Annotated in this window: 216 protein-coding genes, 1 tRNA gene and 9 pseudogenes (1 of these 226 running past the window's edge); 133 read left to right on the top strand and 93 right to left on the bottom strand. The window is 61.1% G+C overall.

Annotated elements, in window-relative coordinates; genetic code table 11:
* Positions 1-101 precede the first annotated feature (101 nt).
* Positions 102-299 (bottom strand): annotated as a pseudogene (locus tag ACSSVY_RS09835) (DDE-type integrase/transposase/recombinase); the annotation flags it as partial.
* 299 nt (positions 300-598) lie between these two features.
* Positions 599-2,146 (bottom strand): lipopolysaccharide biosynthesis protein, encoded by a 1,548-nt coding sequence (locus ACSSVY_RS09830; protein ID WP_454269367.1) that lies wholly within the window; start codon positions 2,144-2,146, stop codon positions 599-601.
* A 263-nt stretch (positions 2,147-2,409) separates the two neighbouring features.
* Here ACSSVY_RS09830 and ACSSVY_RS09825 point away from each other — a divergent pair, with 263 nt between their 5' ends.
* From ACSSVY_RS09825 to ACSSVY_RS09815, 3 genes are all read left to right on the top strand, one after another.
* On the top strand, positions 2,410-3,618 hold the full coding sequence (locus ACSSVY_RS09825; protein ID WP_454269366.1) for a glycosyltransferase family 4 protein: 1,209 nt from the start codon (positions 2,410-2,412) through the stop codon (positions 3,616-3,618).
* Positions 3,615-4,535 carry a sulfotransferase gene (locus ACSSVY_RS09820; RefSeq protein ID WP_454269365.1) on the top strand — a complete coding sequence of 307 codons (921 nt, stop codon included), beginning with the start codon at positions 3,615-3,617 and terminating at the stop codon, positions 4,533-4,535. Before ACSSVY_RS09825 ends, ACSSVY_RS09820 begins: the two co-directional genes overlap by 4 nt.
* Positions 4,536-4,761: 226 nt before the next feature.
* The gene (locus ACSSVY_RS09815) at positions 4,762-5,814 is read left to right on the top strand and encodes a DUF6473 family protein (protein ID WP_454269364.1); all 1,053 of its coding nucleotides are present in this window, start codon (positions 4,762-4,764) and stop codon (positions 5,812-5,814) included.
* A gap of 66 nt (positions 5,815-5,880) precedes the next feature.
* Here the strand turns inward: ACSSVY_RS09815 and ACSSVY_RS09810 are convergent.
* From ACSSVY_RS09810 to ACSSVY_RS09800, 3 genes and pseudogenes are all read right to left on the bottom strand, one after another.
* Positions 5,881-6,591, bottom strand: a pseudogene (locus tag ACSSVY_RS09810) (IS6 family transposase).
* A gap of 723 nt (positions 6,592-7,314) precedes the next feature.
* Positions 7,315-7,905, bottom strand: coding sequence for a hypothetical protein (locus ACSSVY_RS09805; RefSeq protein WP_454269363.1), 591 nt, complete (start codon positions 7,903-7,905; stop codon positions 7,315-7,317).
* 52 nt (positions 7,906-7,957) lie between these two features.
* A pseudogene (locus tag ACSSVY_RS09800) lies at positions 7,958-8,159 on the bottom strand (integrase core domain-containing protein); the annotation flags it as partial.
* Positions 8,160-8,868: 709 nt separating this feature from the next.
* Here ACSSVY_RS09800 and ACSSVY_RS09795 point away from each other — a divergent pair.
* Positions 8,869-9,009, top strand: coding sequence for a hypothetical protein (locus tag ACSSVY_RS09795; RefSeq protein WP_454269378.1), 141 nt, complete (start codon positions 8,869-8,871; stop codon positions 9,007-9,009).
* On the opposite strand, the gene ACSSVY_RS09790 is transcribed toward ACSSVY_RS09795, so the two are convergent.
* From ACSSVY_RS09790 to ACSSVY_RS09745, 10 genes and pseudogenes are all read right to left on the bottom strand, one after another.
* Complete coding sequence (locus tag ACSSVY_RS09790; RefSeq protein ID WP_454269362.1) at positions 9,006-9,590, bottom strand: VPLPA-CTERM sorting domain-containing protein; 585 nt, start codon at positions 9,588-9,590, stop codon at positions 9,006-9,008. The two genes, ACSSVY_RS09795 and ACSSVY_RS09790, sit on opposite strands and share 4 nt — an antisense overlap.
* 363 nt (positions 9,591-9,953) lie before the next feature.
* Entirely contained in the window at positions 9,954-10,175 is a 222-nt protein-coding gene (locus tag ACSSVY_RS09785; protein WP_454269361.1) for a hypothetical protein, read from the bottom strand.
* Positions 10,176-10,833: 658 nt separating this feature from the next.
* Positions 10,834-11,037: pseudogene (locus tag ACSSVY_RS09780) on the bottom strand (energy transducer TonB family protein); the annotation flags it as partial.
* 196 nt (positions 11,038-11,233) lie between these two features.
* Positions 11,234-11,368, bottom strand: a pseudogene (locus ACSSVY_RS09775) (transposase); the annotation flags it as partial.
* A gap of 55 nt (positions 11,369-11,423) precedes the next feature.
* Positions 11,424-11,576 carry a hypothetical protein gene (locus ACSSVY_RS09770; protein ID WP_454269360.1) on the bottom strand — a complete coding sequence of 51 codons (153 nt, stop codon included), beginning with the start codon at positions 11,574-11,576 and terminating at the stop codon, positions 11,424-11,426.
* 63 nt (positions 11,577-11,639) lie between these two features.
* The gene (locus tag ACSSVY_RS09765) at positions 11,640-13,022 is read right to left on the bottom strand and encodes an aldehyde dehydrogenase family protein (RefSeq protein WP_454269359.1); all 1,383 of its coding nucleotides are present in this window, start codon (positions 13,020-13,022) and stop codon (positions 11,640-11,642) included.
* A gap of 52 nt (positions 13,023-13,074) precedes the next feature.
* Entirely contained in the window at positions 13,075-14,730 is a 1,656-nt protein-coding gene (locus ACSSVY_RS09760; RefSeq protein WP_454269358.1) for an acetolactate synthase large subunit, read from the bottom strand.
* A gap of 204 nt (positions 14,731-14,934) precedes the next feature.
* Positions 14,935-15,267 (bottom strand): antibiotic biosynthesis monooxygenase family protein, encoded by a 333-nt coding sequence (locus ACSSVY_RS09755; protein WP_454269357.1) that lies wholly within the window; start codon positions 15,265-15,267, stop codon positions 14,935-14,937.
* 24 nt (positions 15,268-15,291) lie between these two features.
* On the bottom strand, positions 15,292-16,278 hold the full coding sequence (locus ACSSVY_RS09750) for a zinc-dependent alcohol dehydrogenase family protein (protein WP_454269356.1): 987 nt from the start codon (positions 16,276-16,278) through the stop codon (positions 15,292-15,294).
* A gap of 45 nt (positions 16,279-16,323) precedes the next feature.
* Positions 16,324-16,629, bottom strand: a complete 306-nt coding sequence (locus ACSSVY_RS09745) for a hypothetical protein (RefSeq protein WP_454269355.1) — start codon at positions 16,627-16,629, stop codon at positions 16,324-16,326.
* A gap of 223 nt (positions 16,630-16,852) precedes the next feature.
* On the opposite strand from ACSSVY_RS09745, the gene ACSSVY_RS09740 reads away from it, so the two are divergent.
* From ACSSVY_RS09740 to ACSSVY_RS09730, 3 genes are all read left to right on the top strand, one after another.
* Positions 16,853-17,005, top strand: a complete 153-nt coding sequence (locus ACSSVY_RS09740) for a hypothetical protein (RefSeq protein WP_454269354.1) — start codon at positions 16,853-16,855, stop codon at positions 17,003-17,005.
* Positions 17,006-17,900: 895 nt separating this feature from the next.
* Positions 17,901-18,200 carry a helix-turn-helix domain-containing protein gene (locus ACSSVY_RS09735; RefSeq protein ID WP_454269353.1) on the top strand — a complete coding sequence of 100 codons (300 nt, stop codon included), beginning with the start codon at positions 17,901-17,903 and terminating at the stop codon, positions 18,198-18,200.
* 2 nt (positions 18,201-18,202) lie between these two features.
* Positions 18,203-19,108 (top strand): helix-turn-helix domain-containing protein, encoded by a 906-nt coding sequence (locus tag ACSSVY_RS09730; protein WP_454269377.1) that lies wholly within the window; start codon positions 18,203-18,205, stop codon positions 19,106-19,108.
* A 378-nt stretch (positions 19,109-19,486) separates the two neighbouring features.
* Here the strand turns inward: ACSSVY_RS09730 and ACSSVY_RS09725 are convergent, their stop codons facing one another.
* From ACSSVY_RS09725 to ACSSVY_RS09685, 9 genes are all read right to left on the bottom strand, one after another.
* Positions 19,487-20,140 carry a hydrolase gene (locus tag ACSSVY_RS09725; RefSeq protein WP_454269352.1) on the bottom strand — a complete coding sequence of 218 codons (654 nt, stop codon included), beginning with the start codon at positions 20,138-20,140 and terminating at the stop codon, positions 19,487-19,489.
* An 859-nt stretch (positions 20,141-20,999) separates the two neighbouring features.
* Positions 21,000-21,968, bottom strand: a complete 969-nt coding sequence (locus ACSSVY_RS09720) for an LLM class oxidoreductase (protein ID WP_454269351.1) — start codon at positions 21,966-21,968, stop codon at positions 21,000-21,002.
* 786 nt (positions 21,969-22,754) lie between these two features.
* A complete protein-coding gene (locus ACSSVY_RS09715) occupies positions 22,755-23,378 on the bottom strand; it encodes a TetR/AcrR family transcriptional regulator (protein WP_454269350.1) in 624 nt (207 codons plus the stop codon).
* Between the two features lie 504 nt (positions 23,379-23,882).
* Positions 23,883-25,241, bottom strand: a complete 1,359-nt coding sequence (locus tag ACSSVY_RS09710) for an MATE family efflux transporter (protein WP_454269349.1) — start codon at positions 25,239-25,241, stop codon at positions 23,883-23,885.
* A gap of 159 nt (positions 25,242-25,400) precedes the next feature.
* A complete protein-coding gene (locus tag ACSSVY_RS09705) occupies positions 25,401-26,324 on the bottom strand; it encodes a helix-turn-helix domain-containing protein (RefSeq protein WP_454269348.1) in 924 nt (307 codons plus the stop codon).
* 107 nt (positions 26,325-26,431) lie between these two features.
* A complete protein-coding gene (locus ACSSVY_RS09700; protein ID WP_454269347.1) occupies positions 26,432-27,484 on the bottom strand; it encodes an efflux RND transporter periplasmic adaptor subunit in 1,053 nt (350 codons plus the stop codon).
* 89 nt (positions 27,485-27,573) lie between these two features.
* Positions 27,574-28,032 (bottom strand): response regulator transcription factor, encoded by a 459-nt coding sequence (locus ACSSVY_RS09695; protein ID WP_454269346.1) that lies wholly within the window; start codon positions 28,030-28,032, stop codon positions 27,574-27,576.
* Between the two features lie 74 nt (positions 28,033-28,106).
* Positions 28,107-28,733, bottom strand: a complete 627-nt coding sequence (locus ACSSVY_RS09690) for a response regulator transcription factor (protein ID WP_454269345.1) — start codon at positions 28,731-28,733, stop codon at positions 28,107-28,109.
* Complete coding sequence (locus ACSSVY_RS09685) at positions 28,696-30,342, bottom strand: ATP-binding protein (protein WP_454269344.1); 1,647 nt, start codon at positions 30,340-30,342, stop codon at positions 28,696-28,698. The genes ACSSVY_RS09690 and ACSSVY_RS09685 overlap by 38 nt, the downstream gene beginning before the upstream one ends.
* Positions 30,343-30,942: 600 nt before the next feature.
* Between ACSSVY_RS09685 and ACSSVY_RS09680 the strand changes: the two genes are divergently transcribed.
* Positions 30,943-31,395 carry a (2Fe-2S)-binding protein gene (locus ACSSVY_RS09680; RefSeq protein WP_454269343.1) on the top strand — a complete coding sequence of 151 codons (453 nt, stop codon included), beginning with the start codon at positions 30,943-30,945 and terminating at the stop codon, positions 31,393-31,395.
* Positions 31,396-31,398: 3 nt separating this feature from the next.
* On the top strand, positions 31,399-33,699 hold the full coding sequence (locus ACSSVY_RS09675) for a molybdopterin cofactor-binding domain-containing protein (RefSeq protein ID WP_454269342.1): 2,301 nt from the start codon (positions 31,399-31,401) through the stop codon (positions 33,697-33,699).
* A gap of 135 nt (positions 33,700-33,834) precedes the next feature.
* Here the strand turns inward: ACSSVY_RS09675 and ACSSVY_RS09670 are convergent, their stop codons facing one another.
* Positions 33,835-34,029, bottom strand: coding sequence for a hypothetical protein (locus ACSSVY_RS09670; protein WP_454269341.1), 195 nt, complete (start codon positions 34,027-34,029; stop codon positions 33,835-33,837).
* A gap of 125 nt (positions 34,030-34,154) precedes the next feature.
* Between ACSSVY_RS09670 and ACSSVY_RS09665 the strand changes: the two genes are divergently transcribed.
* Positions 34,155-34,316, top strand: a complete 162-nt coding sequence (locus ACSSVY_RS09665) for a transposase (protein ID WP_454269340.1) — start codon at positions 34,155-34,157, stop codon at positions 34,314-34,316.
* A gap of 202 nt (positions 34,317-34,518) precedes the next feature.
* Here ACSSVY_RS09665 and ACSSVY_RS09660 read toward each other — a convergent pair whose 3' ends face one another.
* On the bottom strand, positions 34,519-37,068 hold the full coding sequence (locus ACSSVY_RS09660; protein WP_454269339.1) for a calcium-binding protein: 2,550 nt from the start codon (positions 37,066-37,068) through the stop codon (positions 34,519-34,521).
* A gap of 379 nt (positions 37,069-37,447) precedes the next feature.
* Here ACSSVY_RS09660 and ACSSVY_RS09655 point away from each other — a divergent pair, with 379 nt between their 5' ends.
* Positions 37,448-38,002 (top strand): sigma-70 family RNA polymerase sigma factor, encoded by a 555-nt coding sequence (locus ACSSVY_RS09655; RefSeq protein WP_454269376.1) that lies wholly within the window; start codon positions 37,448-37,450, stop codon positions 38,000-38,002.
* Complete coding sequence (locus ACSSVY_RS09650) at positions 37,999-38,694, top strand: anti-sigma factor (RefSeq protein WP_454269338.1); 696 nt, start codon at positions 37,999-38,001, stop codon at positions 38,692-38,694. The genes ACSSVY_RS09655 and ACSSVY_RS09650 overlap by 4 nt, the downstream gene beginning before the upstream one ends.
* Positions 38,695-38,773: 79 nt before the next feature.
* Here the strand turns inward: ACSSVY_RS09650 and ACSSVY_RS09645 are convergent, their stop codons facing one another.
* Entirely contained in the window at positions 38,774-38,929 is a 156-nt protein-coding gene (locus ACSSVY_RS09645; RefSeq protein ID WP_454269337.1) for a hypothetical protein, read from the bottom strand.
* Between the two features lie 594 nt (positions 38,930-39,523).
* On the opposite strand from ACSSVY_RS09645, the gene ACSSVY_RS09640 reads away from it, so the two are divergent.
* From ACSSVY_RS09640 to ACSSVY_RS09630, 3 genes are all read left to right on the top strand, one after another.
* A complete protein-coding gene (locus ACSSVY_RS09640) occupies positions 39,524-41,293 on the top strand; it encodes a PHA/PHB synthase family protein (protein ID WP_454269336.1) in 1,770 nt (589 codons plus the stop codon).
* Between the two features lie 161 nt (positions 41,294-41,454).
* The gene (tkt, locus tag ACSSVY_RS09635; RefSeq protein ID WP_454269335.1) at positions 41,455-43,410 is read left to right on the top strand and encodes a transketolase; all 1,956 of its coding nucleotides are present in this window, start codon (positions 41,455-41,457) and stop codon (positions 43,408-43,410) included.
* Between the two features lie 147 nt (positions 43,411-43,557).
* The gene (locus tag ACSSVY_RS09630; RefSeq protein ID WP_454269334.1) at positions 43,558-44,847 is read left to right on the top strand and encodes an NAD(P)H-dependent oxidoreductase; all 1,290 of its coding nucleotides are present in this window, start codon (positions 43,558-43,560) and stop codon (positions 44,845-44,847) included.
* 7 nt (positions 44,848-44,854) lie between these two features.
* Here the strand turns inward: ACSSVY_RS09630 and ACSSVY_RS09625 are convergent, their stop codons facing one another.
* Both ACSSVY_RS09625 and ACSSVY_RS09620 read right to left on the bottom strand, forming a co-directional pair.
* Positions 44,855-45,385: a redoxin family protein gene (locus ACSSVY_RS09625; protein WP_454269333.1), complete on the bottom strand. Its 531-nt coding sequence runs from the start codon at positions 45,383-45,385 to the stop codon at positions 44,855-44,857.
* A gap of 187 nt (positions 45,386-45,572) precedes the next feature.
* On the bottom strand, positions 45,573-46,595 hold the full coding sequence (locus ACSSVY_RS09620) for a LacI family DNA-binding transcriptional regulator (protein WP_454269332.1): 1,023 nt from the start codon (positions 46,593-46,595) through the stop codon (positions 45,573-45,575).
* A gap of 111 nt (positions 46,596-46,706) precedes the next feature.
* Between ACSSVY_RS09620 and ACSSVY_RS09615 the strand changes: the two genes are divergently transcribed.
* From ACSSVY_RS09615 to ACSSVY_RS09585, 7 genes and pseudogenes are all read left to right on the top strand, one after another.
* On the top strand, positions 46,707-48,218 hold the full coding sequence (locus tag ACSSVY_RS09615) for a tripartite tricarboxylate transporter permease (RefSeq protein WP_454269331.1): 1,512 nt from the start codon (positions 46,707-46,709) through the stop codon (positions 48,216-48,218).
* Entirely contained in the window at positions 48,215-48,670 is a 456-nt protein-coding gene (locus ACSSVY_RS09610) for a tripartite tricarboxylate transporter TctB family protein (RefSeq protein WP_296629376.1), read from the top strand. The genes ACSSVY_RS09615 and ACSSVY_RS09610 overlap by 4 nt, the downstream gene beginning before the upstream one ends.
* Before the next feature lie 48 nt (positions 48,671-48,718).
* A complete protein-coding gene (locus ACSSVY_RS09605; protein WP_454269330.1) occupies positions 48,719-49,678 on the top strand; it encodes a tripartite tricarboxylate transporter substrate binding protein in 960 nt (319 codons plus the stop codon).
* A gap of 67 nt (positions 49,679-49,745) precedes the next feature.
* On the top strand, positions 49,746-51,155 hold the full coding sequence (gene sauS, locus ACSSVY_RS09600; protein WP_454269329.1) for an acylating sulfoacetaldehyde dehydrogenase: 1,410 nt from the start codon (positions 49,746-49,748) through the stop codon (positions 51,153-51,155).
* A complete protein-coding gene (locus ACSSVY_RS09595) occupies positions 51,152-52,669 on the top strand; it encodes an AMP-binding protein (RefSeq protein ID WP_454269328.1) in 1,518 nt (505 codons plus the stop codon). Before sauS ends, ACSSVY_RS09595 begins: the two co-directional genes overlap by 4 nt.
* A 143-nt stretch (positions 52,670-52,812) precedes the next feature.
* Entirely contained in the window at positions 52,813-53,772 is a 960-nt protein-coding gene (locus ACSSVY_RS09590) for a DUF808 domain-containing protein (protein WP_454269327.1), read from the top strand.
* A 480-nt stretch (positions 53,773-54,252) separates the two neighbouring features.
* Positions 54,253-54,438: pseudogene (locus tag ACSSVY_RS09585) on the top strand (MFS transporter); the annotation flags it as partial.
* Positions 54,439-54,478: 40 nt separating this feature from the next.
* Here ACSSVY_RS09585 and ACSSVY_RS09580 read toward each other — a convergent pair.
* The gene (locus tag ACSSVY_RS09580) at positions 54,479-54,904 is read right to left on the bottom strand and encodes a DUF1489 family protein (RefSeq protein WP_454269326.1); all 426 of its coding nucleotides are present in this window, start codon (positions 54,902-54,904) and stop codon (positions 54,479-54,481) included.
* 91 nt (positions 54,905-54,995) lie between these two features.
* Between ACSSVY_RS09580 and ACSSVY_RS09575 the strand changes: the two genes are divergently transcribed.
* From ACSSVY_RS09575 to ACSSVY_RS09555, 5 genes are all read left to right on the top strand, one after another.
* Entirely contained in the window at positions 54,996-57,275 is a 2,280-nt protein-coding gene (locus ACSSVY_RS09575) for an adenosylcobalamin-dependent ribonucleoside-diphosphate reductase (RefSeq protein WP_454269325.1), read from the top strand.
* Between the two features lie 139 nt (positions 57,276-57,414).
* Complete coding sequence (locus ACSSVY_RS09570; protein ID WP_454269324.1) at positions 57,415-57,873, top strand: NUDIX hydrolase; 459 nt, start codon at positions 57,415-57,417, stop codon at positions 57,871-57,873.
* Positions 57,874-58,065: 192 nt separating this feature from the next.
* The gene (locus ACSSVY_RS09565; protein WP_454269375.1) at positions 58,066-59,448 is read left to right on the top strand and encodes an inorganic phosphate transporter; all 1,383 of its coding nucleotides are present in this window, start codon (positions 58,066-58,068) and stop codon (positions 59,446-59,448) included.
* 228 nt (positions 59,449-59,676) lie between these two features.
* Positions 59,677-60,306 (top strand): outer membrane protein, encoded by a 630-nt coding sequence (locus ACSSVY_RS09560; RefSeq protein ID WP_454269323.1) that lies wholly within the window; start codon positions 59,677-59,679, stop codon positions 60,304-60,306.
* 313 nt (positions 60,307-60,619) lie between these two features.
* On the top strand, positions 60,620-61,213 hold the full coding sequence (locus tag ACSSVY_RS09555; protein WP_454269322.1) for an outer membrane protein: 594 nt from the start codon (positions 60,620-60,622) through the stop codon (positions 61,211-61,213).
* A 103-nt stretch (positions 61,214-61,316) separates the two neighbouring features.
* On the opposite strand, the gene hisG is transcribed toward ACSSVY_RS09555, so the two are convergent.
* Genes hisG through hisS form a run of 3 tightly spaced genes read right to left on the bottom strand, consistent with a single transcriptional unit; the run spans position 61,317 to position 64,566 of the window.
* On the bottom strand, positions 61,317-62,012 hold the full coding sequence (gene hisG, locus ACSSVY_RS09550) for an ATP phosphoribosyltransferase (protein WP_045681787.1): 696 nt from the start codon (positions 62,010-62,012) through the stop codon (positions 61,317-61,319).
* Positions 62,009-63,094, bottom strand: coding sequence for an ATP phosphoribosyltransferase regulatory subunit (locus ACSSVY_RS09545; RefSeq protein ID WP_454269321.1), 1,086 nt, complete (start codon positions 63,092-63,094; stop codon positions 62,009-62,011). Before ACSSVY_RS09545 ends, hisG begins: the two co-directional genes overlap by 4 nt.
* The gene (gene hisS / locus ACSSVY_RS09540; protein WP_454269320.1) at positions 63,094-64,566 is read right to left on the bottom strand and encodes a histidine--tRNA ligase; all 1,473 of its coding nucleotides are present in this window, start codon (positions 64,564-64,566) and stop codon (positions 63,094-63,096) included. Before hisS ends, ACSSVY_RS09545 begins: the two co-directional genes overlap by 1 nt.
* A gap of 109 nt (positions 64,567-64,675) precedes the next feature.
* On the opposite strand from hisS, the gene ACSSVY_RS09535 reads away from it, so the two are divergent.
* Positions 64,676-64,870 carry a SlyX family protein gene (locus ACSSVY_RS09535; protein ID WP_454269319.1) on the top strand — a complete coding sequence of 65 codons (195 nt, stop codon included), beginning with the start codon at positions 64,676-64,678 and terminating at the stop codon, positions 64,868-64,870.
* On the opposite strand, the gene dnaE is transcribed toward ACSSVY_RS09535, so the two are convergent.
* Positions 64,867-68,367, bottom strand: coding sequence for a DNA polymerase III subunit alpha (gene dnaE, locus ACSSVY_RS09530; protein ID WP_454269318.1), 3,501 nt, complete (start codon positions 68,365-68,367; stop codon positions 64,867-64,869). The genes ACSSVY_RS09535 and dnaE overlap by 4 nt on opposite strands.
* A 161-nt stretch (positions 68,368-68,528) precedes the next feature.
* Here dnaE and xdhA point away from each other — a divergent pair, with 161 nt between their 5' ends.
* The 7 genes from xdhA (at position 68,529) to ACSSVY_RS09495 (ending at position 77,921) form a co-directional block, all read left to right on the top strand.
* Positions 68,529-69,935 (top strand): xanthine dehydrogenase small subunit, encoded by a 1,407-nt coding sequence (gene xdhA, locus ACSSVY_RS09525; RefSeq protein ID WP_454269317.1) that lies wholly within the window; start codon positions 68,529-68,531, stop codon positions 69,933-69,935.
* Positions 69,932-72,283, top strand: a complete 2,352-nt coding sequence (gene xdhB, locus ACSSVY_RS09520; protein ID WP_454269316.1) for a xanthine dehydrogenase molybdopterin binding subunit — start codon at positions 69,932-69,934, stop codon at positions 72,281-72,283. Before xdhA ends, xdhB begins: the two co-directional genes overlap by 4 nt.
* Positions 72,276-73,202: a xanthine dehydrogenase accessory protein XdhC gene (gene xdhC / locus ACSSVY_RS09515; RefSeq protein WP_454269315.1), complete on the top strand. Its 927-nt coding sequence runs from the start codon at positions 72,276-72,278 to the stop codon at positions 73,200-73,202. Before xdhB ends, xdhC begins: the two co-directional genes overlap by 8 nt.
* Entirely contained in the window at positions 73,199-74,716 is a 1,518-nt protein-coding gene (locus tag ACSSVY_RS09510; RefSeq protein ID WP_454269314.1) for an ABC transporter ATP-binding protein, read from the top strand. Before xdhC ends, ACSSVY_RS09510 begins: the two co-directional genes overlap by 4 nt.
* Before the next feature lie 93 nt (positions 74,717-74,809).
* Complete coding sequence (locus ACSSVY_RS09505) at positions 74,810-75,892, top strand: ABC transporter permease (protein ID WP_454269313.1); 1,083 nt, start codon at positions 74,810-74,812, stop codon at positions 75,890-75,892.
* Positions 75,892-76,812 (top strand): ABC transporter permease, encoded by a 921-nt coding sequence (locus ACSSVY_RS09500; RefSeq protein WP_454269374.1) that lies wholly within the window; start codon positions 75,892-75,894, stop codon positions 76,810-76,812. Before ACSSVY_RS09505 ends, ACSSVY_RS09500 begins: the two co-directional genes overlap by 1 nt.
* 35 nt (positions 76,813-76,847) lie before the next feature.
* Entirely contained in the window at positions 76,848-77,921 is a 1,074-nt protein-coding gene (locus ACSSVY_RS09495) for a BMP family ABC transporter substrate-binding protein (protein ID WP_454269312.1), read from the top strand.
* Between the two features lie 67 nt (positions 77,922-77,988).
* Here the strand turns inward: ACSSVY_RS09495 and ACSSVY_RS09490 are convergent, their stop codons facing one another.
* Genes ACSSVY_RS09490 through ACSSVY_RS09480 form a run of 3 tightly spaced genes read right to left on the bottom strand, consistent with a single transcriptional unit; the run spans position 77,989 to position 80,044 of the window.
* Complete coding sequence (locus tag ACSSVY_RS09490; RefSeq protein ID WP_454269311.1) at positions 77,989-78,609, bottom strand: class I SAM-dependent methyltransferase; 621 nt, start codon at positions 78,607-78,609, stop codon at positions 77,989-77,991.
* A 20-nt stretch (positions 78,610-78,629) separates the two neighbouring features.
* Entirely contained in the window at positions 78,630-79,385 is a 756-nt protein-coding gene (locus ACSSVY_RS09485) for a CDP-alcohol phosphatidyltransferase family protein (protein ID WP_454269310.1), read from the bottom strand.
* Positions 79,382-80,044 (bottom strand): phosphatidylserine decarboxylase, encoded by a 663-nt coding sequence (locus tag ACSSVY_RS09480; RefSeq protein WP_454269309.1) that lies wholly within the window; start codon positions 80,042-80,044, stop codon positions 79,382-79,384. Before ACSSVY_RS09480 ends, ACSSVY_RS09485 begins: the two co-directional genes overlap by 4 nt.
* Positions 80,045-80,157: 113 nt before the next feature.
* Here ACSSVY_RS09480 and ACSSVY_RS09475 point away from each other — a divergent pair, with 113 nt between their 5' ends.
* From ACSSVY_RS09475 to ACSSVY_RS09460, 4 genes are all read left to right on the top strand, one after another.
* The gene (locus ACSSVY_RS09475; protein WP_454269308.1) at positions 80,158-81,093 is read left to right on the top strand and encodes an aldo/keto reductase; all 936 of its coding nucleotides are present in this window, start codon (positions 80,158-80,160) and stop codon (positions 81,091-81,093) included.
* Between the two features lie 4 nt (positions 81,094-81,097).
* Entirely contained in the window at positions 81,098-81,754 is a 657-nt protein-coding gene (locus tag ACSSVY_RS09470; protein ID WP_454269307.1) for a DUF938 domain-containing protein, read from the top strand.
* A gap of 71 nt (positions 81,755-81,825) precedes the next feature.
* The gene (locus tag ACSSVY_RS09465) at positions 81,826-82,167 is read left to right on the top strand and encodes a carboxymuconolactone decarboxylase family protein (protein ID WP_454269306.1); all 342 of its coding nucleotides are present in this window, start codon (positions 81,826-81,828) and stop codon (positions 82,165-82,167) included.
* A gap of 76 nt (positions 82,168-82,243) precedes the next feature.
* On the top strand, positions 82,244-82,984 hold the full coding sequence (locus tag ACSSVY_RS09460; protein WP_454269305.1) for a glycoside hydrolase family 25 protein: 741 nt from the start codon (positions 82,244-82,246) through the stop codon (positions 82,982-82,984).
* A gap of 30 nt (positions 82,985-83,014) precedes the next feature.
* Here the strand turns inward: ACSSVY_RS09460 and ACSSVY_RS09455 are convergent, their stop codons facing one another.
* Positions 83,015-85,522: a GcvT family protein gene (locus ACSSVY_RS09455; RefSeq protein ID WP_454269304.1), complete on the bottom strand. Its 2,508-nt coding sequence runs from the start codon at positions 85,520-85,522 to the stop codon at positions 83,015-83,017.
* A gap of 194 nt (positions 85,523-85,716) precedes the next feature.
* Between ACSSVY_RS09455 and panB the strand changes: the two genes are divergently transcribed.
* On the top strand, positions 85,717-86,544 hold the full coding sequence (panB, locus tag ACSSVY_RS09450; protein ID WP_454269303.1) for a 3-methyl-2-oxobutanoate hydroxymethyltransferase: 828 nt from the start codon (positions 85,717-85,719) through the stop codon (positions 86,542-86,544).
* On the top strand, positions 86,541-87,389 hold the full coding sequence (panC, locus tag ACSSVY_RS09445; RefSeq protein ID WP_454269302.1) for a pantoate--beta-alanine ligase: 849 nt from the start codon (positions 86,541-86,543) through the stop codon (positions 87,387-87,389). Before panB ends, panC begins: the two co-directional genes overlap by 4 nt.
* A gap of 80 nt (positions 87,390-87,469) precedes the next feature.
* Here panC and ACSSVY_RS09440 read toward each other — a convergent pair whose 3' ends face one another.
* The 5 genes from ACSSVY_RS09440 to ACSSVY_RS09420 all read right to left on the bottom strand — a co-directional run bounded on the left by ACSSVY_RS09440 (position 87,470) and on the right by ACSSVY_RS09420 (position 92,077).
* The gene (locus ACSSVY_RS09440; protein ID WP_454269301.1) at positions 87,470-88,750 is read right to left on the bottom strand and encodes an acetylornithine deacetylase/succinyl-diaminopimelate desuccinylase family protein; all 1,281 of its coding nucleotides are present in this window, start codon (positions 88,748-88,750) and stop codon (positions 87,470-87,472) included.
* Complete coding sequence (locus tag ACSSVY_RS09435) at positions 88,747-89,712, bottom strand: NAD(P)H-dependent flavin oxidoreductase (RefSeq protein WP_454269300.1); 966 nt, start codon at positions 89,710-89,712, stop codon at positions 88,747-88,749. Before ACSSVY_RS09435 ends, ACSSVY_RS09440 begins: the two co-directional genes overlap by 4 nt.
* 27 nt (positions 89,713-89,739) lie before the next feature.
* On the bottom strand, positions 89,740-90,396 hold the full coding sequence (gph, locus tag ACSSVY_RS09430; protein ID WP_454269299.1) for a phosphoglycolate phosphatase: 657 nt from the start codon (positions 90,394-90,396) through the stop codon (positions 89,740-89,742).
* On the bottom strand, positions 90,393-91,094 hold the full coding sequence (gene rpe / locus ACSSVY_RS09425) for a ribulose-phosphate 3-epimerase (protein ID WP_454269298.1): 702 nt from the start codon (positions 91,092-91,094) through the stop codon (positions 90,393-90,395). Before rpe ends, gph begins: the two co-directional genes overlap by 4 nt.
* Positions 91,095-91,192: 98 nt before the next feature.
* Positions 91,193-92,077 carry a zinc-ribbon domain-containing protein gene (locus ACSSVY_RS09420; protein ID WP_454269297.1) on the bottom strand — a complete coding sequence of 295 codons (885 nt, stop codon included), beginning with the start codon at positions 92,075-92,077 and terminating at the stop codon, positions 91,193-91,195.
* 162 nt (positions 92,078-92,239) lie between these two features.
* On the opposite strand from ACSSVY_RS09420, the gene ACSSVY_RS09415 reads away from it, so the two are divergent.
* The 3 genes from ACSSVY_RS09415 to ACSSVY_RS09405 are packed head-to-tail and all read left to right on the top strand — an operon-like array spanning position 92,240 to position 94,571.
* Positions 92,240-92,917: a cell division ATP-binding protein FtsE gene (locus tag ACSSVY_RS09415; protein ID WP_040651058.1), complete on the top strand. Its 678-nt coding sequence runs from the start codon at positions 92,240-92,242 to the stop codon at positions 92,915-92,917.
* Positions 92,914-93,819 (top strand): cell division protein FtsX, encoded by a 906-nt coding sequence (locus tag ACSSVY_RS09410; protein WP_454269296.1) that lies wholly within the window; start codon positions 92,914-92,916, stop codon positions 93,817-93,819. Before ACSSVY_RS09415 ends, ACSSVY_RS09410 begins: the two co-directional genes overlap by 4 nt.
* On the top strand, positions 93,816-94,571 hold the full coding sequence (locus tag ACSSVY_RS09405; protein ID WP_454269295.1) for a lysophospholipid acyltransferase family protein: 756 nt from the start codon (positions 93,816-93,818) through the stop codon (positions 94,569-94,571). The genes ACSSVY_RS09410 and ACSSVY_RS09405 overlap by 4 nt, the downstream gene beginning before the upstream one ends.
* A 22-nt stretch (positions 94,572-94,593) precedes the next feature.
* Here ACSSVY_RS09405 and ACSSVY_RS09400 read toward each other — a convergent pair whose 3' ends face one another.
* The 9 genes from ACSSVY_RS09400 to mdh all read right to left on the bottom strand — a co-directional run bounded on the left by ACSSVY_RS09400 (position 94,594) and on the right by mdh (position 105,904).
* Entirely contained in the window at positions 94,594-95,409 is an 816-nt protein-coding gene (locus ACSSVY_RS09400; RefSeq protein WP_454269294.1) for a glycosyltransferase family 2 protein, read from the bottom strand.
* Entirely contained in the window at positions 95,406-95,933 is a 528-nt protein-coding gene (locus ACSSVY_RS09395; protein ID WP_454269293.1) for a hypothetical protein, read from the bottom strand. The genes ACSSVY_RS09400 and ACSSVY_RS09395 overlap by 4 nt, the downstream gene beginning before the upstream one ends.
* 55 nt (positions 95,934-95,988) lie before the next feature.
* Complete coding sequence (lpdA, locus tag ACSSVY_RS09390; RefSeq protein WP_454269292.1) at positions 95,989-97,377, bottom strand: dihydrolipoyl dehydrogenase; 1,389 nt, start codon at positions 97,375-97,377, stop codon at positions 95,989-95,991.
* A gap of 141 nt (positions 97,378-97,518) precedes the next feature.
* Positions 97,519-97,914 (bottom strand): MAPEG family protein, encoded by a 396-nt coding sequence (locus ACSSVY_RS09385; protein ID WP_454269291.1) that lies wholly within the window; start codon positions 97,912-97,914, stop codon positions 97,519-97,521.
* Positions 97,915-97,990: 76 nt separating this feature from the next.
* Positions 97,991-99,517, bottom strand: a complete 1,527-nt coding sequence (gene odhB / locus ACSSVY_RS09380) for a 2-oxoglutarate dehydrogenase complex dihydrolipoyllysine-residue succinyltransferase (RefSeq protein ID WP_454269290.1) — start codon at positions 99,515-99,517, stop codon at positions 97,991-97,993.
* A 3-nt stretch (positions 99,518-99,520) separates the two neighbouring features.
* The gene (locus ACSSVY_RS09375; protein ID WP_454269289.1) at positions 99,521-102,481 is read right to left on the bottom strand and encodes a 2-oxoglutarate dehydrogenase E1 component; all 2,961 of its coding nucleotides are present in this window, start codon (positions 102,479-102,481) and stop codon (positions 99,521-99,523) included.
* Between the two features lie 98 nt (positions 102,482-102,579).
* Positions 102,580-103,461 carry a succinate--CoA ligase subunit alpha gene (sucD, locus tag ACSSVY_RS09370; protein WP_151979575.1) on the bottom strand — a complete coding sequence of 294 codons (882 nt, stop codon included), beginning with the start codon at positions 103,459-103,461 and terminating at the stop codon, positions 102,580-102,582.
* Between the two features lie 62 nt (positions 103,462-103,523).
* Entirely contained in the window at positions 103,524-104,717 is a 1,194-nt protein-coding gene (gene sucC / locus ACSSVY_RS09365) for an ADP-forming succinate--CoA ligase subunit beta (RefSeq protein WP_454269288.1), read from the bottom strand.
* A gap of 224 nt (positions 104,718-104,941) precedes the next feature.
* Positions 104,942-105,904, bottom strand: coding sequence for a malate dehydrogenase (gene mdh, locus ACSSVY_RS09360; RefSeq protein ID WP_009816309.1), 963 nt, complete (start codon positions 105,902-105,904; stop codon positions 104,942-104,944).
* Between the two features lie 158 nt (positions 105,905-106,062).
* On the opposite strand from mdh, the gene ACSSVY_RS09355 reads away from it, so the two are divergent.
* On the top strand, positions 106,063-106,809 hold the full coding sequence (locus ACSSVY_RS09355) for a sulfite exporter TauE/SafE family protein (RefSeq protein WP_454269287.1): 747 nt from the start codon (positions 106,063-106,065) through the stop codon (positions 106,807-106,809).
* Here ACSSVY_RS09355 and ACSSVY_RS09350 read toward each other — a convergent pair.
* The gene (locus ACSSVY_RS09350; RefSeq protein WP_454269286.1) at positions 106,806-107,111 is read right to left on the bottom strand and encodes a hypothetical protein; all 306 of its coding nucleotides are present in this window, start codon (positions 107,109-107,111) and stop codon (positions 106,806-106,808) included. The two genes, ACSSVY_RS09355 and ACSSVY_RS09350, sit on opposite strands and share 4 nt — an antisense overlap.
* 210 nt (positions 107,112-107,321) lie before the next feature.
* On the opposite strand from ACSSVY_RS09350, the gene ACSSVY_RS09345 reads away from it, so the two are divergent.
* Genes ACSSVY_RS09345 through ACSSVY_RS09330 form a run of 4 tightly spaced genes read left to right on the top strand, consistent with a single transcriptional unit; the run spans position 107,322 to position 109,974 of the window.
* Positions 107,322-108,182, top strand: a complete 861-nt coding sequence (locus tag ACSSVY_RS09345) for an HpcH/HpaI aldolase/citrate lyase family protein (RefSeq protein WP_009816312.1) — start codon at positions 107,322-107,324, stop codon at positions 108,180-108,182.
* A 5-nt stretch (positions 108,183-108,187) separates the two neighbouring features.
* Positions 108,188-108,733 carry an NnrU family protein gene (locus tag ACSSVY_RS09340; RefSeq protein ID WP_454269285.1) on the top strand — a complete coding sequence of 182 codons (546 nt, stop codon included), beginning with the start codon at positions 108,188-108,190 and terminating at the stop codon, positions 108,731-108,733.
* Positions 108,734-108,736: 3 nt separating this feature from the next.
* Positions 108,737-108,940, top strand: a complete 204-nt coding sequence (locus ACSSVY_RS09335) for a DUF1737 domain-containing protein (protein ID WP_454269284.1) — start codon at positions 108,737-108,739, stop codon at positions 108,938-108,940.
* Positions 108,941-108,942: 2 nt separating this feature from the next.
* Entirely contained in the window at positions 108,943-109,974 is a 1,032-nt protein-coding gene (locus ACSSVY_RS09330) for a MaoC family dehydratase (RefSeq protein WP_454269283.1), read from the top strand.
* 7 nt (positions 109,975-109,981) lie between these two features.
* Here ACSSVY_RS09330 and ACSSVY_RS09325 read toward each other — a convergent pair whose 3' ends face one another.
* Positions 109,982-110,443: an NUDIX hydrolase gene (locus tag ACSSVY_RS09325; RefSeq protein ID WP_454269282.1), complete on the bottom strand. Its 462-nt coding sequence runs from the start codon at positions 110,441-110,443 to the stop codon at positions 109,982-109,984.
* 69 nt (positions 110,444-110,512) lie between these two features.
* Positions 110,513-112,987, bottom strand: coding sequence for an ATP-dependent helicase HrpB (hrpB, locus tag ACSSVY_RS09320; protein ID WP_454269281.1), 2,475 nt, complete (start codon positions 112,985-112,987; stop codon positions 110,513-110,515).
* A gap of 96 nt (positions 112,988-113,083) precedes the next feature.
* On the opposite strand from hrpB, the gene meaB reads away from it, so the two are divergent.
* Positions 113,084-114,058, top strand: coding sequence for a methylmalonyl Co-A mutase-associated GTPase MeaB (gene meaB / locus ACSSVY_RS09315; RefSeq protein WP_454269280.1), 975 nt, complete (start codon positions 113,084-113,086; stop codon positions 114,056-114,058).
* Between the two features lie 4 nt (positions 114,059-114,062).
* Here the strand turns inward: meaB and ACSSVY_RS09310 are convergent, their stop codons facing one another.
* The gene (locus ACSSVY_RS09310; RefSeq protein ID WP_454269373.1) at positions 114,063-114,302 is read right to left on the bottom strand and encodes a hypothetical protein; all 240 of its coding nucleotides are present in this window, start codon (positions 114,300-114,302) and stop codon (positions 114,063-114,065) included.
* A gap of 123 nt (positions 114,303-114,425) precedes the next feature.
* On the opposite strand from ACSSVY_RS09310, the gene ACSSVY_RS09305 reads away from it, so the two are divergent.
* The 3 genes from ACSSVY_RS09305 (at position 114,426) to ACSSVY_RS09295 (ending at position 115,819) form a co-directional block, all read left to right on the top strand.
* Positions 114,426-115,136: a M48 family metallopeptidase gene (locus tag ACSSVY_RS09305; protein WP_454269279.1), complete on the top strand. Its 711-nt coding sequence runs from the start codon at positions 114,426-114,428 to the stop codon at positions 115,134-115,136.
* Positions 115,136-115,492, top strand: coding sequence for a YigZ family protein (locus ACSSVY_RS09300; protein ID WP_009816321.1), 357 nt, complete (start codon positions 115,136-115,138; stop codon positions 115,490-115,492). Before ACSSVY_RS09305 ends, ACSSVY_RS09300 begins: the two co-directional genes overlap by 1 nt.
* A gap of 63 nt (positions 115,493-115,555) precedes the next feature.
* Positions 115,556-115,819 (top strand): DUF6455 family protein, encoded by a 264-nt coding sequence (locus tag ACSSVY_RS09295; RefSeq protein ID WP_009816322.1) that lies wholly within the window; start codon positions 115,556-115,558, stop codon positions 115,817-115,819.
* A gap of 66 nt (positions 115,820-115,885) precedes the next feature.
* On the opposite strand, the gene trhA is transcribed toward ACSSVY_RS09295, so the two are convergent.
* Complete coding sequence (gene trhA / locus ACSSVY_RS09290; protein WP_454269278.1) at positions 115,886-116,536, bottom strand: PAQR family membrane homeostasis protein TrhA; 651 nt, start codon at positions 116,534-116,536, stop codon at positions 115,886-115,888.
* Between the two features lie 186 nt (positions 116,537-116,722).
* On the opposite strand from trhA, the gene ACSSVY_RS09285 reads away from it, so the two are divergent.
* Complete coding sequence (locus tag ACSSVY_RS09285; RefSeq protein ID WP_454269277.1) at positions 116,723-117,103, top strand: hypothetical protein; 381 nt, start codon at positions 116,723-116,725, stop codon at positions 117,101-117,103.
* Positions 117,104-117,271: 168 nt separating this feature from the next.
* On the opposite strand, the gene ACSSVY_RS09280 is transcribed toward ACSSVY_RS09285, so the two are convergent.
* The 5 genes from ACSSVY_RS09280 to ACSSVY_RS09260 all read right to left on the bottom strand — a co-directional run bounded on the left by ACSSVY_RS09280 (position 117,272) and on the right by ACSSVY_RS09260 (position 120,745).
* Complete coding sequence (locus ACSSVY_RS09280; RefSeq protein ID WP_454269276.1) at positions 117,272-118,228, bottom strand: 2-hydroxyacid dehydrogenase; 957 nt, start codon at positions 118,226-118,228, stop codon at positions 117,272-117,274.
* Entirely contained in the window at positions 118,225-118,563 is a 339-nt protein-coding gene (locus ACSSVY_RS09275) for a tRNA-binding protein (RefSeq protein WP_454269275.1), read from the bottom strand. Before ACSSVY_RS09275 ends, ACSSVY_RS09280 begins: the two co-directional genes overlap by 4 nt.
* A complete protein-coding gene (gene proC, locus ACSSVY_RS09270; protein ID WP_454269274.1) occupies positions 118,556-119,371 on the bottom strand; it encodes a pyrroline-5-carboxylate reductase in 816 nt (271 codons plus the stop codon). The genes ACSSVY_RS09275 and proC overlap by 8 nt, the downstream gene beginning before the upstream one ends.
* 42 nt (positions 119,372-119,413) lie before the next feature.
* Complete coding sequence (locus tag ACSSVY_RS09265; RefSeq protein WP_454269273.1) at positions 119,414-119,914, bottom strand: YbjN domain-containing protein; 501 nt, start codon at positions 119,912-119,914, stop codon at positions 119,414-119,416.
* Between the two features lie 594 nt (positions 119,915-120,508).
* Entirely contained in the window at positions 120,509-120,745 is a 237-nt protein-coding gene (locus ACSSVY_RS09260) for an accessory factor UbiK family protein (protein ID WP_009816329.1), read from the bottom strand.
* Between the two features lie 95 nt (positions 120,746-120,840).
* On the opposite strand from ACSSVY_RS09260, the gene lgt reads away from it, so the two are divergent.
* From lgt to ACSSVY_RS09240, 4 genes are all read left to right on the top strand, one after another.
* Positions 120,841-121,731: a prolipoprotein diacylglyceryl transferase gene (gene lgt, locus ACSSVY_RS09255; protein WP_454269272.1), complete on the top strand. Its 891-nt coding sequence runs from the start codon at positions 120,841-120,843 to the stop codon at positions 121,729-121,731.
* The gene (locus tag ACSSVY_RS09250) at positions 121,728-122,789 is read left to right on the top strand and encodes a class I SAM-dependent methyltransferase (protein ID WP_454269271.1); all 1,062 of its coding nucleotides are present in this window, start codon (positions 121,728-121,730) and stop codon (positions 122,787-122,789) included. The genes lgt and ACSSVY_RS09250 overlap by 4 nt, the downstream gene beginning before the upstream one ends.
* Complete coding sequence (gene pgeF, locus ACSSVY_RS09245; protein ID WP_454269270.1) at positions 122,786-123,541, top strand: peptidoglycan editing factor PgeF; 756 nt, start codon at positions 122,786-122,788, stop codon at positions 123,539-123,541. Before ACSSVY_RS09250 ends, pgeF begins: the two co-directional genes overlap by 4 nt.
* Positions 123,542-123,785: 244 nt before the next feature.
* Entirely contained in the window at positions 123,786-123,917 is a 132-nt protein-coding gene (locus tag ACSSVY_RS09240; RefSeq protein ID WP_454269269.1) for a hypothetical protein, read from the top strand.
* A 4-nt stretch (positions 123,918-123,921) separates the two neighbouring features.
* On the opposite strand, the gene ACSSVY_RS09235 is transcribed toward ACSSVY_RS09240, so the two are convergent.
* Entirely contained in the window at positions 123,922-124,335 is a 414-nt protein-coding gene (locus tag ACSSVY_RS09235) for a VOC family protein (RefSeq protein WP_454269268.1), read from the bottom strand.
* Positions 124,332-125,360 (bottom strand): NAD(P)/FAD-dependent oxidoreductase, encoded by a 1,029-nt coding sequence (locus tag ACSSVY_RS09230; protein WP_454269267.1) that lies wholly within the window; start codon positions 125,358-125,360, stop codon positions 124,332-124,334. The genes ACSSVY_RS09235 and ACSSVY_RS09230 overlap by 4 nt, the downstream gene beginning before the upstream one ends.
* A gap of 64 nt (positions 125,361-125,424) precedes the next feature.
* Here ACSSVY_RS09230 and mnmD point away from each other — a divergent pair, with 64 nt between their 5' ends.
* On the top strand, positions 125,425-126,102 hold the full coding sequence (gene mnmD, locus ACSSVY_RS09225; RefSeq protein ID WP_454269266.1) for a tRNA (5-methylaminomethyl-2-thiouridine)(34)-methyltransferase MnmD: 678 nt from the start codon (positions 125,425-125,427) through the stop codon (positions 126,100-126,102).
* 24 nt (positions 126,103-126,126) lie between these two features.
* Positions 126,127-126,993, top strand: a complete 867-nt coding sequence (locus ACSSVY_RS09220; RefSeq protein WP_454269265.1) for a DMT family transporter — start codon at positions 126,127-126,129, stop codon at positions 126,991-126,993.
* 9 nt (positions 126,994-127,002) lie between these two features.
* Here the strand turns inward: ACSSVY_RS09220 and pqqE are convergent, their stop codons facing one another.
* From pqqE to pqqA, 5 genes are read right to left on the bottom strand one after another with little or no spacing between them, the layout of a single operon-like run.
* Positions 127,003-128,094 (bottom strand): pyrroloquinoline quinone biosynthesis protein PqqE, encoded by a 1,092-nt coding sequence (gene pqqE / locus ACSSVY_RS09215; protein ID WP_454269264.1) that lies wholly within the window; start codon positions 128,092-128,094, stop codon positions 127,003-127,005.
* A gap of 2 nt (positions 128,095-128,096) precedes the next feature.
* Positions 128,097-128,369: a pyrroloquinoline quinone biosynthesis peptide chaperone PqqD gene (gene pqqD / locus ACSSVY_RS09210; protein WP_454269263.1), complete on the bottom strand. Its 273-nt coding sequence runs from the start codon at positions 128,367-128,369 to the stop codon at positions 128,097-128,099.
* Complete coding sequence (pqqC, locus tag ACSSVY_RS09205) at positions 128,366-129,115, bottom strand: pyrroloquinoline-quinone synthase PqqC (protein WP_454269262.1); 750 nt, start codon at positions 129,113-129,115, stop codon at positions 128,366-128,368. Before pqqC ends, pqqD begins: the two co-directional genes overlap by 4 nt.
* Positions 129,112-130,005 carry a pyrroloquinoline quinone biosynthesis protein PqqB gene (gene pqqB, locus ACSSVY_RS09200; protein ID WP_454269261.1) on the bottom strand — a complete coding sequence of 298 codons (894 nt, stop codon included), beginning with the start codon at positions 130,003-130,005 and terminating at the stop codon, positions 129,112-129,114. Before pqqB ends, pqqC begins: the two co-directional genes overlap by 4 nt.
* A gap of 30 nt (positions 130,006-130,035) precedes the next feature.
* Entirely contained in the window at positions 130,036-130,131 is a 96-nt protein-coding gene (gene pqqA / locus ACSSVY_RS09195) for a pyrroloquinoline quinone precursor peptide PqqA (protein WP_037246620.1), read from the bottom strand.
* 329 nt (positions 130,132-130,460) lie between these two features.
* On the opposite strand from pqqA, the gene ACSSVY_RS09190 reads away from it, so the two are divergent.
* Both ACSSVY_RS09190 and ACSSVY_RS09185 read left to right on the top strand, forming a co-directional pair.
* Positions 130,461-131,189 carry a hypothetical protein gene (locus ACSSVY_RS09190; protein WP_454269260.1) on the top strand — a complete coding sequence of 243 codons (729 nt, stop codon included), beginning with the start codon at positions 130,461-130,463 and terminating at the stop codon, positions 131,187-131,189.
* Positions 131,186-131,533, top strand: coding sequence for a hypothetical protein (locus ACSSVY_RS09185; RefSeq protein WP_454269259.1), 348 nt, complete (start codon positions 131,186-131,188; stop codon positions 131,531-131,533). Before ACSSVY_RS09190 ends, ACSSVY_RS09185 begins: the two co-directional genes overlap by 4 nt.
* A 6-nt stretch (positions 131,534-131,539) precedes the next feature.
* Here ACSSVY_RS09185 and ACSSVY_RS09180 read toward each other — a convergent pair whose 3' ends face one another.
* Entirely contained in the window at positions 131,540-132,373 is an 834-nt protein-coding gene (locus tag ACSSVY_RS09180; RefSeq protein WP_454269258.1) for a quinoprotein dehydrogenase-associated SoxYZ-like carrier, read from the bottom strand.
* Between the two features lie 78 nt (positions 132,374-132,451).
* Here ACSSVY_RS09180 and ACSSVY_RS09175 point away from each other — a divergent pair, with 78 nt between their 5' ends.
* The 3 genes from ACSSVY_RS09175 (at position 132,452) to preA (ending at position 136,382) form a co-directional block, all read left to right on the top strand.
* Entirely contained in the window at positions 132,452-133,483 is a 1,032-nt protein-coding gene (locus ACSSVY_RS09175; protein WP_454269257.1) for a quinoprotein relay system zinc metallohydrolase 2, read from the top strand.
* Positions 133,484-133,658: 175 nt separating this feature from the next.
* Positions 133,659-134,981, top strand: a complete 1,323-nt coding sequence (locus ACSSVY_RS09170) for an NAD(P)-dependent oxidoreductase (RefSeq protein WP_454269256.1) — start codon at positions 133,659-133,661, stop codon at positions 134,979-134,981.
* Between the two features lie 96 nt (positions 134,982-135,077).
* Positions 135,078-136,382 carry an NAD-dependent dihydropyrimidine dehydrogenase subunit PreA gene (preA, locus tag ACSSVY_RS09165; RefSeq protein ID WP_454269255.1) on the top strand — a complete coding sequence of 435 codons (1,305 nt, stop codon included), beginning with the start codon at positions 135,078-135,080 and terminating at the stop codon, positions 136,380-136,382.
* A gap of 9 nt (positions 136,383-136,391) precedes the next feature.
* On the opposite strand, the gene ACSSVY_RS09160 is transcribed toward preA, so the two are convergent.
* Positions 136,392-137,114 (bottom strand): glycosyltransferase family 25 protein, encoded by a 723-nt coding sequence (locus ACSSVY_RS09160; RefSeq protein WP_454269254.1) that lies wholly within the window; start codon positions 137,112-137,114, stop codon positions 136,392-136,394.
* A gap of 4 nt (positions 137,115-137,118) precedes the next feature.
* The gene (locus ACSSVY_RS09155; protein ID WP_454269253.1) at positions 137,119-138,561 is read right to left on the bottom strand and encodes an aldehyde dehydrogenase family protein; all 1,443 of its coding nucleotides are present in this window, start codon (positions 138,559-138,561) and stop codon (positions 137,119-137,121) included.
* Between the two features lie 133 nt (positions 138,562-138,694).
* Between ACSSVY_RS09155 and ACSSVY_RS09150 the strand changes: the two genes are divergently transcribed.
* Positions 138,695-139,348 carry a peroxiredoxin gene (locus ACSSVY_RS09150; RefSeq protein ID WP_454269252.1) on the top strand — a complete coding sequence of 218 codons (654 nt, stop codon included), beginning with the start codon at positions 138,695-138,697 and terminating at the stop codon, positions 139,346-139,348.
* Between the two features lie 213 nt (positions 139,349-139,561).
* On the opposite strand, the gene ACSSVY_RS09145 is transcribed toward ACSSVY_RS09150, so the two are convergent.
* Entirely contained in the window at positions 139,562-140,245 is a 684-nt protein-coding gene (locus ACSSVY_RS09145; RefSeq protein ID WP_454269251.1) for a methyltransferase domain-containing protein, read from the bottom strand.
* 61 nt (positions 140,246-140,306) lie between these two features.
* Here ACSSVY_RS09145 and ACSSVY_RS09140 point away from each other — a divergent pair, with 61 nt between their 5' ends.
* Positions 140,307-141,341, top strand: coding sequence for a succinylglutamate desuccinylase/aspartoacylase family protein (locus ACSSVY_RS09140; RefSeq protein ID WP_454269372.1), 1,035 nt, complete (start codon positions 140,307-140,309; stop codon positions 141,339-141,341).
* 75 nt (positions 141,342-141,416) lie between these two features.
* Here the strand turns inward: ACSSVY_RS09140 and ACSSVY_RS09135 are convergent, their stop codons facing one another.
* Positions 141,417-142,232: an LOG family protein gene (locus ACSSVY_RS09135; protein WP_454269250.1), complete on the bottom strand. Its 816-nt coding sequence runs from the start codon at positions 142,230-142,232 to the stop codon at positions 141,417-141,419.
* 80 nt (positions 142,233-142,312) lie between these two features.
* On the opposite strand from ACSSVY_RS09135, the gene ACSSVY_RS09130 reads away from it, so the two are divergent.
* On the top strand, positions 142,313-143,227 hold the full coding sequence (locus ACSSVY_RS09130; protein ID WP_454269249.1) for a threonine/serine dehydratase: 915 nt from the start codon (positions 142,313-142,315) through the stop codon (positions 143,225-143,227).
* 131 nt (positions 143,228-143,358) lie between these two features.
* Here the strand turns inward: ACSSVY_RS09130 and ACSSVY_RS09125 are convergent, their stop codons facing one another.
* Both ACSSVY_RS09125 and ACSSVY_RS09120 read right to left on the bottom strand, forming a co-directional pair.
* Positions 143,359-144,576: a M24 family metallopeptidase gene (locus ACSSVY_RS09125; protein ID WP_454269248.1), complete on the bottom strand. Its 1,218-nt coding sequence runs from the start codon at positions 144,574-144,576 to the stop codon at positions 143,359-143,361.
* A 102-nt stretch (positions 144,577-144,678) separates the two neighbouring features.
* Positions 144,679-145,569 carry a LysR substrate-binding domain-containing protein gene (locus ACSSVY_RS09120; protein ID WP_454269247.1) on the bottom strand — a complete coding sequence of 297 codons (891 nt, stop codon included), beginning with the start codon at positions 145,567-145,569 and terminating at the stop codon, positions 144,679-144,681.
* Positions 145,570-145,663: 94 nt separating this feature from the next.
* On the opposite strand from ACSSVY_RS09120, the gene ACSSVY_RS09115 reads away from it, so the two are divergent.
* The 8 genes from ACSSVY_RS09115 to ACSSVY_RS09080 all read left to right on the top strand — a co-directional run bounded on the left by ACSSVY_RS09115 (position 145,664) and on the right by ACSSVY_RS09080 (position 153,468).
* Positions 145,664-146,464 (top strand): creatininase, encoded by an 801-nt coding sequence (locus ACSSVY_RS09115; RefSeq protein ID WP_454269246.1) that lies wholly within the window; start codon positions 145,664-145,666, stop codon positions 146,462-146,464.
* A gap of 46 nt (positions 146,465-146,510) precedes the next feature.
* Positions 146,511-147,623 carry a polyamine ABC transporter substrate-binding protein gene (locus ACSSVY_RS09110; protein ID WP_454269245.1) on the top strand — a complete coding sequence of 371 codons (1,113 nt, stop codon included), beginning with the start codon at positions 146,511-146,513 and terminating at the stop codon, positions 147,621-147,623.
* 74 nt (positions 147,624-147,697) lie between these two features.
* Positions 147,698-148,540 carry an ABC transporter permease gene (locus ACSSVY_RS09105; protein WP_454269243.1) on the top strand — a complete coding sequence of 281 codons (843 nt, stop codon included), beginning with the start codon at positions 147,698-147,700 and terminating at the stop codon, positions 148,538-148,540.
* Positions 148,537-149,337: an ABC transporter permease gene (locus ACSSVY_RS09100; RefSeq protein ID WP_454269241.1), complete on the top strand. Its 801-nt coding sequence runs from the start codon at positions 148,537-148,539 to the stop codon at positions 149,335-149,337. Before ACSSVY_RS09105 ends, ACSSVY_RS09100 begins: the two co-directional genes overlap by 4 nt.
* Positions 149,334-150,440: an ABC transporter ATP-binding protein gene (locus ACSSVY_RS09095; RefSeq protein ID WP_454269239.1), complete on the top strand. Its 1,107-nt coding sequence runs from the start codon at positions 149,334-149,336 to the stop codon at positions 150,438-150,440. Before ACSSVY_RS09100 ends, ACSSVY_RS09095 begins: the two co-directional genes overlap by 4 nt.
* Complete coding sequence (locus tag ACSSVY_RS09090; protein WP_454269237.1) at positions 150,421-151,449, top strand: GlxA family transcriptional regulator; 1,029 nt, start codon at positions 150,421-150,423, stop codon at positions 151,447-151,449. Before ACSSVY_RS09095 ends, ACSSVY_RS09090 begins: the two co-directional genes overlap by 20 nt.
* Positions 151,450-151,519: 70 nt before the next feature.
* Positions 151,520-152,755, top strand: coding sequence for an acyl-CoA dehydrogenase family protein (locus ACSSVY_RS09085; protein ID WP_454269235.1), 1,236 nt, complete (start codon positions 151,520-151,522; stop codon positions 152,753-152,755).
* A gap of 128 nt (positions 152,756-152,883) precedes the next feature.
* Positions 152,884-153,468, top strand: coding sequence for a carboxymuconolactone decarboxylase family protein (locus tag ACSSVY_RS09080; RefSeq protein ID WP_454269233.1), 585 nt, complete (start codon positions 152,884-152,886; stop codon positions 153,466-153,468).
* Positions 153,469-153,488: 20 nt separating this feature from the next.
* On the opposite strand, the gene ACSSVY_RS09075 is transcribed toward ACSSVY_RS09080, so the two are convergent.
* On the bottom strand, positions 153,489-153,839 hold the full coding sequence (locus tag ACSSVY_RS09075; protein WP_454269231.1) for an ArsR/SmtB family transcription factor: 351 nt from the start codon (positions 153,837-153,839) through the stop codon (positions 153,489-153,491).
* Between the two features lie 263 nt (positions 153,840-154,102).
* Here ACSSVY_RS09075 and ACSSVY_RS09070 point away from each other — a divergent pair, with 263 nt between their 5' ends.
* The 5 genes from ACSSVY_RS09070 to ACSSVY_RS09050 all read left to right on the top strand — a co-directional run bounded on the left by ACSSVY_RS09070 (position 154,103) and on the right by ACSSVY_RS09050 (position 157,531).
* The gene (locus ACSSVY_RS09070; RefSeq protein WP_454269229.1) at positions 154,103-154,735 is read left to right on the top strand and encodes an ATP-dependent Clp protease proteolytic subunit; all 633 of its coding nucleotides are present in this window, start codon (positions 154,103-154,105) and stop codon (positions 154,733-154,735) included.
* A gap of 146 nt (positions 154,736-154,881) precedes the next feature.
* On the top strand, positions 154,882-156,150 hold the full coding sequence (gene clpX / locus ACSSVY_RS09065; protein ID WP_454269227.1) for an ATP-dependent Clp protease ATP-binding subunit ClpX: 1,269 nt from the start codon (positions 154,882-154,884) through the stop codon (positions 156,148-156,150).
* Between the two features lie 169 nt (positions 156,151-156,319).
* Positions 156,320-156,703 (top strand): NADH:ubiquinone oxidoreductase subunit NDUFA12, encoded by a 384-nt coding sequence (locus ACSSVY_RS09060; protein ID WP_009816370.1) that lies wholly within the window; start codon positions 156,320-156,322, stop codon positions 156,701-156,703.
* A 10-nt stretch (positions 156,704-156,713) separates the two neighbouring features.
* Complete coding sequence (gene mlaD / locus ACSSVY_RS09055; RefSeq protein ID WP_454269225.1) at positions 156,714-157,175, top strand: outer membrane lipid asymmetry maintenance protein MlaD; 462 nt, start codon at positions 156,714-156,716, stop codon at positions 157,173-157,175.
* Complete coding sequence (locus ACSSVY_RS09050; protein WP_454269223.1) at positions 157,172-157,531, top strand: DUF2155 domain-containing protein; 360 nt, start codon at positions 157,172-157,174, stop codon at positions 157,529-157,531. Before mlaD ends, ACSSVY_RS09050 begins: the two co-directional genes overlap by 4 nt.
* Here the strand turns inward: ACSSVY_RS09050 and aat are convergent.
* The gene (aat, locus tag ACSSVY_RS09045) at positions 157,498-158,139 is read right to left on the bottom strand and encodes a leucyl/phenylalanyl-tRNA--protein transferase (RefSeq protein ID WP_454269221.1); all 642 of its coding nucleotides are present in this window, start codon (positions 158,137-158,139) and stop codon (positions 157,498-157,500) included. The two genes, ACSSVY_RS09050 and aat, sit on opposite strands and share 34 nt — an antisense overlap.
* 103 nt (positions 158,140-158,242) lie before the next feature.
* Between aat and ACSSVY_RS09040 the strand changes: the two genes are divergently transcribed.
* Entirely contained in the window at positions 158,243-158,920 is a 678-nt protein-coding gene (locus tag ACSSVY_RS09040; protein ID WP_454269219.1) for a class I SAM-dependent methyltransferase, read from the top strand.
* Between the two features lie 27 nt (positions 158,921-158,947).
* Here the strand turns inward: ACSSVY_RS09040 and ACSSVY_RS09035 are convergent, their stop codons facing one another.
* Positions 158,948-159,361 carry a PaaI family thioesterase gene (locus tag ACSSVY_RS09035; RefSeq protein WP_009816375.1) on the bottom strand — a complete coding sequence of 138 codons (414 nt, stop codon included), beginning with the start codon at positions 159,359-159,361 and terminating at the stop codon, positions 158,948-158,950.
* 111 nt (positions 159,362-159,472) lie between these two features.
* Between ACSSVY_RS09035 and ACSSVY_RS09030 the strand changes: the two genes are divergently transcribed.
* A complete protein-coding gene (locus tag ACSSVY_RS09030; RefSeq protein WP_454269217.1) occupies positions 159,473-160,312 on the top strand; it encodes a LytTR family DNA-binding domain-containing protein in 840 nt (279 codons plus the stop codon).
* Here ACSSVY_RS09030 and pdeM read toward each other — a convergent pair.
* From pdeM to ACSSVY_RS09015, 3 genes are read right to left on the bottom strand one after another with little or no spacing between them, the layout of a single operon-like run.
* Positions 160,300-160,986, bottom strand: a complete 687-nt coding sequence (gene pdeM, locus ACSSVY_RS09025) for a ligase-associated DNA damage response endonuclease PdeM (RefSeq protein WP_454269215.1) — start codon at positions 160,984-160,986, stop codon at positions 160,300-160,302. The genes ACSSVY_RS09030 and pdeM overlap by 13 nt on opposite strands.
* Positions 160,987-161,038: 52 nt before the next feature.
* A complete protein-coding gene (locus ACSSVY_RS09020; protein ID WP_454269213.1) occupies positions 161,039-163,465 on the bottom strand; it encodes a ligase-associated DNA damage response DEXH box helicase in 2,427 nt (808 codons plus the stop codon).
* 51 nt (positions 163,466-163,516) lie between these two features.
* Complete coding sequence (locus ACSSVY_RS09015; RefSeq protein WP_454269211.1) at positions 163,517-164,218, bottom strand: response regulator; 702 nt, start codon at positions 164,216-164,218, stop codon at positions 163,517-163,519.
* A gap of 147 nt (positions 164,219-164,365) precedes the next feature.
* Here ACSSVY_RS09015 and mce point away from each other — a divergent pair, with 147 nt between their 5' ends.
* Positions 164,366-164,770, top strand: coding sequence for a methylmalonyl-CoA epimerase (gene mce / locus ACSSVY_RS09010; RefSeq protein WP_454269209.1), 405 nt, complete (start codon positions 164,366-164,368; stop codon positions 164,768-164,770).
* A complete protein-coding gene (locus ACSSVY_RS09005) occupies positions 164,770-165,051 on the top strand; it encodes a DUF1467 family protein (protein WP_454269207.1) in 282 nt (93 codons plus the stop codon). The genes mce and ACSSVY_RS09005 overlap by 1 nt, the downstream gene beginning before the upstream one ends.
* On the opposite strand, the gene ACSSVY_RS09000 is transcribed toward ACSSVY_RS09005, so the two are convergent.
* Both ACSSVY_RS09000 and ACSSVY_RS08995 read right to left on the bottom strand, forming a co-directional pair.
* Positions 165,020-165,724 (bottom strand): EI24 domain-containing protein, encoded by a 705-nt coding sequence (locus ACSSVY_RS09000; protein WP_454269205.1) that lies wholly within the window; start codon positions 165,722-165,724, stop codon positions 165,020-165,022. The two genes, ACSSVY_RS09005 and ACSSVY_RS09000, sit on opposite strands and share 32 nt — an antisense overlap.
* Positions 165,721-166,299 carry a nitroreductase family protein gene (locus ACSSVY_RS08995; RefSeq protein WP_454269203.1) on the bottom strand — a complete coding sequence of 193 codons (579 nt, stop codon included), beginning with the start codon at positions 166,297-166,299 and terminating at the stop codon, positions 165,721-165,723. Before ACSSVY_RS08995 ends, ACSSVY_RS09000 begins: the two co-directional genes overlap by 4 nt.
* Positions 166,300-166,412: 113 nt before the next feature.
* Here ACSSVY_RS08995 and ACSSVY_RS08990 point away from each other — a divergent pair, with 113 nt between their 5' ends.
* Complete coding sequence (locus tag ACSSVY_RS08990) at positions 166,413-166,667, top strand: DUF167 domain-containing protein (protein WP_454269371.1); 255 nt, start codon at positions 166,413-166,415, stop codon at positions 166,665-166,667.
* Here ACSSVY_RS08990 and ACSSVY_RS08985 read toward each other — a convergent pair.
* On the bottom strand, positions 166,655-167,440 hold the full coding sequence (locus tag ACSSVY_RS08985) for a DeoR/GlpR family DNA-binding transcription regulator (RefSeq protein ID WP_009816385.1): 786 nt from the start codon (positions 167,438-167,440) through the stop codon (positions 166,655-166,657). The two genes, ACSSVY_RS08990 and ACSSVY_RS08985, sit on opposite strands and share 13 nt — an antisense overlap.
* A gap of 238 nt (positions 167,441-167,678) precedes the next feature.
* Here ACSSVY_RS08985 and glpD point away from each other — a divergent pair, with 238 nt between their 5' ends.
* From glpD to ACSSVY_RS08935, 10 genes are all read left to right on the top strand, one after another.
* Positions 167,679-169,340 (top strand): glycerol-3-phosphate dehydrogenase, encoded by a 1,662-nt coding sequence (gene glpD / locus ACSSVY_RS08980; protein ID WP_454269201.1) that lies wholly within the window; start codon positions 167,679-167,681, stop codon positions 169,338-169,340.
* Between the two features lie 16 nt (positions 169,341-169,356).
* Entirely contained in the window at positions 169,357-170,445 is a 1,089-nt protein-coding gene (locus tag ACSSVY_RS08975; RefSeq protein WP_454269199.1) for an ABC transporter ATP-binding protein, read from the top strand.
* Positions 170,446-170,455: 10 nt separating this feature from the next.
* Entirely contained in the window at positions 170,456-171,550 is a 1,095-nt protein-coding gene (locus tag ACSSVY_RS08970; protein WP_454269197.1) for an ABC transporter ATP-binding protein, read from the top strand.
* Positions 171,550-172,422 carry a carbohydrate ABC transporter permease gene (locus tag ACSSVY_RS08965; protein ID WP_454269195.1) on the top strand — a complete coding sequence of 291 codons (873 nt, stop codon included), beginning with the start codon at positions 171,550-171,552 and terminating at the stop codon, positions 172,420-172,422. Before ACSSVY_RS08970 ends, ACSSVY_RS08965 begins: the two co-directional genes overlap by 1 nt.
* Positions 172,422-173,264, top strand: a complete 843-nt coding sequence (locus tag ACSSVY_RS08960; RefSeq protein WP_454269193.1) for a carbohydrate ABC transporter permease — start codon at positions 172,422-172,424, stop codon at positions 173,262-173,264. The genes ACSSVY_RS08965 and ACSSVY_RS08960 overlap by 1 nt, the downstream gene beginning before the upstream one ends.
* Positions 173,264-173,527: a hypothetical protein gene (locus ACSSVY_RS08955; RefSeq protein ID WP_454269191.1), complete on the top strand. Its 264-nt coding sequence runs from the start codon at positions 173,264-173,266 to the stop codon at positions 173,525-173,527. Before ACSSVY_RS08960 ends, ACSSVY_RS08955 begins: the two co-directional genes overlap by 1 nt.
* 1 nt (position 173,528) lies before the next feature.
* On the top strand, positions 173,529-173,801 hold the full coding sequence (locus ACSSVY_RS08950; RefSeq protein WP_454269189.1) for a DUF2160 domain-containing protein: 273 nt from the start codon (positions 173,529-173,531) through the stop codon (positions 173,799-173,801).
* A gap of 43 nt (positions 173,802-173,844) precedes the next feature.
* On the top strand, positions 173,845-175,563 hold the full coding sequence (locus ACSSVY_RS08945; protein WP_454269187.1) for an ABC transporter substrate-binding protein: 1,719 nt from the start codon (positions 173,845-173,847) through the stop codon (positions 175,561-175,563).
* A gap of 95 nt (positions 175,564-175,658) precedes the next feature.
* A complete protein-coding gene (glpK, locus tag ACSSVY_RS08940) occupies positions 175,659-177,146 on the top strand; it encodes a glycerol kinase GlpK (RefSeq protein WP_454269185.1) in 1,488 nt (495 codons plus the stop codon).
* A gap of 139 nt (positions 177,147-177,285) precedes the next feature.
* Positions 177,286-178,515 (top strand): glycosyltransferase, encoded by a 1,230-nt coding sequence (locus ACSSVY_RS08935; protein WP_454269183.1) that lies wholly within the window; start codon positions 177,286-177,288, stop codon positions 178,513-178,515.
* Between the two features lie 73 nt (positions 178,516-178,588).
* Here ACSSVY_RS08935 and ACSSVY_RS08930 read toward each other — a convergent pair whose 3' ends face one another.
* The gene (locus ACSSVY_RS08930; protein ID WP_454269182.1) at positions 178,589-179,635 is read right to left on the bottom strand and encodes a DMT family transporter; all 1,047 of its coding nucleotides are present in this window, start codon (positions 179,633-179,635) and stop codon (positions 178,589-178,591) included.
* Positions 179,636-179,890: 255 nt separating this feature from the next.
* On the opposite strand from ACSSVY_RS08930, the gene ACSSVY_RS08925 reads away from it, so the two are divergent.
* The 5 genes from ACSSVY_RS08925 to ACSSVY_RS08905 all read left to right on the top strand — a co-directional run bounded on the left by ACSSVY_RS08925 (position 179,891) and on the right by ACSSVY_RS08905 (position 187,092).
* The gene (locus ACSSVY_RS08925; protein WP_454269180.1) at positions 179,891-180,790 is read left to right on the top strand and encodes a hypothetical protein; all 900 of its coding nucleotides are present in this window, start codon (positions 179,891-179,893) and stop codon (positions 180,788-180,790) included.
* Positions 180,791-180,975: 185 nt separating this feature from the next.
* A complete protein-coding gene (locus ACSSVY_RS08920; RefSeq protein WP_454269178.1) occupies positions 180,976-181,755 on the top strand; it encodes a hypothetical protein in 780 nt (259 codons plus the stop codon).
* Positions 181,756-182,385: 630 nt separating this feature from the next.
* Positions 182,386-184,281 carry a multicopper oxidase family protein gene (locus ACSSVY_RS08915; protein ID WP_454269176.1) on the top strand — a complete coding sequence of 632 codons (1,896 nt, stop codon included), beginning with the start codon at positions 182,386-182,388 and terminating at the stop codon, positions 184,279-184,281.
* Between the two features lie 44 nt (positions 184,282-184,325).
* Entirely contained in the window at positions 184,326-185,114 is a 789-nt protein-coding gene (locus ACSSVY_RS08910; RefSeq protein WP_454269174.1) for an SCO family protein, read from the top strand.
* A gap of 52 nt (positions 185,115-185,166) precedes the next feature.
* Positions 185,167-187,092, top strand: a complete 1,926-nt coding sequence (locus tag ACSSVY_RS08905) for a hypothetical protein (protein WP_454269172.1) — start codon at positions 185,167-185,169, stop codon at positions 187,090-187,092.
* Positions 187,093-187,155: 63 nt separating this feature from the next.
* On the opposite strand, the gene ACSSVY_RS08900 is transcribed toward ACSSVY_RS08905, so the two are convergent.
* Positions 187,156-187,677: a hypothetical protein gene (locus ACSSVY_RS08900; RefSeq protein ID WP_454269170.1), complete on the bottom strand. Its 522-nt coding sequence runs from the start codon at positions 187,675-187,677 to the stop codon at positions 187,156-187,158.
* Here ACSSVY_RS08900 and ACSSVY_RS08895 point away from each other — a divergent pair.
* Genes ACSSVY_RS08895 through ACSSVY_RS08885 form a run of 3 tightly spaced genes read left to right on the top strand, consistent with a single transcriptional unit; the run spans position 187,649 to position 190,956 of the window.
* Positions 187,649-188,290 (top strand): type II secretion system protein GspD, encoded by a 642-nt coding sequence (locus tag ACSSVY_RS08895; RefSeq protein ID WP_454269168.1) that lies wholly within the window; start codon positions 187,649-187,651, stop codon positions 188,288-188,290. The two genes, ACSSVY_RS08900 and ACSSVY_RS08895, sit on opposite strands and share 29 nt — an antisense overlap.
* Positions 188,291-188,293: 3 nt before the next feature.
* Positions 188,294-189,748: a GspE/PulE family protein gene (locus tag ACSSVY_RS08890; protein WP_454269166.1), complete on the top strand. Its 1,455-nt coding sequence runs from the start codon at positions 188,294-188,296 to the stop codon at positions 189,746-189,748.
* Positions 189,745-190,956, top strand: a complete 1,212-nt coding sequence (locus tag ACSSVY_RS08885; protein ID WP_454269164.1) for a type II secretion system F family protein — start codon at positions 189,745-189,747, stop codon at positions 190,954-190,956. The genes ACSSVY_RS08890 and ACSSVY_RS08885 overlap by 4 nt, the downstream gene beginning before the upstream one ends.
* 356 nt (positions 190,957-191,312) lie before the next feature.
* On the opposite strand, the gene ACSSVY_RS08880 is transcribed toward ACSSVY_RS08885, so the two are convergent.
* Positions 191,313-192,710, bottom strand: coding sequence for a helix-turn-helix domain-containing protein (locus ACSSVY_RS08880; protein ID WP_454269162.1), 1,398 nt, complete (start codon positions 192,708-192,710; stop codon positions 191,313-191,315).
* 154 nt (positions 192,711-192,864) lie between these two features.
* Here ACSSVY_RS08880 and ACSSVY_RS08875 point away from each other — a divergent pair, with 154 nt between their 5' ends.
* The gene (locus tag ACSSVY_RS08875) at positions 192,865-194,100 is read left to right on the top strand and encodes a urate hydroxylase PuuD (protein ID WP_454269161.1); all 1,236 of its coding nucleotides are present in this window, start codon (positions 192,865-192,867) and stop codon (positions 194,098-194,100) included.
* Here the strand turns inward: ACSSVY_RS08875 and ACSSVY_RS08870 are convergent.
* On the bottom strand, positions 194,063-194,365 hold the full coding sequence (locus ACSSVY_RS08870) for a type II toxin-antitoxin system Phd/YefM family antitoxin (RefSeq protein WP_454269159.1): 303 nt from the start codon (positions 194,363-194,365) through the stop codon (positions 194,063-194,065). The genes ACSSVY_RS08875 and ACSSVY_RS08870 overlap by 38 nt on opposite strands.
* A 149-nt stretch (positions 194,366-194,514) precedes the next feature.
* On the opposite strand from ACSSVY_RS08870, the gene ACSSVY_RS08865 reads away from it, so the two are divergent.
* From ACSSVY_RS08865 to ACSSVY_RS08835, 7 genes are all read left to right on the top strand, one after another.
* Positions 194,515-195,399, top strand: coding sequence for a carbon-nitrogen hydrolase family protein (locus tag ACSSVY_RS08865; protein WP_454269157.1), 885 nt, complete (start codon positions 194,515-194,517; stop codon positions 195,397-195,399).
* A gap of 83 nt (positions 195,400-195,482) precedes the next feature.
* Positions 195,483-195,701: a translation initiation factor IF-1 gene (gene infA / locus ACSSVY_RS08860; protein ID WP_005978431.1), complete on the top strand. Its 219-nt coding sequence runs from the start codon at positions 195,483-195,485 to the stop codon at positions 195,699-195,701.
* 2 nt (positions 195,702-195,703) lie between these two features.
* On the top strand, positions 195,704-195,895 hold the full coding sequence (locus ACSSVY_RS08855; RefSeq protein ID WP_454269151.1) for a translation initiation factor IF-1: 192 nt from the start codon (positions 195,704-195,706) through the stop codon (positions 195,893-195,895).
* Entirely contained in the window at positions 195,892-196,470 is a 579-nt protein-coding gene (locus ACSSVY_RS08850) for a Maf family protein (protein ID WP_454269150.1), read from the top strand. The genes ACSSVY_RS08855 and ACSSVY_RS08850 overlap by 4 nt, the downstream gene beginning before the upstream one ends.
* Positions 196,467-197,492, top strand: coding sequence for a ribonuclease E/G (locus ACSSVY_RS08845; protein WP_454269148.1), 1,026 nt, complete (start codon positions 196,467-196,469; stop codon positions 197,490-197,492). The genes ACSSVY_RS08850 and ACSSVY_RS08845 overlap by 4 nt, the downstream gene beginning before the upstream one ends.
* Complete coding sequence (locus tag ACSSVY_RS08840) at positions 197,489-197,671, top strand: DNA gyrase inhibitor YacG (protein WP_454269146.1); 183 nt, start codon at positions 197,489-197,491, stop codon at positions 197,669-197,671. The genes ACSSVY_RS08845 and ACSSVY_RS08840 overlap by 4 nt, the downstream gene beginning before the upstream one ends.
* Before the next feature lie 77 nt (positions 197,672-197,748).
* A tRNA-Phe gene (locus tag ACSSVY_RS08835) sits at positions 197,749-197,823 on the top strand.
* A gap of 153 nt (positions 197,824-197,976) precedes the next feature.
* On the opposite strand, the pseudogene ACSSVY_RS08830 reads toward ACSSVY_RS08835, so the two are convergent.
* A pseudogene (locus ACSSVY_RS08830) lies at positions 197,977-198,312 on the bottom strand (DUF3883 domain-containing protein); the annotation flags it as partial.
* Between the two features lie 465 nt (positions 198,313-198,777).
* Positions 198,778-199,595: pseudogene (locus tag ACSSVY_RS08825) on the bottom strand (IS3 family transposase); the annotation flags it as partial.
* A gap of 220 nt (positions 199,596-199,815) precedes the next feature.
* Between ACSSVY_RS08825 and ACSSVY_RS08820 the strand changes: the two are divergent.
* The 18 genes from ACSSVY_RS08820 to ureG all read left to right on the top strand — a co-directional run bounded on the left by ACSSVY_RS08820 (position 199,816) and on the right by ureG (position 216,435).
* Positions 199,816-200,790, top strand: a complete 975-nt coding sequence (locus tag ACSSVY_RS08820; protein WP_454269144.1) for a quinone oxidoreductase family protein — start codon at positions 199,816-199,818, stop codon at positions 200,788-200,790.
* A 237-nt stretch (positions 200,791-201,027) separates the two neighbouring features.
* Positions 201,028-202,089 (top strand): extracellular solute-binding protein, encoded by a 1,062-nt coding sequence (locus tag ACSSVY_RS08815; protein WP_454269142.1) that lies wholly within the window; start codon positions 201,028-201,030, stop codon positions 202,087-202,089.
* A 55-nt stretch (positions 202,090-202,144) separates the two neighbouring features.
* Positions 202,145-203,245, top strand: a complete 1,101-nt coding sequence (locus tag ACSSVY_RS08810; RefSeq protein ID WP_454269140.1) for an ABC transporter ATP-binding protein — start codon at positions 202,145-202,147, stop codon at positions 203,243-203,245.
* Positions 203,245-204,102 carry an ABC transporter permease gene (locus tag ACSSVY_RS08805; RefSeq protein WP_454269138.1) on the top strand — a complete coding sequence of 286 codons (858 nt, stop codon included), beginning with the start codon at positions 203,245-203,247 and terminating at the stop codon, positions 204,100-204,102. The genes ACSSVY_RS08810 and ACSSVY_RS08805 overlap by 1 nt, the downstream gene beginning before the upstream one ends.
* A 1-nt stretch (position 204,103) precedes the next feature.
* Positions 204,104-204,964, top strand: a complete 861-nt coding sequence (locus tag ACSSVY_RS08800) for an ABC transporter permease (RefSeq protein WP_454269136.1) — start codon at positions 204,104-204,106, stop codon at positions 204,962-204,964.
* Positions 204,965-205,285: 321 nt separating this feature from the next.
* Positions 205,286-206,566: an urea ABC transporter substrate-binding protein gene (gene urtA, locus ACSSVY_RS08795; protein WP_454269134.1), complete on the top strand. Its 1,281-nt coding sequence runs from the start codon at positions 205,286-205,288 to the stop codon at positions 206,564-206,566.
* A gap of 66 nt (positions 206,567-206,632) precedes the next feature.
* Positions 206,633-208,606: an urea ABC transporter permease subunit UrtB gene (gene urtB / locus ACSSVY_RS08790; protein ID WP_454269132.1), complete on the top strand. Its 1,974-nt coding sequence runs from the start codon at positions 206,633-206,635 to the stop codon at positions 208,604-208,606.
* Between the two features lie 3 nt (positions 208,607-208,609).
* A complete protein-coding gene (gene urtC, locus ACSSVY_RS08785; RefSeq protein ID WP_454269130.1) occupies positions 208,610-209,794 on the top strand; it encodes an urea ABC transporter permease subunit UrtC in 1,185 nt (394 codons plus the stop codon).
* A complete protein-coding gene (gene urtD / locus ACSSVY_RS08780) occupies positions 209,791-210,531 on the top strand; it encodes an urea ABC transporter ATP-binding protein UrtD (protein WP_296635430.1) in 741 nt (246 codons plus the stop codon). The genes urtC and urtD overlap by 4 nt, the downstream gene beginning before the upstream one ends.
* A gap of 3 nt (positions 210,532-210,534) precedes the next feature.
* Positions 210,535-211,230, top strand: coding sequence for an urea ABC transporter ATP-binding subunit UrtE (gene urtE, locus ACSSVY_RS08775; protein ID WP_454269128.1), 696 nt, complete (start codon positions 210,535-210,537; stop codon positions 211,228-211,230).
* A 129-nt stretch (positions 211,231-211,359) separates the two neighbouring features.
* On the top strand, positions 211,360-212,172 hold the full coding sequence (locus ACSSVY_RS08770) for an urease accessory protein UreD (protein WP_454269127.1): 813 nt from the start codon (positions 211,360-211,362) through the stop codon (positions 212,170-212,172).
* Positions 212,173-212,184: 12 nt separating this feature from the next.
* Positions 212,185-212,487 (top strand): urease subunit gamma, encoded by a 303-nt coding sequence (locus ACSSVY_RS08765; RefSeq protein WP_454269126.1) that lies wholly within the window; start codon positions 212,185-212,187, stop codon positions 212,485-212,487.
* A 12-nt stretch (positions 212,488-212,499) separates the two neighbouring features.
* A complete protein-coding gene (locus tag ACSSVY_RS08760) occupies positions 212,500-212,658 on the top strand; it encodes a hypothetical protein (protein WP_454269124.1) in 159 nt (52 codons plus the stop codon).
* On the top strand, positions 212,655-212,960 hold the full coding sequence (locus tag ACSSVY_RS08755; protein ID WP_454269122.1) for an urease subunit beta: 306 nt from the start codon (positions 212,655-212,657) through the stop codon (positions 212,958-212,960). The genes ACSSVY_RS08760 and ACSSVY_RS08755 overlap by 4 nt, the downstream gene beginning before the upstream one ends.
* On the top strand, positions 212,961-214,670 hold the full coding sequence (ureC, locus tag ACSSVY_RS08750; protein ID WP_454269121.1) for an urease subunit alpha: 1,710 nt from the start codon (positions 212,961-212,963) through the stop codon (positions 214,668-214,670). It begins immediately after the preceding gene.
* Positions 214,671-214,679: 9 nt separating this feature from the next.
* Positions 214,680-215,147, top strand: a complete 468-nt coding sequence (locus ACSSVY_RS08745; protein WP_454269120.1) for an urease accessory protein UreE — start codon at positions 214,680-214,682, stop codon at positions 215,145-215,147.
* Positions 215,148-215,149: 2 nt separating this feature from the next.
* Positions 215,150-215,779: an urease accessory protein UreF gene (locus ACSSVY_RS08740; protein WP_454269370.1), complete on the top strand. Its 630-nt coding sequence runs from the start codon at positions 215,150-215,152 to the stop codon at positions 215,777-215,779.
* The gene (gene ureG, locus ACSSVY_RS08735; protein WP_454269119.1) at positions 215,776-216,435 is read left to right on the top strand and encodes an urease accessory protein UreG; all 660 of its coding nucleotides are present in this window, start codon (positions 215,776-215,778) and stop codon (positions 216,433-216,435) included. Before ACSSVY_RS08740 ends, ureG begins: the two co-directional genes overlap by 4 nt.
* On the opposite strand, the gene ACSSVY_RS08730 is transcribed toward ureG, so the two are convergent.
* A complete protein-coding gene (locus ACSSVY_RS08730) occupies positions 216,432-217,100 on the bottom strand; it encodes a TetR/AcrR family transcriptional regulator (RefSeq protein ID WP_454269118.1) in 669 nt (222 codons plus the stop codon). The two genes, ureG and ACSSVY_RS08730, sit on opposite strands and share 4 nt — an antisense overlap.
* A 143-nt stretch (positions 217,101-217,243) precedes the next feature.
* Here ACSSVY_RS08730 and ACSSVY_RS08725 point away from each other — a divergent pair, with 143 nt between their 5' ends.
* Complete coding sequence (locus ACSSVY_RS08725) at positions 217,244-218,371, top strand: efflux RND transporter periplasmic adaptor subunit (protein WP_454269116.1); 1,128 nt, start codon at positions 217,244-217,246, stop codon at positions 218,369-218,371.
* Between the two features lie 20 nt (positions 218,372-218,391).
* Positions 218,392-221,496 carry an efflux RND transporter permease subunit gene (locus ACSSVY_RS08720; protein ID WP_454269114.1) on the top strand — a complete coding sequence of 1,035 codons (3,105 nt, stop codon included), beginning with the start codon at positions 218,392-218,394 and terminating at the stop codon, positions 221,494-221,496.
* A 47-nt stretch (positions 221,497-221,543) separates the two neighbouring features.
* Here the strand turns inward: ACSSVY_RS08720 and ACSSVY_RS08715 are convergent, their stop codons facing one another.
* Positions 221,544-223,157, bottom strand: a complete 1,614-nt coding sequence (locus tag ACSSVY_RS08715; RefSeq protein WP_454269113.1) for a GMC family oxidoreductase — start codon at positions 223,155-223,157, stop codon at positions 221,544-221,546.
* Positions 223,158-223,272: 115 nt separating this feature from the next.
* Here ACSSVY_RS08715 and ACSSVY_RS08710 point away from each other — a divergent pair.
* Positions 223,273-223,806: pseudogene (locus tag ACSSVY_RS08710) on the top strand (TRAP transporter substrate-binding protein) (it continues 701 nt past the right edge of the window).

Here is a 223,806-nt window from a genome sequence, read left to right as displayed (position 1 = left end):
CGATATGCCGGTCTCGCGCCTGCACGAGTTGCTGCCGTGGGAATGGAACGCAGCAGCGCACCAGGTCAAGGCTGCCTAACCACGGTCCTCGGCGGATGCTTACGGATGGTCTTGGGATAGCCCGGTCTGCGGCACACCCGGTCCAGTGTCGCAACCACGTCCTCACCGCGATAGCTGAACCGGGCAACAAGCACCGGCACGTATCGCGAGAACTTGTCCGCGACCGTCAGAACCCGAAGCTTATTGCCCGTTGCCAGCTGGTCATGAACAAAATCCATCGCCCAGACCTCGTTCGTACCCGAGCTATGAACCTGCAATATAGTGTTTCGATCAACAACCGATATGATCCAGCCCCCGTTTCACCCGACCGCTAAGCGGTTTCGGTTTTGGCCTTGATAAGCTCGCGGGGCGAGCACCACTTCTGCAAAGCTTCGGGATCGTTTTGCAGTTGATATTGGATAGGCCTTATCGGTCGGAGTTGTCTCTAGGTTTCGGCTGCAACGGACGCTTGTTGAGCGCAGCGGATATGATTGCGTGGCGCGGCGAAGATTGCGTCTGTGGAGACTACACCCAAACCGATAAGGCCATCCAGCACCACTCAACTTCCCTGCCCTCTCCTGCGCAGTCGCGACTTGAGTTGACCCAGCAACACTTTGTCCTGGGCATCGAGACAACAAACAAGAAGAGTCGTCACATAGCCCGCAGATGCCAGACAGAAACCGACTCCTAGCATTGCCCAACTGTCCAGCGCCATAGAATGTGTCCAGCCCAAACAGATCAATGCCGCAATAAGCCCGGGTAGACATCCGGGACAAAGGGTTAGGCGGATGAAATCTATCCAACTTCCCTGAATGAAGCGCAGGCTTCCGGGCCAGATGATCAAGAGATGTCCCAGACCGGAGCCAATACCGAACGCATACCCCGCACCCAGTGCGCCCATATCCAGCCAGACTATGAATATCCACAACATGGCCAAGGTCGCAAGAACAACGATAATGTTCAGAATGTTGAAGGCGCGAATCTCTCCGGAGGCATAGGCGACTTGAAAGAACATGGCGCTGGCCCAGATTAGTGGATAGGCACCCAAAACCCATATCAGTACCGTAGCTGCATCCAGGTAATCAGGCCCTACATAAAGAGTAACTAGCGGGCGACCAAAGATGATTAGGCTGGGTGGTAGAAAAAGCGCGGCCCAGAGATAGTATCGTCCACCCCTATAAAACAGCCCACGCAACGCCTCCTTGCCACCTGACACGAAGACTGAGGTCAGTTCGGGGAGGGCCGGGCGCGCGCCGACCGAGATCAGTTTGCGGATCTGAAGATCCGGAAGGTTTCCCAGATGAAAGGACACCACGTCGACTGGATTGGAATAGTGGTTTAGAAATAGCGCTGGGGTCGCGCGGTGCACGATGTTGCCGATACCCTGCACCGTCGTCCAGAGACTGAAGGACAACAGAGTGGCTACCGCCCGGCGCGAGATCAGGCGGTGATTGAACCTTGCGGCCGGCAGCAGGCGGATGGTGAAATAGATCCGTATCGCTAGATCCAGAAGACTGCTGAGAACCGTGGCCACCACCAGCCAGATAACCTGCGGTCCGATGCCGAACAGAAACACAAGCAACAGTGCGATGCGCACAAGCAGCGTCCCAAAGTTAACCAGATTAAGTGTGACGAACCGCATCTTAGCGAACAAGCCAAAGCTGAACGGAGAAGCCGCCATTTCAAGGCAGAGAGACAGGACCAGCAGGGACAACATGATCTGGGCGTCGTGCCTGTGCGCTGCATCCACATTGATCAATTGATCGATATGCTGTACTGCCCACGCCCCCCCAGTTGCCACCATGAGCGCTACCAACGCCAGCAGCGGTAACATTGATGACACAATTCGCGCGACCTCTGTGTCGTCACCGCCTGCATCTGCCGCCACCAAAAAACGCGCGACTCCGCCGGCAAAGGCGTCCCGGAATAGTGCTCCAAAGATCATCAGAGAGGTTAGCACAGGTACAAGGCTGTATTCTTCGGCCCCGACCCGGCGCAACAAAAACTGGTTCACCCAGATCAGAATGATCAGATTTAGGATAGCGCCCAGCAACGAGGCACCAACATTGGTGACAAACCTGCCTACAGCGCCCTGTTTCATAACCATTCAAAATCTCACATGCGCCGAAGCGCGTAAAAATTCTAGTACTATCTTCTCTTTAACCAACCCGTGTAAAGTTGTCGATGTAACGTCCCAGGGCTCTGCCGAAGATGAAATTGGCGATAGCAGGTGCGTCAAGAGTATAACAGTCTGTTCTGGATTTTGTCGTCTGCGCATTGCATGTTTAGGAGGAACGGTCCCGACCCGGCCTGCCCGGGCGTAGTGAAAAATGGGTCGGCCACTTGAGTCCACCGAGAGCGGGTAGAGTTATGCGTAGTCTTGTTATCAGCCGATGGGGGCCGGGGCGTTTGGATAGTGGAGCTGCGCTGCGTAACGCTCAGAACATGGCGGCACTGGCAGGACTTGGTACGGTAAACGTCATAACGGTTGATCCGTCCGGCAACATACCCGATGCCGAGCGGTTTCCAGGTGTTACTGAAACTGGTCAATATGTGCCCGCCTCACCTTGGCGTGTCCCCGGCCGCTGGCTACTGCCCGGACCGCACCATACGATCCGCCGCTATACGGATGCAGCCCTGATGCAGTATCTGCGATCCCTGACTCCCGACAGTTATGATTTTGCGCTGATCGAGGAAATTTCGCTCTCGGCCTATGTGGTCCCACTACGTGCTGCCGGGATCCCGACTATATTCGACGCTCATAACGTCGAAGCCCGGCTCTGGGCCGATATAGGCAACGAGGATGGAGTGCGAAAATTCGGACTGGCCGCGCTTCGCCAGCGAATGTTCAACAGCAAATTACGGCAGGCCGAGGCACGAGCCGTGAAAACCGCAGATTTTGTCTGGGCTTGTAGCGATGTCGATGCAAGGTTGATGGAGCGACTTTATCAACCAAAAAATGGGGTGGCGGTAGTGCCCAATGCCATCAATGTCGATGCTTATGCCGATGCACGCCGTATCCGGAACGATGCAGATCCCACCAACCCGCCGCTACTGGTGTATATTGGTAGTTACTCCTATAAACCCAATGAAATTGCCGCTCTTAGGCTGATACAGGGCATTCTACCCGCTCTCCAGCAGGTCGGTATGGACCTAAACTTGGCAATTGTCGGACGCGACCCTACACTGGCGATGCAGAAAGCGGCGGCGAAAGACCGGTCTGTGCTTGTCACCGGCGGGGTTGCCAGCATTCTGCCATACCTCGCGCAACAAAGCATCGCGGTCATGCCCATCACGATCGGTGGCGGCACCCGGCTCAAGGTTCTTGAAGCCTTCGCCGCTGGTTGCCCGGTTATTAGCACTGCCAAGGGTGCCGAAGGGATTGATGTGCAGCATGGAGAGAACATCTTAATCGCTGAAACAGATACGGAGTTTGTCTCGGAAATCCTGCGGCTTGTTCACGATCCAGCAGCCCGCGCAACCCTTGGGATGTGCGGCTTTGAAACCGTTTCGAGGGGTTATTCCTGGGCGGCCGCAGCCAGGGCAGTCCGAGCCTCTCTGGGTGAGGCTACGGCATGACTCTGCCCAGTTTTTTGGTGATAGGAGCCGCCAAAAGCGGTACCACCTCGCTAGTCTCCTATCTTGCCCAGCATCCCGACGTTTTTGTGCCCACTTCGAAAGAACCAAACTATTTTGCATTGTCCGGACAGCAGGATAACCCGATCGGCCCAGCCCCGCCGCATATCCTGCGGCAGATGCTCTATAATTGGTCCCGCAGTAACCTGTCTGAATATACTGCCATGTTTGACGGGGCGGACGATGCGTACGCCGTGGGCGAGGGCTCGGTCCGCTATCTCTATTTTCCCGATTCTCCTACCCGTGTCCGAGATATGCTACCCAACATCCGAATCGTAGCCATCCTGCGCGAACCGGTCTCGCGGCTCTATTCGCATTACAATATGAACCGTCAGAACCAACTTGAGCCGTTGGAGCTACGCGCGGCGCTGGCCGCCGAAGATGACCGCGTGGCTGCCGGGTGGGGCTGGGACTGGCACTATCGGCGGCTCAGCCTGTACGGTGCACAGTTGAAACGCTGGTTTGACCTGTTCCCGCGAGAGCAGATCCAGGTTCATTTCTATGATGATTTCATAGCCCATCCCATGGCCGTCATCTCGGATATCTTCCGCCATATCAAGGTTAACCCTGATTTCATCCCGGACATGAACCGCCGAGGTATGGTCAGCACGTTGCCGCGCAATCTCTGGCTGGACCGTCAGATCAACTGGCCAAGCCGCATGCGCTACAGGCTGCTTTCTCCACCATTACGGCGCTTCACCGTCCCGCTCCTGCATCGACTTAACCGCTGGAATAGCATGCCGACATCGCCGCTTGATCCGGACTTGCGTGCCGAGCTCACCCCCGTTTTCTCCGAAGACCTCGCGTTTTTATCCGAGCTTTTGCAACGTGATGTGCCGTGGCAGAGTATGCCAAACTAGACACGTAAACAAAGAGTATTGCTTCATGAGGTCTCGCCCAGAAATAGATGGTCTGAGCGACTGCGCAGTGGTTGCTGTATATGCTGTCCTGTACCATGAAGGTTTTTGCCTGTTTGCCGGTCGCTTCATCGGAGTTGCCATATTGTTTCAGTCAGAGGTGGCCCATTTTTCTGATGCGGCCAACTTTCATGTTAGACCATGACCGTCGTCAGCATTATTTGCAGGCATGGGATTTTCCTTTACTGATTTCATCGGGCAATACGTTCTTGGAGTGTCTGCAATTTCTTTGAAAGGAATTTATTGGACAATGAATTTGGACAAACAGGCAAAGCAGGGTATTCACCTCTCAGGTTATCAGACCCGCGACTATGATGTTGTTGACTATCATATGACGGAGCTTCCCGGAACTGGGCTGCAGTTCCGGGGGCCTGTTCCGGAAGCGGCCCTAAGTGGAGGCAACTTTTTTGCCTGCATCGGCGCTGCCCAAACCTTTGGATGTTTCTGCGAAGAGCCCTACCCAGACCTGATAGGGCGCGAAGTCGGTTTACCCGCTCTCAATCTAGGTTACGGCGGCGCAGGACCGGAGTTTTTCCTCAAGCAGGATAGCTTGCTGCCCTATCTGAACCGCGCGCGTTTCGTGATCTTGCAAGTCATGTCCGCACGCAGTCAGAGTAACCAGCTATATGACTGTGACGGGTTGGAATATGTTCGCCTGCATCAGGACGGACGCCGTATGGGGGCAGCCGCTGCCTTCATGGAACTGCTACGCGGGCCGGAGGCTATCTACAACCTTCCGTTGCCATTCCGCGTGCGCCGCAAGCTGGCTAATCTTAAGGTCCGGCCACGCGCCCGTGCCATCGTGTCGGATCTGCGTGAAGCTTGGATCCGATCCAACCTTGAACTGATCGAACGGATTGAGGTCCCCGTTATCCTGCTCTGGTACTCGAAACGTGCGCCAGCCTATCAGGAAGGTTACGCGACCCATTCTCAGTTGTTCGGAGAATTTCCACACATGGTCACGCCACAGATGCTGGCACCACTGAAGAGTAAAGTTGCAGCCTATGTTGAGGTTATCACGTCAGTCGGTAGTCCCCAGCCCCTGTTCAGCCGCTTCACCGGCAAACCGACAACGGTCAACCCAGCCAATGACCGATCTGATCTTGCCGTCAAGCCGTGGTCGGAAAACCTGTACTACCCCTCACCCGAAATGCACCATGATGTGGTACGCAGTCTTTTGAACAATCCGGAAGCCATAGCGGTAATGCGGAACAAACCGTAGACCTGTATTTCTGGGACTGTTGCATAAACTCGATGATGTTTGGCTGGAGTTGTTTACGACTTTGGGTCACGCTGCGATTTCGAACAACCGATCGATAAACTCCAGCTCGCCCATGTCACCTGCTTTCTTGTTTTGGATGTGGCCGCAGTTGATGGTTCGGATTGTCTTGATGCCTGTCAAGGTTGCTTTAGCTGTTTACAACAATCGAAAGCTCCGATGATTTCCGAGCGGCTGTTTCAAAGCGGCGTGGTCGCTCTTGATCAGGTTATCGCGCCACTTTTGGTCGATATGCCTGATGCTGTCAAAATGTGGATCGTATCGGTGATTGATCTCGCCGATGACGCGCCATTAGCTTTATGCCTTGTCGGTGCAGATGGACACTGGGCGATCTAGTCGCACACGCTCAATTGTCTTGCGCAAAAAAGGCGCCTGCCGCCTTTGTGTCCCGCCGCGCGGTCAACCGAAAATTAACCGTTTGGCCGTTCGCATCTACCGCGCGCCACAAGTAGCGCCATCTCCCACCAACCTGAATGCAGGTTGAGTCCACATGCCAATCGATGCTTGCGCGGCGCAGTTGCTTTTCCGTGCGCTTGGCCAGTTCAGGGCTGAATTTCTGTACCCAGCGATAGACGGTGGATCTATCGACAGTGATCCCAAGCTCAGCTAGAAGGTCAGCGAGATCTTGGTAGGACAACGGATAGCGCAAATACCAATGCACGGCGCAAAGGATGACATCACGCGGAAAACGGTGATGTTGAATGGCAATTTTCGCGGCATGTTGAACCTAAAAGACAAAAAATCTGGCAGCAAAGCGCCGTTAATGCAGGGTCTCGTTTGACGGCTTGCGCCACGCCGGCAACTTCATCGCAGCATGGCATGCTGATTTTAACCACCATCGCCCCACACAAGCCTCGCTGGCATGACGCCTGCGAAGTAGGCTAACCGGTAAAATGAAGACCAGAACCTGAACCGAGCTAACCTAAATTAGCGGGCGCTAAAGGTCGCAGGTCAGAAGCGCTATGGGACAGTTACGTCACGAAGGCTCCATGACGACGCACGCAGTCAGAACTGCACGACAACGATCACAAGACCGGGCGGACAATTCCCTGTTCAACAGTCTTTAGCAATGATGAGGAAGCAATTGTTGGCGCCATTCTTTTGACAATATCCTAGATAAAGATAATAGCGGACCTAAAGTGGGCGACTAGGATGTACGACAAAAACTCAATATTACCAGAGTTGAATTGTGCTTTGGCGACAAGTGTGCCTGACCATCTTATGGGTACGCGCGCGGCACTTTTTTATATGTTAATCAAACGATCCGATGACAACATCGCGTTGGTAAATACAGTAGTGCCGATTAGCACACCGGCTTATCCCAAGCCGACCGAAAAGAGATTTGATTGGCGTAATGTGTTGCCCGAGGATAATTTCGTGTTTCGTTCAGCCTAACGCATGCATTGCTTCACTTGCCAAAATTCCGCGGCAGTAGCTCCGCGATTAACGCCAAGGCCACTTGGAAAGCTTAGCTGTATCTACCCACGGTTCCTGCCAGCGCGAAAGTTCAGGATTTGCTAAGTCTTTCGCAGGGCAGTGCTCTATCGCAAGAGCGGCTTTTGTGTTTGTCAGACAGTCGCATTGCTCGCAGATTTTAGCATCTTTTCCAACCACCACTTTTGCCCCGCGATAGATCAATGTGTCGGGGGCCTCTGTCTGGAATTCACAGCGGCTGCAGGCCGCAAGACGGCGCTCAATGACCCAGGGTTCGGCATGTTTCAAACCTTCGGCCCCCCACTTGAGAGTTGCCGCCGCCGCCTTAGCCATGATCTGGAGGCTGGAGGCTGATGGCGTCTTTCTTTCTATCCCGGCTAGTGGCGCAATATTTACCGTTTCTGGTGCGACCAGCAGTTGCCAGAGGATAGCAGGCATTTTCCGCGCTGTTAGCAATGCTCGCGCGTAAAGAGGGTTGTCTAGCGCGCGTTGAGTGGCATCTAACGGTGCGGGTTTCTGAAGGCCGAGGACTTGCCCAAGGCGGTCCGCAGCAATCTCCAGCGATGGGGCTTGGGAAACGTCTTTGGGGAGTTTTATCATAATAGAACCTATTCTTGTTGGACTCTGATCCAGCCCCTGTTTCATCGGGCATCTAAGCGGTTTCGGTTTTGGTCTTGATGAACTCGCGGGGCGAGCGCCATTTAAGGCCGCTGTGTGGGTGGCTTCCGTTATAATCCTCGATTCAGGCTCGTATCAATCTCAGAACGGTTTCGGCACCGGGCAGCGGATTGACGTGGACGTCGTCGCATGAGCGTTTCCACGAATGCATCCGACATGCCGTTGGATTTTGGGCTGGTCATGTGCTTGTCGACCAGCGTCTGTGATTGCTGAAAGCCTGGGCCGGGGATGAGACGCACCGGGCAAAGCTCCATGTTCCCGAGGCGATCTGCGGCGCCACCACGCCCAGGATGGCGCGGGGGATGATTGCCGGCCTTCTCGATGAGGGCATTCGTGCCGTTTTGTCCTGGCTGACGCCGCGCATGTATCGGACCGCTGGATGCCGGCGCGCAGGAGCCGCCACTATCCGGGGGTATTGCCTACTGCTCCGCCTTCGCGCCAGCAGAGACCTCGCTTGATGAACTCGCGGAAGCTGTCGGTTTGCGTTTGACGATCAATAAATGCTTCCTGCGGGCAAAGGACAAGTCCGGCCTCGATCATTGCGGGGCACGCACCGGGCATGGCCGGCACCGGCATACGGGGCTGGTGATGATCGTGGCTGCTTTCCTTTCCGGCTTAAACGCAGCTCAACGCTAAAGCGCCTTCCGGAAACCGAACAAAACGAGTCGGGTGCTCCACGAAAATGCCGCCTGACTTTGTCCGAGGCGCGCTTTTCGTGACGTCCGTATGGCTCACGACAGCTGAAGCCCTGCGACTGGTCGCACGCCTCGTCCTTGCCCGTGCGACGCCAACCGAATGCGTTATCACCTGATGAACTGGCCCCCATTTCGATCGGGCACCTTGGCCTGACCGAGAAGGCTTAAGGATAGCCTTAAGCACGCGCTCATGTCTGAGATTGAAATCATCACCGATGGCGGACTCCGCCGGAACTGGTCTGCGGCGCAAAAGTTGATTGAACACTTCAAAACAGAAACAGCCCCCGAAGGGGCTGTTGCGACTACACTCACGGCTTTGCCGTTGTTTTAGGTGGATTTACGACGGCGCCGTGTGATGAAACCAAGGCCTCCGAGCGCGGTGATCAAAAGGATGCCACCAGCCGGAAGTGGTACCGCAGCTAGCTCTTTTCCAAAGAACGTGACGTGAGAGATATCATCTACGTCATCCCCCTGCGGAGAGAACCAGCCCGAAACCGTTTGCTGTTGACCGCCAACGGTAGGAGCTATGTCAAATTCCCAAAGATTATACTTGTTTCCACCTTTTACAGAGAACGCGAACACGGCTGCCAAGGACCCATTCGGATTGTAAGTCCACTTCAGGTTCCCACCATCCACCTCGAAGGTGAATGCGCCAGCCCCCAGAATAGATCCTGCTGACACAATAGGGGTTGTCGCGAACGGGCTATCAACCTTTGCAATCTGTTGAAGCGTCCCGTAATTATTTGTTGTGTAGCTTGAGGCCACACCTGCACTAGCCGCTCCGGGTCCGTCGAAATAGTAGTCATCCTCGCTTACGTAAATGCAGTTTGGAGACGTTCCAAAATCCCCGCTACAGTCATTCACGCCCGGTGGGCTCGGGCCATCACTTTGAAATTTCACAGTCGCTGCCATAGCTTCACTGGCAACTAGAAGCGAAGCCACAGCGACCAAGGTTGTTATTATTCTTGATCCAGACATTCACATTACCTCGCTAAAAATGAGAGGCAATATTGCCTCTGAACTGCATTGATCCGATATGTCACTCAAAGACCCTACAAGACTATGCAATATCGTCACATTTTCGCCCCAATTTCCTCTTGAGTCAAAGCAATCCAGCGCCACGCAATCCTGAGGTGAAGTCCAGGCGGAACTTTCACACAGAACACACGCCTGCGCTGAATCTGTTGCGTTAGGGGAAACAATTGTTCCCGATTCAGGAGTGAAAGCTGGAACGAAGCCGTGTAGATGATTCGCCCTTACAGGCAGGGAGGCTTGTCACCCGCGCTGCGGTGGAGCCAGCGCATGGGAGGAGGTGGGTTTAGTCTGGTCGTCAGACCCTGCACGCAGGGCCACGACCGCAGCCCCGACCAGCATGCTCAGCGCACCCACGGCGGAGTACATCAGGAGCGCCATCCAGACCGAATGCCCAAGGATCAAAGTTGTCAGACCAAACATGGCCCCGGCAATGCTTCCGGCAAGGATCAGTCCGACGATCATGCGATGCCCTTCCTGAGTTTACAACCTATAGTTGATCTTATTTTCTCAAGTTGCTTCTGTAAAGCTAATACCGCTTTAAGACCAAAGTTAAGCACGATTGAGGCAAATGTGTGTTACCAAACCGTTACTATTTCGCTGATCCTGCGCAATTTTCATCACTTAGAGTCCAATTCGCAACACAGATTATCATCCAACCCAACATAATCACCAAGAGGTGGATCTGAATCTGCGCCACTCCTCTCAAGTCTGTTCGCGTACCCAGCCCAGAAAGGTCTTGTCCGGGCAGCGCAGGCGCGGGCATCCCGTAGCCACCCACCAGACGCGCCAGTCGGCCTCAAGCGCGTAGCATCCATGCCGGGGGCCAGACGGCGGGCCTCCTCAATTGCCAACTGGCTCAATTGCGGTCCTTCACCCGAGGCCAGAACCGCTCGACGCGGGCGAACATGGATCATGTCTCCGAACTCTTCCGCCAGTTCGTATTCGGGTAAGTGTTTGTTTGCGATCATGTTGCGGATCATGTGCCCGAACCCCCGCAACCGCGAGGCGCACTCTGGGGCTCGTGCCGTAGTATTGAACCGCGGGTCAGCGGGAGTGGAAAGAACGTGGGCGACACCCCGATCTGGGCCGAATTCGCGGAGCGCTTCTTGCCTCGGCTCCTTCACCTTGAAAAGGCGACCGGCAGATTGAAGATATGTCTGTCTCCCGGCAGTGATACGGGTTTTGACGGCAGGCGTTTAGTTTGCACCGCCTGCACTGCCGCCGAGTTCAGTTCGCGATCTCCCGCGGATTTCCTCACCCGCGCCGCCAGAAGTTGCCTTGCGCCCGACACTGTCAGAGTCAGATGCACCGTCCCGCTTGAGCGGGTGCCTTGGGCCTAGGCGGCCCATAGGCCGCTAGGCTGAAGACGCTCATCGGCGACGACCGGCCAGCCATGAGGCAGATAACTCGCGGGAGATATTCCTACACTGTTCGCGACAAGAACAAATAGTGAATATGTTCTTGGTGGCCGATTGCAGCCTGTGGCATTCTGAAAAGAAAAATGCCAACAATCGTATGTCCCCGCCATACTTCGCGCGCCATTCATAGCAGGACGCCGTGCTCATGCCGTGCTCGCGGCAAAGCTCAGTCACCGGCACGCCGCCTTCGGCCGGGCACAGGATCGCAAAAATCTGGGGTTCGCTAAATCTCGGCATCTTTATCAGAGTCTCCTCAGTCGTCTTGCTGAGAAAATTCTACGTGCGCATTCCCTTAGTCTTCGGGACGATTATCCTCGACCAGCAAGTCGCGGCCGTGCAACAGGGGGCGAGTAAACTCCACGTCGATCAGTGCCTGCGAATAGTCCACGGGCAGGTCGCGGGTGAGCGCGACGGACTTCTTGGTGACGACGGTCGTGTGGGTCATATTGCACCTAACTCGGTTTAGGACAGCCCGCCTCGGGCATCGGTGCCGTTGGGCTATACGCCATCAGCTATTGCGCATCAGAACCATCTTTTCCTGAGTCATGTCGCGCATGGTGTAAGGGATTCCACCGGTTCCGTAGCCAGAGCCCCTGCGGCCAGCGAAGGGCATCCAGTCGGTCCGGAAGGCCGTCGAATCGTTGATCATGACCGCCGAGGCATCAAGACGGTTGGCCGCGCGCATGGCGACGTCGATATCCTGAGCAAAGATGCTGGCCTGAAAGGCCGTCGGCAGGGCGTTGGCAAGGCGAATGGCGTCACCGAGATCGTCGTAGCGATAGACCGCGACAACGGGGCCGAAAACCTCTAGTGTGGACACCTTCGCGTTGGCGGCTGGATCCAGTAGCACCGTCGGCTTCAGGGTGGTCGCGGACATGCGTTCGCCTCCGGTCGCGAGGACCGCGCCGCCCGAAACCGCCTCCGCGATCCATTCCGCGACCCGGTCGGCCTCGCGCGGCAGGATCAGCGGCCCTACCTCGGTATCGTTCAGTGTTGGATCGGCGGTGCGCAATTTGTCAACGCGCGCGACCAAGCGTTGTGTGAACTCGTCGGCAATGTCGCTGTCAACGTAGATGCGCTGTGTCGACACGCAGACCTGACCAGCATGGTAGTAGCTGCCCTTGACGATTGGTTCGATGACCTTTCCGAGATCGGCACTGCGGTCGATAATTGCCGGTGCGGCACCGCCATGCTCCAGCGCCGAGCGTGTCCCCGGCGCGAGCTTGCCATGCAGCGACCAGCCGACCCTTGCGGAGCCTATGAAACTCAGGAAGGCGACCCGGCTGTCGGTTGCTAGCTTTTCAGCAAGCGCATTATCCTCGGTGATGAAGGTCTGGCACCAAGGTTCGGGCAGGCCGGCCTCGTGGACCAACGCCACGAAGTCGAGACAGGATAGCGGTGTCGCGCTCGCCGGTTTCACGATCACGGGGCAGCCGGTCGCGATGGCCGGCGCGACTTGGTGGACGATCAGGTTCAGCGGGTGATTGAAGGCGGAAATCGCCGCGACGATGCCTGTGGGTTCCTTTGTGGTGAAGGCCCAGCGGTTCTCCGCCGCCGCCGATAGGCCCATCGGAATCTCCCGGCCGGCGAGGTTGCGCAACTCGTCGGCGGCGTTGTGAACGCCATCAATGGCGCGATTGGTCTCTACGATGGCGTCGGGCAGGGGTTTGCCGCCCTCGCGGGCGATCTGCATGGCGAGATGGTCGCGCCTGCCGTCCATCAGCACCGCCAGTTTGCGCAGAACGGCGATCCGCTGGTGAGGCTTGAGCCAGCCATCGCGATCCCTGAAAACGCGGTCGGCGACTTGCAGCTTGCGCTCCAACATGGCGGCATCGTCGGTTTCGATCTCGGCAATCTGCGCACGGTCGAAGGCCTGCACGACAGTCAACATTCACAATCTCCTCGTGGATCCGGGGTCTGCGTTCTGTAACGCTGGAACCGTGTCATGAACATTCCACATCCGGCGTTCGGTTGCGCAACTCGTCGACCAAAACGCGGGTATTCTCCGAATAATCGATTGGGACATCGACCAGATGGACTCCGCCGCCGGCAAAGGCGGCTTCCAGCGTCGGCCCGAGTTCCTCAACCGCCCCAACACGGGATCCTTTCGCGCCGTAGGCCTCGGCGTAGCGCACGAAGTCCGGGTTGCCGAATGTCATGCCGAAGTCGGGAAAGCCGTCCACCGACTGCTTCCAGCGGATCATCCCGTAGGCGCTGTCGTTCAGGATGACAATGACGAGGTTCAGCCCGAGCCGCACCGCCGTTTCCATCTCTTGCGAGTTCATCATGAACCCGCCGTCGCCGCAGACAGCCATCACGCGGCGATCGGGATAAAGCATGGCCGCCATGATCGCCGAGGGAAGGCCCGCCCCCATCGTGGCGAGCGCATTGTCGAGCAGCAGCGTGTTGGCCACATGGGTGCGGTAATTGCGGGCGAACCAGATCTTGTACATGCCGTTGTCGAGGCAGACGATGCCGTCCTCCGGCATGACCTGGCGGACATCGTGGACAATACGTTGAGGGGTTACAGGAAAGCGATCTTCTTCGGCGTGATCGTTGAGCCGGGCCAGAATCCTCTGGCGCAACTGGGGTATCCCGTCGTCGGGTGACAATCTGCCCGCAAGCCGCTCTCCAAGGCCTCTAACGGACGCGCCAATGTCACCGATCACCTCGATATCCGGATGGTAGACCTGTTCTACCGTCGCGGACTCATAGCCGACATGGACGACTCTCGGTCCGCCCTCATTTTTCATAAGGAACGGTGGCTTTTCGATCGTGTCATGGCCGATGGCGACGATGAGATCGGCGCGTTCTATGGCTTCGTGAACATAGTCACCCTCCGAGAGCGCAGCGGTTCCAACATAGAGGTTGGAGCCGCCGTTGACGGCACCTTTGCCCATCTGCGTGTTGAAGAATGGCAGCCGGGTGCGCACCATGAAGTCGGAGAGCGGCTTGATCAGCGCGGGCCGGTTGCCTGCCGCGCCTATCATGACCAAGGGTTTGCGGGCGGCAAGGATCAGCTCGGCCGCGTTGTCGAGTGCGGCGGCACTGGCGACCGGACGTTCCTGCGAATGGCGCGGAATGACGGTGGCGTTCTTGGCGTCCGCTGCCGCGACGTCCTCCGGCAGTTCGAGATGCACTGGCCCCGGTCTTTCCTCCACTGCGACGCGAAACGCGTCACGCACCGCTGCAGGAATGGCAGTCGGGCTCAGAATTTGACGCGTCATCTTGGTCAGCGGCTTCATCGAGGCGACGATGTCAACGATCTGGAACCGGGCCTGCTTGGCGCTCATCACCGGCTTCTGTCCAGTGATGAGTATCATCGGCATCGCGCCCAGGTGAGCATAGGCCGCGCCGGTTGAAAGGTTCAGAGCGCCGGGGCCGAGTGTGGCGAGGCAGACGCCGGGCCTGCCCGTAAGCCGCCCATGCGTCGCCGCCATGAAGGCCGCCGCCTGCTCATGACGCGTCAGAATCAGCTCGATGCGGGAGGTACGCAACGACTCGACGATGTCGAGGTTTTCCTCGCCGGGCACACCGAAGACGCGGTCAACCCCCTCGTTCTCAAGCGCAGCGACAAACAAGTCCGACCCTTTGGGCATGATTTCAGTCCATTCATTGATCGTTTCGACAGCGGACAGGTCAGATATTCACGATCTGTGAAATTGCCAGACCTCGACCGCGCCGTATGACGTGAAGACCCGACCGATCCGTACAAGCCCTCCACGGTGTCCGAATATTATAGCAAATGGTTGCGAAGGCTGTGAGGCGCAAGTTGCGGCAATGGTGCCAATCTTGCCTTGAATCTAGGTTTCACTTTGAAAGATCGGCAGCGATACAGGGCGTTGTGGCGACTTGGCTTCGACATGCATGACGCTGATCTCACCGTCATAGAGGCCATCGAGAATGCCGACAAACTGCTCATGCGACGTGCTCGGCTCAAAGTGTTCGACATGATCTGCGTAGCTGCGCCAGACGACGATCAAGGTCGCAATGCCCGGCGCCTCGACGCCAAGGCCGACGGTGTGACCGCGATAACCTTGCGCTGCGCGCAACAGCACTGCTGCTTTCTCCATCGCATTGAAGAATGCTCCAGTCTTTCCGTGCGCCAGTTGGAAGTTAGCGATCTCTATTACCATGACAGGTTTCCTTCGGTCGAGTGCTCAAGGTTGACTGGACGCATTCTCGTCGACAACGGCGATCCCGATCTTGCCGCGCACGCCGTTGCGCGGGCGCTCCAGCAGAGCGTGGGCATCGGGGATGCCGGCGAGTGGATAGACGGCTCCGACATGTGGCTTTAACAGTCCACGGCCAACGAGGGTCGCAAGTTCGTCTAGCTTCCCCCGGTTCTGACGCGTGAAGACGAAATGATAACTGGCGTTGCGGCCCCAGGCCTCGATCAGATTCTGCGGATCGGGAATGTCAACAATCGAGACGATCCGGCCGAGTTGCGCGAGTATGTGCGGACTGCGTTCGAGCGTGTCGCCGCCGATCGTGTCAAGGACAACGTCCACGCCCAAGCCGCTGGTCTCTCGGTTCACAACGGCCACGTAGTCTTCGGTGCGATAGTCGATCACCACATCGGCGCCGAGGCTGCGCAAAAAGTCTGCGTCGTAGCCCGAGGCCGTAGCCAGGACAAACGCGCCCGTTGCTTTGGCGGCCTGCACCGCAACATGTCCCACTCCGCCAGCCGCGCCGTGGACCAGGATGGATTCGCCGAGGCGCAAGCCTGCCCGCGTGAACAGCGCTTCCCAGACAGTGCCGCCCACGAGGCTGAGGCTGGCTGCCTCCAAATGCGTAAGACCAGCCGGCTTGTGACCGACAATTTCCTCGCTCGCGACGTGGTACTCGGCATAGCTGCCGGGACCGTCGAAAATCTGCGGTGTGTACCAGACGGCATCGCCGGGTTTGAATGCCGATACGCCGGAGCCGACGGCTTCGACAACGCCGGAGACATCGTGACCGGTAATCGCAGGCAATGGCACCAGATCGGGGTAGTCCCCGCGACGCACCTGGTAATCGAGCGGGTTGATCGAGGTTGCATGGACCCGGACCAACACCTCTCCAGCGCCGGCCTCGGGGGTCTCAAATTCAGATAGCGCAAAAGCGTCGGGGCCGCCGAATCGAGTGAGGCTGATAGCTCGCATCATTCTTCTCCATTGTCAGATGAATTGAGATCGCGCATTTGCGATCTTCTAGTTTTCTTCTCGTTTAAGGTGTCCGCTTTGGCGTTTGTTCTTTGGTCGTTTTTCAGGACCTTCAAAGCGTGCCGAACATTCACTTCGTTTCGCCATACGTCCGTCCAATCGCTCCTCGGCGCGAACCATGGAAAGCGGGTGGCGCGGGCTGCTCGCTGCGCCGATCACAACCACACCAAGACCCAGGCTTCGCGGAACACCGAGCAGTATGCAGTCGGGTCGGCCAAGCTCGATCAAGCCAATCAAACTGTGAACCGCCTCTGTGTCCTGAGGCGGACAGACCAGTCCGTTGCGAAAGGGCATGATTTATTCCTTGAGATTGCACTGACTCCGAACTCTGCTAACTAAGCCTAGCAAATGCTTCAATTATTCGCGGTGCGGAACTTGCTTCATATGAACCGCTCTTGCTATCCATTCCGCGACGGATTGGCTGGACCGATTGGGGAAGAATGAGATCCGCACAGCGCTTTCCGCTGTCAAATCGCTGCTGCTGCAGACTGGCGAGACCTACTAGAAACTGGCGGAGATGCCCGGATCACTTAAATCCTATCCCAGAAGACTGGCACCCCGCAGCGGGCTGGTGGGACGGCGGCCAAGTGGGGATCGCCGCGATATGAGCATGATCCAACCGCCCGGCGATCGCCATGGCCTGACGCTCGAGGTCGGTCACGCGGCCTAGTGTGAACTCCAATTCCGCGACCCGCACGCGCCAGATTAGGGTGCAGCTTCCGCATCTGACGGCTGGTCACCAACGTGGGAACTCGCATCGGGAGGCTGGATCACTGCGAGGCCATGCTCGACCCGGAACTGGGCCAAATGCGCGCAACCGTCCCTCGAAGAGAAGTAGTTGGACGGACCATGACCCTGCAAAACCAGCACGACGGGGACGTTCCTGCTTTCCACGGGCGTTGGAATTGGCGATGTGACGTGCGAGATTGAAAATGGTATTCATGGGCATGTGTCCTTGAAACAGTGCAAAATCACCGCCTCGCCGGAGGCGGCGATTTTGGGTCATTCGATGGGCCGCCCGGGTCACACCCTAAGGCAGGGTCATCTCCGTCAAAATGCAACTCGGCAAGATAACTCCTGACGAAAGCGTCGTAGGCGTCTCGGATCTGCAGCCCCATCTGGGTGATGACGTTTTGAGCAATGGGATGTCGTGGGCGCAGAAGCGGGCAAAACCAGTCATCCGCACGCCGAACAGCGCCGACTCCAGCGCGAAGCTTTCAGCGAAGGGGTTGAGCGCGAGGAGCCCGAATCGCAGAGTTCCATTCTTCATCGTCGCCAGCCGGACCGTGACTCCGGTGGAGACGGGATGGGAACGGGTCCCGACCGTACTGGGCCAGGCTCCGCGAGCACTCCAACTCGCTCCCGACGAACCCGTGGCATACCTTGCTGCGACGGAGCCGTTCTTGCGGTTTGATGCGCGCGCCATCGCTGGTCTACGCCCACGGGTGCCGAAACTCTTGCGTTCAGAGCAGAAACGCCGAAGACTAGAGCTCTGCGGGGGTGCAACCCGTGCTCCGGCCAGAGGCGGCGTTGCGCTCAGGGCAACGCGGTGCCGCGTCGGTCTTATGCGGGCGCGCCTCTTACCCTACAATTTCGCCCGCCTGTTCAAGCAGAACCTCGGCGTGCCGCCATGGGTCCACCTGACCCGGCTGAGAAAGAAGAAGGGCTGCGAACTCTTGGAACACGCGAACCGTCCGATCACGCAGATAGTCGTCGAAGTCGTGTATTCGTCGAACCAGGTTCTCGCCCGGGCTTTCCTCAAGCCCATGCGCTTGAGCCCGTCTGACGATCGTCGGGCAAGGTGCGATTCGGTTCGCCTATCGGTCTCTCCTCGCGCGCGAGCGGTGCTGGAGGGACGGCATTGACCATGCATGCCTATTCTTCATTTGCCCAGTGGCACAGCAAGGGCCGACATGCGTCCTACGTACGCACGATGAAATCGCAGGGCGGGATTCTCAACCTTCTCGAAATCCAGAGACCAGCCGGGGATATGTCCCGCCCGGCCCTATCGGACATAGTGCTGGTCGAGGACATGCTTGGCCGCAGTCGTGTCAGGGCGGACCTGGGAGGAGGCCGCTTCGATGTCATGACCAGGAAAGGCGGCCTCGTCCTCGCGGCGCCGAACTTCGCGACCAATGTGATCAATGACGGGAGCCATCGGCTTCGCACTTTGGCGTTCCCCTTGGCGCAGTGGGAGGGCGTGCTTGACGAGGCTGCAGACGGCCGGTTCTCGTTCGATACCTCCTGCATCTACGGTCGAGTGTTCGACTCGCCGACGATCCGGTCGGCGCTGCGGAACCTTTGGGCTCTCTGCGAGGATGAGGGGGTGCCGTCGCTGCTGCTGGCGAGAGCGGCAGGCTGCGAAATCCTAGCCGAGCTCTGCCGGTTGGGCGGGGCGCCGTTTGCTCCGGCCAGAGGCGGCCTCGCGCCTTGGGCGGAGCGACGCTGTATTGAGTTCATGCAGGCGCGGTTTGCCGAGGACATAAGCCTCGACGAACTGGCGGCCGAGGTGCGGCTCTCGCCCTTCCATTTCGCCCGCATGTTCAAGCAGAGCATCGGCGTGCCGCCAAGGGTCTACCTGACGCGACTGCGCGTGGAGAAAGCCTGCGAACTCCTTGAAAGGACGGAACTTCCGGTCACTGAGATCGCGCTCGAAGTGGGATACTCTTCGAACCAGGTCCTCGCCCGGGTCTTTCTCAAGCACATGCGCATGCGCCCGTCCGACTATCGCCGAGCTGTTAGCGATCCGGTGCGCTCCTTCGCTGCGCCGTGATTATGAGTGGCGCAGACTGTCGCCGGGCACGCGAAACGCGGTCGGGCCATACGTGTCGTCAGGTTCCGGTGAGCGCTTCGTCTGGATCGAACATCGAACGACCCGCCGCCCCGGAGGCGGCGGGGATCTCGTCTTGCAGGACGTCCCAGTGTTCGACCAGCTTGCCGCCTTCGATCCGGAAGATGTCGACAACGACCTGAGGCGCGTCGGCCCATCCGCTAATCAGGCCGTGTGGGCGACAAGAGCTTGAGGCTCAAGTTGTGGGCCGGATAGGACACTCCCATTTCCAATCCGGTCGGAAAAATTCGAAAGCCACGTCTTGGTGCTCTTTTGAAGTGAAGAAAGCCGGGCCCCGTCGATTGGCGGCGCCCGCTTCAATCAGGCTGCGACGCCCGGCACCGGCGTGTTGAGCAACTGCTGCTCCCAGAGATAGGCGATGGCGCTGCCGCCGATGTGGTACTTGAGGGCGTCGTTGAGGGCGGTGGCCGTCTCTGCCCGAGCCCAGTCACGTTGCCATTCCGACGCCAGCGCCAGCCACGTCATCATGTTGATGCCACCCGCGATCATGCGCTGAATTGCGACCTCATGGGCCTCGAGTGACGTGCCGCCCGATGCGTCAGTGATCACAGTCACGTCCCAGCCTTCGCCAGCAGCCTGAATCGCAGGCATGGCCACGCAGATCTCGGTCCACAAACCGGCGATGATCAGCTGCTTGCGACCGCTCGCCTTGACGGCGTCCACGACCTTCGGATCCTCCCAGGTGTTGATGGTCGTCCGGTCGATCACCTCCTGGCCGGGGAACACCTCGGTGACATGAGGAAAGATGTCACCACCCCGGGCGGCGATGACGCTGGTCAGGATCGTGGGCACGCCGAACACCTTGGCACACTTGGCCAGCGCGGTCGTGTTATTCACCACCATGTGCGGATCATGGCTGTTCAGATTTGCGAGCTGGTAGGGCTGATGGTCGATCAGAACGAGGACCGAGTCTTCGGGACGAAGAAGCGAGTCGAGGCCGTTGCGGAAGGTCATGATGTCATCCTTTGCATTTGAGAAAGAGCTGAGCTCTCGGGGCCGAACCTAGCGAAGATGCCTGAGCAACGCGGCGCGAGAACTGCCGTGAGAGTGCCGATCTTGCTGTGATGCTGCTTTTGCCAAGCGCGGGCTTCCCTGGCTGAACGCAGACCGCGAAAGGCTTGCGTAGCGAACCTTCGCAGGTGTTCGGGGTGCAAGACGATGCCGAGACCTGCCAGTTGTCGAGGACCGGTCTGGTCCGGCAGAACGGGCCGCTGCCTGATCTGGCTGGAAATCCGCATGACCTCGCACGCGCCGCGTATTGTCGGTCCGGTGCGGCCTGCCGTGATGACGTGACAGCATTCGTGGTGGCCAGACGCGTTCACGCAAACTAGCTCAACTGGATCATCCCCAGTCTCGCGGTTCGGTTTCTTTAGCGCAGATCGGAGAGGCAGCAAGATCGGCACCTTCGCGGCAGCACCAGTAGCGAAGGGACTGAGAAAGCTCGCTAGAGATTAGTCTCCTTGACCTTCCGCCAGACACGACCTCATGCGCCATCTTTCACTCGATGTCATTTCACTGGTCATCGGTCTCTCGAGCTGCGTGGCAGCGAACCCGAATGACCGCACGCACCCGGCCATCCCCCTTTCACGCCGTCTGGTCATCTTCTACGAAGGAGATCAGAGGATTGTTTGACCCGCGAATCGGCCTAGGGCATTGACCTCGGGAGGAACAATGACTCAGGCAAGAGAAGCGCCACACACTTGACAAACACCCGCAGTCAAGGCGCCGATCCTCAACCATTTCAATCGTTCGTCCCGCAGGAACGCAACTGCGAAGCCGTTCCAAGGCGTTTGGTTTCTGTGGCACCGTGTGGTTACCAAGGCTCGCCCGGTGTAAGAGGTGACAGCCTTGCGAGCACGTCACGAACATCCATGCGACTGAACTTCAGGTTGAGCGCTACGTGGTGGACGCCGATGCCATGGAGGTTGGTCAGCAAGCTCTCGAGATGTCGAAGGCCCATGCGGTATCCCAGATGGATCGGTTCAGGCGGTGCATCTGGTCGCTCGGCAAGGTCGAGATAAAGAGACTGGGTCACGGGCTTGATTGGTGCAGCAGGTGCGGTCAGGCCGTGCCATTCGGCGACGACCCGCTCCTGTTGCGCGGGTGGCCTCGGATAGGTGATCCAGCCGTCCGTGTGATCTGCCAGCCAATCCAGGGGTTGGCCGCTGTTGCCAGTTCCGAGCAGGGGGAGACGGCCGTGAAACGGCTTCGGAACGAGATCGCCGCCGTGCATGCGACCGTACTGCTTGCTCTCGTAGGTCGGAAAGGGTGTGTTGAGCAGCTCTTGCAGGTAGAGCAAGGCGTCACGAAACAGGTCCGCTCGCTCGCTTCGATTCCGGCCATAAGCCGGATACTCGATGGGTCGGTCGCCCGAAGCGATGCCCAGAACAAGTCGCCCCTTGGAAAGATGATCGAGGGAAGCCGCCTGCTTTGCGACATCAATTGGATGATGTAATGGCAGGATGACCGATCCCGTCGCCAGGGCGATCTCACTCGTATGGGCCGCCACGGTCGCCAGCCAGACAAAGGGGTCGTAGATCTGCCCGAGGTCACCAAAGCTGGGATCGTTGAGGGGGACATCGCGTGCCCAAAGTGTCGAGAATCCGAGACGTTCGGCCTCCTCCGCTAACTCGATCTGACCCTCCATGCTCGGCCTTGCTCCGTCGAAGGCCTCGATGGGAAAGAAAAGACCGAGCGTCGTGCGGTCATTGCGAAAAGTACGGTCGAAGCCGGGTCCGAACTGGGCCGCCGACGCATGCCGCTCCAATTGAGTGATCGTCATGACGCTTGGTTCCATCGACCGTTCCCCATGATGGGAACCTTGCCATAGTTTTGCCGAGGGCAAGAGCGCTCTTCTCCGGCCGCAAACTCTTTTACGTTTCCGCCGATCCCATCGACCACGCCGCAAAAGCCGTGACCCGCTACCGCAGGCGGCGGTCGATTGTTGACTTGGTCACCGCGACAGATCTGGTGGTCAAGGGGTTTGACGCGCGCGTCTCGCGGGCCGGCCGGTGGCACGGTTAAGTCTCTGATCTTGAACAAGTCGGCACCGTTCAACTGCGATGGATCCGCCGCCGGTATCGTTCTGGTCATCTGCTGTCCTTCCGAGATATTTATGTATTCACGTACTTGAGAGTGGTTTCGACCGTGTCCAGATCGACCAAAGAGCCAGCGACACTGTCTCGGCAAACCGGCGAAGCCAGCCTCGTCTCGTTTTTGGTCGGTCCACCAAATGTGGCTTCTGCAACTAAATGGCGCGCCGGAGTGTGAAATTACCGAGCGGGCAGGGCAGCGGGCAATGAGGCTTTCGTTCGCCTCGCGCCAGATGTCATCCGGACAGCCCGGTTCTATTGCTGGAGACCAATTCATTGCGCCTCATCCACGTCCAAATCAGCCGACCTCCCAAGGCGGGCCAATCGAGGACCCGTTCGGGAAGGGGTATCAAAGCATCCACCAAGCGATTGCAGAATAGTTTGCCACCGTATCGAATCCATCTTACCGAAACGCCGATGCAATGCGGTGCGCGCGCTGCGGCTCAGTTGCCGATATTGCGCTTTCTCCTGCCTTCTCAGCTAAGCTGACGCGGTTCGCTTTGCTGGTTTGCAACAATCCCTGACGCAAGGCACTCAAATGCCGCGACGGCCTTTTGCAACGTGGCTTCGGGCGTCTCGCTGGATGCAACCCAAAGCGCCGCGTTGAGCGCCATGCCGTTCAAGAGGCGGGCCAACCCCTCGATGTCCACAGGCTTGATCGCACCCTGGGCCGCAAGCTCGTTCAGGGTGGCGACTGTCGCCTTCAGGCATCTGTTCTGGCTGGGCCATTGCGATGGGTCACCCAGCACCGAAGGGCCATCCAGAAGCACGATCCGCTGAACTTCGGGCCTGAGTGCCATTTCGATATAGGCGTGGCCTTCGGCAAGCAGCCCGTTCCAGCCGCCGCCCGCCCGCTCCCCGGCCGCCTGCGCATGCGAGGCCATCGCTCTATCGATCTCGTCCACCACCGCAGCGAACAAGCCCCGCTTGTCTCCAAAGTTGTGGTAGAGCGCACCTCGCGTCAAACCGGCCTCAGCGGTAAAATCATCCATGGACGCGCCGGAAAAGCCCTTTTCCGCAAAGGCCTTACGCCCCGAAGCGATCAGCTTTTCGCGGGTTTCCGCCATCATCTCGGCGCGTGTTCTGGCTGCCATCGTCATTCTCTGAGTAATTCGGGGGGAAGCCCCTGATTTTCAATATCTCGCTGAGCGCACTCTTAATGTACGCAACGTATATGAAATGACAAGGACGTGCCGGATGCAGCAGCCCCGGTCCAATTCGCCCATACGGTAGCCTTAGTGTACACTGATCGCTTTATACGATGCGGCAGAGAAACTCTTTGACCGTTACGGATAGGCTGCAACCGGACTGGGCCGGTTTTTCCAAAGCCGCCGACTGGAGAGCCCCCATCGAATGATCCGGATTAACTGTTACTGCATTGTCGGCCTTTGGTCCATTGGGATGAGGCTTTCTGGCGCGGGCGGCTTTATCCACCCCATCAGTTTTGAGTGATATGCAACACTCTTTGATCATTGCAATGATCTGTGTAAATGAAAGTCTTCGGTACATAGCCCAGCCTTTGCTTGGACGGCTTCCTAACGTTTCCGGGGACTGATTCCAGTGGGCTTGGTGAACCTCCAAGCTTTGCCGACGCTCGGTCGCGTCTAGGCCGTGCGACTGTAGACCTCGTGCATACGGCGTTGCAACTGGAAGCGGCAGGTCAGTTGTTTCAGCGGATGCTTTTGGTCGGTAATCATCCAGAGACTAAGCCAGACCGCGATGACGGCGAAGATAATTCCGCCCAACGCCTGACCGATCAAGACACCTGGCGCGCCAAACAGCGCCCCACCGAGCAGGATAAACGGTATTGTGCCGAGAGTCTGGCGGCCCCAGTTGATCCAAGTAGAAAAACTGGGGCGCCCGAGATTGTTATAGGAGGCGTTTGCAACGAATATTACCGCATTAAAGAAACTGGCTAATGCGATTGGACCACAGAACAGCAGGATCAGCTCCCGTGCCATGCCCACAGCTCCAAAGATGTCTGCTATCTGGTGACGAAAGACAAATAGCAAGGTCGATGCGAGGAGCACATAGAGGCCGGCAAAAATTATGCCGCAATAGAACGTCTGGCGGACACGGTTGGACAGACCTGCCCCGTAATTCTGCCCCATAATCGGACCGATTGCGCCCGAGAGCGCCAGCATGACCGAGAACACGACCGGGATCATCCGGGAGATAATTGCCATCCCGGCCACGGCATCGGTTCCATATTTTGCCATTTCGCGTGTCACGACCGCAGCCCCAACGGGCGTGGCGATGGTTGCCAAGACAGCAGGCACCGCAATGTGCATGCCTTCGCGAACATCGTGAAGGAAGCACTGCGCTCTTGGAATCGCGAAAGCATTGTAGATACGCCAAGCGGGCCAGAGCGCGACGAGCATCGTAGCTAATCGCGCGGCCACCGTCGCCCATGCCGCGCCTTCCAATCCCATAGCGAGTGAGAAGATGAAAATCGGATCGAGCACTCCATTCACCACTGCACCGACAAGCGATGGGTACATCGCACGCCTTGCGTCGCCATATGCCCTAAGCGTGGCGACCGCCGTCATTCCGACGCCAGAGAGGAACGTGCTCGGCAGGATGATCCATAGGTAATCTTTCGCCCGTTGCGCGACATCCCCGGTGGCACCGATTAGCCCGAGAATGAAATCAAGGTTCGGCAGCATGATTAGAGGAATGACAATGCCGAACGCGACGGCAAACATGGCTGATGAGAAGGCATGTTCCCGCGCGGGGAGGCCATTGCCGCTGCCCAGAGAATTGGCGACGAGAGCGCCGCCAGCGATAGAGAGCCCGATATTTATCGCGCTGGCAAAGAACATCACCGCGCTGGCATAGCCAGCGGCAGCGGCAAGCGCCTCTTCTCCCAACATCGAAATGAAAAGCACGTCGATCAGGTCCACCGCAAAAATTGCCATCAAGCCGAGGCTCGATGTCAACGACATGACCGAGACATGGCGCATCAAGCTTCCTTGTGTGAAACGGGCTTCAGTTAGGTGCACAATATGCTACTCCGGCATTTCATGAGGCGAGGCATGCAGCGTTACGTCGTCAGTATAGGTGAATTGGATTATGGTGTGCCTGATCAGTCTGTGAGATTTGGTTTGTCTGGACCGCACCCATTACCGACGGCCCGAACTTAGCCCGAAGGAGCGCACCGGAGCGCGAACGGACCGTCGATACTCGGACGGGCTCATATGCCGCTTTTTGAGAAATACCCGAGCTAGCACTTGGTTGGACGAATATCCGACCTCGAGAGCGATATCCGTGACGGAAAGATCTGTCTGTTCGAGGAGTTCGCAGGTTTTTTCCATTCTCAGTTGCGTCAGATAGACCCGTGGCGGAACGCCGAGGCTCTGCTTGAACATTCGGGCGAAATGAAAGGGTGAGAGGTGCACCTCGGCGGCCAACTCATCCAGGCTGATGTCTTCCGAGAGCCGCATATGCATAAGCTCGATACAACGCCGCTTCGCCCAAGGTGCGAGACCGCCCTTTGTCGGCGCAATTGATGCTCCGCCGAGTCGGCACAGCTCAGCGAGGATCTCGCAGCCCGCAGCGCGCGCCAGCAGACGCGACGGAGGGCCTTCTTCTTCACAAATTGACCAAAGGTTCCGTAGTGCAGACTGGATGGCCGGTGTGGTGTACGCTTTGCTGTATATCTCTAGGCCGCCGAACGAGAACTTGCCATCAGCAACTTCATCGAGCACGCTTTGCCATTGCGCCAAGGGGAATGCAAAGCTGCGAATGTGATGACTGGTATCGACCCTGGAATAATTGGCGAAGTTCGGTGCAGCGAGAACAAAGCCGCCCCTTTTGGTCGTCACATCGAAATGCCCACCTCCGAGGTTGGCACTGATGTGGCTGCCGCCGAACAAATCCTGATGCAGGACGAGATCGGGGACAGCCGGGTCATACATTTTCTTGGCCGGATGCGTTGCCTCAAGCATATTGAGAATTCCGCCAGACGATTTCATCACATGCACATCGGGCGCGCGAGGGCCTTGCTTGTACCATTGGGCAAAAGATGAATAGGCGGGCATCGTCATGTTGGATTTCTCATCGCTAAGTTTTCAGCAGTGGATTGTGAGGGCTTGACTGAATCTTTTTCTGTGGGTTTCCTCGAAAGTTCCCGTCCTGCTTCGTGAGGCCCGGCTCATTCTTCCGTCTCTGTGGAGCCTACGGTCGAAAGGACCGTGACCGACATGCCCGGTCTCAGCAGTGCGTCGGGGTTCGGGAAGCGTGCCCAGACGGTGACGGTGTCGGTCTCCGCATCAACTTCGGCACTCTCCGCATGTGGAATCGCCTCTCCGGGATAGACCCTGCCTCCGGGCAGCTGCAGGCGCACTCTGACGTGTTGCAACAGGTGTGCAGCCGTCGTAGCGCTTGTTGCCTCCAGTGCCGCAAGCCGCTCGGAATATGGTGTGCGGTAGGCAACAATCGCCGGATCGAACGCTACGATCCTGCCAAGCGGTGGTCCGGCTTCAGCCTCCAGGAACGCTCCAACTGCAACTGCAGGCGGAGAAATAAGGCCAGAGATCGGAGCGCTGATGATCGCGCGCTCAAGGTCGAGGGCGGCCCTTCGCTGCTCAGCCATTGCAAGAGCAACAGCTGCCTTCGCCATTGCCTTTTCAGTGCGCGCAGGACCGAGCGAAGCATCTGCGGTGATTCCGCGGACGTGCAGCGCCTCCTGGCGGGCCGTCCGGCGAGTGGCGCCCTCGAGCAAGGCCCTTGCCTCGGCGAGCCGTGCCGCGGCGATCTCGAGCGCAATCTCTGCATCGGTCGGGTCAAGACGGATCAGCGGTTGACCCGCAGCGACCAAATCGCCACCTTCGAATAGGATCTCGGTAACAACGCCATTTAAACGGCTTGACAGCACGGCGTGTTCCGACGCCTCCACCCTCCCCATGAAGATCATTGGGTCGGCGGCCGCAGAACCTGTACTCAAGATGGCAAAGATTATTGCGCGAGAATATCTCATAACAGCGTTGCCGCTTGCATGGCTTAATGCGAACTGATTGGTGCGCGGGCATTCGTTAGCTGCTGCTGCAGTCGGCGTTCGGGTCTCCATCCAAGTAGCCGCGATCACTCGGGGCAGCACTCTGAGCAAGTGGAGGAGCGCATAGCCATAGCTCGCTTCAAGAGGCGAGCCTGAGAGCAGCGACTTGTAGCGACTGAACGGCGGGCTGGGGATGGGGGCGGTCGGCATGGAAGTCTCCATCAGCTATTTGCAACACGGCAAGTTGGGCTTGTGATGTTCAGTCTTGGGGGCCCTTGGGTCAGGCAGACAAATCTTGATCAATCGAGCATCCAGGGCCCATCGCCGATAGAAGCATGAATGCAGACGAGAAGGTCTTCGGGGTTCAGTGGCTTTGTGAGGTAGCATTGGATCCCCAACTTCAGGGCACGCGCCTGCGCCGTCTCGTTGGCGCAGGAGGTTATGAGAATTGTTGGAATCGGAGTGCCTGATGCCACCAGATTTTCGTACAACTCGAGCCCGGTCATCCTTGGCATCTGGATGTCTGCAATCAGGCAGGCTGTTCGCGAGAGGTGTGCGGCCTTCAGGAAATCGGCAGCACTTCCGAACACGGCCGTAACAAATCCAAGCGACCTGACTAGGCCAGAGACCGCCTCACGAGCCGGTTCATCATCGTCGACAATGGAGATCATGAACTTTTTCGACATCGTCGTGGTTTCCGTTAGCTCAGACAGCAAAGTGTTGAGGCCCTGAGATCTTGTCGGCACCTTGTCACTCAAGGCCGCAATTACTCGCTCCACGAAAGGGTGGACGAAATAGTTGGTCGGAACAATTGTGCGGAAGTGTGGGCCGTCTACGACTTTTTGGTATCGCGCGCTAACCTGTCTGCGAAACGCACCAGGTCGGGCAGCGATTTCGCCTCCATCTTGCGCATGACTTGCGCACGATGAACCTTGATGGTGACCTCACTGAGAGCGAGGTCCGAGGCGATTTGCTTGTTCAACCGACCCGCGGCGACAAGCGCCATGACTTCGCGTTCGCGTGGCGTAAGAGACTCAAAACGTTGCGAAAGCTCGGCCTGCATCGCCGCCTCCGACCTGCGCTCGCGATCCAACTCGATCCCTCGATGGACCGCGTCGAGCAGATCCTGATCGCGGAACGGCTTGTTGAGAAACTCTATCGCTCCCGCTTTCATGGCGGCCACGGACATGGGAACATCGCCATGACCCGTAATGAAGACGATGGGTAGGTCGACATCCGAATTGGCCAGTTCGCGCTGAAACTCGAGTCCACTCCGCCCGGGCAACCGGATGTCGAGGATCAGGCAGCCGGGCGCATCGCGCCGTTCGTCGAGCATGAAGTCCTGTGCCGACGCGAACGAACGCACAGAATGGCCTACAGAGCGCAGCAGGCTTTCAATGGATTCGCGCATTGAAGGGTCGTCATCTACGATGAAAACGAGGGACTGGTCCGTACTCATGGTCTCGCTTTCCATGAATTGTGGTGGGCGCTTTGGTGCTCGGTATCGTAAACTGAAAGACGGTGCCATACGGTTTGTTGTCCATCATCCACAGCCGCCCGCCATGGGCCTCGATGACCGATCGGCAGAACATGAGGCCCATGCCCATACCATCTGGTTTCGTGGAGTAGAACGGCTCAAAGATCCGCTCCTTGGAGTTCGGATCCATTCCGATCCCTGAATCTTCCACCGAAACCAGGATTCCGTCGGTACCATCAAGCGCGGACCTGATGCGCAGAACACGTTCCCGATCGGTGACGGTCCTCATGGCATCCATTGCGTTCGCAACCAGATTGGAGATGACTTGCTCAAGCTGGATGGGACATCCGGTGACCGGAGGCAATGTCTTGTCGAACTCGGTGTAAATGGAGACACGCACAAGTTTCAACTCGCCGAGGCTGCGCTTCAGGACGCCATCGATGAGCCGGTTGGCGTCCACGACGACCCTCTCCGGGGTGCCATTCTTGAACATCGCCCTGATGCCTTTGATCACTTCGGCGCCGCGATGACCATCATTGACGATGCGTTCCAGTGCGGCGCGTGCCTCTGGAAGATTGGGATCGGACCTTCCGAGCCAACGCAACCCGGCATCGGCGTTGGTCACCATGCTGGCTAATGGCTGGTTTATCTCGTGCGCGATGGATGCCGACAAGGCCGCCATGGCCGTGAGCCGAGCCTCACGCGCGCGCCGCTCGGCCGAAATCGAGTGCGCGAGCCGGGTGTAAAGTGTCATTGTCTCCGAAAGGAAAGCCAAAAGCACAATGCTCGCAGAGATCAGGCCGTAAACTCGCCCGGCCCACCAGCCGACACTGAGGCGACCGGAACTTAGATAGGCGATTAGAATAATCTCGATGAGAAAAGTGCAAAGTACGACCATCAACCACAGATCGAGCACCGACCGCTGTTTGATCCACAATGTGACGAGACCAGCCACGCACAGACCCGCTGCCGTGGCTGGAACGTAGTCCCAAAGGGCGGAGACGTTCCGCGTGTCTCGCATGAGATTTGGCAGGGCGTCATTGTTCGTGAGGATGAGCCAGGTCACGCCGCAGGCAATCACGACCACCCCACTGACGCTTGCAAAGATGATGTTCTTTTCCCAACCCTTCGGGCTCCGCGCGTTCGGGCCGGCCTCTTTCATCAGCGCGTAGGCGAGTACGAAGAGCGGAAAACCGAGACGACGCAGCGTGGCAATCGCGGCAGTGGTTTGAAGCCCAACATCGGGCAAGTTCAGCAACGCTGGAACGCCGGGAAACGAAACTGCCCAAGGCAGGACCATCACGCCGGAGAAGAGATAGCAGATCGACAAGGCAAGCACGGCAAGTGAACGCTGAACCGAAACAAGCGTGAGCAGCAAGGCGGCGGTAATCAAATCGATAATGAATACTGCGGTTGCGTAGACCAGAAGCAACGCCTCTGTGTTCTCAAGTGGAACCTGAGCGAACGGCGCCGTTATGAGCATCGCAGCAAAGAGTACGACCAGAACGACGACGGCAAGTCGCCATTGACCCCGGCTAGCTGGAGACGTGGTAAGCATTAAAAGAGGAACTTCACCCAAGTTATTTTTCAATCTCACACGCTTGCCTTGATGGATTAACTGCAACCACTATACGCGAAGGTTCCAAACGGCTGGAAAGAAACTTTTCACCAGTGCACCGCATGGAGAGCGATTGTGTCGCGATATACCGACGTCTTGGGTATCGGTAGAGCTCCGGTATTTGAGGTCGGTTACGTCAACCATCCGCCGCGCCGAGGCCATTCTGACCACCAAGAACAACCATATCGACGAGGTCAAAGCCGGGAGTTAAATTGAGGTCGCATTTGTCACCAGAACAGTCGTTCGCACGTAGTGCAGCATCTTGGAAGAGCGAAAGAAGGTCGTACGGAAGGCCTGAACAATGCAGGCACAGCCGAGCAAATCCAGAAACCTGGACCTGAACCCCAGCCTCGTACGACTGGTGCTCATGCGAGCGCCCTCTTCTCCAAACCTCAACACAACCTTGCCTGGGCCCGGTACGTCAGCACCGCTGCGCAGTCCAAATCCCGATGACGCAGGTTATGTGGTATTCTTAGGGTTGTAGGTGATTCACAGGTATTTTTTGCGTGGGGTAGAAGCTGGAGAACGCGCCGCAGGGCGCAGCTTAAGAAAGCATTTCTGTTGGGAGGAAACATGACAAAGTTCATCTTGAACGGCACCGAAACGGAGTTTGATGAAGCCTCGGACATGCCGCTTCTCTGGGTCATACGCGATCTGGCTGGCCTAAACGGCACGAAGTATGGTTGCGGCGTCGGTCTTTGCGGCGCTTGCACCGTGCATGTCGACGGCAAGGCCGAACGCGCATGCCAGCTGAACCTCGGCGAGGTCGATGGTGCAAACGTCACGACGATCGAAGGTCTCGACCCCGAAGGCAACCACCGGGTGCAGGTTGCTTGGCGGGATCTCAACGTGCCGCAATGCGGGTTCTGCCAGACTGGCCAGATCATGCAGGCTGCATCCCTGCTTGACGAGAATCCTAAGCCGTCGGACGACGAAATTCTGGCCGCGATGTCAAACAATGTCTGTCGGTGCGGCTGTTATCAGCGGATCGTCGATGCCGTCCGTCTTGCAAGCACGGGGAGCTGAGCCATGCTGAAGTATCTCGAACCGAATTCCGGTATCGCCACCGAAACCGTCCGTATTGCCAATGTCTCCCGCCGGGGATTTCTGGGCACCACCGGTGCTTTTGCGCTGGCGGCTTATGCAGTGCCAGCGCGGGCCTTTGACAAATACCCGACCGGTGGTACGGATATGCCGCACGGAGTTGTCGACGACCCGCTCGTCTTCGTCTCGATTGATCCCGACGGAACTGTCACGCTGGTCGCTCACCGCTCTGAAATGGGCACGGGCAGTCGCACGTCGATCCCGATGGTCATGGCTGACGAAATGGAGGCCGACTGGTCCCGCGTGAGGATCGTCCAGGCGCCTGGGGACGAACCCAGGTATGGCAATCAGGACACCGACGGATCACGCTCGATGCGCCACCATATTCAGATGGCACGCAAGATTGGCGGGTCCGTGCGTACAATGCTGGCCCATGCCGCTGCTACGCAATGGGGTGTCGATCCCGCGGACGTGACGGTGGAGATGCACGAGGTCAAGGGGCCGACGGGTCAAACGGCGGACTTCGGTGACCTCGCGGAGGCGGCCATGGCTTTGCCGGTGCCAACGCACGAAGAGATCACTTACAAGACTGAGGACCAGTTCCGGTATATCGGAAAGGGCGAGGTGCAGATCACCGACCTGCGCGATATCACGACCGGCGAAGCCATCTATGGTGCCGACGTTGTGCTCGATGGCATGAAGACCGCTGTCATCGCACGCCCGCCAGTGGTTGGCGGTAAAGCAGCGTCTTTCGACGCGACCGAAGCGCTCGCCGTGTCCGGGGTCGAGAGCGTGCACGAAATCCCCTATGGCGGGCTTGCCCGGAAGTTTGCGCCGTTGGGCGGTATTGCCGTCGTGGCGAAGAACACCTGGGCAGCATTGCAGGGTCGCGCGGCCCTGAAAATTGAGTGGGACGCCGGAGAGCACGGCAGCTATAACTCTGAAACCTACATGGCGGAGTTGATTGCCACGTCCGAAGAGCCGGGCAGTTCCGCGCGGGATCAGGGCGACGTGGACGCAGCCTTCGCCGACGCAGCGCGCACCTTCACCCGAACCTACACCCAGGCGCACATCGCCCACATTCCAATGGAACCGCCGGCTGCGATCGCAAGCTACACCCCGGAAGGTCTGGAAATCTGGGCGCCGGTGCAGAGCCCTTATACCACACGGACCGATACGGCCGAGGCGCTGGGCCTCGACCCGGAGCAGGTCAAGGTGCATGTCACGCTTCTAGGGGGCGGCTTTGGGCGTAAGTCCAAGGCTGATTTCGTGACCGAGGCCGCGCTTCTGTCGCGCGAGGTAGGCGCCCCCGTTCGAGTGCAGTGGACGCGCGAGGACGACGTACGCCACTCGTTCTACCACACCACCTCCGCCGAGCGGATCGAAGTGTCGCTGGACGATGTAGGCAACGTCACGGGCTGGCTGCATCGGTCGGTGGCGCCGTCGATCTTGTCGACTTTCGCCCCCGACGAGGGCAAGGTTCTGCCGCTCGAACAGGGAATGGGCATGAGCGACGTTCCGTTCGACATTCCCAACATTCGCTGCGAAAGCGGCAAGGCGCTCGCCCATACGCGGATCGGCTGGTTCCGGGCGGTATCGAATCTCCCGCACGCTTGGGCCATCGGGTCCTTCGTTGGGGAACTTGCCGATGAGCTTAGCAAGGACCAGCGACAGATGTGGCTCGACCTCATTGGCGCGCCACGTCTACTGGATCCGGCGGCCTCTGGGTGGCCGGACAGCTTCTGGAACTACGGCGAGCCGATGGCGGAGTTTCCCATCGACACGGGGCGGCTGGCCCATGTGCTGAACCTTGCCGCCGATGGCATCGGCTTCGGAAAGGATCTGCCGGCGGGCGAAGGGATTGGCCTCGCGGTGCACCGCAGTTTCGTCTCTTATGTTGCCTGCGCGGCGCATGTGAAGATCGCGGACGGCCGGATCACGGTGCCGGAGATGCACATGGCGATTGACTGTGGCTTCTGCGCCAATCCAGAGCGGGTGGAAAGCCAGATTCAGGGCGCTGCCGTGATGGGCATGACGGTTGCCCTGCATTCGGGCATCACCTTCGAGGACGGCGCGGTGGTTCAGTCGAACTTCTATGATTACGACGTGGTACGGTCCGACAACTATCCGACGGTGAAGACCCACATCGTTCCGCATCCGTTCTCGGTGCACGCGAGCGGTGTAGGCGAGCCAGGCTTGCCACCGGTGGCCCCGGCCATAGCCAATGCGCTCTTCATCGCCACCGGAGAGCGTCGCAGGTCGCTGCCCATGGGCAACGAAGCTTAGTGTCGGGGTGGGGCGGCGTAAAAACCGGCCCAAACCAGTCATTAGCCAGTGTCTGACGGCGGTCGACCAGTCGGAATGCCGGCGGCGTGAAATAGAACGACATGATCGCCGAAAACGCGACGCCGCCCGCCACCGTCATTGCGGCGGGCGGCAAAAGGCTCCTCTGGCAAGAATCAAAGGCAGGAAGCCCCCCACGCGCGTGATCGTCGTCGACACAACGTGCCGCGACGACGCCACTACCACGCCGGGCATGGCATTTTGATCAACGGTCGCGGCTTCAGGGTCCTCCTGCAACGCGGTCATGCTGATGAGCGCGGCGTTGTTCGACACGCCGATGGATCCGATCAGCCCTATGAGTGCATTGATACCGAAGTGTGAGCTATCCCCCGAAATTCAGACACTGACATCAGCTTCAGTTTGCAGTCTGCTGATCTTCAACACGAAGGAGATCAGAGATGTCGAAACGCAAGCAGCACGCACCCGAGGTCAAGGCGAAGGTCGCAGTGGAGTCCTTGAAGGGCGAAGAGACCGCTGCTGAGTTGGCGAGCCGGTTCGGGGTTCATCCGACACTAATCCATCAGTGGAAACGCGCGCTTCGTCGAAAACATCTTCATTGAGCGGTGTTATCTTGCAATTCTGGCACTGAACAAAGACTTCGATGGGCGATCAAACAGCCAATGGATCTCCCGTGCCCAAAGATGCGATGCCCAAACTTTCCACGACGTCGCCTGCGAGCTCTTCACAGCACCTGTTATCTCGATCTCACATATTGGGACGGGGGGCCATCACGGATTGCGAAGGCCCCCGGTCAAAGGTTTTCTAGCTAAAGAGGAAATCGCTCCCATCCAGCGTTGTGGCATCTACATCAAGAAGAACGATCGTGTGATCCTCGTAGCTGATCTCCGTGGAGGTGGACCCGTCAAAGGATGTCGATGAAATGCTCAGACCATCAAAGCCCTCCGTGACGCCGCGCAGATCGAGCAGATCACCTTGACTGTCGAAATCTGAGATCACATCGATCTCTCCGGAATTGAAGCTGTTGAAGACAAAGACATCTAGCCCCTCGCCCCCGTGCATTTCGTCGTCGCCATCACCACCGTTCAAGGTGTCGTCGCCATCACCACCGTTCAACGTGTCGCGACCATTTCCACCCGCGACAAAGTCGTTGCCGTCTTCGCCGTTCACAAGATCGTCGCCAAGGCCACCGCCCATTTGATCGTTGCCCGTGCCGCCGCTCATCACGTCCATCCCGGCGCCGCCGCCCATCAGGTCGTCACCCTCGCCGCCACTCACCGCGTCTGCGCCTTCGCTACCACCGAGCCTGTCGTTCCCGGCTCCACCTATCAGAACGTCGTCGCCAGCGCCACCGTTGGCGATATCGTCTCCATCGCCCCCGTCTACAGTGTCGTCGCCAGGACCAGCACCGATCACATCGTTGCCAGCACCGCCTGACAACATGTCATTGCCGAGGCCACCGCCGATCATGTCATCGCCGTCGCCGCCCATGGCTACATCGTCACCATCGCCGGACGACAGGATATCATCGCCGTCATTGCCTGCGAGAACGTCATTGCCGTCGCCGCCAACAATACTGTCCACACCGCCGCCGCCGCCAATGTCATCGTCACCAGCCTCTCCGGCAAGAAAGTCGTTGCCGCCTGCGCCGCGCAGAATGTCGTCGCCATCACCGCCAAAGGCCATGTCGCCCATCAGACCAGTTGAGATGTTGCTCAACCCATCATCGCCATCAGACCAGCTTCCAGTGTGAATCTCGTCATTGCCTGCACCGCCAAAAATCGTATCCGATCCGTCGGCACCTGCATCGAATAGGCCACCCGTGGCCGTCGAGACACGGCTGTCGTCATCGCCGGTAATGATGTCATCTCCAGCGCCGCCTTCGATCAGATCATCGCCGGCCCCGCCCGCATAACCGTTGTCATATTCCGACAGCGGCAAAGCGCCCGAAGCCCCAAAGCTGGCAGCGTTGAAGGCGTCATCATCATCGCCCGCACCAGCCTGGAGCGTGTCATTCCCTGTGCCGCCGTCGATCACGTCCGCACCGGCATTGCCAAAGAGCACATCATCGCCTGCGCCGCCCGTCATGCTGTCCGCGCCGCTATCGCCGCCAATATTATCGTTGCCTGCATCGCCATTCAGGATGTCATCACCCCCCGCGCCGCGCAGGATGTCGTCGCCGTCCCCGCCATGCGCCTCATCAGACGCCATGCCAGTCTGAGTGTTGCCAAATCCATCATCGCTATCGGCCCAGGACCCGGTATGAATCTCGTCGTTTCCGGCACCACCAAAGATTGTGTCCGACCCGTCAGCATCAGGATTGAACGTCTCTCCGGTTACGGTTGAGACCCTGCTCTCATCGTCACCAGTGATGATATCATCACCTGCGCCGCCGACTATCACGTCATCCCCGGCACCACCGGCATAGCCGTTGTCATATTCAGCGCGCGACAATGCCCCTGAGGCACCCGCGTCAGAAGCGTTGACGATATTGGTATCGCTTCCCGCCATGATCACGTCGTCACCAAGTCCACCGTCAATATCGTCACTGCCGTCATTGCCGGTCAGAGTGTCCATACCGCCAAGACCGATAATGACGTCATCACCCGCGCCGCCATCAATACTGTCGTCGCCTTCAGTGCCAGTGGCCGTTTCACCAGTGTCGGCCAGCACGAAAGCTGCGCCGCCCATGGCGCGTTGATCGTCCAGCAAGGACAAAGCCTCAGCAAGGCTGATCTGTTCAATCTCGCCTGCAGCGGCGGGTAGAATAGGTACGAACCCGTCTTGAGTGCCATCAACTTCACCCGTAGTTCCAGCGCCAGTACCAGCTGGCACAGAAACGCCGTGCAGAACTATTTCACGCAAGGTCAACGGCAGAATATCGGCGCCGACGTAGTCGTTCATTGTAACGGGACTAAAGAAGTTGGACGCATCATTTATGTCGAAGGCCCGAATATATGTGAACGAGCCATCCGCATTGGTCGTTGGCGTGTCGCCTTCTCCGCTCAATGTCAAAAGCACGTCACCGTATTGCCCCACACCTTCCAGCACTTCCACCAACCCGTCCCGGTCTGCGTCACTGTTGATGTCGGGCGTCTGCGAGTTCACAGGATTGCCGCCAGCATCAAAAAGACCATGGATGTGCTGCGGCACCGGCTGGTTCGGCTCCATCCCCTCAACAGTAATCGACACATTCAGATACTGTTCGCCAGTCGCTTCCGGTGCGCCGATTGCGAGGATCATCGACCCACTGACGCCTGAGCCATTGAGCGCAATGAAATCAACCGTATAGGTCGACTCAGCGCTCCTCAGAAAGGTTTCAAAAGATGCATAGTTATTCGCTAGATGTGCCATGATTTCTCCTCGCATTTGCAAACGTCACCTGACAGTCACGGAAGAAGGCGAGGCAAAGTTTCAAAATCGGGTGCAAGAACTTTGAAAGACCTTCAGATGCACGAGTCCTATTTCGCAAATCAATTTGGACTCATGCCGGGATGCACCGCCCCATAGGTAATCGCGCGCGGTCAGGGTTAAATTTGTCTTGAACAGGAGGGAGGAGTCCTTTTTGCTTGCATTGAAGCGTCCAATGCGAGCCAATTCGCGAGCGCCGCGACTCGACAGGACCGTAGATGTCCGGACGTGCGACATTTTATTTGACTGGGTAAGAACGATCAAAACCAATCCCGAGACCAGACCCCTCAGGTCAGCGACAGGCGATGATGATCCCCACTCGATCTCCGGAGGGGCGCGCTCTGCCGAAGATCTCGAGTATCTCATTTCTCGCTGTGCGCTCGGGGATCGTGCTGCCTTTGCTGCACTTTATGATGCCACAAGCGCGAAACTATATGCGGTCTGCGCTCGTGTTTTGGATCAGGATCATGCCGCCGAGGACGCCATGCAGGACGCCTACGTCAAGATATGGGCCCATGCAGGGCGCTACCGCGTCACCGGCCATTCGCCGATGACCTGGCTCATCACGATTGCGCGCAACACGGCGATTGACCGGCTCCGGGCGCGGCGGCTGCATCGCGACATTGAGGACTATCACGAGGGTCTTGCCGCGCCGGGGGGCAATCCGGAACACATCGCTCTGGCGCGCTCTGAGGCGGGGCGCATCCAGCGTTGTCTCGAAGAACTGGAGCAGGACCGGCGCGCAGCCATCACGGGGGCCTATCTCGACGGGCTCAGCTATGCTGAGTTGGCCGCGCGCGCGGGCATACCCCTCAACACGATGCGGACCTGGCTCAGACGAGGGCTCACAGCCTTGCGGGAGTGCATGACCCGATGACCGACATCTTTGATGAAGATGACATGCTGGCGGCGGAATATGCGATGGGGTTGCTGTCGGGCGAGGCGCACGTCGCCGCGCGCTCCCGCGTGGTAACGGACTCCGCCTTTGCGGCGCGCGTCGTGGGGTGGGAGGTTCAACTTTCGCAGATGGCCGATCTCGACCCCGTTGCACCGCCTTCCGGGGCACGAGATGCGCTCTTACAGCGCCTGTTTCCGGAAACAGCTCCCGTGCCGCTCTGGAAACGTCTTGGACTCTGGCAGGCCCTTACAGGTGGCGCGCTGGCCGTCGCCGTCGCGCTTGCGGTTGTCGATCTGGGTCCAGTGGTGCCGTCGTCGCTTGGCCCGCTCTACACGGCCGAGATCACGTCAGACGGGGGAGATTTTCGTGTCATAGCGCTGGTTGACAAGACCACGAATGAGATCCTGCTGACCCGCACCGCCGGGGCGGCGCCAGCCGGACGCATCTTGCAGGTCTGGGCGCATGGGCCGGGCGAGCCCGCGCAATCTGTGGGGATTTGGCCTGATGGAGAGAGCGTGGTGCTGCCGCTTCCGACCGAGATTGCGGCGGTGCGGGGCACCCTGACCCTTGGCATTTCCGAAGAGCCGCCGGGAGGGTCGCCGACAGGCCGACCATCGGGACGGGTCTTTGGCACCGTCGACGTTCCGGGCGTCACGGACCCGAGGACGTGAACCATCGGTCTTTGGCGGTTTGCCTCGACTTGTGTCTTAGTCACAGGTGGCGCTGTTTACCCTGTGGCGTTGAATCGCCTCAGAACCTTTCGCTAAACTTCTGCATGGCGATGAAGAATTCCGCCATGAGACACTGATCGGCGACCTGAGAGATTGGCACCGCCTCGCCCTTGGTCTTTGCGCCGGTGTGATCTTTGCCGGTCCAGGTCTTTGCCAAGTTCAAGTCGCGGAACATGACAGATTGGAAATACCTGGGTTGTTTGGAAACCTGCCTCATTCCGCTTGTGCTGTGTGGTCTCAAAGCCGACTGGCGACTGCAGCGCATGAGTCTTGACCTAGCGAGTTGAACAGCCGAGCCGGTCTCCTTTTGAGAGATTTGTGCAGTCGTTCAATTTAAAAATGTCGAACGATTGGGCTTGGGACAACATCTTCCACCGGAATTCACGAATTCGAATGCATATTTGATCCATGTCAGGTGCTTTTCCCAGGATCTGGAGAATACTTTGAGCGAAGAGTGTTCTTCGCCCGGACCGCTGGGCGGCGCGCGCTCGCGTGCCATCGGTGCCTTGCGCGCCGTGCGGGCAGCTTCGCGCTGGATTGTAACTCGCGAGGATATGACGATCACGCTCGCCCAAATTTTTGCACTACTCAGATCCAAGGAGAGCATCGCAGCATGGTTCGAAAACCCACTCGCAGCCAGATCCAGTTGCCCAACAAGGAGGGTTCAAAGCCCCATTCTGTTGTGGTTCCTCTGGTTCAAACACCTGCCCAAAAGCCGTCTCCCGACAAGCGCGAACCTCATCCCCACGCCGCGCTCGACCGAAGTGCCATGGCCAGTCTCGCCCGGTTTACCGGCGGGCTCTCGCCCCACGCGATGATTGATGCCTGGAGCGACTGGGCGATGCATCTGGGCCGCGCGTCGGGGCGGCAATTGGAGCTGATGGAGCGGGCGCAGGCGAATGCGTTGAGGCTTGCGCATTACACATCCGCACAGATACTCGGCCAGCCTTCTGAAAAACCGTTCAGGCCGGGGCCCAATGACACCCGCTGGTCGCACATGGGGTGGGACAGGGCGCCCTTTTCCCTCTGGCAGCAGGGGTTTCTGGCGACGCAGGACTGGTGGCATGCCGCGACATCGGAACTGCGCGGATTGCGCCGTCTGAACGCGGATCGGACCGGGTTCATGATGCGGCAGCTTCTCGATACCGTATCGCCGTCAAATTTCCCACACGGCAATCCGGAGATTCTGGAAAAGACTCAGGCGACAGGTGGGCGCAACCTGCTCGATGGGGTCGCGCATTACGCCGACGACTCCCGTCACATTCTGGCACAGGAACATCGGCCCGTGCCGACAGAGTTTGCACTGGGCAAGGTTCTGGCATGCACACCGGGCGTGGTGGTCTATCGCAATGACTTGATTGAGTTGCTCCAGTATTCCCCCACCACGTGGGAGGTGCAGGCCGAGCCGGTGCTGATCGTGCCAGCATGGATCATGAAATACTACATTCTCGATCTTTCGCCCGAGAACTCCTTTATTCGCTGGCTGGTAGGGCAGGGTTACACGGTGTTCTGCATCTCATGGCGCAATCCGGGGGCAGAGCATGCGGACCTGTCGCTGGAGGACTATCGCAAACAAGGGATCATGCAGGCGTTAGACGTCATCAACGACATCGTGCCGGATCAAAAAATTCATGCCAATGGCTATTGTCTTGGCGGCACGCTGCTGGCCATCGCGGCAGCGGCGATGGCGCGCGACGGCGATGACAGACTGGCGTCGGTCACATTGATGGCGGCCCAAGTGGATTTCGCCGAAGCTGGCGAATTGCTGCTCTTTCTCGACGAAAGTCAGGTCGCCTTTCTCGAGGATCTGATGTGGTCGCAGGGCTATCTGGACCGGCCGCAGATGTCCGGGACCTTCGCTGCGATCCGGTCCGAGGATCTGATTTGGTCGCGCGCAGTCAGGCGCTATTTCCTCGGCGAGCCGGACCTGCCCACAGATATCACTGTCTGGGTCAACGACACGACCCGGATGCCGGCGCGGATGCATTCTGAATATCTGCGCGGGATATTCCTGGAGAACCGCATCACGGCGGGGCGGTTCGCGGTCGAAGGCCGGGTGATTGCGCTCAAAGATATCTCGGCGCCGCTCTTTGTCATTGGCACCGAAACCGACCACATCGCGCCATGGCAATCCGTCTACAAGACAGCACTGTTTACCGACTGCGATCTGCATTTCCTGCTCACCAAGGGCGGCCATAACAGCGGCATTCTGTCAGAGCCGGGGCACAAAGGGCGGCACTATCGGATCGGCCACCGGCCCGCCGGGGCGCTCTACCGAGATCCCGACACATGGCTGGCGGCACATGATCAGCAGTTGGGATCTTGGTGGCCGGAATGGACAAGCTGGCTGGACAGCCAAGCCAACGGTGCGGTGCCCGCGCGCCGGCCCGGCATACATCCGGACTATCCCGGTCTGGAAACGGCACCGGGGACATATATCCATCAGCCCTGCACTTCACCCATACGCAGCGCCTTGCGGCGGATGTTCCAGGCCCGCATCTCCAATGAAATATTGGAGAGTGCGCCAACTCGGTTCTGAATAGTCATTCGGTCCTCCCGGTCTGCTGACCTCGCCAAACGCTAACACCGATGCAGGTCGATAGATTGTGCGAAATATGCAAAGCCTCGTTAGGAAAACTAAACAACTATTGTCCCCAAGATCGGCTAGGACAGGATGGATTCTGACAATGGGCCGACCGCATGACCGATATTCACTCGATGGCCAACGCCATCCGCTTTACCGCCCTTGATGCCATTCTGAACGCCGGTGAGGGGCATCAGGGCGTGCCGCTGGGCATGGCAGAGATTGCGGCCACGCTCTATGCGCGTCACCTCAAGGTCGATCCCAAAGACCCGCTTTGGCCAGACCGCGACCGCGTGATCCTGTCCAATGGTCATGGCTCGATGCTGCTTTATGCGCTGCTGCACCTTGCGGGCTATGCGCATGTCACCACTGATGCGCTCAAATCCTTTCGCCGTTTGGGGTCGGTGTGCGCCGGGCATCCCGAGATCGAGCAGGCAGCGGGGATCGAGATCACCACCGGCCTCTTGGGGCAGGGTATTGCCTGCGCCGTTGGCATGGCCGTGGCAGAGGCGCGTCTGGCAGGGCGATTTGGCAGCGAGCTGGTGGATCACCGCACCTGGGCCTTTGTCGGGGATGGCTGTTTGCAAGAGGGGGTGGGACAAGAGGCGATTTCGCTGGCGGGGCATTTGCGCTTGGGCAAGTTGACCTTTCTCTGGGATGACAATCACATCACCGATGATGGCGATACGGCTCTGTCGATTTCCGAGGATGTGCCCGCGCGGTTTCGTGCCGCGAACTGGCATGTGACCGAGGTGGACGGGCATGACATCGAGGCGATTTCAGCGGCAATGGCTGCGGCGATGGCTGATCCGCGCCCGTCGCTGATTGCCTGCCGGACCACCATCGCGCGCGGTATTCCGCGGCTAGAGGGGCAGCGCGGCGGGCATAGCGCGCCGCTGACGCCAGAGGATGCGATTGCGGCGCGCGCGGTCATGCACTGGCCCCATGCGCCCTTTGATATCCCCGACTCCATCCGCGCCGATTGGGCCACGGCCATGAGGCGCGGGGCTGTGGCGCGTGCCGACTGGACCAGCCGCCTTGCGCAGCATTCAGATGTTGTTGAGTTTCAACGCTGGGTGGCGGGGGCCTTGCCGTCGGATTGGGATCAGACCCAAACCCGGATCGCGCAGGATCAGGCCGCCAACACCGCAGCGCGCCCGACGATCACCACCTCGGGCGAGGTCTGCGAGGCGCTGAGTGGGCCCCTGCCCGAGTTGACGGTGCTTTGCGCAGATCTGGAGGCGCCGACCAATCACAAACGCGGACGCGCGGCCTTTAGCGCCAGTGACCCGACCGGCAGCTATGTGCATTGCGGCGTGCGCGAACATCTCATGGGGTCGATGTGCGACGGCATCGCCGCCCACGGCGGTTTGCGCCCGGTCAATGTGACCTATCTGGCCTTTGCCGATTACGAACGCCCCGCGATGCGCATGGCCGCGCTTATGGGCTTGCCCGCGCTCTTCGTCTTCAGCCATGACAGCATCGGCGTGGGCAGCAACGGCCCGACGCATCAGCCGGTCGAGGTGCTGGCCAGCTTCCGTGCCATGCCGAATATGCGGGTCTTTCGCCCCGCCGATGCGGTGGAAACCGCCGAGGCCTGGGATATCGCGATGCGCGCCACCGATGGTCCAAGCCTCTTCGCGCTCTCGAAACAACCCGCCCGACAGGTGCGCAGCCATAGAGATGAAAACCTGACCGCACGCGGTGCCTATGTTCTGATTGAGCCGCAAGGCCCCCGTGATCTCACCCTTCTGGCAACGGGCACCGAGGTCGGGCTTGCGGTCGAGGCCTGCGCGGCACTCCGCGCGCGCGGCATCAACGCGGCCGTGGTGTCTATGCCGTGCTGGGAATTGTTCAATGCGCAGGACAAGGCGTATCGCGATGCCGTGCTGGGGGTCGCGCCTCGCATCGGGATTGAGGCGGCCATGGCCTTTGGTTGGGAGCGATGGCTGCGACCAGATGATCGGTTCATCGGCATGTCAGGGTTTGGTGCGTCCGACAAATCCGAAGCGCTCTATCAGCATTTCGGGATCACGGTAGAACGTATCTTGCTGGAAGCGGCGACGATCTGACACCTCCCCAACGCTCTGCCTTTGCCTCGGCTCCAAGGGGCGACGTCCGTCTGGAATCAGCTTGTCGAGGGTCAGACAGATATGATCAACTGACGCCCTGACTACGGACTTGCGCCGGATGAGTTGCGCTTGGAAATGGAGACTGAAATGAACCTTGCAAGACTGGCGTCAGAGGCAGCTGATCGCGGACGGCCAGTCCGGGCCGGGCTGATTGGGGCGGGCAAATTCGGCTCGATGTTTCTCAGCCAGGTGCCGACCATCGCGGGGCTCGAGGTGACGGCGATTGCGGATCTCGATCCCGCCCGCGCCCGGACTGCCTGCGCTGCCGTCGGTTGGGACGACAGCCGCATTGCCAGCACGGCCTATGTCGAGGATGGTGCAGCCCTTGGGCTGCGGGATGATGTCGATGTGGTGATCGAGGCCACCGGCAACCCGCGCGCCGGGATTATCCATGCGCGCGCCGCCATTGCAGGCGGCAAGCATGTGGTGATGGTGAATGTCGAGGCGGATGTGCTGGCTGGTCCCCTCCTCGCTGCCGAGGCGCGGGCGGCGGGCGTAGTCTATTCCATGGCCTACGGCGATCAACCGGCGCTCGTGTCGGAGATGGTCGATTGGGCGCGCGCCACCGGATTTCACGTCACGGCGGCGGGCAAGGGCACCAAATACCTGCCTGCCTATCATGCCGTCACGCCCGATGACGTCTGGTCGCATTATGGCCTGACCGCGCAAGAGGCGGCCGCAGCGGGGATGAATCCGCAAATGTTCAACTCTTTTCTCGATGGCACCAAGAGCGCCATCGAGATGGTGGCGATTGCCAATGCCTGCGGTCTTGATGTGCCCGACAATGGCCTCAGCTTCCCCCCATGTGGCGTGGATGATCTGGCGCATGTGCTGCGCCCGCGCGCGGTGGGCGGGCAACTGGACCGACGCGGCATGGTTGAAACCGTGTCCTCGCTCGAACGCGACGGGCGGCCTGTATTCCGTGATCTGCGCTGGGGCGTCTATGTGGTGCTCGAGGCCCCCAATGACTATGCCGCAGCCTGTTTCAAACAATACGGCCTGCCAACGGATTCCACCGGGCGCTTTGCGTCGATGTACAAGCCCTTTCATCTGATCGGGCTGGAACTGTCGATTTCCGTCCTGAGTGCCGCGCTGCGCCACGAGCCCACCGGCCAAGCGCGCGAGATGCGCGGCACCGTAGCCTCGGTCGCCAAGCGCCCGCTTACGGCGGGCGAGGTGCTCGATGGCGAGGGCGGCTATACCGTCTGGGGCAAGGCGCTGCCGCTCAGCCGGGCGGGGGCGGCGCTGCCCATTGGTCTGGCCCATGGGGTGCGCTTGACGCGCGACATCGCCGCAGGGGCGGTGTTGATGCTCGACGATGTCGATCTGTCGGGCAACGATGCCGCAACGCTCTACCGCGCCGCCATAGCGGGGTGATTGCGGCTCAGCTCTGGCTGAGATACGCGAGCATCGTATCAGCCCCCGAGACCTTGACCGGCACGCCGTCTGGATTGTCGCGAAAACCGGGCTCGGCAAAGAGGTTTTGGATCACGCCGTCTTCGACGAGCATGGAGTATCGCCAACTGCGCAGGCCCATACCGTTGCTGCTCCGGGCGACCAGCATTCCCATCTTGCGGGTGAATTCGCCATTCCCATCAGGCAGCATGAAAACATTGTTGATGTCGCGCGACGTGGCCCACTGATGCATGACAAAAGCGTCGTTCACAGACAGGCAGATCACACGGTCAATGCCCGCCCTGCGAAAGGCTTCGTAGTGCTGCTCGTAACCGGGCAGATGACTGTCCGAACAGGCGGGCGTGAAGGCTCCGGGCAGAGCGAACAACACGATGCGCTGACCCGGAAAAATATCGGCGCTGGTCAGCACCTTCCATTCGAATGGGTTTGGCCCCTCAAGCGCGTCGTTGCGAATGCGCGTGTGAAAAGTGGCGTCCGGGATGGTGGTCTGGAGTCTCATAATGGTCTTCATGTCCTTGGAGGCGACAGGGTGCCGTTTAAACTCGGGTTGGCCCAACGCGCCTGTGTTCGGCATCAGCTTGTGTTGCGTGTCATGCGGTGCAGGTCACGTCTTCAATAATCTCTGGCGTCCTCTTCGAACAGAGTCAAAAACGATGCCGCCCCGGCGCGGTGCAGCGCATCCTTGGTCATAGGGCGCGGGCCGTGCCGCGCAGAATGCACTCCAGCGGACAGTTGATCCGGAAATGGTCCGCCTTGACCCCGGTGATCAGGTCGGTGAACCGTGCGCCTGCAATCTCGCCGATGCTGCGGGCGGGGATGCGGATCGTGGTCAGACCCGGCTCCATCTCATTCGACCCTTTGAAATCGCCGATACCGATCACTGAAAGATCCTGAGGAACACGCAGCCCGCAGCTTTGCGCGCCATAGATCACCCCTTGGGCAATCACATCATTGCCACACAAGAGCGCGGTCGGGCGGTGCTTGCGTTGCAAGAGCTCCTGCGCCACCTGCTTGGCCTGGGCAATGCTATAGGGCGCCTCCCATTGCCAGTCGTCGACCAGCGGCACACCTTCGGCCAGCAACCGCGCGCGCGCGCCCGAGAGGCGGGCACTGGCCCGGTCATTGCCGTCGGGACGCGGAAACACCAGCCCGATGTCGCGATGCCCAAGGCCAAGCAGATGGTCGGCGGCGATGCGCCCCGCCTCGTGATTGTCCGCCCCGACACATGGCAGCACAGAATCGGGCGCGTAATTCCACAGCGCCATCGCCGGTGTTCCCTGCTGCTGCAATAGCCGCAGACTGGCGTCCGCGTGTTCCAGCCCAACCAGCGCAATACCGTCCACCCGATGCTCCATCAGCTTGCGCATCATCGCATATTCGCGGTCGAGGTCATAGGAATGCGACGCGATGAGGAGGGTAAAACCGGCCCGGTCAATGGAATCGGAAAAGGACTGGATCACTTCTGCAAAGATCGCATGGTCGATGGTCGGCACGATCAAACCGATGGTGGCGTTGCGCCTCCCATGCATCGACTGGGCCGCGCGATTGCGAATGTACCCGAGTTTTTCAACCGCACGGGTGATACGTTTGCGGGTGGCGGGGCTCACCAGACCGGGATGATTGAAACTGCGCGACACGGTCGAAGCTGAGACGCGCGCGGCCTTCGCCACGGCAACGATATCCACTTTTTCGTTAACCTTATCAGACATATAATGCGCCATTTCAGAGATTTTATGAAAACATTTGCATTACTATTTTCATCACTTACCGTAAAAGATCAACCGACGTTCTGAATCGGGGACCGCAACGGGAGGGGCGCGTTGGACTTCATCTACTACTTCGGCGAGGTGTTCACGCCGATGGCCTTCATGCTGCTTGTGGGCGGCACGATCGGCGGGCTGATCCTTGGGGCAACCCCCGGCCTCTCGCCAACAATGGCGGTGGCCCTGCTCATTCCGTTCACCTTTCGGCTTGAACCGGCGCATGGCCTGATCCTTTTGGGGGCGGCCTATACCTCGACGGTCGCCGGCGGTGCCGTTAGCGCGATCCTGCTCAAGATCCCCGGCGCGCCCGCCAATATCGCGACCACGCTGGATGGCCATGCAATGGCGATGCAGGGGCGTGGCGCTGAGGCGTTGCAACTGTCGTTCCTATCCTCGGCTGCGGGGGGTGTTTTTGGCGTTCTTCTGTTGATCTTCCTCACGCCGATGCTCGCCAAATGGGCGCTCGCCTTTGGTCCGTCGCATCTCTTCTGGCTGGCCATTCTGGGCGTGACGGTGATCGGCACCCTAGATACCAATTCCGTGGTCAAGGGTCTCTTGTCCGGCTGCATGGGCATGTGGCTGGCGACCATCGGCTTTGACGATATCATGGGCGCGCAGCGCTTTATCGTTCATCCCGCGCTTGCGGGCGGGATCAGCATCGTGCCCGCGCTCATCGGCCTTTTTGCCATCCCGCAAGTTCTGGCGATGTTCGCGCGTGGGCGTCAGCCGGTCGGCAGCGATGTCATTGCGGTGCAAAAACACCCCATCGGTCTGGCCATGCGCGAGATGATCCGCCGCTGGCGCGCGCTTAGCATCGGCACGGCCATCGGCTCCATCATCGGGCTCATTCCGGGCATCGGGGGACAGATTGCCGGGCTGGTCGCCTATGATCAGGCCAAGAAATTCAGCCCCGAGCATCAGAAATTCGGCAAAGGCCATTCCGAGGGCGTGATCGCCGCCGAAAGCGCCAACAACGCCATGGTCGGCCCCTCTCTGGTGCCGCTCCTGACCCTCTCTGTGCCCGGCAGCCCGACCGCCGCAGTGCTCTTGGGTGGCTTGCTGATCCACGGAATATTTCCGGGCACCGATCTCTTTGACAATCACCCGGACGTGGCTTGGACCTTTATCAACTCGATGCTGATCGGTCAGATTTTGATGTGCATCTTTGGCCTCTATGTGGCTGGTCTGGCCGCGCGTGTGGCGCAGGTGCCGCAATCGGTCATGGCGGCGGTGGTGCTGGGGCTTGCGGTGTTCGGCTCTTACTCGGTTCAGAACTCGATGGGCGATGTCTATGTCATGGCCGCCTTGGGCATCGGAATGTTCTTTCTGGAACGCTTCGGGTTTACCGCTGCGCCGCTCGTGCTCGGTCTCATCCTCGGGCCGATTGCCGAGGCGAATTTCACCCAAGGCTCGATGATCGCCGACGCGGCCGATGGGCGGTTCAGCTATTTCTTTGGCGGCACCCTGAATATGGTCTTGATCCTTATCGTGATTGCCTCGGTGGCCTATTCGGCCTGGATGGAAATCCGCCAACGGCGACAGGACCACGCCGATGAGGCCGAGGCATGAGACAATGGCAGCATGTCATCCCCTCCGGGGCCATCGCGGCCCTTGGTCTCTGGGTCTGCTACGTCAGCTTTACGCAACAACCGGCACAGGCGTTCCTGTTTCCGCGGCTGATTTCCAGCGTCTTTGTCGTGCTGGCGCTCTGGACGTTTGGCAGGGCGCTCCTCGGCCTGTCGCGGGCTGGCACGGGAATTGGCCGCACGATGTTTCTCAACATTCTGCCGGGGCTGATCGTGGCGGTGATCTACATCTTTTGGGCGGCAGAGGCGCTCGGCTTCTACAGCGGCAGCGCACTCGCGTTTTTCGCGCTGCTCAGCCTCTATGATCCCGCGTCCCACGGCGAGGTCAAAAGCTGGGTCCGTCGCATCGTGATCACGGTCGGATTCATCCTCGTGATGTATCTGCTCTTTGCCAAACTGCTCAGCGTGTTCACGCCACGCGGCCTGTTTTTTTAAGACCGCCGGAGCGATCCGGACATTCAAAAACCAACGGAGGAAAAGACCATGACCAAGATACTCAGAGGGCTGGCAACGGCCCTTATGCTCGCGGCGGCCCCCGCTGTTGCGCAGGACTATCCGGACCGCCCCGTGATGATGATGGTCAGCTATGGCGCGGGCGGCGCCACTGATTTTCAGGCGCGGATCGTAACCATGACCGCAGGCAATGAGGACGCGCTTGGCCAGCCCATTGCGATCATCAACAAGCCGGGTGCAGGCGGGCGTGTCGGCTGGAACTGGCTGGCAACACAGGCCGAGGCGGATGGTTATGCCCTTGGCGTCTATAACATCCCGCATTTCATCGCCCAGTCGATTGAGGGCGGCGTCGAATATGGCGCGGACAGTTTTGAACCGATTGCCAACTGGGGGGCTGACCCGGCAGTTTTCATCGTGGGCGCGGACAGCGACTTCAACTCAATGCAGGATGTGGTGGCGTGGGCCAAGGAGAACCCCGGCAAGCTGACCTTTTCGGGGGCTGGCCTCTTCGTAGGCCACCATATCGCAGCCCTGCAACTCGAAGCAGCAGCCGATGTCAAACTGGCCTATATCCCCAACAATTCCGGTGGCGCGGGTGCCATGAAGGCTGTCATAGCCGGCGAGGTGATGGGCGGCGTCAACAACCTCTCGGACGCCTATCGCGCGGCCAACGCGGGCAACGTCAAGATCCTTGGCGTCTTCGACACCGAGCGCAGCACCTTCCTGCCCGATGTTCCCACCTTACAAGAGGCGGGCTATGACATCGACAATTCGAGCGTGAACTATCGCGGCATCATGGTGCCCAAAGGCACGCCGCAAGAGGTGATCGAAAAGCTGGCCCAGGTTGTGCCGACCATGTTCGCCGATCCGGGCGTGGCCAAGCAGATGGAGGCAGGCGGGTCGCCGATGAAGATCATGACCCGTGATGAGGTGATCGAGATGTGGGCCGCCCGCCAGAAAACCCTCGATAAACTTTTGTCTGGCCTTTGATCTGACCACGCGGATCCACCATGCGGGGCGGCCCGCCCGCCCTGCATAAACTCCTGAGGAACAGATGATGACTGCATCCGACGAACTCGCCGCTGTCGAACAGATCATGGCCCGCGCGCGGGCTGCTCAATGTGCCTATGAGGCAGGCGGGTCGCAAGAGCGCTATGACCGGGCGGCGCAGGCGGTGGCTTGGGCGATCATGGAACCTGCCCGCAACCGTGCCTTGGCGGAACTGTCGGTGGCGACCACCGGCATTGGCAATGTGCCGGACAAGATCACCAAGAACCACCGCAAGACCCTTGGCCTCATGCGCGATATCGCAGAGGCCAAGACATTCGGCGTGATCCGTGACGACCCCGCCACCGGCATCACCGAAATCGCGCGTCCCATCGGGGTGATTGGCGCTGTGGTCCCCTCGACCAACCCCGGCGCGACACCTGCGAACAACATCATCAACGCCCTCAAATGCGGCAATGCCGTCGTGCTCTCTCCCTCACCCAAAGGGGTGCCGACCTGCGCGCGCTTGCTCGAGCATATCCATTCCGAATTCGCCAAAATCGGCGCTGATCCCGATCTGGTGCAGATGGTGCCCGCGCCGGGGTCCAAGGCCAAGACTCAGCGCATGCTGGAATTGTCCGATCTGGTCGTCGTCACCGGCAGTCAGGACAATGTGCGCCGCGCCTATACCAGCGGCACCCCCGCGATAGGCGTGGGCGCAGGCAATGTGACCGTGATCGTCGATGAAACCGCTGCTCTGGCCGCCGCCGCCGCCAAGATCGCGGCCTCCAAGACCTTCGACAACGCGACCTCTTGCTCATCTGAGAATGCCGTCGTGGTGGTGGATGCGGTCTATGACGCCTTTGTCGCGGCATTGGCCCGCGAGGGCGGCGCACTGGTTCCCGAGGCGGACTCTGCGGACATCGTGGCGCGTCTCTGGCCCGACGGCCATCTCAGCCGCGCGGTGATCGCACAGGATGCGGACCGCATGATCGAGGCCCTTGGCCTCTCGGGGCGGGTGCCGCAGGGAACCCGCTTTGTCGCGGTGGAAACGCGCGGTATCGGACCGGAGCATCCGCTCTCAGGCGAAAAATTGAGCCTCGTGCTGGCGCTCTATCGGGCCTCGGATTTCGCCGATGCGACCGGGATCGTCGCGCGTATCCTTAACCATCAAGGGGCCGGTCATTCCGTTGGTCTGCACAGCACCCAGGATGACCGCGCGCGCCAATTGGGGGCGACGCTGCCCACCTGCCGGGTGATCGTCAATCAGGCGCATTGCTTTGCCACGGGGGGCGCCTTCAACAACGGTTTGCCCTTTTCGCTGTCGATGGGGTGCGGCAGCTGGGGCGGCAATTCCATCGACGACAACCTCAACTGGCGGCATTTCCTTCAAACAACCAAAATCGTACGGGAAATCCCGTCCAGCGAGCCGACGCTCGACGAGATTTTCGGCGATTACTGGCAGGTGGCCGGACAATGAGGCTGCGGCGCGACACGCCGCCGGAGGGCACGCTGCGCGACTGGATCGACGCCCGCGCCGAGGCGGGTGGCCCGGCCATGTCCTTTCCCGATGAGGGCACGGCAATCGACTGGCCCGAATTGCGCGCCCGCGCCCGCTCGATTGCGGCGCTGTTGACCGCCAAAGGCGTCGCACATGGCGAGAGCGTGGCGATCCTGCAACCCAACGGGCAGGCGGCGATCGAGGCGCTCTACGGTGCCCTTTACGGCGGGTTTCGCGCCACCATGATCAACCTTGTCGCCGGAGCCGAGGCGATTGGCTACGCGCTCGAGCATTCCGGCGCTCGGGTGGCTTTGGTGCATCCCTCCCAGCACGCGATGTTCCAACGGGTCACGTCCGGCGACACCATCACCGCACTCGACATGACCGAACAGGTGCCCTGCAACGGCCTGCATCCGGTCGTGCCCAGTGACCATGCGCTCCTGATGTATACCTCGGGCACGACGGGGCGACCCAAGGGTGTTGTGCATACGCAATCAAGCCTCTTGGCCGGGGGATGGACCACAACCATCGCCCACGACCTCTCGGCCAAGGATACCGGGCTCTGCGTTCTGCCAGTCTATCATATCAACGGGCTTTGTGTGTCCGTCATGGGATCGCTCGTATCAGGGGGGCAACTGGCGATGTGCGAGCGGTTTTCTGCCAGCCGGTTCTGGGCTAAGGCCGCCGAGACGCGCGCAACTTGGTTCTCGGTCGTGCCCACCATCATCTCGCACCTCTTGCATGGCGACACCGCGCCCGATCCCGAAACCCGCGCGCGCCTGCGGTTTGGCCGCTCCGCCTCATCGCCGTTGCCGGTCGAGGTGCACACGGCCTTTGAAGCGCGGTTCGATGTGCCCATCATCGAAACCATGGGCCTGACCGAGACATCCGCGCAAATCCTCTCGAACCCCTTGCCGCCCGCCGCCCGCAAGATCGGCTCTCCGGGGATCGCCTATGGCAATCAGGCCCAAGTGGCGGGGCCGGACATGCGCCCCCTGCCTCCGGGCCAAGAGGGTGAGATTATCGTCAAAGGCCCGAATGTGATGCTGGAATACCTCCGCAATCCCGAGGCCACGCGCGACAGTTTCACCCCTGATGGCTGGCTGCGCACCGGTGATCTCGGGCACAAGGACGCCGAGGGGTATTTCTATGTCACCGGCCGGCTCAAGGAGTTGATCATCAAGGGTGGCGAAAACATCGCCCCCCGCGAGATTGACGAGGTGCTCTACGCCCACCCTGACGTGGTCGAAGCCGCGGCCTTCTCCCGCCCCTGTCCGCAGTACGGTGAACGGGTTGAGGCGGCGGTTGCGGTCACTCCCGGATCTGCCCTGACATCGGATGATCTGATGCAACTTTGCAAGGACAGACTTGGTGCGTTCAAATGCCCGGACCGCATCTATTTTCTCGACGAGTTGCCAAAAGGGCCCTCCGGCAAAATCCAGCGGGTCAAACTCAAGGATCTGCTCAACCCGGAACTTGAACGAAACCCATGAGCTTGGCTGCCGCCGCACAGCGCGACCAGCTTTGATCTTTCAAACGGCTTGATCTGGTCGGAAAACTTTGACACCACTGAATTGCAGTCATTTTCCTTGGGAAATATTGGCTATCTTTGCTGCGGAAAAGGGCAGGAACTGGCATGAGCGGATTACTGGCCCTGTTCGACGACGTTGCGGCCATCGCAAAGCTTGCGGCGTCGCAGCTTGATGATGTCGCCGCGCAAGCCAGCAAAGCCGGAACAAAGGCCGCAGGCGTCGTTATTGATGACGCGGCCGTAACGCCGAAATACGTGACAGGGCTACCTGCCGCGCGCGAACTGCCCATCGTGTGGAAGATCGCGCGGGCGTCCTTTTTCAACAAATTGGTGATCCTGCTACCCGTGGCCTTGCTCTTGGACGCCTTCCTGCCGTGGCTCTTGACACCGCTCCTGATGATCGGCGGTGCCTATCTCTGTTTTGAGGGTGCGGAAAAGGTTTGGCATCTGATCGTCCCACACAAGGATCACGGTCCCCAAGAAGCAACGACACTTGAGGCCGCACACTTGGAAGAGCAGCGGGTAAAAGGGGCCATCAAGACAGATTTCATCCTGTCAGCCGAAATTATGACAATCTCGTTGTCTCAGATCGAGATCGACACATTGTGGATACAGGCCGCCGCATTGGCGGCGGTGGCCATCGGGATCACGGCACTGGTCTATGGGGCCGTGGCCTTGCTGGTCAAGGCAGATGATCTCGGCATTCTGCTCACGGCAAAAGGCCGGTTTGCCCTGACCCGGTCCTTGGGGCGCGGAATTGTCAAATCAATGCCTGCGGTGATGGGCGTGATCGCGACAGTCGGCACGGTTGCGATGCTCTGGGTCGGTGGCAGCATCATCGTCCACGGGGTGCATGACCTTGGCTGGCACCTGCCCTATGAGCAGATCAAGCACATAGCAATGGCCGCTTCAGAGGCTATTGGCTCTGCCCAGGGATTCGTGACCTGGGCTGTGACCGCTGGGCTCGACGGTGTTGTCGGTCTGGCAACCGGATTGGTGCTGATCCCAATCGTGAACCGCGCCGTGGTGCCGGTCACGGGATGGCTCTTTCCTGAAAAGGCATGACCCCTGTCAGGACAAGACCCATCAATCCCGACCCAACACAGGTCGTCTGTCCCAGAGGTCAACTCTTGCGGTTGATATGAACATCGAAGCCCTCCCGCTCGCGACTATAGCCGTCGAAAAAATCGGTGAAGGCGGCAACATCTCTTAAGGGGGATCGTTGTGCACAAGATTGAGTTGCGGCAGGGCCTAATCCAGCAGGACCCGTTCGACTTACCCGGACCCAAGCCCGTCTTCGACCAAAAGTCGCTGTAGGGTGACGATAGCGCTGGCAGAGGCGGCGAACCCGTAGTGGACTTCACCGGTGTTCGAAACGATCTTTGTGTGCCCGCGCGCAGTCTGCGCGTTACGCCCCCTCGACGAAACCCCCGCACCTCTCGTGTGCGCCCGGCCGCGCAAGAGCAACAGAACGCCGGATCAAGATCGTCGGGGCTCTCGGGACACTCGATCCGTTCAAACAGCAAAGACTATGCCAGATCGTCGATGTGCCGCTTGGCAATCCTGATCTGGCTTGATGCGATGACACCCTTCAATGTCTCGGCTCAGACAGCGTTGCCGAACCGGAGTCGGGCGCGTGGATGTGCAATTTCTCTGGTGGTTTTCTTCGGCTCAATGTTGCGTGGATCACTCGTTTTGGGACTGATTGCAGCGTCAACATCCGTCACGAGCGCGTGCCTTGCGGCAATCGACGGCCTCGGACTCGGGGCCTTTACAACACACCGATATCCGCCAGCGCGGCAGAGAGGGCAGGGGGCAGTTTGTCATCCGTGGCCCGCGCGGTTCCAAGATCGGGCGGCGCATCCGATCCCGGCAGATAGCGCCAGCCCTGAAAGGGGCGTTTCTGCGCGGTCGCGGTGCGGATGAGCCCCGGTGCGAGCACGATGGCGCAGCGGCGGATTCCGTCGCTGCCCGTTACCTCATCGAGCCGCAGGATCGGCTGACGGCATTGCACCAGCCCTTGAATGACCCAGTAGATCGAGCCGCCGCTGAGCAATTCAGCCTCGCGCTTCGGCCACATGCGCGTCACATGGCGCGGTAGACCATCCGGACCCTTGGCGCGGGGGTCTTTGTGCCAGTCCTCCAGATCCTCGACCGAGGTGGTGCCGACGCTCAGTTTGATCAGGTGCAGGGTCACGACAAAGAATCTCCACTTCGAGCAGATAGGGTAGTGGAAATGCAGGCAGCTTCAAGCTATTGTGGTTCTCTGCCTGAATTTGGAGAGACCCGTGAGCCGATTTGCCGCCCCGATTGCCGAACAGATCTGGAACATGAAATATCGTTTCAAGACCGAAGACGGTGGCGATGCCAGTGTCGAGGACAGCTGGCGGCGGATTGCGCGCGCCCTGGCGGTGGTTGAGGCCGAGCCGGATGTCTGGGAAGAACGGTTTTACCACGCCTTGGAGGATTTCAAGTTTCTGCCTGCGGGCCGCATTACTGCGGGTGCCGGAACCGCGCGCAAGGTGACGCTGTTCAACTGTTTCGTCATGGGCACGGTCCCCGACGACATGGGCGGCATTTTCGACAACCTGCGCGAAGCGGCGCTGACCATGCAGCAGGGCGGCGGCATCGGCTATGATTTCAGCACGATCCGGCCCAAGGGGGCCGAGGTCAAGGGCGTGTCAGCGGATGCAAGCGGGCCGCTCAGCTTCATGGATGTGTGGGACGCGATGTGCCGCACAATCATGTCGGCAGGCAGCCGCCGGGGCGCGATGATGGCCACCATGCGCTGCGACCATCCCGATATCGAGGCGTTCATCGCCGCAAAATCCGATTCGGCGCGGCTGCGCATGTTCAACCTGTCGGTCTTGATCACCGATGCCTTCATGGAGGCGGTCAAGGCGGATGGCCCGTGGGAGTTGCAGTTTGGTGGCAAGGTCTATCACACCGTTCAGGCGCGCGATCTCTGGAACCGGATCATGCAGGCCACCTATGATTATGCCGAACCGGGCGTGATCTTCATCGACCGCATCAACGCCGCCAACAACCTGAGCTACTGCGAGACCATCGCGGCGACCAATCCTTGCGGCGAACAGCCCCTGCCGCCCTATGGCGCGTGCCTCTTGGGCTCGATCAATCTAGCGCGGCTGGTGGCCGAACCGTTTGCAACTGGCGCGCGGGTGGATGCGGCGGCGTTGGACGATCTCGTGCGCGTGGCCGTGCGCATGATGGACAATGTCGTGGATGTCAGCGGCTTTCCCCTGCCCGCGCAGGCCGCCGAGGCGCAGGCCAAGCGGCGGATCGGGCTGGGCGTGACGGGCCTTGCCGATGCGCTCCTGATGGTCGGGCTGCGCTATGGATCGGACGAGGCTGTGCAGCAGACCGAGGCGTGGCTGCATGCCATCGCGCGGGCAGCCTATCTGGCCTCCGTCGATCTGGCCCGCGAAAAAGGCGCGTTTCCGCTCTTTGACCGCGACGCCTATCTGGCCTCCGGCACGATGCAGGCGATGGACGACGATGTCCGCGCCGCCGTGGCCGCGCACGGCATTCGCAACGCGCTCCTGACCAGCATCGCGCCCACCGGCACCATCAGCCTCTATGCCGGCAATGTCAGTTCCGGGATCGAGCCGGTCTTTGCCTATAGCTACACCCGAAAGGTGCTGCAAAAGGATGGATCGCGCAGCGAGGAAGAGGTGGTCGATTACGCCGTGCAGATGTGGCGCGACCGGATGGGCGATGCCCCTTTGCCCAGCTATTTCGTCAATGCCCAGACCCTGCCGCCCGAGGATCACGTCAAGATGCAGGCGGCGGCGCAGAAATGGGTGGATAGCAGCATCTCCAAAACCATCAACTGCCCGGAGGATATCTCCTTTGAGGCGTTCAAGGATGTGTATCTTCAGGCGTGGAATCTGGGCTGCAAGGGCTGCACCACCTATCGGCCCAACGACGTGACAGGATCGGTGCTGAGCGTATCAGAGACATCGGACAAGGTGCCCGGCGAGACGCGCGGCGATATCCCCGCAACCGGCGGCGAGGTGGTCTATATGTCCGAACCGCTCGACCGGCCCAAGGAGTTGGAAGGTGCCACCTACAAATTGAAATGGCCCGACAGCAACCATGCGATCTACGTCACCGTCAATGACATCGTGCTGAACGGTCATCGGCGACCCTTCGAGGTCTTCATCAACTCCAAGAACATGGAGCATTACGCCTGGACCGTCGCGCTGACACGGATGATCTCAGCGGTGTTCCGGCGTGGCGGCGATGTGTCCTTTGTGGTGGAGGAGCTGAAGGCGGTGTTCGATCCCCGTGGTGGCGCATGGATGCAGGGCAAATATGTGCCCAGTATTCTGGCCGCCATCGGCGGTGTGCTGGAGCAACATTTGGTGCAGATCGGATTCCTTGAGGGCGAAGGCATGGGCCTGAAACAAGACCCTCAGGCGCAGATCGTCGGCATCGACGGAGCCCGCAAAGGCCCCGCTTGCCCCGCCTGCGGCCAATACGACATGCGTATGATCGAAGGCTGCATGACCTGTGGCAGTTGTGGCCACAGCAAATGCTCCGGATGATCAGCGCACCTTTTCGCCCCCCGTCTCAACCGGACTCAACCGAGGCGGCGCTGACACGTGTTATTTGCAATTCACTCAAAAACGCTGTATAACTACCTGAATAAACAAGAATATCCGGGCAGGGTCAGAGAGTATCTCCATGACAAAACCGATGCATAGGGCATTGATCGACTTCGTTCGACCCTTGTTCAGGCGGCCACGTCGGCTTCAGGTCGCGGCACTCTGCTATCGTGAGCACGATGGGCAAAAAGAGGTGTTGCTGATCACATCGCGCGGCACGGGCCGCTGGATCATCCCCAAAGGATGGCCAATCGACGGCAAGGATGCGCCCGGTGCGGCCTTGCAAGAGGCGTGGGAAGAGGCGGGCGTTCGGTCCGGCCGCGTGACGAGCGAGGCCGTAGGGATCTATTGCTATGAAAAGGAACTCTCCACAGGACTGCCGGTGCCTGTGGAAACTCTGGTTTTCGCGATCGAGGTGACCCAGATGCAAGAGGACTATCCCGAAGTCGCTGAACGCCGCCGCAAATGGGTCAGCCCCGGCGCAGCCGCACAGATGGTGCAAGAGCCGCAATTGCAGCAAATCCTGCGTTATATGTAACGATTTTGTTTCAGTTTTGTGACGGAATCGGTTGATGCCGAGGGCGAGGTTCCTTATGCCCGCTGCGAGCCATTCACCGAGGGACAAGCTGTGAGCGAGACGCAAAACGACGCCAACCACCTTGAAACCCTCGACCGGGATCTCCAGCGGTTTTCCCATCTGGAAACAGCAACGCAATACGTCGCCCGTCCGATGGTGGCACCCGGCATCGCGCTGGCCTTCATCGTTGTAACAGGCCTCGCGGCGGCGGTGTTCTTTGGCGCGTTTCCGATCAACTTTGTGGTGATCGCGGCGGCGGTCTTCGGGGCCTATATGGCGCTGAACATCGGTGCCAATGACGTGGCCAACAATATGGGCCCCGCAGTGGGTGCCAACGCGCTGACGCTTGGCGGTGCCATTACGATTGCGGCGATTTTCGAAACTCTCGGCGCACTGCTTGCGGGCGGTGATGTGGTCTCGACCATTTCCAGTGGAATCATCGACCCGGTGACCGTCGCCGATGCGCAGGTCTTTATCTGGGCGATGATGGCGGCGCTGATTTCAGCGGCTCTGTGGATCAACCTTGCCACATGGATCGGCGCACCTGTCTCGACCACGCATTCCGTGGTCGGTGGGGTGATGGGCTCTGGGATTGCCGCCGCCGGATTGTCCGCCGTGAACTGGACCACGATGAGCGCGATTGCGGCCTCATGGGTGATTTCGCCGGTGCTTGGCGGTGTGATTGCGGCGCTTTTCCTTGCGCTGATCAAATCGCGGGTCATTTACCGCGACGACAAGATTGCCGCCGCGCGTTTCTGGGTGCCGATCCTGATCGGGATCATGGTCGGGGCATTCTCAACCTATCTGGCGCTGAAAGGGCTGAGCCGGGTCGTCAAGATCGAACTTGGCACCGCGGCTACGGTCGGTCTGGGACTGGGTGTGATCGCATGGATCGTTACAATCCCGTTGATCAAACGGCAGTCACAGGGGCTGGAAAATCGCAACAAATCTCTCAAGGTGCTCTTCGGCGTGCCATTGGTCATTTCAGCGGCTCTTCTTAGCTTTGCGCATGGAGCCAATGACGTCGCAAATGCCGTGGGCCCGCTGGCGGCCATTGTCCATGCCGCAGAGTATGGCACCATCACGGCAAAGGTGTCGATCCCGCTTTGGGTCATGATTGTTGGTGCGTTTGGAATCTCCTTTGGTCTCTTCCTCTTCGGCCCCAAACTCATTCGCATGGTCGGGTCGCAGATCACCAAACTGAACCCGATGCGCGCCTATTGTGTGGCCCTGTCGGCCGCATTCACCGTCATTGTCGCAAGTTGGCTTGGCCTGCCAGTCTCTTCGACCCATATCGCGGTCGGTGGGGTGTTTGGCGTTGGCTTCTTTCGTGAATGGGATGCGGAACGCCGCCTGCGCAATAACAAGATGACGACTCAACCCGAATTGCGCATCGCGCCCGAAGAGCGCCGGCGGCGCAAACTGGTGCGCAGATCGCATTTCATGACCATTATCGCGGCCTGGGTGATCACGGTTCCCGCTGCGGCATTGGTTTCGGCGGTGGTGTTTCTTGCGTTGAACAGCCTGCCCGTCTAAAGCAATTTCAGAACACGGTGCCGGACGTCTTCGCTCTGTGAGTGCGCCAAACTATCCGCAACCGCGCTGCGACGGACGTTGGACGATAGCCCCCAACGGACGCGCCAGCGCCGCACACGTCGCTTTCACCCGCTCTTGATCCCCCGCGATGGCATCGTTCATTGCAGACGCGCCCCGGACCGTTGATCCTGAACCCATCAGAGAACCTCGTCTGAAAGGATCAGTCCAATGCGTCCTCTCCTGCCGCTTCTCGCCACGACAACCCTTGCCGTTGCTTCGCCCGCCATCGCCGAAACCCCGCGAACGGCGTTTCAACAGCCCGTTCTCATCACCTTTGACGCCTCGAGTGACACGCCCACCGCCCACCTCTCGACCCAGAATCGCCCGGCGCTCGGCAGTTCCGCCAATTGGACCGGCTTTTACATTGGCGGTCAGCTTGGCGTAGGCGTTGTCGATAGCGACATCTCCAGCAACGATGAGGATTTCATCGGCGGTGTCACCTTTGGCTATGACCATGATTTCGGTCGTTGGGTGCTCGGGGGGGCGCTAGATTACGACTTCGCCGACATCAACGCTGGTCCCGCCACCTCGATCGAGGAAATCTTTCGCCTGAAATTGCGCGGCGGCCCCAAGATCGGCAACGGCCTGCTCTATGGCGCGGCCGGTTGGGCCAATGCCGATACCGACAACGCCGGGAGCGATGATGGCTGGTTCATCGGCGCGGGCTACGAATATCTGGTCTCCAGTCAGTTTTCCGTGGGTGGCGAAGTGCTCTATCACGAGTTCGACAACTTCAACTCGACCGGCAACGATGTCGAGGCCACCACGATACAGGTCCGCGCCACTTTCCGCTTCTGATCGGCAGGGTCGCGCGGTCAATCGGGCGGGCGCGTCCTCCAGCGCGTCCGCCTACATGCCTTCAAGGGGCGCGGTGGAGGTATTCAACAGAGGGTTGCGTTTTCGACACATTGCCCTGCAAAAATCCGCCGAAAATTCTTTATTATCAGCATTTCCTTGCCACTTGTAGGCGTATGGCCCGGTTGACGCGGTGGCATCCTTGTTCTGCAAGGCAAGAGGACCGATATGTATCGAGACGGAAGCAACCGTTTGTCTCCGGGCCGCCTCTCCTCCCTCGGCCCGGTCGACATAAACTGATCGAAAGGAAACCAAGATGCTGAAAACAACCACAGCGCTCATGACCGCAACCGCCCTGCTGGCTGCCCCGGCCTTCGCTGGCAACGTGCAAGAGCCCGTCGCCGAACCCGTAATCGCGACCCCCGTTGCACCCCCGGCCCCGACCAGCCCGAACTGGACCGGTTTTTACGGTGGTGGCCAGATTGGCTACGGTGATGTTGACACCAGCGCAGCCGGCGTCGATGGCGACGGTCTGATTGGTGGTGTGATCGCCGGTTACGACTATGACTTCGGCAACAACTGGGTCGTCGGCGCAGGCCTCGACTATGACTTCGCCGACATCGACCTCGCCGGCGCGGCGTCGCTCGAAGAAGTCTTCCGTGCCAAGGCGCGCGCCGGTTACAAAATCGGCAACGGTCTGCTCTACGGGACTGGCGGCTACGCTTGGGCGGACACCGATACGTTCGGTGATGATGACGGCTACTTCGTCGGTGCAGGCTACGAGCACATGGTCACCCAAAACGTCTCGCTGGGTGGCGAGGTCCTCTATCACCAGTTCGACGACTTCGGCACCTCGGGTGCAGATGTCGATGCGACCACTGTTCAGGCGCGGGCGTCTTTCCGCTTCTGAATCCGGTCCGACACCAAAGTTAGAGGGCGGCCCATTGGGTCGCCCTTTCTAGTCCCGCACGACAGTACGGTGAGACCGCACATTCGTACAGCGCCGTTAAACTTCAGTCCAGATCGAGCCGCTGTTTCAACGCCTTCAGCGTGTGCCGGTCGGTGGCCTCCATCGGGGCCACCCGAGACTTGAAGAGTGTCGCCTGCGATTTCAGGATCAGGCCATCTTCCAATATTTTCAAATGGTTAGCCCGCAGCGTGTCACCGGTCGACGTGATATCCGCAATCGCCTCGGCAGTTTCGTTTTTGACTGTGCCCTCGGTGGCACCCTGACTATCGACCAGTTGATAATCCGCCACCCCGTTTTCACGCAGGAAGTCCCGCACCAATCGATGATACTTCGTTGCAATTCTCAAACGAAATCCGTGCTTTAGCCGAAACGCGGCGGCGGCCGCATCAAGGTCGTCCAAGTGGCTCACATCCACCCAACACCGCGGCACAGCAAGCACCAGATCGGCCTGCCCAAACCCCAGTTCCGCCAGTTCCGCCACCTGATTTTGCCATTGTCCCAGCTTTTCTCGGATCAGGTCGGTTCCCGTAACGCCCAAATGAATGCGCCCTGCGGCCAACTCGCGCGGAATCTCTCCTGCGGACAAAAGGATTAGCTCAACATTATCAATACCTTGGACAAATCCCGCATATTCACGATCTGATCCGGACCGCCCCAGCGTGATGCCGTGTCTGGCGAACCAGTCAAAGGTTTTTTCCATCAACCGCCCCTTGGACGGCACTCCGAGTTTCAGGGTCATGCGGCACCCCCAAGGTTCAGAACCAACCCCGGACGGATCACCCCACCCACGGCCGGAATCTCGCGGCCCCGACCCAACTGCCGGGTTAGCGCATCATAGCGTCCGCCAGTGGCGATAGGAGGCAGGTCAGGCCGATTTTCTGCATAAAAACCAAAGACAAAGCCGTCATAGTATTCCATCTGAGTACGTCCGTAACTGGCCTCAAAATCCAGTTTCGTGATGTCGATTCCGCGCTCTGTCATCGCCTCCAGACGCCGCCCCAGACGGTCTACAGCCCCTTGGATCGCGGGCATGTCCACCGCAATGTCGCGTAGCCGCTCTAGCGCGTTGTCACTGGTTTCGCGTACCGCAAGAATGGCGTCCAACAACTGCACTTCAGAGGCAGAAATCGGCCCCGCCGTCGCATCCTCTCGTAACGCATTGATTCGGCTTGCTATTTCATCCGGCCCCCGTAGCCCGATCAGTGGTTCGATCCCGGCCATTGGCTCTGCCGTCGCCAAGAGCGCGACGCGTGGTTCGGGCACCACAGCCCGCCCCGAGAACCGATCCATCAAGGCTCGAAACCGCCGTGGTCGCCAAATGTGCCGCCTCAGGGCCGCCTTGCGCCGATCCGTGGTGCGCAGCCCGTCTACAGCAGCCATTAGTATCCCGATATCCCCCGTTGCCGCGCGCAAACCAAGTGGCCGCAGTATTTTGAAAAACATAGAGAAAACCTCTGTGTCCGCCGCCTCTGGCGCATTGCGCTCAAAGATCTCATAGCCGACTTGGATATACTCATTGGCTCGTTGAGCGTCCTCTTCCTGACGCCGAAAAACCTCGCCGGAATAGGTATAGCGCGCAGGCTCGGCACCATGCTCCATATGCATCTGCACCACCGGCACGGTGAAATCAGGGCGCAGCATCTGCTCGCCGCGCAGCGCGTCCGAGGTCACATAGGCCCGCGCGCGAATATCCTCGCCGTAAAGGTCCAAGAGAACCTCGGCCGGTTGCAAGACAGAGGTTTCCACCGGCAGCGCGCCCGCCGTTTCAAAGAGCGCGCGCAGGCGCGCAGCCTCGGCCCGGATTGCGGCACGTTCCGGCATCAGCTTTGCTCCGAGAGAATTTCGCGAACCTTGTCCACCAACCCGGCGCGCGGCACCTCATATTGGCTGGGGCGCTCCTTCCATTCCTCAACCGTCGCATTTTCGGCAATCAGCGCCCCAAGGATCAGGTCCTTGATCTGCACCACGCCTTTCTCGAATTCATCACCCCCGGCAATAACTGCCACCGGAGAGCCGCGCCGGTCAGCATATTTCATCTGATTGCCAAAATTCTTGGGGTTGCCGAGATACACCTCGGCGCGAATGCCCGCCTGCCGCAGTTCGCCCACCATCGCCTGATAGTCGGCCATCAGCTCGCGGTCCATCACTGTCACAACCACCGGCCCCCGCTCTGCCCCGCCGATCTTGCCCTTGGCATGCAGCGCCGCAAGCAGGCGATCCACCCCGATGGACACCCCTACCGCCGGCACCTGCTGCCCGGTAAAGCGCGCGACGAGGTCATCATAGCGCCCGCCGCCCGCCACGCTGCCAAACTGGCGCGGGCGGCCTTTTTCGTCGAGGATTTCAAAGGTGAGTTCCGCCTCGAACACCGGGCCGGTATAATAGCCGAGACCGCGCACGACGGACGGGTCGATCACGATCCGGTCGGGGCCATAGCCTTGGGCTTCCAGTAGCGTGGCGATTTCTTCGAGTTCGTTGACGCCTTGGGTGCCGATGTCCGAGCCCCCAACTGCGGCGCGCAGGTTGGTCAAGGTGGCAACGGTATCGCCGCCCTTGGATGTCAGAAAGGCCAACACCGGCGCAGCTTGGCCGTCACCCAACCCAACCCCGTCGATATAAGCGCCAGAGGCATCGAGCCGCCCCTTGCCCAGCAACTCGCGCACGCCCGACTCGCCCACCTTGTCAAACTTGTCGATCGTGCGCAGGACGGCGGCCTGTTGGTCAGGGTCAGTGACGCCCGTCGCCTCCAACACCCCATTCAGCACCTTCCGGTTATTCACCCGCACCACATAATCGCCGCGCGGGATGCCCACCTCTTCCAGCGCATCGGCCAGCATCGCGCAAATCTCGGCATCCGCCGCCATGCTGGCCGTGCCTACCGTATCCGCATCGCATTGATAAAACTGACGAAAACGCCCAGGCCCCGGCTTTTCGTTGCGCCAGACCGGTCCCATGGCATAGCGCCGATAGGGCGTAGGCAGATCGTTGCGATGCTGCGCATAAACCCGCGCCAAAGGGGCTGTCAGGTCATACCGCAGCGCCAGCCATTTCTCGTCCTCATCCTGCCAGGCAAAGACCCCCTCATTGGGCCGGTCCACATCGGGCAGAAACTTGCCCAAGGCCTCGACCGTCTCCACCGCGCTCGATTCCAGAGCGTCAAACCCATAGCGATGATAGACCCCGGCAATTGCATTCAGCATCGCGGCGCGCGTCGTCACCTCGGCACCGAAATAATCGCGGAACCCTTTGGGCGTTTCGGCCTTGGGGCGGGGCTCTTTTTTGGGCTTGGCCATGGCATGCGTCCTTGCGGCATCTGTCGTGGCGCGGTCTAGCCCAAGGGCCGCGCCGGGGCAAGGCGGCTGCGCGATTGACCAGCAGCGCTCCCCGGCGTAGAGCGAGCATATGACCGATATTGAAGAAAAACTGGCCCACCTGATCCGCACGGTCGATGACCTGTCGGATGTCATCGCGCGCCAAGACCGTGAGATTGACCGCCTGCGCGTGCGGGTCGAGATGCTGCTCGCTCGCGAAGCGGCTAGGCAGGGCGAAAGCGACGGCGGCGTGATCCTGGGCGACGAGCGCCCGCCGCATTATTAGATTTCTTCCACCATCACCACCCCAGTCAGGCTCTTGATTGCACCCTTGATCTGCGGCGTCACAGGATATTCCGTGCCGCTGTCAATTTCCACCTCGCCGGGCAGGTCCGCCCCCATCAGGCAGAAATGGATCGGACCGGGGCGCGCGCCGCGCGCCGATTGGCTGGCCCCCTGCAACACTGCAGCAACCGACCCAATCGCCCCCGGCTGATCCACGAAAATCCGCAGGCCCACAGCACCCGCCCCGGCCACCATCCCATCAATTGGCTGCACCGCGCGGCAGAGCAATTTCAACTGATCCGCCTCCATCGTGGCCTCGGCGGTGATCACCACCTGTGCGCCCGTCTCGAGAAACTCGCGGCACTTCTCGAGCGTATCTGAGAATATCGTCACCTCGAAGCTGCCGGTGGTATCGCTGAGCTGCGCAAAGGCAAAGCGGTTGCCGCGGGCCGATTTCCGCTCTTGCCGCCCGGCCACAACCCCGGCCATCTTGACGAGTGACGGACCGCGTTCGGCCTGCGCTGTCACCTCGTCCAGCGTCTTGACGTCCTGCCGCCGCAGCACAGTCATGTAATCGTCAAGCGGATGCCCAGAGAGGTAAAAGCCCACGGACTTGAATTCCTCGGTCAGTCGTTCGGCGGGCAGCCAATCGTCAACGGGCGCAAGGCGCGGCTCGGGCAGATCATCTCCCGCCTCGCCAAAGAGCGAGACTTGGCTGGAATTCTTCTGCTCGTGGATCGCCGCTGAATAGCTCATCAGCGCCTCGATGCTTTCGAACACGCGGCGGCGGTTGCGGTCGAGCGCGTCAAACGCCCCGGCACGGGCCAGCATTTCCAACGGGCGCTTGCCCACCCGCTTGAGATCGACCCGCTGCGCCACATCGTAGAGCGTGGCAAAGGGTTTCCCGCCCCGCCCCGCCGTTATCAGCTTCATGGCCTCAACACCCACATTCTTGAGCGCGCCAAGGCCATAATGCAGCACGCCATCGCGCACGTCGAACGTGGCCTCGGAGCGGTTGACGCAAGGGGCGGCCCAAGGCAGGCCCAGCCCCTTTTTCACCTCTTGGAAATACACCGCCAGCTTGTCGGTCAGGTGAATATCGCAATTCATCACACCGGCCATGAACTCGACCGGGTGATTGGCCTTGAGCCATGCGGTTTGATAGCTGACCACTGCATAGGCCGCCGCGTGGGATTTGTTGAATCCGTAGTTGGCGAATTTCTCGAGCAGGTCAAAGACCTCGCTTGCCTTTTTCTTGTCGACGCCATTCTCCATCGCGCCCTTCTCGAATTTCGGGCGTTCCTTGGCCATTTCTTCTGCGATCTTCTTGCCCATGGCGCGGCGCAAGAGGTCGGCACCACCGAGGGAATAGCCCGCCATGACCTGCGCGATCTGCATCACCTGTTCCTGATAGACGATGATGCCTTGAGTTTCCTCGAGAATATGGTCAATCGACGGGTGGATCGACTCGAGTTCCTTGAGGCCATTCTTCACCTCGCAATAGGTCGGAATATTCTCCATCGGGCCGGGACGATAGAGCGCCACAAGCGCCACGATATCCTCGATGCAGGTGGGTTTCATGCGCTTGAGCGCATCCATCATGCCGCTGGATTCCACTTGGAACACTGCAACCGTCTTGGCGCTGGCATAAAGCCGATAGGATTTTTCGTCATCGAGCGGGATCGCGCCGATGTCGAATTCAAACCCCCTCGGAGGCTGGTATAACTCGGTCCCATCCGCCGCTACATTCAGAGAACGGCCCGTCTTGCGGATCATGTCGACCGCGTTCTGGATCACCGTCAGGGTCTTGAGGCCAAGAAAGTCGAATTTGACCAGCCCGGCCTGCTCCACCCATTTCATGTTGAATTGCGTGGCAGGCATGTCCGAACGCGGGTCTTGATAAATCGGCACCAGTTCATCGAGTGGCCGGTCGCCAATCACAACACCTGCGGCATGGGTTGAGGCATTGCGCAAAAGCCCTTCGACCTGTTGGGCATAGGTCAGGAGGCGGTCAACAACCTCTTCGTTCTTGGCCTCTTCGCGCAGACGCGGTTCGTCGGCCAAGGCTTTTTCGATGCTCACCGGTTTGACGCCTTCGACCGGTATCATCTTGGACAGGCGGTCCACCTGCCCATAGGGCATTTGCAACACGCGGCCGATGTCGCGCACGGCGGCCTTGGACAAGAGGGCCCCAAAGGTTATGATCTGTCCAACCCGGTCGCGACCGTATTTTTCCTGCACGTATTGGATCACCTCCTCGCGACGATCCATGCAAAAGTCGATGTCAAAGTCGGGCATGCTGACCCGCTCCGGATTCAAGAACCGCTCAAACAGCAAGGAGTAGCGCAATGGGTCAAGATCGGTGATCGTCAACGCATAGGCCACCAGGCTGCCCGCACCCGAGCCCCGCCCCGGACCGACCGGAATATCGTGCTCCTTGGCCCATTTGATGAAATCGGCCACGATCAGGAAATAGCCGGGAAAGCCCATGCCCTCGATGATGCCAAGCTCGAATTCGAGCCGTTTCTCATATTCTTCAACTGGGGCGGCATGGGGGATGACGGCCAAGCGTGACTGGAGTCCGGCGCGCGCCTGCCGACGCAATTCCTCGACTTCGTCATCGGCGAATTTTGGCAGAATCGGATCACGCTTATAGCAACCAAAGGCGCAGCGCTTGGCAATCTCGACAGAATTCTCCAACGCTTCTGGCAGGTCGGCAAAGAGGGCGGCCATTTCGTCCTGGCTCTTGAAGTAATGCTGTGGGGTCAAACGACGGCGCGGCGCGCTTTGATCGACATAGGCGCCATCTGCCACGCAGAGCATGGCATCATGCGCCTCGTACATGTCCGATTTCGGGAAATAGACATCGTTGGTGGCGACAAGCGGCAGGCCCATGGCATAGGCCATCTCGATCAACCCACGCTCGGTCAGGCGCTCGGCCTCGGGCGCGCGCCCGTCACCGGGATGACGCTGCAACTCGACATAGAGCCGGTCGCCGAACGCCTGCGCCAACCGCTGCATCAGCGCCTCCGCCGCTGGACGCTGGCCAGCCTGCAAGAGACGCCCCACCGGACCGTCTGGTCCGCCGCTCAGGCAGATCACCCCCTCGGCATGGCGCTCCATTTCGCTCAGGGTCACATGCGGCAGGCTGCCGTCGCCCCGCAGGTAGAGGCAAGAGTTGAGCTTCATCAGGTTCTCATAGCCGCGCTCGCTCTGCGCCAGAAGGACTATGGGCGCAGGCGGTTTGGCACGTTCACCGGGGGCGAGGCTGAGATAGGCCAGATCGACCTGACAGCCCATGATCGGCTGCACGCCAGCCCCCTGCGCACTGACGGAAAACTCTAGCGCGGCAAACATGTTGTTGGTGTCAGTCACAGCCACGGCGGGCATGCCGGCGGCCACACAGAGACCGGGCAGCTTCTTGAGCCGCATCGCCCCTTCCAGCAGGGAATATTCGGTATGCACCCGCAGGTGGATGAATCGGGGATCAGCGCTCATGCCCGCCACCCTAGCGCCGGTCGCGGCTGAACAAAAGACTTGCCAAACCGCCCGCCCCCGGCTTTCATCATTCCATGACAGGCAAAGCCCGCCGCCTTCTACGCCGCATCGAAGGTCAGGCACCCAAGGGCAGACATAGGTAACGCGGCGGGCATCGGCTCATGACCCTCACGTTTCTTCTGAATGGAGACAGCGTGGCGCTTCGGGATGTGACCCCGACGACAACCCTGCTCGATTGGCTGCGCGAGACGCGCGGTCTCACCGGCACCAAGGAAGGCTGCAACGAAGGCGATTGCGGGGCCTGCACGGTGATCGTCAGCGACGAGACCGGCGCGCGCCCGCTCAACGCCTGCATCCTGCTCTTGCCGCAACTCGCCGGGCGCTCGGTGCGCACGGTCGAGGGGATCAGCGGCCCCGAGGGCCAATTGCATCCCGTCCAAGAGGCGATGATCGCGCATCACGGCTCGCAATGCGGCTTCTGCACGCCGGGCTTCATCACCGCGATGGCCTGCGCGCATCTCAATGGCGAGCGGGATCACGACCGGGTTCTCGCGGGCAATCTCTGCCGCTGCACCGGCTACGCCCCGATCCTGCGCGCCGCCCGCGCCGCCGAAACCGCACCCATTCCCGCCTGGATGACCGAAGATCGCGATGTCATCTGGCCGGAAATACCTTCGGGGGGGCCCGCAGGACGGGGGGCAGACAGTCCCCCAGCGTCGCTGCACCCCCAGAGCGCCGATGAGGCCGCGCGCCTCTATGCCGCCTACCCTCAGGCCACCTTGATCGCAGGGGCCACCGATGTGGGCCTCTGGATCACCAAGCAGTTGCGCGACTTGGAGCTTCCGATCTTTCTGGGGAACTGCGTCGACCTGCGCGAAATCGAGGTGTCGAATGCGGAGATCCGTCTTGGTGCCGGGGTTACAATCGCGGCGCTGATGCAGGCGATTGCCCCCTATCACCCCTCCTATGCCGCGATGCTGCGGCGCTATGGCTCAGAACAAGTGCGCGCGGCGGCCACACTTGGGGGCAATATCGCCAATGGCTCGCCCATCGGCGACAATGCCCCCGCGCTCATTGCCCTCGGTGCCACTCTGCACTTGCGCCATGGCGAGACCCGCCGCGAGATGCCGCTCGAGGCGTTCTTTCTGGGTTACGGCCAGCAGGACCGCGCACCGGGCGAGATGATCGAGGCCATCAGCCTGCCCCGCCAGCCCGACCGCCTGCGCTGCTACAAAATCTCGAAACGCTTTGATCAGGATATCTCGGCTCTGCTGGGTTGCTTCAACATCACCGTGGACGCAGGGCGGATCACCGCCGCGCGGATCGCCTTTGGCGGTATGGCGGGCATCCCGAAACGGGCACACGCGGTCGAAGCGGCCTTGATCGGCCAACCCTGGTCCGAGGCCACGATCACCGCCAGCCATGCGGCATGGGCGCAGGATTTCGCGCCGCTGTCGGATATGCGCGCCTCTGCCGACTATCGCCTGACCACCGCGCGCAACCTCTTGAGGCGCTATTTTCTCGAGGATCAGGGCATCGCCACCTCGGTTCTCGAGGTCGCACCATGACCGTCGCCCGCCCTCTGCCGCATGACGCAGCACAGCTGCATGTGACCGGGGCCGCGCGCTATGTCGACGACATTCCCAGCCCACGCGGCACGCTGCATCTGGCCTTTGGCCTCAGCACCATCGCGGCGGGGCGCGTCACTGAAATGGACCTTGCGCCGGTGCGCCAGAGCGCGGGGGTCATAGCCGTGCTGACCGCTGACGATCTGCCGCAAGACGCCGATTGCTCGCCCTCGGCCCATGACGAGCCGCTCTTGTGCACGGGCGAGGTGCACTACCATGGCCAGCCGCTCTTTCTGGTGATCGCAAGCAGCCACCTTGCCGCGCGCCGCGCCGCGCGCCGGGGAGCCATCCGCTATGCAGAGGCCCCGCCGATCTTGAGCATTGATGCGGCCCTTGCCGCCAATAGCCGCTTTGAAGAGGGCCCGCGCATCTGGCAAAGGGGCGACGTCGCCCGCGCCATCGCCGAGGCAGCCCACAAGATTGACGGCGTGATCGAGATGGGCGGGCAAGAGCATTTCTACCTCGAAGGTCAGGCGGCCCTTGCTCTGCCGAAAGAGGGGGGCGACATGGTGATCCACGCCTCGACCCAGCACCCCAGCGAAGTGCAGCACAAGGTGGCCGAGGCGCTCGGTCGGCCCATGCATGCCGTGAGGGTCGAGACACGGCGCATGGGCGGCGGCTTTGGCGGCAAGGAAAGTCAGGCCAACGCCCCCGCCATCGCCTGCGCCGTCGCGGCGCGGCATACAGGCCAACCCTGCAAGATGCGCTATGACCGCGACGATGACATGGTGATCACCGGCAAGCGCCACGATTTCCGCATCGCCTATCAGGTGGGGTTCGATGCCAGTGGGCGGCTGACCGGGGTGGAGTTCGTGCAATATGCCCGCTGTGGGTGGTCACAGGATCTGTCGCTGCCCGTGGCCGACCGCGCCATGCTGCATGCCGACAATGCCTATCATCTGCCCGCTGTGCGGATCGAGAGCCATCGGTTGCGCACCAACACCGCCTCTGCCACCGCCTTTCGCGGCTTTGGCGGGCCGCAGGGCATGATAGGCATCGAGCGGGTGATGGATCACGTGGCCCACACCCTCGGGCTTGATCCGCTCGCTGTGCGGCAACGCAACTACTATGCTGCAAGCACAGGAGGGGGGCTGTCTGCCCCCCGCGCTGCGCGCCCCCCCGAAGGTATTTCGGGCCAGGTGAAACCGCAGGTCACGCCCTATGGGCAGGAGGTCACGGATTTCATCCTGCACGAGATGACCGAGCGGCTGATGGACACCTCAAACTATACCGCGCGGCGGGCAGAGGTGGCAGCGTGGAACGCCCGCAACCCCGTGCTCAAGAAGGGGCTCGCGCTCACGCCGGTCAAGTTCGGGATTTCCTTCACGCTCAGCCATCTCAATCAGGCCGGGGCCTTGGTGCATGTCTATCAGGACGGCTCGGTGCATCTCAATCATGGCGGCACCGAAATGGGACAGGGCCTGTTTCAAAAGGTGGCGCAGGTGGCCGCCGCAGGTTTTGGCCTGCCGCAGGAGGCCATCAAGATCACTGCGACCGATACCGCCAAGGTGCCCAACACTTCGGCCACAGCGGCAAGTTCCGGCAGCGATCTCAATGGCATGGCGGTCAAGGCGGCCTGCGACACGCTCCGCGAGCGGATGGCCGCGTGTCTGGCACAGCATCATGGCGTTTCGCCAGACGCGGTGCAGTTCACCGAGGGCATGGTGCAGTTTGGCAATCAGCGCCTGAGTTTCGCCGCAGCCGCCAAGTTCTGCTACGAGCAGCGCATCAGCCTGTCCGCGACCGGGTTCTACAAGACGCCCGATCTGGCATGGGATCGGATCAAGGGGGAGGGGCGGCCGTTCTACTATTTCGCCTATGGTGCCGCCGTGACCGAGGTGGTGGTGGACGGGCTGAGTGGTGAGAACCGCATCCTGCGCGCCGATATCCTGCATGATTGCGGTGCCTCTCTCAATCCCGCGCTCGACATCGGGCAGATCGAAGGCGGCTATGTGCAGGGGGCAGGCTGGCTCACGGTCGAGGAACTGGTCTGGGATGCCACCGGGCGGCTCAGCACCCACGCCCCCTCGACCTACAAAATCCCGGCCTGTTCGGACCGGCCAGCGGTGTTCAACGTGGCACTGTGGGACGCGGAGAACCCGCGCCCGACGATCTATCGCTCCAAGGCCGTTGGTGAGCCACCGTTCATGCTGGGAATTTCTGCGTTGATGGCCCTGAGCGATGCGGTTGCAGCCTTTGGCCCAAGCTATCCGGCGCTGGATGCGCCTGCGACACCGGAACGGCTGCTCCGGGCGATTGACCGGCAAAGGGCAAGTTCAGATGCGTGAACTGGAGTATCTGCGCGCAGCAGTCACGGCGCAGGGTCGTATCGTGCGGGTGGTCGTAGCGGCAACTCGCGGGTCCGCGCCTAGGGCGGCGGGGGCTGAGATGCTTGTCTGGCACGGTGGACAATCCGGGAGCATTGGGGGCGGTCGGCTCGAACATGAGGCGGCACATGCAGCACGTGAGATGTTGGAAACCGGCAGGCAAAAGCGCGTCCTGCGTCAGGCGCTCGGACCTGCATTGGGCCAGTGCTGCGGCGGGGCGGTGGTGCTGACATTTGAAGTGCTTGAGAGTGCAGATGTGGACCAGATGGCCCAGGCACTCGCGCATTCCGGGTTCTGGGCGAGACCAATCGAGGATGGCGCAAGCGATCTACCTTTGACCGAACAGCCCAAACCCGGTTCTCAGGTCGAGTGGGCGAGTGGCTGGCTGATCGAGCGCCTGTTGCCGATGCGTCCGGTGGTGATCCATGGCGCGGGGCATATCGGGCGCGCCTTGGCTGGAATTCTGGCCCCCTTGCCTAGCTTGGCGGTTATGCTGGCTGATTCACGACCTGCTCTGCTCTGTGACCTGTCGGCGCGGGTCACCCCTTGCGCCGATCCGTTTGCAGCCATCACCATTGCCCCCGATGATGCAGCTCATGTCATTGTAACCCATGATCATGCGCTTGATCTGGAACTTTGCCATCGTCTTTTGTTGCGGTCATTTGGGAGCGTGGGATTGATTGGCTCGGCGAGCAAATGGGTGCGTTTTCGTCAAAGATTGGCAGCGCTCGGGCACTCGGATGCCCAGATTTCTCGCATTTCCTGTCCGATTGGTGAGCCCCGTTTAGGCAAACATCCACAGGCCATTGCGCTTGGCGTTGCGGCTGCGCTACTGAAAGAGCCGGATACCAAGGCCCAAGACCGAAGGAGAACCGCGTGACAGGCGATTTGCTGACCGTCTCGGGCCTGACCAAGGCCTATCCGGGGGTTGTCGCGAATGACGCCGTGTCCTTTGTCATCCGCGAGGGCGAGGTGCATGCGCTCTTGGGCGAAAATGGCGCGGGTAAATCGACCTTGGTCAAGATGATCTATGGCCTCGTAAAGCCCGACAGCGGAGTGATGACCTTACGTGGCGCGCCCTATGCGCCGCCTGACCCTCACCGCGCCCGCACATTGGGCGTGGCTATGGTCTTTCAGCATTTCTCGCTCTTCGAAGCCATGAACGTTGCCGAGAATGTTGCACTTGGGATGGAAAGCCCTCCGCCCCTGCGCGATCTGGCGGCCAAGATTCGGGACGTATCCGAGACCTATGGCCTGCCACTTGATCCACACCGGATCGTAGGGGATCTCTCGGCGGGGGAACGGCAACGCGTCGAGATTATTCGCTGTCTTTTGCAGAGCCCGCGCCTGTTGATCATGGATGAACCCACGTCGGTTCTCACTCCGCAAGAGGTGGGTATCTTGTTTCAAACTCTGCGCAAGCTGACGGCAGAAGGTGTGGCAATCCTTTACATCTCGCACAAACTGGAAGAGATCCGCGTCCTTTGCGATCATGCCACGATCCTGCGTCAGGGGCGCAATGTGGGGACCTGCGTACCACGCGACACCCCCGCGCGTGCGATGGCGGAAATGATGGTGGGTTCAGCCTTTGCGGCCCCGGCTCGAGCCGACCGCGAGGTGGGTGCCGTCGCATTGGAAGTGGCCGACCTGTCGGTTACATCGACGGGACAGTTTGGCACGTCCCTCAGGGCTGTTAACTTTGCAGTCCGCGCCGGGGAGATACTAGGAATTGGTGGTGTCGCGGGCAATGGACAGGATGAATTACTTGCCGCGCTCTCGGGTGAAATGCCGGTCGCGGCGGGGGCCGTCCGATTGTGGGGGAAACCCATCGGGCAAATGGGGCCGGCGGCGCGCCGTGTCCTTGGCCTCTTGACCGCGCCAGAGGAACGACTGGGTCACGCGGCGGCCCCTGATATGAGCCTGACGGAAAACGCGATCCTTACGGCCGCTGCCCGTGAGCAGCTGATGCATCGTGGCTTTCTCAGGTGGGGCGCGGCCGAGGCCTTTACCCGACGGATCATTTCGGCATTTGACGTTCGCACGCCGGGACCAAGCACTGCTGCGCGGGCTTTGTCGGGGGGAAACTTGCAAAAATTCGTTATCGGCAGAGAAGTCTTGCAGCGACCTGAGGTTCTGGTCGTTAACCAGCCGACATGGGGGGTTGATGCGGCAGCGGCAGCGGCGATCCGTCAGGCGCTGCTGGATCTCGCGGCGGGTGGCGCAGCCGTGATATGCATCAGTCAGGACCTTGATGAACTGATGGAAATCTCAGACCGGTTCGGCGCATTGAATGAAGGACGACTGTCCGAGATACAGTCTACGCATGGCCTCAGTGTCGAGGCGGTCGGATTGATGATGGGTGGGGCACATGGCATGGAGGTGGCGCATGTGTGATCCGTCAAATTTGAGTGTATGCAGAACGATGAAAGGGCAAGACTTTTCCTCTTTCTTCAACCTGCGTGAGCCCGGACGCACAGCAGGGATCACATGCTGAAGATTGAAAAGCGCCCGCAGCCCTCGCGGCTCTGGACCTGGGTCACGCCGATATTGGCGGTGGTAATCACCATGCTTGCCGGTGGCGCGCTCTTTGCAGCTTTGGGGCAAGATCCGGTTGAAGCAATCTCAACAATTTTCTGGCAGCCGCTCTTTGGCGAGTTTGCATTCTATTACCGCCCACAGCTTCTGATCAAGGGCGCTCCGCTGGTGCTCATCGCCATTGGCCTCAGTCTCGGATTTCGCGCGGGCATTTGGAATATCGGGGCCGAGGGGCAATATATCGTAGGCGCACTCGCAGGTGCGGGCGTTGGGCTGGCGTTCTATCCGACAGAGAGTTGGGTAATCTTTCCACTCATGGTGCTCGCGGGCGCGATCGGTGGCTGGCTTTGGGGGATGATTCCGGCCCTTCTCAAGCTGAGATTTGGCACAAATGAAATCCTTGTCTCCTTGATGCTGGTCTATGTAGCAGAGCAATTGCTGGCCGCCATGGCGCTCGGGTTGATGAAGAACCCCGAGGGACGCGGATTCCCCGGATCGCGCAATTTGCGACAATATGAGAGCGCCCATAATGCAGAACTGATCACCGGCACAGGCATGCATTGGGGGGTTGTTGCTGCGATGATCGCGGTGATACTGGCCTATGTCCTGCTCAGCCGTCACATCTTGGGCTATCATATTCGGCTTGCGGGTCAGGCTCCTAAGGCGGCCCGTTTCGCGGGTGTGCGCTCTGCGCGGCTGATCCTGTTCTGTTTGGGGACGTCGGGCGCTTTGGCAGGATTGGCGGGAATGTTCGAGGTATCTGGACCTGCTGGTCAAGTGAGCATTGATTTCAACGTTGGGTATGGGTTCACCGCGATCATCGTGGCCTTTCTGGGTCGGTTGCATCCTCTAGGTATTCTCTTGGCAGGCACCCTGTTGGCCTTGACCTATATCGGCGGTGAATTGGCGCAATCCAACATGGGCCTGCCTGCCGCCGCCATCCAACTCTTTCAAGGGATGCTGCTGTTTTTCCTGTTAGCGGTGGATGTGCTGACCAATTTTCGCGTCCGGCTCTCACGACCGGAGGTCGCATGATGCTCTTGTCTTCTATTGATCCGGTGCTGCTTCTGGCTTCTCTCATGGTCGCTTCTACCCCGATCCTGCTCGCGGCCTTGGGCGAATTGGTGGTCGAGCGGGCAGGCGTGCTCAACCTTGGGGTTGAGGGGATGATGATCACGGGCGCCATCTGCGGTTTTGCAATGGCCGTGAATACAGGCTCGCCGCTTGTCGGATTTATCGCAGCCGCCGCCGGGGGGGCCGTGCTGGCGCTTCTCTTCGCGCTTTTGACGCAATTTGCTTTGGCCAATCAGGTGGCGAGTGGCCTTGCGCTGACACTCTTTGGCCTTGGCCTCTCGTCCCTGCTTGGGCAAGGCTATGTCGGGATAAAGCCACCACCAACCGCTCGGCTCGACCTGCCCATCCTGAGCGATCTGCCCTTTGTCGGCAGGGTGCTCTTTTCCCATGACCTGATGGTCTATTTCGCTCTGGCCCTTGTGGCTCTGGTATGGGCACTTATGAAATACACGCGCGCCGGGCTGATCCTGCGCGCAGTGGGCGAGAACCATGAGGCCGCCCACGCGCTTGGCTACAAGGTGGTGCGTATCCGTATTCTGGCGATCCTCTTTGGCGGGGCTTGCGCCGGCCTTGGTGGGGCCTACCTGAGCCTCGTGCGGGTGCCGCAATGGACTGAAGGCATGACCTCTGGTGCGGGCTGGATCGCACTGGCGCTGGTGGTCTTTGCCTCTTGGAAGGCGGGGCGTGTTCTTTTGGGGGCCTGGCTCTTTGGCGGGGTTTCAGTGCTGCAACTCAATCTTCAGGCAGCAGGCGTCGCCATCCCGGTCGAATATCTTTCCATGTCGCCCTACTTGATCACCATCCTCGTGCTGGTCATCATGTCGGCAGACAAATCCCGCGCGCCCGCCTCATTGGGCCGCATCTTTCACGCCTCGCAATAAGATCACACCAAAAGATCACAACAGGGAGACCCCGAATGAAACTCACGCATCTACTGACCTCTGCCGCCTTAGTGCTTGGTCTGGCAAGCGCCGCCGTGGCGCAGGACAAGACCAAAGTCGGCTTTATATATGTGGGCCCCATTGGTGATGGTGGCTGGACCTATGAGCATGACAAGGGCCGCCTCGCGGTCGAGGCGCATTTCGGCGATGCTGTCGAAACTGTCTATCAAGAGAGCGTGCCAGAGGGTGCCGATGCCGAGCGTGCGATCACGCAGATGGCGTTGCAGGGCGCGGACCTGATCTTTACCACCTCCTTTGGATTCATGGAGGCGACGCTGGCGGTAGCCGAGAAATTCCCGGATGTGAAATTCGAGCATGCTACCGGCTACAAGACCCTGCCCAATGTCTCGACCTATTCCGCCCGTTTCTACGAGGGGCGCGCGGTGCAGGGCCATATTGCGGGCAAGATGACCAAGTCGAACATCGTGGGCTATATCGCCTCTTACCCCATCCCCGAGGTCATTCGCGGCATCAACTCGGCCTATATCCACGCGAAAAAGGTCAACCCGAATGTCGAGTTCAAGATCATCTGGGCCTATACATGGTTTGATCCCGCGAAAGAGGCGGACGCCGCCACAGCCCTGATCGAGCAGGGTGCCGACGTGATCCTGCAACACACCGATTCCACCGCCCCGCAGGCCGCTGCCGAAAAGGCGGGCAATGTCGTGACCTTCGGACAAGCCTCGGACATGAGCGAATACGCCCCCTTCCCGCGCGTGTCGTCGATTATCGACAACTGGGCCCCCTATTACATGGCCCGCACGCAGGCGGTGATTGATGGCACATGGGAGAGCACGCAGACATGGGACGGCATCGGGCCGGGCATGGTCGGCATTGGTGAGATTTCCGATGCCGTGCCCGCTGAGGTGAAGGAAGAGGCGCTGGCGCTCAAGGCGGCCATGGCCGATGGCAGCTATCACCCCTTCACCGGCCCGCTGAAAAAGCAGGATGGCTCGGACTGGCTGGCCGAAGGCGAAGTGGCCGATGACGGCACGCTCTTGGGTATGAACTTCTATGTCGAGGGGCTGACAGGAGAGATTCCGAACTGATCGGCACAAACCCGAAAAACCTCTGCCCCGCCGGTTCAGGCGGGGCCTTTATCGGCCAGACACGGCCTCAGCTTGCACGTTTCTCCAAAAGCAAAAACGTCATCATGCCCATGGGTGGCAACTCTCGGCGCTCGACCACGCGGAGGCGCGGGTCTTGCAACACGCTCCCCATCTCGAAATCTGAATGCCACCCAAGCAGGTTTTCGAGCGGCGCTGCTGCCCGTGCCAGACCGGCCCAAACGCCGCGTTCATGCTTGAAATGGTTGGTTATGATCACCTGACCACCGGGGCGCAACACGCGCGCGATCTCTGACATGACGGCCTCAGGCTCTGGCACCACCGAAAGCACATGCATCGCGGCGACCATGTCAAAGGTGTTGTCGGCAAAGTCCAGACGTCGCGCATCCATTTGGTGCAGAGCGTCCACATTCTTCAGGCCATGCCGTGCCACCCGCACGCGCGCCTTGCGCAGCATGTCTTCGCTGTAATCTATACCAGTCACCCGCACGGCGCGGTCATAGGCCTCCAAGGACAAGCCAGTGCCAACACCGACTTCTAGCACATGGCCGCCTCGATCATTGATGTGTTGCACAGCGGCGCGACGCCCCGAATGGGTGATCCGACCAAAAGTCGCGTCATAGACCGGAGCCCACCGGGCATAGGAATTGCGAACCGCATCAAGATCCATTGTCTACCTTTCCGAGTTTTTCAGTGAGAGCCTTCACCAGGATACCACGCCAACGCCGCCCAGATCACGACCGCAACATAAGCCAGACACATCACGATCAGCGCTGCCCAGGTAAAGATCACCAGCGCCGCCGCGACACAGGCAAAGGCCAGCAGGAAGAACTTGACGTTCTCGCGCGAGATGCGGGTTTTCTTGAACGACCAGATCGGCACCGGCGAGATCATCAAAAGGCCGACACCCGCCATGTAAAGCCCGGTTAGAAAAGCAGGCGGCGGTGACATATCAGGCAGCGCAAAGGTCACGAACATCGGCAGCATCGCCAAGAGCGCGCCCGCAGGCGACGGCAACCCTTGGAAATAGGCCCCCGATCCGCCCTTGCCGCCCTCTTCCCGCGCGCTCACGTTGAACCGCGCCAGACGCATGACACAGCAGACGGCAAAGAACAGAACTGCGATCCACCCCGCCTGCCGCGCGTCCTGAAGGCCCCAATAATAGATCACCAGCGGGGCCGCGACGCCGAAATTGACGAAATCCGCCAGCGAATCAAGCTCGGCTCCCATGGCGCTCGAACTACGCAAGAGCCGCGCCAAGCGCCCATCGAGCCCGTCCAGTACCCCGGCAATAAGCAAAAGCTGCACGGCGCGCACATAATCGCCCTGCACGCCCAGCCGGATCGCCGTGACCCCGGCGCAGATCGCGGCGACCGTCAGCATATTGGGCAAAAGCTGCGCCAGCGTCACCTCGCGGCGCGCGCGTGGCTCGGGGTCTGGCGTCATTGATCCAACTCCGCGATCACGGTTTCCCCCGCCACCATGGTCTGACCCACGCGCACACTCGGGGCAACACCTTGGGGCAGGTAGACATCGAGACGAGAGCCAAAGCGAATGAGGCCAAACCGCTCTCCGCGCCCAAGGGCAGCGCCCGGTTTCACAAAACAGACAATCCGCCGCGCCACCAGCCCGGCAATCTGCACCACCGGCAAGAGCCGCCCATCGGCCATCTCGATCACCACGCCATTGCGCTCGTTATCTTCGCTCGCCTTGTCGAGTGACGCATTGAGGAACTTGCCGGGGCGGTAAGCCACCGTCTTGACGGTGCCTGCGACCGGCGCGCGGTTCACATGGCAGTTGAACACGCTCATGAACACGCTGACACGCGTCAGCGGCGTATCCGGCAGGCCCAGTTCGGCAGGCGGCACCACCGGTTCGATCAGCGACACGATGCCATCGGCGGGGCTGATGATCAGGCCGGGGCGCTCTGGCGTCACACGCTCGGGGTCGCGAAAGAAATAGTAGCACCAGACCGTCAGGCCCGCGCCGATCCAGCCCAGCACATCCCAGACCATGAAGAGCCCAAGCGTGACGAGCGCAAAGATCGCCACGAACTTGCGCCCCTCCGGATGCATCGGCTTGATGAAGGTTTCATGCATTTTCATGCGCGGGCGCTCCTTGCGGCGGGTTTGCTTGTCTATACCCGCCTAAGGCCATGGGTCTCAACTTGCAAGGTGACAGCTTTTCTTTGCCGCATCCACGTGGCAATCTCCGGCCCATGAGCACGCATATCACCTCCCCCGACGGAACCCCGGCCAGCCGCTTTGCCTTTGGCACCATGCAATTTGGCGATGCCGCCGATGAAGCCGCCTCGCGCGCCATGTTCGACGCCTGCCTCGGCGCGGGCATCACCCATTTCGACACCGCGCATCTTTATACCGATGGCGCTGCGGAAACACTCTTGGGCCAGTTCGCGGCACCCTATCGCGACCGCCTGACCATTGCCACCAAGGCCGGGTATTCCGGCGGGGCGGGGCGCGAAAATATCCTCGCGCAGTTCGATATCTCCCGCAAACGTCTTGGCATGGACAAGGTCGAGATCCTCTACCTGCACCGCTTTGATCCCGACACGCCGCTCGAGGAAACGCTGGAAACCTTTGCCGAGTTGCGCGCGCGTGGGCAGATCGACCATGTCGGCCTGTCGAATTTTGCCGCATGGCAAGTGATGAAGGCTGCGTGCATCGCTGCAAAATTTGATCTGACGATCTCGATCTTGCAACCGATGTATAGCCTGATTAAGCGGCAGGCCGAGGTGGAGGTTCTGCCAATGGCGGCCTCTGAGGGCATGGTGGTTGCCGGTTATTCGCCTCTTGCCGGGGGATTGCTGACCGGCAAGTATGCGCGGGGCGAGACTGGGCGATTGACCGGAAATGCACGCTATGCCATCCGCTATGGGCAGGAATGGATGCAACGCGCCGCCGGTGACTTGGTTGTGATTGCGCAAGAACTTGGCACGGACTCTGCGACGCTGGCGGTCGCATGGGCGGCACATCATCCGTCTGCTCCGGTTCCAATCATTTCGGGGCGTTCGGTCGAGCAAATTACGCCCTCACTCGCCACTATCACGTTTGCAATGGATGATGCGCTCTATGCGCGGCTTGCGGCTCTTACCCCCGCTCCGCCCCCTGCAACAGACCGGACCGAAGAGGCCTAAGCGGATGGAGCGCCGGACATTGCCTCCCACGGCCTCGGTTGCGCATCCCGGCGACGGGGCCAAGTTGCACGCGCCGTCGGCAGAACGTAACGCAGCAGCAATCACCGAAGCACTGGCCGAGATAGCCCCTCCGACAGGTCGCGCGCTTGAGATTGCCAGCGGCACGGGGCAGCATGTCGTGGGCTTTGCCCAGGTGATGCGGGGTCTCGACTGGCAGCCGACCGAGGTTGATCCAGAGCGGCGTGCAAGTATAGACGCATGGGTGACTGACGCTGGCTTAGCCAATCTGCGCGCCTCCATCGCGCTCAACGCGACCAAACCGGGTTGGGGCGCAGGGCAGGGTGGTCGCGCCCTGATCGTGCTCATAAACTTGTTGCATCTCATCACGACACTAGAGGCGCAAACACTGGTGCAAGAGGTGGCCTTTGCCCTTGCACCAGGTGGGCGGTTTGCCCTCTACGGACCGTTCCTGCGGTCTGGCCAGGCCACATCCGAGGGCGACGCCCGATTTCACGCGAGCCTCATCGCGCAGGACCCTGCCATCGGCTACAAAAATTTGGAGGAGGTTGTCAACTGGCTGCGCGCGGCGGAACTTGCCGTGATCGAAACCCGCGCGATGCCTGCCAACAATGTCCTCTTGATCTCCGAACGCCCTGCCTGATCTGAATCAAGGCCACGGGAGATGCGGCATGGTTTCTTCCGGGGCAGAGACAGGTAAGGAGAGGCATCTAAATGAACTGGCCAAACAAGATCGACACCACCCGGCAGGAGTTGCGCGCGCTGAACGCGCTCATTCCCGAGACGGCCCGCGCCTTTGGCGGGTTGGGCAAGGCCGTGAAGGAAGGCGGCACGCTTGACTTGAAGGTTAAGGAATTCGTGGCCCTCGGGATCGCAGTCGCCACCAAATGCGAACCCTGTATCGCCCTGCATATCGAGGCGCTCTTGCGCACAGGCGCCACCCGCGAGGAAGTGGGCGACGTCCTGGCCATGTCGATCCAGATGGGCGGCGGCCCGGCGATGATGTATGCCGCCAAGGCGCTCGCCTGTTACGATGAACTGGCGGAAAAAGGCTAGCGTCCATGAAAACGACTGACCATCAGCATGCCTTTGGGTTAGGGTCAGGGTAGTTAGTCACGTCAAAGGTATCCTGATGCTGCGCGCCCTCTTTCTCTGCGTCTTCCTTCTCGTCCTGCCAGTCCACGCCACTGAACGATTTGGCGATTATGCGCCGGTCGATTTCGGCCCGCGCGGCCCCTCTGCGTTTCCAGCGCATGGCATAGACGTTGCGCGCTTTCAGAACGAGATTGATTGGCAGCGTGTATTTCTGGCCGGGGTGGCCTTTGCCTTTATCAAGGCAACCGAGGGCGGCGATCTCAAGGATGCGCAATTCGACCGCAACTGGCAGTTGGCGGCGCGTGTGGGCATCCCGCGCGGAGCTTATCACTTTTATTATTTCTGCACGCCTCCTGAGGTGCAGGCGCAGTGGTTCATCAAGAATGTGCCGCGCCGGGGTCGCGCATTGCCCCCCGTGCTCGACATGGAGTGGAACCCGTTTTCACCGACCTGTGTTGTGCGCCCACCGGGAGCAGAAGTGCGGCGTCAGGCGCGGATATTCCTAGATATCGTGGAGCGTCATTTCGGACAGCGCCCGATCATCTACACCACGCCGGAATTCTACCGCGAGACGGGTATCGGACAGCTCGAAGGAGTGGAATTCTGGCTGCGTTCAGTCGCGCAAACACCGGACAAGGTCTATCCCGGAAAGCGCTGGACCTTTTGGCAATATACGGGAACCGGAGTCGTGCCTGGGATCGAAGGAGGAGTGGACATCAACGTCTTTGCCGGAACGGCCGCAGACTGGCAAAACTGGCTTGGTGCTCATTGGAAATAGGGGGCACCGGATGGCACCCCCTTTGCTTTGTTAACCGTCCTTGCGGATTGTCTCGTTCTTGGGATCATAGGGGCTGTCGCAGGTCACGACCGCATCCCAGAGCTGATCGAGCATCTTCACCTTGAGTTTGGTGCCCTCGACTGCTTGCTCAGGTTTGACATAGCCCATGCCGATGGATTTCCCAAAGGCCACAGAATAGCCGCCCGAGGTCAGGCGACCCACGCGCTCGCCCTCGGGCGTGTAGAGCACCTCGCGGCCCCAAGGATCGGCATCCTGCGGCCCGTCGATCAAGAGCGTGCAGCATTTTGCCCGCACGCCGGTCTCGATCATCCGGGCCTTGCCGCGAAAGTCCTTGTCCAGATCGACAAAGCGCGGCAGATCGGCCTCGAGCGGGGTGGCGTCGCGGCCCAGTTCGTTGCCAAAGGCGCGATAGCTCTTTTCCTGCCGCAGCCAGTTCTGCGCGCGGGCGCCCACCAGCTTCATCCCGTGTTTTTCACCAGCTTTCTCAAGGAGATCAAAGAGGTAGGTCTGCATCTCAATGGGGTGATGCAATTCCCAGCCCAATTCGCCGGTATAGGCCACGCGGATGGCATTGACCGGGCACATGCCCAATTCGATCCGCTGCGCCGACAGCCACGGGAACCGCTTGTTGCTGAGCGCGGATGCCGGATTGGCATCCTTGATCACCTCATTGAGAACTGCACGCGATTTCGGCCCGGCGATGGCAAAGACACCCCATTGCGTCGTGACGTCCTGAATTTCGATATACCCGAATTCTGCCGCCATATCCTCGGCCGATTTGCGCAGGTAATCGGCATCGTATTCCGTCCAAGCCCCGGCAGAGACGAGGTAATACTCATGCTCCTTGAGCCGCACGATGGTGTATTCCGTGCGCGTCGTGCCGTGATCGGTCAGCGCGTAAGTCAGGTTGATGCGCCCTACCTTTGGGAGCTTGTTGCACGTGAACCAATCAAGGAACGCGGTCGCGCCCGGCCCCTTGATCATATGTTTGGAAAACGCGGTGGCGTCGATCAGGCCCACGCCCTCACGGATCGCGCGTGCCTCTTCCACGGCATATTGCCACCAGCCACCACGCCGAAAGCTGCGCGCGTCGTGGTCAAAGTTTTCCGGCGCATCGAGAGGCCCGTAATAGTTGGGGCGTTCCCAGCCATTGACGAACCCGAATTGCGCGCCGCGCGCCTTTTGCCGCTCATAGACGGGGGCGGTGCGCAGCGGGCGACACGCCGGGCGCTCTTCGTCCGGGTGGTGCAGGATATAGACGTGGTCGTAGCATTCCTCGTTCTTGCGTGCGGCGAACTCGGTCGTCATCCAGTTCGAGGAATAGCGCTTGGGATCCAGGCTCGCCATGTCGATCTCTGCCTCGCCATTGACCATCAACTGCGCGAGGTAATAGCCGGTGCCGCCCGCCGCGGTGATGCCAAAGCTGAACCCCTCGGCCAGCCACATGTTGCGCAGCCCCGGTGCGGGACCGACCAGCGGGTTGCCATCGGGCGTATAGCAGATCGGCCCGTTGAAATCATCCTTGAGACCGCTTTCCTCGCAGGACGGAATACGGTGGATCATCGCCATATACTGCTCTTCGATACGCTCCAGTGCGAGCGGGAACAGATCGGCGCGGAAGCTGTCCGGCACGCCATATTCAAAGCATGCCGGCGCGTTTTTCTCATAAACACCCAAGATCCAGCCGCCGCGCTCTTCGCGCACATAGCTCTGCGCATCGGCGTCCCGCACCACGGGATGCTCTTTACCGCCATTCTTGCGGAATTCGACCAGCGCCGGATCCTGATCCATCACGACAAACTGATGCTCAACGGGGATTGCCGGGATCTTGATGCCCAGCTTCTTGGCGGTGGTCTGCGCATGGTTGCCGCTCGCGGTCACGACATGCTCGGCGGTGATCACGATCTGCTCGTCAGAGGGCCCGAGATTGCCACCCTTTTCAACCATCTTGGTGCAGGTCACTTCCCACGCGCTGCCGGTCCAGTGGAACGCATCCGCCTGCCACTTTCGTTCGATCATCACGCCGCGCTGGCGTGCGCCCTTGGCCATCGCCTGCGTCACATCGGCGGGGTTAATATAGCCGTCGGTGTTGTGATAGAGCGCGCCCTTGAGGTCAGAGGTATTGATCAGCGGCCAGCGTTCCTTGATCTCGTCCGGGGTCAGCCACTGATACGGCACGCCGCAGGTCTCGGCAGTGGAAGCGTATAGCATATACTCATCCATGCGCTCGTCAGTCTGCGCCATGCGGAGGTTGCCCACGACGGCAAAGCCGGCATTGAGTCCGGTCTCGGCCTCCAGCGTCTTGTAGAAATCGACCGAATACTTGTGAATATGCGTTGTCGCAAATGACATGTTGAACAGAGGCAGCAGTCCGGCCGCGTGCCACGTCGAACCAGAAGTCAGCTCGTCGCGCTCCAGCAGCATGACATCCTCCCACCCGGCCTTGGCCAGATGATAGGCAATCGAGGTGCCAACGGCCCCACCGCCGACGACGAGGGCTTTGACCTGGGTTTTCATGACGTGCGACTCCCTTCGGGTGACTTGAGTTGCGCGGATGTTTATCAATCCTGCCAATTCGCGCGCTGCCCATCCGACGCAACGCCGCACGAAAGCGACGTCGCGCCAGATCCCTCACTAAAACAGAGTGGTGGATTTCTCTGGTGAGGATTGGTAGCGTGCGCCGCAATGCAGAAATGACCGGAATTAAGCCTATGAGCGCCACTGCCAACAAGACTGCCCCTCTGCCGGATGACATCCGTGCTATGAAGGGCGGCATCCCCATCGTCAGCCTCACGGCCTATACGACGCCGATGGCGCGGATGATGGACGCCGCCTGCGATTTCGTGCTGGTCGGCGACAGCGTGGGTATGGTGGTGCATGGCCTGCCCTCGACCCTTGGGGTCACGATTGAGATGATGATCCTACACGGTCAGGCGGTCGCGCGCGGCCTCTCTCGCGCCATGTTGGTGATCGACATGCCCTTCGGCTCTTACGAGGAAAGCCCGGAGCAGGCCTTTCGCAACGCGGCGCGCATAATGCGCGAGACAGGTGCTGCGGCGGTCAAGCTTGAAGGCGGGCGTAACATGGCCGAAACCATCGCCTTTCTCGTGGCCCGCGGCGTGCCGGTGATGGCGCATATTGGCCTCACGCCGCAATCCATCAACACGCTGGGCGGCTACAAGGTGCAGGGGCGCGGTGATGCCGCCGAAACGCTCTTGGCCGATGCGCGCGCCGTCAGCGCGGCGGGGGCCTTTTCGGTCGTGTTGGAAAAGGTCACAGCCACGCTCGCCGACCGGATCACTGCCGAGGTTCCCATTCCCACCATCGGGATTGGCGCCTCTGTGGGCTGCGATGGTCAGATCCTCGTGGTCGATGACATGCTGGGGCTCTTCACCGCCTTTAAACCGAAATTCGTCAAGCGGTACGGCAATCTGGGCGCGGATGGCGAGGCCGCGATTGCCGCCTATGCCGCCGAGGTGCGCGCACGGGCCTTCCCCGCGCCCGAGCACACCTTTGCCGACAAGGCCCCGCGCGGATGAGCGCGCCCATTCTGCGCGACGTTGGCGCATTGCGTGCGGCCACCCGGCCTTGGATTCTTGCGGGCGAGACGATTGGCGTGGTGCCCACCATGGGCGCGCTGCATGACGGGCATCTGTCGTTGGTGGCGGCGGCCAAGGCGAGCTGCGACCGGGTGCTGGTGACCATCTTTGTCAATCCCAAGCAGTTCAACAATCCCGAAGACCTCAAGAACTACCCAAGGACGGAGACCGAGGACGCACGCAAGCTGGAACGCTTCGCGGTGGATGCCCTCTGGGTCCCGGAGGGCGATCAGATGTATCCGGCGCATTTCGCCACCACGGTTTCGGTGGCCGGTCTCACCGATGTGATGGAGGGCGTCTATCGCCCCGGCCATTTTGACGGAATGGCCACGGTCGTGACCAAGCTCTTCACCCAGACAGCGGCCACTGACGCCTTCTTTGGCGAAAAGGACTATCAGCAACTGATGGTCGTGCGCCGGATGGCGGCGGATTTGGACATTCCAATCACCGTACATGGCTGCCCGACGATCCGAGAGATTGACGGTTTGGCCATGGCCTCGCGCAACCTTCTGCTTTCGGACCGCGCCCGAACCACCGCGCCAGTGTTGCACGAGGTGATGGAGCAGATCGCCGAAGGATTGCGCGTGGGCGCCGAGTTTTGCGCGCTGCATGCCGCCGCCTTGGCGCGGCTGGAACGGGCGGGCTTTACCGGGGTCGATTACCTCGATCTGCGCGCACAGGACGATTTGTCGAGCTTGGCCTCCCCGACACGCCCCGCCCGGCTCTTCGCTGCGGCCTGGTTGGCAGGCGTACGCCTGATCGACAATATCGCCATCGGCACCTGAGCGGTTTCATCGTTCCATAAATACTCAAATTCCAGCATCTGCCGCAGGGGCGGAATTTGAGTATTTGCAGAACAGTGAACTCAATCCCCGAGCAACTCCGCAAGCGCAAGCGCCATCACAAGCGCGGATTGTTCCATATCGTCGATCCCCACATATTCATCCGGCTTGTGCGCCATATCGAGAATACCGGGGCCATACGCGATGCAGTTCTTCAGCCGCCCGATCCGGTCAATATGTTTCTGGTCATAGGTGCCGGGGCTGACAACGTAATCGGCGGCATGGCCGAACACCTGATCCACCGCCCGCGCCACGGCCCCCACAACCGGCGCATCGCGGTCGGTCATCGTCGGCATGACGCGGTGCAACTCGCGCATGGTATAGTCAAACCCCGCTCTGCCGTTGCGCAAGCTTTCCAGCAGATCGCGGATCTCGGATTCGACCGCGCCGATATCCTCTTCAATCAGGAACCGCCGGTCGATCACCATCCGGCAGCGGTCGGGCACGCAGGGCGAGGGGAGGCCGGTATAATCGGCCGCCTGTTCCCGCTCGCCGCCATGAATGGAATTGATGTTGAGCGTGGAGTGCCGCGCGCCTTGGGGGACCACGGGCATCTCGGTGCGCCGCGCGGCTAATGCCGGGAAGAGCCGTTCTTCCATCCGCGCGATCACCGCCCCCATATGACGCACAGCGCAATCCCCGAGAAACGGCATGGACCCATGCGCAATCTCGCCATGGGTCTCGATCTCGGCCCACCAGACGCCACGATGCCCAAGGCAAATGCGATCCTTGCCCAAGGGTTCGGGGATGATGACGTGATCCACCCGGCCGGGGCTGAAATAGCCGCGCTCTGCCAGATAGGCGACGCCGCCAAAACCGCCCGATTCCTCGTCCGCCGTGCCGCTGATCTCGATGGCCCCGGCGTAATCGGGACAGGTGGCGATGAACGCCTCTGCCGCGATGATGCTTGCCGCGAGCCCGCCCTTCATGTCGCAGGCCCCGCGCCCATAGATCTTGCCGTCGATCACCACCCCACCAAAGGGGTCCACGCTCCAACCATGGCCCACCTCGACCACGTCGATATGGCTGTTGAAATGCACGCAAGCGCCGGGGCGCGCGCCCGCGCGCCGCGCGATGAGGTTCCAGCGCGGGTGCCGGTCGCTGTCGCCCGGCGCGCCCATCGCGCGGATCAATTCGGTCTCGAACCCCGCCGCGCGCAGACGACGGTCGAGATAGTCGCAAATCTCGCGGTAATTCTCGCCCGGTGGATTAAGGGTTGGAATGCGGATCAGATCCTGCGTGAGCGCGATCAGATCGTCGCGCCGCGCCAATACTTCAGCGTGCAGGCGATCCGCTACACTCATCCGGCCCAGCCCGGCGCGCGCTTGAGGAGGGCTTCGGCCTCTGTGACCATGCGCGCGATGACGTCGGCCACCGGCGGGCGGTCATGGATCAACCCCGTCGCCTCGCCGACAAAGGTATTGGCGCTTTCGGGGTCGCCTGTGGCCCAGCCTTCTGCCCAATCGGCCTGGGCAGCAATATTCTCGCGTAAACCATCGGGATCGTGATGCCAAAGATCCGTCACCGCATTGCGCAGCACGCGCGCCGTATATCGCGCGGGCCAACGCAGATTGCGCGCCGCATCCATCACGGTCGAGCGGATCGTGTGATCGCCGGTGGCGACAATCGCCGCATCGGTCATGGCCTCGGATACCTGCGCCTCAGCCGAAGCCCAGAGGCGCGAGCCGACGAGCACGCCATCAGCCCCCAGCATGAGAGCGGCGGCCAATCCCCGCCCATCACCAATGCCCCCTGCCGCAAGCAAGAGCACCTCGGGCGCGCGACCAGCAAGCCAATCCGCCACCTCGGGCACCAGCGTGATCGTGCCGCGCCGCTCGCCATGGCCACCCGCCTCGGACCCCTGCGCCACGATGATCCGCGCCCCACACTCTGCCGCGCGCTGTGCATCGCGCAGGGTCTGGACCTGACAGATGAGCGGCACGCCCGCCGCAGTAATCCGGGGTGCAAACGGGGCGGGATCGCCGAACGACAGGCACAGCGCCGCCGGGGCACGGGCCAGAACGAGATCCAGAACCTCGGGGTTTTCCGCCATCTTCCACGTGATGAACCCGCAGCCCACCCGCGCATTCCCCGCCTCGGCAAAGGCACTATCCAGCCAGTCGGCATTGCCATAACCGCCCCCGATCAGGCCTAGCCCCCCGGCATGGGTCACAGCCGCCGCGAGACGCCCCCCGGCCGCAAAGGCCATCGGCGCGCAGAGAATGGGATGGGTCAGGCCAAGGGCCTCGGTCAAACGGGTTTGCATGGGCTGAGTATGCCCGCGCAATCGCCCTCAGGACAAGAGGTCTGTGATCAGCTCCGGCAGGTCGATGAACTCCGAGAACGCCCGGTCATGGGTGATCCGCTCAATCGGCCCTTTGCGATAGCCCTCGGTGTAAAGAACAAAAGGCACGCCCGCCCGCGCCGCCGTTTCGGCATCGACCTCGCTGTCGCCGACAAAGATCACATCCCGCGCGCCAAGTGCTGCGGCCGTGGCCTGAAGCGGGGCCGGGTCCGGTTTGCGCACGGTCAGGCTGTCACCCCCGATGATCACCGGAAAATAGCCGTCCAGCCCCAGATGTGACAGGACAGAATGGGCCGGACCCTTGGGCTTGTTGGTGCAAAGACCCAGCGCGAGGCCAACCACCGCCAGCCCATCAAGCGCGGCCATGACCCCCGGATAGACCTGTGTCAGGGTCACTGCGGTTTCATAATCGGCAATGAACTCTTCGATCATGCGGGCGCGCAGCGCGCCATCCCCCGCCCGGCCACGCGCCGTCAGGCAGCAGGTGATGAAATGCGGAACGCCGCTGCCTATGAAGCTGCGTGTTTCTTCGGGTGCGAAGGGATCAAACCCATTCTGCACCATCAATCGGTTGGCGGCGGCGTGGATGTCCGGCGCGCTGTCGATCAATGTGCCGTCAAGGTCGAAAACGACCGCACGGCTCATGCCATGGCACCGGTTGCCGCCTCGGCTGCGCGACGGATCGCGCGGATATTCTCACCGTAGACGGCGGGATTGTCGACACCGCCGCCCTTAAAGACCGCTGATCCCGCCACCAGCACATCCGCCCCGGCCGCCGCCATCAGCGGGGCGGTTTCCGTGGTGATGCCGCCGTCGATTTCGATATGGATGGGTCGGTCGCCGATCATGGCGCGCAGTCGCTTGACCTTGTCGATCTGGCTGTGAATGAACTTCTGCCCACCAAAGCCGGGGTTGACCGTCATCACACAGATGAGGTCAACCATGTCGAGCAGATGGTCAACCGCGTCGATCCCCGTGCCGGGATTGAGCGCCAGACCCGCCTTGCACCCCGCGCCACGAATGGCCTGCAGGGTGCGGTGGATATGCGGCCCCGCCTCGAGATGCGCGGTCAGGATATCGGCCCCGGTCTGCGCGAAGGCGTCAATATAGGGATCGACCGGCGAAATCATCAGATGCACGTCCATCACCGTCTTGATATGCGGGCGGATGGCGGCGCATAGCGGCGGACCAAAGGTCAGATTGGGCACGAAATGCCCGTCCATCACATCGACATGAACCCAATCGCAGCCCTCGGCTTCGATGGCGCGGATCTCGGCCCCGAAGTTGGCGAAATCCGCCGAGAGGATGGAGGGGGCGATCTTGATCGAACGATTGAGGCTCATGGCAGAACTCCTCTGGGGTGCATTCATGGGACATGCGCCCACTGAGGGTCAAGGTCAAGACCCTGAACCAGCGTGTCGCGACTGGAGAAGTGATTGTCCTAGCCGGACGGCGCTGACATGTCGGAGAGCCAATCGGACGTTGCGTTGACTGCCGAGGCCACCCAGAGTCGCGCCACATTCACCGCATCCACATACTGCGCAAGAGGGGCCTCCATGGCGGGGAGCGTTGTGGCAAGACGCGGAGCAAACACATACACCAAAGCCGCAAGCGCAAATGTCATGATCGCAAGGCGAAAGCCGCTGCGAAACCCACCACGTCGGACTGGCATTTCAATCTCGTCGGGGATCGGCATCATAGGCGCGTCAGATCTGTCCCCTGAGGAGGTGAGTGACGAATTTATCTCTTCTATATCTGGCAGCAGATTGCGGCGTGAGGACGGGTCGATGCTGGCATGTGCATCCTGTTTCTCGATCTCGGGTGAGGGCGAGGCACCGGAAGCTCCGCGCAAACGTTCCATCCGGGCGCGTGCTTGTCGTGTACGCTCGTCTTCGGAAATTTCGGGGTCTGACAAGCCTAGGTCAGGCTGTGTCTCGATCCCACCTGCCGACGATCTGACCTGTCGCTCGCGCTCGGCCTCCTGTCGCAGGATATCTGCGACCGCAGGGTCCACGCCGCGCCGCACGGGATGCGCGCCACCTGAGCCTGGTTTATCCTGCGCAATATCGTCGTCGTCTTCGTCGTAATAGTCGTCTGGATGCTCGTCTTCATCCAGTTTCTCTGAAAGCGGGGCCGTCGGAGGCACATCCTCTTCTTGGGGCGAGGGGCCCAAGTCGTCAGCACTGGATGCAGTTGGTGTGTGCGACCGATGATGCTGAAACCAGGTGTCGCCGCAATTGGAACATTGAACATCGCGACCGCTCGTTGGGATCACCTCGTCGGGCACCTCATACTGTGCTCCGCAATTTGGGCAAATCAGCCTCATTCTGCCACCTGCTTCTTGCTACCGTTGTCCGGCCCCTATCATTGCGCGTCACCATAGGCCGTTCCGAGCTCTCGGAAAAGGACAAAGCGAATCACGTGCAGGATCATTGCACATGTGTGGCCTCTGGGGCATTTAGGGGCTGAGAGTGACAAGGGGGCAGCGGTGATCGAGCTGGAAAACGTGGCCTATAGCTATGGGGGTGGCGAGTTGCTGGCGGACGTGTCGCTGTCGCTCAGCCCCGGATCATTTCATTTCCTGACGGGGCCGTCGGGATCGGGCAAGACGACACTGCTCAAATTATGTTATGGGGCCTTGGTTCCAACCGCAGGGCAGGTACGTCTGTTTGGTCAGGAACGCCGCGAGATGGAGCGCGACGATATCGCCATGGTGCGGCGGCGGATCGGCGTGGTGCATCAGGATTGCCAGTTCCTCGATCATCTCACCGTGTCAGAAAACATCGCTTTGCCCTTGGCCGTGTCGGGGCGCGATCTTTTGGCTGAGGATGCCAATCTGCGCGAGTTGACCGGCTGGGTCGGCCTCAAGGAGCGGGCGAATGCTCTGCCACCTGAGCTCTCGGGCGGCGAGCGACAGCGCGCAGCCTTGGCTCGTGCGGTGATCATGTCACCGGATGTGGTACTGGCAGACGAGCCTACGGGCAATGTCGACTGGGAAATGTCGCAGCGCCTCTTGCGCCTGTTGATCGAACTGAACCGGATGGGAAAGACAATCCTCATTGCGACCCATGATCTGGCCCTCATCCGTGCTGCCAAGACACATGTGCAGGCACGGGTCCTGCGGATCGCATCGCGCAAGTTGCAACTGGCAGGAGCGGATCTGTGAAGCTTGATTTTTCGCAAGTGACCGCATTCCTGCTAACAGATCGTCAATCTGACAGAGTAGTGCCGCCCACCGGGTTCACGGCTTGGCTTACGCTCTTTAGCGCGGCGGTGATGGCATTTCTCGCGGTCTTCGCATTGGCGTTGTCGTTGGCGACAGGCCGTTTGGCGGATCGCTGGGGGAATGAGTTGGCGCGCACGGCTACGGTGCGCATCTCTGCTCCTGAAGGTCAGATGGACGCGCAGACGGCAGCCGCTCTACGTGTGCTCGAGACGACCGTTGGTGTGGAGCGGGCTCGCGCCCTGACTGACGAAGAACAAGCGGCTCTGTTGGCTCCGTGGTTTGGTCCCGATTTGCCGATTCAGGATTTGCCCATTCCGAGGTTGATCGAGGTGATCGAGACTGGGGACGGATTTGATGCTGACGGTCTGCGTCTACGCCTCAGCGCAGAAGTGCCTGGCGCAATGTTGGATGATCATACGCGTTGGCGGCAACCTCTGGTGCGTGCCGCCAGCCGGCTCAGGCTTTTGGGCTGGATCTCGATGATCCTTATTGGCGGGGCCGTTGGGGCGATGATCACCCTAGCCGCAAACGCCGCATTAGCGGCCAATTCGCAAGTGATCAGTGTGCTTCGGCTGGTGGGCGCACAGGATGTCTATATCGCGCGCGCTTTCGTGCGGCGATTTACGTTGCGGGCACTTGGAGGCGCCTGCGTCGGAGTGGTTCTGGGATGCGCTGCAATTTTGCTTTTGCCTCGGGCACAGATTGAAGGCGGTTTTCTCACCGGTCTTGGGTTCCAGGGATGGCACTGGATCTGGCCTTTGATCATTCCGCCACTGGCGGCGGGAGTCGCGTTTGCGGCAACGCGCCTTGCCGCACACCGCAGCTTGAAGGAACTACCATGAGATATGCCGTTCAATGGCTGCGCTCTCTTGTCTTTGTCGCGCAGATGTATCTGATGCTGCCTGTCTTTGGGTTGCTCTACATGCCCGCCGCGATTTTCAGCCGAAAAGGGGCTCTTGCCGGGTGCAAGGCCTATTGCCATTGGGTGCGTTGGACGGCCCGCTGGATGGTGGGGCTGCGGACCGAGGTGCGTGGCACGCCGCCCGACGGGCAGGTTCTGATCGCGGCCAAGCACCAATCCTTTCTCGATATTCTGCTGATTTTCAGCGAATTGCCGACCGGGCGCTTCATCATGAAGCGTGAAATCTTGTGGACCCCAGTGATCGGTCTCTACGGAATGCGGATCGGGTGTGTTCCAGTTGATCGCGGCAAGCGTGGGGCGGCTATCAAGAAAATGGTCGAGGATGTAGCGCGCGGCGCGCAAACCCCCGGGCAGTTGATCATCTATGCCCAAGGCACCCGTGTCGCCCCCGGATCCAAGGTGCCCTACAAGATAGGAACCGGTGTCCTTTATGAACAAATGGGGGTGCCCTGCGTGCCTGCCGCCACCAATGTCGGCGTTTTCTGGCCCAAGCGGGGGATCTATCGGAAACCGGGGCTGGCGGTCGTAGAGTTTCTGGCACCAATCGCGCCGGGGCTGGACCGAAATGTTTTCATGGAACAGCTTGAGCATCAGATTGAAGGCGCTTCAAACGCGCTGATGCGTGAGGCAGGGTTTGATCTTGAAAAGGGTGCGGCATGCGCGAGGCATTGAGGGTTAGAGGACCCGCTGCGGATCAAACTGCAAGCCTGTCTTTCATGAACTCATAAAAGAACTGTGGCGTGTTCGTTTGCCTGTAGTCCCGGTTCAGCCGCGTCTTGGCCATGAAGACATGGCACGCAGCGCTGCTGTGATCAGACTTGATACGGGTACGTCCTGTGTCGATGGCGCGGATATGCGCTCGGTATGCCTGATCTGCGCACTGAGCAAAGGACGCGTTGGCGGTGGCACTCTGAGCGTTCAGGTGAAGATTGTAGCTCGTCTTGGCCAAAGGGGCGCTGCCGCCGACAAGAGACAGAATTTCGAGGGTATGGAGCACGTCCTGAGAGGGTCGATTTCGGAATGGTCCCACCAATCCCCGCCGCGCAAGGGGATGGAAACTGGCTCCTGTGTGTCCAAGATCAGCGAAGCTGAGCCAGGTTTGAGCAACCGCCGGCACATGCAGCAAGGTCTGGTCGCCTAGCAGAATGCGAGTGCGGCCAAAGGCGGCACCGTGGCACCGCGCGAGAGGGAGCAACGTGGCAAGATATCCTTGCTCCCATGTGTCGTCGGCATCAAGAAAGGCGATCATTGAAGCGGATGCGCGTGCGATAGCACGGTTGCGGGCGGGACCCGCGCCGGTGGCCATGTGATGTGTCGCGCAGCGGGTGACGCGCAGCCCAAGATCGGGCAGATCGTCATAGCCCTGTCCGTCATCCGACGCGATCACCACCTCAATGCGCTCAGGCGGCAGGCCAGAGGCTGCGATGGAGGCAAGTGCGGCGGGCAAGGTGCTGCCCGCCTGAAACGCCGGGATGATGACCGAGACGAGGGGGCGGGATGGTAACTTCATTCCACAACCTTGGCATCGCGGCTAAGCGGAGGCGCATAGCTCAGCTGGGTGGAGCCACCGGGTGTGCCCGGAAGAAACGCGTAGATCGTGACGCCCCATCTATCCGGAGTTCCGAAGCCGCCGCTCATCCAAAAGTGTTCAAGAGTTTCATCATCCGGATTTGTGTCGGGTTCAAGCGTCAGCTCGGGAAAGTCCCGTGCGATGATTGGTGCAACGCGGGCAACAAGAGCAGCGACCTCGGACGATGACAGGTTATGAGCTTCAAAGCCGGCAACCGAGCACCTGCGCCCACTGCTGAATATCAACGTTCGCGACAGTGTATCCACCCAATCCCCTGCATAGCGTGGGCGGGGACGGAGCCCGAGAGAGCCGGGATCAGTGACCTCGGTGTAGAGACAAAGTGCTTGAAAGACATCGGCGATTCGCTCTGCCCGGTCGAAGGTCAGGCGATCCACGACGAAGTGGCCGCCCAACCCAGCGAGAAACCCGGCGATCACGATAAACGCGAGACGGCCCGCCTTCATCGGAGGAGCCTAACTCGCCAACGGCATCGCATGCGGCAAAACGCAGTCCGGCCCTTCACGCGTGGATCGCTCCATCCCCGCATGCAAGTGCTGCTTCGCGCACCGCTTCGGAATAGGTGGGATGGGCGTGGCAGGTCATGGCCAGATCCTGCGCAGAGGCCCCGAATTCCATCGCCACACAAATCTCGTGGATGAGATCGCCCGCCGCAGGCCCGATGATATGCGCGCCGAGGATGCGGTCTGTTTCCTTGTCGGCGAGGATTTTCACGAAACCGTCGCCCGCAAAAACCGCCTTGGCACGGCCGTTGCCCATAAAGGAAAACTTGCCGACCTTATAGGCACGCCCTTGTTCTTTCAGGGATTCTTCGGTCTCTCCGACATTGGCGACCTCGGGGTGAGTGTAGATCACGCCCGGAATGACGCCGTAATTCACATGCCCATGCTTGCCCGCCAACACCTCGGCCACGGCCATGCCCTCATCCTCGGCCTTGTGGGCCAGCATCGGGCCTTCGATGGCGTCGCCGATGGCGTAGATGCCCTTGACCGAGGTTTGCCAATGGGCGTCCGTGGCGATCTGGCCGCGTTTGGTCATCTCGACGCCGAGATCCGCCAGCCCCAGCCCGTCGGTATAGGGTTTGCGCCCGGTGGCCAAGAGGACGGTATCGGCATCAAGCTGATGTTCGCTGTCGTCCTTGCGCAGTTTGTAATGCACCTTGGCCTTGGTTTTGAGCGTCTCGACCGATTGCACGGCGGCACCCATTATAAAGTTAAGCCCTTGTTTTTTTAGTATTCTCTGGAAGGTTTTTTGCACCTCGCCATCCATGCCGGGGGTGACGGCGTCGAGATATTCGACCACCGTCACCTCGGCTCCCAGACGGGCATAGACCGAGCCCATCTCAAGGCCGATGACACCGGCCCCGATCACCACCAACGATTTGGGGATCTTGCCCAGTTCCAGCGCGCCGGTGGAAGTGACAACGATCTTTTCATCCACCTCGACACCGGGCAACGACGCTGGAACAGAGCCGGAAGCGATCACGATCTGCTTGGCCTCGTGGATGTCGTCGCCGACCTTGACACGACCCGTCTCGGGGATGGAACCCCAGCCCTTGATCCAGTCTACCTTGTTCTTTTTGAACAGAAATTCGATGCCCTTGGTGTTCTGGCCGATCACGTCATCCTTATAGGCCAGCATCTGCTTCCAATCGACCGAGGGCGCCTTGCCCTTGAGGCCCATGGCAGCGAAATTATGCTCAGCCTCGTGCAGCATGTGGCTCGCGTGCAAGAGCGCCTTGGAGGGGATGCAGCCCACGTTGAGACAGGTGCCGCCCAAGGTGGCGCGCCCCTCGACCACGGCGGTTTTCAGCCCCAGTTGCGCGCAGCGAATGGCGCAGACATAGCCGCCGGGGCCAGCACCGATGATGATTACGTCGTAAGAGGCCATGGGTCAGATCCTTTCGTTTTTCGCAGCGGGGCCGCGTCGGTATTCTATCGGTATTGCGTTGGTGTCGGAAGTGTGGGGGCGCTGCCCCCGTCCCGGATCAAGTCCAGGACTCCCCCGGAGTATTTTCGGAACCGTGAAGCATCAAAAGAGTGTGGCTAAAAGCATGAGGAGCGTCGCGCCGAAGCCCACCATCCAGATCAGCGAGCGCCACGGGCGCAGGCCGAAATAATAGGCGGGGATATAGGCCACGCGTGCGGCGAGGTAGATATAGGCGCAGGCGGCAGTGAAAGGGGAGGATTGATGGGAGAGCGTCACGGCAACGACCGCGATGGTAAAGAGGATCAGCCCCTCGAAATGATTGGAGAGCGCACGGCCAAGCCGGGCGGTTTTCGGCGAGAGTGGCCGGGACGGATCGCGGTCCCGCGCGGACATGGTGTAGCCGGGGCCAAGCTCGAGATTGGCCGGGATGGCGTAGAGCAGGAATTGCAACGCTTGCAGGAGTGCCGCGAGGGTGAGGGCGGTGAGTTCTGGGGTCATTCGGAGCCTCTTGCCATGAGGTGCGCAATGAATGCGCACCCTACGGGGGGTAGGGTGCGCACTTGTTGCGCACCGATCACAAATCCATCAGCAACCGGCGGGGATCTTCGAGCGCCTCTTTGACGCGCACGAGGAACGTGACCGCACCCTTGCCATCCACAATCCGGTGATCGTAGCTGAGCGCCAGATACATCATCGGGCGGATGACCACCTGACCGTTGATCGCCATGGGACGATCCTGAATCTTGTGCATGCCAAGGATGCCCGATTGCGGTGGGTTGAGAATGGGCGAGGACATCAGCGAGCCATAGACGCCGCCATTCGAGATGGTAAAGGTGCCGCCCTGCATTTCCGCCATGCTGAGCTTGCCATCCCGGGCGCGGGCGCCTTTTTCCGCGATGGCCTTTTCGATGGCGGCAAAGCCCATGGCATCCACGTCACGGATCACCGGCACGACAAGGCCGGTGGGTGTGCCAGCCGCGACACCCATATGCACGAAGTTCTTGTAGATGATGTCGGTGCCGTCAATCTCGGCATTGACCTCGGGCACCTCTTTCAGGGCATGCACGCAGGCCTTGGTAAAGAAGGACATGAAGCCCAGGCGGACTCCGTGCTTCTTGTAGAACTCGTCTTTGTACTGGTTCCGCAGCGCCATCACCTCGGTCATGTCCACTTCGTTATAGGTGGTGAGCATGGCGGCGGTGTTCTGGCTGTCCTTGAGGCGGCGGGCGATGGTCTGGCGCAGGCGGGTCATCTTGACGCGTTCTTCGCGGGCCACATCCTCGGCCGGGGCGGGGGCGCGCGGCGCTTGTGCCGGGGCGGCAGCGGGGGGCTGCGTGGCAGCAGCCGCGGCACGGGCCACATCCTCTTTCATCACGCGGCCATCGCGGCCAGAGCCCGTTACCTGATCGCGGCTAAGGCCGGCCTCGGCCATGGCCTTCTTGGCCGACGGCGCATCCTCGACATCCTTGCCGGAAGTCGGCGCAGGCGCTGCAGCCTCTTCGGCCTTGGGGGTGGCGGCGGGGGCGGATGCCCCGGCGCCGGAGGAGAGAATCGCGAGCTTGCCCCCTGCCTGCACTGTAGACCCCTCATCCGCGAGGATTTCGGTCAGCGTGCCAGTAGCGGGGGCTGGCACCTCAACCGAGACCTTGTCGGTTTCCAACTCGCACAGCATCTCGTCGGCGACGACGGGGTCGCCCACTTTCTTGAACCATGTAGACACGGTCGCCTCTGACACCGACTCTCCGAGGGTTGGGACCATGACATCGACACTGCCACCTGCATTGGCGCTGTCACTCTTGGCAGGTTTTTCGGCCTTTTCGGCCTTTTCGGCCTTGTCCGCTTGGGCGGGGGCCGCTTTGCTTTCGCCTTCGGAAATGGTGGCTAAGAGGGCATCGACGCCGACGGTCTCACCCTCTTGCGCTACGATTTCACCCATGGTGCCTGCGGCAGGGCTGGGCACCTCCACGGTCACCTTGTCGGTTTCCAGCTCGCACAGCATCTCGTCGGCGGCGACGGGGTCGCCGGGTTTCTTGAACCAGGTGGCGACGGTCGCCTCGGTCACGGATTCGCCAAGGGTGGGGACGCGGACTTCAGTAGTCATGGGTTATTTCCCTTCGATGGTCAGCGCGGCATCGACCAGCGCTTCTTGTTGTGCTTTGTGCTGCTTGGCAAGGCCCGTCGCGGGCGAGGCCGAGGCGGGGCGACCGGCATAGACGGGGCGCAGATGCTTGGCCTTGATCCGGGTCAGAACCCATTCGATATTGGGCTCGATAAAGGACCACGCGCCCTGGTTCTTGGGTTCTTCCTGACACCAGACCATTTCCGCCCCCTTGAAGCGTTCCAGCTCCTTGACCAACGACATCGCCGGGAACGGGTAGAACTGTTCGATGCGCATCAAGTAAACATCGTCGATGCCGCGTGCGTCGCGTTCTTCGAGCAGATCGTAATAGACTTTGCCAGCGCACATGACGACGCGTTTGATCTTCTTGTCGGCAACCAGTTTGGTTTCCGAATTGCCGTATTGCGCATCATCCCAAAGCACCCGGTGAAAGGACGAGCCGGTGGTGAACTCTTCGGCTTTGCTGACCGCCATCTTGTGCCGCAGCAAGGATTTCGGCGTCATCAGGATCAGTGGTTTGCGGAAGGTGCGATACATCTGACGGCGCAGAATATGAAAGTAATTGGCCGGGGTGGTACAATTTGCCACGATCCAGTTGTCGCCACCGCACATCGTCAGAAAGCGTTCCAGACGGGCCGAGGAGTGTTCCGGCCCTTGTCCCTCGTAGCCATGTGGCAAGAGGCAGACGAGACCGGACATGCGCAGCCATTTCGATTCCCCAGACGAGATGAACTGATCGAACATAATCTGCGCGCCATTGGCAAAATCGCCGAACTGCGCCTCCCACAGGGTCAGCGCGTTGGGTTCGGCCAAGGAGTAGCCATATTCAAAGCCCAGCACCGCGTATTCCGAGAGCATCGAGTCGATGACCTCATAATGCGCCTGCCCGTCGCGGATATGGTTGAGCGGGTAGTAGCGGTCTTCGTTGTCCTGATTGATCAGGCCGGAATGCCTCTGGCTGAAAGTTCCGCGCGTGCAGTCCTGCCCCGAGAGGCGGACGCGGTAGCCTTCGGTCAGGAGCGAGCCAAAGGCCAGCGCCTCGGCGGTGGCCCAGTCAAAGCCGGTGCCGGTTTCGAACATGTTCGCCTTGGACTCGAGCAACCGCTCAACCGTCTTGTGCAGCGGAAAGCCTTCGGGCGGCGTGCTGAGCGCGCGGCCCACTTGGGCCATGGTCTCGGGGTTGATCGCGGTTTCGCCGCGCTCATACTTGCCGCGATGCGCGTTCAGGTCGGCCCATTTGCCATCCAGCCAATCGGCCTTGTTCGGGCGGTAATCCTTGCCCGCGTCGAATTCATCCGCGAGATAGGCCTGAAAGGCGGTTTTCATGTCCTCGATCTCGCCCTCGGGGATGAGGCCATCCTTGACCAGCCGCTCGGTATAGAGGCTGAGCGTGGTCTTCTGCTGCTTGATCTTTTTATACATCACCGGGTTGGTGAACATGGGCTCGTCGCCCTCGTTATGACCGAAGCGGCGATAGCAGATCATGTCGATGACAACGTCCTTGTGGAATTTCTGACGGAATTCCGTGGCGACGCGAGCGGCATGTACACAGGCCTCGGGATCGTCCCCGTTGACGTGGAAAATCGGCGCCTCGACCATCAGCGCGATATCGGTCGGATAGGGCGAGGAGCGGCTGAAATGCGGTGCTGTGGTAAAACCGATCTGGTTGTTCACGACGATATGAATGGTTCCGCCTGTACGATGGCCTTTGAGACCCGATAGGCCAAAACATTCGGCCACGACGCCTTGCCCGGCAAAGGCCGCGTCGCCATGCAAGAGAATCGGCAGCACCTTGGTGCGGTCGGTGTCGTTCAACTGATCCTGCTTGGCGCGGACCTTGCCGATCACTACAGGGTTCACGGCTTCAAGGTGACTGGGGTTGGCGGTCAGCGACAGGTGCACCCGGTTGCCGTCAAACTCGCGGTCCGAAGACGCGCCGAGGTGGTATTTCACATCGCCCGATCCATCGACCTCTTCAGGCTTAAAGCTGCCGCCCTGGAACTCGTTGAAAATTGCGCGATAGGGTTTGCCCATCACATTGGCCAGAACCGACAGACGGCCTCGGTGCGGCATGCCGATGACGATGTCCTCGACGCCCAGTTGACCGCCACGCTTGATGATCTGCTCCATCGCCGGGATAAGGCTCTCGCCCCCATCAAGGCCAAAGCGCTTGGTGCCCATGTATTTCACATGCAGGTATTTTTCAAAGCCCTCGGCCTCGACCAGCTTGTTCAGGATTGCTTTGCGCCCGGTGCGGGTAAAGGTGATTTCCTTGTCATAGCCCTCGATCCGCTCCTTGAGCCAGGCGGATTCCTCGGGATCGGAAATATGCATGTATTGTAGCGCGAAGGTGCCGCAATAGGTGCGCCGGACAATCGCCAGAATCTCGCGCAGGCTCGCGATTTGCAGGCCGAGCACATTGTCGATAAAGATCGGGCGATCCATGTCGATCTCGGTGAAGCCGTAGGATTTTGGGTCCAACTCCGGGCGCAGCGGCGTCTCGCGCAGGCCCAGCGGATCTAGATCAGCGGCCAGATGCCCCCGGATGCGGTAGGCGCGGATCAGCATCAGCGCGCGCACGGAATCGAGCACCGCGCGCTTGACGTCCTCGTCGCTGACGCTCACACCCTTCTCCGCGGCCTTGGCGGCAATCTTCTTGCCTGCGTCCTTCAACTCGGGCTCAGCGGGCCATTCCCCGGTGAGGGCAGCGGTCAGGTCATCCGACGGCATCGGCGGCCAATCGGCCCGCGCCCAAGAGGGACCAGCGGCCTCGGCCTTCACATCGTCATCGCCGTCACCCAGCGCGTCGAAAAACGTCTTCCACGCCGCATCGACCGCGTTCGGGTCATTGGCATAGCGCGCATAGAGCTGTTCGAGATACTCGGCATTATGCCCCTGCATGAAGGAGGAGGCATGAAACTGGTCGTTGGGGGATTGGTCGGTCATGTCAGATGTCCTTTTCGCAACACATCCCGGGCCTGACCCGGGATCACCCAGCCGCGCAGAGGCCCCGGGTCAGGCCCGGGGCGCGCGCGAACGGGCCTTTACCCAATCGCCTTGAGCACGGCCTCGCCCAAACCAGCGGGGCTTTCGGCGACGGTGATGCCGGCGGATTTCATGGCTTCGATCTTGCTCTCGGCGTCGCCTTTGCCGCCTGCGACGATGGCGCCGGCGTGGCCCATGCGGCGGCCCGGCGGGGCGGTGCGGCCAGCGATAAAGCCTGCGACGGGTTTCTTGCGCCCGCGTTTGGCCTCGTCTTTCAGGAACTGCGCCGCTTCTTCTTCCGCGCTTCCGCCGATCTCGCCGATCATGATGATCGACTGCGTTTCGTCATCGGCGAGGAACCATTCGAGCACGTCGATATGTTCGGTGCCCTTGATCGGGTCGCCGCCGATGCCGACGCAAGTCGATTGGCCAAGGCCCACGTCGGAGGTCTGCTTGACCGCCTCATAGGTCAGAGTGCCCGAGCGCGAGACCACGCCCACCGACCCGCGCCGGTGGATATGGCCGGGCATGATGCCGATCTTGCAGGCGTCGGGCGTGATGATGCCGGGGCAGTTCGGACCGATCAGGCGGGATTTCGAGCCTTCCAGCGCCCGCTTGACGCGCATCATGTCAAGCACCGGGATGCCCTCGGTGATGCAGACAATGAGCTCCATCTCGGCATCAATCGCCTCAAGGATACTGTCCGCAGCAAAGGGCGGCGGCACGTAGATGACGGAGGCATTGGCCTCTGTCACATGCTTGGCCTCATGCACCGAGTTGAACACGGGCAGGTCGAGATGCGTCGTGCCGCCCTTGCCGGGGGTGACGCCGCCGACCATCTTGGTGCCATAGGCGATGGCCTGTTCGGAGTGGAATGTGCCCTGCGAGCCGGTAAGGCCCTGACAGATCACGCGGGTATGTTTGTCGACGAGGACTGCCATTTTGGCGTTCTCCTGTAATGAAATCGCGGGGGAGGTGCGCACGAGCGGCGCACCCTACGGGATTAGCCCTTCACGGCCTTGACGATCTTCTGCGCGCCGTCCTTGAGGTCGTCGGCGGCGATGACGTCGAGGCCGGAGGTGTTGATGATCTCCTTGCCCTTTTCGACATTGGTGCCTTCGAGACGGACCACGAGCGGCACCTTGAGGCCGACCTCTTTGACCGCCGCCACCACGCCCTCGGCGATCACATCGCAGCGCATGATGCCGCCGAAGATGTTGACGAGGATGCCTTTGACTTGCGGATCAGAGGTGATGATCTTGAACGCCTCGGTGACCTTTTCCTTGGTCGCGCCGCCGCCCACGTCGAGGAAGTTGGCAGGCTCGGCCCCGTAGAGCTTGATGATGTCCATCGTCGCCATCGCGAGGCCAGCGCCATTGACCATGCAACCGATTTCACCGTCGAGGGCGATATAGTTGAGGTCGTATTTCGACGCTTCCAGTTCCTTGGGGTCTTCTTCGGTCGTGTCGCGCAGCTCGGCAATGTCCGCGTGGCGGTAAATGGCGTTGGAATCAAAGCCCATCTTGGCGTCGAGGCATTTCAGGTCGCCCTTGTCCGACACGATCAGCGGGTTGATCTCCAGCATCTCCATGTCTTTTTCAACGAAGAGCTTGTAGAGGATGCCCATCAGGCTCACGCATTGCTTGACCTGACCGCCGGTGAGCCCAAGGTTGAATGCGATGCGGCGACCATGGAACGGCTGATAGCCGGTCGCGGGATCGACACTGAAGGACAGGATTTTTTCGGGGGTCTTTTCGGCGACCTCTTCGATATCCATGCCGCCCTCGGTCGAGCAGACAAAGGACACGCGGCTGGTCTGACGATCCACCAAGAGGGCAAGATACATCTCGGTCTGAATGCCCGAGCCATCCTCGATATAAATGCGGTTGACCTGCTTGCCCGCCGCGCCGGTCTGCTTGGTCACCAGCGTGCGGCCCAGCATGCGCTTGGCCTCTTCGGCGGCCTCTTCCACGGAACGGGCCAGACGCACACCACCGGCCTCACCAGCACCCGTTTCCTTGAACTTGCCCTTGCCACGGCCACCGGCGTGGATCTGCGCCTTGACCACCCAAAGCGGTCCATCGAGCGCGCTTGCGGCGGTTTTTGCCTCTTCAGCGCGCAGAACCACGCGGCCATCCGACACCGGGGCGCCGTAAGAGCGAAGCAGGGCCTTCGCCTGATACTCATGGATATTCATCAAACTGTCCCGTTTTGCTGCGATTGGGACAGGTATAGGCATAGATTGAGTGACGTAATAAACCGTTTTTTGTTGTTTGGCAGCTTTTGGGGCGAAAATCGTCATTTTGTGATCACACGGATAAATCGTGTGATCACAAATCGGAAATCCGGGATGTGTCGGGGTCAAAAAGAATCAGGGCTGACGTATGCCAGCCCTGACCCAAACACGTTGATCTCAGGTGATCAGACCAGCGAGGGGTCGATGTCCTTGCAGGCCTTGACCAGACCTTTGACCGCATCGACCGATTTGTCGAACATGTCCTGCTCGTCCTTGTTGAGCTTGATGTTGACGATCCGCTCGATCCCGCCTGCGCCAATCACAGTGGGCACACCGACATACATGTCCTTGAGTCCGAATTCACCATCGCAATAGGCCGCACAGGGCAGAACCCGCTTTTGATCCTTGAGATAGGCCTCGGCCATTTCGATGGCAGAGGTGGCGGGTGCGTAGAAGGCGGAGCCGGTCTTCAAGAGACCGACGATCTCGGCGCCGCCATCACGGGTACGCTGCACGATGGCGTCAAGTTTCTCTTGCGTGGTCCAGCCCATCTCGATCAGGTCAGGCAAGGGGATGCCCGCGACGGTCGAATAGCGCACCGAAGGCACCATCGTGTCGCCATGCCCGCCCAGAACGAAGGCGGTGACATCCTTCATCGAGACATTGAATTCGACGCTGAGGAAGTGGCGGAAACGGGCAGAATCCAGCACGCCGGCCATGCCGCAGACCTTGTGCGCAGGCAGCCCAGAGAATTTTTGCAACGCCCAGACCATCGCATCAAGCGGGTTGGTGATGCAGATGACGAACGCATCGGGGGCATGGGCGGCGATGCCTTCACCCACCGATTTCATGACCTTGAGGTTGATCCCCAAGAGATCATCGCGGCTCATGCCCGGTTTGCGCGGGACGCCTGCAGTGACGATGCAGACATCGGCTCCCGCGATATCGGCATAGGATTGCGTTCCCCGGAGCGCGGCGTCGAACCCTTCGGACGGGCCGGATTCCGCGATGTCGAGAGCCTTGCCCTCGGGGGTGCCTTCGGCGATGTCGAACAGGACGATATCGCCCAGTTCCTTCAGCGCGGCGAGATGGGCGAGGGTGCCGCCAATCTGTCCGGCGCCGATCAGCGCAATCTTGGGTCTGGCCATTGGATCATTCTCCGTCGGTTGAAAAGTTGCGCTTGGGCGTAGTCCGAATTCTGCGCTCTTGCAAGGGTGCTGCGCTGCGGCGGATTTTCGGCGTGACAGCGGGATGCGGTCGTATACCGTGAAAGTGCAAGCAGAGTCAGGGGTTAGGGATCAAAGGGATGACAGGCGAAGTGATTGCAGTCGGCGTGTTCGCGGCCCTCTTGGCGGGAGTGTCCAAGGGCGGTTTCGGCTCGGGCGCGTCATTTGCAGGGGCGGCGATTCTGGCGCTTTTCGTTCCACCCGGTGTGGCTCTTGGGATTATGCTACCGATCCTGATGCTGATTGATATCGCCACTTTGCGTCCCTATTGGCGGCAATGGGGCAGGGTCGAAGTGACGATGTTGATCCTCGGTGGGCTGCCGGGGATTTGTCTTGGCATGGCGTTCTACCGGATGGCCGATGCAGATCTGTTGCGGCTGCTGATCGGGGGCATCGCGTTGGCCTTTGTGCTTTGGCAGACGGTGCTGAGAGCGCGCGTGATGCGTCGGGGGCAGTCTCCGCTCCCGGGATGGGTTGGGCTGTTTGCGGGTCTCGTGGCGGGGTTCACCAGCTTTGTCAGCCATGCAGGCGGGCCGCCTGCGGCGGTTTACCTCCTATCGCGAGGGCTGGACAAGACGCGCTATCAGGCGACCACCGTGCTGATGTTCTTTGTCTTCAACATCGTCAAGGCCGTGCCCTATGGGATGCTGGGCCTCTTCACGCAGCAGACGCTGATGATCGATCTGATCCTCGCCCCCTTTGCCCTCTTGGGGGCGTGGATTGGCGTGCGCGCGCACCGGATCATGCCGGAACGCGCGTTCTTTGCGGTGACCTATGTGTTGCTGACCCTGACGGGGATCAAGCTGATCTGGGACGGGCTGTTTTAAGCACCCTTGCCCGGCTTGGGTTCGGTTTCGGTGGTGGCCTGATAGGCCTGTCCGCTGGCCATAAGGCAGCTGATGCCGTCGCTGCCCGTTACGGTGATGGTCCAACTGCCGGACGTGTCCGAGGCAAAGACCTCGACCACCATGTTGTTGGCCCCGAGCCCCATGGATTTTCGCGTCTCGCCGTAAGCATCGGCCAAACGCTGCACCACCGTGTCGCGCGGGGCGCAGGCCCCCGATTGCGCCTGCGCCGGGGCGCTTGCCAGCGCAATTGCGCTCAGAACGGCCATCACTGCTTTGATCATCAGTCACCCTTTCTCTTGGGTTGGCCCCCCGGCCGTCGCGCGACCGATCATGCCGAACGAGAGATGAACAGGTGGTTAACGAACGCGCCCGAACCGCGGTCTCTGTTCCATCGCTGCGTCGCGGCGAGAAATCTCTTGAACATTTCCACCGAAAAATGCCATGCCTGCGCAAGATTATTACCGCAGATAGAATCCAAAGAGGGCAGACCCATGGACAGCAGCATGCATCCCTACCGTTCGGTGCTTTATATCCCCGGCTCCAAGGAGCGCGCGTTGGAGAAGGCACGCGACCTGCCCACCGATGCGATCATCTTTGATCTTGAAGATGCGGTGGCGCCGGATGCCAAGGCTGAGGCCCGCGCCACGCTGGTGGATGCCCTGCGGCAGGGGGGCTATGGCTATCGGTTCAAGATTGTTCGGATCAACGCGCTGACCACCGAATGGGGGCTGGAGGATGCCCGCGCATTGCGCGATGCGGGAGCGGATGCGATCCTCTTGCCCAAGGTCAATACGCCCTCGGATATCGACAATCTGTCAGATGTGATCGGGTCGGATCTGCCTGTGTGGACCATGATGGAAACGCCAGTCAGCGTTTTCAACGCCCGAGAAATCGCGGCGCACCGGCAAGTGACGGGGCTGGTGGCGGGCACCAACGACCTGATCAAGGATCTGGGCTGCCGGGTGCGCGCCGACCGGATGCCGCTCTGGACCGGGTTGCAGATGATCGTGATGGCGGCGCGTGCGGCACGGATCGTGGCGGTCGATGGGGTTTACAACCGCTTTCGTGATGGCGACGGGCTCAAGTTCGAATGTGAACAGGGGCGTGATCTTGGGTTTGACGGCAAGACTCTGATCCATCCGGCACAGCTTGAAATCGCCAACACCGCCTTTGCACCGACCAATTCCGAAATTGAACTGGCTCAACGGCAGATCGCAGCCTATGAAGAAAGCCGTGCCTCGGGTCAGGGGATCGCCGTAGTGGATGGGCAGATCGTCGAGAATTTGCACGCGGTGTCGGCACAGCGCATCCTCGCCAAGGCACAGGCGATACGGGAAATGGCAGCGGAGTAGCACCCATGGTTTACCTCATCCTCGGACTGATCCTCTGGATCGCGGCGCATCTGTTCAAACGGGCGGCGCCCGATCTGCGCGCAAGGATGGGGAATGCGGGCAAAGGGCTTGCAGCTCTTGGAATTCTGGCGGGTCTGGTGCTGATGGTGATCGGCTACCGGCAGGCGGAGGTCATCAATGTCTGGTATCCCCCAACTTGGACGGTCCATGTCAACAACCTGATGATGCTGGGCGCGGTATTTCTCTATGGCATGAGCGCGACCAAGGGGCGGTTGCGTGGTGCGATGCGTCATCCGCAATTGACGGCGGTCAAGGTCTGGGCGGTGGCGCATTTGTTGGTCAATGGCGATCTGGCCTCGCTCGTGCTGTTCGGTGGGCTGCTGGTGTGGGCCGTGGTTGAGGTCGTGATGATCAACCGGGCCGAGGATTGGGTCCGGCCCGCGCCGGGCGAGGCGAAACGGGATATCGTGCTGGTGGTGATCACCGTGGTGATGTTCCTGGCGATAACCTTTATTCACAACTGGCTGGGTGTCTGGCCGTTTCCGGGGTGAACCATGAAACTCTACCGATTTCTCAGCGCCGACGACACGTCGGAATTTTGCCATAAGGTCACGGCTGCGCTCAACAAGGGATGGGAGCTCTATGGCGATCCCACCTATGCCTTTGACGCGGCCAATGGCGTGATGCGGTGCGGTCAGGCCGTGGTGAAAGAAAAAGAGGGCAGCTACTCGGCCGACATGAAACTCGGAGAGCAGTGAGCATGGCCAAGACCAATCCGGGCCGGTTTTTCGAGGATTACAGTATTGGGCAGGTGATAGCCCATGCGGTGCCGCGCACCGTGTCGGGGGGCGAGCGCGCGCTTTATCACGCGCTTTATCCGGCACGGCATGCGATCTATTCCTCGGATGAGTTCGCCCATGTCTGCGGCCTGCCCGCCAGCCCGATTGACGATCTGGCAGCGTTTCATATCGTGTTCGGCAAATCGGTGCCCGACATCTCGCTCAATGCCGTGGCCAATCTGGGCTATGCCGAGGCGCGGTGGCTGCGCCCGGTCTATGCTGGCGACACCCTGCGCGCGCAGTCCGAGGTGATCGGCCTCAAGCAGAATTCCTCGGGCAAGACCGGGGTGGTCTATGTCCGCACCACCGGGTTTAACCAACACGACTTGCCGGTGATGGAATTCGTCCGCTGGGTCATGGTGCGTAAGCGGGATGAAGCGGCGCCCGCCCCCGCAGATCACGTCCCGGATACCGCCGACTGCGTGGCGGCGGGCGACCTCATCATCCCGGCTGGCCTCGATTTCACGCATTACGATTTCACCCTCGCCGGAGAGCCGCATCGCTGGGGCGATTACGAGATTGGCGAGCAGATTGACCATGTGGACGGCGTGACGATTGAAGAGGCCGAGCATATGATGGCCACACGCCTCTGGCAAAACACCTCCAAGACGCATTTCGACGCCACACCGCGCGCCGATGGCAAGCGGCTCATTTATGGTGGACATGTGATCTCGATGGCACGGGCGTTGTCGTTCAACGGTCTGGCCAATGCGCAGATGATTGTGGGAATTAATGCTGGCAGCCACGCCAACCCTTGCTTTGCGGGCGACACCGTGCGGGCGTGGTCCGAGGTTTTGGACCGTGCTGAAACACCCGCGCCGGGCGTCGGTGCGCTGAGGTTACGCTTGGTCGCCACGAAGGGCGGCGCGCCGTTTACGCTGCGGGGGCCGGACAGCAAATACTTGCCGCATGTCCTCTTGGATCTGGATTACTGGGTTCTGATGCCGACATAGTCGGAGATCAGAACTTGCGCAGGATTTCCTGCAAGTCAGGTTCATCCACCAACTTGGCTGCTTTGCGTGGAGTCACCCAGATGCGCCGCCGCTCTCGCACCTCGGGAAAGTTGTCCTTCATTTCGCCTTTGCGCAAGCGGATTTTGAATAGGTCCGCCTCGACCGGCAGTGCCGTGCCGCCGGTCAGTCCCTTGTCATACGCGAACCGTCCGACATAGCGCGCCTTGTCTGCATCGGCACGCACGCCTGCCTCTTCCCAAGCCTCCTGCAAGGCGGATTGCGCTGCTGTGAGTCCGGTGATCGGCCAGCCCTTGGGCACGACCCAACGTCCTGTGTCACGGCTCGTGATCAGCAAGACTTCCTTGCGTCCCTTGTGCTTGCGCCAGCATAGGGCCGCCACCTGCATATTGGGTGGAATCGGAGGAAAGATGACCGCGCCGGGCGCAGTCTGAGGAAAGACTTGGCTCATTATGATTTGCTCTGCTCGGGCAAAATTGTTCTGTCATTACATATAGGCCCGAATGTCGCAGAATTCAAATCACGCGTTGTTGCGAGGCTTGGCACGTAATGTGGGGTCCGCTTGGGTCGGATCTTCGGGCCAAGGATGCCGGGGATAGCGCCCGCGCATGTCCTTGCGCACATCCGCATAGGAACTGGCCCAGAACCCCGGCAGATCGAGCGTGGTCTGCACCGGGCGATTTCCCGGCGACAACAGCGTCACGCGCAACGGCGTGCGCCCGACGGTGGGATGGGTGGTCTGGCCGAACATTTCCTGCAAACGCAGGGTGATCTCGGGATGCTCGCCGCTGTAATCTATCGGGATATTGCGCCCGAGGGGTGTGGTGAAATGTGCCGGTGCTGCGTGGTCAAGCATCTGCATCTCGTCCCAGCTCAGACGCGCCCGCAGAGCGTTGAGCATGTCAAACCGTTTCCAGTCCTGGGCGGCCCGAACCCCAGTCAGATAGGGCAGGAGCCAGTCGTCCAGACTGTCCATCAGTGCTGTCTCTGACATATCCGGGAGTGTCTCGCCGCCATCGCGCAGCAATTGGACGCGCGCAACAAACCTGCGCGCCGGGTCGGACCACGACAGCCCCAGATCACGCACCCCGTCCAGCATGGCGCGTGCGATGATATCCTCGGGTGCGTCTTTCCAATGGCGGTCATCCAGCACCAGCGCGCCCAGTCGTTCTTGGGCGCGCGCCACAACGCGCCGCTCGCGTTTGTCCCAAAAGCAGACATCTTGCCACGTGATGCGATCCGCAAATAGCCCGCGAACCTCGGCTTCGGAGATTGTGAGGGCTTGCCGGACGCGCGCCTCGCGCGGGTTGCCATCCAGATCGGTTGCCACGATCAGGCGCGCTTGTCCCATGGGATCGCCATCTGGCAGGATCGCGCCTTTGCCCCCTGACAGCACATAGCGCGGCTCATCGCCCTTGCGGCGCAGGCCAATTCGATCGGGATAGGCCAGTGCTGCACATTCGGCGTCACTCATCTCGGCATCAGGTGAAGTCCTGGATTGAGATGCCAGTCGCCGGGCCTCAACCTTGATCCTCTCCAAAGTGGGACGGTGGACCGCGTGCGAGTGCCGGGCCTCATACCCGCGAAGATCGCGCAGGGCAGCCAGCCGGAGGGCCAAGTCCACAGGCGCACCACGTCCCAGCGGGTCGCGTTCGGCCAAGAGGGCAGCCATCAACGCCGCCTTTGGACCAGCCCATGCCAACATATGCGCCAGACGCGGGTGCAACGGCAAGGTCGCAAGCGTCTTGCCGTGCGCGGTGATCCGGCCAGAGACATCCAGAGCGCCCAGTTGTCGCAAGAGCGTCAGAGCCTCGGCGTAGGCACCAGGATTGGGCGGTGTGAGGAGCGGCAGATCCTCTGGCGCGGCCCCCCAAAGCGCCAGTTCCAGCGCCAGACCGGCCAGATCCGCCGCCTCAATCTCGGCTGGGGGAAAGGCTTGCAAAGCACCCTCTTCGCCCTTGGTCCAGAGCCGATAGCAGCGCCCCTCGGCCACACGGCCTGCACGACCCGCGCGCTGCGTCGCCTCGGCACGGGTCACCGGCTCTGTCACCAGCCGTGACATGCCAGAGCCCGGATCAAACTGCGCCCGACGGGACCGGCCCCCGTCAACCACGACACGAATGTCTTCGATCGTGAGAGACGTCTCGGCGATCGCCGTGGCCAAGACAACCTTGCGGCCCTGTGGTATCGGGGCGATGGCGGCGCGCTGAGCACCAAACTCCATCGCGCCAAACAGAGGGCGCAGATGGCAGTCCTGGGACAGGCGCGGTCGCAGCAACGCCTCAACTCGGCGAATCTCGCCCTCGCCGGGAAGAAAGACCAGAATGCCGCCCGTCGTCTCTGCTACGGCCTCTGTCACCAGATCAGCCAGTGCCTCTTCATAGCGGTGGGTCTTGGCTCGGGGACGGTTGCGCCAGCGGATTTCAACCGGATAGGTGCGCCCATGCGAGGTGATCATGGGGGCGTCGCCCATCAGATGCGCAACCGGCGCGGCATCGAGTGTGGCGGACATGACCAACAGGATCAGATCTTCGCGGAGCGCGCCCGCGACCTCGAGACAGAGCGCCAGTCCCAGATCGGCATTGAGCGAGCGTTCGTGAAATTCGTCAAAGATCACCGCGCCCACGCCGCGCAACTCCGGGTCCGACTGGATCATGCGGGTGAGAATTCCCTCCGTCACCACCTCGATCCGGGTCTGCGGCCCCACGCGCGCCTCGCCGCGCACCCTGTAACCCACGGTTTCACCGGGATTTTCCCCAAGGCTCTGCGCCATCCGTTCGGCGGCGGCGCGGGCGGCAAGGCGGCGCGGCTCGAGCATCAGGATGCGTTGGTCGGTCACTCCGGCCTGCAACATCTCGAGCGGCACGACTGTGGTCTTGCCCGCACCGGGCGGGGCCTGAAGGACGGCGCGGCGACGGGAGCGCAACGCGTCGAGCAGGGCTGGAATGGCATCATGGATGGGCAGATCGGGCGTCATGCCCGCGTTATCGGGCATCGGCGCACGCTTGGCCAGAGGGTTGCGTTCTCTCGGCTCTGGACAAGGCCCGTCGGGCCAAGGCATGAAGGCAGACGAGGACAAGAAGGGCAGCGCATGGATATTGCCGACATCGCAGAGAAGATCATCGCGGGTGACCGGCGGGCGTTGGCGCGGGCGATCACGTTGATCGAGAGTGCAAGACCCGATCACCGCACTCAGGCTGCGGATCTGATGGAAGTGTTGAAGCGTGTCGGCAAGCAAGCGGTGCGCATCGGCCTCTCGGGCACGCCGGGGGTGGGCAAATCCACCTTTATCGAGAGTTTCGGCATGATGCTGACCGGACGGGGTCTGCGGGTGGCGGTGCTGGCGGTTGATCCATCCTCGGCGCGCTCTGGCGGCTCGATCCTCGGCGACAAGACGCGGATGGAGCGGCTGAGCCGTGATCCAGCGGCCTTTATCCGCCCCTCCCCCAGCCAGAGCCATCTGGGCGGCGTGGCACGCCGCACGCGCGAGGCGGTGGCGCTCTGCGAGGCGGCTGGGTTTGACGTGGTGTTGATCGAGACGGTCGGGGTGGGTCAATCCGAGACTGTGGTCGCGGAAATGTCTGATATCTTTGTGCTTTTGTTGGCCCCAGCGGGCGGCGACGAGTTGCAGGGCGTCAAGCGCGGCATCATGGAAATGGCCGATCTCATTCTGGTGAACAAGGCCGATGGCGATCTCAAACCGGCGGCGCTGCGGACCTGTTCGGATTATGCGGGCGCTTTACGCCTTCTGCGCAAGCGGCCTCAAGATCCCGAAGGCTATCCCAAGGCGATGACGGTTTCGGCCCTGCAGGATGAAGGTCTGCAAAGGGCATGGGACGAGATGACCGCGCTGGTGGAGTGGCGGCGCGAGGCCGGGCATTTCCACGGACGTCGGGCGGAGCAGGCGCGCTACTGGTTCGCGCAGGAGGTGCGTCAGGGTCTCTTGGCGCAACTGGAAACACCGGCTGCCAAAGCTGCGATGCAGGAGTACGCGTCGCGCGTCGCGGCGGGAGATATCACACCTACGGTGGCCGCGGCCGCGGTTCTGAGCCAAATCAAAGGTTAGGTTTTCATTTGCTTTCAGGGGGTTGAATGTAAACCCCTTCAGGCAGATCAAGCGCCGCTCTGAGCTCTCTCAATTGGGCCATGGACAGGGTGATCTTTTGCATGCCGTCTGTGCGTGGATCATATTGCTCTATGGTTACGCATTCTTCAAACGCATTGATTATCACATCTTCGCCCAACGGGGCGGCACCCTCATCGACGAGGGTTATCACGGTGGAGTCAAACTCGTGTTCGATGGAAAACATATCCATAGAGTACTGCGTTGGCGGGTCTTTGCAAGGGGGAGGAGTCTGGATGCAAAAGGGCTGTAAGTGTCGCAAAACCCTGATAGGTTGGGCCCTGATCTTGGAATTGGCGGGGGTGTTGTGATGCGGTGGATGTCTGTTTTTGGTCTTCTGGCGCTCGTCGGTTGCGTCGAGGTTGTGGAACAGGGGCCTGTCAGCCGCCCGGCGCCGCAAGGCACATCGCGACCAGTGGCGACAACCCCGACACGGGCGCAGGTGGATCAATTTATATCGGTTGTTCAAAGGGTTGAGCCTGTGGCAGAGCAGGAGTGCCGCGCCCGGGCACCCGGTCAGAACTGCGACTTCCGGATCGTTGTGGATGACCGACCGGGGCAACCGCCGAATGCCTATCAGACTTTGGATAAGAGCGGACAACCCATTCTGGCCTTTACCCTGCCGCTGATTGCGCAGGTGCGCAATCGTGACGAACTGGCCTTTGTCATGGGGCACGAGGCGGCCCACCACATTTCGGGGCACATTCCGCGTCAGCAACAGAATGCTGCGGCGGGCGCAATCCTTTTGGGGGGATTGGCGGCGATCACGGGCGCCAGTCAGACCATGGTGGATCAGGCGGTCGACATTGGGGCCGGGGTGGGCGCGCGGAGTTACTCCAAGAATTTTGAACTGGAGGCGGATGGGTTGGGCACGATCATAACCCATCGAGCCGGTTACAATCCGGTCAAAGGTGCTGAATACTTTACACAAATTCCAGATCCAGGGAACCGCTTTCTTGGGACGCATCCGCCGAATGCGCAGCGGATTGAAACAGTGCGGCGGGTGGCGGCCGGGCTGTAATGCGGCAGTTGAAGGGTGTCGTCAGTGACCGGGGATCGAGCTATGCGGTCTCGGGCGGGGTAGCCTGTGACCGGGACGCCGTGGATGAATTCCTCAAGCTGTTGAAAAAAGACAAGAAATTTGCCCGCGCCACGCATAACACTTGGGCTGTTTTGCTCAGAGACGGCACCCCGCTGAAGGGTGATGATGGCGAGGCTGGCGCAGGGCAGGTGATCCTGCGCATGCTGGAACGCGCCGATTTGCGCGATCACCTTGTTGTCGTAACCCGTTGGTATGGCGGGAAAAAGCTGGGTGGTGACCGGTTTCGCCATGTGCAGGACTGCGTGCGTGCCTATTTGGAGGAGAGCCCGGATTGATCTAGGTCAAGGTGCGGCGTGGCTTTCGACGGCAAACTGGCGTGGCAGCAAAGGGGAATTGGCATGCAAAGCACGACGACCTTGAAACGTCACGCGCAGTTGGTGGATCAGATGGCCAGCAGCCTGGGCGTTGATTTAGAACAGAAAATCATGGAAGGCCATCTGACGATGGAGGCCCTGAGCGATGTGGTTCTGGCCTGCACGGGCTGTTCAAATCCCGAGGCTTGTGGCCATTGGTTGGAGGAGAACAAGGTCGCGACGGCGACCCCGGATTACTGTCGGAACAGCAACGTCTTTGATTTGCTGATCGCGGGCAAACACGCCTGACCGTAAGGTACAGGATGTACGGAGCGTACGCGGTTTTTGTACGCACACGGTGCGCGTGCCGATGACTCAGAGGCGCGCGCCAAGCGCAGAGGCAATCCCGAAGAAGAAACACGCTGTGGCCAGAGCCACGAAGAGATGCCAGATGGCATTCGAAAAGCGCAAGCTCTCCCACGCGTAGAACACGACACCGAAGGTGTAGAGCAGACCGCCCGCCAGAAGAAGCCCAAGGCTGTGACCCGGCAAAATCGGAGTGAGCGGGATAAAGAGCGCAACCCCGATCCATCCAAGCGCCACATAGGGCAACCAGCCGGTCGGCATCTGGCCGGGTTTGGCCCTGATCTTGGTCACGGCACCAAAGATCGCGAGAAGCCACACCAAAGCAAGAACGGCATATCCAAAGGCGGTGCCCAAAAGCACGCTGAGCGGCGTGAAGGTGCCCGCGATTTTCACATAGATCGCGGCGTGGTCAAGCCGACGCAGGATGGGCCGGGCGGCTGTATGGGCATAGAGATGATAGGCCGCAGATGCGCCCAGCATCAACAAGAGCGCGCCGGAATAGACGATGGTCGAGGCCAGCGTGACCCCATCCATGCGCAGCGCCCACATGGCAAAGAGCACGCCCACACCGGTGAGCGCCGCGAGCAGGCCGACAATATGCACCGCCCCGTCAGCAAGACGTTCAGCGCGGGAATAAGCGGGATAGGACATGTCAATCATCCGGTCTGTGTGGCAGAAGTGTATTAATTTTTCTATGAGCTGTCTCACGATATGGCAGGAGTTTGCAGATTTTCACGGCGCTTTGAGGGTGACGTTGCGGCAATTCCGGCGCAGCGTAAAAAAGAATCGAGTCGCACCCCACCGCAGGATTTGCGATAGTATGCGCTGCAACAAAGGAGTGTGATCATGAATCGCCGTCTTGTTCTGGGTTTTGTGAGCGCCGGAATGCTCACCCTCGGCTGGCCCGTCACCGCGCAAACCGCGCAGATGAGCGCCGCCGAAATCACCGCGTTGTTGTCTGGCAACACCATTGTCGGGAATTGGTCCGGCACTGACTATCGGCAGTTCTTTGAGGCCGATGGCAGCACGGTCTATATGCTCGGCGATGGCCGCCGTGACGATGGCCAGTGGCGCGTGAGTGCCGAAACGAATGACTATGAAAGCTGGTGGCGCAGCACCGGTTGGACGCCCTATGCAATGGTGCGCACTGATGAAGGTGGTTATGCGTGGATCAATGGCGACCGGCTCGAGCCCTTCGAGGTTCTGAGCGGGCGGCAGATGGAGTAGGCGCCCGCGCCCCGACAGGGGCGCGGGTCACCGTTTAACGCATGTGGCATCCGATCGGGTTCACATCCGCCCCGGGCTTGACCCGGGGCCATCACCCTGCCTCGGCGAGGTCCCGGGTCAAGCCCGGGACGGGTGTGTTTTCGATGGAGCGCAACACGCCCTAAACCATCAGTTCACCAGATTGGGCGGGGTTTCCCCGGCGAAAAAGGCGCGCAGGTTCTCGACCGCCATCAGTCCCATCGCCTCGCGCACTTCGAGGGCTGCGGTGCCCAGATGCGGCAGGAGCGCGACGTTTTCCATAGCCTTGAGCGCGTCCGGCACAATCGGTTCACGCTCGTAGACATCGAGTCCGGCCCCGGCGATCCGCCCCTCTTGCAGGGCGGCGACCAGCGCCGCCTCATCCACCACATCGCCTCGGGCGATATTGATGAAATGCGCGGTCGGGCGCATGGCCTCGAACACGGCGGTATTGAGCAGGTGCCGGGTCTCGGCCCCGCCGGGGACGGCGATGACGAGGAAATCCGCCTCGGCGGCCACGGCCTCGATCGAGCCAAGCTGGCGGGCGTCGAAATCGAGCGGTTTGGGTGAGCGGTTGTGATAGACGACCTGCATGCCAAAGCCGAAGTGGCAGCGCCGGGCAATCGCCTGACCAATGCGGCCCATGCCGATGATGCCCACCGTCTTGCCGGTGACATGCAGCCCCAGCATCTGTGTGGGATTCCAGCCCGGCCATTTGCCCGTGCGCACCAAACGGTCGCCTTCGCCTGCGCGGCGTGCGGTCATGAGGAGCAGGGTCATCGCGATATCGGCGGTGGCATCCGTCACGGCACCGGGGGTGTTGGTCACGGCGATGCCTACGGCGCGGGCGGAGGTCACGTCGATATGGTTATAGCCCACGCCGAAATTGGCGAGGATGCGGCAGCGCGAATTCTCGGCCTCGGTAAAGACATCGGCCTGAAACATGTCGCCCAGCGTCGGCAGGATGCCATCGTAGAGCGCCAGCGCGCCGCGCATCTGCCCCGGCTTGAGCGGGGTGTTGTCGTCGCGGGTCTCGACGTCAAAATGGCTGCGGGCGGCGTCAAGCACGCGGTCCGGCATGGGGCGGGTCAGAAGGATCCGTTTCAATGCAGTCTTTCTCCGATGGGAATGTCTTGGTCAGGGCGTATCAGAACGATATCGCCATTGCTATCGCTCAACCCCAGCACGAGGATTTCCGACAGGAACTTGCCGATCTGGCGGGGTGGAAAATTGACCACGGCCAGCACCTGACGTCCGATCAGAGTCTCAGGCGTGTAATGTGCGGTGATCTGGGCGCTCGATTTCTTCTCGCCAATCTCGGGGCCGAAATCGACCCAGAGCTTGATCGCGGGTTTGCGGGCCTCGGGATAGGGTTCGGCGCGGGTCACGCGGCCGACGCGGATGTCTACGTTGAGGAAGTCGTCAAAACTGATCTCAGCCATTGCGCAGCGCCTTGGAGCGGTCGGTGGCGGCGGCCACGGTTTTCCGCATCAGCGGTGGCAGGCCGGTCTCAGGGTGCATCAGCACCTCCAGCCCCGCCTGCGTGGTGCCATTGGGGCTGGTCACGTTCTGGCGCAACTGAGCCGGGGTTTCCTCTGCGGCCTCGGCCAAGGCGCCCGCACCGGCGACGGTGGCCTGAGCCAGTTGCATGGCGAGGGTGGGCGAGAGGCCCTGCGCCTCGCCCGCCTGCGCCATGCATTCGATCATGTGGAACACATAGGCGGGGCCAGAGCCAGAGAGGCCTGTCACAGCGTCCATCTGATCCTCATGGTCGAGCCGTACGACCTGACCCACCGCGCGCAAGAGCGCCTCGGCCAGATCGAGGTGGGAGGTATTGGCATTGGCATTGCCGATGATGGCGGTGATACCGCGCGCCACGGCAGCGGGGGTGTTGGGCATGGCGCGGATGATCGGGGTCTGCGCGCCCAAGACGGACTCGAAGGCTGCAATCGGCGTGCCTGCGGCGACAGAGATAAAAAGCGTGGGGCCATTGCCCATGGCCGCGAGGCTGGGGAGGGCCGCGCCCATCATCTGCGGCTTGACCGCGACAAGGGTGATGGCGGGGCTGGAGGGCAGGTCGGTGTTGACATGCACGCCGGTGCCGCGCAGCCAGTCGGAGGGGTTGGGATCCATCACCCAGACCGATGAGGGCGGCAGCCCACCCGCCAGCCAACCTTGCAACATGGCGCTGCCCATCTTGCCGCAGCCCAATAAAACAAGGCCTTTTTGGGCCAGATCGTCCATGTTCATGGTGGTATCCCCGCGTCTGTGAGTGCAATCGCGGGGACAGTGTTACGCGCGCCCGTAGGCCTCTGCAATGGCGACTTGCATGGCGTCGCGGGGCGATTGGTCACCCCAGATCGCGAGTTGCAGGGCGGGGTAATACCGCTCGGCATTGGCAACGGCGGCGTGCAGCATGGTGTCGATCTGCTCGGGGCTGGCGACCTGAGCACCGGCGAGGACGAGGCCGTAACGATAGACCATCAATTTCTGCTCGGCCCACCAAGTAAAGGCGCCAGCCCAACATTCATCATTGATTTCATTGAGGATTTCAAAGAGTACGGGCAGCTTTTCGGCGGGCGGGTCCATGTCGAAGGTGCACACCAGACGCAGGGTTTCGTCATATCCGGACCAGGCGAGGGTCAGGGAATACGTGCGCCATTGCGCCTCGACCGCCATGGCGATCTGATCGTCGCCGATGCGGTCGAACTCCCACTCGTGATGCTCGGCAATATGTTCAACGATATCAATGGGATGGATGTCGTCCTGCAAGAACTGCTCTGAAAGTGCCATGGCGCCGCCTCATTTGCTGTAGCGCGGGGGTGGCGTTGCACCCCTAGCGCTAGGTGCCTGCTCTACGGACGGGGGCCATTCCCCTCGCCCATACCAGATATGGTGCGGGGTTTCGGGCAGCCTGTAAAGCTATTTGTTGGGGGGAGAGGCAATATCTTGTGGATGGAATGATGGCTGCCGCAAGAGAAGGCGACAGGGGAGGGATTGGGCGGACGTACGGTTGTGCGGTTTGAGCGTACGGGAGAGCGGTGGGATTAGGCGTTTCGAAAGCCGATGGCAAACATGGATCTGTTCTTCGCCACCGTCACCCCGCGCAAAGAGAACCGAAAGGTGTCGCACGGATCGCCTGGCCGCCCGTCGCACCAAAGGTGTGCCGGTATCGGTGGCACGGCTTTGGCGTGACAGACTGGCGGTTTTGAGGCGTCGCGTGCGATCAAGGGATCATCTGGATTTGGCTGGCACAAGGTGCCACCCACGGGTGTTGCGTCACCAGACCGCAGCCTAGAAACGGCGCGGCGTGGGGATTGTCAGGCGTGAGGGTTTGGTGGGTGGGCACCCACCCTACGGGGTTGGTTTGGCGAGCGGGGGCTCTGCTTACTTCTCCAGCGCCTCGATGCGCGCCTTGAGGGCTTCGTTTTCCTCGCGGGCCTTTTGGGCCATGGCGCGCACGGCGTCGAATTCCTCGCGCGTTACGAAATCGCGGTCGGCGAGCCAGCGGTCGATCAGGGATTTCATGGCGGTCTCGGCCTCGGTCCGCGCGCCCTGGGCGACGCCCATGGCATTGGTCATCAACTGGCTGAGGTCGTCGAGCACTTTGTTACGGGTTTGCATCGGTTTCTCCGGCGTTGCATCTGCTCTCTTATATGTGTCGGGCGGGCCAGATCACAAGGTTGACTTGGCCTGATGGCAGAGGCAGACAGGCGCCTATGCAAGCCATGATCCCCTTTCCCGACATCGCGCCTGAGATCTTCTCGATTTCGCTCTTTGGCATCGACTTTGCGCTGCGTTGGTATGCGCTGGCCTATATCGCGGGAATCGTGATCGGCTGGCGGTTGGTGGTGGCGAGCGTGAAGCAACCGGGACTCTGGCCGGGAGGTGTCGCGCCGATGCGGCCCGAACAGGTCGAGGATCTGCTCACTTGGGTCATTCTGGGCGTCATCTTGGGCGGGCGGCTGGGCTATGTGCTGTTTTATCAGCCGGGCTATTACCTGGCCAATCCGGGCGAGATTCTGGCGGTCTGGCGAGGTGGGATGGCGTTTCACGGCGGGCTGATGGGTGTGGTGCTGGCGGTGGTGGTGTTTTCCTGGCGTCAGGGCATTGCGTGGCTGTCGGTGGCGGATGCGCTCTGCATGGTGACGCCGGTGGGATTGCTGCTGGGGCGGATCGCGAATTTCATCAATGGCGAGCTGTGGGGGCGGGCGACGGACCTGCCTTGGGGCGTGGTCTTTCCGGGGGCGGCGGCGCAGGACTGTGCGGGGGTTGTGGGGCTTTGTGCGCGGCATCCCTCGCAGCTATACGAGGCGGCTCTGGAGGGGTTGATCCTTGGGGCGGTGCTCTTGTGGCTGGGCTGGCGGCGCGGCGCTCTCAGGGTGCCCGGCACGCTGACGGGGCTGTTTTTCGCAGGCTATGGCGTGGCGCGGTTCATGGTGGAATTCGTGCGCCAACCCGATGCGCAATTCGTGAGCGCGGGCAATCCGCTGGGCTGGGCGGTGCAGATGGGCGAGATTGGTCTGACCATGGGGCAGCTTTTGTCGCTGCCGATGGTGGCCTTTGGCATAGGCATGGTGCTCTGGGCGCGGCGTGCGCGGGGGACATGAGCGGACTTGAGGCACAGTTGCGAGCGCGGATCGCCGAGGCGGGGCCGATGACCGTGGCGGATTACATGGCCGCGTGCCTGATGCATCCCGAGTTTGGCTATTACGCGACGCGTGACCCGTTCGGGGCGGGGGGCGATTTTGTCACCGCGCCTGAGATCAGCCAGATGTTTGGCGAATTGCTGGGGCTGTGTCTTGCACAGGTCTGGCTGGATCAGGGGCAGCCCGCGCGGTTTGTGCTGGCCGAACTGGGGCCGGGGCGTGGGACGCTGATGGCGGATGTGCTGCGCGCGACGCGGGGCGTGCCGGGATTTCAGGGCGCGGCAGAGGTGCATCTGGTCGAGGGGTCGGCGGTGTTGCGCGCGGCGCAGCGCCGGGCGATTGCGGGTGATGTGATCTGGCATGAGCGGGTTGAGAGCCTGCCGGAGGGGCCGCTTTTCCTGTTGGCGAACGAGTTTTTCGATGCGCTGCCGATCCGGCAGTTTCAGCGGTCCGGGGAGGGCTGGCGAGAGCGGATTGTGGGGTTGAGCGACGACCGTCTGGCGCTGGGGCTGAGTGGGCCGGTGGCGCCGTCCGCGCTGGTGGCGCGGCTGGTGGATACGCGCGAGGGCGATATCGTCGAGACCTGCGGGCCCGGTGAAGCTGTGGCGGCTGAGATCGGCGCGCGGATTGCGGGGCATGGCGGTGCCGCGCTGATCGTGGATTATGGCGATTGGCGATCACTGGGCGATACGTTTCAGGCGGTCAAGGGCCATGCGCCGGTTGATCCGCTGGCAGCGCCGGGAATGGCGGACCTGACCGCGCATGTGGATTTCGAGGCGCTGGCACGGGCGGCAAGCCCGGCGGTCTACACTCGGCTGACACCGCAGGGGGTGTTTCTGGAGCGGTTGGGAATTTCCGCGCGAGCAGAGGCTCTTGCGCGCAATCTGAGCGGGCAAGCGTTGGAAACGCATCTGGCGGCATATCAGCGCTTGACCGGGGCGGAGGAAATGGGGACGCTCTTTAAAGTGCTGGGTCTCTATCCCGAGGGGACCACACCACCACCCGGATTGGAACCATGACGCTAGAGATACTGACCGCTGACAGTTTGGCGCCGCTGCGCCACGGGTTTTTTACCCGGCGGGGCGGCGCGTCATCGGGCGTGTTCTCGGGGCTCAATTGCGGGCCGGGATCGTCGGATCAATCCGAGATCGTGCAGATCAACCGGACGCGGGTGGCCGAGGCGATGGGGATCGCCCCGGATCATCTGATCACCGTGCATCAGGTGCATTCGCCGGATGTGGTGACGGTCACGGGGCCGTTGGACGTCCGCCCGCGCGCCGATGCGATGGTGACGGATGTGCCGGGCGTGGCGCTGGCGGTGCTGACGGCGGATTGTCAGCCGGTGCTGTTTGCGGATGTGGCAAACGGGGTGATCGGGGCGGCGCATGCCGGATGGCGCGGGGCGCTGGATGGTGTGCTGGAGGCCACCGTTGCGGGAATGGTGGATCTGGGCGCCGAGCGTCGCCGGATCAAGGCCGTGATCGGCCCGTCGATTTCGCAAGCGGCCTATGAGGTCGGACCGGAGTTCATCGAGGAATTTCTGGCGGATGATCCGGACAATGCCCGGTTTTTCGCCAATGGGGAGGGCGGACGGTATCAGTTCGATCTGCCGGGGTTCGGATTGCATCGATTGCGGCAGTCCGGAATCGGGCAGGCGGAATGGACGCGGCATTGCACCTATGACGATCCCGAGCGATTCTATTCCTATCGGCGCACCACTCATGCCGGTGAGGCGGATTATGGTCGGCTGATTTCGGTGATCCGCCTCTGATTGGGGCGGGATTCGGGCCGAAATTGTGGGCGCAGTCTGGCGCTGTCGGCAGTGAACCTGAGAGTGTCTGGAAAGTTTTATTAAAATTCAAGGGATTGAGTTTTTGTTCGGGCTGTGTCTGTGCCCTGATCTTGTCTGAATATTCACGATTTCCGCCAAATCTTGGCCCCAAACTGCCGGCATAGTTGCTGGTAACGAAACAATGAGCCCTGCGAATTGGGGCCTGAGGCAAGAGGTTGGAGCCATGAAAGCACGTTGGTTGAAATCGGTTGTGAAACACAGCAAAGAGGCGGCCACGGCGCTGCCTTTTCAGCGCGGACAGCGCAAACTTGCCGTGCGGATCGTGGAATTGCCCAAGGCGGTCAAGACGGCGTAAGCGGTCAGGCGCCGCTCGCGGCCCTGTTCGAAACCTCGATCAGATTGCCGTCGGGATCGCGCAAGTAAAGAGAGCGGATCGGGCCGGTGGCCCCGGAGCGGGGCAAGGGACCAAGCTCGACTGTCACGCCAAGCGCCGCGAAATGCCGCTGCCAGTGCTCTAGCGGGGTCTCGCTGAGAAAGCACAGATCGGCGCTGCCGGGTTGGACATGCGCCGCCTTGGGATCGAATTCGGCCCCGGATTGATGCAGGTTGATTTTCTGCGCGCCGAATTTGAGCGCCCAGCGGGTGCTGCCATCGGCGGGGTGAAACGCCTCGGGCGTCATCCCCAGAACGTCGCGGTAAAAGGCGCATGTGGCGGGGATGTCGGCCACGGTCAGCACGAGATGGTCAAGTGCTGCGAGTGTTGGCTGGGTCATAAGGACGCCTCGGGTCTGAAATCGTCGGGAATCCGGTCGATGCCGTCGAGCATCAGATCAGCCATGACCGCGCCCACCTTGGGGGCCATGCCAAAGCCGATCTTGAAGCCCCCATTGGCGAGAAATTCGCCCGGCCTGAAGGGATGTGCGCCCAGCATCGGCGCGCGCGAGCGCGAGCGGGGGCGCACCCCGGCCCACCGCGCGATCACCGGCGCACCGGCAAGCGCGGGCACGGCCGCCACGGCGCGGGCGATGACATCGTCAAGCTGGGCATCGGTGCTGGTGGGATCGTCATAATAGCGCTCTGAGGTCGAACCGACGGCGGTGGTGCCATCCTCATGCGGGACGATATGCACCTCATTGGCGAAAATCTGTGGTTGGTTGCGGGCGTCATGGGCCAAAAGCGCGCCTTGGCCCTTGACCCCATTGCCGACAGTGCGGGTGTGCGCGGCGGTCATTTCTTCCAGCCCGGCGATGCCTGTGGTCCAGAGAATCTGGCCCGATGCAGGGCCTTCGGTCACAACCTCGGCGCCGCGCGCGTGCAGGGCGGCGACAAGGGCGGCGCAGGCCTGACGCGGATGCAGGCGCGCGGTCAGCGTGTCCTGGATGATCTGGCCGGTGGCGCTGGGCGGGCACCACGCGCCAGAGGCAGGGAGGACGCGCCACTCGGCCTGACCCTGCCAGAGGGTTGCGGCGTTCTGGGTGCGCTCGTGGGCCAGTGCGAGGGCTGCGGCATCGGCGATGGGCTGCAGCCGGCCAAGCCGGGCATAGCCGGGCGAGAGGTTTGAGACCTCGGCCACCTCGGCCCAGAAATCCCCGGCCATCAGCAGGCTCTCAAGCTGAAACGCCTTTTTGCTATTCCAAAGTTCGGGCACATGCGGGGCCATAGCGCCGACAATGCCGCCCGAGGCCCCGGCACCGGGACCATGCGGATCAATGACACGCACGCGCGCGCCGCGCCGCACGCAGGCCCACGCCACCGAGAGGCCAAAGATGCCCGCGCCCATCACCGTGATATCGACCATTGCCAATCCTTTGTCGCCGCGCGATGGTCGCGCGCGTTTCGGCCATGCTTTAGAGGATCATGCCATGCAGGACCAGACCGCAGACCTGATCTGGCGCGAAGGCGATGTGCCGGTGTCGGTGCGGTTTGACGATCCCTACTTCAGCCTCGACAACGGTTTGGCGGAAACGCGGCATGTGTTTCTGGGGGGCAACGACCTGCCGGCGCGGTTTCGGGATGGGTTTCACATTGCGGAACTGGGGTTTGGCACGGGGCTGAACCTCTTGACCGCTCTAACGGCGTGGCGAGCGGCAGGCGTGGCGGGACGGCTGCACTTTACCAGCTTTGAGGCCTATCCGATGGCACCGCAAGACATGCGCAGGGCACAAGGCCGGTTTGCGGAACTGGCGGGGGTTGCGGCGGAATTGGCCCCGCATTGGCAGGGGCGTGCGCAGAGGATCAGCTTGCCGGATCTGGAGTTTACGCTGATCGAAGGGGATGCGCGTGAGACGCTAAGTGTCTGGTCTGGCAGGGCAGATGCATGGTTTCTGGACGGGTTTTCGCCGGCCAAGAACCCCGAGTTGTGGCAACCCGAGTTGATGGCGGACGTGGCGCGACATACGGTGACGGGCGGCACAGCCGCGAGCTATACGGCGGCGGGGTTTGTGCGACGAGGGCTTGAGGCCGCTGGCTTTTGTGTTACGCGGGGTCAGGGATATGGCCGCAAACGGCACATGACCATGGCCCGGAAAGATACTTCGTGAAAGACCGCTCGTGAAAGACTTCTCGTGACGCTGCAAAACACCCGCTTGGGCATCTGGTTGATGGTGCTGACCACGGTCATCTTTGCCGTGCAGGATGGTATTTCGCGGCATCTGGCCGAGGAATACAACGTGCTGATGGTGGTGATGATCCGGTTCTGGTTCTTTGCTGCCTTTGTCATGGTGATCGCCGCGCGCAAGGCCGGGGGGCTGCGGGCGGCTGCCACCACATCGCAACCGCTGATGCAGGGGTTTCGTGCCGTGCTGCTGGTCGCGGAAATCTGTGTGATGATCTACGGCTTTACCCTTTTGGGTCTCATCGAGGTGCATGCGGTTTTTGCCTGCTATCCGCTCTTGGTTGCGGCGCTGTCCGGCCCGGTGTTGGGCGAGCGGGTGGGCTGGCGGCGTTGGGCAGCCATTGGGGTTGGCTTTGTTGGCGTGCTGATCATTCTGGAGCCGGGGGTGGGCGTGATCGACCCCAAGGCGATCGTGCCCTTTATCGCGGCGCTGATGTTCGCGCTCTACGGGTTGCTGACGCGCTATGTGGCGCGCCGGGATACGGCGGCGACGAGTTTCTTTTGGACCGGGACGGTTGGATCGGTGGCCATGACCCTCGCCGGGATCTGGTTCTGGGAGCCGATGACGGGCGATGCCTGGGTCTGGATGATCACGCTCTGCATTACCGGGGCGGCGGGGCATTACACGTTGATCAAATGCTATGAGGTGGCGGAGGCGAGTGCGGTGCAGCCCTTTGCCTATCTGCAACTGTTCTTTGTTACCGGGATCGGAATTTTCATCTTTGGCGAAACGATCCGGATGAATGTGGCCCTGGGCGGCGCGCTGGTCGTGGGGGCGGGTTTGTTCACGCTCTGGCGGCAGCGTAAGGTGGGGTAGCGCGCCCGCTTACCCCGGCGTTTTCTCCATCACCCGCCATGTCAGGGCCGCGTCGGACTGGCCTGAGAAATCCTCGGCCAGCGTGCGCATCTGGGCGTGATGGGGAGATTTGATGCAGACCGGATCGGTCGCCGCCGGATCGCCGGCAATCGCCATGGCCTGACAGCGGCAGCCGCCGAAATCAATCGTCTTGCGCTCACACGAGCGGCAGGGTTCCTGCATCCAGTCGGTGCCGCGAAAGGCGTTGAAGGCGGCACCGTTGTGCCAGATTTCGGCCAAGGGACGGTCGCGGACGTTGTCGAATGTCAGCGTCTTGATGGTCTGCGCCGCGTGGCAGGGCAAGACCAGCCCATCGGGGGCCACATTGAGGCCGGTGCTGGCCCAACCGCCCATGCAGGTCTTGGGATAATCGGCGTGATAATCAGCGGGCACATAGTCGATCACCAGACGCCCCTTGAGGGCGGCGCGCGCCTCGGCGACGATGCGGCTGGCCTCGCGGGCCTGGGCGCGGTCGGGCATGAGCGCGCCGCGATTGAGCATGGCCCAGCCGTGGAATTGCACGGTTGCCACTTCGATCCGGCGCGCGCCCATGTCCTGCGCCATCTCGATAGCGCGGGGCAGTTGGTGCATGTTGCCGCGATGCATGACGAAATTGAGCGTGAGCGGAAAGCCGATGGCGGCGATCCATTTGGCCACCTGCATCTTGCGGTCAAAGCCGCCCTTGTAGCCGCCGATACGGTCGGCCATTTCGGCATCGGTGCCTTGGAGTGAAAGCTGGATATGGTCGAGGCCAGCGGCGTCGAGCGCAGCCAGACGTTTCTCGGTCAGGCCGATGCCGGAGGTGATGAGGTTGGTATAGAGGCCTGCGTCACGGGCGGCTGTCACCAGCTCTTCGAGATCGCGGCGCGAGGCGGGTTCGCCCCCCGAAAGGTGGAGTTGCAGCACGCCCAGATCGGCGGCCTGTTGAAAGACCGAGATCCAGTCGGCGGTGCCAAGTTCGGTTTCCCGCGCGGTCAATTCCACCGGGTTGGAGCAATAGGGACAGGAGAGCGGGCAGCGATGGGTGAGTTCGGCCAGCATGGCGATGGGGGGATTGGCCATGGCTATGTGACCTCCAGAAAGCGGCGCTCGGCGAGGCCGGTCAGGAACTCGTCGCTGTCGCGGGTGACGTCGTCAAGCGGCGCGTTGAAGGTGGCGGCGAGATCGGCGGTGAGCGCGCCAAAGCTCTGCGCCCCGTCCACCCGGCTGAGGATGGCGTGACCGATGGGGTCGAGCCGGACGGCGCGTTCGGGGGCCAGAAGCACCCAATCCTTGCGCACGCGGTCATAGTGCAGGCGCACGCCGCGCGGCAGGTGGGGGATCGCGTCAGGGGTCATGCCGCGCCTTTGGCGAGCAGTCCCTCGCCCGGTTGCCATGCGCCGGGCGGGATGCGGGCAGGATCGACATAGGCGGAATGGAGCGCGTCAAGCTGCGACCAGAGCACATCGGTTTTGAAGGTCAGCGCGGCGGCGGCGGCGTCCTGTTTCTCGGCGGTATCGGCACGGTCGAGCACCCATTTGAGACCAAAGGCCACATCCTTGGGCGCCTCTTTCAGGCGGTTGCGGAAATAGGCGAGGCTAGAGTCATCGGCAAAGGCGTAATTGGCCAAGAGCCCCTCGATCCGCTCGGCGTGGATCTTGGGCGCGAAGAGCTCTGTGAGCGAGGCCGCGACAGCCTCGAGCAGCGGTTTTTCGCGGACAAAGGCGACATAGGCATCGACGGCAAAGCGGGTGGCGGGCAGCACGCCCTGCGCGGAGGCCACATAGTCGGGATCGAGGCCGACCGCTTGGGCAAGGCGCAGCCAGCGGCGAATCCCGCCCTCGTTTTCGGCGGTGCCATCGTGATCCTCGATCCGCGAGCGCCAGATGCGGCGCAGGTCGGCATCCTCGACCCGGCTGAGAAAGGCGGCATCCTTCATCGGGATGCGGGATTGGTAATAGTAGCGGTTGATGACCCATGCGCGGACCTGATCGGGGGTGCATTGGCCGCCATGCAACAGGTGATGGAACGGGTGGCGGTCATGGTAGCGCTCTGCCCCGATCTGGCGCAGGCGGGCTTCAAACGCGTCGCGGGTGGCGGTCATAGCGTGATCTCCATGCCATCCTGTCCGATGATCCAGTCAGACGATTCGGCCTCGGCGCGTTCGGGGGCATCGGGGCGCAGGACAGGGTTCGAGTTGTTCATATGGATGTAGATTTTGCGCCCGATCCCGAGAGCGCGCAAGGCGGCAATGGAGCCATCCGGGCCGCTCATCGAGATATGGCCCATGCGCCGCCCGGTTTTCTGGCTGAGGCCCATGGTGATCATCTCGTCATCGCGCCAGAGGGTGCCGTCGAAGAACACCATGTCAGCATCGCGTAGGCGGGTGGCGAGCCGGTCGGTGACAGTGGCGCAGCCGGGAATGTAGAAGATGTTGCGCCCCTCGGCCTGAAGATGCACGCCGGTGGTCTGTTCGCCCTCAAGATCGGTTTGCACGGTTTCGCCCTCCATGTAGAGCGGCACCTTGCCTGGGACGGCAAAGAGCGTGGCGGTGAGGCCGGGCAGGAGGGTCACAGGCTGATCGAGCGCGATAGAAACGCGCGGCACGCGGGCGGCATCTACGGCCTGCATCAAGGGGTTGGCGGCCAGAACGCCGTGGATTTCGCCGGTGGCGTAGAGGGTGAAGGGCTGCCCTTCCCGCAGGCTGAGAAGCCCCGCGACATGGTCGATATCGCCATTGGTGAGCAGCACGCCCGCGATGGGTGTATCGCGCAGGCTACGCGGATGCAGCGCCGGATTGGCGGAAATCTGCGCGCGAATGTCGGGGGAGGCGTTGAGAATCACCCACGAGGTACCATCCATCGTGATGGCCAATGAGGATTGGGTCGATGCGGGTATCGTGCCACCACGCGCGAGATTGCAATTCTCGCAGCCACAGTTCCACTGTGGCAGACCGCCGCCGGCCGCAGCACCCAGTATCAGAGCCTTAAACACCTGTTACCTCGCTGCAGCCGAACGGGTCGTTTAGAACAGGACGCCGTCGCCTTCTTCGGCGGGGCCGTACATGTTGATTTCCATTCCGCAGTTCAGTTCACGTAGAACCGGCTTGCTCCATGCCATAGTCTATCCTCCTCTTAGATCAGTGCAGATAGGGTGATTAGATATTCCGATCCCGCACATGTCAACTTTGGCATGGTCGTAGAGCCCTACGACTTTAGTGCAATCCAAGGATGAAAGGGTTGTGTCCGGGGCTGGACCTGAGTGACACTGAGATCATATCTGAGCATATGGCGGGGGCCCTCGTCAGACTGCGGGAGAATGACCATGATCGAGCTGTTGTTTTTGGCCTGTCTGGCGCGTCAACCAGAGGTCTGTGAGGAACGGGCGTTCCAATATACTGACCGAAGCGCGCAAAGATGCATGGCTGAGGCAATTCCGGAGTTGAGCAAATGGGCGTCGACACATCCAAGATGGCGCATTGCGCGCTGGTCCTGCCAGCCGCTGGGCGGGGCACGGTTGCGGGCCTGATGCGGGGCATGACAGGGTTTTTTCTGAGCCTGATGCTGGCGGCGGCACCGGTCGTGGCGGGCACGGCGCATGAGGGGTATGACCTTATCTTTCGCACCGGCACGCTGGCGGCCTTTGCGCCGGGCGATGCGCTGCAGTATCAGAGCGAGACGGTGAATGAGGCCACGCCACCCGAGACACAGGGTGCGCAGGCCTATGACCTGCGGATCGAAGAGGGCGGCACCGCGCGGCTGATGCAGGTCCTGGACGCGGGCCAACAGCCGGTGGCGGGGTTTGACGCGAGCGTCGGAAATCCGATGGCGATGTTCTTTCTCGAACGGCTGGTGCGCGATCTGGCGCAGGCGACAGGGGGCAGCACATTCTATATCCGCAACCGGATCAAGGAGTCGCTCTTGGCGCCGGTGGGGATTGCTCCGGTAGAGGTGAGTTGGGCCGGGGAGAGCCATGCCGCGCAGGAGGTGGTGCTGGCGCCCTTTGTCGGCGATGAGAATGCCGCGCGGCTGGGGCCGTTTTCCGAATTGCGGGTGGTGTTCGATGTCTCAGAAGCCGTGCCCGGCTGGTATCATTCGATGCGCGCCGAAACGCCGGAGCGCGACACTGGCGGGCGCTATTTCACCTCGACGCTGACGCTGAGGGAGGCTGTGGAATGAAGTCTCTGACGGTCCTGCTGTGTCTCTTGCCCGGCATGGCGCTGGCGCAAAGCGTGGCGGAGCAACTCAACGACTATCCCACTGAGGCGCGGGCGGATTATGTCTTTGGCTGCATGGCGGCGAATGGCAATACGCGCGAGATGCTGCGGCGCTGCGCCTGTTCCATCGACGAGATTGCGGCGATCCTGCCGTATAAGGATTATGTGTCGGCTGAGACGGTTCTGGCGCTGCGCCAAGGTCATGGCGAGCGGATGTCGATGTTCAAGGCGGGGCCGGTGAGCGAGGGCATTGTCGCCGACCTGCGCCGGGCGCAGGCGGAGGCCGAGATCGTCTGTTTCAAGTGACGCGGATCAGGACGCGCTGGCCTTGGGCAGCACCTCTTCAAAGACATTGCCCTCGGTATCCTCGGCCCGGATGCGCAGATCAGGCGTGCCGTTGTCAGTATAGCTGAAGCGAAAGACCGGGTCCTCGGAAATCGAAATGCCGCCTGTCAGGGAAAAGAGCATCTCATCCCCTTGCCAGACGGTCAGATCCTGAATGAAATGCGCAGGCACGAATAGCTGGGTGATCTGGTCGCGTTGCAGGCCCGAGTAATTGGGATGGCGGATCATCAACTGCGCGTCGCGGCGGCTGCCGATCTGAACCGGGGCGGTATCGAAATGGCGCAGGCGCATTTCGCCCATATGGGCAAGCGCCACCTCGGGATCACGGGTGGCGGGGGCGGCACAGCCACCGGCGGCCTTGACGAAACGCCCGTCGATATAGCTGGCGCTGGCGGTTTCGGCGACCACGCGCAGGTTGGAATAGGCGTTGACCCGCACGCGTGTCTCAAAGCTGAGCGGGGCCATGGCGGGGCCAAAGGTGATTTCGGCGGCAAGGGGGGCGGGGTTTTCATCGACCACGATCTTGAGCGTGGTGATCGGCCCCACGCTCTGATCGGTTTGGGTGACGACGACGGGCACGGTGGCGGCGTCATGCGCTCGGTAGGGCGCATCAACCGCAAAGATCGCACCGGGGCTGAGCGCCTTGCTTGGGTCGAGAATGTCGGCGCGCAAATAGTCCCATGTCTCGCCGTCTTGCAGCGGATTGCGCGGCTCTTCGGCCATCGCTGCGGTGCCGAGCGTGAGGCTCAGGCAAAGGGCGGTCAGGAGAAATCGGGTCATCGGCACCTCCGGATCGGGCATACTCGCACCATTGGACAATAGCACAGATCCCGCGCAAATTGTATCAACCTTTGGTAGCAGTTTTGCGAGGGGTCCGAGATGTTCGAGATCGTGCTGAGTCTGTGTCTGGTGGCCAACCCCGAGACGTGCGAGACGCGGCTTTTGCCGGTGGGCGCGGCGGATTGTGCGCAGGCACTGGCGCGGGCCGAGGAGATCGCGCCGGACTGGGGCGCTGCGCTGCGGGCGAGTGCGTTTGACTGCGTGGCGCGACCCGAGAGCGGGCGTGTGTTCGAGGAGGCCGCGCCGGGCGTCTATGTGCATCGCGGGCAGGTGGAAGATGTGACGCCGGACAATCTGGGCGATGTCGCCAATATCGGATTCATTATCGGCGATGACAGCGTCGCGGTGATTGACGCCGGAGGCAGTCGCGCGGTTGGCGAGGCGGTTTATCTGGCGGTGCGGCAGGTCACGGACAAACCGATCACGCATATGATCCTGACGCATATGCACCCCGATCATGTGATGGGGGCAGCGGTCATGGTTGAGGCGGGCGCGCAGACCCTTGGGCATCGCAAGCTGGGGCAGGCGCTGGCGGCGCGGGCCGAGACCTATGAGAGCAGCTTTGCTCGGCTCATGGGGGCGGGGTTCATCGGCAGCCGGGTGCCGGAGGTGGGCGAGGGGATCGGTGAGCGTGCCGAGGTCGATCTGGGGGGCCGTGTGCTGGATCTGGTGGCGTGGGAAACGGCGCATAGCGAGAGCGATGTGACGGTGTTCGACCGGCAGACGGGCACGCTCTTTACCGGCGATCTGGTGTTTGACGAGCACAGCCCCGCGCTTGATGGCTCGGTTCTGGGCTGGTTGCGGGTGCTCGAGGCAATGGGCACGCCTGCGCCTGCGCGCATCGTGCCGGGGCATGGCGGGCCGGTGCTGGACTGGCCTGAAGGGGCCGTGGATCTGCGGCGCTATCTGGAGGTTTTGCGCGACGAGACGCGGGTGGCGGTGTCGCAGGGGCTGCGGTTGGGCGAGGCGATTGAGACGGTCGGTCAAGGCGAGGCGGGACGCTGGGCGCTCTTTGACCTCTTTCACAAACGCAACGTGACGGCGGCCTTTACGGAATTGGAGTGGGAATAGGCCCGCGTCGGTGTAGCGGTTCGGCGCGGTTTGCACCGCGTCTGCCGCAATTTTAATCGGCTCGCACCTTATCTTGCGGCGGCGCAGGTTTTTCAGCCTGTCATAAATTTTACCAATTGATAAAATTTAGAATCGTGGAATACTGATCCTCAGCCATCCTTGACCGGAGAACGCCATGAGAGATCGCCAACTCGCCCCCGGTATCGTCGCAGGCCGGATTGATGCCGCCGCCTTGCAGGGAAATTTCACCGATCTGCATCCCCCGCTTGATGATCACGAGGCGTTGGTGGCGGCGGATCGCTGTTATTTCTGCCACGATGCGCCCTGCATTACCGCCTGTCCCACGTCGATCGACATTCCGCTCTTTATCCGGCAGATCGCCACCGGCACGCCCGAGGCTGCGGCCAAGACGATCCTGAGCCAGAACATCCTTGGTGGCATGTGCGCCCGCGTTTGCCCCACGGAAACGCTGTGTGAAGAGGCCTGCGTGCGCGAGGCGGCTGAGGGGCAGCCGGTGCTGATCGGGCGGTTGCAGCGCTATGCCACGGATACGCTGATGGACAAGGGCGTGCATCCCTTTAGCCGCGCGGCCCCGACAGGGCGGCGCGTGGCGGTGGTGGGCGCCGGGCCTGCGGGTCTTGCCTGTGCGCACCGTCTGGCGATGAAAGGCCATGACGTCACGCTCTATGATGGGCGGTCCAAGCCCGGTGGTCTCAATGAATTCGGCATCGCGGCTTATAAGAGCACCGACAGTTTCGCCGCGCGCGAGGTCGCGTGGCTGATGCAGATCGGCGGGATCACTCTGGCCACCGGGCAGCGTCTGGGGCGGGAAATCACGCTGGCAGAACTGCAAGAGGATCACGATGCGGTCTTTCTGGGCATCGGGCTGGGCGGGGTCAATGCGCTGGGTCTGAGCGGCGAGGACCGCGAGGGGATGCGTGATGCGGTGGATTTCATAGCCGACCTGCGGCAGGCCGAGGATCTGGCGCAACTGCCCGTCGGGCGCGATGTGGTGGTGATCGGGGGCGGCATGACGGCGGTCGACGCGGCCGTGCAGGCCAAACTCTTGGGCGCGCTCAATGTCACGCTGGTTTACCGGCGCGGGCGCGACCGGATGAATGCCAGCCGCTATGAACAGGATCTTGCGGCCTCCAAGGGGGTGCGGATCGTGACCAATGCCACGCCCATTGCGGTGCATGGTAATGGGGCTGTGCGCGAGGTGGAGTTTGAGTATAGCGATGATGATCTGAAACCCACGGGCGAACGGTTCCGGCTTGCTGCTGATCAAGTGTTCAAGGCGATTGGTCAGACGCTTGAGGGGGCCGATTTGCCCGTGCTCGACGGGCGCAAGATCGCCGTCACCGGGGCCGGGCGCACGTCGTTGCCCGGTGTCTGGGCCGGGGGCGATTGCGCGGCGGGGGGCGATGACCTGACTGTGACGGCGGTGGCCCAAGGGCGCGACGCCGCCGAAGACATCCACGCAACCCTGATGGCGTGACATCCCGTCCCGGGCCTGACCCGGGACCCTGACCCGCGAGAGGCCCCGGATCAAGTCCGGGGCGGGTATCGGACAACATCAATGGAGGGCTGAACCATGGCGGACCTGACAACCACTTTCATCGGCATCACATCGCCCAACCCGTTCTGGCTGGCCTCGGCCCCGCCGACGGACAAGGAATATAACGTCCGCCGCGCGTTCGAGGCCGGGTGGGGCGGGGTCGTGTGGAAGACCTTGGGCGAGTCGGGACCGCCGGTGGTCAATGTGAACGGGCCGCGCTATGGCGCGATTTATGGGGCGGATCGGCGTCTCTTGGGGCTGAACAATATCGAGTTGATCACGGATCGCCCGCTGGAGGTGAACCTGGAAGAGATGCGCCGGGTCAAGCGCGACTGGCCGGACCGCGCGCTGATTGCGAGCCTCATGGTGCCGGTCAATGAGGACGCCTGGCGCGAGATATTGCACCGGGTCGAGGATACCGGCTGTGACGGGGTCGAGCTGAATTTCGGCTGTCCGCATGGCATGAGCGAGCGCGGCATGGGCAGCGCCGTGGGGCAGGTGCCGGAATATGTGGGGCAGGTGGCCTATTGGTGCAAGAAACACTCGAACCTGCCGGTGATCGTAAAGCTGACGCCCAATATCACCGATATTCGCAAGCCCGCGCAGGCCGCCAAGGAGGGCGGTGCCGATGCCGTGAGCCTGATCAACACGATCAATTCGATCACGAGCGTTGATCTCGATCTCTTTGCGCCGGAGCCCACGATTGACGGGCAGGGTGCGCATGGCGGCTATTGCGGGCCTGCGGTGAAACCCATCGCGCTCAACATGGTGGCCGAGATTGCGCGCGATCCGGCCACGGCGGGCCTGCCGATCAGCGGTATCGGCGGTGTCACCACATGGCGCGATGCGGCGGAGTTTATGGCGCTGGGCGCCGGTAATGTGCAGGTCTGCACGGCGGCGATGACCTATGGGTTCAAGATCGTGCAGGAAATGATCTCGGGCCTGTCGCAATATATGGATGACAAGGGGTTCACGTCGGTGGACCAACTGGTCGGGCGCGCCGTGCCGAATGTGGTGAATTGGAAGGATCTCAACCTCAATTACGTGACAAAGGCCAAGATCAATCAGGACGATTGCATCAAATGCGGGCGCTGCTATGCCGCCTGCGAGGATACCAGCCATCAGGCGATTGCGATGTCCGAGGATCGGGTCTTTACCGTCAAGGATGACGAGTGCGTCGCCTGTAACCTCTGCGTCAATGTCTGCCCGATCGAGGGCTGTATCACGATGGAGCGGATGGCGGCGGGTATGGTCGATCCGCGCACCGGCGAGGTGGTGCGGGAGGAGTATGCCAACTGGACAACCCACCCCAACAATCCGGGGCGCTGTGCGGCGGAATAGGCGGGGAGATCAGATCAGACCGCCTGTCACCGGCGCGCGGCTATGGCGTGCGGCGCGGCGGATGGCGCGGCGGTAGAGATAGCGCGCCCAAAGCTGCGTGAGGGGCCTGCGCTCTGGTGGCTCTGTGACGAGCGAAACGCCGGACGGGTAGATCGCGGCGGGGCGCAGGCGGGTGTGCCAATGGCTCTGGATCAGGCTATCCACCGGACGGTCGAAGGTCTCGGTCAGGCTGAGCAGATGGGCGGCGGCGTCACGACCGACCATCTGCGCCGTGCTGCGCAGCCCGCTGACCACGGGCAGGCTGAGCGCGCAGCCGCCATTGGTGTCGATCAGTCGGGCGGGTCCGCGCAGGGTTTGCGTCTGGAACTGGATATAACCCAGATCGTCGATCTGCGCCCGCGCCAGAGCGAGGGCGCGCGCGAAAACCACGGGATCAATCGATGCGTCATCCTCGAAGATCAGCCCATAGTCGAGATCACGCCGGACAATCTCGGCCCAGATCTGGCGATGGCTGAGAAAGCAGCCGATCTGGCTGGTTTTGAGCGCGAAGGGATAAGGGGGCGCGAAAATGCCCGCTCCGACCGTCGCGGAAAGCTCGTTGGAGGACAGGCTCGATCCATCGACGGCGGACCAGATTTCGCCCTCCAGCCCGCAGGAGGCGAGAAGGGCGCGCGCCGCCTCGCGCCGCGCACTGGCGCGCGGCAGGTGCAAGACGAACGCGCGCCCGGTCACGCGGTCAGGCGCCGGGGGTCCAGCCCGAGACGGATTTGACCTCGAGGAAATCCTCGATGCCCCATTTACCGCCTTCGCGCCCGTGGCCCGATTGTTTCATGCCGCCAAAGGGCGAGCCAGCGCCGCGCGATTGGCCGTTCATTTCCACCATGCCAGAGCGCAGGGCGCGCGCCAGCCGGTTGGCCCGTGCCGGATCGCCGGTCTGGACATAGTTGGTCAGGCCGTAGGGCGTGTCATTGGCGATGCGGATGCCGTCCTCTTCGGTGTCGAAAGGGATGATCGACAGGACTGGGCCAAAGATTTCCTCGCGCGCGATGGTCATCTCGTTGGTGACATCGGCAAAGACCGTGGGTTTCACGTAAAAGCCCCGGTTGAGCCCGTCAGGCCGCCCGGTGCCGCCCGCAACAAGCCGTGCGCCTTCGTCGATGCCCTTTTGGATGAGGTCCTGAATCTTGTTGAACTGCACCTCATTGACCACCGGGCCGATATGGCGACCGGCCTCGCTTGCGGGGCCGACGGTAATGGCATTTGCGGTTTCGGCGGCGATTTCAACGGCTTGGTCGTAAATCTCGCGCTGCACCAGCATCCGGGTGGGCGCGTTGCAGGATTGGCCGGTGTTGTTCATGCAGCGGATCACGCCGCGCTTGACCGCCTTGTCATCGGCATCGGCAAAGATCAGGTTGGCCCCCTTGCCGCCCAACTCGAGGCTCACGCGCTTGAGCGTGTCGGCGGCGGATTTGGAGATGATGCGCCCGGCGCGCGAGGAGCCGGTAAAGCTGATCATGTCCACATCGGGATGCGCGGTCAGTTGGCTGCCGACGCCCACACCATCGCCGTTGACGAGGTTGAACACGCCCTTGGGCAGGCCTGCGGCATCGACGATCTCGGCAAAGATCACGGCGTTGAGCGGCGATTCCTCGGACGGTTTCAGAATCATGGTGCAGCCCGCGACCAGACCCGCGATCACCTTGAGCGTGACCTGATTCATCGGCCAGTTCCAGGGCGTGATCATGCCGACAACGCCCACCGCCTCGTGAATGATGCGGTCATTCGGGGCGTGATCGCCAAGCGGTTCGTCAAAGGCGAAATCGCGCGCGGCGGCGATGAAATTGGCGATATGCCAGCTTCCGGCACCTACTTGCTGTTCGCGCGCCATGTCGATGGGCGCGCCCATCTCAAGGCTGATGGCCTGTGCCATATCCTCGGCACGCGCCTTGTAGGCCTCAAGAATTTTCTCTGCATAGGCAATGCGGTCCGCGGGTGGTCTGGCCATCCACGCCGGAAAGGCCGCCTTGGCGGCGGCGACGGCGGCATCGGTATCGGCCTGACCGCCCAAAGAGATCACCGCGCAGGGCTCTTCGGTCGAGGGATTGATGACCTTGTGATCTTTTGCCGCGAGGGGATTGACCCAAGCGCCATTGATGTAGAACTGACGTTTCTCGATCATGGTATTGACCTCCAGTGATTTGGCGGCACTCTGTCAGGGGTTATGCCGACCTGCAAGGTTGGAAACCAGCGGGGCGCGGTAATTTGATCAAATTGCCGCCGACGACTGAAACAACACGAGAAAGGATGCTGCTATGGGCCTTCGAATCAATGATGTAATCCCCGATTTGACGGTGGAAACCGATTTGGGCACGATTTCCCTGCACGAGTGGATCGGGGACAGTTGGGCGATTCTGTTTTCTCACCCCAAGGATTTTACTCCCGTTTGCACCACCGAGTTTGGCGCTGTGGCGCGCTTGGCCGAGGAATGGGAGACGCGGGGCTGCAAGGTGATCGGCGTCTCGGTCGATGGGGTCGAGGACCATCGCAAGTGGAAGGGCGATATCGAGAAGGTGGGCGGAAGCGCCGCACGGTTCCCGATCATTGCCGATGCGGGGCTGGTTGTGTCCAAGGCGTTCGACATGCTGCCCGCCGAGGCCTATCTGCCCGATGGGCGCACGCCCAATGACAGTGCCACGGTGCGCTCGGTCTTTATCATCGGGCCGGACAAGCAGTTGAAGCTGAGTATGACCTATCCGATGACGGTGGGGCGCAATTTCGCGGAAGTTCTGCGCGCGCTGGATGCGCTCCAGACCACGTCGCGCAATGGCGTGGCGACACCGGCGGATTGGACTGTGGGGCAGGACGTCATCATCCCGGCCAGCCTGAGCGATGCGGAGGCAGAGGCCAAGTTCGGCAGCTTTGAGAAGGTGTTGCCGTATCTGCGCAAGACCAGTCTGAAGGGGTAGGTTTGGTTTGAGGGAGGCTTAGCGCCGCGCGGAACAAGGCGCGGTAGCGCCGCCGCGCGGATCGCTGGGCCGTCCGGCGGACCAGCGATTTTGAGAGCAAGCGCATCGCTCAGAGGTCGTACGGATTTGGCAGACATAAAGTGGCATCCAAGACCGTTGCTTCGCTAGTCCCCGGCCCAGCGACCGCGCGGCTCGTCACTTGGGATGAAACTCTCACCCCAGCCGCTGAAACACCGCCATTTGGCTTGCCCCGCCCAAGGCGGGGTGGGTTTCGCCGATGTCGTGGCGGGTGACGGTGTAGCCGTGGCGTGCCGCCACGCCTTCGGCCCAGCCCTTGAACCGGGCACGGTCCCATTCGAAATGATGCCCCGGATGGCGAAACCGGTGCGCGGGCACGCCCAGCACCGGGTTGAAGTCCGCATTGGGCGTGGTCACGATCACATGGCCGGGGTGCATATCGGCAAAGAGCGCGCGTTCCAGCCGGTTGAGATCGGCAAGGGGCAGATGTTCGATGGTTTCAACGAGGCACGCGCAGTCATAGCCGCGCAGGTTGGCATGTGCGGCGGTCATGGATGCCTGCGCCAGTTGCACCTTGGTCCGCGCCTCGGGGGGCAGGTCCGCCAGCCGTGCCTGTGCGTCGCGCAGCGAGGCCAGATCAATGTCGATCCCGGTCAGACGGGTGAGGCCGGGCAAGAGCGCCAGACGCAAGAGCAGATCGCCCGCGCCGCAGCCCAGATCAAGAAGCGTGTGCGCGCCCGTGTCGCGCACGGCGGCGCAGACGGCCCGGAGGCGTGCGTCATGCAGGGCGGTGGTCATGGCGGGCCTCTCGGCTTGGCGACGTTGCGGAGCGCTGTGCCATGCATCCCGCGCAAAGACCAGAGCCGTGCGGGTCTGCATGCCCCATGGACAGGCTGACATGATTTGCCTAAGCCTTGGCATCAGAGAGAACGAGGATGCCATGGCGCGGCGCAAACCCTTTGAGATCGGTGGAGTTTCTGTAGACGCGGGCACGCGGACGCGGGTCGATATTCCCGTGAGCACCCTGTCCAATCACACGCCGGTCAATCTCTCGGTTGAGGTGATCCATGGGCGGCGCGGCGGACCGGTGCTGTTTGTGTCGGCGGCCATTCACGGCGACGAAGTGATCGGGGTCGAGATCATGCGTCGCCTGCTCAAGGCGGCACCGCTCACCTCGATAGCGGGCACGCTCTTGGCTGTGCCGATCGTCAACACCTTTGGATTTCTCAATCACAAACGTTATTTGCCGGACCGGCGCGATCTCAACCGGGTATTTCCGGGGGTGAGCGAAGGCTCGATGGCCTCGCAACTGGCGCATATTTTCATGGATCAAGTGGTGCGCCGGGCCGATGTTGGGATCGATCTGCATTCGGCGGCGATTCACCGCACCAACCTGCCGCAGATCCGGCTGACGCCGGGCAATGCGCGGCTGGAGGAGTTGGGCCGCGCCTTTGGCGCGCCGGTGATGATGGAGTCGAAGCTGCGCGACGGCTCCTTGCGGATGGCTGCCGAGCAGGCGGGTGTTGACGTGCTGCTCTATGAGGGGGGCGAGGGGCTCCGGTTTGACGAATTCGCGGCACGGGCGGGGGTGAGCGGTATCCTGCGGGTGATGCAGCATCTGGGCATGATTGGCGCCAAGGGCGTGCCGCGTGCGCGCGGTGTGCCGATCCGCGCCGCGCGCTCGCGCTGGTATCGCGCGCCGCGCGGCGGGCTCTTCCGGGGCTATCTGGCGGTGGGCGACGCGGTGCAGCCGGGCACCGTGCTTGGGGCGGTGGCCAATGCCTTTGGCGATGTCGAGACCGAGGTGGTGGCCGATGTGACCGGGATCATCATCGGGCGCACCAACCTGCCGGTGGTCTATGAGGGCGACGCACTCTGCCATGTGGCGGAAACGCCGCGCGCCGAGGCGGCGGCGGGGGGCATCAGCGCCCATCTCGAGGCGGCGGCGCTGTTTGACGAGGACGAGATCATCTGAGTGGCACCGCCGCGTTGCGGGGCGGCGGATTTGAGTATTTGCACCAAGAAGAAGCGCAAGGCGGTTTGGACTCTCTCAGTCTTGGGGCCAGTCGTTGATGATCTGCATCGCCTCATCCGCCGTTTCGACGAATTGGAAGAGGTCGAGATCCTCGGCGCTGATTGTGCCGGCCTCGGAGAGCGCCTCCCAATTGATGATGGTTCGCCAGAAGGCGGCACCGAAGAGCAGGAAGGGCACGCGCTTCATCCGGTCGGTCTGAATGAGGGTCAGCGCCTCGAACATCTCATCGAGCGTGCCAAAACCGCCGGGAAAGACGCAGATGGCGCGGGCACGCATCAGGAAATGCATCTTGCGGATGGCGAAATAGTGAAAGTTGAAGCACAGGCCGGGGGTGACATATTCATTTGGGGCCTGTTCATGCGGCAGCACGATATTGAGGCCGATCGAGGCGCCGCCCGCATCCGCAGCACCACGATTGCCCGCCTCCATCACCCCCGGACCGCCGCCGGTGGCAATGACATAGTCGCGCCCGTCGGCGGCCATGGATTTTTCCGTCATCAGCCGCGCGAATTTGCGGGCCTCGTCGTAATAGGACGAGAGATCCGCGAGCGTCTTGGTGCGCGCCGTGTGCTTTTGCGACGGTTCGGGAATGCGCGCGCCACCAAAGAGCACGACGGTGCTCTGGATGCCGTGCTCGTTCAGGGCCATTTCGGGCTTTAGCAGTTCGAGTTGCAGCCGCACGGGGCGCAATTCATCGCGGCACATGAAATCGGGATCGGCAAAGGCCAGACGATAGGCAGGGGCGCGGGTCTGGGGCGTATCGGGCACCTGTTCGGCGGTGGACCGGTCGGAACCGGCATCGCGGAACTGGCTGAGGCGGTCGTCTTTCATTGCGGGCGATCCTTGCTTGGGTCTTGGAGTTCAGGAGTATAGGGTTTGGCCGATCAAGAAAAGCCAAAGAGGTGTGAGCGATGGGATGGCAAAGGCGGATTTCCGAGGCGGGGGCGCGCAGTGCCGCGCATGTGCGGCGCACGCCGGTGATGCAGGCCGAGGTGGGGGGAGTCTCTGTCGCGCTCAAACTGGAGCAGATGCAGCACACCGGCAGTTTCAAGGCGCGCGGCGCGTTCAACACGCTCTTGCAGGCGGCGGTGCCGGAGGCCGGGATTGTCGCAGCCTCGGGGGGCAATCACGGCGCGGCGGTGGCCTATGCGGCGGCGAAATTGGGCCACCGCGCCCGGATTTACGTGCCCGAGATTGCGGGCCCGGCCAAGATTGCACTCATCCGCGCCCAAGGGGCCGATTTGCAGGTGGTTCCCGGCGCCTATGCCGAGGCGGCGGCGCGTGCCGCCGAATGGCGGGCGGCAACAGGGGCGATCGAGGTGCATCCCTATGACGCCGAGACGACCGTGGCGGGGCAGGGCACGGTGATGGCGGAATGGGAGGATCAGGGATTGAGCGCCGATACGGTGCTGATTGCCGTGGGTGGTGGCGGGCTGATCGCCGGGGCGCTGGGCTGGCTTGAAGGGCGTCGCCGCGTGGTGGCGGTCGAGCCCGAGACATCCTGCGCGCTTCATGCCGCGCTTGCGGCGGGGTCGCCGGTGGATGTCGAGGTGTCTGGCGTGGCGGCCAATGCGCTGGGCGCGCGGCGGATTGGGGATATCTGCTTTGGTCTGGCGCAGGCGCAAGGCGTGCAGAGCGTGCTGGTCCCTGATGCGGCCATTCTCGAGGCGCAGACGCTCTTGTGGCGCGAATTGCGGCAATTGGTGGAACCGGCTGGGGCCGCGGCGCTGGCGGCGCTTTTGTCGGGCGCTTATCGGCCTGCGGTGGGCGAGCGGGTGGCGGTTCTGATCTGTGGTGGCAATATCGCTCCTGATCCGTTGGCATAACCGGGAACGATCAAGGCGCGAGAGCCGGACAAGAGCGCCATGGCGGGCCGGTCCGCATGGGCCACGGCGGCCAGCGTCATCAGGACACTGGCCGCCGCAATCATGATTTCAAGCGTGCCGCGCAAGGGCGGTTAGCCTTTGCCGACGATGTTATGCTCGGGTCCGAAGGGGAAACCGGTGATATTCTCGGCCCCATCCGCGCCGATGACCAGAATGTCATGCTCGCGGTAGCCACCGGCGCCGGGCTGACCCTCGGGGATCATCACCATCGGTTCCATCGACACGACCATGCCGGGTTTCAGTACGGTGTCGATATCCTCGCGCAGTTCCACGCCCGCCTCGCGGCCATAGTAGTGGCTGAGCACGCCAAAGCTGTGGCCATAGCCAAAGGAGCGGTATTTCAGCAGGTCCCACTCGCGATACATCTCGTTGAGTTCGATCGCGATATCCATGCAGCGCGCGCCGGGCTTCATCAATTCCAGCCCGCGGCGATGCACGGCGACGTTTTTCTCCCAGATGTCGAGGCTGGCATCGTCAACGTGATCGCAGAAAAGCGTGCGCTCAAGCGCGGTATAATAGCCAAAGATCATCGGAAAGGTGTTGAGGCTGAGGATATCGCCCGATTGCACCACGCGGTTGGTCACGGGGTTGTGCGCGCCATCGGTGTTGATGCCCGACTGGAACCATGTCCAGGTGTCCATCAGTTCGACAAAGGGGAAGGATTTGGCGATTTCGCGGATCATGGCGTTTGTGCCCGCGATGGCCACCTCATGCTCGGGCACGCCCGCCTGAACCGCACCGGCCACGGCATAGCCGCCCACGTCGCAAATCCGCGCGCCTTCGGTGATGAGCTTGATCTCCTCGGCGGATTTGATGGTGCGCATCCACATCGAGGGCTGGCTCACGTCCACCAGTTCGACGCCGGGCAGCGCATCCTGCAAAAGCTGGCGATAGTCGAGCGAAACATGGTCAAACTCGATGCCGACCCGTTTGGCCCCCTTGGTCAGGCCATGCACCGCGCGATAGAAATTGTCGCGCCGCCAGTCGGTATAGGTGACATTGCTGCCAAAGGTCCGGCGCCAGGGTTGGCCGCCGTCGATCCCTGCCGAAATCGTCGTGGCGTTTTTCTGATCAATGACCATTCCGTATTTGCGGCCGAAATAGCAGTAGAGCCAGCCTGAATAATAATTGATGCAGTGATAAGAGGTGAACAGCGCCGCATCGACGTTGTTATCGGCCATCCAGACGCGCAATTCGTTCTGGCGGCGGGCCATTTCATTGTCGGAAAAGGGCGAAAATTCCTTTTCCCCGTTGTGCCATTCCGTGACGTGCAACATGTCGTCAAGCATTTGGGTCTCTCCTCACTGGCTTGGATATGCTTTCGCTACCAGCAAAGGGGCTCTGCACAAAATTAATAGGTTTGATCTGAGAATAAGAAAAGGAAATGCAGGCTAGCTACGGGCATGGGTTGGTTTGCGGAAGGCGCTGACGCCTTCGGTGATCTGTTCGATCAGTTTCGGTGCGGCATCGGAGGCCTTGATATGCTTGTAAAAGAGGCCGACGTGCAGATTGGCGAGCGGCGGAAACCCTTCTTTGGGCGAGAGGACACGCATGCCGGGCAGTAGCGTTTTCTTGGTGAGCGCCGTCACGCCCATCCCATCCAGAACTGCGTTCTGCACCGCCGTGATGCCGGGGCTTTCGAAGCAAATCCGCCACTCGCGCCCTTCGGTATTCAGCGCGTCGATCATCCGCTTGCGGTAGAAACAGCCCTTGGGGTGGGCGATGATCTGAACCGGCTTGTCGAGCGAGAATTGATAGTCGCGCCCGCAGACCCAAAAGGGGCGTTCGGACCAGTAGAGCGAGACATAGGGCGCGGGCATCGTATCGGTGATGGCGATGGCGAGGTCCAATTCATCGACATGCAGCTGGCTCAGGATATTGCGACTCCAGTCACAGCGGATGTCGAAGGTGACATCGGGATTGGTGCGGGCGAAATCGGCGATGATGCGCTGAAAATATCCAATCGCGTAATCGGTGGGCAAACCCACCCGCAGCGTGCCCATGAATTGCGCCTCGTGCAGATTGGCGACGGCGCGATCATTCAGGCGCAGCATCTCGCGGGCATATCCGATGAGGGCGTGACCCTGCGGTGTCAGCTCCAGAACCTTGCCCTTGTGATGCAGGAGTTTGGCGCCCACGAGGTCCTCTAGCCGTTTGATTTGCAATGAAATTGCAGGCTGTGTCCGGCCCAGAACCTGACCGGTTTCGGTATAGTTGCCAAGGTCCACCACTGTGACAAAGGTGCGGATCAGGTCGGTTTGCAGGTTTACGAAATGACGCATGATTAAGAATCCTTATTCATACATTGCTACTATGAATTTTGCGCATGAGGCAAGCTGTTCTAGGATCAGCAAATCCGAAAAGAAAGGCGATGACATGGCCCAAGATACCGTTTTTGCAGCAGAATTGCCCTGGCCCGAGTACCAGCGCCGGGTGGCGCGGGGGGCAGTGCCGATTCTCATCCCGCTGGGGTCGATGGAGCAGCATGGCCATCACATGCCGATGCATGTTGATGTGCTCTTGCCCACGGAATTCGCGCGGCGCGCGGCGGCAGAGGTGGGCGGGCTGGTGGCGCCGCCCTTTACATATGGCTACAAATCGCAGCAGAAATCCGGTGGCGGCAATTTTTTTCCGGGCACCACCAGCCTTGATGGGGCGAACCTTGTGAATGCGCTCAAGGATGTGATCCGCGAGTTTGCGCGCCACGGCAATCGCCAAATCTGCATCGTGAATGGTCATTTCGAGAACTCGTGGTTCATTGCCGAGGGCATCGACCTTGCGCTGCGCGAATTGGGCTGGTCGGGCATCCATGACACCAAGGTCGTGGTGTTGTCTTATTGGGATTTTGTCGATCAGGCGGCGATTGCGAAGCTATACCCTGAGGGATTTCTGGGCTGGGATATCGAGCATGGCGGGGTGCTGGAAACCTCGCTGATGCTGCGGCTTTATCCTGACCTCGTGTCGCTGGAGCGGGCGGTCGATCATGCGCCCGCGAGTTTCCCGCCCTATGACGTCTATCCGCCGCACCCTGCGTGGACGCCTGCCAGCGGCACGCTGTCTTCACCCAAGAATGCTACGGCGGAAAAGGGCGACATCCTGATTGACGTCTGCACGCGCGGCATCGTTGCGGCGCTGCGCACCGAGTTTGCCACGCGCGACCGTGTGGCCGCCGAGTGACGTGATTGAAAAACCAGAATAAGTGCCTGCCAACATGGAGAATAAAATGACCCTCAGAACCCCCACCCGCCGACATCTCTTGAAAATGACCGCAGGGGCTGCACTTGCTACGCCGTTCCTGTCAATCCGGGCGGCGGCGCAGACCGTTAACCTGTCGATGCTGGCCTGGTATGGGCATGCAGAGCCCGATATGGTCGGCGCGTTCGAAGAAGAAAACAACGTCAAGTTCACGCCGAAATACTACACCGGCGGTGACAATATGCTGGGCCTGATCGCGCAATCGCCTGCGGGCACTTATGACGTGATCCTGTCGGACGCGGAATATGTGCAGCAGTTGAACGCGGCCGGGTATATCGAGGCGCTGGATGCCGCCGATTACGCCTTTGATGATTTCTACCCAGAGTTTCAGAAATTCCCCGGCCATTGGCAGGATGACACGCTCTATTCCGTGATCACGCGCTTTGGTTTTCTGGGGGTGGCGCATAACACCGATGTGCTGAGCGAAAAGGACGCGGCCAGCTATGCGGTGTTCTCTGATGAACGCGTCACCGGCAAGTTGGGGCATTTCGACTGGCATTTGCCGAACCTCGGGCAAATGAGCCTCGCGGCGGGCAACGCGTCACCCTATGACATCGACGATGCAGGCTGGGACAAGGTGCAAGAAGCCACGATGGCGCTGCGCGGTCAGGTCGGCGGGTTCTTTGACTATGGCGGCACGTTCTCGTCGCTCAATGATGGGCAGATGCTGGCCTTTGCCGGGATCGGTGACTGGATCACCGGCGTGTTGGAAAAGAACGGGGCAAAGGTCCGCACCACCATTCCTGAAGAGGGCGGTTTGCAATGGACCGAGTCCTTTTCGATCGGCAAGGGCACGCAGAATTACGAGATGGCGCGCAAGTGGATTCAGTGGATCACCTCGCCCGAGGGTCAGGCGAAATCCGCCGATATGGCGGCCTATCCCGCGCTCATCCCCAGCAAGAAGGGCTGGGAGGTGCTGAACGCCACCAACCCCGCCGAGGCCAAGCGGCAGAACATGGTGCTGGGCCAGCATAATGCGATGGACATGATCCGCGAGGGGCGTATCCAGTATCGCCAGTTGCCCGTGCAACAAGGCCTTGAGGACTGGAACGACTTCTGGTCCGACTACAAGGGCGCCTGACGGAAGGCTTGGCCGGGGTCATGTTCTCCCCAGACCCCGGCACCGCCCTCTAGCCTCTGAGAAAGCCGTATTCCATGACCCGACCCAGCCTCTATTCGCTCACCTTGGCGCTGCCGCTCTTGATCTGGCAGTTGGCGTTCTTTGCGGTGCCGCTGATCTTTCTGATCGCCATCAGCTTTTGGACCGTGCGCAATTTCCAGATGATGCCGGACCTGAACTTCGGCAATTGGGAACGCATCCTGATGCGCGGCATCTTTTGGGATGCCTATCTGCGCACCGCCATTCTGGCCACGGCAAGTGCGGTTCTGACCAGCGCCATCGCCTTTCCGGCGGCCTATGCGATTTCGTTCAAACTGTCGGAGCGGGTCAAGCAATGGGTGATCTTCGTGCTGATCATCCCGTTCTTCACCAGCTACCTTGTGCGCATCTATGCGCTGCAAGTGTTCCTGTCGGATGAGGGCATCATCAATGCCGCGCTTGGGATGCTGGGCATCGGGCCGTTTGGCATGCTCAACACCACCTTTGGCACGCTGGTGGGGATGGTGACACTCTGCCTGCCGCTGGTGATCCTCTTGCAGGTGTTCAGCCTCAATTTCGTCAATCGCGATCTGGTCGAGGCGGCGCATAACCTGCGGTGCGGGCGGCTGCGCACGGTCGGGGCGGTGATTGTGCCCTCGGCGCGGGTCGGCCTTGTGATTGCGGCACTCTTTGCCTTTATCCTCTCGTTCGGCGATTTCGTGAGCCCGCTCTACCTTGGCGGGGGCAATCCGCCGACGCTCTCGATCCTGATCACCGACATCACCAAATCCGGCCAGCAATGGCCGCGTGCCGCCGTGGTCGCGCTGATGATGATCGGCACGCTGCTGACCGTGGCCTTTGCCGCCATCACCTATGCCTACAAGGAGCGCGGCAAATGACCGGCAATGACAATCGCCTGATCAATGCGGGCCTGAAACTGCATATCGCGGTCTGCGTGATCTTTATCTTTGCGCCGATCCTTGGAAGTTTCGTCTTTTCGCTCAACTCCGACCGGTTCCCATCGTTGCCCTTGGGGCATTTCTCGATCGAGTGGTATCGCTTGATCTGGGAAGACCCGTTTGTCTGGGCCGGGTTTTTCAACACCGTGATCGTGGGGCTGATTGTGGCGGTGATTGCCACGCTCTTGGGATTTGGCGGGGCCTATACCGATTACCGCTACAACTTCTTTGGCAAGAACGTCTATTTGGCCCTGGCGCTGTTGCCGCCCACAATTCCGGTGGTGATCATGGGTCTGGCGATGCTGGCGTTCCTGTCGCGGGTGAACCTGTCGGGGAGTGCGATTTCCATCATCATCGCGCATGGGGTGATGTGCAGCCCGTTTGCCATGGCCATCATCCGCCTGCGCCTGTCACAGATGGACCCCGACCTAGAGGCGGCGGCGTGGAATCTGGGGGGCAATGAATGGGCGACGCTGCGCCATGTCATCATTCCCTTTACCAAGCCGGCACTCTTTGCCGCGCTCTTTATCACCATGGCGGTGTCGTTCGACGAATTCGCGGTGGCGTGGTTCGTGTCGGGCCTCAATGAAACGCTGCCGGTGAAAATCCTTGGGTTTCTTCAAGGGCAGGTCAGCCCGCGGATCAACGCCATCGGCTCTCTCGCCTTTCTGAGTTCCATCACGCTGATCATCCTTGCGCAGATGCTCTTGCGCAATTCCACAAAGGACAAGTCATGAACATGCAAACCCCCGTGAAATCCGAGGCCATCGTCAGGCTGGAGGGTGTGGTCAAGAGGTTCGGCGAGTTCACCGCCGTAGAGCGCGCGGATTTCGAGATCGGGCGCGGCGAGTTTCTGGCGATCATGGGCTCGTCGGGTTGTGGCAAGACGACGACGCTGCGGATGCTGGCGGGGCTCGAGGACCCAAGCGAGGGCAATATCTATCTCGACGGAACGCGGGTGAACGGCAAGGCGACCTGGGACCGCGATACGCCGATGGTCTGGCAGAGCCTCGCGCTTTTCCCGTTTCTCACCGTGCAGGAGAATGTCGAGTTCAGCCTCAAGATGCGGGGCGAGGGCAAGGTGGAGCGCGCGCAAAGGGCGCGCAAATGGCTGGACAAGATGCAGATCCTCGAATTCGCGGATCGCAATATCTCGCAATTGTCGGGCGGGCAGCGGCAGCGCGTGGCCCTAGCCCGCGCGCTGGTGACAGAGCCGAAAATCCTGCTGCTGGATGAGCCGCTTTCGGCGCTCGATGCCCATCTCAAGGTGCGGATGCAGGCGGTCTTGTCGAACCTGCAAAAGGATCTCGGCATCACCTTTGTCTATGTCACCCATTCCATGTCCGAGGCGTTTTCCATGGCCGACCGGGTGGTGATCATGAGCCGGGGCAAGATCGAACAGATCGGCACGCCGCAGGAAATCTATCACGCGCCGCGCAACCGGTTCGTGGCGGAATTCCTTGGCTCGGCCAATATATTCACCGGCAAGCTGGTCGAGAAGGCGGGGGATCTCTGGCAGGTCGAGACCGCGCATGGGCGATTTGCAATCAAGGCCCCCCAAACGCCTGCGAAATCGGTGGGCGATACGCTGTCCTTTGTCGTCAGTGCCGAAAAGATGCAGATCGGTGCTGTGGGCGCAGGGGTGACGGGTATTCGCGCGCGGGTGGTGGGCGAAGAGTTCGTGGGGGCCTCGGCCGTCGTATTTCTCGAGACAGAGTCAGGTGAAGAGTTGAAGGTGCAGAAAAGTCATGGTGAACTGGCCTCTGTTGATCTGCATTCAGGAAGCACCCTGACCCTGCATTGGGAGCCCGAAGCCTGTCATGTCCTACCCGGAGAATGACACTCATGTGACGCGCAAGGCGATCGTGCCGCAAGGGGCGGCGTTCTTTGCGATTGAGACGACCAAACCCGCGAGGCATTTTGCCTTTCACCTGCTGCCGGATTTCACGCTGCTGGCGTTCAGCGCGGCGCTTGATCCGCTGCGCATCGCCAATCAACTGGCACAGCGCCCGCTCTATCGCTGGACCGTCACCTCTCAGGATGGCGGTCCGGTTGTCAGTTCCTGTGCGATGTCGGTCAATGTCGATCAATCGCTCGGGGGTTTCCCGCGCGAGACCGATCTCGTGGTCTGCGGCGGCACGGTGCGCACGGGGACGGGCAGCAAGGATTTGCTGTCGCTCTTGCGCCAGCACGCGCGCTTTGGCGGGCGGGTGGGCGGCATCTGCACCGGGGCGATTTCGCTGGCGCAGGCGGGGCTGCTCGAGGGGCGGCGCGCGACGCTGCATTGGGAAAATCAGCCCGCCTTTCGCGAGAAATTCCCCGAGGTTGAGGTGACGGGCAACACCTTTGAGGTGGATGGCGGGATTTTCACCTGCGGCGGCGGGGTCGGCGCCACGGATATGATGCTTGAGATGATCGAGGCGGATTATGGCCGGCCATTTGCCGATGTGGTGGCCGATATGTGCCTCTATAGCCAGCGCCGGGCAGAACGCAGCCCGCAGCGCGCGTCGATCAGCAATGCGCTCGATAGCCGCAATCCGCTGTTGGTGCGGGCGATCAAGGTGATGCAGACCAATATCGAGACGCCGATCAGCATGGATGAATTGGCCGACGTCGCGGGCTGTTCGCGCCGCCAGATGGAGCGGCTTTTCGTGAAATACCTGCGCAAGACTCCCTATCGCTTTTTCCGCGACTTGCGGCTGGATCATGGTCGAAGCCTCTTGCGGGAAACCGATCTGAGCGTGACCGAGATTGCCATGGCCTCTGGCTTTGCCTCGCCCATGGTGTTCATCAAGACATTCCGCAGCCGTTTTGGCCATTCGCCGGGGCAATACCGTCGCGCGGGCTGAGCGCGACAGCGCTTGTCGCCGCGCGGTCGATGTTGTCAATTGGGGCAACGGATAGCAGAGGGCCGGTGACATGGACATGAATTTGGGAATGCGCCCCGAGATGCGCGCGCTCTTGGCGCGGGTGGCGGCGATGGTGCGCGACGAGATCATGCCGCTCGAGGCCGAATATCACGCCGAGATCGGCAAGGGCGAGCGGTGGGGCTATACCCCCCGGCAGGCCGAGATTCTGGAGGGGCTGAAGGCACGCGCCAAGGCCGAAGGCTTGTGGAATTTCTGGCTGACCGACAGCGCGCGGGGCTTTGGCCTGACGACGGTGGACTACGCCTATTTCGCCGAGGAAATGGGCAAGACGCCGATGGGGGCCGAGGTGTTCAACTGCAACGCACCCGACACCGGCAACATGGAAGTGTTCGAGCGTTATGGCACCGAGGCGATGAAGGCAGAGTGGCTGGCACCGCTTTTGGAGGGGCAGATTCGCAGTGCGTATCTGATGACAGAGCCGGATGTCGCGAGTTCAGATGCCACCAATATCGCCATGTCCTGCGTGCGCGACGGCGATCATTATGTTCTGAACGGTCAGAAATGGTGGGCCACGGGGGCCGGTGATCCGCGCTGCAAGGTCTATATCGTGATGGTGCGCACCGGGGGCGATGAGATGCCCAAGCATCAGCGCCATTCGATGATCGTGGTGCCCGCAGATACACCCGGCATCGAGAAACTGCGCCCGATGCAGGTGTATGGCCATGATGACGCACCGCATGGGCATATGCATTTCAAGTTCGAGAACGTGCGGGTGCCGGTGGAGAACCTGCTCTTGGGCGAGGGGCGCGGCTTCGAGATTGCCCAAGGGCGGCTTGGGCCGGGGCGCATTCACCACTGTATGCGCGCCATCGGTCAGGCCGAATCTGCGCTGGAGATGATGTGCAAGCGCGCGCTGGCGCGCGAAGCGTTCGGCAAGCCCCTGGTGCAGCTTGGGGCGAATTACGACATCATCGCCGAGTGCCGGATGGAAATCGAACAGGCGCGATTGCTGTGCCTCAAGGCCGCTTGGATGATGGACCAAGGCGATGCGCGCGCCGCAGCCCCCTGGATCAGCCAGATCAAGGTGGTGGCCCCGCGCGTGGCGCTCAAGGTGATCGACGAGGCGGTGCAGATGTTTGGCGCGCAAGGCATTTCGCAGGATGTGCCGCTGGCGGCAATGTGGACGCATGTGCGCACCCTGCGTCTGGCGGATGGCCCGGACGCGGTGCATCGCAGGCAAGTAGCGCGCGCGGAGTTGCGGAAATACACGCAAGCAAAGGTCTGAGCGTTTTCGCACAAGCGGGTCTGCGGCAAGGAACCCAGATCACGGCTTGGTGAAGAGTGCAGCGGTTACATTCCAGAGGGGGGCCGACTAGCTGTAGGGTGAGCACATCACACACAAAGGAGAGCTCCATGACTGCTGAATTCCGAGTAGAGACATCGCCTGTGAGTGACGATCAGGCCAGTGGTAAGGCCAAGGACTTGTTGGAAGGCGCGCGCGCCAAACTGGGGTTCGTGCCCAATATGTATCGCGGCATGGCCGTCAACCCCGGCCTCTTGTCCACCTATCTGCATGGCTACGCGCTCTATCGCGAGTCGGGCAATTTCACCCCGCCCGAGCAAGAGGTGGTGTTTCTGACCATCTCGCTGGCCAATGGCTGTGACTATTGCACCGCTGCGCATTCGATGCTGGCGATCAAGATGTCCAAACTGGGCGAGGCGCATACGCAGGCGCTGCGCGATGGCAAGCCGCTGAGCGATGCCAAGCTGGAGGCGCTGCGCAAGTTCACCCACCACATGTGGGAGACACGCGGTCTGCCGACCAAGGCCCACGCCGAGGCGTTCAAGGCCGCAGGCTATGGCGATGTCCATGTGCTGGAGATCATTCTGGCCTTGGCCGTGAAGACGATCAGCAACTATGCCAATCACGTCAATCACACCGATGTGGATGAGGTTTTTGCACCCTTTACCGTGGACAAGACGGTCGAAGCGGCCTGAGCCTGTCGACGTCTGCGCCCCTAGGGATTCGGGGTTGGCTTGGGGGCGCAGAACAACTCGTACACCACTTCAAGCACCTTGCGAGGCCGATCATCCGCAAGGCTGTAGTATATTGTCTTGCCGTCGCGCCGCGCCGTCACCAGCCCTTCGAGTCGCAGGCGCGACAACTGCTGCGACACCGCCGCCTGACGCGCCGAGAGCAAGGTTTCAAGTTCTGTCACCGATCGCTCGCCCGACACCAGATGGCAGAGAATCATCAACCGCCCCTCATGGCTTATGGCCTTGAGGAAATTCGCGGCATTGGTTGCATTATCAACCATGCGATCCATCTCTGCCGGATCAAGTGTGTCATCGAGAACGGGAAGAGGCATTTTCCGAGATTCCTGAGCGTTGCCCCTATGTACTTAGGGCGTTTTTGCCGGATTTGCAAAAGCTGGCGGGCCAATCCCGCGAAAAAGTGACCAGATGTGGCGCGCAAAGCGCCATCTCGCCCGGGGCGCTGCCACAAATTCGAGCGATGCCCTTGCAGCCCCTTGGGCGCAACACTAAGACTCCCTTAGGAACTGGCCGGTTACGGTCGGAATGATTTAATAAGCCCGACAGCATCGGTCGGGCGCAGGACAGGCGGGCTGTGATGAAAGACCCTATGGACATCTATATGAACACTCTCGTTCCGATGGTGGTTGAACAAACCAGCCGGGGCGAGCGGGCCTATGATATTTTCTCGCGCCTGCTCAAGGAGCGGATCATTTTTCTGAGCGGTCCGGTGCATGATGGCATGTCGAGCCTCATTGTGGCACAGCTCTTGCATCTTGAGGCGGAGAATCCGTCCAAGGAAATCAGCATGTATATCAACAGCCCCGGCGGGGTCGTGACCTCGGGTCTGTCGATCTATGATACGATGCAATACATCAAGCCCAAGGTCAGCACGCTGGTCGTGGGTCAGGCCGCGAGCATGGGCAGTCTTTTGCTCACGGCGGGCGAGCCGGGGATGCGGTTCTCGCTGCCCAACAGCCGCGTCATGGTGCACCAGCCTTCGGGCGGGTATCAGGGGCAGGCGACGGATATCATGATCCATGCGCGTGAGACGCAAAAGCTCAAGGATCGGTTGAACGAAATTTATGTCCGGCACACCGGCCAGAGTCTGAAAAAGGTCGAAGAGGCGCTCGAGCGGGACAATTTCATGTCGCCGGAAGAGGCCAAGGCCTGGGGATTGATCGACGAGATCGTGGCCAACCGTGACAAAGTCGACGAGGCGAAGAAATAAACGTGACCCGGCCCGAGGGCGGGCCGGATATTTTCGGATTGTGGTGCCATACGGCCTGACTTAAGCTGACGGGTAGCACAGATCACAGACGAGGCCCCGCACGGGGCGCGTGGACGGCAGACGGCGCAGGGCCCGAAAGGTACGGAATGGCGAATAACTCAGGCGGCGACAGCAAGAACACGCTCTATTGCAGCTTTTGCGGCAAGAGCCAGCATGAGGTGCGCAAGCTGATCGCTGGTCCGACCGTGTTCATCTGCGATGAATGCGTCGAACTCTGCATGGACATCATTCGCGAAGAGACCAAGACCGCTGGTATCAAATCGAGCGAAGGTATTCCCGCGCCGCGCGATATCTGCAAGGTTCTTGACGATTATGTCATCGGTCAGGCGCGCGCAAAGAAGGTTTTGTCGGTGGCGGTTCACAACCACTACAAGCGTCTGAACAATTCCGGCAAGAGCGACATTGAACTCAGCAAGTCGAATATCCTGCTGATCGGGCCAACGGGCTGTGGCAAGACCTTGCTAGCGCAGACGCTGGCGCGGATTCTCGACGTGCCCTTTACCATGGCCGATGCCACCACGTTGACCGAGGCGGGCTATGTGGGCGAGGATGTGGAGAATATCATCCTCAAGCTGCTGCAATCGTCTGAATATAATGTCGAGCGCGCGCAGCGTGGCATCGTCTATATCGACGAGGTCGACAAGATCACGCGCAAGTCCGAGAATCCCTCGATCACCCGCGACGTGTCGGGTGAGGGCGTGCAGCAGGCGCTGCTCAAGCTGATGGAAGGCACGGTTGCCGCCGTGCCGCCACAGGGCGGGCGCAAGCATCCGCAGCAGGAATTCCTGCAAGTGGATACCACGAATATCCTCTTCATCTGCGGCGGGGCCTTTGCCGGTCTCGACAAGATCATCGCGCAGCGCGGCAAGGGCAGCGCCATGGGCTTTGGTGCCGATGTGCGCGACAATGATGCGCGCGGAATTGGCGAGATCTTTACCGACCTGGAGCCCGAGGATCTGCTGAAATTCGGTCTGATCCCGGAATTTGTCGGACGTCTGCCCGTGATTGCGACGCTCGAGGATCTGGACGAAGAGGCGCTTGTTACCATTCTGACCCAGCCCAAGAACGCCCTTGTGAAGCAATACCAACGGCTGTTTGAGTTGGAAGGTGCGCAACTCAGCTTTACCGATGACGCGCTCAAGGCCATCTCGAAGCGCGCCATCGCGCGCAAGACCGGGGCGCGCGGGCTACGCTCGATCCTCGAAGATATCCTGCTCGATACCATGTTCGACCTGCCCAGCATGGAGCATGTTGAAGAGGTTTTGGTCAACGAAGAAGCGGTCAATTCGGACGCCGCACCGTTGATCATTTACGCCGAGAGCAAAGGTAAGAAAGAGGGCGCCAGCGCCGGTTGAGCCTGACGCTCTACAAATCGAAGAGCCCGCAACGCGCGTTGCGGGCTTTTGCTTTGGTTCGATAGCGGTGGATCGCCGATCAAGCGGAGCGACCGGATGAGGCGCTGGGGGCACTGGACCTTCGCCGTCAAATCCGCCATATCGGATGAGAATTATGTCGGAGGGTCGAATGGGCATTCTCAACACCTTGCTGCGCTCGGTTACCTGGTGGAACGGGCAGACGCTCAACACCCAGTTTTATACGTGGCGCAGGGGCGTCCGGGTGGGTGAAGATGCGCAGGGCAATGCGTTCTACCGCACCGGCGACGACAAACGCCGCTGGGTGATCTTTAACGGTGAAGCCGAGGCAAGTCGGGTTGACCCTGATTGGCACGGCTGGTTGCATCACACCTATAAAGAGCCGCCGACCGACAAGCCGCTTGCGCACAAGTCGTGGGAAAAGCCGCATAGCGAGAACTTGACCGGCACGCCACTGGCCTATGCGCCCGCTGGGTCAATCCGGCGCGCGGCACCGGCAGAGCGGCGCGACTACGAGGCGTGGTCGCCGGAATAAGGGTCAGGATATGTCAGAGAGTAAAACCGAGGTTCTGGTTGGCGGCGTCGTTCTGGCCGTGGCAATCGGGTTTCTGGTCTATGCGGGCAAGACCACCGGCATGACCACCGGCGGTGCGCGCGAATACCAACTCAGCGCCAGTTTCCGCAGCGCCGATGGCGTGAGTGTGGGCACGGATGTGCGACTGGCTGGCGTCAAGGTTGGACGGGTCACGCAAATCGCGCTCGACCCTGAGACCTATCGCGCCAAAACCACCTTTACGGTGCAAGACGGCATCAACGTGCCCGATGACAGCGCCGTTGCGATTTCCTCTGAGGGGCTTCTTGGTGGCAATTACGTCGAGATCATGCCCGGTGGATCGCCGTTCTACGTCGAACCGGGGTCCGAGATTGAATTCACCCAAGGGTCTGTGAGCCTTGTCTCCTTGCTGATGAAATTCGTATCGGGAAGCGAGGATGGGGCCACGCAATGAGAGCGCTCTGGCTGACCCTCGCCCTCTGTCTTGCGGCTGGTGCGGGTGCGGCGCAAGAGGTGGCGACGGTTGCACAAGGGGCCATCCTGCGCGGTCTCGACAAGATCAATGGTCAGGCCAGTGATCTGGACCTAGCGAATGGCCAGACGGGCGTGTTCGGCACGCTTGACGTCGAGCTAGGCGAATGCCGCTATCCCGAAGGCAACCCGGCCGGGGATTCCTATGCCTATCTGACGATTCGCGAACAGAATGGTGGGGCTGTGGTTTTCTCAGGCTGGATGTTGGCCTCGTCGCCGGCGTTGAATGCGCTGGAACATGCGCGCTATGACATCTGGGTCTTGCGCTGCAAGATCTGACTCGGATCGGGATCAAACGGCGGGTTGGTGATGTCTGCCTCGGTTTCCATCGCCTCTTGCAAGAGCGCGCGATACTGAACACGCGGAATTTCACGTCCGCCAAGACGCCCGAGATGTGGGGTGATGAACTGTGTGTCAAAGAGGCTGAACCCGCAGCGGGCAAGGTGGTCCGTCAAATGGGCCAATGCCAGTTTCGAGGCATCAGCCCGGCGTGAGAACATGCTTTCGCCAAAGAACGCGGCCCCAAGGGCCACGCCGTATACCCCGCCGACAAGCTGCCCCTCTTGCCAGATTTCCAGAGAGTGCCCGTGCCCTTGCTGATGGAGCGCGAGATAGGTGCGATGGATCGGTGGGCTGATCCATGTATCGGCACGGTCTGCACAGCCCTGCACCACCGCCTCGAAATCATGGTTGAGTGTCGCCTCATAGTGACCCTGACGCATCCGGCGTGCCAGAGAGCGCGAAATGTGAAAGCCGTCGAGCGGAAGAATGCCGCGGTGATGCGGATCGACCCAGAACACCTCTGGATCGTCCCGATGCTCTGACATGGGAAACACGCCAGAGGCATAGGCCTGAAGCAAAAGGGCGGGGGTCAGGGGCGTGGTCATGGGGCCTGTGGCGCTGAAATCGGTCGGTACTTAAGGGTTCAGTATCTTTTGTCATGTTACAAGGTCAAAGGCGATACTGGGTGACAGGTATGTGAGGGCGATCATGGGCTATGGGTTTGCCAAAACAACGGGCGATGCCGGGACGGGCGGGATCAACCGCGCGCAGGCGCGGCATGCCATGCTGATTGATGCCTTTCGTCACGCCATTGCCGATTCGACCGTGATGCTGGTTGGGGCCGGGGATGGCGCGTGGTGTTATGCGCTTGCGGCGGCGGGGGGGTTGCAGGTGGTTGGGATTGAAACCGACGCGGGTCTGGTCGAGCGGTTTGGTCGATTGCCGGATGTCGGATTGCGCGAACGTATTGATCTACGTTGTGCCGACCCTATCGAGGAAATCCGATCCGAGGTGCGCGCCGGGCGGCAATATGATGTGATCATCCTTTTTGATCTGCTTGAACACGGTGCGGATCTGCATGATCTCTTCGGTCTGATCCGAGAGTTGGAGCCGCGTCTCGTGGTGGTGGATGGCTGGTTTGTCGCCTCTGAGGACCCGATTCTCTGGATCGAACGCTCGCGCGAGGTCCTGGCGGGGCGCGCGCGACCGACACGGGTGCCGAGCCAAGGGGCCGCTGCAATGGTCGCCTTTGACAGCGGATTTGATCTCGACTGGATTGACTGGACCGTGCTCGATCCCGACGTGCGGCAGGGTCTTGAGGATTACTATGCCACTGGACCCAAACTGCGCGCCAGTTTCACACTGACGCCGGAGCAAACAGCCTGATGGGATGCGGCAAGGCGCTTGTAGAGGTCAAACGGGAATCATTGTTCCCGTGAGCAGCGCAATGTGGGCTTCAGCCCCATCCCGGAGCGCATACACATCCGCCTGAACAATCACCAGACGGCGCCCCGGCTTGATCACCCGCCCACGGGCGATCAGGCGCTCGCCCTGCGCCGGTGCGAGTAGATTGATTTTCATCTCGGTTGTCAGAACCTCTGCGCCCTCGGGCATCATGCTGAGCGCCGCGTAGCCTGCGGCGCTGTCGCCAATGGCAAAGGTCAACCCGGCATGGCCAAAACCGTGTTGTTGGCGGCTTCCGGGGAGAATGGGGGCTTCGATCTCGATCTGACCGGCGGAAACCGCGACCAAGCGTGCCCCAAGAGTGGTCATCATGGACTGAGCGGCAAAGCTCTGCCGAATTGTCTGTTCGATGTCAGGGGACATTCGTGCCGACTTTCCCATTGTTTACACTGTCGTATCGAGTTGACAGTAAAGTGATCCGACTTGCTGTCGTTAGATTGGACTAGAACGGACAGACTGATAAATGCATATCGAATGGGAACGAGCAAGGGTGGTACGTTGAACTGGACTGACCTTCGACTGCATTTCGTGGATACGTTTTCTATCCTGTTTTCATCTGTCACATTCTATGTTTGGGCGGCGGCACTGGGTATTGCGGTGCTTGCCGGGCCGTTCGGCAGCTATGATACAATGAGCATGCCGATCCGCATGGTCTATTGGTCGTTGGTTGTCACCGCTGGAGTTGTGATCGGATTCGCCGCACGCGCGGTCATGCGCGCGCTTTTGGAGCACCGGCACCCGGCCCTGTTCGACCTCGGGGCAAGTTTTCTTGTCGGGATATTCCTCGGGCCTCTGATCTGGGTATTGCGCGGTTGGCTAGACCCGGTGTTGGGCTATGAGGATCTGAGACTCATCAAGATCACTCTGAACACCTTTTTTATTGCGAGCGGCGTTTTCATTGTGCGCCGGCAGATCGGCGCCGAATTCCCGACCAGCTATTGGTCCCAGACAGACCCCGACATTTCCCCCCAAACCCGGCTTCACCGGCGGCTGTCCTGTCCGCCCATGGCAGAGATTCATCGGCTGACTGCCAATGATCATTATGTCGAGGTGGCGACCAGCGCCGGCATAGAGAGCCTGCGCTTGCGTCTGGTGGATGCCATCGAAGAGATGGAGCCGGTGGCCGGATTTTGCACCCACAGATCGCATTGGGTCGCCATCGACGCCATCTCGAAGATGGAGCGCCACAGCGGCGGCAAGGTCTTTGTGCTTCTCAAGAATGGTGATCGGGTGCCGGTCAGCCGCAAGTACCGGCCAAATCTCGAGGCGGCGGGTCTGTTGGAGCCGCCCGACCTTTCCGCTCAGGGTCGTTGACGGGACCGCTCTGCGCGCGGCATCGGCACCGCATGCACCATGGCCCCTGTGAGCACGGCGATGGCTTCGGGTCGCATCAACCCGGTGAGGACCGGATCATCTGACCACAAGCCGCCCGTATACGTGCCAAACGCGGGCAGAATCACCCGGTCGCTGTCCATCAGAAAAGCGGGGCGGCTCAGGCCGCACCCTTTGAGCGTCAACCGCACCTTGGGGTGGTAATGGCCCGAGATTTCACCGCTCTGACCGGCGTGGGCGATATGGCGAAAGCAGAGCGGCGGCACCGGCAGTTCGGCCATATGCGCGCCACCGAGGTCAACCGGGCCCGGATCGTGATTGCCCTCAATCCAGACCCAGCGCCGCCCCGCCTGCAATTTGGCGATCCAGAGCTTTTCCGCATCGGGGAGGTGGGCTGCGGCGGCGCTGTCGTCGAAACTGTCACCAAGGCAGATGACGGTCGCCGCCCCGGTGCGGCGCAGGTCGCTTTCGAGTCGGGTGAGCGTGTCGCGCGTCTCGTAGGGGGGGAGGGGCGGCTCGCCCAACCGGGCACGACGCAGTGCCTTGCCCAAATGCAGGTCAGAGACGCACAAGAGATTGCGCGCCTCCCAATAGAGCGCGCCCGAGGGCAGCGCCGTCAGCGCCGTTCCGGCCAGGGTGAATCCGTATCCGTCCATGTCGCAGTGGTGACCTTTGGCGTTCGGAATGGCAAGGGCGTGCGCAGCCCCGCTAGCGCGTGATTTCGCGCATTGGCGCGAGGCCCGCCGCGGCCAGAAGCCGCGCGCTTTCCTCGGCCAAGAGCCGCTCTTGAGCTGCGCCCTCTACCGGCATCCGCCCCGCCTCAAGAAATAGCGGTGCTGCCAGGGGGCTCACCCGCGCCAGCCGTCGCAGGGTGACGCGCCCCGCGATGCGCGCCAGCATGTCCTCGATCCGGCCAAAATCCACGAGGCCGCGCATCGCCTCTTGCCGGGTGATGTCGAGGAGCAGGTGGTGGGGGTCATATTTCACCAGCGTGTCATAGAGAATATCCGACGACAGCGTCGCCTGCCGCCCATTCTTGCGCGCGCCGGGGGTGTTGCGCTGGATCAGCCCGGCAATGGTGGCCGAGGCGCGAAAGGTGCGTTTCATCACCGCGTTGGACATGAGCCAGCTGTCCAACCCCTCCCGTAGGGCGTTGGGCGCAAAGAGGGGTGCTGCATCTGTCACCGGCTCCAGCCCCCAGATCAGCGTGGCGTAATCGGTGGCCACGAACCCCAGCGGGGCAAGGCCCGTCTCCTCCATCCGTTTTGTCACCAAGAGTCCCAGCGTCTGCATCGCGTTGCGCCCCGCAAAGCCGTAGATGCAGAGATGCTCGCGCGCCTCATGGGCAAAACTCTCGATCAGCAGGCTGTCGGGTTCGGGCATTTGTGACACCTGCCGTTGCAGATGCAGCCAGTCGCGCACAGGGTCCGGCAGGTCGGGCCAGTCGGGGGCGCCAAGCATGTGCAGGATACGTTCTGACAACTGCGTCGAGGTTGCGAATTTGGTGCCCATATAGGTGGCAATCTTGGGCTTGCGACCGGGATCGCGGCTGACCTCCACCACCATCTCGCGCAGGGATTCAAAGCGCACGATTTGCCCGCCGATGAGGAATGTATCGCCGGGGGTGAGGGTGGCGGCAAAGCCTTCTTCGATCTCGCCCAAGGGCTTGCCGCCGCGTGCCCGCCGCATCCGCACCTTGAGCGTGTCGGTGTCCTGAATGGTGCCGATGTTCATGCGGATGATCCGGGCAGAGCGCGGATCGCGCAATTGCCAGTCTCCATCGGCGCGCTGTTGCAGGCGCTGCCATTGGTCATAGGCCCGCAGCGCATAGCCCCCCGTGGCGCAGAATTCGAGGCAGGCGTCGAATTCGGCGCGGCTGAGGGCGGCATAGGCCCCGGCCCCGGTCACTTCGGCAAAGAGTGTCGCGGCGTCGAACGGGCCCGCACAGGCGCGGATCAGGATATGCTGGCAGAGCACATCGCGCGGCCCCGGCCCGCGCGCCTCGCCGTCCAGATCACGGGCGCGCACGGCCTCGAGAGCGGCGCGACATTCCACCACCTCGAACCGATTTGCGGGCACAAGGAGCGCCTTGGATGGCGCGTTGTAGCGGTGATTGGCCCGCCCGATGCGCTGCACAAGGCGTTTGACGTTCTTGGGCGCGCCCACCTGAATGACCAGATCGACATCGCCCCAATCCAGCCCCAGATCGAGGCTGCCGGTGCAGACCACGGCGCGCAGATCGCCGCGCACCATCGCCGCCTCGACCCGTTCGCGCTGCACCCGGTCAAGGCTGCCGTGATGGATGCCGATGGGCAGCGCGTCGTCATTGGCGAGCCAGAGGTTGTGAAAGAAAATCTCGGCCTGCGCGCGGGTGTTGTGGAAAATCAGCGTCGTCTTGTGGCGGCGCACCTGATCCAGCACGGCGGGAATCGCATAGGCGGCCCCACCCCCGGCCCAGGGGGGCGGTTCGGCGGTCGTGAGCATGGCGATGTCGGGCTCTGGTCCCGGATCGGCCATGAGGATTGCGCAAGGGCTGTTGCCATGGGACATATAGTGCGCAAGGGCGGGCGGGTCCTCGACCGTGGCCGACAAGCCCACGCGCCGCATCTCGGGGCAGAGCGCCTGAAGCCGGCTCAGCGCCAGCATGAGCTGATCGCCGCGCTTGCTCTCGGCCAGGGCATGCACCTCGTCGATCACGACGCGTTTCAGGCCCGCAAAAATGCGCGGCGCGTCCTCGTAGGAGGTCAGAAGTGCGAGGCTCTCAGGCGTGGTCAAGAGGATAAGGGGCGGATCGGCGCGTTGGCGGCGCTTGGTGTGAGAGGACGTGTCGCCAGTGCGGTCCTCGATGCGGATGGGCAGGCCCATTTCCGTGACCGGCGTGGTCAGGTTGCGCCGGATGTCAGCCGCGAGCGCCTTGAGCGGTGAGATATAGAGCGTGTGCAGACCCTTGTGATCGCCCGTGGCGAGATCCGCCAGCGTCGGCAGAAACCCCGCCAGCGTCTTGCCCCCGCCGGTGGGGGCGATGAGCAGCGTGGCAGGATCATCCGCCCGCGCCAGCATCTCCGCCTGATGCGGGTGAAGCTGCCAGTTGCGGGCAGAAAACCACGATGCAAGAGGGGCGGGCAGGGCGCACATGACGCCCTATCTAGCGGCGGGCCGCAGCAAAGCAAAGGCGGAGGCCGCCCTCTACATCGCCTCTTGTTGCGCCAGCCGCGTCGCGATCAGCCCGATGACCCGCGCGATGCCTGCCTCGGGACAATGCCCTGCCAATCCCGATGCCGCTTCGGCGAGACCCGCATCGTTGGCCGCACGGGCCACGCTGGCCAGAAATTGCGCGGCATAGAGCAGGATGTCGGGCGATCGGTCATGGCTCAGCAGGCTCTGAACATGCTCCAGATCGTCGCGATAGGCCAAGGGATCGGGGTTTATTCTGTCATCTTGGACCGCATAGGGGCCAAGGGGCCGCCGGTCGGCGGGGACGTGCCGCAGCACCTCTTGCTGAAAGATGCCAAGGCTGGCCACCGGTTTGAGCAAGAGCCCATCAGCCCCCGCGCTGCGCGCCCGCCCCTCTGCCCCGGCATCGCCGCTGGTGGCAAGGATGACGCCGACACGGGGAGTTGCGCGGTCAAGTTCGGCAATCAGATCCTCGCCGTGGCCATCCGGCAGGCCCAGATCGACGATCACCACCGAAGGGCGGTAGACCTGCAAATGGCGGCGCGCCGAGGCCAGACAATCCGCGCGCCGGATGCGCGCGCCGCTGCGCAGGCACATCAGGCGCAGCGCCTCTGACGCATAGCGGCTATCCTCAACCGCCAGAACGGTCATGCCAAGCAGCGGGCGTTGGGCATTGGGGGTGCGCGGGCTCACAAGGCTGTCAAGATCGATCATCGGGTGCATCCTTCTGTCACGATATCCCCGCAGCATGACCCGGTTGTGGTGAACGCGAGGTTAATGCGCGGGTTGCGTCCCCCTGTCGCTTGTCAGTTCGCACGATCATCCCCATAACGGGGGAAATTCATGCGAAAGGATTGCCCCATGATCGGACGCCTCAATCATGTCGCCATCGCCGTGCCGGACCTCGACGCCGCCGCCGACCAGTATCGCCACGCGCTCGGCGCCAAGGTCGGCGCGCCGCAGGACGAGCCGGATCATGGCGTCACGGTGATTTTCATCGAACTGCCCAATACCAAGATTGAACTGCTCTATCCCTTGGGTGAGAACAGCCCGATCCAGAGCTTTCTGGACAAGAACCCCTCGGGTGGGATTCACCATATCTGCTATGAGGTCGAGGATATCATCGCCGCACGCGACCATCTGAAATCCACCGGCGCGCGGGTGCTGGGCAGCGGAGAGCCCAAGATCGGCGCGCATGGCAAGCCGGTGCTCTTTCTGCATCCCAAGGATTTCAACGGCTGCCTCGTGGAACTGGAGCAGGTCTGATGGGCATTACCTCGGCCATCGTGCTCTTTGCCGTGATCTGGTTCATGACGTTTTTCGTCGTGCTGCCCCTTCGCATTCAGACCCAAGGGGATGTCGGTAAAATCGTGCCCGGCACCCATGCCGGATCGCCCGAACATCATCACCTCAAGAAAAAGGCGTGGATCACCACCGGCATCGCCGTCGTGCTCTGGATCATCATTGGCGGCACGATCATTTCGGGTGTGATCAGCGTGCGCGACCTCGATATATTCAACCGGATGAGTGGCGCCGCGCCTGAGTAGCGTGAAAGATATGGGTAAAGGTCGCTGCCCCGAGAATCGGGATCAACAGGTTCACCAGCGGCACCGAGAGCGGCATCGCCATCAACACACCCGCCGCCCAGATCGTCATGCGATGCTTGCGGCGGAGTGACTTGGCCCCCTCCCGCCCGACACGGCGCATGGCCACCAGTTGGAAATACTCCATTCCAAGCAAATAGCCATTGAGCGCCCAAAAGATGAAGAGCGCGAAGGGTGTAAAGATTGCATAGAGTATCAGCGCCACGATATTCGCGCCGATGATCACGCCGAGAAAGTTGATCGTGTCGCGCAGCGCCTCGCCAAAGGGCACGGATTGCGCGGGCGGTAGTCCGGGATAGTGGCGATCCTCCACCGCATCGGCCACCGTGTCGAGAAACATCGAGGTGATGGCAGAGGCGACCGGCACCATGAGAAAGACCGACAGCACGATCATCAAGAGCAACGACGCGCCGCTCAAGAGATCGCCCAGCCATGTCACCTCGCCCAAGAGCGGCAGGGTGGTGGTGTCGCCCACCGTCGCCTGAATGAGCCAGAGCACACCGGCATAGGCCACAATCAAAAGCGCAAGCGTCAGGCCCACGCCCAACAGCAGCACCTTGCGGAACCGTGGATCGCCGATCTGGCCTATTGCCTTGAAGAAACTGGCAAAAATCATTCCGAAACCCACGTCGTGATGCTGTCGATCTCGGGGCGCGGGCGCTCGGGCGGGGTGGCGCCTTCGGTGCCGATATGGATGAAACCGGCGATACGCTCGTGTTCGGCCAGCCCAAGGGCGGTCTGCGCGAACTCTTGGTCATGGCTGGGCCAGCCGCTCAGCCAATTGGCCCCCCACCCGGCGGCAAGGGCGGCGTTCAAGAGGCTGAGACAGACGCAGGCCGCCGAATAGGTCTGCTCGATGGCTGGAATTTTATCCGAGGGTTTCGGGCTCTCGATCACAGCGACCGCCAGATGCGCATCGGCGAATTGCGTCTCGGCCTTGGCGATATCCTCGGGCGATTTGCCAAGTCGCGCGCCCGCCTGCGCCACCAGCCCCGCCAGCCGCACGAGTGCGGCACGCTCCAGCACGATCAGGCGCCACGGTTCCAGCTTGCCATGATCGGGCACGCGGGTCGCGGCGGCCAGGAGCGGGCGCAGGGCCGCCCTGTCCGGCACCGGCAGCACCAGCGTCTTGGCCGGGCGCGAGCGGCGGGTCTGGAGGAACTCTAACGCGGCGGAATTGGGCTGGGGCATTGGTCTCTTTCTCTTGCGAAGCCCCCCACATGTCGGCAAGCGCGCGTCTGGGGTCAAGCCCTGATGCTGTAATTCCTCTTGGAGCGGTGCCGCGCAGCCAGTATGCCGGGGCCATGGACATCCCCGACCTCAGCGCGCTGGCGCGGCCCGGCACCACGATTGCCCTGCGCGTGACCCCCAAGGCCGCGCGCAACCGGATTGTCGTGGAAGAGGGCGCGCTGCGGGTCTATGTCACCACCGTGCCCGAAGATGGCAAGGCCAATGCCGCTGTTCACAAGCTCTTGGCCAAGGCGCTGGGCGTGCCGAAATCGCGCCTGAGCCTGCTGCGCGGCCACACCAGCCGGGACAAGGTGTTTCAGGTCGATTGACGTTTGGCGTGGCTGCCGGCCACATGCACCCGTGTGCCCCAGCCGATGCAGTGCTCTATCAGCGGCGCGGGCAGGGGCCGGTCGGTGAAGACCTGATCAACATCGCGGATTGACCCAAGCCGCACCGGCGCGCTGCGCTGAAACTTGGAATGATCGGCGACCAGAAACACCTCGCGCGAGCGGTTGAGCAGGGTCTGGCCCACCACCACCTCCTGAATGTCGAAATCGAGCATGTCGCCGTCTTCATCCAGCGCGGAACAGCCCAGAATCGCGTAATCGAACTTGAAATTCTCGATGGTGCGCGCGGTCAGATTGCCCACAAGCCCATTGTCCGACCGCCGCAGCGCGCCGCCCGCCACGACAATCTCGCAATCCTTGTTGGCCAGCAGGATTTGCGCCACGTTCATATTGTTGGTGACGACCATCAGGTTGCGGTGATCCATCAATTCGCGCGCCACCGCCTCGGTCGTGGTGCCGATGTCGAGAAAGACCGAGGCATCATGCGGAATGGCGGCCGCACAGGCGCGGCCAATCGCGGCCTTGGCAGGCTCATTCAGGCGGCGGCGTTCCTCGTAGAGGATGTTGGACACGCCCGACGGCAGGATCGCGCCGCCATGCACGCGCTCCAGCTTGCCCGCGTTGGCAAGTTCGGTGAGGTCGCGGCGGATGGTCTGGACGGTGACGTCAAAGCGTTCGGCCAGCCCCTCGACCGTGACCTTGCCCTCGGCGCGGGCGATTTCCAGAATGTCGGGTTGGCGAAAGCTCTGGGACATGGGCGGCCTTGATTGGTTGCAGGTTCGATTATGTTCGTTTTGTCGCGCTCTGCAAGCAAAGCCTCCGCTGCGCTGCGGCGTAGCGGACGAATCGCGGGTGAGCGAGGTCGGTTCACCCAACGTCAGAGGCAGAAATGCGTTCGTTCGCGCCCTGAACCACCCTTGGCCCGGAAAATTGATGAATGAAATCAACGGGCGTATCAATAAAAGAAACAAAACGAACATTCATTCTTGACCCATGCGGTCAAAAAGTGGTTCGTTTGCGCTCATCTTACGGTGGGAGGGGCGCGTGTCGCAGGACCGCGAGGGCACAGTGATCGACCTGTTCGTCATCGGCGGCGGCATCAACGGCTGTGGCATCGCCCGTGATGCGGCGGGCCGGGGGCTGCGGGTCGAACTGGCCGAGATGAACGATCTCGCTTGGGCCACGTCGAGCGCCTCGACCAAGCTGTTTCACGGCGGTCTGCGCTATCTCGAATACTTCGAAATCCGGCTGGTGCGCGAGGCGCTGATCGAGCGGGAAACCCTGCTGCGCGCGATGCCGCATATCAGCTGGCCGATGCGGTTTGTGCTGCCCTATCACCGCGACATGCGGTTTGAGGGGGAAACGCCCACCTCGCGCATTCTCAATCTGGTCATGCCGTGGATGAAGGGGCGGCGGCCTGCGTGGCTGATCCGTCTGGGGCTGTTTCTCTACGATCACCTTGGGGGGCGGAAGATCCTGCCCGCGACCGCGACGCTCGATCTGCGCAATGCGCCGGAGGGTGCGCCGCTCAAGGACAAGTTCACCCGCGCCTATGAATATTCCGACTGCTGGATCGAGGACAGCCGCCTTGTCGTGCTCAACGCCCGCGATGCCGCGGCGCGCGGTGCGCGCATCCGCACCCGCACCCGCGTGCAATCGGCCGAACGTGTGGGCGATCTGTGGCACGTGACGCTCAGGGATCAGGAAACCGGCACGAGTGAGGTGGTGCAGGCGCGTGCGCTGGTGAATGCTGCTGGCCCTTGGGTCAAGGATGTGATCTCGGGCACGCTGCGGCTCAACTCTGCCGAGGGGGTGCGGTTGGTGCGCGGCAGCCATATCGTGACGCGCCGTCTGTTCCATCACGACAAATGCTACTTCTTCCAAGGCACCGATGGGCGGATCATCTTCGCCATTCCCTATGAGGGCGAATTCACCCTGATCGGCACCACCGATGCCGAACATGGGCAGGCCGACACGCGCCCCGAATGCACGCCGGAAGAGGCCGAATATCTCTGCCGCTTTGCGTCGGAATACTTCAAGACGCCCGTGACACGCGCCGATATCGTCTGGACCTATTCGGGCGTGCGCCCGCTCTATGACGATGGCGCGAAATCCGCCACCGCCGCCACCCGCGACTATGTGCTGACGCTGGCCGAGGGGCCGGGCGCGCCGCTCTTGAACATCTTTGGCGGCAAGATCACCACATACCGCAAACTGGCCGAGGCGGCGCTGGCCAAGCTGCGCCCGTTCTTTCGGAAGGCAGGCGAGGATTGGACCGCAGGCGTCGCCCTGCCGGGGGGCGATTTCCCCGTTGACGGGTTTGACCGGCTGACCGAGAGTCTGCACAGGGCCTATCCGTTTCTCACAGAGGCATGGGCGCGACGCCTCGTGCGCGCCTATGGCACCGAGGCGCTGGATATTCTGGGCGAGGCGCGCGAGGCCGCCGATCTTGGCCCCGATTTCGGGGCGACCCTGACAGGGGCCGAGGTGCGCTGGCAGATGGACCATGAATACGCCCGCGCTGCGGCGGATGTGGTCTGGCGGCGCACGCGTCTGGGCCTCAAGATGACCGAGGCGCAGATTGCGGCGCTCGACGACTGGATGCAGCGGGAACGCGGCCGTGATCGGGCCGCCCCCGTGGCTGCCAAAGGATAATGGAGGAAACGACCGCATGGCGCTGACACTGGAGGGGGTATCGAAACGTGTGAACGGGCAGGTGCATATTTGCCCGACCGACCTCACGCTCGAGGCAGGCACGATGAACGTGCTTCTGGGGCCGACCCTCTCGGGGAAAACCTCGCTCATGCGGCTGATGGCGGGGCTCGATGTGCCCGCAACAGGCCGTATCCTGTGGAACGGCGCGGATGTGACGGGCATGCGCGTGCAGGATCGCCGCGTCGCGATGGTCTATCAGCAATTCATCAACTACCCGTCGATGACCGTCTATGACAACATCGCCTCGCCCCTGCGCCTGATGGGCAAATCCAGCGCCGAGATTGACGCGGCGGTCAAGAAAACCGCCGATCTGATGCAGTTGTCCCCGATGCTCTCGCGCAAGCCGCTGGAACTCTCGGGTGGTCAGCAACAGCGCTGTGCCTTGGCCCGCGCGTTGGTCAAGGAGGCGGGGCTGGTGCTGCTGGATGAGCCGCTGGCCAATCTCGATTACAAGCTGCGCGAGGAATTGCGCGCGGAAATTCCCAAGATATTCGAGGCGGCAGGCAGCATCTTTGTCTATGCCACGACCGAGCCGGAAGAGGCGCTGCTCCTTGGTGGCAATACCGCAACCCTCTGGGAGGGGCGCGTCACCCAATTCGGCCCGACACCGCAGGTCTACCGCCAACCGCGCGATGCCACCACCGCGCGCGTTTTCAGCGATCCGCCGATGAATTTCCTCAGCGTCACCAAAACCGGCCACAGCATCCTATTCGGCGATGGCCAATCGGCGGCGGCGCTGGGCAGCATGGCGGATCTGGCGGATGGCACCTATATGGCGGGGTTTCGCCCCAACCATCTGGAGCTTGAACAGCAGACCGCCGATGCGTTGACCTTTGACGCGCGCCTCAACGTGACCGAGATCACCGGCTCAGAGACCTTTGTGCATCTCGATCATCACGGCGAGCGGTGGGTGGGTCTTATCCACGGGGTGCGCGATCTGAAACTGGGGGCGGCATTGCGGGTCTATCTTGATCCTGCGCATGTCTATGTGTTTGGGGCGGACGGTACGCTGGTCGCCCCCGCGCCCTATGCGCAGGCGGCATGAGGGGACAGCAATGGCAAAGATCACGCTTGATAATCTGGCTCATAGTTACCTGCCCCGCCCGACCTCTGAGGCCGATTTTGCGCTCAAGGAACTCAATCACGTCTGGGGCGATGGTGAGGCTTATGCGCTCTTGGGTGCCTCGGGCTGTGGCAAATCCACGCTTCTCAATATCATCTCTGGCCTCTTGCATCCGTCGCAGGGGCGTATTCTATTCAACGATCACGATGTCACCAATCAGGCCACCGCGGCGCGCAACATCGCGCAGGTGTTCCAGTTTCCGGTAGTCTATGACACAATGACTGTGCGCGACAATCTCGCCTTTCCGCTGCGCAATCGCGGGGCAGAGGCGTCCTATATCGCCGAGCGGGTTCAGACCATCGCCCGGATGATCGGCATGGAGGCAGAGCTGGGTCACAAGGCGCGCGGTCTCACCGCCGATGCCAAGCAAAAGATCAGCCTTGGGCGCGGCATGGTGCGCGAGGATGTCAACGCGCTCCTGTTTGATGAGCCGCTGACGGTGATCGACCCGCATATGAAATGGGAACTCAGGACGCAACTCAAGGCGCTGCATCACCAGTTTGGCCATACGATGATTTATGTCACCCACGACCAGACCGAGGCCCTGACCTTTGCCGATAAGGTGGTTGTCATGCACGACGGCCGCGTCGTGCAGATGGGCACGCCACAGGAGCTCTTTGAGCGGCCAGAGCATACATTCGTGGGCTATTTCATCGGCTCGCCGGGCATGAACCTGCTCGATGCGCAGGTGGCGGGCACGAAGGCCCTTGTCCAGGGCGTCGAGATCCCGCTTGGGGCCGACTATGCCCACCCCACGGGCCGGGTGCAGATCGGTGTGCGCCCGGAATTCGTGCGCCTGACGGCAGGCCCCGAGGGGCTACTCGTGACCATCACCCGGATCGAGGATGTGGGCCGTCACAAGATCATCCGCTGTGACCTTGGCGGGGTCGCGGTGAACGCCATCGCCGCCGAAGGGGCCGCGATTTCACCCGACATGACCCGTCTCACCTTTGACCCGGCGGCGATCAATGTCTATGTCGATGATTGGCGCGTCACGCCGAAATCCCAAGCGCAGGAGGCCGCGTGATGGACAAGACCGTCAACCAAAAGGCATGGTTTCTGGTCCTGCCCGTGCTCATCCTTGTGGCCTTTTCCGCTGTGATCCCGCTGATGACCGTGGTCAACTATTCGGTGCAGGACACATTCGGCAACAATCAATTCTTCTGGGCAGGCCTTGAATGGTTCGAGGAAATGCTCAGTTCCGAGCGGATGTGGGACGCACTGGCGCGTCAAGCGGCGTTCTCGGCCATCATCCTTGCCATCGAAATCCCCTTGGGCATCTTTGTCGCGCTCAATATGCCCAAGAGCGGCTTTTGGGCGTCCCTTTGCCTTGTGCTGATGTCGCTGCCGCTGCTGATCCCGTGGAATGTGGTGGGCACCATCTGGCAGATCTTTGGCCGTGTCGATATCGGGCTCTTGGGCCATACGCTCGACGCGCTGGGTGTTTCCTATAACTACACGCAGGACACGACAGCAGCGTGGATCACAGTGATCGTGATGGATGTCTGGCACTGGACCTCACTCGTGGCGCTCTTGGCCTACGCCGGGCTGCAATCCATCCCCGACGCCTATTATCAGGCCGCCAAGATTGATCAGGCCAGCCGCTGGGCCGTGTTCCGCTATATAGAACTGCCCAAGATGGCGGGCGTGCTGATGATCGCCATCCTGCTGCGCTTCATGGACAGTTTCATGATCTACACAGAGCCGTTTGTCGTGACGGGCGGCGGGCCGGGCAATGCCACGACATTCCTGTCGATTGATCTGGTCAAAATGGCGTTGGGTCAGTTTGACCTCGGCCCCGCCGCCGCCTTCTCGATCATGTATTTCCTCGTGATCCTGCTGATTTCATGGGTGTTTTACACGGTCATGGTCAATCTCGACAAACGGGAGGGCAAGTGATGGCCGATTTGACCGCCGCACGCGGCACCGCTCGCAGCCTCGCTTTGCCGCGTATCAACGTGGTGATGGTGCTTTACCTGCTGTTCCTGCTCTTGCCGATCTATTGGCTCATCAACATGAGCTTCAAGACCAATGACGAAATCCTCGGCACCTTCTCGCTCTGGCCACAAGATCTGACCTTTGCCAACTATGCCACGATCTTGACCGACGCGAGCTGGTACATGGGCTATGTCAATTCGCTGATCTATGTGGTGATGAACACGGTTCTGTCGATTGCCGTGGCTCTGCCCGCCGCATATGCGTTTTCGCGGTATCATTTCCTGGGAGACAAGCATCTCTTCTTCTGGCTCCTGACCAACCGCATGGCCCCGCCTGCTGTCTTTGCCCTGCCGTTCTTTCAGCTTTATTCGAGTGTGGGACTATTCGATACGCATATCGCCGTGGCGCTGGCGCATTGCCTCTTCAACGTGCCCTTGGCGGTGTGGATTCTGGAGGGGTTCATGCGCGGCGTCCCCAAGGAGATCGACGAGACCGCCTATATCGACGGCTATTCCTTTGGGCGGTTCTTCGTGAAAATCTTCATGCCGCTGATTGCAAGCGGCGTGGGTGTGGCCGCGTTCTTCTGCTTCATGTTCTCATGGGTGGAACTGCTCTTGTCGCGCACGCTGACATCCGTCGACGCCAAACCCATCGCCGCGACGATGACGCGGACGGTCTCGGCGTCGGGTCTCGATTGGGGCGTGCTGGCCGCCGCCGGGGTGCTGACCATCGTGCCGGGGGCGTTGGTGATTTACTTCGTGCGGAATTATATCGCCAAGGGTTTCGCGTTGGGGAGGGTGTGATGAAGGCCTTCGAACAGAGACTTTGGGATCAATGGGGTCAAGAGTTCATTCGAAAGACAACTGAATATGAAATAGGTCATGAGTTCGAGATATCCGATGTGTTTCCCGAAGAGTGGAACGTTCAGATTGTTGCTGGCGACAGAAACAACCTTGGAAAAGCGGTTAAGGCTGCTTTCCTAGACCAACGTTACCGACAACGGCTGCAACATATCGAGCCACCATGGCTGCGCGGTGATAACCACAACATGTATCGGAGGCGTTGAAATGGCATGGATGGCATGGACATGGCCCACGGCGGTCTTCTTCATGGTGATCGCGGGGCTGCTGATCACCTTCACAATCCTCGCCCTCAAATTCCCCGAAACCCCGCGTGTCGGTATCCTTAGGATCGAGACCACGCGCGGCGATCGGCTCTTCATTACGCTTCTGGGCTCGGCCTTTCTCAATCTGGCCTGGCTCGGGTTTGTCGGCGCAAACCAGCCTTATGCGCTGATCCTCTGCCTGATCTATGCCGCGGCGGTGTTTCGCTGGGTCTAGATTGGGATCAATCACCAACAAAGTTCACCTAGGGAGGGAAACCATGAACTTGCGAATGAAAACAACCACCGCGCTGGTGTCGCTGGGCCTGATGGCCTCGCCCGCCTTCGCCGATATGGAGGCGGCGAAGGCGTTTCTCGACGCGGAAATCGGCGATCTGTCATCGCTCAGCCGCGCCGAGCAAGAGGCGGAAATGCAGTGGTTCATCGACGCGGCCCAGCCTTTTGCGGGCATGGACATCAAGGTCGTGTCGGAAACCATCGACACCCACAGCTACGAATCCAAGGTGCTGGCCCCGGCCTTTACCGCGATCACCGGCATCAAGGTCACGCATGACCTGATCGGCGAGGGTGACGTGGTCGAGAAACTGCAAACCCAGATGCAGTCGGGCGAGAATATCTATGACGGCTATGTCAATGACAGTGACCTCATCGGCACCCATTGGCGCTATCAGCAGGTGCGCAACCTGACCGACTGGATGGCGGGCGAGGGCGCGGATGTGACCAGCCCGACGCTCGACATCGACGATTTCGTGGGCCTCTCATTCACCACCGGCCCCGATGGCAAGGTCTATCAGCTTCCGACCCAGCAATTCGCCAACCTCTACTGGTTCCGCTACGACTGGTTCAACGACGACAAGAACAAGGCCGATTTCAAAGAGAAATACGGCTATGATCTGGGCGTTCCGGTCAACTGGTCGGCCTATGAGGACATTGCCGAATTCTTCACCGGCCGTGACCTCAGCCATCTCGGTGTTGACGGCGAAGTCTTTGGCAACATGGACTATGGCAAGAAAGACCCGAGCCTTGGCTGGCGCTATACCGACGCATGGATGTCCATGGCCGGCATGGGCGACAAGGGGGAACCCAACGGCTTGCCGGTCGACGAATGGGGCATCCGCGTGAACGAACAGAGCCAGCCGGTTGGCTCTTGCGTGGCCCGTGGCGGCGCAACCAATGGGCCCGCAGCGGTCTATGCCGTGACCAAGGCGATCGAGTGGCTTCAGAAATACTCGCCCCCCTCTGCCGCTGGCATGACCTTCTCTGAGGCGGGTCCGATCCCGGCGCAGGGCAATGTCGCGCAGCAAATGTTCTGGTACACCGCCTTTACTGCCGCGTCGGTGAAACCCGACCTGCCGGTGATGAACGAGGACGGCACGCCCAAGTGGCGCATGGCCCCCAGCCCGCATGGTGTCTATTGGGAAGAGGGTATGAAAGTGGGCTATCAGGATGCCGGTAGCTGGACCCTGATGCAATCCACGCCTGTGGACCGCGCCAAGGCGGCCTGGCTCTATGCGCAGTTCGTGACCTCGAAAACCGTGGATGTGAAAAAGGCCCACACCGGCCTTACCTTCATCCGCGAGTCGACCATTCAGCACGAGAGCTTTACCGAGCGCGCGCCGAAACTGGGCGGTCTCGTGGAGTTCTACCGCTCGCCCGCGCGCGTCCAGTGGTCGCCCACCGGCACCAACGTGCCTGACTATCCGAAACTGGCCCAGCTCTGGTGGCAGAACATCGGCGACGCCATGTCGGGTGCCAAGACCCCGCAAGAGGCGCTCGATGCGCTCTGCGCGGATCAGGAACGCGTGCTCGAGCGGCTTGAGCGCGCCGGCATCCAAGGCGACATCGGCCCCAAACTCAACGAGGAAATGGACCCCGAGCATTGGCTGAGCCAGCCCGGTGCGCCCAAGGCCAAGCTTGAGAACGAGGACGAAGAGCCGGTCACGATTGCCTATGACGAGCTGATCAAGTCCTGGCAGTAACGACACTCATCGGGGCGCGTGCCGCGCGCCCCGATACCTTTTGTCATCCTCTGGCTTGACCCGAGGATGACCGCCTTCTCAAACGGACCCACCCCATGACCCATATCCTCGCCATCGACCAGGGCACCACCTCGAGCCGCGCGATCCTGTTTGACGAGGGCATGCGGATCACGGCCACGGCGCAAGAGGAGTTTGCCCAGCATTTCCCGCAATCGGGCTGGGTGGAGCATGACGCCAATGACCTGTGGTCGACTACGGCGGGCACCTGCCGCGCGGTGATCGAAAAGGCCGGTCTGACCGGCGCGGATATCGCCGCCATCGGCATCACCAATCAACGCGAGACGACCGTGGTCTGGGACCGCCACACCGGGCAGGCCATCCACCGCGCGATTGTCTGGCAGGACCGGCGCACGTCGGACTATTGCGCCGAGTTGCGCGCCGCAGGGCACGAGCCGATGGTTGCGGGGCGCACCGGCCTCTTGCTCGATCCCTATTTCTCCGGCACGAAACTGCGCTGGATTCTCGATCATGTCGCGGGTGCGCGCGACCGCGCCCAAGCGGGCGATCTGCTCTTTGGCACGGTCGACAGCTATCTCATCTGGAAACTCACCGGCGGTCGCGTCCATGCCACCGACGCCACCAACGCCGCGCGCACCTTGCTCTATGACATCCGCAAGGGGCGCTGGAGCAGGACAATCTGTGATCTGCTCGAAATCCCCATGCAGATGTTGCCAGAAGTGCGCGACAGCGCCGATGACTATGGCCACACGCGCGCCGATCTCTTTGGCCGCGAAATCCCCATTCGCGGTGTCGCGGGCGATCAGCAGGCGGCCACCGTGGGGCAGGCGTGCTTTAAGCCGGGGATGCTCAAATCCACCTATGGCACCGGCTGCTTTGCGCTACTCAACACCGGCGACACGCCGGTTGTGTCGCAAAACCGGCTGCTCACCACCATCGCCTATCAACTGGATGGCAAACCCACCTATGCGCTCGAAGGCTCGATCTTTGTCGCAGGCGCCGTGGTGCAATGGCTGCGCGACGGGCTCAAGATGATCCGCCACGCGAGCGAAACGCAACCTCTCGCTGAAAAGGCTGATCCCAATCAGACTGTCGTACTCGTGCCCGCCTTTACCGGGCTTGGCGCGCCCTATTGGCGGCCTGACTGTCGGGGAGCAATTTTTGGCCTCACGCGCAGCACCGGCCCCGCCGAGCTTGCCCGCGCGGCGCTTGAGAGCGTGGGCTTTCAGACCCGCGATCTGCTTCAGGCCATGCGCGACGATTGGGCGGGGCAGGGAGCGGATGCGGTGCTCCGGGTGGATGGTGGCATGAGTGCGTCAGATTGGGCGATGCAGTTTCTTTCAGACATTATCGACGCGCCGGTGGATCGCCCAGAGGTGTTGGAAACCACGGCCCTTGGCGCGGCTTGGTTGGCGGGTATGCGCATCGGTCTTTACCCTGATCAGGCTGAATTTGCAGCAACATGGGCCTTGGAGCGGCAGTTCCTGCCGACGATGTCAGCGGATCTGCGCGAAACAAAAGTCGCAGGCTGGGCACGTGCAATAGAGGCCACGCTGTCTTTTTAGATGTGCGCGGGACAAGTTCGGGTTACACAACTTCACGAGAGATTTTACTCTCGTGAAACCGTCATGTGTTGTTAACCGATCGGCTACATACTAGATTTGTCCAAGATCTGAGTGGTTGCCTCTCGCCATAGGAGTCAAAATGACCAGCCCGGTCAGCGTCATTGTCCCAGCTCGAAACGAGGCGCAGACCATCGCCCGCGTGGTGTCGGTTCTCGCGGACATGCCGGATGTGGGCGAGGTTGTGGTGGTCGACAACGGCTCGACCGATGCAACCGCTGAGGTGGCTCGGACATCTGGCGCGACCGTGATTTCCGAGCCGCGTACGGGAATGGGTCACGCGGTTCGTGCCGGTGTCGCCGCCGCGCGTCATGATTGGGTCATGAAGGTCGACGCGGATCTGGATAAATTCGATACTGATCTGTTCGCCCGCATGCCTGCCGCACGCGCGCCCGGCGTGGGATTGGTCAAAGGCGTCTGGCACGACCCTGCCGATAACATGCCCATGACCCGCCTTCTCGTGATGCCCGCCCTGCGGCAGATGTTTCCGGGTCTCTCGTGCCTGCGTGCTCCCAATTCGGGGATCTATGCCTTTGACCGATCACTCATCGCGCATCAGAATCTGATCGGGAACTACGCCGCTGATATCGACGTGATGCTGCGGGTGCACGCGGCGGGATATGACGTGGCCGAGGTGGATATTGGCCGCATCGTCCACGATACCCGCGATGTCGTCCATTACAACGGCATGGCCGAAGAGATATTCGCCTTTTTTCTCAGCCGGCAAAGCAGGCTCCTTACGCGCGAAATGGTCGTTTTGGCGCAGAACGGCGGGCAGGTGATCCACCATGCGCTCGCCGCCATGGTGCACCGGCTGTCGGCTGGGGTGCGCGCCACGATCTACCTTGAGGATATCGCGAGCGCGGATTCCCGGCTGCTTCAGGACTCGCTTTCTGCTTATCCCACGGTCTCCGTCTGCCCGCTTGAGGCAGCGTGCGATTTTACACCTCATGCCAATGCGACAGGGCTTTGCATGCTGGCCCCCTATCCGCGCGCGGGCGGCGGCAATGCGCTGGCTGAGGCGGTCAGCCTTTATGAGGCGGCGCTCGAATATCTTCCCGGTGATTTGTGGTTGATGCCGGTCCACGAGTCCGGGCGCATGATTACCGGCTTTCAGCCTGACATGGTGCCAGACGTCAGCGACGGCTTGGCCCTCAAGCATGAGGCGCTCGAGCTTTTGACCGGTGCGTCGCTCGCGCTGCCCAAGCCGTCGCGTGAACTCTTCCAGAGCTACACGTCACTGCCGGATGCCTTGCGCCCAACGATCGGTCCGATCATGCCTCAGCGGCACCCGTCGGTCGGTAATTTCTAAGACAGACGTTGTCCCGCCCTGACTGAATGCCAACCCTCCCCAAGATGGGGGTGTTCCTTTTTGGGCAATGCACTCAGGCCCCTTTGAAATTAACCTCGCCCTCATGTTCCAGCGCGCGATCCTGCGCCTGTTTGCGCATAACGCCGTCATCCCGGTGACGGCGACGCAGACGGCCATATTGCCCAATCCCGACGGCGACGAGAATAACCGCTCCGCCGGGAATCAGGCCCGGACCCGGGTCTTCGCCCAGCATCACCATCGCAATCAGGATCGCCGCCAGCGGTGAAAAGGACGTGGCCAGCGATACATCGCCCGAGCGCGCGTATTTCAGTCCGAGCGCCCAGGCGAATTGCCCGCCGATTACCACGATCACCGCATAAATCCAAACCCACTGCCAGACGACAGGGTGAAACACATCCTCGAAATGGCGTGGACCGAAGAGGTAGATTGCAAGAAAGAAATAGAACGTCGTGCCCACTGCGGTGCGATAAATCGCGAAAATCCCCATCGGGATACCGCGCAACCCGGTGCGTGCGATCAACGTCGAGGCGATATAGGACAGCGTGGCCAAGAGCGCGCCAATCTCACCCTTGCCAAGGTCAAGCGTCGTGCCTGCGCTGTTCATCAGGATCATCACCGCCGCGCCGCAGAGCGCCACGAGACCGGCGACAAACGCCCAAGGCTCGAATTCCTCGCGCAAGAGCAGCCAGGCGGCCAGCACAAAGAGCGGCGGCTCGATCCGGCCCATCAGCACCACATTGGTCACCGTCGTATGTTCCAACGCGTAAAAGAACAGCCCCGGCGTCAGCGCCGAGGAAAAGAACGCCGAGAGCGTCAGAATGACCCAGTGTTTCTTGGTCAGTGCGCGCAGGTTGTCCCATGTCCAATCCCGCCAGAACATCAGGAGCATCGGCACCATAGACATCAGCGATCCGACAAACAGCAGGTTGCAATAGGTGATGACATTTCGCCCCATCACCCGGTTCTGCGAGCCAATGTCTGCCAGGAGCGACACCAGAGAATTCGACGAGGCGTAGATCAGCACCGCCACCCAGGCGAGCGTCGCCCCGAGCATCACTTTTGAGGCGTCGGGAATGGTCTGCGTGCTGACATGGCTCATGGCGGATTCCTAAACCAACGACTGTTGTTGCACGTAAATTGCGCCCGATGCGCGCATCTTGCAACCAACGCTTGTGCACGCTCGGTCACGATCCCTGGAGTGCCGCGAAATATTGTTTCAATCGCGCGTTTTGCGTCACGCTTGCGTGGGAACCTTGGAAAGTTTGCGTGATTTTGATTGTAATGGCTGGTCTGCAAGGCAAAGTTGCGCGCAACGCGGGCCAAAGCCTGACCCAGACGATAGAGTGATCCACCGATGACCGCCCCTGCCAACACCTCCGGACCCGGTTTCGTCACCATCTTTGACGAGACCTACGATCAAGCCGATTGCCGCGCCTATTTCCGCATGATGGACCGGCTTGGCTATCGCAACCAGCATCATGCCGTCGCGGCCTTTCGGGCGGGGCTGGCCGAGGTGATGCGGTTGCGCGGCCTTGGGAAGGCCAGAGTCGTTGATTTTGCCAGCAGTTACGGCATCGTCTCGGCGCTCATGGCGCATGAACTGAGCCTCGCAGAGGTCTTTGCCCGCTACCGCCAGCCCGAGTTCGAGACCGCAACCCCTGCTGAGGTTATTGCCTGGGATCGTGACTGGCTGGCGGCGCTGCGCCGCCCCGGTCCGCCCCTCCATGTCACCGCTATAGACGTCATGCCAAATGCGGTCGCCTACGGGCGCGCCGTCGGTCTCTTTCAGACCGGATGTGTCGAGGATCTGGAGCGTGATGACCCCTCAGAGGTGCTTGCGGCAGAGTTGGAGCGCTGCGATTTGATCGTTGAATGTGGGTCCGTGGCGCAACTCATGCCGCGCGCGTTGGACCGGATGCTGGCTGCCTGTGGCCCGGTCAAGCCTTGGGTGATGACCTCGCCCATTCGGGGCAATGAACGCCCTGAAGCGACAGAGGTCATGCGTGCCCACGGTCTTGTGGTCCAGAGCCTGCCGATCCCCCCCTTCGTCCATCGCCGCTTTGAGGGGCCAGCCGAACAGGCCCGCGCCATCGCCAATGCGCAGGCCGTCGGACATGACACAGAGGGGGTCGAGACAACAGGGCACTTCCATGCCCAAATCCTCCTTGCGCGACCTGCGTCGGAGTGCACTGACCCTGCAACCTGGTCGATGCCTTTGACTGTGGCGCCCATGAGCGAGGATGACCGCGCATAAACCGTTGTCGCGTCTTGTCGCTGCGGCTATCATCGCGCTGTTGAACCATATGTTTTTCATGATCCGCCCCAAACTTTGTCAGGATGGAATTGCCATGTCCCGCTGCGCTGCTCCTGTCACGACCTGTGCACGCATTCTGTATCATCAGGGCTGATCAGATGCGTGGGCTGGGACTCCTCACATTGATGGCGTCCATTGCATGCGGCTTTGGCGCGGGGCAGATCGGCCTGACCCTGTTGGGACAGGGGGCCGAGCGGCCCGAACCTGTTCAGATCACCGCTGCTCTCGCGGCGGTCGAAAATGCGTCAGAGGCTCCTCTGCCCGAGGACTGGCCGACGGTCTTCGATCCCTATGTGCCTGACCCTCCCAAAGCGGCGGCCATGACCAAGCCCCTCGAGAAGTATCGACTGGTCGGGCTGGTTGCGGGCGGAGAGAATGGCTGGGCCATTCTCACGGCCTCTGATGGCGACCGGCTGATCCGGAACGGTGACCGGCTCATTGGCGGCGAAACGGTGCTCGAGATCGCCTCCGACGGTGTCTGGATCGAGCGTGAGACAGAGCGTGTTCTGATTGCCTTTGAGGAAACACCTGACGAAATGATGGCCCGGATCATGAGCAATAGCTCGGTTCAGGCCGATGAGGCCGAGATCCCGGCCAGCGCCTTTGCCGGAAGTGACATGCACCGCATTCTTGGACGGGCGGGCAGTGTGCGGATGGTGTCGGCGAATGGTGCCGCCGGAGAGATATTTCCGGAAATTCTCTGGGTGCGCGAAGGGCAGGTTTATGACCTGATCGGGTTGCGCCGCGGCGATCTGGTTTTACGGGTGAACGGCTATTCTGTTTCCGATCCGGAAACACTTGCCAACGCAGGACAAATCCTTTCGGAGAGCGATGAATTTGCCGTGGAGATCATGCGCGGGGGCCAGCGCCGGACCATTTCCGTACGCATTACGGGGCGTGGCTGAGCAGTTTTTTTTCGAACAGCTCTTTAATTCTTAAGATGACTATATATCTAATCTTTAATTGGCCATTTGTTTCAGTTTTGACCGCGAATATGAAATAAAATAACCTTTATAAATCAACATACTAACGAAAATGACTCCGATATTTGGTCTCGCGAAGTAACATTACGATATCCTCACGAAAATGTTATCATTGTTCAATGCAAACTTTCATGTTGAAGTGGCATTGTTAGGTGCGCCAATTTGGCGCTCTTGACGTACCTATCAACGTAAATACTGCGTGTCTTTGTGCGCATATCGGGGAGCAATTGCTCTAAGCTATTTAACCAAAATCTGCGGATCACTGATCCGCGCGGGCCAAACATTACTCACCCTTCCGGCCTGTCATCCCTAGCTGATCGAATTCGCTCGAACGTGACGTATAGCGTTCGCTCGGATCTGACATACCTCGTTCGCTCGAACTTGATGCATCAAGTTCGCTCGGACCTGACATTCGGCAACCGCACCGGTTGCCCTGTTTTCGGGGCTACTCGCCCTCCTTTCTCGCGGCATGGATGGCGCGGGGCTTATCGCGTCATGTCTGGAGCGTGACGTCAGTAATTTTCGCAAGCTTTTTCTGCTGGAGGACAAAGCATGAAACGAAGAGACGCACTAAAGCTCGGCCTAGGGGCTGCGGGCGCCACAGCGGTGGCATCGCAGGTCGGAGCGGTCGAGATTGAACAGTGGCCAGATAGTGCCGCGGACGGGCTACCTCAAACAGGTCTCGTATTCCCGGACACGTTCGAGCCGACCATTACCGTGCAATCAAGCCCGCCGGTCGAGCCATTTACGGCACCACTGAACATCATGCCGGTGGCGCAGCCGGTCAATCCCAACACCTATGATCCGCCGATCGAGCCCGAGCGCCATCAGCGGTTTGACGATTTCCCGCCGCAGAAGCATTACGAAGAAGTGATGACCGAATTCCGGTGGAAGTACCACTGGCAGCCCCCGTATGGCGATGGCACCCCCAATGCCGTGGGACGCGCTGGCGATCCCGATGTGGGCTCTTGGAGCTGGGGCTTTAACGGCATAATTCCGGGCGAGACCTATCAGGCGAAGTATGGCGAGCCGGTCTTTTTGCGCCGGAACAACCTGCTGCCGCCCGTTGGCGCAGGTAATCTGACATTCGCGCTGCCCTCGCCGACTATCCACCTGCACAACGGCCATACCGCCTCTGAATCGGACGGTATCCCGCAGGACTTTTTCAATCCCGGCGAATTCTGGGATCACCATTACGCCAACATCCCGGCTGGTTCGCCGTTCGAGTGGAATTTCGACAACCCCGAGATCATGAATACCCTGTGGTATCACGATCACCGGCTCGATTTTACCGCGACCAACGTCTATGCGGGCTTCTCGGGCTTCTACCTGCTGTTCGATGAGCGGGATTCCAACAACGAGCGGGATCGCAATCCCAAGGCGTTTCGTCTTCCCTCGGGCGAGTATGATATCCCGCTCATCGTGCATGACGTGATGTTCACTCAAGACGGTCAGGGGCTCTGGGACTTCTTCTCGCCGGATGGTGAAGGACCCCACCCCGAAGCGCGCCCTGCGCCGGTCGATGTCGGCAACTCGCAAGGCACGCCGGACTCCTTCGACTCCAACCGCCTGCAATACACTACGCAGGGCATGACGGGCGACATGATTACGGTCAACCGGATCATCACCCCCTATCTTGATGTGAAACGCCGCAAATACCGCTTCCGTTTCCTCAACGGCGGCCCGTCGCGTCTCTATCGTCTGGTGCTCAAGGTTGTTCCCAAGGCTGGCCGTGGCGAGCCCTATTTCGACGACTTCATCATCCTGTCCAACGACGGCAACCTGCTTGAGGCACCGCTCGTTGAACCCAAAATCGACCTCTGGATCGCCAACCGCTTTGACGTCATCATCGACTTCTCGAAGTACAAGAACGGCGACAAGGTTCAGGTCTGGAACGATCTGGAAATCCGTGGCGATGGAGCAGGTCCGACCGGCTATACGCTGGAAGGCGATAACATGATGCCGGTGATGGAATTCCGGTGCACAGGTAAGAAAAAGCCCGATCCGTCGCGCGTTCCTGCCACCATGCGCAAACTTCCGGAAATCCGCATGTCCGAAGTCCGCCGCAAGCGTTTGTTCGTATTCGACTACGACAACGGCCTGTGGACGGTGAACGGTCGCCTGATGGATCCCAACCGCGTGGATGCCTCGATCGAGCAGGGTTCTGCCGAGATCTGGACCTTCCGCAACGAGGGCAACGCATGGGCGCACCCTGTTCATACCCACTTCGAAGAGTTCCAGATTCTTGAGGTCAACGGTCGTCCGCCAAGTGCGGTAGAACGTGCCCGCAAGGACGTGGTCTCGCTCGGGCCGGGTGACGAGGTAACCTTCTTTAGCCGCTGGCGCGACTTCTTTGGCAAGCACGTTATGCACTGCCACAACGTCGTACACGAAGACCACGCAATGATGATGCGGTGGGACATCGTGGAGCCGGGTCTCGGCGACTGAGCGGATCCCTTCTAGGAATTCTCTGAAAAAAGAGAGGAAAAGACATGACAAACAGACGTCAATTCATGGCCGGTCTCCCGGTCGCGGCGGCTGCTGGGATAACCGCCGGGTTCTATACCACGCCGGGAAACTCCAAGGAGCGCGCTGATGAGGCACGCAAAGCTGCAATCTCCAAGCTGCGCGAAACCAAAGCAACCCTGCATCCCAACGAGATGCCGGTTCTCTGCAATCCCATCAACAGCGGTGGGGTCATCAACTCTGCGGTGAACGACTCGTTCCCCAATGTGATGATGGTCAACCAAGACGGCCTCGGGATGTCCTTTTACGAGGGCTTCATCGAAAACAAGGTCGTCATGATGCACTTCATGAGCCTCAAGGATGAAGAGCATTTCCCGATCACCCGTCGCATGTCCGACGTGGTGGCAGAATTGGGCGACAAAGTCGGGCGCGATGTGTTCGTGTACTCGATCAGCCGCGATCCCGAGCATGACACACCTGCACGCATGCAGGCCTATGCCCAGGAACTCGGTGCGCCCAAGGGCTGGCATTTCCTCACGGGTACGCCGCAGCATTGCGCCGATCTCGCCTTCCGGATGTATCGCATGAGTCACTCGACCTTGCCCGGCAAGCGCAAGGTGGACGTGGTGTTCTATGGCAATGGCAGCGCCGGCCTTTGGGGATCGTTCCCTTGGGACATCCGGGCCGACGATGCCGCCAGCCGTGTCAGTTGGGTCATGCCGCAGCCTGCGCCAAAAGTTGGCGAAAAGCTGCGCCGGGCCGGTCCGCGTGTGTTCGATATGAAAGACACGCGCAACCACAACCGCGAAGTCTGATCCCGGGCCCCGGGCAACCGGGGCACCAGAACAGTATTTTGAATCGGAGACAATGAAAATGTTTCGTAAATCCATAAGACTGGCTGCGGTGATGGCATTGCCCGCCTCGGCCATGGTTGGGGGGGCGCCCGCTTGGGCACAGACACCCTTCGACCTCAACATGTTCTGTAATGTGACAGGACATGCCAACGGCGGCCAGCAGCCGCGTGTTCCCTTTGAAACGCGTACGACTGTTGGGAACACCACCACCCTGCTCACAGCGGATGGCTACTCCGTCTTTCCGGAAGGCGACAGCTTTGGGACCAATCCGCCCAACATGCTGCCGACCATCTTCGAGAACGCCAAGACGTGCCGGGGAAACGAGATCCCCAACACACTGCCCTCGACACCGGACAATCCCTACAACCTGCATGACGATCCCGTCATCCGGGAAATCGACAAAACCTCACCGACCGATGACCTTGACTGGATCATGGATCGGCTCGAGGCCATCTCGGAACCGCAACAGATTTGCCGCAACTTCCGTGGTACGCAGCACTGCTACAGCTATCCTCGCCGGGTGAATCCGGGCGAAATGCGTACTCTGGCGCGGCGGGCCGTCGATATCATTGAGGGCAACGAGCTTCAGGGTCGTTTCAGCGAGCGTGAATACGAAGGTTTCCCGCTCCTGCACTATCTCGGCGGGCTCAAGACCAAAGTCGTCGATCCCGAGACCAAGTCGGTAACTGTCAACCAGCTTTGGTATGACAGCCATATCGAGTCGGATGTCGCCTACATTGATCCGATTGCGGTGACAGACGAGGAATGGACCATCAAATATGTGGTCAAGATCCTCAACCGCGGTCACGAAGACTTTGCGCCCTATGCCATGTTCTTTGATGACTGGACCGAGTTCGACTTCACTCCCGAAGGTGGGCCGGACATGACCGCTGGTGGCACCGCGTTTCCGCGCGTTCCCAACATTGGCATGGACCAGACCTTCTTCCCGATGCAGGAAGGGCTTGAATACACCCTCAACATGAAGATGCCGCCGGCACGCTTCTGGAACCTCAGCTACCATTGGGGCTGGCGTCAGCACCCGCCTCGGGTTCAGGTGACGGAAAATATGCGGGTTCCGCTGCGCAATGGCGCGCTGCGCAACACGGCAGAAAGTGGTGTGTTTGGTGAGAATCCGCGCGAAAGCGAAGAGGCCAAACTTGCTGCAATCGGCATGATCGGTGACACCGCCCCGGCCAAGCGCATGTGGCAGATGTTCCGCGAAATGGGCGGCATGACGATCAACCGGACCAACAAGCACTTTGGCGGCGGTCTCAATGGGTCGATCATTCAGGCGCAGATGCACCTGATCCGTCAGGCCTTTGACGACTGGAAGAACCGAGGCAGACTTCCCACCGGCTATGAAATGGCCCCGGATGCCGACGTGACGGTTCTGTTCCTCAACAACACCATTTATGGCCAACTCAAGGGTCATGATGGTGATGCCGAAGTCCGCATGGACGAAGGCGTGTGGGACACGCGCGGCGACAAGGTCAACATTCAGCTCCTGAATGGCGACTATTTCGTGCACGCCTATGTTCTGGTTGACTTCGGTGGTCTGCGTGGCTGGGAAAATACCTTCCACAACACACTGCCGAGCGGGGGCGCAGGTCCGCTCTTTACCTTCGGCCGCAACTACTTCTGGATCCACGTCGCAGGCGGTGGTCCGATCCCCGTGCCGCCGGCAACCCGTCCGGATGGGGCGCCCAACTCGCCGGTCAATGATCAGTCATGGCAGGTCGCCAATGGCAACGGTGTAGTTCCGAGCAATTTTGAGTTCGCTTGGGGTGGCATGCAGCAAGAGATGAACGACTACGTGAACGTCGATGGTATCGGTGAACACCACCTCGAAGTGGAGTTCAGCTACGAGCCGTCTCGCCGGTTGCGCATGTATCAGTTCGATGCGCTGCACCATGATACTGCCGTGTGGTCCGTCCACTAAGCGGTTGATTTAAAAAAGGGTCCAGCGGCATCCAAGCCGCTGGGCCCACATTTGACCTAAACATTACTTTCTAGACGGAGACTTGAAATGGCCGAGATCAGAAAAGCCCTTCGCACCGCGCCCGCCTGTGCTCTCAGTCTGGCGCTTTTGGCGTTCGCGGGCCCTGTCGCCGCCGATCATTCCGGTCACGACAAAACCGAAAACCATACCCACGACCACGGCGCGGTCAAAACCGAAGACCATTCGGCAGGCCACGACGATCACAGCGCAGGCCACGACGCGACAGCCGGTCACGACATGACTGCCGGCCACGACGCGACGGCAGGCCACGGCGACCACGACCATGCCGCAGAAGCGCACCGCATGCCCGACCATCTTGGCATGGACGATGGCAACACCCTCGGCATAGCGATGAGCCCGGATGGTTTCCAATACAAGCGCAGTTTTCAGGACTATCAGATGCCCGCCGTCACCCTGCGCAACAAAACCGCGCAAAAGGTGAACTTTGCGGATCTGATGGCGTTTGATGGTCCGGTCCTGCTCAACTTCACAGAACGTGCCCTTTGTGACCGGCAGCTTTTCCACCGTCGGCGACAGCGCCGTGCCCAACCAACCCTTTCAGACCATCCAACGTCAGGATGTTGGCCTGACACTCACGGTCACGCCACAGATCACCCGCGACAAGACGGTGCGTTTGGAGATTAACCAAGAGGTATCCAACCTCACGAACGCAGCCTCCGCTGCGGGGGGCGAGATCACGTCGAAGCGACAGCTTTCGACCAATGTGCTGGTGCGCGATGGGCATGTGATCATGTTGGGCGGCTTGTTGGAAAATGGCTCCGGCTCGGTCAATCAGCGCGTGCCGGGCCTGAGCGAACTGCCGCTTTTGGGCCGGCTGTTCAAGGGGCGTTCGGTTAACGAGAACCAGCGTATTCTACTGGTGATGCTGCGCCCGCGCATCCTGTCCAGTGACGACGAGGCGCGCGAACTGACCAAGCGTCTGGCGCGCGAGGCCAAGCGCGCCGCTGATTACATCGCCCCCGCTGATGATGGCACCTATCCGCGCGTCCCCGATTCGAGCTTTCCCTTTGATGGCGCCAATCTCAACCAGCCCTTCGATGCCGATTTCATCGACAGCGCGGCTCAAACCCGGCGTTTTCCCCCCCTGCCATCGGCCCTGACATTCGCGGATAGATAGAGCATGACCGCGCCGCTCCTGCCCTTCACCCTTGCCCGTGATCAACAGATCCTGGTCGAGGGCGACCGGCTCCTGATCGGTCCCGGCGCAACCGCGCTCGGCCTGCGCGAGGCCCGCCGCCGCGCGGGCCAACCGCTTGTGACAGAGCCGCTCTCGTCCGAGGCGTTTCAGGCCCGTCTGGCCATGCTCTATCAGGACGGCACAAGTTCTGAGACCGGCACCGACGATCTCGCCTTCGATCTCGAAGAGGGGTCAGGCAGTGGGCGCGGCCCGCGCGACCTGCTCGAAGATGGCGAAGAAGCGCCGGTCATCCAGCTAGTGAACCAGCTCTTGCGCCGCGCCGTGCGCGCCGGGGCCTCTGACCTCCATGTTGAACCACATGAAACCGGCCTGCGCGCGCGGATGCGCGTGGACGGCATGTTGCAATCTGTGCTCGACCGGAATGATTTGCCGGTGCGCCGCGTGGTCTCGCGGCTCAAGGTCATGGCAGGACTGGATATTTCCGAAACGCGGCTGCCGCAGGACGGCCATATCTCGCTCCGCTTGGGTGGGCGCGCCATCGACGTGCGTGTCTCGACCCTGCCCGGAAACTATGGCGAGCGGGTCGTGATGCGGGTGCTTGACCGCTCTGCCGGCCTCATGCCGCTCGACCAACTTGGCCTGCGCGCCGATCAAATCGAGGTGCTCGAGCGAATGGCCGCGCGGCCCAATGGCATCATCCTCGCCACCGGCCCCACCGGCTCGGGCAAGACCACGACGCTCTATTCCCTCCTGCAACTCGCCAATGACGAGATCCGCAATATCCTCACCGCCGAGGACCCGATCGAATACGACCTCCCCGGCATCAGCCAGAGCCAGATCAACGCCGAGATTGGCATGACCTTTGCCGCCGGTCTGCGCGCCGCTCTGCGCCAAGACCCCGACATCATCCTCGTGGGCGAAATCCGCGATCAGGAAACCGCCAGCGTCGCGGCTCAGGCCTCGCTCACCGGGCACTTGGTGTTCTCCTCGCTGCACGCCAACGGCTCTGTCGGCGCGGTGGTGCGCCTGCGCGATCTGGGGCTGGATGATTTCCTCATCGCCGCCACCCTGCGCGGTGTCATCGCCCAACGCCTCCTGCGTCAGCTTTGCACCACCTGCCGCCGCGCGGCCCCCCCCACGCCTGAGGAGGCCGCGCATTTTGCAACCGCCGGCATGGCCATCCCCGAGGTGGTGCATCACCCCGTTGGCTGCACCACCTGCAACGGCACCGGCTATGCGGGGCGCGTCGGCGTGTTTGAGATCCTCGAAGTGTCCGAAACCCTACGCGCCGCCATCGACAAGGGTCAGTCCGAGATGGAGATGAAGCGTGTCGCGCTCGCCCCGGATCAGACCCTCTTTGGCCAATCCCTGCATCAGGTCTCGGTCGGCAGAACCAGCCTCGCCGAGGCGTTGCGCGTGGTGGGCGACGCGCTGTGAGGGCCTTTGCCTACACCGCCTTCAACGCCGACGGTCAGCGCAAGCGTGGCACTCTGGTGGCCGAGAGCGAGGCACAGGCCGCCGACATCCTGCGCGGTCAGGGCCTCTTTGCCGAGGATATCACCGCCAAACGGCAGGGCGGCGGGCTGACCCTTGCGCGCAGCCGCCGCACCCGGCTCAACGCCGATATGCGCGCGGTCTTCACCCGCCAGATGGCGGTGCTCCTGTCCTCTGACCTCTCCGCCGAAATGTCGCTGGAAACCATCCGCTCCTCCGGCACCTCGCCGGTGATCGAGGCGGCAGCGGCCGAGGCCAAGGCAGCCTTGATGGACGGCCAGCCGCTTTCGGTCTCGCTCGACAAGGCCAACGCGGGCTTTCCCCGCTTCTACATCGCGGCGGTGCGCGCGGGCGAAACCTCGGGCGACGTGGCGGCGGTGTTCGAAGGGCTGGCCGAGTATCTCGAAACCGTCGGTGCCGACCGCGCGCAACTGGCCACCGCCTTGATCTACCCGGCCTTTGTGGCCGCTGTGTCGCTCTTGGTCTGCGGCATCCTGATGGTCAACGTCGCCCCCGAGATTGCCGCGATGTTCGCGGTCTCTGGCCGCGAATTGCCCCCCCTGACCCAAGTCGTCATGGCGATCAGCGATTGGATTCAGGCGCATTGGATTGCCCTCGCCATCGGCATCGCCGCCAGCATCACCGGCCTTGTCTTTGCTCTGCGCGTTCCTGCCGTGCTCGACCGTTGGCATGGCATTGCCCTCTCGCTGCCGGTCATTGGCCGTCTTCTGCGCCTCTCGGCGGCGGCGCAGTACTTGCGCACGCTGGCGCTGGTGATCTCCAGCCGCCAGACCGTTGTCGATGCCGTGACCTCTGCCAGCGACGTGCTGGTGATCCGCCGTTTCCGCGCCGAAGCGCTCGATCTGGCCGAGGCGGTGCGTTCGGGCGAAAGTCTCAGTCAGGGTCTCACCCGCATGAGCCTCATCCCCCCCGTCTGCCGCCAACTCATTGACGCCGGCGAGAAATCCGCCCGTCTTGGCCGCATGACCGAACGCGCGGCGGTGCTGGTGGAAACCTGGCTCACCAATGAACGCAAGCGCGTCTCGGCGCTGATAGACCCACTCTTGATGATGATCGTGGGGGCGCTTGTCTTGGTGATTGTTCTGGCGATCCTCTTGCCGATCTTTGATCTGCAGGCGACCGTCGGCTAAGTCATACCGGTTGGCCAGGAGGGGGCGGGTTTTGTGCTGAAGGGGCCATTTGCCCCAATCTCCAAAGCGCGGAGTCAAGGCGCGGCACGCGCCGCCGCGCAGCGGTCATGCCGAAGGCATGCCTCCGGCATGACCCGCCCCGTCGCACCGTAGGTGCGCCACTTTAACTCGGCACGCCTCTGGCGTGACGGGCGGGCGCTTTTGCAACGGTGCAGTCTCTTGAAATCGCGGGAGTGTTTGGCAGATATAAAGTGCCAGCCGACCAAGTCGCAACGCCCACCCGGCGGACGGGCACCGCGCGTCTCACCAGTTAAGGCCAACGTCCCCTTCAGGCCACATCGCAACGCTCCCCTATTCTACCCCACGCGATACGGCAACACACCGCGTTCGTCCGGTGTCACCTGCAACCGCCGCTCCAGCGGCGGGACCGAGCGTTGGTGACACTCCGCCCGCTCGCAAATCCGGCACGAAATGCCGATCGGCTCGAAGGCCCGCGCATGGCTCACATCCAGATCATCCGCATAAACCAGATCGCCCGCGTGTTTCACCTCGCAACCAAGGCTGATCGCAAACCGTCGCACTGGCGCGCCGAAACTGCCCCCAGGTTTGCTCACGTCACGTGCGAGGCTGATATAGCGCACCCCGTCCGGCGTCTCGGCCAATTGCCGCAGAAACCGTCCCGGCGTTTCAAACGCGCGATGCACATTCCAGAGCGGACAGGCCCCGCCAAATCGCGCGAATTGCAATCGCGTCGCCGAATGCCGTTTGGTGATTGTTCCGGCCTGGTCGACCCGCACGAAAAAGAACGGAATGCCCTTGGCCCCTGGACGTTGCAGGGTCGAGAGGCGATGACAAACCTGCTCGATTGACGCGCCAAACCGGTTGGCGAGCACCTCCAGATCGTGCCGCACCTCTTGAGCTGCGGACAGAAACCGGCCATAGGGCATCATGGCTGCCCCGGCGAAGTAATTCGCCAACCCGATCTTGGCAATCGAGCGCGCCGCCTCGGACTGAAACCGCGCAAAATCCAGAGTGGCTTCGAGGAGTTGGTCTTGCGTCACAAGGGCCAATTGCAACAAGAGTTGAAACCGGCGGCTCTCTGGCGCCGCGCGGGACGACAGCGTGAGAATCCCGGCATCGCGGTCGTAATGCCGCAACTGCGCTGTATCGGCCTCGACCACGGTGATCCCTAGCCCCGCCAGCCGTGCCGCAGCCAATTCGGAAATCCCCTGCCGCTCGCCGCCCTCGGCAAAGCGTTCGGCGGCATGATCCACCGCATCTATGTAATTGTCGCAGTAATGAAAGAAATCGCGGACTTCGTCCCAGGGGCTCGATTGGCTGCGCGCATCCTCGCGCCCCAAGGCCTCGTCGAGCGAGGCCAGCCGCTCGTGGGTTTGACGATAGGCGCTGTGCAATTCCAGAAATGCCCGCGCCAGCGCCGGGGCGTTCGACGCCGTCAGCCGCAGATCGGCCAAGGGGGGTGGATCGTCGCCAAACACCGGATCGGCCAGCGCCTCGCGCATGTCGCTCACCATCCGCTCGGCATCGCCCGTGCTCAACTCCGTCACGTCGAAACCGAATTCCTGCGCCAGCGCCAGAACCACCGTCGTGCTCAGGGGACGATTGTTGTTCTCCATCTGGTTCAGATAGGGGAGCGACACGCCCAGTTTGCCCGCGAAATCTTTCTGCGTCAGGCCCAGCCGCTGCCGCGTCTCGCGCAGCTTGGCCCCGGCATAGAGTTTCTGCGTCGCCATTGCTCGATCCCACCCGTTTTGCAGTTTCGCATACGGCAATGAGTATCTTTGCAAATTCATGCAGGCAAGCCCTTGCCGCGCGCGCCCCCATAGACACCGCGGCCACAACCGCTAAGCTGAGACACAGAGTCATCGCCATCAGGAGCGCGCGCAGATGCCAGACCCGGCGATCCTTCTTGAATGGGCCGGCTTTGCCGCCCGTTGGTTGCATGTCATCACCGCTATGGCGTGGATTGGCACGTCGTTCTATTTCATTGCGCTCGATCTTGGGTTGCGGCGCGCCCCGGATTTGCCAAATGGCGCGCAGGGCGAGGAATGGCAGGTGCATGGCGGCGGCTTTTATCATATCCGCAAATATCTCGTGGCACCGCCGCAGATGCCCGACCACCTCACCTGGTTCAAATGGGAGAGTTACGCCACCTGGCTCTCGGGTGCGGTCCTCCTCATGCTCGTCTATTGGGTCGGGGCGGAACTCTACCTGCTCGCCCCCGAGAGCCCGCTCAGTACGGGGCAGGGCATCGCCGTCTCGGCGGCGTCGCTGGGTGTCGGTTGGCTGATCTATGACCGGCTTTGTAAATCCGGGCTTGCCGCGCGCCCCACCCTGCTCATGCTGCTCCTTTTCGCACTGCTCACCGGCATGGGGTGGGCCTATACGCAGGTTTTCACCGGGCGCGCGATGATGTTGCATTTGGGTGCCTTCACGGCCACGATCATGACCGCCAATGTGTTCCTCATCATCATGCCAAATCAGCGCATCGTGGTGGCCGACCTGCGCGCCGGGCGCAGGCCCGAGGCGCGCTATGGCCAGATCGCAAAACTGCGTTCGACCCATAACAATTACCTTACCCTGCCTGTCATCTTCCTGATGCTCTCCAACCATTACCCGCTCGCCTTTGCCACGGGCTACAACTGGCTCATCGCGGCCCTTGTCTTCCTGATGGGCGTCACCATCCGGCATTTCTTCAACACGCTGCACGCCCGGCGCGGCCCCCCTTGGTGGACATGGGGGCTGACCGCACTGATCTTCGCCGCCATCGTCTGGCTGTCTGCGCTTGGCGGCCCGACGCCCGCCGATACCGCCCCCGAAACCACACGCCTCAGCCCTGCCCAGACCCGCCTGACCGAGGCCCCCGGCTTTGACACCGTGCAGGAAATTGTCGCCCTGCGCTGTGCCATGTGCCACGCGGCCGAACCGCTCTGGCCCGGAATGATCCACGCGCCCAAGGGCGTGATTCTCGAAACGCCCGTCGACCTCGCCCGGCAGGCCCGCGCCCTTTACCTGCATGCCGGTCTCTCCCACGCTATGCCGCCCGCCAATCTCACTGCGATGGAACTGGCAGAGCGCGCCACCCTCATCGCTTGGTACCGGGCGGGCCGTGCCGTACCCTAGCCTCATAGCGTGCCGAATCGAGTCCCGCCTTCAACCAGCTTATTTCCCGCAGTCGCGCCTGCGTCATCAACTCGTGATGTTCCATGCGCGCCTGATCCGCCTTCTCCAAGGCCTCGAGATCGCTGACCGAGACAATGCCCGCCACCCGCACCCCGTTGCGCAGCACCATCACCCTTCGTCCGCCCGCCGCCAGATGATCCACAACCCGCCGCAGACGGACCCGCAACCGGTGAATCGGCATCTCGTCATACATTGCCCGCCTCATGTCTTGCCCGATGAGGCGAGCCTGACAGACGCCGGTTAAGAAATCGTTGCCGCCACCGATCGGCCGGGACAAAACCGATGCGAGACCTTACAAAATCACCTCTAGAACCTTACAAAGGTTACAACCGATCTCACCCCGGAGCGCACCGCATGAAAATCGCCACCGCCGCCTATCCGCTCGACGCACTCACCTCTTGGGCCGAGTATCGCCGCAAACTCACCGATTGGGTGGCCGAGGCGGCCGGGCAGGGGGCGGATCTTGCCGTCTTTCCTGAATATGGCACGATGGAATTGGCCATGCTCGCGGGGGCCGAGGCCGCAGGCGATCTGGAACGCTCTTTGCACGCTGTTTCTGACGTTATGTCAGAGGCTTACGATCTGCACGCAGAGCTTGCAACCAAGCATGATCTACACATTTTGGGCGCGTCTGCCCCCGTGTTCGACCCGGATTTGGGAGCACGCCCAGTGAATCGCGCCATGCTCTTTACCCCCACCGGCGCGCGCGCCGCACAGGACAAACAGATCATGACCCGCTTCGAGCGCGAGGAATGGCATGTTGCGTCCGGCGGCCCTCTGCGCCTCTTCGACACAAGCCTGGGCAAGATCGGTATCCTGATCTGTTACGACAGCGAATTTCCTTTGCTGGGCAAGGCTTTGGCCGATGCTGACCTGATCCTCGTGCCTTCCTGCACCGAGGCTCTGACCGGCTATTCCCGCGTCCGGATCGGGGCCATGGCCCGCGCGCTTGAAATGCAATGCGTGGCGGTGATGGCCTCGACCGTCGGCACGGCGGCGTGGTCCCCGGCAGTGGACACCAATTGTGGTATGGGTGGCGTCTTTGGTCCACCAGATACAGGCTTCCCACCCACTGGCGTCCTTGCCGAAGGCACGCTCAACCGCCCCGGCTGGACCTATGCCGAGGTCGATCTGGACCGCATCGCCCATGTCCGCGCCGACGGGGTCGTCCTCAACCGTCGCCATTGGGACGATCAACAGGGGCGCGACGTCACGGTCACATCTGAACGTCTGCGGTGATTAGACCCTTGAAAACCGCGCAAAACAGGCGCATTTACTAGCGCGTTCCGCAAAACGGCGGGGCGCCATATCAAGGAGAGACCATGGCCAAGGAAGACACGCTCGAATTTCCCGGTGTCGTCAAGGAACTCCTGCCCAACGCGACATTCAGGGTCGAGCTTGAAAACGGCCATGAGATCATCGCACATACGGCAGGTAAAATGCGCAAGAACCGCATCCGCGTTCTTGCAGGCGACAAAGTTCAGGTGGAAATGACCCCCTACGATCTGACCAAGGGTCGGATCAACTATCGCTTCAAGTAAGTTTGGCGCGCAGCCCCGAGTATGTTCAGGCGTTTCGGGCGGCCTCCAAAGAGGCGGTCTCTTATGTGCATGAATTAGCTCAGGAAATGAACGATCCGCATGCTAAGGCGATCCTCGATGCTGCCGCCTTTTCCTTGGGTTTGCGCCTGCGCGAACGCGCCGCCATGATGCAAGATGAGGCAAAGTCGGAATGAAACTGATCCTCGGATCTGGCAGCCCGCGCCGCCGCGATCTATTGGCGCAGATCGGGGTGGTGGCGGATGACATCCGCCCGCCCGAGATCGACGAAACCCCCGCCAAGGCCGAATTGCCCCGCCCCTACTGCGCCCGTATGGCGCGGCAAAAGGTATGGGCGGTTTCGGCGGATGAGGGCGATATTGTGCTCTGCGCCGACACCACCGTGGCGCTTGGTCGCCGCATTCTTGGCAAGCCGCAAGATGTTGGCGAAGCGGCACAATTCCTGCTCGCCCTCTCCGGTCGGCGACACCGTGTGGTTACCGCAGTCGCCGTCCGGCGTGGCGCGCGGATATGGGAGCGCGATGTCGTGACCACCGTGCAGATGAAGCGCCTCTCGGATGAGGACCTCAACGCCTACCTTGCCACGAATGACTGGCAGGGCAAGGCCGGCGGCTACGCCATCCAAGGCCCCGCAGGAGCGCTAATTCCCTGGATTCAGGGCTCTTTCACCGCCGTCGTCGGCCTGCCTCTGGCCGAGACCGCAGGCCTCTTGCGCGCCGCAGGCTACCCTCTCTGGAAGGACACCCCATGACCCTGCGCACCATCGCGCTCGACCATCTGAACGGCGCCGAGGCCGCGGCCCTGTTGGTCGGCGGGCGGCTTGAGGATCTGCTGATCGACTCGGATCAACCGCGCCCCGGTGCCATCTATCGCGCCATCGCCGACCGGCCCGTCAAAGGCCAGGGCGGCATGTTCCTGCGTACCCCGGATGGGTCCGCTTTCCTGCGCCAGATCAAAGGCTTGGCCCCGGGTCAACCGCTGCTGGTGCAAGTCACGGGCTATGCCGAACCGGGCAAGGCGCTGCCTGTGACAAGCAATATTCTCTTCAAGAGCCGTTACGCAATCGTCACCCCTGACGCGCCGGGTCTCAATATCTCTCGTTCGATTAAGGACGAGGACCTGCGCGATTCTCTCCTCGAAATTGCCCACGCGGAGATGGGGCAGAGCACGATGGGCCTGATCTTGCGCTCCTCATGTGAAACAGCCCAAGCCTCTGATATAGCCGAGGATATTCGCGCAATGTGCGAGCTGGCCGAAGCCGTTCTGGCCGATGCTACAGGGTCCGAGCCTGAGACCCTGACCGAAGGCGATGGCCCCCATACCCTTGCGTGGCGCGACTGGGTGGCTCCCGCCGATGTGATGACCACCCCCGGCTCCTTCGCAACAACTGGCGTGCTCGACCAGATTGGGGCACTCAGTGACCCTCAGGTGCCCCTGCCTGGCGGCGGATCATATTATATCGAGCCTACCCGGGCGCTTGTGGCTGTAGATGTCAATACTGGCGGTGACGCCAGTCTTGCGGCGGGGCTCAAGGCCAACATCGCCTTGGCCCGCGATCTTCCGCGCCAGTTGCGCCTGCGGGGCTTGGGCGGGCAGATCACTCTTGATCTTGCGCCAATGCCCAAAAAAGACCGCCGCACCTTCGAATCCGCTCTGCGCGCCACGTTTCGTCAGGATGCGACGGAAACCGCCCTTGTGGGCTGGACACCTCTGGGGCACTTTGAGTTGCAACGCAAACGTGACCGCCTGCCTCTGACTGACCTATTCAAATGACTTGTCCGATCTGCCAGAAAAAGACTGACCACGCCTACCGCCCCTTCTGCTCGCGGCGCTGTGCTGACATTGATCTGGGTAAATGGTTTGCGGGCGATTATGCTGTTCCCTCCACAGAGCCCCCTGATCTGGAAGAGGCCATCGACGCCTTGGAGCAAGAGCTGCAAAAACCCCATTGAATTTTGCTCATACCCTCTGGACACCCCGCGCGCGCTCGCCTAGAACGCATCCACCCGAAGGCCAAGCCTTCTCCCATGCCCGGGTAGCTCAGGGGTAGAGCAGTGGATTGAAAATCCTCGTGTCGGTGGTTCGATTCCGCCCCCGGGCACCATTTTAAATAAATTAAAACATACACTTACGTGCCATGAAGTTATCTCTGGATATCTGGTGACTATACCTGGGGTATCAATGGGGTATCATTCATACAGGCACTTTCGACCATAAATTCTTTCTTCGGGGCATTCAGATGAATGTGCCCAAAAAATCAGACCCTTGCACGATAAGACGTTGGTTCGAGTTTCAGTGTCTCGGAGAGGCGACCTGAAAGCGTAAAGAACCGAGGTTTGTCTGGGAAATTGAACACCCGAACCAGATGGTAGGATTGTGCCTTTTCCTCGGATACAGCAACTTCATTGTTTGACACATAAAAGGCGGTCGCCAGCCCGCCTGTGGTAGTCTTAACCTCGAGAAACAATTCGTTCCCTTCGAGGTCAAATGATCTGATGTCATACCCTAGGCCATCGCCTAGCTCCTTTGATACCCACCGAACTCGCTTTGCAAGATCCGCCATTCCGGCGGCCGTGAGTTTGTGTACTTCATATTGAAATACAAAGAACTATCCGGCTTCTCCCAGTTTTCGATTGCGTACCTCCTTCTCCGCGAAATCTGACTGTGTGACGCGGGGCTTCCCATTTTTCTTCGCCCTTTCCGGTGTCTGACTGGCTAACGGGGCCGCTACGGATATCTCGTCGAATTCGCGCTCAACCGACGCCCTAAGAAACTCCTCAGAGGGCAATTCCACTTGCTGTCTGGCCTTCTTTTTGACTAACTTGTTGGGTTCCGCTTCCGTAATGCCCCCGGCATCCGCTTCCTTTACTACTTTGGGCTGATCTTTTACCTCTTCCACTTCAAAATTTTCGGCGGAGGTGTCAGCAGTGGCGACTCCGCGTATTTCATGGTGTGAGGTAATCCAGATTGGTGGAGCGTGACGAAGCACTCGGCACTACGTCACGCCTCAGTGGACGTAAGGGGTCAAGCCACAACGAGATTTACATCCTCCAGCGCGGGGGTCATTATCAACTCTGATTATTCCAGGCTTGCCGCGCCACTCGATGATGCGGTTCAGGCTGCGAATGACCCGTTCGGCGGGTAGCGAGAAATCAACCTCGATCCCCAGTCCCTCGCGGTTGAAGTCATCCAGCACGTTCAGCAGGCGGAACGCACGGCCGTCACCCAATCTGTCGGCCATGAAGTCCATCGACCACGTCACATTCGGCGCGTCCGGCACCGCCAGCACCTCAGGCTTCTCCCGCTGCAACCGCTTCCGAGGTTTGATGCGCAGGTTCAGCTCAAGCGCGCAGTAGATCCGATACACCCGCTTGTGGTTCCATGGATGCCCTTTCACGTTGCGCAGATGCAAAAAACATAGACCAAACCCCCATGCTCTACGTGCATCGATCAGCCCGACCAGCAGGTCGGAGATCACCTCGTTCTCGTCCTTCAGTTTCGGGCTGTAGCGATAGCAGGTCTCGCTGACGCCAAACGCCCGACATGCCAGCGCAATGCTGACGCCTCGTCGTACCACCGCTTTCTCGGCCATCTCCCGGCGCTGAGATGACCATACATTTTTCCAAGGGCTTCCTTGAGCAGATCGTTCTGCATGCTCAGATCCGCATACATTCGCCTCAGGCGACGGTTCTCGTCCTCGATCGCCTTCATCTGGCTGACCATTGATGCATCCATCCCGCCATACTTGGCCCGCCATTTGTAGAAAGATGCATCACTCATGCCATGCTCTCGGCACAACTGAGCCACCGGCACGCCGCCCTCGGCCTGGCGCAGGATCGCCATGATCTGCGCTTCACTGTATCTGCTTGTCTTCATTCGAAATCTCCTCGTTCATCTTGCCGAGAAAATTCTACTTATCCAGCCCCTTACTTACGGGGGGATTACCCTCTATCGGCCAGAGCCGCCACGATGAAGGGACATACCTGCACCTAATTCGGGTTCGCGTGGGATTGCCTTTCGCGGAGGACTGCCCTTTAGTCGGGCAAATTTGTACGCTGCGAAAAGTCGCATCACTCAGACCGAAAGGAAGACACTCATGTCGCGAACGGTAATTATCGAAAAGGCAGGCGGAGCCGAGGAGTTGAAGCTCGTTGACCTTGAGGTCGGCGAACCGGGGCAGGGTGAGATTCGTATCCGGCATATGGCTTGTGGGTTGAATTTCATTGACGTCTATCAGCGCACAGGCCTCTATCCTCTGACCTATCCACATGCATTGGGTATGGAGGCGGCAGGTGTTGTCGAGGCAGTGGGCGAGGGGGTTACCCATCTGAAACCCGGCGACCGCGCCGCCTATGCGGCGACCCCGCCGGGTGCTTACGCCGAGGCGCGGGTGATGCCCGCGTCGCAGGTTTGTCCGCTGCCCGATGGCATTTCCTTTGAGGATGCGGCCTCAATCATGTTGCAGGGGATGACGGTCGAATATCTCTTTCACCGGGTTTGGCCGCTCGAGGCGGGGCAAACCGTGCTGTTCCATGCCGCCGCCGGGGGTGTCGGGCTCTTGGCCTGCCAATGGGCGCGCTCGGAGGGGATCACTCTGATCGGGACAGCGGGCACGGATGAGAAGTGCAAACTTGCGCTGGAAAACGGTGCCTCCGCCTGCATCAATTATCGCGATCGAGATTTCGTGTCCGAGGTCAAGACGTTGACTGATGGCAAGGGCGTGGACGTTGTGATGGACGGGGTGGGCAAAGATACGTTCAACCTCTCGCTCGATTGTCTCAAGCCCTTGGGAATGATGATGTCCTTTGGCAATGCTTCTGGCCCGGTCGAACCGGTGAGCCTGCTAACGCTGGCGGCCAAGGGATCGCTCAAGCTGACGCGCACGACGCTGTTCACCTTTCTTGCCGATCACGCCCGCTGTCAGGACATGGCGCGGCACCTCTTCGACAAGGTCGAGAGTGGCGCGGTAAAGGTCAATATCGGCCAGCGGTTCCCGCTTGATCAGGTCGCAGAGGCGCATCGCGCGCTGGAAGGGCGGAAAACGACCGGATCGACGATCTTGACGCTATGAGACGTAACGGTCCTGTCTCCTCTATCGGAGTCAAAGGGGCGAGGGCGGATCAGCGTCCTCGCTCTGTTATCGTGGGCGGCGCCCCTACACGGTGATTGCATAATATTGCTCCCCTTGCGAACAGGTCTGGCCCTCGCTCAGCCGTGATCTGCGCATGGCTTGACGCATGCCGGGCAGAAGCATAGCGTCTGGCCACAACAACGGCCCGGGAACCGGGTGATACACAGGGAGTGGACTATGAGAAAGCTGTTGGGAACCGTCCTGACCAGTGCAGCCTTTGCACTGGTTGGCACCGCCGGATTTGCAGAGACCTTGCGTCTTTTGACATGGGGGGGCTATGCACCCGAATCCGTGATTTCAGCATTCAAAGCTGAAACCGGCATTGATGTCGAAGTCACCTTGTCGAACAACGAGGACATGATTTCCAAGCTCCGCGCCACCGGCGGGGCTGGATTTGATCTTGCTCAGCCCAGTCAGGACCGCATCCTTGGGCCGCAACAGGAGTTCGGCATCTACAAGCCTCTCGATCTGAGCCAGATCGACGCCTCGCAATTCATCGGCGACCTCTATGACGCCTCGGTGGCCGCAACCACGGTCGATGGCGCGGCTTATGGCGTGGCGCATATCTGGGGCGTGTCTGGCTTTGCCGTGGATCGCTCTGTTGCAGGCGATATCAAGACCTATGCCGATCTATGCTCTGCCGATTATGCGGGCAAGATTTCCATGCGGACCAAGCGGATTGCCCTTCTGGGTTTTGCCTTTGCCGCCGGGGAAGACCCGTTCGCGGCCTATGCGGACCCCGCGAAATACGAGGAAATCATCACCGCCGCTGCAACAGCGATGAGTGAGTGCAAGGCCAATGTAAAAGCCTATTGGACCGGTGCTGACGACCTCTTGGCGATGATGCGCTCAGGCGAAGTCGTGGCCGCAGAGGCGTGGGATGCAACCGGGTTCAAGCTGAATGCAGAGGACCCGAAATGGAATTTCGTGGCCCCCTCGACCGGTGCCTTGGGCTGGATCGACACCTTTGTCATCCCCGCCAAGGGCGAGAATGATGCCGCAGCCTACAAATGGATCAACTTCGTGATGCGCCCTGATATCGCAGCGCAAATCGTCAATCAGGCGGGGTCGTTCTCGGCCTCCAAAGGCTCTGACGAGTTGGTCGATCCTGCGCTGCGCGCCGCCTATCAAGAGGCGTTCCCGCCCGAGGTGATTGCCAACATCAAGTGGTTCCCGCCGATTCCGGCAGGTCTTGAGGATATCGAGGGCCGTCTGCTGGATCAGATCGCGGCACAATAACTTCTAGGTGACGCGGTGGGTGAACCGCCGCGTCAACCCCGAAAGGTCAATAGACGTGGACAGCTTATCCGCCGATCTCGAATGCCGTAACCTGACCAAGCGGTTCGGCAGTTTCACGGCCGTAGACGATGTGTCCTTTGCAATCCCCAAGGGATCTTTCTTCTCCATCCTTGGCCCATCTGGCTGTGGTAAAACCACATTGCTACGGATGATGGCCGGGTTTGCGCGCCCCGATGCGGGCGACATCTTGATCAAGGGCGCCTCCGTTCTGGATACGCCGCCCAACCGGCGGCCCGTCAATCTTGTGTTTCAGCATCTGGCGCTTTTCCCGATGATGACCGTCGCCGAGAATATTGCTTATGGCCTGCGTCGTCGCGGCACGCCGCGTGCTGATATTGCCCGCGCGGTGGCGGATGTTCTGGACCGCGTCGGGCTGCCGGATGCCGGACCGAAGCAGATTGATCAGCTCTCGGGCGGACAAAAGCAACGGATCGCGATCGCGCGTGCCATGGTCCTGGACCCGGCGGTCTTGCTGTTGGATGAGCCGTTGGGCGCGCTGGATCTCAAGCTGCGCGAGCATATGAAGATTGAACTCAAGCAGTTGCAGCACGAGTTTGGCACGACCTTCGTCTATATCACTCATGACCAATCCGAAGCGATGATGATGTCGGACCGGGTGGCGGTGATGAACGCCGGGCGGTTCGAGCAGGTGGGCACGCCGGAAGAGCTGTATTTCCGCCCTCAGACCGCCTTTGTCGCCGGGTTCGTGGGCGATGCCAACAAACTGCGCGCCAAGGTGATCGCGACGGATGGCACAGGATGCAAGCTGGCCACCGATCAGGGCCTCACCTTGATCGCCGCCCCGCCACGGTCTGGCGCGGCGGAAGTGGGGGGCATGTTCGACATCTTTATCCGGCCTGAATCCATCGCAGTGGGGACAGCGGCACAGGACAGCACCAACAGGCTTGAGGCGGTGATCGAGGATGTGCTCTTTAACGGGGCGCAGAGTCGGATTTTGGCGCGCCTGCCGGGGGGCGATGTGATCGAGGCGCTCTTGCCGCAATCGGGCGAAGCAGAGCCATTGCGCCGCGGGGTCTCTGTGGCGCTCGGGCTTGGGCCGGGATCGGTCGTGTCCTTTGCGGCGGCGGGGGCGTGATGCGCGAAGGCAAGCTGGTCTTCTGGTTGCTCTTCGCGCCCTTCGCGGCGTGGATCGCGCTTTTGATCGTGATCCCGCATATCGACATGCTGATCCTGTCGCTGCGCGAAAAGGTGGCCCCGCGCGTCTATGAAACCGGCTTTCGCAACTATGCGGATTTCGCGGCCTCTTGGGTCTATCCTTGGACGCTGCTGCGCACGGTGGTCTTTTCTATTATCGCCACGGTCCTGACATTCCTCATCGGGTTCCCGGTGGCCTATTACATCGCCAAGATCGCACAGGGTCGCACGAAGGCGGCGCTCTTCATGCTGTGCCTCTTGCCGTTCTGGGTATCCGAGATTGTGCGGGTGTTCGGCTGGATGCTGCTCTTGCGTGAAACCGGACTGATTTCCAACGCCTTGCAAGGGCTGGGGATCATCTCGGGGCCGGTCGAGTTTCTCTATAATGACGCGGCCATCCTGATCGGCCTCGTCTACACTTCGATGCTCTTCATGATCGTGCCGCTGATTTCCACCATCGACGGGATGGATGATGCGCTGGTCGAGGCGGGTTATGATCTGGGCGGCAATGGCTGGACCGTGATGACACGGATCGTCATTCCCTATGCCATGCCTGGGATCATCGCGGGTTCTATCGTGGTGTTCATGCTGGCTCTGGGCAATTACCTGACTCCCACGCTGCTGGGCGGCAAAAGTGGACAGTGGTTCACCGCACAGATCTATTCGCAGTTCATCACGCGCTTTAACTGGGAGTTGGGTTCGGCCTTTGGCTTTATCCTCTTGGCCACGTCGAGCGCGCTTGTCTGGCTCTTGCTGCGCCTCTCGGGGCAGTCGCTCTCGAATACATTGGGGCGCTAGAATGCTCGCCTCTCTCCCCCGCTCGCCGCTCTTGCGCTTTGCCTATGCGGCCTATGTGGCGCTGTTTTTTGTCTATATGGCCCTGCCGCTGGCGGTGGTGGCGGTCTTTGCCTTCAACGACAGCCAGTTTCCCGGCCTGCCATGGGAAGGGTTCACGCTGGATTGGTTCATCGGGGCAGAGCAGCCCCGGCTTGGCCTGATCAACGACCGAAGGATCGTTGCCGGCTTTTTCAACTCGGCCTTCGTAGCGTTCTGGGTCACGGCCCTGTCGCTGACCGTGGCGACCACGACCGCGTTTCTCTTTGACCGCCACGAGTTCCGGTTCAAGGAATTCGCCTATCTCATGATGCTGGCACCGCTGGTCATTCCAGGGGTGATACTTGGTATTTCCATTCTTGTGTTTTCGTCGACGCTGGCAGAGGCGGTGAATAGCCTCACAGGTCTGGAGGTCGGGGCGCTGCGTCCGGGGCTGTTTCTGGTGATTCTCGGACAATTTTCATTCATCACCACCATTGCAACGCTGGTGATCGCCGCGCGGCTACGCCGTTTTGACCGCACTCTGGAAGAGGCGGCGCTGAACCTTGGGGCAACGCCGGCGGTGGTTTTTCGAACCATCACCCTTCCGTGGCTGCGACCTGCGCTCTTTGGGGCCGGGATTGTGGCCTTTTTGATTTCCTTCGAGAATTTCAACACCACGCTGATCCTCAACGGATCGAATGCGCCGCTGACGGTAACGATGTTCGACCGCATGCGCGAAGGTTCAACCCCGGTGCTCAACGCCGTGTCGGTGACACTGATGGTGGGATCGGGGCTCTTGGGCCTCTTGGGTATTCTCGTGCAAGGGCGCGCGGCAAAGCCGTAGCTGCCGCCATGCCGCGACGCGGCATTTTTTCTGCAATCGCAAATAAAATGGGCGGCGCGCCTGAGAACTGCCCAAAAAGCGGCAATCTTGGCGGGTTCGCCGCTATGCTGCACGCTCTCGCTAGAGCAATTCGCGCCAAATCTGTTTGCTTCCTCATGCCTGAAACGGCTCAGACCCTCGCAGGGCGGCGCCGGTCCAGACGGACCGCGCTCCTCTGTGGAGAGGTGCAAACAAAATGCTGCGTTGCCAAAATGACGGTGGGGGATCGGAATTGAACAACGCCACGACGCGCGCAGCCCGGACATGGGAGTTCCGTAAGAAATGACGACAAGAACATTTATGGCGAGCCTCGTTGCGACCACCGTTCTGGCGACGGCACCGGCGCTGGCTCAGGATTGCCCCGTCAAGGTGGGCGTGCTCCATTCGCTTTCGGGCACGATGGCAATCTCGGAAACCACGCTCAAGGACACGGTTCTGATGCTGGTCGAACAGCAAAACGCAAAGGGCGGGCTGCTGGGTTGCCCGATCGAGGCGGTCGTGGTCGATCCGGCCTCGGACTGGCCGCTCTTTGCGGAAAAGGCGCGCGAATTGCTGACCGTGAACGAGGTCGATGTGATTTTCGGTTCCTGGACCAGCGTGAGCCGCAAATCCGCCCTGCCGGTGCTGGAGGAACTGAACGGCCTCATGTTCTATCCAGTGCAGTACGAGGGCGAAGAATCCTCGAAGAATGTCTTCTACACCGGTGCCGCGCCCAACCAGCAGGCGATCCCGGCGGTGGATTATTTCATCGACGAACTGGGCGTCGAGAGCTTTGCGCTCTTGGGCACCGACTATGTCTATCCCCGCACCACCAACAACATTCTGGATGCTTACCTCAAATCCAAAGGCGTCGCGGCTGAGGATATCTTTGTCAACTACACGCCGTTCGGTCATTCCGACTGGGCGACCATCGTGGCGGATGTCGTAGCCTTGGGCGCAGGCGGCAAGAAGGTGGGCGTGATTTCCACGATCAACGGCGATGCCAATATCGGCTTTTACAAGGAACTGGCCGCCGCCGGTGTAAGCGCGGATGACATTCCGGTTGTCGCCTTCTCGGTTGGTGAAGAAGAGCTGTCGGGTCTGGATACCACCGAGCTCGTTGGGCATCTCGCGGCGTGGAATTACTTCCAATCCGCCGATACCGAGATCAACGCCGAGTTCGTCAAGGCGTGGAAGGCCTATGCCGGTGAAAACCGCGTGACCAACGACCCGATGGAGGCGCATTACATCGGCTTCAACATGTGGGTGAATGCGGTGACAGCGGCGGGAACCACCGATGTGGACGCCGTGCGCACCGCGATGTGGGGGCAAGAATTCCCCAACCTCACGGGCGGCACGGCTGTCATGCTGCCCAACCATCACCTGACTAAGCCGGTGCTGATCGGCGAAATCCGGGCTGATGGACAGTTTGACATTATCAGCCAGACAACAGAGGTGCCGGGCGATGCCTGGACCGATTATCTGCCCGAGAGCGCGCCGCTAACGAGCGATTGGAAGGATCTGGGCTGCGGTATGTACAATACCGAAACCAAGACCTGCGTGCAGATGACCTCGAACTACTGACGCGGACCGGGCGCGCAGGGCGGATGCCGCTGCGCGCCTCTCCTCCCCAGCAAGGCCTTCATCCAGATGCGTTCGATCCCTTCCCTCGCCCGGCTTGCGGCGACTGTGCTGGCCATTGTCCTTATGTCCCTGCTGCGGCCCGTCGTGGCACTGGCGCAAGAGGGGTTGCAGCCGCTCTTGCAAGAGTATCAGGCCGACATCGCAAAGCCGTCGCGAAGCACAGTCGAGCGGGTGTTAGGCGCACTGATGGCCGCCGGCCGGCCCGGCACCGCAGACTTCTTGCTGCGCTGGCAGGATCGTGGGGTCTATGAGCGGCCCAGTGATGGGCAGTTTTTCTACGCTGAAGAGACAGCCGGCGCGCTGCGGCTGATCGACATCGACAGCGGCGCGGCGGTGGCCGAGGTCAGCAGCCGCGAAGTCAATCAGATCCGTCCCAATTCCGGGGTGCGCGGGGTGATTGCAGCGGCGCTGGTGCCCTATGAATTGAACGCCCCCGATCCGGCGCGGCGGGCGGCGGCGCTGGATGCGATTGCCCGCAGCGGTGAGGCAAGCCAGATCGACCCGCTCAGCCAGTCCATCGAGACAGAGAGTGATCCCGCGCTGAAAGCGCGCAAAGAGCGGCTCTTGACCCTGTTGACGGCGCAGTTCGCATCGGCGCTGCCCTACCGCCTCGCGGCGATCGACGGATTGGCCGGGGATACCAGCATCGAGGCGCGCAGCGTGCTCAACCAGTTGACCGCGCGGGTGCCGGGGGTGGGCACCGCCCTGCCAACGGGGGCCAACATTGCGAACGTGCTCGAGGTTGGCGCAGATATTTCCGAGGTTGAGGCCTATGACCGGCTGGTGGCCGCCAATCTTGCGCCCCCCCGTCAGAGTGCCACGGACCGCCGCGACGTGCTGGCACAGCATATCGTCGATGGGGCGGTGGGCGGCGTGCCCTTGCATCTGCTCAACACCGATGCCGCTCGCGCCCGCGCCTACGAGGCACTAGAGGCCGCGGGCACCGTGCCGCCGCGCGCCGCTGAGGATGAGGTGGCGCGTGCCGTGGCGGCGCATGTGTTCTACGAGGTCTATACCGAACCCAACCCCGAGGTAACGACCGCCGCCGAAGATGCACTCTCTGCCACCTCGCGGGCGCTCGGCCTCTATCAAACACTGGATCTGGTGCTCGATGGGCTATCGCTCGCGTCGATCTTTTTCCTTGCGGCCATCGGTCTTGCCATCACCTTTGGGGTGATGGGCGTGATCAATATGGCGCATGGCGAGTTCATCATGATGGGGGCTTATACCGGCTATGTGGTTCAGCTTTTCATCCCCGACTACACTGTAAGCCTGATCGTCGCCCTGCCGCTGGCCTTTGTCGTGACCTTTGGTGCGGGCGTGGCGATGGAGCGGCTGGTGATCCGGCATCTCTATACCCGGCCGCTGGAAACGCTGCTCGCGACCTTTGGCATCTCGATTGCCTTGCAACAACTGGCCAAAAACATCTTTGGCACGCAGGCGCGCCCGCTGACCGCGCCCGACTGGCTGAGCGGCGCGCTGACGCTGAATGACATCGTGAGCATCAGCAATATCCGGGTGGCGATCTTTGTTCTCGCCCTCATCTTTCTGGCGCTTTTGCTCTTTATCCTCAAGCGCACAAGGCTGGGGCTTGAGGTGCGGGCTGTCACGCAAAATCCCGGCATGGCGGCCAGCATGGGCATCGACCCGGACCGCATCAACATGCTGACCTTTGGTCTTGGCTCGGGCATCGCGGGCATCGCGGGCGTGGCGATTGGCCTCTATGCACAAGTCACCTCCGAGATGGGGGCCAATTACATCGTCCAGAGTTTCATGACCGTTGTCGTGGGCGGCGTCGGTAATGTCTGGGGAACATTGGCGGGGGCCTCGCTCATCGGGTTCCTGCAAAAGGGGATCGAGTGGTTCAACCCCTCGAACACGCTGGCCGCTCAGACCTATATGATCCTCTTCATCATCCTTTTCATTCAATTCCGGCCCAAGGGCATCGTCGCCCTCAAGGGCCGCGCGGCGGGGGACTGAGCCATGAGCACACCCGAGATTGCCCCGCGCAGGCGGTTTCTGGCGGAAAATCCGTCGGTCCTGTGGTTCCTTGGCTGCCTCGCGCTCTTTACCTTGGGCGTGACGGTTCTGGCCGAAGGGTTTGGCCTTGCCCTGATTTCCACGTCAATGGTCAAGATTCTCGGCATGACGCTCTGCCTCTGTCTCATCGCCGTGGCGATGGATGTGGTCTGGGGCTATTGCGGTATCCTCAGCCTTGGGCATTTCGCCTTTTTCGGGCTTGGGGGGTATGCCATCGGCATGTGGCTGATGTATGCGCGCACCCAAGGGATCGTGATAGAGGCGCTCTCGGCAACGCCCATTCCGCCGACTGAGATCGAGATCGAGAATGCCATCGCCAGCCAGATTTTCGGCGTGGTGGGCAGCAATGAGCTGCCCTGGCTCTGGGGGTTTGCCCATAGTCTCACGCTGCAACTGATGATGGTGGTGCTGGTGCCGGGCCTCTTGGCGCTGGTCTTTGGCTGGCTGGCGTTCCGCAGCCGTGTCACGGGCGTCTACCTGTCCATTCTCACGCAGGCGATGACGTTGGCGCTGTCGCTCTACCTCTTTCAGAACGACACCGGGTTGCGCGGCAACAATGGCCTCTCGGGGTTGCAGAACATCCCCGGTCTCGACCATCTGCCGCAATCCACGCTGTCGCTGTGGTTCTTCTGGGCCTCTGCATTGGCACTGGGGCTGGGCTATCTGGTGTTTGCTTGGCTCGTGTCGGGCAAGTTCGGCTCGGTTATCCGCGCCATTCGCGATAATGAGGCGCGGGTGCGGTTTCTGGGCTATGATGTCGAAAGTTACAAACTGGTGATTTTCACCCTGACGGCGGTGGTCTCGGCTATCGCGGGGGCGCTCTATTACCCGCAGGCAGGCATCATCAACCCCGCCGAGATTGCGCCGATCGCCTCTATCTACCTCGCGGTCTGGGTCGCCATTGGAGGACGTGGGCGGCTCTATGGGGCCGTCATCGGCGCGGCGGTGGTCAGCCTTGCATCAAGCTGGTTCACCGGCGGAGGCGCGCCCAATATCAACCTCGGGGTCTACACGATCAACTGGACTGATTGGTGGCTGGTTCTGCTCGGTTTGGGCTTTGTCGCGGTCACGCTGTTTTTCCCGCGCGGTATCGGGGGGCTTTTTGACATGATCGTGAGAAAACCATGACCACACTTCTCGAAGTCTCGGGCGTTTCTGTCACCTTTGATGGGTTCCGTGCCATCAACAACCTGTCGATTCAGGTGGCAGAGCCCGAGTTGCGCGCTGTGATCGGGCCGAATGGCGCGGGCAAGACAACCTTTATGGACATCGTCACCGGCAAGACCCGGCCTGATGAGGGCCGGGTGATCTGGGGCGAAAAGAACGTCTCACTCTTGGGGTTGAGCGAGAGCCAGATTGCGCGGGCAGGCATTGGCCGCAAATTTCAGAAACCGACGGTCTTTGAGGCGCAGACCGTGCGTGAGAACCTCGCCATGGCACTCAAGGCCAAGCGTGGGCCGTTCGATGTGCTGTTCTATCGCCGCTCCAAGACCGCAACCGCCCGGATTGCCGAACTGGCCGAGGAAATCGGCCTCGCTGACGCGCTGCCGCGCCGCGCCGGAGAGTTGAGCCATGGGCAAAAACAATGGCTGGAAATTGGCATGCTCCTGGCTCAGGACCCGCGTCTATTGTTGGTGGACGAGCCTGCCGCAGGGATGACCCCGGCCGAGCGCGAACATACCACCGATATTCTCAAACGCGCGGCGGAAACCCGCGCTGTGGTGGTGATCGAGCATGACATGGAATTCATCCGCCGCCTTGGCTGCAAGGTGACGGTGCTGCACGAAGGCTCGGTTCTGGCCGAAGGCAGTCTGGATCATGTGACCCAGAACCAGCAGGTGATTGATGTCTATCTGGGGAGATGAGCGATGCTGAGCGTCGAGAACCTCACGCTGCATTATGGCGCGTCGCAAATCCTGCATGGCGTCAGCCTGACCGCGCGACCGGGGGCTGTGACGGCGGTGATGGGCACCAACGGGGTGGGCAAGACCAGCCTCCTCAAGGCCATCGCCGGGCGGCATCCCTATTCGGGGGGGCGCATCTCGCTGGATGGGGTTGCGCTAGACCATCTCAGCGCGGCGCAGGCGGCGCGGGCGGGCATCGGCTATGTGCCGCAGGGGCGCGAGGTGTTCCCGCTCCTGACCGTGACCGAGAACCTCGAGACCGGATTTGCCTGTCTCCCGAAATCAGAGCATCGGATTCCGGCGCGTATCTATGATCTCTTTCCGGTGCTGGAACAGATGAAGGACCGGCGCGGCGGCGATCTGTCGGGCGGGCAGCAACAACAATTGGCCATCGCCCGCGCGCTCATCGCGCGCCCGCGCGTCTTGCTCTTGGACGAGCCGACCGAGGGCATCCAGCCCAATATCATCAAGCAGATTGGCGAGGTGATCGGACTTTTGCGCGACGAGGGGGAAATCGCCATCGTTCTGGTCGAGCAGTATTTCGATTTCGCCTATGGGCTGGCGGATGATCTGGTGGTCTTGAACCGGGGCGAGGTGCGGCTGTCCGAACCGGCGGCGACAGTAGAGCGCGCGCGGCTCTTGCGCGAAGTGTCTATTTGATGGGCGATGTGCGCTAAAAACAGGCAGATACAAAGGGCGCGCGGGTTCGATGCCGGGATGGCACGCGCGGCCACTGGCAGGGGCTGACGCAAGCGGTAGCCTCTGACCTGTCACAACCCGGAATCACCCATGACCGCCTGTCCTGTCCCCTTGCATCAGCGTAGCCACGGCGCGGCCCATGTGGGCCTCTTGCCCGGCCCTGCGGGGGCGCGGCTTGACCGGTTGCATCAGGCGGGATCGGCCAAGGCCTTTGTGCATCCCGGCGCATGTGGGCCGGAGGTGGTGTTTCTCAACACCTCCGGCGGTCTGGCGGGCGGCGATACGCTGGCCTATCGCCTTGATCTAGCGGCGGGATGCCGGGCCACCGCCACCACGCAAACAGCCGAGCGCGCGTATCGCAGCACAGGCGGGGCTGCGCATGTCTGCGTCCGGCATGCGGTCGGGGCGGGCGCGCATCTGGATTGGCTGCCGCAGGAAACCATCCTCTACGATAGTAGTCACCTGCACCGCGAGACTGTGATTGAACTGGCGCAAGGTGCCTCGTGCCTCATGCTCGAAGCGATCGTTCTGGGCCGTGCGGCCATGGGCGAGACGCTGGCCGACGTCACCTTGCGCGATACGCGCCGGATCATGCGCTTGGGCCGCCCCCTGCTGATCGAGCCGCTGCATCTGGGCACCGAGGCGTTGACTGCTGGTCCCGCCATTTTGGGCGGGGCGCGGGCCTTTGCCACGCTGGCGCTGGTGGCGCAAGGGGCTGCGGATGCGGTGGAGCGCGCCCGCGCGGAATTGACCGAAGAGGGCGTGACAGGCGGCGCCTCAGGCTTTGACGGCAAGCTGATGATCCGCCTCATGGCAGCCGACGGCTGGCCGCTCAAGCGCCAGATCATGCGGCTTGTTAGCGCGCTGCGCCCCGGTCCCTTGCCCCGCGTATGGCAAATCTAGGAGAGTTACGCGATGAACCTCACCCCGCGTGAAAAGGACAAGCTTTTGATCAGTCTCGCCGCCATGGTGGCGCGTGGGCGGCTGGCGCGAGGCGTCAAGCTCAACCACCCCGAGGCGGTGGCGCTGATCACCGACTACGTCGTCGAGGGCGCGCGCGACGGGCGTACGGTGACCGATCTGATGGAGGCGGGCGCGCATGTCGTGTCCGCCGAGCAATGTATGGAAGGCATCGCGCAGATGATCCACGCCGTGCAGGTCGAGGCGACCTTTCCCGACGGCACCAAGCTTGTCACCGTTCACAATCCCATCCGCTGAAAGGACCCGATCATGCGCTATCCCATTGCCTTTTTCCTGCTTACCCCCACGCTGGCGCTGGCCCATTCCGGCCCGCATCTGCATCCGCATGGGATTGACGCGCTTTGGGTGGGGGTGGTCGGCGTCCTTGCGGCGGCAGGGGGCTATGTGCTGGCCAAGGTGCGGAAATGATCCCCGGCGAGGTGCTCTGTGCCGAAGGCGAGATCACCCTCAACGCAGGCGCGCCCGTGACCGTGCTGATGGTCGCCAATACCGGCGACAGGCCGGTGCAGGTGGGCAGCCATTACCACTTCGCCGAGGCCAATAGCGGGCTTGCGTTCGACCGCACCGCCGCACGCGGGCAGCGCTTGGATATTCCCGCCGGCACCGCCGTTCGGTTCGAGCCGGGGCAAAGCCGCGAGGTGCGGCTCATCCCCTATGGTGGCGCGCGGCGGGTGTTCGGCTTTAATCAACAGGTGATGGGAGACCTCTAGATGCCCTATGCGATCCCCCGCGCTGCCTATGCGGCCATGTATGGCCCTACCACGGGCGACCGGCTGCGCCTTGGCGATACCGACCTCATCATCGAGGTAGAGCGTGATCTGACCACTTACGGCGAAGAGGTGAAATTCGGCGGCGGCAAGGTGATCCGCGATGGCATGGGGCAATCCCAAACCACGCGCGCGGGCGGGGCGATGGATACCGTCATTACCAACGCGCTCATCGTCGATCATCAGGGGATTACCAAGGCCGATGTCGGCTTGCGCGACGGCCTCATTGCCGCCATCGGCAAGGCGGGCAATCCCGACACGCAATCGGGCGTGGATATCATCATCGGACCGGGAACCGAGATCATCGCTGGAGAGGGCCGTATCCTCACCCCCGGCGGCTTTGACGCGCATATCCATTTCATCTGTCCGCAACAGATCGAGGATGCGCTCCATTCCGGCATCACCACCATGCTGGGTGGCGGCACCGGCCCGGCCCATGGCACGCTTGCCACCACCTGCACGCCGGGGGCGTGGCATATCGGGCGGATGCTGCAATCGCTGGATGCCTTTCCGATGAATTTCGGTCTCTCGTCCAAGGGCAACGCGAGCCAGCCCGAAGCACTGGTCGAGATGGTGCGCGCGGGCGCGTGCGCGATGAAGCTGCACGAGGATTGGGGCACAACGCCGGGTGCCATCGACTGTTGCCTCTCGGTCGCCGATGACATGGACGTGCAGGTGATGATCCACACCGATACGCTCAATGAAAGCGGCTTTGTGGAAAACACGCTTGCCGCCATCAAGGGGCGCACGATCCACGCCTTTCACACCGAGGGTGCGGGGGGCGGACACGCCCCTGACATCATGAAGGTGGTGGGGTATGAGCATATCCTGCCGTCGTCGACCAACCCCACGATGCCCTATACCGTCAACACCATCGAAGAGCATCTCGACATGCTGATGGTCTGTCACCACCTCGACAAGGCGATCCCCGAGGATGTGGCCTTTGCCGAGAGCCGTATCCGCCGGGAGACCATCGCCGCCGAGGATATCCTGCACGACATGGGCGCGTTTTCCGTCATGGCCTCGGACAGTCAGGCGATGGGGCGCGTGGGCGAGGTGATCATCCGCACTTGGCAGACGGCGTCGAAAATGCGCAAGCAGCGCGGGCGGCTGGCCGAGGAAACCGGCGAGAACGACAATATGCGCGTTAAACGCTATATTGCGAAATACACCATCAACCCCGCCATCGTCCACGGGATGAGCGCCCATATCGGAAGTGTCAGCCCCGGCAAACGCGCCGATCTGGTACTATGGAGCCCGGCGTTTTTCGGCGCGAAACCCGAGATGGTGCTGATGGGCGGTTCTATCGTGCTGGCGCAGATGGGCGATCCCAATGCCTCGATACCCACGCCGCAGCCGGTCTATTCCCGTCCCATGTTTGGGGCCTACGGGCGGTCGGTCGAACGTTCTGCGGTGTTGTTCGTGTCGCAAGCGGCGCAGGCGGACGGGATCGGCGCAGCACTTGGGCTGGCGAAATCGACCGTGGCGGTCTCGAACACCCGCAAGATCAGCAAGCGCGACATGATTCACAATAGTCTCACCCCAGTCGTAGAGGTGCATCCCGAAACCTATGAGGTGCACGCCAATGGCGAATTGCTCACCTGCGAACCGGCCTCTGAATTGCCCCTCGCACAACGCTATTTCCTGTTTTGAGGGCCCAACATGTCTGATCTGCCGATTGCCCGTCATCTGTTGCACGCCCGACCGAAGGCTGTGACCGATACTGTCGTCCTCGATTATGAGGCGCGGTTGATGCGGCGCAGACGGTTGGTGTGCAAGGGGGGATTGGAATTTCTGGCTGATCTGGCTGAGGTCAGCAACCTTGATGATCACTGGGGTTTTGCGCTTGACGATGGTCGCGCCGTTGGGGTTGAGGCCGCGCCCGAGGATCTCATCGAAGTGCGTGGTGATTTGGCGCGGCTGGCTTGGCACATCGGCAACCGGCATACGCCTTGCGAAGTGGCCTCTGATCACCTTCGCATTCGCCGCGATCATGTGATCGAGGCGATGCTGTCCCAGTTGGGCGCACAGGTGCAGCCTGTGACCGGCCCGTTCCGCCCCGAGGGTGGAGCCTATGGCAAGGGTCGCACCATGGGGCATGATCACGGCCCGCAAGATCATCATTCCTGATGCTGACGCCAGCACATCTGACGCTCATCCAGTGGCTCTCGCCCGCCTTTCCCACCGGGGCCTTTGCCTATTCGCACGGGATGGAGCGCGAGATTTCAACCGGTGTCGTCACGGATGCGGCAAGCCTAGAGGTTTGGCTGACAAACGTCCTTCGATTTGGTGCAGGCTGGCAGGATGCGGTTTTGCTGGCGCAGTCGCTCGATGGCGATAGTTCGGCGCTCGATGATCTGGCGCGAGCGCTACAGCCCTGTGCCGAACGGCTGCAGGAAACCCGCGAACAAGGGGCGGCTCTCGCGCGGACGGTAGCTGGGATTACAGGGCGCGTTTTGCCGATGCGTTCGTTGCCGGTGGCATTGGGTGAGGCAGCAAAACCGTTAGACCTGCCGAAACTGGATGTCATCTCCTTATATCTTCAGGGGTTAGCCGGGAATCTTGTAACCATCGCTATTCGTCACATCCCGTTGGGGCAAACGGAAGGGCAATTGGTGCTCTCGCGACTTCTGCCGCTGATTCATGATATCGCCCGCCGTGCTGCTGACGCGACGCTGGGCGATTTAGGAGGTTGTGCGCTCGCGGGCGATCTTGCGGCGTTACAACATGAAACCCAAGAGGTAAGGATATTCCGGACATGACCGAGCGTATGAACGGTCCTTTGCGCGTGGGCATCGGTGGTCCGGTGGGCGCGGGCAAGACCACACTGACCGAAGGATTGGCGCGCGCGCTCGCAAGCCGATGCTCGATGGCGGTGATCACCAATGACATTTACACCCGCGAGGATGCGGAGTACCTCATGCGCGCGCAAGTTCTGCCAAATGAGCGCATCAGAGGCGTAGAAACCGGAGGGTGTCCGCACACCGCGATCCGAGAAGATGCCTCTATCAATCTGTCGGCGGTGGCTGATCTGAGCGCCACCTTTCCCGATCTTGATCTCATCCTGATTGAATCAGGTGGTGACAATCTCGCGGCGACTTTCAGCCCTGAACTGGCGGACCTGACAATCTATGTGATCGACACTGCCGCCGGACAGGACATCCCGCGCAAACGTGGACCTGGTGTGACAAAATCCGACTTGCTTGTGGTGAACAAGACTGATCTCGCGCCCTATGTCGGCGTCGATCTGGCGCTTTTGGAGGCAGACACAGCGTGTGCCCGGGGGGCACGGCCCTTTGTGTTGGCACAGTTGCACAAGGAGACCGGGATCGACGCTGTCGTTGCGTTTATCGAGCGAGAAGGCGGATTGCGGCTTGGACCGCCTTTGACCAAGGCCGGCCAACCCCGCGCCGTCTAGAGATTGCTCGCGGGGGCCGCGACACCATTCAGGAACACCCGTATCGCCAACTTGCGCCGCGCGGCGAACGTGTCAGGGGTGGCCAGCCGTGCCGGATCAAGCAGCGATTCAAGTGGCCAAGGCCGCACCATATCCAGAAGTAACATGGCGGCGTCTCTGGTGTCCTCCAGCTTGATTTCTCCGCGTGCCACGCCACGTTCCAGCTCACTAGTCAGAATGGACAGATCGCGCTGTATCAAGCCATCCACAAGATCGCACCCGATGTCCGGCGCGGTTGGCACCTGTGCCACAAAGGCGCGCAGAATCTCAAGCGGCAACCCATAGCCCTGATGCCGGATGTTCTGCGATAGAACGCGATCCAGTCGGTCCGCAATTGGCAGGTCCGTTTCGCAAGCGGGCAGGGGGCGGATGAACTGGTCCGCCACTTTGTCCATATAGGACCGCAAGAGCGCGGTGCGTCCCGGAAAGATATCGTAGAGGGTGCGCTTGGACATGCCAGCCCGGTGCGCGATGACCTGCATTGTCGCCCCATCAAGTCCGCTTTCCGCATGCACTGATTCGAGTGCCGCAAAGATTGCCTCACGGCGTTCGTCACAGGAAAACGTAATCGGTCGCCCGCGCCGAATATTCTCGCAGGTCTTGATGTTCGGCGTATTACTATGCATCGGCCTAACTCAATTTCGCACAGGTCCCTGTGCGGGCCATCTGTGATCTTGCCATTTCCGGGTCCGTCATATTTATAAAACCCAACCGTTTTATAAATCACCCGATGCAATCGCGCCAATGCTTTATCGTGAAAGGGCTCCTGATGGCTCATCTTCCAAGGTTCATCCTTACCCTTGTGGCCTGTGTCTGTTTTGTGCCGGATTTGGTTGTGGCGCAACAGGAGCAAGGACCGACCCCCGTCACCGTTGTAACGCTCGAGCCGGAAAATGTGACCCTGACGTCGCTTTTACCGGGGCGTGTGGCAGCCTCGGCCGAGGCCGAAGTACGTCCTCAGGTCAATGGGATCATAACCGAGCGCCTATTTGAAGAAGGCGCTGATGTGACGGAAGGTGATCCACTCTATCAGATCGATATGGCCACGTACCAAGCGGCCGTTAGGCAGGCGCAGGCAACTGTCGCACAGGCCGAGGCACAGTTGCGTTCGGCGGAGCGAGAAGCGCAACGGTTGGCGGAATTACAATCCCGGAATGTGGCCAGCGAACAGGCACTGGACGAGGCGACGTCGACCCGCGATGCGGCGGCTGCGGGATTGGAACTGGCCAAGGCGCAGTTGAATTCGGCAGAGATCGAATTGTCTCGCACCACAATCCGCGCACGGCTTTCAGGGCGTATCGGCCTCTCTCTCACGTCGCAGGGCGCGCTTGTTACCGCGAGTCAGTCACAGCCGCTGACCGTGATCCGCAACATCAACCCCGTTTATGTCGATGTGACGCAATCCGCAGCGGACCTCTTGCGCTGGCGACGCGGTGAGACAGAGCGCGACCTTGAAGGAGCGGATTCGACAGTGCGGCTTAAGCTGGCGGATGGTTCTGATTATAGCGAGACCGGCCAACTCAAGGCGGCTGAACCAAATGTAAATCCGCAGACCGGCGTCGTGACACTGCGAATGCAATTTGAGAATCCCGACCTCCTACTTTTGCCGGGAATGTATGTGCAGGTGGAAGTGCCTGTTGAAGTGGCCGAGGCGGTTTATCTCGTGCCACAAGAAGGGGTGATCCGCGATCGTCGTGGGCGGCCCTTGTCTTGGGTGGTCAACGGCGAAGGGGTGATCGAAGAGCGCGCGCTCAGCGTCATTCAAGACCGTGGCAATGATTGGGTTGTGGACGAGGGTTTGAATCCCGGTGATCGCATTGTTGTGGCAGGCTTTCAGAAAACTGCGCCGGGGGCAGCCGTCGCGCCCGAAGAACGCAGTGCTGAGCCGCAACAGTAACCGGGCAGAGGATATACCGCATGGCTAGTTTCTTTATCGACCGCCCGGTTTTTGCCTGGGTCATTTCCATTCTCATCATGGGGATTGGGATTCTAGCGATCATGATCCTTCCGGTCGCGCAATATCCGCAGATCGCGCCGCCCTCAGTCACGGTGACGGCCACGTATCCAGGGGCCTCTGCCGATACGGTCGCCAACACGGTGACACAGGTTATCGAGCAGCAGATGACCGGACTGGACGGTTTGCGTTACTTCTCGTCTCGCTCGACCTCGGCCGGTAGTGCTGAGGTAACTCTGACGTTTGAGACAGGCACCGATGCGGATATCGCGCAGGTGCAAGTGCAGAACAAGCTAGGACAGGCTACGCCGCTCTTGCCTGAGATCGTGCAACGGCAGGGAATCACGGTCGAGAAATCCTCGGCTGGGTTCCTTATGGTGGTCGGTATGATCTCGACCGACGGCAGTCTCGAACAGGTTGATCTTTCAGATTATATGGTGACCAATCTAGTCGACGAGCTAAGCCGGATTGAAGGCGTCGGTTCGGTCAATGTGTTCGGCGCGCAGTATGCAATGCGGATTTGCCTCGATCCATCCAAGCTGGCGGGTTTTGGCCTGACACCGTCGGATGTTGTGGCGTCCGTTTCCGCCCAGAATGCGCAGATTTCTGCGGGTTCCTTTGGGGCGCGCCCTGCCGTAGAGGGCCAGCAACTCAATGCCACTATCACCGCACAATCGCTGCTCAGCACGCCCGAGGACTTTCGCCAGATCGTTCTCAGGGCGGAAACCGATGGTGGTCTGGTGCTGCTGGACGATGTGGCAACGGTTGAGATCGGGGCAGAGAACTATGCCACAACGGCGCGGTTCAACACTGACCCGGCGGCGGGTATGGCAATCACCCTGGCACCGGGCGCTAACGCGCTCGATACGGCCCGAGCGATCAAGGAGCGCATGGTCGAATTCTCACGCTTCTTTCCCGAGGGTGTCGATTACGTAATCCCCTATGACACCACGCCCTTTGTCGAGATTTCCATCAAGGAAGTGGTCAAAACGCTGTTCGAAGCGATCGGCCTCGTGTTCCTCGTGATGTTCCTTTTCCTGCAGAACCTGCGCGCCACGCTCATTCCGACTCTTGCGGTGCCGGTCGTCTTGTTAGGCACCTTCGGGGTGCTCGCGGCGGCAGGGTTCTCGATCAACACGCTGACGATGCTGGCGATGGTTCTGGCGATTGGTCTCTTGGTCGATGACGCGATCGTCGTCGTGGAAAACGTCGAGCGGATCATGGAGGAAGAGGGCCTGGGCCCGCGTGAGGCCACGCATAAATCCATGGGCCAGATCACCGGCGCGCTGGTGGGCATCGCGATGGTGCTTTCGGCGGTGTTCGTGCCGATGGCGTTCTTTCCCGGTTCCACGGGGGTGATCTATCAGCAATTTGCAATTACCATCGTATCCGCCATGGCGCTGTCGGTGGTGGTGGCGATCACGCTGACGCCGGCGCTCTGCGCCTCCTTGCTCAAGGCCAAGGGTCACGCACCGAAGCGCGGACCGTTTGCGTGGTTCAACACGGGCTTTGGCAAGCTCACGAACGGCTACGGTGACACGGTGGGGTGGTCGGTGCGCCGCCCTGTGCGGGTGTTCGTCGTCTATCTGGCACTGGCACTGGGCATGGCGCTGATGTTTCTGCGCACGCCCACCGGATTCTTGCCGGAAGAGGATCAGGGCATTCTCTTTACCCTCATCCAGACCCCCACCGGGTCAAGCGCCGAGCGCACGCTCGAGGTCGTCAAACAGGTCGAGGATTACTATCTCAAACAAGAAACAGACGTTGTGAATTCCATGTTCGGGGTGGTCGGCTTCAGTTTCTCCGGTAACGGGCAGAACATGGGTCTGGCCTTTGTCCAGCTCAAGGACTGGGAAGAGCGCACAGAACCGAACCAGAGTGTGCAGGCTCTTGCGGGGCGCGCCTTTGGCGCCTTCAGTCAGATTCGTGATGCGATGGTGTTTCCGGTGGTGCCACCGTCGGTCATAGAATTGGGCAACGTTTCGGGGTTCGATTTTTACCTGCAAGCGCGTGGTGGTCAAAGCCATGCTGATCTGATGGCGGCGCGCAACCAGTTGCTGGGCATGGCGGCACAGAGTGAATTGATCGGATCCGCCCGTCCAAACGGACTTGAGGATGCGGCACAGTTCAACCTTGATATCGACTGGCGCAAGGCTGGGGCGATGGGTCTGACCCCCAGTGACGTCGGAGAGTTGCTCCAGGTCGCTTGGGCGGGCACCTATGTCAACGATTTCCTCGATCAGGGCCGGATCAAACGAGTCTATGTGCAGGGTGAGGCGGAGGCGCGCGCGCAGCCGTCGGATATCGAAAAATGGCGCGTTCGTAATGCAAGCGGCGGGTTGGTGCCGTTCTCGAATTTCTCCGAAGGGGCATGGGATTACGGTGCGCAGGGCCTCTATCGCTACAATGGCATCCCGTCTGTGCAACTGCAGGGCTCACCTGCAGCGGGGGTGTCGACCGGCGAGGCGATGGCCGAAATGGAGCGTTTAGTCGCGCAACTCGGGGCGGAATTTGAACTGGCTTGGACAGGTCTATCACTTGAGGAACGCGACTCTGGCAACCAGGCCCCCTTGCTCTACGCGCTTTCTTTGGCGGCGGTGTTCCTATCACTGGCGGCGCTTTATGAGAGTTGGTCTATCCCCTTCGCCGTCATGCTGGCCATGCCCATCGGGATTGTCGGTGCTTTGACCGGTGCGTGGATTGGTGGGTTCGAGAACGGCGTGTTCTTTCAGGTGGGCCTGTTGACCGTGGTGGGCCTGACGGGCAAGAACGCGATCCTGATCGTGGAATTCGCCCGAGAACGCTATGAGGCGGGCGAGACCATTCTGGAGGCCGTTATCGAGGCCGCGCGTCAGAGGTTCCGTCCCATCATCATGACCTCGATGGCGTTTTCCTTGGGCGTTCTGCCGCTGGTCCTAAGTTCCGGCGCAGGGTCGGGGGGGCGCAATGCCATCGGGTCCGGGGTGCTGAGCGGCACGATTTCGGGCACGGTGCTGGGCGTCGTGTTCGTGCCGCTCTTCTTTGTCATCGTGACGCGCCTCTTTGGCGCCAAACGCGCCAAGGAGTGATCCTTCGGACAGGCAGGACGATCCGACCGGAACGGGCCGAGCCGCGCTCAGCCCGCCGCGCGATCCTCGAGGATCATGTCCGAGGCTTTCTCGCCGATCATGATGGCGGGGGCGTTGGTGTTGCCCGAAACGATTTCGGGCATGATCGAGCAATCTGCCACGCGCAGCCCGTCGATGCCATGCACCCGGAGCCGTGCATCGACCACGGTATCCGGTCCATGTCCCATCTTGCAGGTGCCGGTCGGGTGATAGATGGTGGTCGAAAACCGCCTTGCCCAGTCAAGCGTGCCCTCGTAATCCTCTAGATCGAGCGTGCGGTCGGGGCGGAACTCTTCGGAAATCTTGGACGTGAGAGGTGCACATCGGGCTATGCGACGGGCGATCTTGATCCCTTCCACGATGGTGCGGCAGTCGGTTTCAGTTGAGAGATAATTCGGGTGGATCTTGGGGTAGTGAGTCGGGTCTGCAGAGGCCAGTCGAATCTCGCCTCTACTCTCGGGACGCAATTGACAGACTGACATCGTAAAAGCTGAGAATGGATGCACCCCCTCGCCGGGACTGTCGGCGGACCATGGCTGTACGTGAAACTGAATATCCGGTGTCTCGACATGGTCGCCCGTACGCATAAAGCCGGTAGCGAGGCTTGCGGCCATGGCCATGGGGCCAGCGCGAAAGAGGGCATATTTCAGAGCAATTCGCGCCTGATTTGTCAGGCTGCGCACTTCGTCGTTCAAGGTGGGTTCGTTGCATTTGAAGACCAGTCGCGCCTGCAGATGGTCCTGCATATTGCGGCCCACGGCAGGCAGATCATGGCGCACTTCAATGCCATGATCGTGCAAATGAGCCGCTTCGCCCAACCCTGACAGCATCAAGAGCTGCGGTGATCCGATCGCCCCGGAGGACAAAATCACCTCGGCGTGCGCTTTGGCAACATGCTCACGTCCGGCGCGGTCACGGTAGGCAACACCTATTGCGCGTCTGCCGTCAAAAAGGATACGGCTGGCCTGAGAATGAGTGACGATGGTCAGGTTTGACCGCTTGCGGGCTGGGTTGAGAAAGGCCACGGCGGCAGAGCAACGCCGTCCATTGCGCGTGGTCAATTGGAAATAGCCGACCCCTTCTTGCTTGGCCCCATTGTAATCTGGGTTGAACGGATAGCCAGCCTCTTGGGCTGCCGCGACCCATGCGTCACATATCGGTCTTTGCAAGCGCATATTGGACACCCAGAGCGTGCCCTGATCGCCATGATAGTCATCAGCACCGCGCTCCTGACGCTCTGACCGTTTGAAGAGTGGCAACACATCGTCCCATCCCCAGCCGGGATTGCCCATCTGCGCCCAGCGGTCGTAATCCTGCGGTTGACCACGCACATAGAGCAGCCCGTTGAGCGAGGACGACCCACCCAGAACCTTGCCGCGCGGCCAATCCAGCGCACGGCCGTTCAGGCCGGGATCTGGCTCTGTCCGATAACACCAATCCACGCTCGGATTGTGCATCGTTTTGAAATATCCAACTGGAATATGGATCCAGGGATTCCAGTCGCGCCCGCCAGCCTCAAGCAGAACCACCTTGATCTTGGGGTCTGCTGAGAGACGATTCGCCAGAACGCATCCGGCAGAACCGGCGCCGATGATCACGTAATCCGCTGAAATCTCCGACATTCCTGCCTACCCTCCTCAATCCTGACGCGAAGAAAAAATTATCCTTGCCAGATCAAGGATAATTCGATCATTATTGAGACTGCAAGTATCAAAATTGCACAATAGGGAGGAGACCATGAAAGTATCGAAAGCCCTGAGCGAGATTTCTCGCCGGGATCTGTTCCGTCTGTCAGGTCAGTTCGGCCTGTCATCCGTGGTGTTGGGCGCGGGCGCTCTGACTGGGGCGGTCTCGCTCCCGTCTTTGGCGCGTGCCGCCGAGAGCACCTATGACAAGCGGTTCGGAAAAGAACCTAAACATACGCTGAAATTGGGAGCCTCAGGCTTCAACGCGCGCAACCTGCTGATCGAGCGGGCTGGTGTTCTGGAATTCGCCCGCGATCTGGAGGAGCGGACTGACGGCGAAATTCGCGTTGAATTCATTGGCGACAACCAAATCTGCGGTCAGCTCAACTGTGTGGAAAAAACCCAGTTGGGTGTCGTCGACATGTACCGGCCTCGACCCAAAACTCTGCCGGTGGCGCGCCCTATCTCAATGTGCTGGATTATGCCTATATGTTCCCCAGCCGTGCCGCGCAGTATCATTTCCTCTACAGCCCCGCCTCGCAGAAAATCCTACGCGAGCCATTGGAGCAACGGCATGGCCTGAAAT

Source organism: Roseovarius sp. MBR-51 (genome assembly GCF_053628575.1).
The sequence above is the reverse complement of the archived record's forward strand: the minus strand, read 5'-3'. Positions and strand labels throughout refer to the sequence as shown.

Coding starts and splice junctions, on each gene's coding strand:
- ACSSVY_RS09830 (WP_454269367.1), bottom strand. CDS start 2,146: ATGGTTATGAAACAGGGCGCTGTAGGCAGGTTTGTCACCAATGTTGGT.
- ACSSVY_RS09825 (WP_454269366.1), top strand. CDS start 2,410: ATGCGTAGTCTTGTTATCAGCCGATGGGGGCCGGGGCGTTTGGATAGT.
- ACSSVY_RS09820 (WP_454269365.1), top strand. CDS start 3,615: ATGACTCTGCCCAGTTTTTTGGTGATAGGAGCCGCCAAAAGCGGTACC.
- ACSSVY_RS09815 (WP_454269364.1), top strand. CDS start 4,762: ATGGGATTTTCCTTTACTGATTTCATCGGGCAATACGTTCTTGGAGTG.
- ACSSVY_RS09805 (WP_454269363.1), bottom strand. CDS start 7,905: ATGATAAAACTCCCCAAAGACGTTTCCCAAGCCCCATCGCTGGAGATT.
- ACSSVY_RS09795 (WP_454269378.1), top strand. CDS start 8,869: ATGTCTGAGATTGAAATCATCACCGATGGCGGACTCCGCCGGAACTGG.
- ACSSVY_RS09790 (WP_454269362.1), bottom strand. CDS start 9,590: ATGGCAGCGACTGTGAAATTTCAAAGTGATGGCCCGAGCCCACCGGGC.
- ACSSVY_RS09785 (WP_454269361.1), bottom strand. CDS start 10,175: ATGATCGTCGGACTGATCCTTGCCGGAAGCATTGCCGGGGCCATGTTT.
- ACSSVY_RS09770 (WP_454269360.1), bottom strand. CDS start 11,576: ATGACCCACACGACCGTCGTCACCAAGAAGTCCGTCGCGCTCACCCGC.
- ACSSVY_RS09765 (WP_454269359.1), bottom strand. CDS start 13,022: ATGTTGACTGTCGTGCAGGCCTTCGACCGTGCGCAGATTGCCGAGATC.
- ACSSVY_RS09760 (WP_454269358.1), bottom strand. CDS start 14,730: ATGCCCAAAGGGTCGGACTTGTTTGTCGCTGCGCTTGAGAACGAGGGG.
- ACSSVY_RS09755 (WP_454269357.1), bottom strand. CDS start 15,267: ATGGTAATAGAGATCGCTAACTTCCAACTGGCGCACGGAAAGACTGGA.
- ACSSVY_RS09750 (WP_454269356.1), bottom strand. CDS start 16,278: ATGATGCGAGCTATCAGCCTCACTCGATTCGGCGGCCCCGACGCTTTT.
- ACSSVY_RS09745 (WP_454269355.1), bottom strand. CDS start 16,629: ATGCCCTTTCGCAACGGACTGGTCTGTCCGCCTCAGGACACAGAGGCG.
- ACSSVY_RS09740 (WP_454269354.1), top strand. CDS start 16,853: ATGCCCGGATCACTTAAATCCTATCCCAGAAGACTGGCACCCCGCAGC.
- ACSSVY_RS09735 (WP_454269353.1), top strand. CDS start 17,901: ATGCGGGCGCGCCTCTTACCCTACAATTTCGCCCGCCTGTTCAAGCAG.
- ACSSVY_RS09730 (WP_454269377.1), top strand. CDS start 18,203: ATGCATGCCTATTCTTCATTTGCCCAGTGGCACAGCAAGGGCCGACAT.
- ACSSVY_RS09725 (WP_454269352.1), bottom strand. CDS start 20,140: ATGACCTTCCGCAACGGCCTCGACTCGCTTCTTCGTCCCGAAGACTCG.
- ACSSVY_RS09720 (WP_454269351.1), bottom strand. CDS start 21,968: ATGACGATCACTCAATTGGAGCGGCATGCGTCGGCGGCCCAGTTCGGA.
- ACSSVY_RS09715 (WP_454269350.1), bottom strand. CDS start 23,378: ATGACGATGGCAGCCAGAACACGCGCCGAGATGATGGCGGAAACCCGC.
- ACSSVY_RS09710 (WP_454269349.1), bottom strand. CDS start 25,241: ATGCGCCATGTCTCGGTCATGTCGTTGACATCGAGCCTCGGCTTGATG.
- ACSSVY_RS09705 (WP_454269348.1), bottom strand. CDS start 26,324: ATGACGATGCCCGCCTATTCATCTTTTGCCCAATGGTACAAGCAAGGC.
- ACSSVY_RS09700 (WP_454269347.1), bottom strand. CDS start 27,484: ATGCCGACCGCCCCCATCCCCAGCCCGCCGTTCAGTCGCTACAAGTCG.
- ACSSVY_RS09690 (WP_454269345.1), bottom strand. CDS start 28,733: ATGAGTACGGACCAGTCCCTCGTTTTCATCGTAGATGACGACCCTTCA.
- ACSSVY_RS09680 (WP_454269343.1), top strand. CDS start 30,943: ATGACAAAGTTCATCTTGAACGGCACCGAAACGGAGTTTGATGAAGCC.
- ACSSVY_RS09675 (WP_454269342.1), top strand. CDS start 31,399: ATGCTGAAGTATCTCGAACCGAATTCCGGTATCGCCACCGAAACCGTC.
- ACSSVY_RS09665 (WP_454269340.1), top strand. CDS start 34,155: ATGTCGAAACGCAAGCAGCACGCACCCGAGGTCAAGGCGAAGGTCGCA.
- ACSSVY_RS09660 (WP_454269339.1), bottom strand. CDS start 37,068: ATGGCACATCTAGCGAATAACTATGCATCTTTTGAAACCTTTCTGAGG.
- ACSSVY_RS09650 (WP_454269338.1), top strand. CDS start 37,999: ATGACCGACATCTTTGATGAAGATGACATGCTGGCGGCGGAATATGCG.
- ACSSVY_RS09645 (WP_454269337.1), bottom strand. CDS start 38,929: ATGTTCCGCGACTTGAACTTGGCAAAGACCTGGACCGGCAAAGATCAC.
- ACSSVY_RS09640 (WP_454269336.1), top strand. CDS start 39,524: ATGGCCAGTCTCGCCCGGTTTACCGGCGGGCTCTCGCCCCACGCGATG.
- tkt (WP_454269335.1), top strand. CDS start 41,455: ATGACCGATATTCACTCGATGGCCAACGCCATCCGCTTTACCGCCCTT.
- ACSSVY_RS09630 (WP_454269334.1), top strand. CDS start 43,558: ATGAACCTTGCAAGACTGGCGTCAGAGGCAGCTGATCGCGGACGGCCA.
- ACSSVY_RS09625 (WP_454269333.1), bottom strand. CDS start 45,385: ATGAGACTCCAGACCACCATCCCGGACGCCACTTTTCACACGCGCATT.
- ACSSVY_RS09620 (WP_454269332.1), bottom strand. CDS start 46,595: ATGTCTGATAAGGTTAACGAAAAAGTGGATATCGTTGCCGTGGCGAAG.
- ACSSVY_RS09610 (WP_296629376.1), top strand. CDS start 48,215: ATGAGACAATGGCAGCATGTCATCCCCTCCGGGGCCATCGCGGCCCTT.
- ACSSVY_RS09605 (WP_454269330.1), top strand. CDS start 48,719: ATGACCAAGATACTCAGAGGGCTGGCAACGGCCCTTATGCTCGCGGCG.
- sauS (WP_454269329.1), top strand. CDS start 49,746: ATGACTGCATCCGACGAACTCGCCGCTGTCGAACAGATCATGGCCCGC.
- ACSSVY_RS09595 (WP_454269328.1), top strand. CDS start 51,152: ATGAGGCTGCGGCGCGACACGCCGCCGGAGGGCACGCTGCGCGACTGG.
- ACSSVY_RS09590 (WP_454269327.1), top strand. CDS start 52,813: ATGAGCGGATTACTGGCCCTGTTCGACGACGTTGCGGCCATCGCAAAG.
- ACSSVY_RS09570 (WP_454269324.1), top strand. CDS start 57,415: ATGACAAAACCGATGCATAGGGCATTGATCGACTTCGTTCGACCCTTG.
- ACSSVY_RS09565 (WP_454269375.1), top strand. CDS start 58,066: ATGGTGGCACCCGGCATCGCGCTGGCCTTCATCGTTGTAACAGGCCTC.
- ACSSVY_RS09560 (WP_454269323.1), top strand. CDS start 59,677: ATGCGTCCTCTCCTGCCGCTTCTCGCCACGACAACCCTTGCCGTTGCT.
- ACSSVY_RS09555 (WP_454269322.1), top strand. CDS start 60,620: ATGCTGAAAACAACCACAGCGCTCATGACCGCAACCGCCCTGCTGGCT.
- hisG (WP_045681787.1), bottom strand. CDS start 62,012: ATGACCCTGAAACTCGGAGTGCCGTCCAAGGGGCGGTTGATGGAAAAA.
- ACSSVY_RS09545 (WP_454269321.1), bottom strand. CDS start 63,094: ATGCCGGAACGTGCCGCAATCCGGGCCGAGGCTGCGCGCCTGCGCGCG.
- hisS (WP_454269320.1), bottom strand. CDS start 64,566: ATGGCCAAGCCCAAAAAAGAGCCCCGCCCCAAGGCCGAAACGCCCAAA.
- ACSSVY_RS09535 (WP_454269319.1), top strand. CDS start 64,676: ATGACCGATATTGAAGAAAAACTGGCCCACCTGATCCGCACGGTCGAT.
- dnaE (WP_454269318.1), bottom strand. CDS start 68,367: ATGAGCGCTGATCCCCGATTCATCCACCTGCGGGTGCATACCGAATAT.
- xdhA (WP_454269317.1), top strand. CDS start 68,529: ATGACCCTCACGTTTCTTCTGAATGGAGACAGCGTGGCGCTTCGGGAT.
- xdhB (WP_454269316.1), top strand. CDS start 69,932: ATGACCGTCGCCCGCCCTCTGCCGCATGACGCAGCACAGCTGCATGTG.
- xdhC (WP_454269315.1), top strand. CDS start 72,276: ATGCGTGAACTGGAGTATCTGCGCGCAGCAGTCACGGCGCAGGGTCGT.
- ACSSVY_RS09505 (WP_454269313.1), top strand. CDS start 74,810: ATGCTGAAGATTGAAAAGCGCCCGCAGCCCTCGCGGCTCTGGACCTGG.
- ACSSVY_RS09500 (WP_454269374.1), top strand. CDS start 75,892: ATGCTCTTGTCTTCTATTGATCCGGTGCTGCTTCTGGCTTCTCTCATG.
- ACSSVY_RS09495 (WP_454269312.1), top strand. CDS start 76,848: ATGAAACTCACGCATCTACTGACCTCTGCCGCCTTAGTGCTTGGTCTG.
- ACSSVY_RS09490 (WP_454269311.1), bottom strand. CDS start 78,609: ATGGATCTTGATGCGGTTCGCAATTCCTATGCCCGGTGGGCTCCGGTC.
- ACSSVY_RS09485 (WP_454269310.1), bottom strand. CDS start 79,385: ATGACGCCAGACCCCGAGCCACGCGCGCGCCGCGAGGTGACGCTGGCG.
- ACSSVY_RS09480 (WP_454269309.1), bottom strand. CDS start 80,044: ATGAAAATGCATGAAACCTTCATCAAGCCGATGCATCCGGAGGGGCGC.
- ACSSVY_RS09475 (WP_454269308.1), top strand. CDS start 80,158: ATGAGCACGCATATCACCTCCCCCGACGGAACCCCGGCCAGCCGCTTT.
- ACSSVY_RS09470 (WP_454269307.1), top strand. CDS start 81,098: ATGGAGCGCCGGACATTGCCTCCCACGGCCTCGGTTGCGCATCCCGGC.
- ACSSVY_RS09465 (WP_454269306.1), top strand. CDS start 81,826: ATGAACTGGCCAAACAAGATCGACACCACCCGGCAGGAGTTGCGCGCG.
- ACSSVY_RS09460 (WP_454269305.1), top strand. CDS start 82,244: ATGCTGCGCGCCCTCTTTCTCTGCGTCTTCCTTCTCGTCCTGCCAGTC.
- ACSSVY_RS09455 (WP_454269304.1), bottom strand. CDS start 85,522: ATGAAAACCCAGGTCAAAGCCCTCGTCGTCGGCGGTGGGGCCGTTGGC.
- panB (WP_454269303.1), top strand. CDS start 85,717: ATGAGCGCCACTGCCAACAAGACTGCCCCTCTGCCGGATGACATCCGT.
- panC (WP_454269302.1), top strand. CDS start 86,541: ATGAGCGCGCCCATTCTGCGCGACGTTGGCGCATTGCGTGCGGCCACC.
- ACSSVY_RS09440 (WP_454269301.1), bottom strand. CDS start 88,750: ATGAGTGTAGCGGATCGCCTGCACGCTGAAGTATTGGCGCGGCGCGAC.
- ACSSVY_RS09435 (WP_454269300.1), bottom strand. CDS start 89,712: ATGCAAACCCGTTTGACCGAGGCCCTTGGCCTGACCCATCCCATTCTC.
- gph (WP_454269299.1), bottom strand. CDS start 90,396: ATGAGCCGTGCGGTCGTTTTCGACCTTGACGGCACATTGATCGACAGC.
- rpe (WP_454269298.1), bottom strand. CDS start 91,094: ATGAGCCTCAATCGTTCGATCAAGATCGCCCCCTCCATCCTCTCGGCG.
- ACSSVY_RS09420 (WP_454269297.1), bottom strand. CDS start 92,077: ATGAGGCTGATTTGCCCAAATTGCGGAGCACAGTATGAGGTGCCCGAC.
- ACSSVY_RS09405 (WP_454269295.1), top strand. CDS start 93,816: ATGAGATATGCCGTTCAATGGCTGCGCTCTCTTGTCTTTGTCGCGCAG.
- ACSSVY_RS09400 (WP_454269294.1), bottom strand. CDS start 95,409: ATGAAGTTACCATCCCGCCCCCTCGTCTCGGTCATCATCCCGGCGTTT.
- ACSSVY_RS09395 (WP_454269293.1), bottom strand. CDS start 95,933: ATGAAGGCGGGCCGTCTCGCGTTTATCGTGATCGCCGGGTTTCTCGCT.
- lpdA (WP_454269292.1), bottom strand. CDS start 97,377: ATGGCCTCTTACGACGTAATCATCATCGGTGCTGGCCCCGGCGGCTAT.
- ACSSVY_RS09385 (WP_454269291.1), bottom strand. CDS start 97,914: ATGACCCCAGAACTCACCGCCCTCACCCTCGCGGCACTCCTGCAAGCG.
- odhB (WP_454269290.1), bottom strand. CDS start 99,517: ATGACTACTGAAGTCCGCGTCCCCACCCTTGGCGAATCCGTGACCGAG.
- ACSSVY_RS09375 (WP_454269289.1), bottom strand. CDS start 102,481: ATGACCGACCAATCCCCCAACGACCAGTTTCATGCCTCCTCCTTCATG.
- sucD (WP_151979575.1), bottom strand. CDS start 103,461: ATGGCAGTCCTCGTCGACAAACATACCCGCGTGATCTGTCAGGGCCTT.
- sucC (WP_454269288.1), bottom strand. CDS start 104,717: ATGAATATCCATGAGTATCAGGCGAAGGCCCTGCTTCGCTCTTACGGC.
- mdh (WP_009816309.1), bottom strand. CDS start 105,904: ATGGCCAGACCCAAGATTGCGCTGATCGGCGCCGGACAGATTGGCGGC.
- ACSSVY_RS09355 (WP_454269287.1), top strand. CDS start 106,063: ATGACAGGCGAAGTGATTGCAGTCGGCGTGTTCGCGGCCCTCTTGGCG.
- ACSSVY_RS09350 (WP_454269286.1), bottom strand. CDS start 107,111: ATGATCAAAGCAGTGATGGCCGTTCTGAGCGCAATTGCGCTGGCAAGC.
- ACSSVY_RS09345 (WP_009816312.1), top strand. CDS start 107,322: ATGGACAGCAGCATGCATCCCTACCGTTCGGTGCTTTATATCCCCGGC.
- ACSSVY_RS09340 (WP_454269285.1), top strand. CDS start 108,188: ATGGTTTACCTCATCCTCGGACTGATCCTCTGGATCGCGGCGCATCTG.
- ACSSVY_RS09335 (WP_454269284.1), top strand. CDS start 108,737: ATGAAACTCTACCGATTTCTCAGCGCCGACGACACGTCGGAATTTTGC.
- ACSSVY_RS09330 (WP_454269283.1), top strand. CDS start 108,943: ATGGCCAAGACCAATCCGGGCCGGTTTTTCGAGGATTACAGTATTGGG.
- ACSSVY_RS09325 (WP_454269282.1), bottom strand. CDS start 110,443: ATGAGCCAAGTCTTTCCTCAGACTGCGCCCGGCGCGGTCATCTTTCCT.
- hrpB (WP_454269281.1), bottom strand. CDS start 112,987: ATGCCCGATAACGCGGGCATGACGCCCGATCTGCCCATCCATGATGCC.
- meaB (WP_454269280.1), top strand. CDS start 113,084: ATGGATATTGCCGACATCGCAGAGAAGATCATCGCGGGTGACCGGCGG.
- ACSSVY_RS09310 (WP_454269373.1), bottom strand. CDS start 114,302: ATGTTTTCCATCGAACACGAGTTTGACTCCACCGTGATAACCCTCGTC.
- ACSSVY_RS09305 (WP_454269279.1), top strand. CDS start 114,426: ATGCGGTGGATGTCTGTTTTTGGTCTTCTGGCGCTCGTCGGTTGCGTC.
- ACSSVY_RS09300 (WP_009816321.1), top strand. CDS start 115,136: ATGCGGCAGTTGAAGGGTGTCGTCAGTGACCGGGGATCGAGCTATGCG.
- ACSSVY_RS09295 (WP_009816322.1), top strand. CDS start 115,556: ATGCAAAGCACGACGACCTTGAAACGTCACGCGCAGTTGGTGGATCAG.
- trhA (WP_454269278.1), bottom strand. CDS start 116,536: ATGATTGACATGTCCTATCCCGCTTATTCCCGCGCTGAACGTCTTGCT.
- ACSSVY_RS09285 (WP_454269277.1), top strand. CDS start 116,723: ATGAATCGCCGTCTTGTTCTGGGTTTTGTGAGCGCCGGAATGCTCACC.
- ACSSVY_RS09275 (WP_454269275.1), bottom strand. CDS start 118,563: ATGGCTGAGATCAGTTTTGACGACTTCCTCAACGTAGACATCCGCGTC.
- proC (WP_454269274.1), bottom strand. CDS start 119,371: ATGAACATGGACGATCTGGCCCAAAAAGGCCTTGTTTTATTGGGCTGC.
- ACSSVY_RS09265 (WP_454269273.1), bottom strand. CDS start 119,914: ATGGCACTTTCAGAGCAGTTCTTGCAGGACGACATCCATCCCATTGAT.
- ACSSVY_RS09260 (WP_009816329.1), bottom strand. CDS start 120,745: ATGCAAACCCGTAACAAAGTGCTCGACGACCTCAGCCAGTTGATGACC.
- lgt (WP_454269272.1), top strand. CDS start 120,841: ATGCAAGCCATGATCCCCTTTCCCGACATCGCGCCTGAGATCTTCTCG.
- ACSSVY_RS09250 (WP_454269271.1), top strand. CDS start 121,728: ATGAGCGGACTTGAGGCACAGTTGCGAGCGCGGATCGCCGAGGCGGGG.
- pgeF (WP_454269270.1), top strand. CDS start 122,786: ATGACGCTAGAGATACTGACCGCTGACAGTTTGGCGCCGCTGCGCCAC.
- ACSSVY_RS09240 (WP_454269269.1), top strand. CDS start 123,786: ATGAAAGCACGTTGGTTGAAATCGGTTGTGAAACACAGCAAAGAGGCG.
- ACSSVY_RS09235 (WP_454269268.1), bottom strand. CDS start 124,335: ATGACCCAGCCAACACTCGCAGCACTTGACCATCTCGTGCTGACCGTG.
- ACSSVY_RS09230 (WP_454269267.1), bottom strand. CDS start 125,360: ATGGTCGATATCACGGTGATGGGCGCGGGCATCTTTGGCCTCTCGGTG.
- mnmD (WP_454269266.1), top strand. CDS start 125,425: ATGCAGGACCAGACCGCAGACCTGATCTGGCGCGAAGGCGATGTGCCG.
- pqqE (WP_454269264.1), bottom strand. CDS start 128,094: ATGGCCAATCCCCCCATCGCCATGCTGGCCGAACTCACCCATCGCTGC.
- pqqD (WP_454269263.1), bottom strand. CDS start 128,369: ATGACCCCTGACGCGATCCCCCACCTGCCGCGCGGCGTGCGCCTGCAC.
- pqqC (WP_454269262.1), bottom strand. CDS start 129,115: ATGACCGCCACCCGCGACGCGTTTGAAGCCCGCCTGCGCCAGATCGGG.
- pqqA (WP_037246620.1), bottom strand. CDS start 130,131: ATGGCATGGAGCAAGCCGGTTCTACGTGAACTGAACTGCGGAATGGAA.
- ACSSVY_RS09190 (WP_454269260.1), top strand. CDS start 130,461: ATGGGCGTCGACACATCCAAGATGGCGCATTGCGCGCTGGTCCTGCCA.
- ACSSVY_RS09185 (WP_454269259.1), top strand. CDS start 131,186: ATGAAGTCTCTGACGGTCCTGCTGTGTCTCTTGCCCGGCATGGCGCTG.
- ACSSVY_RS09180 (WP_454269258.1), bottom strand. CDS start 132,373: ATGCCCGATCCGGAGGTGCCGATGACCCGATTTCTCCTGACCGCCCTT.
- ACSSVY_RS09175 (WP_454269257.1), top strand. CDS start 132,452: ATGTTCGAGATCGTGCTGAGTCTGTGTCTGGTGGCCAACCCCGAGACG.
- ACSSVY_RS09170 (WP_454269256.1), top strand. CDS start 133,659: ATGAGAGATCGCCAACTCGCCCCCGGTATCGTCGCAGGCCGGATTGAT.
- preA (WP_454269255.1), top strand. CDS start 135,078: ATGGCGGACCTGACAACCACTTTCATCGGCATCACATCGCCCAACCCG.
- ACSSVY_RS09155 (WP_454269253.1), bottom strand. CDS start 138,561: ATGATCGAGAAACGTCAGTTCTACATCAATGGCGCTTGGGTCAATCCC.
- ACSSVY_RS09150 (WP_454269252.1), top strand. CDS start 138,695: ATGGGCCTTCGAATCAATGATGTAATCCCCGATTTGACGGTGGAAACC.
- ACSSVY_RS09145 (WP_454269251.1), bottom strand. CDS start 140,245: ATGCAGACCCGCACGGCTCTGGTCTTTGCGCGGGATGCATGGCACAGC.
- ACSSVY_RS09140 (WP_454269372.1), top strand. CDS start 140,307: ATGGCGCGGCGCAAACCCTTTGAGATCGGTGGAGTTTCTGTAGACGCG.
- ACSSVY_RS09135 (WP_454269250.1), bottom strand. CDS start 142,232: ATGAAAGACGACCGCCTCAGCCAGTTCCGCGATGCCGGTTCCGACCGG.
- ACSSVY_RS09130 (WP_454269249.1), top strand. CDS start 142,313: ATGGGATGGCAAAGGCGGATTTCCGAGGCGGGGGCGCGCAGTGCCGCG.
- ACSSVY_RS09125 (WP_454269248.1), bottom strand. CDS start 144,576: ATGCTTGACGACATGTTGCACGTCACGGAATGGCACAACGGGGAAAAG.
- ACSSVY_RS09120 (WP_454269247.1), bottom strand. CDS start 145,569: ATGCGTCATTTCGTAAACCTGCAAACCGACCTGATCCGCACCTTTGTC.
- ACSSVY_RS09115 (WP_454269246.1), top strand. CDS start 145,664: ATGGCCCAAGATACCGTTTTTGCAGCAGAATTGCCCTGGCCCGAGTAC.
- ACSSVY_RS09110 (WP_454269245.1), top strand. CDS start 146,511: ATGACCCTCAGAACCCCCACCCGCCGACATCTCTTGAAAATGACCGCA.
- ACSSVY_RS09105 (WP_454269243.1), top strand. CDS start 147,698: ATGACCCGACCCAGCCTCTATTCGCTCACCTTGGCGCTGCCGCTCTTG.
- ACSSVY_RS09100 (WP_454269241.1), top strand. CDS start 148,537: ATGACCGGCAATGACAATCGCCTGATCAATGCGGGCCTGAAACTGCAT.
- ACSSVY_RS09095 (WP_454269239.1), top strand. CDS start 149,334: ATGAACATGCAAACCCCCGTGAAATCCGAGGCCATCGTCAGGCTGGAG.
- ACSSVY_RS09090 (WP_454269237.1), top strand. CDS start 150,421: ATGTCCTACCCGGAGAATGACACTCATGTGACGCGCAAGGCGATCGTG.
- ACSSVY_RS09085 (WP_454269235.1), top strand. CDS start 151,520: ATGGACATGAATTTGGGAATGCGCCCCGAGATGCGCGCGCTCTTGGCG.
- ACSSVY_RS09080 (WP_454269233.1), top strand. CDS start 152,884: ATGACTGCTGAATTCCGAGTAGAGACATCGCCTGTGAGTGACGATCAG.
- ACSSVY_RS09075 (WP_454269231.1), bottom strand. CDS start 153,839: ATGCCTCTTCCCGTTCTCGATGACACACTTGATCCGGCAGAGATGGAT.
- ACSSVY_RS09070 (WP_454269229.1), top strand. CDS start 154,103: ATGAAAGACCCTATGGACATCTATATGAACACTCTCGTTCCGATGGTG.
- clpX (WP_454269227.1), top strand. CDS start 154,882: ATGGCGAATAACTCAGGCGGCGACAGCAAGAACACGCTCTATTGCAGC.
- ACSSVY_RS09060 (WP_009816370.1), top strand. CDS start 156,320: ATGGGCATTCTCAACACCTTGCTGCGCTCGGTTACCTGGTGGAACGGG.
- mlaD (WP_454269225.1), top strand. CDS start 156,714: ATGTCAGAGAGTAAAACCGAGGTTCTGGTTGGCGGCGTCGTTCTGGCC.
- ACSSVY_RS09050 (WP_454269223.1), top strand. CDS start 157,172: ATGAGAGCGCTCTGGCTGACCCTCGCCCTCTGTCTTGCGGCTGGTGCG.
- aat (WP_454269221.1), bottom strand. CDS start 158,139: ATGACCACGCCCCTGACCCCCGCCCTTTTGCTTCAGGCCTATGCCTCT.
- ACSSVY_RS09040 (WP_454269219.1), top strand. CDS start 158,243: ATGGGCTATGGGTTTGCCAAAACAACGGGCGATGCCGGGACGGGCGGG.
- ACSSVY_RS09035 (WP_009816375.1), bottom strand. CDS start 159,361: ATGTCCCCTGACATCGAACAGACAATTCGGCAGAGCTTTGCCGCTCAG.
- ACSSVY_RS09030 (WP_454269217.1), top strand. CDS start 159,473: ATGGGAACGAGCAAGGGTGGTACGTTGAACTGGACTGACCTTCGACTG.
- pdeM (WP_454269215.1), bottom strand. CDS start 160,986: ATGGACGGATACGGATTCACCCTGGCCGGAACGGCGCTGACGGCGCTG.
- ACSSVY_RS09020 (WP_454269213.1), bottom strand. CDS start 163,465: ATGTGCGCCCTGCCCGCCCCTCTTGCATCGTGGTTTTCTGCCCGCAAC.
- ACSSVY_RS09015 (WP_454269211.1), bottom strand. CDS start 164,218: ATGATCGATCTTGACAGCCTTGTGAGCCCGCGCACCCCCAATGCCCAA.
- mce (WP_454269209.1), top strand. CDS start 164,366: ATGATCGGACGCCTCAATCATGTCGCCATCGCCGTGCCGGACCTCGAC.
- ACSSVY_RS09005 (WP_454269207.1), top strand. CDS start 164,770: ATGGGCATTACCTCGGCCATCGTGCTCTTTGCCGTGATCTGGTTCATG.
- ACSSVY_RS09000 (WP_454269205.1), bottom strand. CDS start 165,724: ATGATTTTTGCCAGTTTCTTCAAGGCAATAGGCCAGATCGGCGATCCA.
- ACSSVY_RS08995 (WP_454269203.1), bottom strand. CDS start 166,299: ATGCCCCAGCCCAATTCCGCCGCGTTAGAGTTCCTCCAGACCCGCCGC.
- ACSSVY_RS08990 (WP_454269371.1), top strand. CDS start 166,413: ATGGACATCCCCGACCTCAGCGCGCTGGCGCGGCCCGGCACCACGATT.
- ACSSVY_RS08985 (WP_009816385.1), bottom strand. CDS start 167,440: ATGTCCCAGAGCTTTCGCCAACCCGACATTCTGGAAATCGCCCGCGCC.
- glpD (WP_454269201.1), top strand. CDS start 167,679: ATGCGGTCAAAAAGTGGTTCGTTTGCGCTCATCTTACGGTGGGAGGGG.
- ACSSVY_RS08975 (WP_454269199.1), top strand. CDS start 169,357: ATGGCGCTGACACTGGAGGGGGTATCGAAACGTGTGAACGGGCAGGTG.
- ACSSVY_RS08970 (WP_454269197.1), top strand. CDS start 170,456: ATGGCAAAGATCACGCTTGATAATCTGGCTCATAGTTACCTGCCCCGC.
- ACSSVY_RS08965 (WP_454269195.1), top strand. CDS start 171,550: ATGGACAAGACCGTCAACCAAAAGGCATGGTTTCTGGTCCTGCCCGTG.
- ACSSVY_RS08960 (WP_454269193.1), top strand. CDS start 172,422: ATGGCCGATTTGACCGCCGCACGCGGCACCGCTCGCAGCCTCGCTTTG.
- ACSSVY_RS08955 (WP_454269191.1), top strand. CDS start 173,264: ATGAAGGCCTTCGAACAGAGACTTTGGGATCAATGGGGTCAAGAGTTC.
- ACSSVY_RS08950 (WP_454269189.1), top strand. CDS start 173,529: ATGGCATGGATGGCATGGACATGGCCCACGGCGGTCTTCTTCATGGTG.
- ACSSVY_RS08945 (WP_454269187.1), top strand. CDS start 173,845: ATGAACTTGCGAATGAAAACAACCACCGCGCTGGTGTCGCTGGGCCTG.
- glpK (WP_454269185.1), top strand. CDS start 175,659: ATGACCCATATCCTCGCCATCGACCAGGGCACCACCTCGAGCCGCGCG.
- ACSSVY_RS08935 (WP_454269183.1), top strand. CDS start 177,286: ATGACCAGCCCGGTCAGCGTCATTGTCCCAGCTCGAAACGAGGCGCAG.
- ACSSVY_RS08930 (WP_454269182.1), bottom strand. CDS start 179,635: ATGAGCCATGTCAGCACGCAGACCATTCCCGACGCCTCAAAAGTGATG.
- ACSSVY_RS08925 (WP_454269180.1), top strand. CDS start 179,891: ATGACCGCCCCTGCCAACACCTCCGGACCCGGTTTCGTCACCATCTTT.
- ACSSVY_RS08920 (WP_454269178.1), top strand. CDS start 180,976: ATGGCGTCCATTGCATGCGGCTTTGGCGCGGGGCAGATCGGCCTGACC.
- ACSSVY_RS08915 (WP_454269176.1), top strand. CDS start 182,386: ATGAAACGAAGAGACGCACTAAAGCTCGGCCTAGGGGCTGCGGGCGCC.
- ACSSVY_RS08910 (WP_454269174.1), top strand. CDS start 184,326: ATGACAAACAGACGTCAATTCATGGCCGGTCTCCCGGTCGCGGCGGCT.
- ACSSVY_RS08905 (WP_454269172.1), top strand. CDS start 185,167: ATGAAAATGTTTCGTAAATCCATAAGACTGGCTGCGGTGATGGCATTG.
- ACSSVY_RS08890 (WP_454269166.1), top strand. CDS start 188,294: ATGACCGCGCCGCTCCTGCCCTTCACCCTTGCCCGTGATCAACAGATC.
- ACSSVY_RS08880 (WP_454269162.1), bottom strand. CDS start 192,710: ATGGCGACGCAGAAACTCTATGCCGGGGCCAAGCTGCGCGAGACGCGG.
- ACSSVY_RS08875 (WP_454269161.1), top strand. CDS start 192,865: ATGCCAGACCCGGCGATCCTTCTTGAATGGGCCGGCTTTGCCGCCCGT.
- ACSSVY_RS08870 (WP_454269159.1), bottom strand. CDS start 194,365: ATGAGGCGGGCAATGTATGACGAGATGCCGATTCACCGGTTGCGGGTC.
- ACSSVY_RS08865 (WP_454269157.1), top strand. CDS start 194,515: ATGAAAATCGCCACCGCCGCCTATCCGCTCGACGCACTCACCTCTTGG.
- infA (WP_005978431.1), top strand. CDS start 195,483: ATGGCCAAGGAAGACACGCTCGAATTTCCCGGTGTCGTCAAGGAACTC.
- ACSSVY_RS08850 (WP_454269150.1), top strand. CDS start 195,892: ATGAAACTGATCCTCGGATCTGGCAGCCCGCGCCGCCGCGATCTATTG.
- ACSSVY_RS08845 (WP_454269148.1), top strand. CDS start 196,467: ATGACCCTGCGCACCATCGCGCTCGACCATCTGAACGGCGCCGAGGCC.
- ACSSVY_RS08840 (WP_454269146.1), top strand. CDS start 197,489: ATGACTTGTCCGATCTGCCAGAAAAAGACTGACCACGCCTACCGCCCC.
- ACSSVY_RS08820 (WP_454269144.1), top strand. CDS start 199,816: ATGTCGCGAACGGTAATTATCGAAAAGGCAGGCGGAGCCGAGGAGTTG.
- ACSSVY_RS08815 (WP_454269142.1), top strand. CDS start 201,028: ATGAGAAAGCTGTTGGGAACCGTCCTGACCAGTGCAGCCTTTGCACTG.
- ACSSVY_RS08805 (WP_454269138.1), top strand. CDS start 203,245: ATGCGCGAAGGCAAGCTGGTCTTCTGGTTGCTCTTCGCGCCCTTCGCG.
- ACSSVY_RS08800 (WP_454269136.1), top strand. CDS start 204,104: ATGCTCGCCTCTCTCCCCCGCTCGCCGCTCTTGCGCTTTGCCTATGCG.
- urtA (WP_454269134.1), top strand. CDS start 205,286: ATGACGACAAGAACATTTATGGCGAGCCTCGTTGCGACCACCGTTCTG.
- urtB (WP_454269132.1), top strand. CDS start 206,633: ATGCGTTCGATCCCTTCCCTCGCCCGGCTTGCGGCGACTGTGCTGGCC.
- urtC (WP_454269130.1), top strand. CDS start 208,610: ATGAGCACACCCGAGATTGCCCCGCGCAGGCGGTTTCTGGCGGAAAAT.
- urtD (WP_296635430.1), top strand. CDS start 209,791: ATGACCACACTTCTCGAAGTCTCGGGCGTTTCTGTCACCTTTGATGGG.
- urtE (WP_454269128.1), top strand. CDS start 210,535: ATGCTGAGCGTCGAGAACCTCACGCTGCATTATGGCGCGTCGCAAATC.
- ACSSVY_RS08770 (WP_454269127.1), top strand. CDS start 211,360: ATGACCGCCTGTCCTGTCCCCTTGCATCAGCGTAGCCACGGCGCGGCC.
- ACSSVY_RS08765 (WP_454269126.1), top strand. CDS start 212,185: ATGAACCTCACCCCGCGTGAAAAGGACAAGCTTTTGATCAGTCTCGCC.
- ACSSVY_RS08760 (WP_454269124.1), top strand. CDS start 212,500: ATGCGCTATCCCATTGCCTTTTTCCTGCTTACCCCCACGCTGGCGCTG.
- ACSSVY_RS08755 (WP_454269122.1), top strand. CDS start 212,655: ATGATCCCCGGCGAGGTGCTCTGTGCCGAAGGCGAGATCACCCTCAAC.
- ureC (WP_454269121.1), top strand. CDS start 212,961: ATGCCCTATGCGATCCCCCGCGCTGCCTATGCGGCCATGTATGGCCCT.
- ACSSVY_RS08745 (WP_454269120.1), top strand. CDS start 214,680: ATGTCTGATCTGCCGATTGCCCGTCATCTGTTGCACGCCCGACCGAAG.
- ureG (WP_454269119.1), top strand. CDS start 215,776: ATGACCGAGCGTATGAACGGTCCTTTGCGCGTGGGCATCGGTGGTCCG.
- ACSSVY_RS08730 (WP_454269118.1), bottom strand. CDS start 217,100: ATGCATAGTAATACGCCGAACATCAAGACCTGCGAGAATATTCGGCGC.
- ACSSVY_RS08725 (WP_454269116.1), top strand. CDS start 217,244: ATGGCTCATCTTCCAAGGTTCATCCTTACCCTTGTGGCCTGTGTCTGT.
- ACSSVY_RS08720 (WP_454269114.1), top strand. CDS start 218,392: ATGGCTAGTTTCTTTATCGACCGCCCGGTTTTTGCCTGGGTCATTTCC.
- ACSSVY_RS08715 (WP_454269113.1), bottom strand. CDS start 223,157: ATGTCGGAGATTTCAGCGGATTACGTGATCATCGGCGCCGGTTCTGCC.